This window comes from Sorangium sp. So ce375 (assembly GCF_051473855.1).
GTDB lineage: Bacteria > Myxococcota_A > Polyangia > Polyangiales > Polyangiaceae > Sorangium.
In genome coordinates this window covers 1-230686 of record NZ_CP150335.1, presented here as the reverse complement: position 1 = coordinate 230686, position 230686 = coordinate 1, and the positions used below count along the sequence as shown (strand labels likewise).

Genomic DNA, 230686 nt, shown 5'->3' with positions numbered 1-230686 from the left:
GCACGATCACCTGGTGCGCGCGGCGGAGCAGGTGCGCCCTGTGCGTCGCCATGATCGTCGTCCGCCCCCGCGTCGCGCTGAGGATCGCGTCGAGGATCTCGCGCTCCGTGCTCGCGTCCACCGCCGCGGTCGGGTCGTCGAGCAGCAGCAGCGGCGGGTCGAGCAGCACCGCGCGCGCGATCGCGAGCCGCTGCCGCTGGCCGCCCGAGAGGTTGACAGCCGCCTCGCTGAGCTCGGTGTCGTAGCCCTCGGGCAGCTCCCGGATGAACTCGTGGGCGCAGGCGATGACCGCCGCGCGCTCGATCTGCTCCCGCGTCGCGTGCGGGGCGCCGAACGCGATGTTGGCCGCCACCGTGTTGCTGAAGAGGAAGTTGTCCTGAAAGACGACCCCCATGCGCCGGCGGATCTGGTCGAGGTCGTGGCGCCGGAGATCGACGCCGTCGAGGAGGACGCGCCCCGACGTCGGATCGTAGAAGCGAGGGATCAGGCTGAGCAGCGTGCTCTTGCCCGCGCCGGTCGGGCCGATCACGGCGACGAACTGCCCGGGCGCGACGTCGAGGTGGACGTCGTGGAGGACGGGCCTCTCCGGATCGTACCCGAACGTGACGCGCTCGAACACGAGGCGCCCCTCCACCCGCGCGGGGCGCGCCGGCGCCTCGGGGCTCGTGATCTCGACGGGGGTGTCGAGCACCTCGAAGACGCGCTTCGCCCCGATGAGGCTCTGCTGCGCGGTGTTGACGATCGTCGCCATGCTCGCGATCTGCCCCGAGAACTGCTGCAGGATGCCGGCGAACACCACGAGCTGCCCGAGCGTCATCCGGTCGCGCGTGACGAGCAGCCCGCCCATGCCGAGCAGGATGACGAGGTTGATCTGCCCGAGCAGATCGATGGTCGGGCTGAGCACGCTGACCGTCCGGAAGGTGTCCTGCTGCTGCTCGCGCACCTCGCGGCTGCGCTCGTCGAAGCGGCGATGGGCCTCGCGCTCTCGCCCGAGCCCCTTGATGACCTGGATGCCCTGCAGCCCCTCGGTGAAGCTCAGGACCATCCGGTCCACGAGCTCCCGGTTGCGCAGGTAGGCGGGCTGCGCCCACCGGGCGAAGAGCGTGCTCGTGATCCAGAGAAGCGGCGTCGGGGCGAGGCACGCGAGCGTCAGGAGGACGTGCGCGCGGAGCATGTACGCGACGTACACGCCGAGCGACAGGACCATGATGACGCTCGGGAGCAGCACGCCGTCCACGAACGAGCGCACGAGCTGCACGTCGCCGGTGACGCGGTTGATGAGCGAGCCGCTCTTGTTGGCGTCGAAGAACCGGAAGCTCAGCCGCTGGAGCTTGTCGTACACCCTCGCCCGGAGATCCGGGACGATCTCCATGTGGACGAGGTGGCCCACCGAGAGCGCGTAACCGTAGTTGATCACCGCGCGCGCGACCGCCATGGCGAGGATGGCGGCGCCGATCGAGACGACCGCGCGCATCGGCTCACGCTCGGCGTCGATCAGCCGGCCGAGGCCGGCAGGCAGATCGGGGAGGCGGATCGACGGATCGAGCCGGTGGCGGAGGATGTCGATGGCAAGCCCGGTCAGCCCGAGCCCCGCGAGCCCCAGCGAGAGCAGGGCAATCTGGTAGCCGAGGACACGGACGACGCGCCCCCGATAATCCCAGCTCAGCCCGAGGAGCCGCAGGAGGAGCGAGCCCCCCGTGCTGGAGCGCCCTGTTTCATGGGCAACGGGTGAACCGACATCAAGACGTGAACCAGACAACATCAGCGCAGGGCACCTGGCATTCCGGCCATGCCGGGGCCCGTAAGCTACCGATTTGTGCGGCGTTCGCCAGCGGCGGGGACACGAACCCCGGGGCGCGGCCCGGCAGTCGCTCGGACCGCCGGGCCAGCGCCCTGACAGGGCTCCTGGCGCTCCGCTAGTACATCAGGTTGCCCTGGCCGAGCTGGAAGTTGATGTTCGATCCGAACTGATCGCGCGCGTTCTGGACGCGCGAGATCGCGTTCGAGATCCGGCCCTGGCGCTGCGACCAGGTCGCCGCCGAGAGGCCCGCGGCGATCTCGGTCTTCGCCAGCTGGAGGCGATCCGTGGAGACGGGGTGCAGCGGCGTGCCGCCGACGGCGAGGACCTGCAGCGCGTCGTCGATCTCGGCCTCGGCCAGCTCCATCAGGCGCCTCTGGACGTCGGCGCGCGTGTCGTGGAACTGCTGGACGAGCACCTGGGCGGCGTTCAGGCGCTGCCTTGCGAGGTCGAGGTTGAACGCGGCGTTCAGCACGCGAAGGAACCGCCCGATCTTGATGATGTCGGTGTCGGGGAACTGGACGGGGCTGCCGAACCGCGCCTCGAGCTCCAGGCCTGCCGGCGAATCCCTGAAGAAGTTCGACACATAGAACGCCACCGCGCCCTCGATGTCGTTGCCGAAGGCGTTCGTGTGGAAGAACGGCGGCGTGTCCACGGCCTCGATGAGGGGCGGGGTGCTGAACGTGCCGTCGCCGAACCCGTTGAGAAAGCCGATGTCCAGGACATCGATGTTGGGCGAGGTCAGCCCGGAGCCGCCGAAGCCGCCGTCGAACGCGCCGATGGTGCCCGTCGCCGGGGCCTTCCGGGTGCCCGTGTCCAGGTTGCGGTTGCGCCCCGTGTCCAGGTGGTTCGCGCCCGCGTTGGAGTGGCACACGTTGCAGCGGCCCCGCGCCGGGTCGAGGAACGCCTGCCGCCCGTCGTTCGCCTCGGGATCGGCGAGGTTCACCTGCGTGAGGTTGAGCTCGTTCGTCCGGCCAAGGCTCATCTGGTAGGCGAGCGTCAGATCGAGCTCCTGCTCCGTCGGGAGCCGGAAGGCGACCCCCGGCTCGCGGCCGAGATCCGTCGGGTAGTGCTGCGTGATCGCCCCGGTGAGGAACTCGCGCAGCGAGCCGGTGCCCGGGGCGCCGTCGCCCGACCAGCCCGTGCGATGGACCGGCGGGCTCGCTATCCCGTCCACCGGATCCGGCGTGATGGTCGTCGCCAGCGAGAGCGTGTGCGGGACCGCGCGCATCGAGAACTTGTTGTCGAGATCGTCGAAGCCGTCGATGTTCTCGCGGATCAGGCCGAGCGTCTTCAGCTCGGGCGTCTCGAGCTCCGTCAGCTCCGGGTCCTGCTCGAAGACGAACAGCGGGTCGAACGGGTTATCCTCGAGCAGAGCGTCGATGAAGGGGATGTCAATCGTGAAGTTGTTTCCGACAGGATGGCACGTCCCGCAAGAGCGGCCGTTGCCCTCGAAGGTCTCGCGAAAGAAGATATCTGCGCCCGCGCAGATCTCCCTGGTGACGAGCCCGGCGATCACGCGAGGGTCCTGATCGCAAGCCGCGAGCCGCTGCTGAACGGTGAGCGCGCTCGACGCGGCGTCGAGGGCCTCTGCCTCGCCCTCCGGCGCGGAGGGGGCGCACGAGGCGAGGAGCGAGACAGAGACGATGGGAGCGAGGATCAAGGAACTCAATCTCGGACTTGGCATGACGCTCTCTCTTCTTGTTACGGTTGTTTCGACACCGATTCCGAACCACGGCATTCATGGATGCGGCGCGCCGTCCGGCGGCAACGCCCGCGAAACACCGGAGAAACACCGTGGAAACCAACCCGGCGCTGCGCCGACGACCGACGCGACACCGGCGCTGGGGCGAGCCGGGGCGAGATGGCCGATCCAGGCCATCCGCGCGGCCTCGGAGACACGCCGGAGGCCGCGGAGGTCGATGCCCAGGTCCTTGCGCGCTCGGGCCGAGCCGCCTCGATACGACCCGTGCGGGGGATCGCGCCACAAGCGATCTGAGGCGGCGACTACTTAGCGGACCGGGCCAGACACAGCAATGTTCACAGACGCTCGCAGCACAATTCTGACTTCCTAACGAACATTTACAAAGAGGGTCACGCGACGACATTCCCCGGCTATCCGGCCTGCGACATCGTCGCATGTCGTCGCCACGGCAGGCGGAGCGGGCGCGAGGAGGAGCCGTGAGCCGGGCTCCGTGGGCGTGCTCGGGAGATCGAAGCAGGGCATGGGCGCGAAGAGCGGCGGCATCCCCCCACCTTTTTCGGTGAGGTCAGTGACCTTGCCGGCTCAATGGCCATCCTTTAGGTCGGCCGATGGCGCGCTTCCAACTCATTAGTAGCATGGGTCCCATGCATCCCGTGCATCTTGCTTCGATCGACCTGAACCTGCTCGTCGTCCTCGACGCCTTGCTGGCGGAGGGGAGCGTCACGCGCGCGGCGGCGCGCGTCGGGCTGAGCCAGTCGGCGATGAGCCATGCCCTCGGGCGCCTCCGCGCGTTGATCGACGATCCCGTCCTGGTGCGCACGCCGCGGGGGATGATCCCGACGCCGCGCGCGCAGGAGCTCATCGGCCCCATCCGCGAGGCCCTCGCCAAGATCGAGGCGACGGTCGCGCGCAGCCCGCGCTTCGATCCCGCCACGGCGCGCCGCTCGTTCACGGTCGCCACGGCCGATTACGTGGAGCTCATCCTGCTGCCGGGGCTCGTGCAGAAGCTCGCCTCGGACGCGCCCTTCATCGACCTGATCGCGCGCCCCTACGACAGCGAGATGTGGAGCTCCATGGAGACCGGCAAGGTCGACCTCGCGATCGGCCTGCTCCCCACCTTGCCCGCGGGGTTCTACCGGCAAAGGCTCATCGAGGAGCACTACATGTGCATCGTGCGGAGGGATCACCCCGTGGTGCGCGGCAAGCTCACGCTCAAGATGTACACGAGCCTGTCGCACGCGCTCATCAGCCCGCGCGGCGAGGGCGGCGGCCGGGTGGACGAGGTCCTCGCCGAGCGAGGGCTCTCGCGCCGCGTGGCGCTGCAGATCCCGCATTTTCTTGTGGCGGCCCACATCGTGGCCCAGACCGATCTCGTGCTGACGGTGCCGGCGCGCATCGCCCGGGTGTTCGCGGCGATGGAGGCGCTCCACGTCATGAAGCCTCCCGTGGAGCTCGGCGGGTTCTCCGTGGATCAGGTGTGGCACGAGCGGCACGTGAAGGACCCGGCGCACGTCTGGCTGCGCGGGGTCTTCGCGGAGATCGCCCGCGACTGCTGACCTGCCCTCCGGCGCCCGATGGCGGCCAGATCGCGCGGAAGCGGAAGACGGGGCGAGGCGACGCGCGGCGCGGCGACGGGGTGAATCGGTCGACCGGCGCCCCGGTTCAACCCGGGCCGCCGGGCGCGGCGATGAACGGGACGCCCTCGGTCTCGGCGAGCTGCCGGTGGAGCGACGTCAGGCGGGCCGTGACGGGGCCGCGCTCGCCGCGGCCGATCGTGCGCCCGTCGAGGCTCCTGATGGCGATCACCCCGGCCCCGGTGCCCGTCAGGAACGCCTCGTCGGCGGCGAAGACGTCGAGCCGCCCGATCGAGCGCTCCACGACCGTGAGCCCGATGCCGCGCGCGAGCTCCATCACGGCCGCGCGGTTGATGCCCTCGAGGCACCCGTCGGTGGCGGGCGGCGTCGCGAGCACGTCGCCGCGGAGCGCGAACACGTTCGCCACGCTGGCCTCGGCCACGTGGCCCCGCGCGTTCAAGAGCAGCGCGTCGTCGGCGCCGCGCTGCCTCGCCTCGAGCTTCGCGAGCGCGGAGCCGAGGTAGTTCAGGCTCTTGATCCGCATGTCGAGCGCGTCCGCGTTGGGCCTCCTGTGGCTCGACGTGATGAGCTCGAGGCCGCGCCGCCGCTGCTCGTCGTCGAAGAGGCGGATGGCCCCCACGATGCAGAACAGCCCCGGCCGCTCGCAGGTCGTCGGGTCGACGCCGAGCGGCCCCACGCCCCGCGTCACCACGAGGCGGACGTAGGCCTCGGGCTGGCCGTGCGCGCGCGCGGTCTCCTCGACGATGGCGCGGAGCCCGTCGAGCGAGCGCGGGAGCGCGATGCCGAGCGCCCTCGCCCCGATCTCGAGCCGCGCCAGGTGGCGCTCGATCCGGAAGACGCGCCCCGCCGCGACGCGCATGCCCTCGAACACCCCGTCGCCGTAGAGCAACCCGTGATCCGTCACGTTCACGGTCGCGTCCGCAGCGTCGACGATCCGCCCATCGATCCACGTCTTCATGCCGTTCACCTCCTGCATTCTCCCTGGAGCGCGCGCGCGACCCGCTCGGCGGCGTCGCGCGTGTGGTGCACCGCGGCGTCGTGGCGATCGCCGCGGAGGTTCTGGGCGGCCGCGGCGCAGGCGACGCAGCCGTGCAGGCTGCCGCGCGCGAGCACCGGGGCCGCGATGACCGTCAGCCCGTCGATCCACGCCCCCTCGTTGACGTCGTAGCCGCGCTTCGCGGCGCGCCGCGCGGCGCGGAGCGTGGCGGGGTCCGCGCCCGAGGCGCCCAGGAGCTCCGGCGCGTGCGCGAGGTAGAGCCGGCCGCTCGCGGTGACGTCGACCGGCACCTCGGCCCCGACGGTGGGCGCCGCGCGCAGCAGCCCCGTGCCCTCCGCCTTGTCGAGCACGACGAGCCTCCCGGCGCGCGCGGCGACGAGGAAGAACGTCTCGCCGAAGGCGCGCGCCGCCCGCTCCAGCTCGGGCCTCGCCACGCGCGCGACCGCGTCGAGCCCCTGCGCCCCGAGCCCGAGCCGGATGAGGCCGACGCCGAGCCGGTAGCGCCCCTCCCCGTCCTGCTCCACCAGCGCGTGCGCGGCGAGCGACGCGAGCAGCCGGTGCAGCGTCGCCTTCGGCATGCGGAGCCGCTCCGCGAGCTCCGAGAGCGAGGCGCTGCCGCCGCCCTCGCTCAGCGCCTCGAGGGCACGCACCGCCTTGTCGACCGTCCCGGACCGCTCCATGCTCGTTCCACTATTCGGAATTATGTTCCGATTAATGGTATAGCTCCATCCCGCGCCGCGGTCGAGGGAGCGCCTCGGGTGCGGCGCGGCGCCGCGGGATCGCCGCGGCGCGGCGGGCGGAGGCGCGCGGGGACCGGCGGCGGCGCGGGGAGAGCGGGCTCAGCGCTGCGGGTGAAGCGCGCTGGTGTCGCTCGAGGGGGTCGGATAGCGTCCTTCGGTCCCGCCGTGAGGTGCGGAGAGGAGAGGAGCACATGCGCAAGATCTCATCGGTCGTACTCGTCCACGGCGCCTGGCACGGCCCGTCGTGCTGGTCTCAGGTCGCGTGCCGGCTGCTCGGCAGCGGGCTCGACGTCCGGGTGCCGGAGCTGCCGAGCGCCGGGCCCGGCGCGGGCGAGCGGGGCGGCCTCGCGGCGGACGCGGAGGCGGTGCGGGCAGCGCTGGCCGAGGTGAGGGGCGACGCCGTCGTCGTCGCGCACTCCTACGGGGGGTTGCCGGTCACGGAGGTGGCGGCCCGCGCGGGCAACGTCGCGCACCTCGTCTACCTGTGCGCGTTCATGCTCGGACCGGGGGAATCCCTGCTCTCGGCGATCGGCGGCCAGGAGCCGCCCTGGTGGATCACCTCCGCGGACGGCCGGACGTGGGTGCCCGACCGCGCGCGCGACGTCTTCTACAACGACTGCACCGACGAGGTCGCGGCCGCCGCGGCGGCGGCGCTGCGGCCCCAGGCCAAGGCGTCCTTCATGGATCCGCTGGGCGCCGCGGCCTGGCAGGAGCTGCCCTCCACGTACGTGATCTGCGAGCGCGACAACGCCATCCCGGTGTTCGCGCAGGAGGCGATGTCGCAGCGCGCGAAGCACGTGCGGCGCCTCGACGCGGGCCACTCTCCGTTCCTGTCGCAGCCGGACGATGTGGCCGCGCTCGTGCGCGACATCGTCGCGGCCGCGGCCGGCTGAGCCGACGCCGGCGCGCGGCGCGGCGACGTCGGGGCAGCCGTCGCCCGCCCCTGGCGCCCGGGACAGCATCGACATTTCTGCTCGGCCAGCGAAACGGCAGCCGAGAGCAGCCGTATCCCGTGTGCAAGGGGGCCTGTCGCGACACGCAGGCCCGCGCTCGACGCCTGCCGCGGAGGATCACGCCATGACTGTCCTGAACATCGCCTCGATCGAGAAGCTCAGCCTGCCCGGGCTCACCCATCAGACCCTCGCCGGCCCGCGCGATGGCCTCCGGAGCGTCGAGGTGTGGATGCAGACCATTGCGCCGGGCGCGCAAACACCGCGTCACCGGCACGCGTGCGAGGAGGTCGTCGTCGTCCTCCGCGGCTCGGGAACGTGCGAGATCGATGGCTCGGCCCTCCCATTCGGCCCGGGCTCGACGCTCATCCTGCCGGCGGGTGTCCCGCACCAGATCGCGAACACGGGGGAGGACGAAATGCACGTCATCGCCGCGCTCAGCGTGGCGCCGGTCACCGTGGAGACACCTGCTGGCGAGCGCATCGAGCTGCCGTGGGATCAGCACCGCTTCGTTCGCCACGGGGGCGAGCTCTGACACGCAACCCCGGTATCACCGGCTGAGCCAGGCTGCCTGTTACCGCCCGGCGAGGGTCGCCTTCGTGGAGCGACCGGGCGGGCGTGCAGTCTTGTTCTGCTCGGCCGTATCGGGCTGCCCTGCTGGGGCGCAACACGCGGCGTCCTCGTTCGTGGCATGGGGGTTGCCGTCCAGCGCCGGCATGAAACTCAACACGCTCTTCAAGGTCTTTGCGCTGGGTGTTGGCTTCCCGTTCGCCGCTGGCTGCACCGTTGCCTCCGAGGAGGAGCCCGTGGCCTCCGAGGAGGAGCCGGCGGGTGGGCAGCAGGCGCTCGGCGCGTCGTCCGAGGCCGAGGGGACCTGGCTCTCCACAAGGTACTCCTTCGGGTTCTGCAGGGGCGAGTGCATCACGACGGTGTCCCGCGACGGTGTGGACCTCTCGCTCACGGCCTGCACGCACACCCAGGGCTGTCCCCGCTCGAACCGGGCGACGCTGACCGACGCAGGCTCACGAAAGCTCGAGGAGATCGAGGACGCGCTGGCGGGCGCCCGCCTCGACAATCGCTATGGTTGCCCCGACTGCGCCGACGGCGGCGCGACGTCGGTGCGCCTGCGCCGCGATGGCCACGAGACGTCGCACCTCTACCAGTACGCCGACGCGCCGGCGCCCCTCGTGGCGCTCGACCGCCTGGTGACCGATCTCCGCCTCGGCCTGGACTCCTGCACGCCGGGGCCGCTCCTGAAGCTCTCGCCTGGGTGCAAGCCCAGGTGAACGCGCTCGCGCGGAGATCGCCGCCCGGCTCGCCTCGGGGAGCCCCGCTCCCGGCCGGCGCCGCCCGCCGGAACGAGCGCTACCCGTCGTCCGGCACGTAGAGCTTCACGTCGTCGAACTCGGCGGTGCCCTCGTAATAGTTGATGTGCGGATCACCGAAGAAGAAGTGATCCGGGTAGGCCGACCCCGCCGGCCAGGTCTCGAAGGTCTTGCCGAAATCGACCGTCTCGTTGTGGCCTTGCGCCTCGATCTCGTCGGGGCGCTGGTTGTAATGCCACGTCACCGGCGGCTCGCGGAAGTCCCTCCGCGCGGCGTATGTCGTGCTGCCGCCATGGTGAAACCTGCCCGCCGCAGACATCGCATAACCCCGGCCGTCGCGCTCGATGGTGAACACGTAAGCTTCCCTGTCGAGGTACTTGTCCACGAAGACAGGGCCGTCCTTCCACCCGCCCGCGGTGTACGAGGTGAACCCGTTTCCGGTCCACGGGCTCCCGAAACCGTCGCCGCGGAGCCAGATCATGCTCACATAGCGTGACCCGTCCTGCTCGGCCCGTCCGGTCGCCGGGTTCCAGACCTCCGACCAGGGGCCGTCTTCACCGAAGTTGTTGTCGGTGTCCATCACCACCTTCCGGTGGTGATGGATGAAGACGTTGTTGTGGGGGGCCGGCCGCGGATAATCGGTGATGCAGAGAAAGTAAACACCGTTATCGGAGACGGCCGACCGGGGCTCGGCGCTGCGATCGCTGAACCGCCACGGGTCGGCCAGCTCGCCCCCGTCGTATCCGTTGGTCTTGCCCCCGTGCGTCCAGCTGCCCTCGCGCAGGCCGCCGAAATCGATGTTCGAGACCGTCACCTCCACGCGGTACCGCGCCGGCAGGGGCGCGGTCGAGCGGAGGATCGCGCCGTCGTAATGGCGGGTGGAGACGAGCCTCGCCTTGCCGCCCACCGCCTCGAAGCGGCCGCCCGTCTCGGGGACGCCGTCGCGGTCGCTGTCGCGGCCGTACAGCTCGACCGTGAGCCAGCCCCCCTCACCGTACGTGAAGGACTTCCGGAACGATCGGAACCTCCGCAGCCCTTGCCGAAACACCTCGCCGCCCCGCGCGGAGAAGAACTCGCCGTCGTCGTCGAAGGCATCGACGTGATAGGGGCTCTCGTCGCCATACGGATCCTCGGTCCACGCCGCGGGCTCCTGGAACGGCGCATCGAAGGTCTCGTGGTGGACGAGCTTCCAGCCGGCGCCGGCGGCCCGCGCCGCCGGCTTCGGCCCGCCGCCGCTCGCCCCGAGCGCCTCGGGCGCAGGCGCGCGCGAGCACGCCGCCGGCAGCAGGGCGAGCGCGGCGAGGCGCCGCGCTACCCGTCGCGCGCGCGCGCTGGACTCAAGGCGCGCGCGGGCGGCGCCGCGCCGCATCGACATCAGCGGTTGGGCTGCGGGGTGAGGCGCAGGTACGGGCGGACGGCGTTGTATCCCTTGGGGAACTTCTGGGCGAGGACCGCGGGGTCCTGGAGCGAGGGGACGATCACCACATCATCGCCGTCCTTCCAGTTCGCGGGCGTCGCCACGGAGTGGCTGTCCGTGAGCTGGAGCGAGTCGATGAGGCGCAGGAGCTCGTCGAAGTTGCGCCCCGTGCTCGCCGGGTAGGTGAACGTCGCGCGGATCTTCTTGTTCGGATCGATGACGAACACCGAGCGCACCGTGAGCGTGTCGCTCGCCTGCGGGTGGATCATCCCGTAAAGGCTCGACACCTTCCGATCCACGTCGGCGAGGATCGGGTAGTTCAGCTTCGTGCGCTGCGTCTCCTCGATATCCACGGACCAGCGCTTGTGCGAGTCGACGTCGTCGACGCTGAGCGCGATGGGCTTCACGCCGCGTTTGTCGAACTCTGCCTTGAGGTTCGCGACCGCGCCGAGCTCGGTCGTGCAGACCGGGGTGAAATCCTTCGGGTGCGAGAACAGGATCACCCACGAGCTCCCGGCCCACTCGTGGAATCGGATGGTCCCGTGCGTGGACTCTTGCTCGAAATCGGGCGCGATGCTTCCGAGTTGCAGGCTCATGACAGTCCCTCCTTGTCGCGGTCCAATCTCCGCTATGGCGGAGGAATCTCCGTCAAGCCGCTCATCGTGTCAAGCCGAGAGCGGCGACGTTTCGCGCTGGGACACGCCGCCGGCGAGCGGCCTGCCGCGCCGCGCTTGGCCGCGTGGCCGCGCCTCAGAGCGCGCCGATCTCGCGCCGGAGGCCGTGCCACGGGGTCTCCCGCGGCGGCGAGGCGCGTCGCTCGCCCGCCCCGCCCGGCTGCGCCGCGCTCGAGCACTCGCCGTGCTCCAGCAGGTGCAGGACCTCGGCGAGGCACGCCTCGTCCGGCTCGCCGAGCTCTGCGCGGAGCGTGTCGTCGGCGGCGCAGTCGGGGGGGAATCCGTCGTAGAAATCCCCCTCTTCCTTCGCGTTGAGCACCCGGAACGCGATCGGGTGCACGACCTTGTCGCAGCTATCCCACCCGTACATGCCGACGGGTTTGCCGTGCGTCGTCGAGCCGACGATCTTCACGTCCATGTAGGCGCGGAGGCTGTTGATCAGCGTCTCGCTCGCGGAGGCCGTCCCTCCGGACGTGATGACGACCAGCCGGGACAGGGGGAGCGGCGCCTGGTCGAGCTCATCGAACGTGGCCCGCTTGTCCCAGTCGCGGTGCCGGTCGTTGTGCGCGGTGAGGTCGAGCAGCGCGCCGGCCTCCGCCGGCCGGTGGATCAGGCTCGCGAGGTGCCTCTCGACGGTGAGGCGCCCACCGCCGTTGTAGCGCAGGTCGAGCACCAGCTCGTCGATCTGGCTCTCCCTGAACGTCGCGAAGGCGCTGTCGAGCTCGCTCACCGAAGGCTCGATGAAGGTGGTGAGCATGAGATATCCAACGGTCGCGTCCCCAGCCTGCACGACCCGCGGGCTCACGACCGAGGAGATGCCATACCACGCCTTCCGGAGCACGACCGTGGAGGTCTCGTCGCCCGCGCGCTCGATCGTCAGCGACATCTCGTGCCCTTCCTCATCAGGGCCCGCGAGCTCCTCCCAGAGGTCGTCGCTCACGACCTGCTCGACGTCGATCCCACCGATCGCCAGCACGGCGTCGCCCCGCCGGAGGCCGGCCTCTCCGGCAGGCGAGCCCGGCTGGATCAGCGAGAGCCGGAGGATGTTCTCCTTGTCGAAGCTCCACCGCAAGCCGAAGCCGAGGGCCTGTCCCTCCTGGAAAAACGCATCGTCGGCGCTCTTGCTCGAGATGTAGCTCCAGCGGTCTCGCGGGTCGTTGGCGAGATCACGGAGCAGCGCTTCGGGCGACGGGTACGCGCTGTAATCCACGTCGGGTACGCCGTCGTACCAGAGATAGGCGTCCTTCATCAGCTCGAACAGGAACCGGTTCTGTCCCTGCGGCGAGCAGTCTGCCTTTGGCTCGGAGTCGCCCTCCGAGGCGGTGCAGCCGACCGTCGCGGAGGCGGCCAGCGCGAGGGTGCATGTGGAGAGGAGCGCGACGAGCTTTGAAGCGACCATGCGCCTCAGCACACCACGAAACGGAATGGGCGAGCAATGCGGGCTTTCCGACCGAGGTTGGGGCCCGCTGTCGTAATCCAGCTTACTCCGCCGCTTCGACCAGCTCCCGACCGAGGTTGCGGTTCTCCGGCCGCGGCAGGCCGTAGTTGTCCCGCAACGTCCTCCCTTCGTATTCCGTCCGGAATAGCCCGCGCTTTTGCAGGATCGGGACCACGTGCTCCACGAACGCCTCGAGACCCGACGGCAGCACCGGCGGCATCACGTTGAAGCCGTCGGCCGCCCCCTGCTCCCACCAGTGCTGGATCGCGTCCGCCACCTGCTCGGGCGTGCCCGCGAACGTCCGGTGGCCGCGGCCGCCGCCCAGCCTGCCGATGAGCTGGCGCACCGTCAACCGCTCCCGCCGGGCCAGGCTCACGATCAGCGTGTAGCGGCTCTTCGCCCCCTCGATCTGATCCTCGCTCGGGAGATCCCGGGGCAGCTCGGCGTCGAGGTCGAGCTCCTCCGGCCTCACGCGCAGCGTCTGCGCGAGCTGGCGCTTGGCGTACTCCGGCTTGATCAGCCGATCGAGCTCGACGTCGAGCGCGTGCGCCTCCGCTTCGGTGGCGCCGATGACCGGCACGATCCCCGGCAAGATCTTGATCGACGCCGGATCACGCCCCAGCTCGCGGGTGCGCGCCTTGAGATCGCCATAGAACCGCTGCGCGTCCTCCAGCGTCTGCTGCGCCGTGAACACCGCCTCCGCGTACCGCGCCGCCAGCTCCTTGCCGTCGTCCGACGAGCCGGCCTGCACGAGCAACGGATAACCCTGCGGCGAGCGAGGCACGTTGAGCGCCCCATCGACCTTGAAGTACCGCCCCACGTGCCGCGGCGGGTAGATCTTGCGATCGTCGCCCCAGACGCCGTTCTCCTTGTCCCCGAGCGGCGCGTCGTCGGCCCAGCTGTCCCACAGCTTCAGCGACACGTCGATGAACTCCGCCGCCCGCGCGTACCGGTCGCTGTGCGCCGGCAGGTCATCCAGGTTGAAGTTCCGCGCCGCGTCCGCGCCCGCGGTCGTCACGATGTTCCAGCCCGCCCGCCCCCCGCTGAGATGATCCAGCGACGCGAACCTCCGCGCCAGGTTGAACGGCTCGTTGTACGTCGTCGAGGCGGTGGCGATCAGCCCGATGTGCTCGGTCACGCCCGCGAGCGCCGCGAGGAGCACCGTCGGATCGAGCGTCCCTGCCGGCCGGCGGCCCACGTTGTTCCACAGCACCGGGCTGTCGGCGAGGAACAGCGAGTCGAGCTTCCCTCGCTCCGCGATGCGGGCCAGGTTCTTGAAATGCGCGACGCTCGTGTTCGCGAACGGGTCGCTCTCCGGCAAGCGCCACGAGGCCTCGTGGTGGCCGACGCTCATGAGAAACGCGTTGAGATGCAGCTGTCCGGGTCGATGGGTCACGAGACACTCCGTTCCAGTTCAGGGTTCGAGTCGGGATCTCCGGCGCCGGCCGCGGCCGGCGCGACGCCCAGCGCGGCCAGCAGCGACTCGCGGTGGGCGAGGAACCGCGGATCGCGGAGCGGCCGCGGCGCCGGCAGATCGATCCGCCGCTCCTCGGCAAGGCGACCGCCCTCGAGCACCAGCACCCGGTCGGCGAGCGCGATCGCCTCGTCGACGTCGTGGGTGACCAGCAGCACGGCGGGGCGGTGCCGCGCGCACAGCTCGCGCAGGAGGTCGTGCATGCGCGCGCGGGTCAGCGCGTCGAGCGCGCCGAACGGCTCATCGGCCAGCACGAGCTCCGGATCGCGCACAAGCGACCGCGCCAGCGCCACCCGCTGCTGCTCGCCGCCGGACAGCTCGACAGGCCAGGCGCGCTCCCGCCCGGCGAGCCCCACCTCCGCGAGCGCCGCCAGGCCGCGCTCCCGGGCCTGCGGCGCGTCGAGCCCCAGGATCACGTTGTCGAGCACCCGCGCCCAGGGCAAGAGCCGCGTGTCCTGGAACACGACCGCTCTGTTGTCCGGCACGTGCAGCTCGCCCGAGCCGGTGACGTCGTCGTCCAGCTCGGCGATCGCCCGCAGCAGCGTGCTCTTGCCCGAGCCGCTGCGGCCGAGCAGCGCGACGAACTCGCCCCGCTGGATCGTGAGATCGACCTCATCGAGGATCACGCGGGCGCCGAAGCGGCGGACCAGGCCCCGGATCCGCACCGTGGGCGGGGCCGCCGTCAGCCGGCCAGGATGCGGCGCCATGACAGGGCCTTTCGCTCGATGAGCCGCACGGCCGAGTCGGAGGCCAGGCCGAACAGCCCGTACACGACGAGGCCGAGGAGGATGATCTCCGTCTGCCCGTACGAGCGGGCCAGCGACATCATGTAGCCGATGCCGCTCGTGGCGTTGATCTGCTCCACAACGACGAGCGCCAGCCACGCGCCGGTCACCGCCAGGCGCAGGCCCATCAAAAAGCCCGGCAGCGCCCCCGGCAACGCCACCTTCCGGACGAACTGCCACCTCGTCAGCCGGACCGTCTCGGCCAGCTCCACGTAGCGCGCGTCGATTGTGCGCAGCGCGGCGTGGGTGTGGACGTAGACCGGGATGACGACGCCGAGCGCGATCGTGAGCACCTTCATCTGCTCGCCGATGCCGAACCAGAGGATCAGCAGCGGGATGAGCGCCAGCGTCGGGATCGCGCGCTTGATCTGCACCGGCCCGTCCACGAGGGCCTCGCCGACGCGCGTCAGCCCCGCAAGGAGCGCCAGGACCGTGCCCAGGCCAGCCCCGAGGGCGAGCCCCAGGAAGGCCCGCTGCGCCGACGTGAGCAGGTTGGACAGGAGCCGCCCGTCGGCGATCAGCTCGTGGGCCGTGGTCACAACGGTCCACGGCGCGGAGAGCACGCGCGCGTCGAGCGCGCCCGTCGCCGAGGCGACGACCCAGACCGCGAGCAGCAGCGCCGGGCCGAGCGCGAGGCCGTACGGGATGCGCCGCCCCGGCCCCAGACGGCGCCGCAAGCGGCGGCCGGACAGGCGACGGGCGGCCGGGCCGCCGGACGGGCTGGAGATCTCCGCGGTCGCGGTGAGATCCGGGTAGCTGGCGAGGCGCGGCGAGGCGGCGCTCGTGGGCAGTGCGGTCGTCATGGAGTGCTCCTCTCGGCCGTCGCCGGCCGGTCCGTCGATCCGGCGCCCTGGGAGGCGCCGGCCACCTCCGCTCCGATCGTCTGGAATCGGAGGTCGAAGATCGTCCTGGCCTCGAAGCGCTTCTGGCCGGAGGCCTCGGCGAGCAGGTCGGCGGTCTCCTGGGTCAGCGCGATCGCCTCGGTCCAGTCGCCCGGGTACTGCGGCTTGCCGGCGGCCTCGAAGAGGAAGCGCCCTTCCTTGGCCGAAAGCCCCTGATCCTTGACGTAGTACGCCTCGATCCAGGCCTCCGGGTGCCCGTAGGCCCACAGCTGGGCCCTGGCCCGCCATTTGGCGTAGTCGTACAGCGCGGCCGCCTTGTGAGCGTCCTTGAGCACCTCGGCGCGCACGTAGAGAAAGCCGAGGTTGTCGCGGACGCCGTGCGCGATCGACGAGGCCCCCTCGGCGCGGTACTCGTTGAGATAACGCAGCAGGGTGACGCCGGACAGCGGCGCGACGTCGACCTGACGGCTTGTGAGCGCCTCCTTGAACTCGGTGCTGCTGAGCTGGACGAGCGTGACGTCTTTCTGTGACAGCCCGGCCTTCTTCAGCACGCGCAGCACGAGCGCGCCCTGCGCCTGCCCCGGCGAATAGGCGATCTTCTTGCCGCGGAGATCGTGAATGGACGCGAGCCGCGCGCCCGGCGCGGTGGCCAGATCGTAGATGGGCCTCTCCCGGACCTGCACGGTGAGGATCTTCACGTCGACCCCGGTGAAGGTGGCGTGGATGGGCGGCGTATCGCCGACCGAGCCCGCGTCGAGCACGCCGGCGCGGAACGCCTCGATGGTCTGCGGTCCTCCGCTGAGGTTCTGCCAGTCGACGCGGAACGGCAGCCTGTCGATGTCGCCGGAGAGCTGGAGTTGCTTCTGCACCGTCGGATCACCGATGCTGAGCCGCGTCTCGCGCGGGATCTCGGCCGGGATCGGGGCATCCAGGGCGAGCCGGGGAGCGGCGCTCGCCTCGCCCTCGCGCTTGCACCCGGACGAGCCGATCACCGCGGCGAGCGCCGCGAACGTCGCGAGAGAGCGAATCCTGTCGATGAACGTACGCAGAGGGACCTCGGTGCGCGGCTGGAAGCGGTGCCGTTTCGCTGCTGCCCAGGCGCCGCCCCGCCGCCCAGCCGGCGGCGGAGAGGAGCGCTCGGAAGACGCCTGGAGGGGCCTCGCCGAGCCGATGGCTCGCGGCCCGTCCTCGGAGCGTCTCGCCGTGAACAGCAACGCGCATGCCGCCGCGCCGCTCGCCCGTGGACGGCGCCGTCCAGCGGCCCGTGCCCGCCGTCGCGCGGCGCCCGCCGGCGGCGGGACGGCCGAGCCGCGGCCGCGCTGCTTCCCCAGCAACAGCCGGTGGTGATCCGCTGCTCCGGCGCGAGCACGGCCTGCCTCCTCCGGCGGGAGCGCGCGGAGGAGGCGACCCGCTACCGCGCGGCGGCGGGGGGCTCGCGCCGCCCCTGGACGCCGAAGGCGTCGAGCAGGTAGTCGCGGAAGGCGCGGATCTTGGAGGGCAGCAGGCGCGTCCCCGGGTGAACGAGGTACAGGGAGGCGGCGCCGTGGATCGCATAGTCCTTGAGCACGGGCACGAGCCGCCTCGCGTCGAGGTCGCCCCGCACGTTGATCGCCGGGACGAGCGCGATCCCGCCCCCGGCCAGCGCGACCTCGCGGCAGAAGGAGAAGTCGGAGGCGGAGATCGCCGCGCGCACCCGGAGCTCCGCGCGCTCGCGGCCGTCGCGCGCCGAGAGCGCGATCGTCGCGTGGCCGCGCGCGGTCTGGGCGAGCAGCAGCCGGTGCTCCGCGAGGTCCTCGGGTCGGCGCACGGCCCCGTGCTTGCGGAGGTACGAGGGCGCCGCGAACAGCCCGACCTCGATGTGCTGCAGCTTGTGGGCGATGAGCGACGAGTCCGGCAGGCTCGCTGTCGCGCGCAGGGCCACGTCGACCTGGTGAGCGTCGAAGTCGAGGAGCGCCTCGGTGAGGAGCAGCTCCAGCGAGATCTCGGGGAAGCGCTCCGCGAAGCCGGCCGAGAGCGGCGCCAGGATGCTCAGCCCGAGATCGAACGGCGCCGTCACGCGAAGGTGCCCGCGCGGCCTCGAGCGCGCCTGCTGCACCGCCACGTTCGCGTCCTCCAGCAGCTCGAGCGCCCGGCCGACGCGCATCCGGTACGCGACGCCGTCCTCGGTCGCCTGCACGAGCCGCGGGCTGCGGCGGAGCAGATCCACCCCGAGCGCGTGCTCCAGGCGGGTGATGCGGCGGCTGACGCTGCCCTTGGTCTCGCCCAGCGTCTTCGCGGCCGCCGTGATCGACCCGAGATCGACGACCAGGCAGAAGGCCCGCAGATCGGCCAGATCTGCGTCGACAGTTTCCGTTTTGACAACCTGGCGTTTCATTTCCGGGTCATTGTACCATTTCAGGAAACGACCTAGGGTTCTCGCATGGATCGCCGGGCTGCACTCAGGCTCCTGCTTGCCGCGGGCGGGGCCGTCCCCATCGCGGGCGCCTGCGGGCGCTCGACGTCGACGGCGTCGGGCCCGGCGCCCGCGTCGAGCTCCACGTCCCCCGCGGCCGAGAGAGGTTCGATGTCCGACACCCGACAAGAGGCGCGCGAGGGGCGCATGCCTGCCCTGTTCCTCGCGCACGGCTCTCCCTTCCTGCTCGACGATCGCGCGTGGGTCGCCGAGCTCGCGGCCTGGGCGCGAGCGTTGCCGCGCCCCACGGCCGTTCTCATGCTCTCGGCGCACTGGGTGGACGCGCCGGTCACGCTCGGCGCCACCGAGACCGTGCCCCTCGTCTACGACTTCTACAACTTCCCCGAGAGGTATTATCGCGTGAAGTACCCCGCGCCCGGCGCACCCGCGCTCGCCCGGCGCGTCCGGGAGCTGCTCGGTCCGCTGGGGCCGGTCGCCGAGGATCCGCGCCGTGGGCTCGATCACGGCGCCTATGTGCCCCTCCTCTGCATGTACCCGGGCGCGGACATCCCTGTGCTCCAGATCTCGTTGCCGACGCTCTCTCCAGCTCCGCTCCTCGCGATGGGCCGCGCGCTCGCGCCGCTGCGCGACGAGGGGGTGTTGATCATCGGCAGCGGATTCTTGACCCATAACCTCCGCGCGGCAGACTGGCGCGGAGATGCGGTTCCGCAGCCCTGGGCCACGGAGTTCGACGCGTGGTGCGCCGACGTCCTCTCGCGCCGGGACATGGACGCGCTGCTCGACTACCGCGGCCGCGCGCCGGGAGTGCGGATGGCGCTCCCGACCGACGAGCATTTCGTGCCGGTCGTCGCCGCCATGGGGGCGTCGATCGACGTGAGCGAGCCGGTGCAGTTCCCCATCACGGGGCTCACCTATGGCTCGTTCACGAAACGTTCTGTGCAGTTTGGCTGACGTAGAAGGAGAATGTCTCTCATGATCACCGCCCGTTTCGCTCGCATCGCCCTCCCCGCCGCTCTCTTGCTCTCGCTCGCGGGGTGCGAGGACCCGACAAAGGACAAGCCCAAGGCGACGATCTCGACCGCCGCGCCCGCGCAGACCCAGGCCGCCGCGCCCTCGGGCCCCGTCGAGACGCTGCCCCTCGACGCGGCCGCCTCGACCATCGGCTTCGTCGGCTCGAAGGTCACGGGCAAGCACGAGGGCAAGTTCGAGAAGATCTCGGGGACGATCACGCTCGCCGGCGGCAAGGCCGCGGGCGGCAAGCTCGCCATCGAGGCCGACGCCTCATCGGTGAAGACGGACGCCGAGAAGCTCGATGGCCACCTCAAGTCGCCGGACTTCTTCGACGTCGAAAAGTACCCGAAGGCGACGTTCACCTCGACCGAGATCAAGACCGGCGGCGAGAACGGCGCGACGCACACCGTCACCGGCGAGCTGGATCTTCACGGCGTGAAGAAGACCATCACCTTCCCCGCGACGATCACCGAGGGCGCCGACGCCGTGTCGGGCAGCGCCGAGTTCGCGATCAACCGCAAGGACTTCGGCATCGTCTATCCGGGCAAGCAGGACGATCTGATCCGCGACGACGTGCTGCTGAAGCTCTCGCTCAAGGCGCCCCGCAAGCAGGGCTGAGCGCCGGCCGAACACCGACCGGGTGCGCCGCCCGCGCGCGGCGCTGTCACCCCGGAGCTCTCCTGGTCATCGCCTGACGGCGTGATGACCGGCCCCCGCGAGCCTGCCACGGCGGCGCCGCCGCCTCCCGAACGGTCAGGGCCAGCCCAGTCCCGCTCTCTCGGGGCTGACGGGATGCACCACGACGCGCGGACGCGCGAGCGATCGGTCCGAAAATTGTGAACGTTCACCATCCGGAAGTCAAGCCTGCGCGTCGCGCCCGCTCCTCTTGACGCCGCGCTCCAGAGGAGCCCCCGCCTGCCCGCCCTTTCCAGGGATGGAGGGCATCCGCTGGCCGGTCGATTGGAATTGACACCATCAATGTGAACGCTCACAATCGGCCCAGGTCGTATCCTCTTGCTTCATCCTGGGTGCGTCGTCATGCGCACCCCGGCGTTCGTCATCCGATCGAGCTCGGCACCATTGCTGTTCGCACGGCGGTGCGCGCCGCGAGCGGCGGAGCGGCGCGCGCTTGATCACCCGCTGTCGGGCGGCACCTCGGACCGCGACGTCGGAGGGACGATCTTCAGCGTGCTTTGTCCGTACACGAAGGAATCGGCGTCGGCCGCCCGGACGGCCGTGATCAACTGCTCCGGACCCCAACCGATCAGGTGAACATGCATTCCTCACGAACATCGGCGAGAGCGGCTTGGTGCGGGGGCGCGCTCGTCCTGGCCGGGCTCTTCGCGAGCCCCTCCGCGCTGGCCGATTACCCCATCGCCTCGCACCGCTACCTCGCCGACCCGGCCTCGCTGGTGCACGACGGGCGGGTCTACCTCTACGCCTCGAACGACGACGACAACGTCAAACAGGACGGCTCGGACGACGGCTACAAGATGGCCTCGTTCGTGGCCATCTCGAGCAGCGACCTGAAGAACTGGACCGACCACGGGGAAGTGATCCGCGTGCCCCGCGACGCCTCCTGGGCGGCCAACACGTGGGCCCCCTCGCTCGTGGAGCGCAACGGCAACATCTACATGTACTTCGCCAACAACGGATCAGGTATCGGCGTCGCCAAGAGCGACAGCCCGGCCGGACCGTTCAGAGACGCGAAGGGCAGCGCCCTGATCACCTCGAGCACCCCCGGCGCCTCGGGCCAGAACATCTGGCTCTTCGATCCGGGGGTCTTCATCGATGACGACGGCCAGGCGTACCTCTACTTCGGCGGCAACGGCGAGCAGAACGCGCGCGTCATCAAGCTGAACAACGACATGGTGAGCGTCTCGGGCTCGGCCTCCACGATCACGGTCCCGTACTTCTTCGAGGCCTCGTGGATGCACAAGCGGAACGGCGTTTACTATCTGTCGTACTCGACGAACCCCGCGAACGGCATGCGGATCGACTACCTCACGAGCTCGAGCCCCACCTCCGGCTTCACCCACCGCGGTACCGTGGGGCCCCAGCCGCCGAAGAACAACAACAACAACAACCACGCGGCAATCTTCGAGTTCGGCGGCTCCTGGTACCACGCCTACCACAATCGCTCCGTCGCCAACGACGCCGGCGAGCCCCCGGGCTATCGCCGGAACCTCGGGATCGAGTCGTTCACCTACAAGGAGGACGGGTCGATCGTGCCAGTGACCTACACGACGGACGGGCTCAAGCAGGTCAAGAACCTCGACCCCTACGCGCGCGTCGAAGCCGAGACCTTCAACGCGCAGAGCGGCATCGAGACCGAGCGCTGCGAGGAGGGCGGGATGGCCCTCTCGTTCATCAACAACGGAGACTGGGTTCGCCTCCGCGGGGTCGACTTCGGCGAAGGGGCGGAGAGCTTCAGCGCGCGCGTCGCGAGCGGCGCGGAGGGGGGCAGCATCGAGCTCCGCCTGGATGCGCGCGACGGCAAGCTCGTGGGCACCTGCGCGGTCGGGGCAACGGGGGGCTGGCAGAAGTGGAGCGACGTGTCGTGTGCGGTCGACAGCGCCACAGGAGTGCACGATCTCTATCTCGTCTTCACCGGTGGCGGGTCGAACCTCTTCAACATGAACTTCTGGCAGTTTTCGCCCGTCGGGGGCGAGGGCGCCGGCGGGGGCGGCACGGGTGGCAGCGCGAGCGGGGGTGGCGACGGCAATGGCGGTGGAGTCGGCACCGGCTCCGGCGCGAGCTCCGGCTCCGGCGTGAGCTCCGGCTCCGGCTCCGGCGGAGGGTCCACGGCTGGTACGGGTGGGGCTCCTCCAGATCCAACCCCGCCCGCCCAGACGTCTGGGGGGACCTCCGACGGGGAAGCGGGCGACGAAGGCGGTTGTAGCTGTCGCTCGGCGAGTCGCGCTCCGTCCGGAAATGCCCTCGCGCTGACGGCACTGCTCGCGGCGTCCCTGGGGCTCCGGCGCGGCCGAAGAGGGCGTGGTCCGCAAGTGACGAGCTGAACTCGGGACCTGCTCGCGCCTCCGTTCCCGCCCCCACCTCCGCCGCCGCTCCTGCTCCCGTCAAGGCATCGGGTACACGAGCGAGAGCCTGGCGATGCACATCTCGTCGAACGAGCTCCCCTCGCCGTAAGCCACGTCGATCGTCGAGCTCATAGGAGCCTCCTTGAAGGCTCTGACCGCGTACGGGTTCTCCGTCGAGCTGTTGTACGTGCACCGGATCTGGAGCACATCGCCCGGCTCGAGCGTCGGGAGCGACTCGATGGGCGCGTCGTACGAGTACGAGCGCTGCCAGGCGAACTCCCACTTCGGCGCGTGTGCTAGGCACTCCTCCTTCGGCTGATCGGGCGAGCCGTTCGCCCGCGTGACCGTCACCTTCTGGTCGAAGCCCAGGTAGTGCACGTGCAGGAATTCGTCATAGATGCGCGTGCCCGGCAGGAGCGGGATCTCTCGCCCCAAGGGCGAGTCCGCGGCCGGGATCGTGAACTGCTCCGTCTCCACGTGATCCTTGCTGTCCGCCCGCTCCGAGAACACGGGTCGAGACGAGCCCGCTCGCCGCGCCTCGCGAGCGAACGACCACGATCAGTTCAGGCCACGGCCGTCTGGGGCTATAGCGGAGAGCACGGCGCCAACCCTGACGCGGCGCCAGCTAGGACATGACGATGAAAAAACATAGCGCATCCCTCATGGCAATGATGCTGCTCGGGTCCCTGCCCATCGCCTGCGGAGACGACGAGCAGCTGTCGCCCGTGGAATATCCGCTGGTCATCGAGGCGAAGGGCGATGGGACGACCGAGCCGCCGCCCGGAACTTACCTGCACAGGCCGGGCACCGTGGTGACCGTGACCGCCAAGCCCGCGCCGAGCGCCGACTTCACCGGATGGAGCGGCGCCGCGAGCGAGATGGACGACGCGGTGGCCATTACGGTGGACGGGAACAAGACGCTGACGGCCACCTTCGAGATCGCGAGCTGGCCGAGCGGAGGCCAATCGACCTACCTCAATCCGATCCTGCCCGGCGATCACCCGGACATGAACGTCTACATCGAGGGGGACGACTTCTACATCACCGGCTCCAGCTTCAACCTGTCGCCCAACGTCGAGATCCTGCACTCGCGGGACCTCATCCACTGGCAGCGCATATCGCGCGTGGTCGATGCGGCGTGGTCCGGGCTCGAGACCTCGACGTCGGCGGGGGGCGGCACGTGGGGCGGCTTCATCGTCAAGGTCGCCGGCGGCTACCGGGCTTACTTCGCCGTGAACTTCAACCAGTACTTCGCCGAGGCCGAAAGCCTGGCAGGGCCCTGGGGAGCGCCGGTCCACGTGGAGCCCCTGGACCCCTACACGCCGCCCGGAGAGGACCCGGAGCTCGTGCAGTTCAGCCGCGGAACCGGCTACGACGACTCGGTGTTCATCGACGACGACGGGACCACGTACCTGGTGATGAAGGCCGGGCAGTGCCATTGGAACGCAAAGACGGGCGGCGAAGAGAACAACTTCGGCGTCAACCTCCTCCAGAAGATCGATCCCGAGACCGGGCAGCTGAGCGGAGAGTCCATCGATCTCAGCTTCGTCAACTGGAACACGGAGAATGGGGGGTGCGGTGATCCCGCGGGGGATCCCGATAGCGCGTTGGAGGCGAACTGGGCCGAAGGGCCCACCATGACGAAGCGCAACGGCTTCTACTACTACTTCGACTCGACCCACACGGGGTGCGGTGGGGTCCAGTTCGGTTGGCGGTCGGCCACGCTGAGCAGCGATCCCGCCGACTGGACGCCGCTGGGCGCCGTGCTGACGGGAGAAGCCCCGTGGAGCGGGGCACAGCACAGCACGGCTCCGTTCCAGATCGCCGACGGCACCTGGTGGGTATTCTCCCATTCCTACGAGTGCGACACCAACTGGCGTGGGCTGGGCCGGCAGGGGCTGCTCAGCCAGGTGACGTGGATGGACGACGAGAGCGGGGCCGGGGTGCCGGTCGTGAACGGCCGCCTGGGCGTGCCGGCGCCCGCGCCGGCGCTGCCGCCCAGCGACATCCTGTTCCTGCTGCCCGTCAACGACGAGTTCGATGAAGAGAAGCTCGCGCCGGCCTGGACGTTCTACGGCAACATGCCGTCGGATCGCTACTCGGTCACCGACCGCGCGGGATGGCTCCGGCTCAAGCCGGCGCAGGGCGAGACCAGGTGGGCGATCCAGAAGGATGCGCTGCACGCGAAGGCGATGGTCGTGAGGATGGACTTCGCCCCCGCGACCGAGGGCGACGCGGCCGGGGTTCGCCTGGGCAACGCCGTCCCCGAACAGGATCTGACGGCATTCCCCACGTGGGCGCAGGCCGCCAGCCTGGAGGTGTCGGTGGCGCGCGTCCGGGCAGACGGCGGCGACCAGATCCGCTTCGCGTTCCGATCGGTCGTCCCCGTCCTCAACGCCGACGAGAGCGCCTATGAATCCACGGAGGCGACCGCGGTCAGCTACGATGTCGAGGCGCCGTCCGACAAGACCGTCTGGCTGAAGCTGGTTCACGGCAAGGACCACCAGGCCACCGGCTGGTTCAGCACAGATCGCCTGACGTGGACCCAGGTGGGCAAGCCGATCGACATCAGCGCGCTCGAGGACTACGACACCATCAACACCGGCTGGGTCGGCAACCAGGCCGGCGTCTTCGCCAGGGGCGCGAGCGCCGATTTCGACCTGTTCATCTACCGCGACGGGTTCACCGAGATCGCGGCTGCAGAGCCGGATCAGGAGTCCAGCACCGAGGTGGTGTCGAGCCAGTCGGAGGGGCCGGTGCTGGGCGGCCTCGAGAACGGCGCCTGGGCCATGTACGGCAGCGTCGATCTGGGCAGCGGCGGCGTGAGGTCGACCGACATCGAGCTGAAGGCGTCGAGCGCGAAGGGCGGCGCCGTGGAGGTCTGGATCGATCCGCTGGCGGGCGGGCGCCGTGTCGCGATCTGCGACGTCCCCGCGACGGGCGGCTGGGACACCTGGACGACCGTGACGTGCAAGGTCGACGCCGCCGGCTCCCACGAGGTCTACCTGAAGGCAAAGGGCGGCTCGGGGGAGGTGGTGCGCCTCGCGTCGCTGCGCTTCGTGCCTGGGAAGGATTGATGGCCGAGCTCCTCGGCCCGGAGAGGACCCTCCCGCCACGGCGCTCCGCCAGGGCGGGAGGGTCTCGGCAGGTTCAGTACTGAAGCTCCAGGACGTACTGGACCGAGTCTCCCAGCTTGATCCGGTCATCCGGGTTGGGATAGGCGTCATCCGGCTGGCCGTGGTCGTGGAAGACGACCACGTACGACTCCCCCTCGGGAAGGGGATAAGTCGTCGCCCGATCCGCGCAACGGGCCGGCACGGAGACGTCCCACCTGGGCGCCGAGCCGGGCTCGCTCACGGCGGGTGGGCCGTTGGGATCGACGTAGGGCCCCACGCAGAGCACCGGCTGCAGGGTGTTCCCGCCACCCGGCACCGCGCGGACGGAGACCGCCCTCGCCCCGGTGGTCGCCTTGCTGATTCGATACACGTCCTTCTCGCCGCGCCCGAGGAAGCCCGTGACGCCGCTCTGCGTGAGCCAGAAGTCCGGCCCGGACTCGTACGCGGCCTGCAGGGACAGGACGTCGTCCGCGCCGATGTCGTCCGTGGGGCCCAGCGGATCCCAGGTGACGGTGTTCGTCGTGGTGCCGAGAGGCTTGTATCCCGAGAGCACGAACGTCGCCTTGCCGTACTGCGCCCGCGGCCCGATCCCCTCCGAGTAGCGCTCCCAGAGATATTGATACGGGGTGTTGCCGGAGGCATCCGGGTTCGTGGCATCGAAGACGTACCAGGGATCGGTGTCGCTGTTCGGGGCCGAGCCGCTGTTCTGCGTCTTGCCGCCGTGATGGGGCACGGTCGGGATGTACGCCTCCGTGAAGAAATGGTTCCCCCAGCCGCCGAGGTTGCCGTTGCTGGACACGACCCGGGAAAGGACACCCGCGCTGCGCGCGATGGCCGCCAGGACCGGCGCATAGTCATAGCACTGGGCGCCCATGACGCCGTCCTCCCAGCTGAGCTGCGAGTTGGGCTTCGCATACTGGAGCGATTCAGCGGGATCCAGCCCATCGCTCAGGAAGATGGACGACACATCGCCCTGGTTGGTCGCCTGGCTGTACCGGTAACGCTGCGTGACGAGGCGATACAGCCGGCGCATGGTCTCGAACTCGCTCGCGGTCCCCTGCGCTGCCGCCACCGCGTGATCCAGGAACGAGAACTTCGACTCGTCCGTCGTCCGGCGGAACGCCGCGGTGAGCTTCCTCTGCACGTCGTACGGCGGCGACCACTCGTAGAGCACCGTGAAGTGGTCGCGGATATTGTCTTGATCGCTGCCGTACCCGCCGTTCAGATTGACGCCGTCCTCGTCCTCGTCGTAGCCGTACGTCTCGAGCTCTGCTTTGGAGATGGCGCCGCTGGCGACGAGCGGGTAGGGGTTGTGGATCACGTAGAACACGACGTCCTGGCCGATGCGGGCGCCCGAAGGGGCGAAGGCCCGCGCATAGTAGCGTCCGACGGGCGCGTCGCTCGGCACGGTGATCCGCCAGTGCTCGCGGTTCCGGCTGGAGAACGCGCCGTTCGTGAAGATCCCTCCCCGGTAGTCGACCTCGGCCGGCAGCGACTTGGCCCAGGACACCTCGGCGCCCGTGGCGTCGGAGATGATCCGCAGCGTCGCGTTCTGGGTCCCGTTCAGGCTCGAGTCCTCGACGGCCACCGAGAACGTCGTGCCGCGGCGGACGGGCGGCGGGCGGACCCCGTTCGCGACGGTGGCGCCCTGCGCGAAGGCCACGCCCTCGCTCCAGGCGTCGTAGTCGCCCGTGCGCATCGCGCCGTGGTAGAGGAACTGGACCCGGTCCCAGCTCGTCTTGGCGCTCGCCGGTGCGAAGCTCTTCTCGCTGACGCCGAACCAGAACTTGGCAGGATTGTAGCCGCTGGCGGCCAGCGAGAACTCGAGCGTATGCTCCGCTGCGTTCAGCTGCCCGAGCGGGAAGTTGTAACGGCCCTGATCGAACCCGCGGCGATAGAGCAGGTTGCCGTTCACCCTCACGTTGTCGGCATAGGCGAACTGGCTGGGATCGGTGTTCCGGTAGGCGCCTCCCTTGAGGAACACCGGGGACGCCGAGGAATCCACCGCGACCCTGGCGCGGACCTGCACGGCGGCGCTCGGGGGGTCGACCCACACGATCTTCAAGGAGCTCCCGGAGGCGTCGTAGGCCCTGAAGCTCAGGGTGCGGCCCGCGTTCGGGGCGACGTACGTGAACTCGAAGCGATACCAGCCCCGGCGTGAGCCGGACACGTCGTACACGCGCTGGCCGCTGCTGTTCGGCTGCGTTTGCTCGGTCTGGTCCGACTCTCCTGGGCGCGAGGTGACCTTGACGGACTCGAACCTGTGGCTCGTGTCCGCCTGTCCCGCGCTCGTCTTCGCGGCGAGCTCGAACCGGATCGTCTCCCCGGTCGCGTCCGGTTGATAGACGTGAACGACCTGCGAGAAGGTCCCCGAGCCGGAGAAGGTCTCCTCGACGGATTTCATGTAGACCCTGCCAGGGACCTCGAGGGCTCGGATGGGCGCCAGGGTCTTCTGGAGGGCTTCGTCCGGGATCGTGGGAATGCTGATGAGCTCCTGAGCGGAGGTCTCGACCGGGGTCTCGAGCGGGAGCTCGTCATCGGAGCACCCGACGGCAGGGCCGAGGGCGCCGAGGAGCAAGAGGGCCAGAGCGTCGCCGTGACGGGCGGCGCGCCGGGCGCGACGAGACGTGACGGGCGTCGACGAGATGCTGTTGTCCAACATACGGCCTTTCTCGGAGATGCTGGGCCCGCGCGCGGGAGGGCGCTCGCGTATGGCGTGAGTCGTCCATCGCGGCGAGCCAGCTCGCCCGCGGGCACGCGGCGCCCAGCGTAGATTCGACGGACATCTGGATCGTTGTAAATACACTTTCCAAATCGAATGCTGCATATCGCTCATGCATCCTGTGCATCTCGTCGCCATGGCGTCGCGCGGGCGTGATCTCCGCGGCGCTTACGTGCGGTGGGGCCCCGAGCCGTGTCCGCGTTGCGGCGCCATGTTTTATCCTCAAGGCAGCGGCGAGCGCAGCTGCGGTCACTCATCGACATGAGCGACGTTACGGACTCCCCGCTCCATGATGTCTCGTCTGAAGCTCCTGCGATGACGCGCTACGGAGGTGGCCCGAAACTTGCTCGCGAGCCCGCTGGGTCCCTCGGCCTGGCGAAGGCGCTCGGAGAATCATCCCAAAGGCTCGGCAATTACGAGCTCTATGGGCATGGGGGGGGTCACACACGGACAGCTCCAACCATCACATCTGGTACAACAACCCTGTCTTTGCCCATGCGACGTGCTTTTTTACCACGCTCAACTATCAGACGAACTGGGCATCGGACTTCACTAGCCCATGGAAGCTCGCCGATCTGGACCCCGCGAACCGGCGACAATGCTTCCTCTCTGCGGTGGTTGGCACCGACGATTCGTGGGACGAGCCGACCGACTATGCAATGGTGAGCAAGGTGACGACTGCCTCCTGGTGGGCATGCGCGAAGTGAGCTCCAGCGCAGGGGCGCGCGTGGGCCGCTGCGTTCTGGGCTACCGGCAGAACCTCGCGAGCTGAGCGCTGCGCGTCGAAAGAAACGCCCGGCAGCACAGCGCCCAGCGCAGTCGACACCCGCTCGCGCTCGACCTCGCCATCACCATCGTCAGCAGCACCCCAACCGCCACGCCCCGAGCGCCTCGCTCCGACACTGCCGACGGCGCCGCCTCGCTTCATGTCCTCGAGCTCCTCGTGTGATGGCGCGCCGATCTCGCGGAAGGCCTGACGCCCGCCACGACGCGTAGCGGATCTCCGCCCCTCGGACGGCGTGGGCCCAACGCGGGCCCAGCCAGAGAGCATGTCGCTGTTCGAACCAGCGGAACATCGCCGTGTCAGCGGCCCGCGCCCTCAGTGACAAGGCGGCCCGAATCGGAAAGCATCGAGCCCGATCGCGAAGTCCATTCCAGTCATCCACATCCCGAACGTAAGGATTTCCCCGACCGGTTTCAGCTCGACGCAACGCGTTTCCCAGCTCCCCGTCAGGTCGAGATCCGCAAGTGGAATGGTCGCGAGCGGCTCGATGGTCTCGCAAAATGGCTTGAGCTTGGCGATGGAAAGCTCGCCGGACGGGGACGTCGCGGAGAGATTGATTGCGTCGAAATAGAGGTACAAAGGTGCATCCGCGACGATCGGCTCGCCTCGAAAGAAGGCGAGCTGGGCATCGGTCCCCTCGGGTGCAAATGGAGGCATGCCGGGGAGCGGCGATTCGAAGCGAAAATAGTAGAGGCCGTCGGAAGCAGCGCCTTCTTCCCGCGTCAGCCGCACAGGAATTCGCGAGGCGCACAGATCCCAGGAATCTCCCTGACCTACCCCAGGATAGAGCTCGAATGACCCACCGTGCTGCATGCGTCCGTCCCCTTCCGGAGGCACCTGCGGACCGCTTGGGACGTAGTCGACTCGAGGCGCTCCCTCCTCCGGTGCTCCCTCCTCGGGTGCTCCCTCTTCGGGTATTCCCTTCTCGGGTGCTCCCTCATAGCGCACGCTTCCGCCGCACGCGAGCACGCCCAGGCAAACCCAAGGCAAGGCCATCCATTGCCAAACCGCCACCATGGGAAGAGACCGTATCTCCGCTCACCGCGCGCGTCCACGCAAACCCGCGGGCCGTGAGGCGAAGGCGGCCCTTCGAACCATGTGCAATTGTTGATGCGGCGTATATTTTCCAGGAGACGATACGAGATCAGGTTGAGGATGAAGCTCGTCGCCATGATCACGGAGTCGAGCAGCATCGCCCGCTTGCTCACCGCGCTCGGCGAGCCGACGGCGAGCTCAAGCGCCGATCTCGGGCAGCAGGACCCTATCTTTCTAGCATCAGCGTAATTCCCCCCGCCGAAAAGTCGAGCGATGCGTGATTTTTATAGCAAAGCTGCTTGGACGCTCGCCGTGTTGGGACATACTGGTCCCCTCGATGGCTTGGCCGCATCCGGGGGCAATTGCCTGCCCGCTCGGGTCGTGCTGAGGAAAGGAGACTTATGTCACGATGGTTGAAGCTCTCGTTGCTCGCTCTTGGTGCCAGTGCTCTCTTGGCCGCGTGCGGGGATGACGGTGAGTCGTCCGCTGGCTCCGGCAGCGGCGCGAGCACGTCGGCCGCGAGCGGCTCGGGCGGCGGCGACGCCTCGACGAGCACCTCTGCGTCCGGAAGCGGCGGCGGTGACGGCGGAAGCGGTGACGGCGGAAGCGGTGGCGGCGGAAGCGGCGACGGCGGGAGCGGCGGCGGCGATGGCGGGAGTGGCGGCGGCGAGTCCCTGCGGGCCGAGGCGGAGCTCCAGGCGTTGAACTCGAGCGGTCTGACCGGGACTGCGACGTTCACGCAGGCCGGAGAGGAGGTGACGCTCACCATCACGGTGTCCGGCTGCCCTGCCGGCGAGCACTCCGCTCACATCCACCAGAACAAGAGTTGCGAGAACAACGGTGACGCTGCGGGCGCCCACTGGATCCCCAACGGCGAAGGGCTCGGCAGCTTCGAGTGCGATGAGGCGGGCCAGGGCACGCATATGGTCAAGCGCGGGACCGATATTTGGACCGTCGGTGGCGACGAGGCCACCGACGTGACGAAGTACGCGATCGTGGTGCACGCCGCGGCAGACCCGCAAGCCGGCGGCCGCATCGCCTGCGGGCTCATCGAGGTGGAGTAACCCTCCGCGCAGCGCGTCCGTCCGGGCCTCCAGCGGCGCATCCTCCTCCGACCGGCTCGCTCGCTCTGGGCCCGGCCGGCGCGCGGCGTGCGTGCGACAAGCCGCCGGCGACGCTCGGAGTCTCTACTTCGGAGGCATCCGAGATTCTTCGCGGATGATCTCCACGCAGAGACGCACGCAGGGACTGCAGATAGTGTTCCGGCCGGCCCCTAACAGCGCGGGCACGTCGACCAGCGAACGCTTGCAGAACGAGCACGCACGATGGGGATCCCGATAGCTGAGCCCAGTCCGCGTCGTGCTCGGCTCGCCGTTCTTCCAGAATCGCCACCAAGGGCGCCATCCGAGGACGTTACGGCGGCGAAGGCGGCGGGCACAGTCCTGAACGCAAGCGCTGCAAATGCTCACATCAGCGGTGGCGATGAGGCGCTCGAGAACGGCCAACCCGCGTCGACAAAACGAACACTGAGAACGCGCATCAGCGACTTCGTCGCTGGCCACCACTCTATCCGGCAGGTCAATCCAGATGCCCGACATCGCGCCTCGTACCGCCGTCGTTGGTCCGCCTGATGCGCCGCCCGTTCGTCGCAGCCACGCCGGCGGATTTACCCGCACGTAGGCGACCATACAGCGTTCTGCGGCTTCTGTCAGGCCGACCTTCGCGTCTGCCGCGCGCGGTCGAGGCTGGTCGGGCCAGCGAAGCCGGGCACCCAACCAGGGCCGGGTCGCTCACGGCATGATGGCGCACGAGATCGCCACAGCGCTCACGCTCCGCAGCCGCGCGCATCTCCCCATCGCTGGCGAGTCGCGTCGTGCTCATTCCCCAGCCGACTGGACCTCTCACGCGGCCGACAACGATTTCCACACGACTGGCTCCCGCTGCCGGTAAGCACTTGTTTTCCCTGCTGCATTACGTGCGCAGCGCCACTCTCGCAGCGCAAATCGCGGCGCTCCGATTCGCCCCTTCGCGCCGGGATCTGGCGGCGTTGCCCCGCGATGCCTGGGAGAAGAGCGTCGCCGTGCCGCTGCTGTTACACTTCGGGCTCGACCAACAGGAGCCCACGGCCGACGAGGAGGACGAAGTGAGCGCAGAGATCCGGGCGTGGTTCGAGGAGTACAAGCAGCAGCTCCGGAACGAGGGGCGCAACGAGGGGCGCGCCGAGGAGGCGGCGCGTGCCGTGCTGACCGCGCTCCGGGTCCGCGGCATCGCCGTGCCTGACACCGCGCGTGAGCGCATCCTGGCCGAGAAGGATCCGGAGACGCTGGAGCGGTGGCACGAGCGGGCGATCGTCGCCGCGTCGCTCGCCGAGGTGCTCGACGAGCTGAGCTGAGCAATGCTGGGCAACGGCGCGCTGCCCAGCACGTGGGCGTCGTAACGACCTCGCGTCGTTCTCGAGACCGTCAGCGGTGTGCTCCAGTCGAGGCCCCACCCCGACGAGGCAGAGAACCGGGTTGTCGGCGATGCACCCGCGGGGCCGCGGTACACAGAGCTCGGCAGATCCGCTGCCGCGACGCTTCACGGCCACTCTGGACGGTCATCGCCAGATCGTCGTAGTCGAACATGAAGGCGGGAAGGCAGGGAGAACACGCTCCCAGGGTCTTCGCGCCTCCGTGTCCTCGCTCCTTCCGCGCCACGATCGTGCTCGCAGCGCCGGTCTCGGCCAGCCTGTGAGAACGATGCGCGCATGCTCCACAGCAACGCCGCTCGACACGCTCTCTGCCTGCTCGCGTCCTTCGCCGCCTCCGCGCTCCTCGCCGGGTGCGGCGACCACGAGGCCTTGCCGCCGCACCAAGGCGATCCGGCCTGCGCCGGCTGGGGCGACGAGGCGCCCGCCGACGGCCTGCTCGAAGTGCCCCGCCCGACCGGCCCGCACCCGGTCGGCACGCAGATCCGCGCCCTCACCGACAGCGCGCGGGGTGAAGAGGCGACGGAAGACCCCGACGACCGCCGGGAGCTCGTGGTGCAGCTCTTCTACCCGGCCGATCCTTGCGGCACAGGGCAGCTCGCGCCGTACCTGACGCCGGAGGAAGGCGACAGCCGCCGCTCGAGCGGCGGACTGCCGCTCGAGGACGGCTTCGAGGCGAGCATCGTCACGCACGCGCGCGTGGGCGTGCCGCTCGCCGACGACGGCGCGCCCTACCCGGTGCTCCTCTTCTCGCACGGGTTCGGGATGCTCCGCGCCGACTACACGAGCCTCGTCGAGGAGCTGGCGAGCCACGGCTTCGTGGTCGCCTCCATCAGCCACACCTACGACACCGAGCTCACCGTGTTCCCCGACGGCCGCGCCGTGCCCTTCGGCTCGGTCGTCCAGACGCCGGCGATGGACGCGCCGCCGGAGGAGATCGAGGCCTTCTCTCAGGCGATGAACGAGCACATCACGGTCTGGGTCGACGACGCGCGCTTCGTGCTCGACCAGCTCACGGCCGCCGCGCAGGACGACCCGGACGGCCTGCTCACCGGCCGGCTCGACCTCGAGCGGGTCGGCGTGCTCGGCCACTCCTACGGCGGCGCGATGGCCGCCGAGGCGTGCGCCCGCGACGACCGCTTCGACGCCGGCCTCGACATCGACGGCAGCCTCTTCGGGCCGCAGAACGGCGCCGGCGGCAGGAGCCTCGCGCAGCCGTTCTTCCTCCTGCTCGCGGCGGCGCACCCCGACGACGCGAGCATCGACGAGACCTACGGCGCGCTGGCGGGGCAAGCGTACCGGGCGCGGGTCGAAGACACCGCGCACCTCTCGTTCTCGGACCTGCCCGTCGTCGTCGAGCACTTCTTCGGCAAGGACGCCGCTCCGGATCTGTTCGGCACGCTCGATCCGGCCCGCGCTGTCGCGATCACGAACGCGTACACGCTCGCCTTCGTCAAGGCGCACGTGGGCGGCGAAGCGGCGCCCCTGCTCGACGGGCCCTCGCCGGACTACCCGGAGGTGACCTTCGAGAAGAGGCCCTGACGCCGGGCGAGCCCCCCGAGCCCGCCCGCCCGAGCGCCGCGCCCGTCCGCCGTCCCGCGCTCCTCGCCTCGACGCTCTGGCACGTGCTGGAACGTTGAAGATGTCACCCCCCCATGTCCGCGGTACACCCACGTCGTGGGCGCTGTAGAGTCGCTCTCCGGAGATCACCGCCGTCCTCAACCGCCTGGAGAGGTTCATGCTGACGAAGCTCAACGAACGTGAAGCCGTCGCGTCGTGCGAGCGCTGCTGGGAGCAGGAGATCGTCCCCGCGCTGCACGACTACATCCGCATCCCCAACAAGTCGCCCGCCTTCGACCCCGCCTGGCGCGAGAACGGCCACATGGACAGGGCGGCGTCGCTCATCGCGGCCTGGTGCGAGGCGCAGCCGATCCCCGGGCTCACGGTGGAGGTGGTGCGCATCGGGAGCCGCACGCCGGTGATCCTGATGGAGGTGCCGGGCACGCGCGACGACACGGTGCTGCTCTACGGGCACCTCGACAAGCAGCCCGAGATGACGGGGTGGCGCGAGGGGCTCGGCCCCTGGGAGCCGGTGCGCGAGGGCGACAGGCTCTACGGCCGCGGCGGCGCCGACGACGGCTACTCGGCCTTCGCGTCGCTCGCCGCGCTGCGCCTGCTGCACGAGCAGGGGATCCCGCACGCTCGCTGCGTGGTGCTCATCGAGGGCTGCGAGGAGAGCGGCAGCCCGGACCTGCCGGCCTACATCGACGCGCTCGCGGAGCGCATCGGCAAGCCGAGCCTCGTCGTGTGCCTCGACTCGGGCTGCGGCAACTACGACCAGCTCTGGACCACGACGTCGCTCCGCGGGCTGCTCCAGGGCACGCTCGAGGTGAACATCCTGCGCGAGGGCGTCCACTCGGGCGTGGGCAGCGGCGTGGTGCCGTCGAGCTTCCGGATCCTGCGGCAGCTCCTGTCGCGCATCGAGGACGAGCGGACCGGGCGCGTCCTCGTCGACGCGCTGCACGTGAAGATCCCGGAGGAGCGCGTCGCGCAGGCGCGGGCCGCGGCCGAGACGCTGGGCGCGTCGGTCGTGTGCGAGCTGCCCTGGGTGCAGGGCGCGTGCCCGGTGACGGGCGACACGGCGGAGCTCCTCCTGAACCGCACCTGGCGCCCCGCGCTCTCCGTGACGGGCGCCGACGGCCTGCCGCCCATCGCCAGCGCGGGCAACGTGCTGCGCCCGTTCACGAGGGCGAAGCTCTCGATGCGCCTCCCGCCGCGCCTCGACCCGAGGAAGGCGGCGGCCGCCCTGAAGGAGGCGCTGGAGAAAGACCCGCCGTACGGCGCGGAGGTCCGCTTCCACGTGAGCGAACCGTCGGCCGGATGGGACGCGCCGGCGACGGCGCCCTGGCTCGAGGCGGCGGTGCGCAAGGCGTCGAAGGCCTACTTCGGCCGGCAGGCGATGGGGATCGGCGAGGGCGGGACGATCCCGTTCATGGCGATGCTGGGAGAAAAGTTCCCGGAGGCGCAGTTCCTCATCACCGGCGTGCTCGGGCCGCAATCGAACGCGCACGGCCCGAACGAGTTCCTGCACCTCGGCATGGGGAAGAAGCTGACCTGCTGCGTGGCGAGCGTGATCGCGGACCACGCGGCGCGGGCGCGCTGAGGAGCGCAGGGCGCGGGAGCCGGCGCGCCGCCGCGCCGACGGTTGACACGCGGCCGGGATCGCCGTGTGCTGGGCGCCGAGGAGAACATCGTGATGGCACAATTTCGATTCGCCGCGCTCTGCCTCGCTGCGCTCTGCGCGGGAGGCTGCGGTTCGAGCGACGAGCCGGGGGACACGGGTACGCCGGGCACGGGCGGCACGGGCGCAACCACCACGTCCCAGAGCTCCAGCGGCGCAGGCGGCGCCGACCAAGGGGGGACGGGCGGCGCAGGCGGCGGCGACCAAGGGGGGACGGGCGGCGGGACCGCGACGACGACCGTCGTGGTGAACGAGATCTCGGCCAAGGGCGCCGACTGGATCGAGCTCGGCAACACGGGCACGGGGCCGGCCGACCTCGGCGGGCTCGGCCTGTGCGACTCCGACGAGAACGGGGCGTGCAACACGGCCGACGCGCTCAGGTTCCCCGAGGGCACGCAGCTCGCCCCGGGCGCCTACCTGCTCATCCTCGGCGACCAGGTGCCCGAGGACGGCCCTGGGCCCCACACCGCGTGCCTGCCGGACGGCGGCCCGAGCAGCTGTTTCTATGCGACGTGGAAGGTGAGCGCCTCCAGGGGCGAGACCGTCTACCTCATCTCCGAGAGCGACAAGGTGCTCGCCAAGCTCGAGTACCCGACCGAGGCGGCAGCAGATGGGCAGACGTGGGGCAGGCTGCCCGATCTGACCGGCGAGGGCGCCGCCACGGCGCCGACCCCCGGGGCGGCGAACACGCCGCCCTAGCGCCCCCGGCGGAGCCACGGCCTCCTGGCGCCCCGGCGGAGCCACGGTCCCCTGGCGCCCCGGCGAAGCCTCGTCCCTTCCCCCTCCCCCGTCGGCCGCCGGCGCCGATCCCGACCTGCCGAGCGGCCGTGCCGAGCAGACCGATGCGTGCGAAAACGTCATCGAACCGCGATGCTCATGTCACCGACGCCTGCGATCGAGATCCTCCGCGCCCCGCAGCTACCACCACGCCGCCTCCGGACGCCTCGTCCGGGTGGCGGGCCTGCACCGGGCGCCTCGGCGCGGCGCTGGGCGGCGCCGGCGCTCGCGCTCTCGCTGCTCCTGCCGGCTTGCGGGGCCTCGGATCCGCCGGAGGTGCGGGAGTCGGGCTGCCCTCGTTGCGCCGGGATCACGCGGGCCGGCGCGCTCCCGCAGGGCGACATCGACGAGTGCTCCGGCGTCGTCGCCAGCGGGCTGCACCCGGACGTGCTCTATGTTCACAACGACCACGGCGACGACCCCAGGTTCTTCGCGATCGGGCTCAACGGCGCGCTGCGGGCCGAGGTGAACGTGGCCGGCGCGGCCGCGCTCGACTGGGAGGACATCGCGCGCGGTCCCTGCCGTACGGGCGGGGGTAGCTGCCTGTTCCTCGCGGACATCGGCGACAACGACGGCGAGCGCGACAGCTACACGATCTACGGCGTGCCGGAGCCGGAGACGCTCGAAGGAGGGCCGCTCGCCTCGACCGCCGAGGTGTTCGTGCTCTCGTACCCCGACGGAGACCACGACGCGGAGACGCTGCTCGTTCACCCCACCACCGGAGCGCTCACCCTCGTGACGAAGGTCAACAAGGGCACCTCGGGCGTCTACGAGCTGCCAGCGCTGCCCGCCGCGGGCGCGCCGGCGACGCTCGTCCGAGCGGGATCCATCGAGCCGCCCGCCGGAAGCGCGCGCTTCACCGGCGGCGACGTCCACCCGGACGGCACGGGCGTCCTGCTGCGCACGTCCTCACACGTGCTCTACTACCCAATGACACTGGATCAGACGGTGGCGCAGGCGCTGGCCGAACCGCCCTGCGTGCTGCCGTCGCCCGACGAGGAGCAGGCCGAGGCGATCGCGTGGGTGCCCGGCGGATGGGACTACGTGACGATCGGCGAAGGGGAAGAGGCGCCTATCCACCGCGTGTCCTGCCAGGCGCCCTGAACGGCGCCCGACGTCCCACAGCCGCGCTGGTCGGTGTTCACGTGTGGTCAAAGCGCTTCGGAGGGGCCGTGTTCGAGGTGGTCGCCGGCCCGATGAGGACACGGCTTCTCGGTGAACGAGGCTTTCTGTATCCTCATCCTCCTCCCGCCACCGAGACCGCAAGGAAGACTGCCATGTCGCACCATGGGAAGGCTGCAGCCGCGCTGCTCGCCATCGCGCTACTCGAAGCCGGCTGTGCAGCCCCCGAGCAGGACGCCTCCTCCGGCGCGACGGGCGGCGGATCCACCTCGGTCGGCTCCGCGTCCGGCTCGACCGGCGGAGTTTCATCGAGCGAAGCCAGCAGCTCGTCGACAGGCCAGCCGCCCGGCGATCCGGTCGAGGCCGGCTGCCGCACCCCCGGAGATGGGAAGTCCACCCTGACCTTCGTCAACAAGTGCGACAAGCCGCTCCAGTTCATGGGGAGCCTCATCGACGGTGGGGAGCTCGGCCCGGGGCAGTTCGCGTGCCGCGACGTGGGCACCAGCGAGGAGCCGCTGTCGTCGCTGCGCTACTGGGCATATGCCGGGTCGGACCCCGGCGGGGGCCGATACACGCTGGCCGAGATGACCCTCAACACCGATTTCAACGACTTCGATTGGTACAACATCAGCCACGTGGACGCGCACAACCTCCCCCTGGCGATCGTGCCCATCGACATGCCGGACTGCCGGACGCTGTCGTGCCCGACGAGCCTGCTCGCGCAGTGCCCGGAGGAGGGCCGCTACAAGGACGAGAGCGGCGCGACGATCTCCTGCGTGAGCCCTGCTCGGGACGATGCCACGAACCCCGTGGCCGCGTACTTCGAGGAGCAGTGCAAGGACGCGTATTCGTGGTCCGGGGATGACCAGGAGTCGATGGCCGCCTGCGCCGGGGAAGACTACGACATCGTGTTTTGCCCCTGATCTGCGCGCTCACATCCCGGCTGCACCCGCGCCACCACGCAGGCGCTGGGCGACGTGCGGCGAACCCCTCTCGAGGCGCTCACGCGCCCTGTTCAGCGCGCAGCGTCGGCACCCCGCCGCCCTCGACCCACGCGACGTGCACCCCGTGCAGGCCCGCAGCCCAGGGAGCCGCGAGCTTCTCGAGGGCCGCGGCCACAGGCGGGCTCTTGCCCAGCCCGATGGCATGGCGGGCGAGGCGCGGGCCCCTGTCGAATGCATGAGGCCAGGCCCGCAGATCCCCGATCCCGGCGCGCTCGAAGGACGAGAGCAGCGCGCGGATCCGGCCGCGCACCCAGCCCAGGCCGGAAGCCACGCCCTCGGGTTCGGGCGCCTCGACGGTGATCACGGCCCAGGCGGCGTGGCGCCGGTGCAGCGGCGGGGGCGCGAGCAGATCGGGCAGCGGATCGCGGCCGGCGGCCAGGGCCGACTCCACGGCTTCCCAGGCGGAGTACAGCTCGTCGGACAGCGTCGCGAGGGCGGCGGCGCCGACGGTATCGCTGCACGAGCGCACGGGCGCCGTCGGCGTCGCGATGCGCACGGGATCCCCGGGCGTGCCGACCGCCGGAGCCGAAGGATCCAGCGCGATAGGCCGGCGAAAATCCCAGGCTGCCCAGGCGCCGAAGAAGCGGGACAGCAGGGGCCCGGGCTCCAGGTCCGGGGCGTCGCAGACGACCCGCGCGGCCAGGACGAGCCATGCGATGCCCGGCAGACCGCCGAACGGCGCAGCGTCGATGCCCTTTGCGCGAGCCCATGCCTTGACGGCGCGGGCCAGCGCCAGGAACGCCTCGCGGCGCCGAGGAGCGGCGGAGGGAGCGGACGCCGCATCGACAGCCTCGAGCAGCGCGTCGGCGTCGGTGACGGCGCTCAGGGCCACCGCGGCGGCCTCGCCCAGCTCGAGGCGCCGCGCGACGGCGTGCTCGGGTCGCACCGCGCCCGCGTCGACGAGCGTCAGGTCCGCGTCCAGGCCAACCGCGCAGAGCTCGAGGCACGGCACGCGGATCGCCTGCACGCGCCGCACGGTCGACGCCTCGGGCAGGGCCGAGCGCACCTGGACCTCGACGGCGTCGAGATCGATGGGCCCCGGCAGGGCGGCGACGAGGTCGAGGTCCGCGCCGGGCAGCGCGCAGCCGAGCCGCCGCGAGCCCGTGACGTGGAGCGCGCCCCCGGGCAGGGCCGCCTTCAGCCGGGCCACGAGCGCTGACGCGCGGTCGGGCTTCGGAGCGCGGGGGGACGCGGCCGGCGCGGGCTCGGCCGCCCAGCGCACCGAGCCGCTGCCCAGCGCGACCGAGGCCCGCACCTGCATCGGCTCGGCGCCGCGCCGCGACAGCAGGACCAGCTCGCCGACCGCGGCCTCGCGGCGGCCGAGCTGCGCGGCCCAGCCGGGCTGCACGCGCGCCGGGTCGTCCACGCGGCCCAGGGTCAGGTGGGGCGTATAGCCCTCGGCGCGCCCCACGCACCGCGGAAAGCGGCGCGCCAGCGCCTGGTGCAGCCGCGCCCACGGATCCTTGCCGCCCGCGGCCGGGTCGAGCCAGACGGTGGCGTCCGCGCCGTGCCGGAACGAGCGCGTCCCCTCCAGCACCGCGGGGAACGGGCCGACCTCGCGCGCGGCGGCCGACAGGAGCGGGAGGGCCGCCTCGAAGCTCGACTCGGGCACGAAGCCGAACAGGAGGTTCACGTGCGGCGGCCAGCGGTCGATCTGCGGGTCGTGGAGCGCGCGGATGGCCTGGATCTCGGGCCAGAGCGGCTCGGGCGGTACCCACGCGAGGGCCGTGCGCGCGGTCGTCGCCACGTCGAGGACCTCGCCCGGCGCCTCGCCGACGGAGAGCTCGACACGGACGCCGTAATGGTCGGACAGGAACAGGCCATCCGGCGGAAGCGGCGTCGTCCCTTCCAGATCGGCGGTGATCGGGCGCAGCGCCGCCCCGCGAAACATCACACGATCCAGCCGGGAGGCGCGGCCGGTCAGCGACGAGACGGCGGCCAGCGGGTTGACGGTGGGATCGAACGTGGGCGCCTCGTCCCCGGCGCCGCGGGCCTCCAGCCAGGCGTCCACGAGGCCGAGCTTCGACGCGGGACCCGGCCCGCCGTCATTGAGGTCGCCCAGCAGCATCAGATCGCCCTCGACGGCGGAGAGGCCCACGGCGAGGTCTTCCAGCTCGGCCGCGCGTTTGCGTGCCCCCTCCTCCGCGTGATCGCTCGTGAGGTGCGTGGTCACCACGACGAGCGGCTCTCCCGCGAGCGCCAGCGTCATCGCGACGGCGGCCTTGTACTTCCCCAGGGCGTGCCACCCCACCTCGATCACCGGCAGCCGGCTCAGGAGCAGCAGGTGGCAGGTCTCGACGTCGCGCCCGCGCGGCCCGTCGCTGACGGTGTAGCCGGCGCGGACCCAGCCGGCGCCGAGCAGGAGATCGAGCAGCGGCAGCTCGACCTCCTGCAGCGCGATCACGTCGGCGTCGGCGCGGCCGAGCGCCTCGACGAGCAGCGGCCGGCGCCGCGCGGTGTGGATGCGCTCGGCGTCGTGGCGGTCCCAGAGCGTGTTCCACGAGAGGACGCGCAGCCGCGCGCTCGCCCCCGGCGTGAACTGGGGCGCCGCGGCCTCGGCCGGCGCCCAGCGGCCCTCCGTCGCGTCCCAGCGCATGGCCGCGCGCGCCGTGAAGAACGGCGGCCGCAGCCGCTGCGGCGCGCGCACCCGGCCGGCCTGCGTCGTGTCGAGGGAGTCGAGGCCCGTCTGACGATCCCAGACCCGCTCGCCCTCGGCCTCGATGTACACGACCCGATGCCAGGGCAGGTCGCCCCCCGGCACGAAGGCCGGCAGCGGGACGCGCTTGGGCTCCGCCGCGTGCACGTCGATGCCCATCACGAAGCGTGCGGGATCGAGGCGCGCATCCCAGCGGATGCGGTGGTAGATCTCCTCGCTCGTACGCATCGCGATCTTTTAGGTCTCCTTCACGCGAATCGTCCAGTGTAGCGGCCAACGGAAGCCTCCGGCCAGAGGTTCATCTCTCCGGGGAGGCTCTCGACAGCCTCCGGCCAGAGACTCGTCTCTCCGGAGAGGCTGTCGACAGCCTCCGGCTAGAGTTTCATCTCTCCGGGGAGGCTCTCGACAGCCTCCGGCCAGAGGTTCATCTCTCCGGGGAGGCTCTCGACAGCCTCCGGCCAGAGATTCATCTCTCCGGGGAGGCTCTCGACAGCCTCCGGCCAGAGATTCATCGGTGGTGGCCGGATCCGACCACTGGGCTGGGCTGGTTGAATTTGGCGGCGCCGCGGGGCGCCGGCGGGTCAAGGCACCGCGTGGCCGTCGACCCTGAGCTGGAACAGGAAGTACGGCGGGATGCACGCCCCCTCGCCCGAGCTCGTCCTGGCGCACACGTAGTCCTCGCGGCAGGGCGCCTCGCCCGAGCAGCGGCGCAGGCCCGCGGGCGTGACGTGGCGGCTCAGGCACTCAGTGAACACCGTCCCGCGGGCGAGGCAGCGGTTGAACGGGTCGAGCACGGCGATGGCGCCGCAGACGCCCTCCTCCGGGAGCCCGACGCAGCTGCCGGTGCACATGCCGCCGGGGAACCCGACAGGGCTCGTGTTGCACACCGCCGCGAGCGGGCACGCCCCCTCCTGCGGCGGCGAGGCGCGGTCGCGGTGCGGGTCGGCGTGGGCGACGACGGCGCCGACCTGGCACGGATCGCCGACCTCCGGAGTCGCCGGCAGACAGACACCGACGGTCGCGCGGTCCTCCAGGGGCGCATCGTACGCGGAGCACACGAGCCCTTCCCCGCAGCCCCAGTCCGCGAAGCTCGGGTCGCCCAGCCCGCAGCGCGCGCCGTACCCGCCGCGCGTGCCGTCGCCTCGCTCGGGATACGGCACCTCGTAGTCCGGGGCGGCGCCTCGAGCGATGGCCTCGACCACCGCCCGCCGGCGCGGGAGATCGCCCGCGAGGTGCGCGGACTCGACGGTGAACAGCGCGTCGTGGACGCGACCGGGGGGCTCCTGCCCGAGCAGGTGGAAGCCGGCGACGGACCCGCTCTGGTGGCACCCGGGGCAGGTCATCTGGTCGAGCCGCCGGAGCAACCCCTCGGGCGAGCGGACGCGCGAGAGACGGCCGAAGTCGAGGCCGGCGAAGTCGCGGGGCTCGAACAGGACGCGGAAGGGGCGGTTGGCGCGGCGCGCGAGCCCGTGAGGCGTCGCCGACAGCGCTTTCGTGGCGAGGAACTCCTCGGGCAGGAGCGCGGTCCCGTTGTCGAGGCGCGCCAGGTTCTCGGGGGCCGACAGCCAGGCGCGCAGCCGCTCGCGCTGCGCCCGGTCGCGCGAGAGCCGGGCGACGTCGGGGGTGTTCTCGAGGGCGAGGGGCGCGTAGCGCCCGGCGCGGGCGTCCCAGCGGAAAGCGCGGAGCACGTACTCCGCGTGCCCGCCGAGGTCCGGACGCACGGTGGACGGCCAGCGGACGCTCTGCAGGTTCACAACGAGCCGGGCGAGGTTCGCGCGATCGGTGGCGGGGCGAGCGAGCGGCCCGTCGCTCGAGGTGAGCCAGCGGGCGAGCGCCGGCCCGGAGAGCTCCGCCGCGCGCGACCAGGCCTGCGCGAGGCGGCGGCACGAGAGCGCGTCGCCGGCGGGCGCGAGCAGCTCGAACGACGCGGTCATCGGGAGGCGCGAGGTGGCCGCGGGGGCAGGCATTGCGGCGGGGGCGCCCGCAGCGCCGCCCGCGGTCTTCGCGGCGTAGGCCAGCCGGTACACGAGGCGGGTCTCGCCACAGGCGGAGGCGTGGAACGGGCGGCGATCCATCCGGTTCACCACGCCGATGAGCTCGAAGCGGGCGCCCTCTGCCGAGAGCCACCGCTCGTCGAAGAGGCGGTGCGCGTGGCGCGCGATGGTCGTCCCGCTCCTCGGATCGGCGCGCTGGACCTGCCGCAGGTCGTCGGCGAGCACGCGCGCGATCGAGGCGAGCTCGGCGGTGCGGGAGAGCGCGGAGAGCGCGGCCGGCGCGCGCGGCGCACCCGTGAGCACCGAGCCGAAGTCGAGGCCCGCGGCCTCGAGCTCGGCGAGAACGGCAGGGTCCGTGAGGAGCAGGAGAGGCCGCGCTTGCGGCGGGGTTCCCTGCGGCGCGGCGGCGGGCTGCGGCCCTCCCGCGACGAAGCCGCCGGAAGCGGCCGGAGAGGGCGGCGCGGCGGACGGCTGCCCCTCTGCCCTCCGGACATCCTGGCGCGCCGCGGAGGGCCCCTCGGATGGCCACCGCGAGCACCCGGCGATGCCGGCGCTGGCCGCCAGCGCGGCGAGGGCGAGGGCGTGATGGCGGCGGCGGGGGCGCACGCTGCCAGGCTACACCGGCGCGCGCCGCGACGGATTCGAGGCGATCTCGACGAAGCGAGCAAACCGAGCCGCGTCGCGGTCGACGTACACACACGACGCGTGGATACTGTCTCCCATGCAGCGCGCCGCGCTCTCGCGCCGGCTCCGCCACGTTCGCGCGCCTTCCCCGCTCCACTTCCCGGAAGCGGCCTTCGTGCCGGAGACCAAGCGCCACCTGGAGCTCAGGACCCTGCTCTATGTCGTGCTCAAGACCTTCGCGGATCACGCGTCGATCGGATCCGGCCAGTTCGTCTACTGGTCCGCGTCGGATCCGAGCCGGTGTCTGGCGCCGGACGCCTTTGTCCGGCTCGGCACCCCTGACACGCCGTTCGGCTCCTGGAAGACGTGGGAGCGTGGTGCCCCTGAGCTCGCCGTCGAGATCGTGAGCGAGCACGACTCGGATCCACGCACGTGGGCCGACAAGCTCCGCAAGTACCACGAGCTCGGCGTGCTGGAGCTCGTCGCGTTCGATCCTGAAGCCGCGCCAGGAGAGCGGCTGCGGGTCTGGGATCGCATCGACGACGATCTGATCGAGCGCGTCGTCGAAGGGGAACGCAGCCCGTGCACCGTGCTCAATCTGCACTGGGTCATCGTCCCTGCCGCAGGCCAGCCGGCGGCGCTTCGTCTCGCCCGCACCCCCGACGGGGCGGAGCTCGTCCCGACCCCTGAGGAGGCGGAGCGACGCCGCGCCGAGGCCGAGCAGGCCGCCCGCGCGACGGCGGAGCGGCGCATCGCCGAGCTCGAGGCCGAGCTGCGCCGACGAGGCGGCTAGCCCCGTCGGCATCCACCGGGTCAACTTCACCATCTCCGACGAGGCCAACAAGATCCTCGACGCGCTCGCGGCAGAGGACGCCTTGGACCGCCGCCCAACCGCTCTGCCACGCTTGAGCGGCTAGGTCATCGGGCGCGCGCAGGCGCGGATCGCGCCTCGATCCAGCGGCGGAACAGGCGGGCCTCGCCCGGGGGGAAAAAGGCGGTGGGCGGCACCTCGGCGTGGTAGCGCCGGAACGCGGCGCTGAACTCCGCAGGATCGCGGTCGAACCACGCCTCGGCCTCGGGCGAGCCGCGCAGGAGCCGCTCGAAGCGGAGCCGCGCCACGAGCAGCGCCGATAGCCGCACGCCGTCCTCGTCCGCGCCGAGCAGCGCACGCCGGAGCGCGGGCGGCAGCGCCGGATCCTCGGCCGCGGCGCGCAGCGCGGCCACGGGATCCTCGGCGGTCATCGCGCGGGCCACGAGCGCTTCGTACCGCGCGTGCGCCCGGGCCCCGGTCAGCCGCGCCGGCCGCGCCGGCGAGCGCTCCCCTGCGCCGCCGCGCATCGCGCGCCCGCCGCCCCGGGCCGCGCGCGTCATCCGCGCCTCCCGCGCCGGCCGAGCGCACGCCGGGCGCGGCGGAGCTCCTCCCGCACGGCGGCCGCGTCGTCCGCGCCGTGCACCGTGCCCTCCATGCGCTCCAGGGTCACCCCGCGCAGGTTCGGACAGCGCGGCGCGACCTCGTTCAGGAGGCGCCACACCGGCTCCGGCACGGCGTCGTCGTGGCCGTCGAGCCGCAGCACCCGGCCGGAAGGCAGCCACCCCGGATCGCTCGGGCCGCCGCCGGAGAGGTGGATCTCGATCACCCGCGTGAGATCGAGCCGGGCCACGTACTCCGCCGGATCGAAGCCGAAGTTCTCCGCCATGGTGTACACGTTGTGCAGGTCGAGCAGCAGGTGCGTCCGCGGCGCCCTCAGGATGCGACCGAGGAAGCGCGGCTCATCGAGCGGGTCGCCGAGCACGAAGTAGCTGACGCTGTTCTCGACGCCGACGTCCTCCACGACGGCCTGCATCGCCCGGAGCGCGCGGCGGGCGACCGCGGCGCTGTGCGCGCTCATGGGCACCGGGAGCGGCAGCCCGACCGAAAGCCCGGCGGGCGCGCTGATCCCGAGGTGATCTGTGTACCAGCGGAAGCGAAAGATCGCGTTGTCGCGCCGGAGGGCCGCGAGCCAGCGGGCGCGCCGGCCCGCGTCCGCAGCGGACGCGCCGCCGAGCGACAAGCCGACGCCGTGGGCGACGAACGGCCGATCCGACCGGCGCGCGAGCTCGGCGAAGCGGCGGTGAAAGCCGTTCTCCTGGAGATCGGCCTCGGCGGCGTCCGGCACGCGCCAGAGCGTCTCGGGCGCCACCTCGTAGTAGTCGGCGTCGCGCAGGATCACCTCGGCGAGCAGGTCGAGGAACGCCGCGTCGGGCTGGAGCGTGAGGCCGACCGGGATCAACGCGTGGATGCCCCGCGTCCGTCGACCGAGAAGAAGTACAGGAAGCGCCTGGATTTGGCGGGCACGTGCCCCATGCCGCAGGCCATGGCCCCGCTGTTCTCGGCCCCCTCGACGTCGATCCCGCACCCGCTGGCGAGCGCCCAGTGTGCGCCCGCCGGCGGCGCCTTCACGAGCCGCGCGCGCACGCTCGCGGCCCGGGCCTCCACGTTGCGCGCTTCGGCGCCAAGGCCCCTCCGGAGCAGCGCCCCGAGCGCGCCGATCCGCTGCGCGGCGATCGCGTCGTCGTGCTTCAGCTGCTCCTCCCGGCTCCCGGTCGCGACGCGGCGCATGCCGTCGTAGCTCGGGAGCGCGACGTCGAGCTGCGTCGCGGCGACGGGCACCTTGTCGGTCCTGACCACCACCATGAGCGGCTCCCCGTTGCCGGCGCCGGGCACGAGCTTCTTCAGATCGGCCATGGTCGCGCAGACGACCTCGACGCCCGCGAGCGGGGCGAGATCCACGTCCGCGCCGAAGTTGAGCAGCTCGCCGAACACATGCCCGCGATCCCACTTGGCGCTCTCGTCGGCGGGGATGACGAAGACGAGCAGCGCCCTGCTCGCCTGCCGGGCGCGGCGGAACGCGGCCGAGACCTGGGCCACCGACCCCGAGACGGCCGCGGGCCTCCCCTGCGCGTCGCACGCGGCGCCGTCGCCGAACGCGTCGCGGATGAACGCGGGCCACGCGGTGGCCGCGAGCCCTGCTGCAGTCGCTCCGAGCAATTGCCTGCGCTTCATGGTCACTCCTCGCCGCCGTTCCCGAGCAGCTCGCTCTCCGACTCGCCGCGCCCCGACGGCTCGGGCGTGAGCGGCGCGAAGGCCGCCAAGCCCGGCTGGAGCAGCCTATCCCGATCCCGACCCAGCACGATCGGCGCCGCCCCGGCCGATCGCAGCACCACGCGATCGCCCGCGGCCGAGTATTCGCCGGTCGCGAGCACCTCTCCGGTGCAGCGGTCCTCGAGCGTGAAGCCGCCGGAGGCGTCCAGGAGGAGCGTCCGCAGCCCCGCGGCGTAGAGGCCGACCAGCTCCGCCTCCGCGCTGCCAGGCCCCAGCGCGCCGCCTCTGGCGGCCGCGGGCACGGCGGCGAGCGCGTCGAGGGCGTCCTGCGCCGCCGAGGGCGTGAACGCGGCGCGATCGTCCGGATCGCGCTGCACGACGGGCAGGGCCTCGAACACCCCCTCGGGCGGATCGAGGAAGGAGCCCCGCTCGATCAGGTCCGGCGCCGTGAGCGTCCACATGCCGTCGCGGCGCGCGGAGATCTCGCCGCCGACGAGCGCCGCGAGCTCCGCCGCGGCCGCTTCGCTCGCGTGCAGCGTCAGGCGGTCGTCCCGCGCCTCCTCCCCGAGCGCGAGCCAGCGGACCTCGCCCTCCGCGCCGCGCACGTGCGCGAGCATGCCCGCGCGCAGCGCGATCGGCTCCGCGCGCTCCGGGCCGCGCAGCAAGGCAGGCTCCTCCACGTCGAGGGCGACCGGCAGGATCGGCGCGCCTTGCCAGCCGTCGCTCGACACGGTCCAGCGAGCGCGCGCCGCGGGATCGAGCAGCACGTACGCGGTCGCGTCCGGAGCGTCGATCGGCTGGGCACACCCGGCGGAGAGAAGCGCCGGGTACAGAAGGGAGAACGGAAGGAAGAGACCACGACGTCCGGGCATCGGGCGGAACCTCCGGAGAGCTGAGACGCCCCATGGCCGCGAAAGTTTCATCGATCCGAAGGTCGCGCCCCGCCTGCAAGGCGCGCCGCCCGTGAGGCGCCGCGCCCCGGACGGCGCGAGCCTCCGCTTCACCTCCATGCCGGGCGTCGGTATAACCAGGGAGCCATGGGCGCCGACCCGTCAGGCCTGAGGCGGCCCAGACACCCAATCCCCGATTTCGTCGAGCGCGCGCTGGACGAGCGTGGCCTGGTGGACGCTTACAGAGCCCGCCCCGCCTACCAGCAAAACGATTATATCGGGTGGATCACCCGCGCGAAGCGGGAGGAGACCAGGGAAAAGCGCCTCCGCCAGATGCTGGATGAGCTCGAAGCGGGCGGGGTTTACATGAACATGGAGCATCCGGCATCGGCGAAGACATGAGGTCTTCCTGGGAAGGGACGAATCGAGTCCATGTTGGCCTATGTGTTCTGGCACTGGAGACGACCTGAGACCGTCGCGGAGGAGTACGAGCGACGGCAGCGGGCCTTCCATGCGGCGCTCGCCGCAGCGCCCGCGCCAGGCTTTCTCCGGTCGTTCAGCGTCGGGCTCTCCGGGGCGCCGTGGGCTGCCGGCGGAGGCGACGTCTACGAGGACTGGTACCTTGTGCAGGACTTCGGCGCGCTCGGCGCGCTGAACGAGGCCGCGGTCTCAGCCAGCCGCACGGCGCCGCACGACGCGGCGGCCGCGGTCGCCAGCGGCGGGGCCGGTGGTCTGTACCGCCTGCGGGGCGGCGCCGCGCTGAACGCGCCCGGCTACGCCCACTGGTTCGGCAAGCCCGACGGCCTGTCCTACGGTGAGCTCTTCGCCCGGCTCGCGCCCATGCTGGACCAGGGGAGCGCCGGCCTGTGGATGCGCCAGATGGTGCTCGGGCCTGGCCGGGAGTTCTGCTTGCACACGGCGACCCGCGTATCCCTGCCTGCGCCGTTCGATGCGCTCGTCCTGCCGCTCCGGCCAGCCTGGCCGGCGCTCGACGACAGGGGCAGGGCGCCGGCGCCCTGAGGCGCGCGCCCCGCGGCCCCCGCCCGCCGGACACGGTGCTCATGGAGATCGATCTCTCGTTCGTCCCCGGCTTCTCCGCGTCGCTCGCCGGCTGGGAGGCCACGCTGCGCGCGAGCGGCCATGGCGCGGTGAGGTGCCACTGGATCGGGCCTTCGGGCCCCGAGGAGCGGGCCGAGACACGACGCCACGATCTCGTGCTGACCCCACAAGGCTTCGAGAGGCTCAGTCGCGCGCTCCGCGAGCTCCCCGAGCAGCTCCAGCGGTGGACGCTCGACGACGCTCCTGTCCGGCACATCCGGTGCCGCACCGGAGATCACGTCATCGAACGTCGCCGGTCGGTATCCGGCAGGACCGCGACAGGGCCAGAGGCGGAGTTCGATCGCATCTGGCTCGAGCTCTTCTCCCTCGTGCGGCCGGCCCTTGTCGACCTCGGAATGGCAGAGTCGCTCATCGCGCTGGCCCGCTGACACGACCTTTCGGGCCGGCCGGCGCCCGCGTTCCGTGTACAATGCACGTCATGAACCGCTTTCTCCTGATGACCTTGCTAGCTCTGTCCGCGTGTAGCCCCGAGGATCGGGACTTCGCTGCTGGGAGCTCCGGTGCCACGAGCTCGGGGACCTCCGGCGGCGGCGGGAGCGACGTCGTGGCCGCGGCAGGCACCGGGGGCGGCTCTCCCGGCTGCGACGACGGCCAGGCCCTCTGTGCCGGCGCCTGCGTGGACACGACCTCCGATCCGGAACACTGCGGTGCTTGCGACCATTACTGCCTCGGAGCCCCGTGCGTGGCGTCGCGCTGCGAGCCCCTCGTCCTGGCGTCGGGCGGCGTCGAGCCGACGGACATCGCGGTCGACGACACGACCGCGTACTGGGTCGATCCCGTCGCTCGACAGGTGATGACCGTGCCTGTCGGCGGCGGCAACGCGGCGTTCCTCTTCATGGGAGACCCTCCCTTCGCCCCCCAGAGCATCACGCTCGGCCCCGACGGCCAGGTCTATTTCACGGACTCCGGCCTGGAGCTCGTCGCAAAGGCGTCGTTCGAGGGGGATTTCACGATCCTCGCGGACGGGCAGACCTACGCCATGGGCATCGCGGTCGACGCCGAGAGCGTCTACTGGACGAGCGCCGACGAGGGCACGGTCATGAAGGTGCCCATCGCGGGCGGCGCCCCTGTCGCGCTCGCGACGGGGCAAGATTCCCCGCTCGGCATCGCGGTCGACGCGACCCACGTCTACTGGGTGAATGAAGGAGGCACCGTGATGAAGGTGCCTGTCGCGGGCGGCCCCCCCAGCGCGATCGCGGACGGGCAGCTCAAGCCGAAGGACATCGCCGTGGACGCGACCAGCGTCTACTGGACCAACGACGGAGGCACCGTGATGAAGGCGCCGCTCGAGGGCGGCAGCCCCGTCGCGCTCGCGGAGGGGCAGCGCAACCCACGGAAGCTCGCGATCGACGCCGAGAGCGTGTACTGGACGAACGATGACGGCACCGTGAAGAAGGTGCCCATCGGCGGAGGCGCTCCCGAGACGCTCGCGACAGGGCAAGATCACCCGCTGGGCATCACGGTGGACGCGACGAGCGTCTACTGGACGAACAGCGCCGCTGGCACGGTGATGAAGCTCCCGAAGTGACACCCCGCTTGCCACGGGCCCCGTCCCGGCGCGACGATCGGCGCCTCCATGAAGCGCGCCGCCCTCTTCCCGATCGCCCTCCTCGCCGCGTGCGCTAACGCTCCGGCTCCCCAGCGTGGCCCTGTCGCGCCGCTGCCTCCGGCGCCGCGCCCGGCGGTCGTCGCCGCCGCCGTCGCGGCGGCGCAGCCTGCGACCGCGCCTGCAGAGCTCATGTTCGTGCTGAGGATCGCCAATCCGCAGCGAACCTGGGCCAACGCCGCGCAGATCCTGCCGAGCAGCCTGTTCGTGTTCGCCGCGGGCTCGACCGAGCCCACGAGCGTGCTCGAGCGAGCGGTGGGCTCCGCGCTCGCCGGCGTCGTCGATCTCGCCAGGCCGCTCGACGTCGCCTTCCTGGGCACCACGGGGGCGCGCGCCGTGGCGTCCCTGTCGGTCGCGGAGCAGGACGTGCCGCGGCTGGCCGATCGCTTCGTGCTCAAGGAGCTCGGGGAGCACCCCGGCCTGCTGCGCGTCGAGCGCGCGCACGACGCCGACCCCGACGAGGAAGCGCCGCCCTGGGTCTGCGCCTTCGACCCCGGCGAGCGGCGGGACGGCGCGCGCCTGCTCTGCGGCGAGGACGTGGAGGACATCGAGGCTGCCGCGGCCTACCTCGTCCAGGTCGTGGCCCGGGAGCCGCTCGATACGGACGCGCGGATCGAGATCCCGGAGCGGCTCCTCCGCAAGGCCATGGAGGAGACGGGCAACGCGAGCGAGGCGGGCGATGACGACGGCCGCTCCGGAGCGCTGGGAAAGGCGCTCGGCGAGGGGTTCCTGCGCGACATCGAGAGGATGAGCGTCGACCTCACGTGGGGCCCCGCCGACGTCGAGGTCGGCCTCACGCTGCGCTTCGCGGGCCGGCGCTCGCCCCTCACGCTGGCCTTCGTGCCGGCCGCGGCGCCGGACGCCGCGCCTCCGCCGGCGTTCTTCCGCCTCCCGGCCGACACGGCCGTCGCCTTCCACACGCAGGGCGCGTCGCGCGCCGAGCTCACCCCGCTGCGGGAGGCCATCGCCGGGGCGCTGCGCGACGACATGCTCGAAGACCGCTACGACGCGCCGCGGCTCGAGCGGTTCCTCGATCGCCTCGACGACCTGGCGTTCACGGGCGGCCCCCTCGTCGTCGGCGCAGGCGCGAACGGCGCGGCGGCGGCGAAGGCGCTCGCGGCCTACCAGGGCGACAAGAGAGCGCCTCGCGCGCAGAAGACCGCGCGCCTCGCGCTCAAAGGCTGGATGCTGGCCGCGGTCGAGGAGCCGGCCCAGACCTGGATCACCGGGGTGCAGGAGCTCCTCCGCCTCGGCGAGGAGCTCGACGAGCTCAAGACGGGCGCGGCGGCCGGGAGCGCCGCTCGGGCCGCGGGCAAGCCTGGCGGCGCGCCGAAGGACGGCGGCGCGGGCAAGCGCGACGAGGACAAGCAGCGCACGACGCCCGTGATCGCCCGCGCGCCCGCCGCGCTGCCCGCGGGGACGCTCCACGTCGAGCTGCGGTCCAAGCCGCTCACGAAGGACGCCCCGCCCGCGCACACGACCCACCTCTACATCGTCCCGGCCGGCCAGCGGACGTGGCTAGGGCTCAGCGAGGACGACGCCGCCCTCGTGGACCGGCTGCGCGTCGCCGTGGAGCCGGGGCGCGACGATCGAACGCTCGGCGCAGCGCCGGGCGCCGATGCGCTGCGACAGCGCGGGACGCTGGCCGGCGGGCTCTTCTCGATGGCTGGACTGGCGCTGCTCGCCGCGAACGGCGACACGCCGGAGGCGCTGGACAAGGTGGTCGAGGATTTCGCCAAGCTCGCGGCGCTGCCGGCGCGCGGCGAGATCGCGATCCCGTTCGCCGTCGCCTCCGAGGTGCTCGGATCCGGCGCGGCTCGCCTCGACGTCCGCGTACGGCTGACCCGCGCGGCGATCCAGGACGCGATCGCGCTGCTCGCCCGCTGACGGCGATTCACCGCGAGAGCGTCCCGGACCGCGATCGAGGCAGCGTCACATCGAGACGTCGATCGTGGGCGTCTGGTCCGTCGTCCAGGTGCTGACGCCCGGGAAGTAGGTCGTCTCCTCGTCGCCGCCCTGGGTCGTGTGGATCTGGTACCGGCGATTCGCTCCGCAATTGAAGAGCGCCCCATAAACGATCGATTTCGTCTGACCGGCGCCGACGAGCTCGGACGAGTTGTGCGCGAGCTTGTCCCACGTGCCGCCGGACACCTTCACCTTGCTCTCGTCCCAGTCGACAGTGAACGCCTGGCTGCCGGAGTTATGCACGCTCACCGTGATCTGGCACCCGGCCACCGCGTCGCTCGGCGCGCTCGCGGCGACCGCTGCGCCGATGGGCAACACGAGGGCGGCGGCGATCAAGGTCCGGCGAATGAGCGCAGTTCGTTCGATCATCATCGCGAGTTCTCCTGTGGTGGTGCGGCCGCCGATTCACCGCGGCGGCGCGCGCAGGGTCCTCAGCAACCGACAGGCCAGCGTCGAGCTCGCGCCGATGCGGGAGGTTTGGGCCCCGTCCTGGTCGCGCGCCGCCCGCCTCCGCTGCACGGGAGGCTCGCGCCGAGCGCCTGGCAGGCGCGTGATCGCGCGATTCGCCGGGAGCGCTGCGGGTGACACAGCGCCACGAGGGTGTCACGTGACACCCTGTGGCAGGTGGCGGCGCCGCGAGCCGCCGTCCACCGCTCACGCTCGCCTCGGCGGGATGGGGTACATCGCGGTCAGATCGTCGTTCCGCCGGACCCCGAGCGCCTCCCGGCGCGCGCAGCTCCCAGACCGCGTGTTCCGGCCCCTCCGCCCCCGCGAGCCGACCTGGTCCCGTCACGCGCCGTTCCGCTGTGAAGCGAGGCGAGGACCGAGGATTTCGAGGTGACGTCCTCCACGCCGGACGCCTGCGCGGTCGATGGCCGCTTCTGCAAGAGCATCGAGGTCCCCCCCGGGGATTTGCTGACCCGCTCCGCGGAGGTCATCGCCGACGGGACCTGCGCGGTGCGCGTGGATGCGCCGACGTTCGCCGGCGGGGCCGGCCTGGGTGCGGAGATCTCCGTGACCCTGAAGGGCACCGAGACGTTGATCGATCTCACCCCCTGATCATCCGAAGAGCCTGCACGCGGTCCGGCCTCCTTGAAAATCGACGCCATATCCAGAATTCATCCGTGCATTGAAGGGCTCGACATCACTCCACGGCCTGCGGGAATCCATTGCGCAGCCACGGAGCTCGGTAGAGAATGCGCGCCCCGAGGCATGGATGGGGCTTCCCGACCGAAGCCGCCGCTCGACCATCCAAACCACTGTCCAGTTCATCGAGGCAATTCAACACGATCGCTGATGGTTCCCATCATCAACCGAGGTAGGGAGACGAGAATGAAACGAACATCAAACGCCCGAACGCCCGCAGGAGGGCGCTCGACCCTCCTGGTCGGCTTCATGTTGCTCGCGGCCACAGGGTGCGTGGCGGCTGACGGCCCCGAACAGCTCGATGATCTGGAGCAGAGCGAGCAGGTCGGAGAGACCGCTGAAGCCATCACGGACGGCTGGACGGAGCTGGACCTCGACAACGGTTGGGAGAACTATTGGGGAACCACCAACCCTCCCGCCATCGGAAAGGTCGACGGTATCGTGACGTTCCGGGGTGCTCTGAAAGCGACAAACCCGACGAGCGACTCGCCCTTCAGCTTGCCGTCCGGCTTCCTGCCTTCTACGGCCACCAATCTCAATCTAAGGATTGTCCTGTCTGGCGGCGTGGGCGGGACGCTTCACTTCGACCTCAGCGGCGCGGCGCACATCGTTCAGGACGGCGCGTCTCCGCCTGGGCTGGGGAATGCCGCGAAGACCCTCACCTCGCTGGACGGTGCCTCCTTTGACCAGAGCTTCGGAGTGGACGACCCGCTCGCTCCGGAAGGGAATTGGACATACTTATACGGGCATCGGCTCGGTGGGCCAGTGTTATTCGGAGCCTATGTAAAGAACGTGGGCGGCTTCGTTCGCTTCCAGGGTCTGCTGGCCAATAGCGCCGCAAACGACTACGACGGTTTTCTCTTCAACCTTGGCACCGATTTTCGTCCCAGCAACACCGTCTACGTGCCAGCGGACCTCGGCGGTGCGAGCTTTGGACAGCTCACCATCTATCCGAGCGGCGACGTCTACGTCAACGGGAACGCCACGGCCGCGAAGAACGGCACGTCGCTCGAAGGCGTGTGGTTCTCCAAGACGCTCAGCGGCAACGTCGCGCTGTCTCTGGACAACGGCTGGGGCGCCTACTCAGCGCGATCCGTCAAGGTGGGCAAGTACGGGGGTGTCGTTCGTTTCCAGGGAGCCATCTCCGGTGGAACGAGCACCACGGTGGGCACACTCACCGACTCGAACATGTGGCCGCCGAAGACCGTCTATCTGGTGGCGGCTGCATACGGCCCGACGCCCGCGAGGATCATCGTCACAACGAGCGGCGTCGTGCAAGTCGACACCCCCAGTCTGACCACCGCCTCGCTGTTCCTGTCGCTCGACGGCGTGTCTTTTGCGCTCTGATCGCCTCTGAAGAGACGTGTCCAGCCGGGGAAATCCCGGCTGGACGCGAGCGTCACAAGCTCCAAACATCATCTAAATGACCAAGGGTTCTCGACTGTTGGTAAGTCCCGAACCATCAGAAGCTCGCCCGATGCCATGGTCCGGGAGTTCCTTCGGCGTGTCCGATTGTCCCCACGGTCGGCAGGTCCGGGAACCAGCAGGGGCAACGCTGCGGACGCCACGTTCCGAGGATACCTTGCCCACGAGCCGCGGTCGGATCGAGCACGTGATGCCATGCACACGCTCGACTGAGCGCCTCCCTCCCCTCGCGGTCGGCCTGGCCCAGCCTTAGATTCGAACCGCTGACCGTGGATGGATCCGGCTCGCCGGGAGGGCGGCCGCTCCGCTCGTTTAGAGGAGGAAATCCCGATGCGTCCTGTTATGCCGACCCTCGCGCGCCCCGTGATCGCGTCGCTCGCGATTGGGGCAATGACCTGTATTTCCTCGACCGCCCTCGCCGGGCGCCGCTCCGCCGAGAGCCACTTGGCCGATCAGCGCGGCGCTGCCTCGGAGAACGCCGAAAAGCGGATTATCACCATCACCGGCACTGGCGAGGTCTCGCGGCCCGCGGATTCGATGCGCACGAGCATCGGCGTCGAATCCCGCGCCACCACGCTCAAGGCCGCGCGCCGCGAGGCCGCGACCAAAGCGCAAGCCATCCTCGCGGCCCTGCGTGGCCTCGCGATCCCGGGGCTGGAGATCCGGACCGTGGACATCTCCCTCTCGCCGATCACAGAGTCGCGCGCAGGGTATGAGGCCGCGACCGAGCCCAGGATCATCGGCTATTCGGCCTCCAACCAGCTCTCCGTCGTGCTGAAGGGCGCCTCGCCGAAGGTGCTCCAGGCCGCGGGCTCACAGATCCTCGAGGCGGCGCTCGCCGCGGGCGCCAACGACGTCAGAGGGATCGATTTTTTCCTCAGTAACCCCACCGAGGCGCGCCGTATGGCCCTCGCGGCCGCCGTGGAAGACGCGCAGGCGAACGCCGCCGCCGTGGCCAGGGCGGCGAATGTCCGTGTCGTCGAGCTCCAAGCGATTTCGACGGATCGGCAAGAGCTCTACGTGGCCCAGAAGGGCGTGTTCATGGGGTCGATCGCGGGCGGCTTCCCCGTCGAGCCCGGCAATATCCGGGTGACAGCCGAGCTGACGGTCCGCGTCGCGTTCGCCCCGTAGTCGTCCCCGCGAAAGCTCAGCGCGCCGGTGATGAGAAAGCGCTCCGACGCGTCGGCACCTGCCCAGGCCGAGCGCGTGCGCGCCTCGACGACCTGCGCGCGGCGCCGAGATCTTTCGCCCCGGCGCTGCTTACGGATGCGTACGATCTTCTCTCACGAAATCGTCACCCGTCCGCCAGAAGGCCTGGTAGCCTCCGCGCGCTGCTCGTCCTGCCGGTGGCCGCGGCGCCGTCGAGGCGAGCGTGCGGCGGAGTTCGTCGCTCGGGCGTGCTCTCCCGCTTGACACCGCGCCGCCCCTTCGCGCGCACGCGCGCGTGCCATAGGTCGACCCGCCAGGCCAAGAAAGCGGACGACGTCAGTCGCCGGGCGCTGGTAGCCTTCCGGCCATGCCGATCGAACCGCCCGACCCGCTGAACCTCGCCCGCTTCTTCCAGCACTTCCTCGTCTTCATCGGCCTCGGGACCGCCGTGCTCCCCCGAGCCCTCCAGCGTCCGCGCCGACGCCCCTCGAAGCCGTAGGAGGCGCGAGCGCGCCCGACACCTCCCGTGCTCCCGGAGCGGCGGAGCGCGGTTTTTGGCCCGCAACCGAGCCCCGCGTACCGTCGGCGGGGTGATCCCCTCGCTGTACGGCCTCGCCGTCCTGTCGGCGGCCCTGGCCTTGGTCGTCGCGCGGCATCGCCCCGAGCACCGCCCGGTCGCATGGCTCCTCGGGTACGGGGTCGCCTCCGACGTCGTGCGCCGGGTCGTCCGGCTCTACGTCTTGCAGCCAGCGCGGGCCGAGCTCGGGGGAGCCCCTTTCACGGGTTGGGTTCGCGTCGCTGGCCACGTCGAGTCCGCCCTGTTCGTCGGCTGGATGGCGGGGGTGGCGGCGCTCGCGGTGTGGATCTTCGGACGGCGGCGACCGTGGGGCGTGCTCGCGATCTACGTCGTGGCGGTCGCGGTCCTCGCCGCGGGATACCCGACCTTCCGCGGTGAGCTCCTCGGCAAGGCCTATCTCGCCTTGCAGCTCGCGGCGCTGTGCGTGTCGGTCGGGTTCCTGCTCCGGTGGTTCGTCGGGAGGGAGCGGGCGAAGGTGCACCACGTCGCTGCGGCCCTGATCGTCATCACAGAAGTGTCGATGCTCGCGGGCCCGTACCGCTTCGGCGTCTTCACGACTTGGGATCTCGCGCAGTCGATGCTGATTGCGTTGTACGTCACGATCGTTCCTGTCCAGGGGGTGGCGGTATGGCGACGGACGCCGTAGCGTTCACGCTCGCTCAGCTCATCGTCTTTCTCCTCGCGATCATCGTTCGCGATCGAGGCTTTGCACCAAAGCGCCTCACGTCTGCCGATCTCGGCGCGCAGGCGGGCCTCATCCGCGCCCTCATCGCGCGCTACCTTCGTGGTAGCCGGGCGACACGCGAGGACGTCAACGACCTCGCGCAAGACGTCCTCCTCGCCGCGTGGGAGTCCAGCGAAGAGGGCCGCTACCGACCCGACCCGGACGTGCAGCCCGCGGAAGCGCTTCGTGTCTGGCTGCGGGCGCTGGCCTATCACCGCGTCCGCCATCACCTCGAGAGTGCCCGGGTGCGGCGCGAGGAAATCGTCGCGGCCCCGCCGCGCGCGTCGCACGAGGCACCGACTCCGGAGCAAGCCCTCGAGCGCGAGGAGATGCGCCGGGCCTTCCTCGAAGCCTTGCACCAGCTACCCGAGCACGAGGGCGCGGTGATCGCGGCTCACGACGTTTTCGAAATGTCGATGGAGGAGGCTGCAGAGCAGCAGGACGCGCCGGTCAGCACGGCCTACAGGTGGCGCGCCCGCGGGATCGCTGCGCTGACCCGGGCGCTCCGCCCGCAGCGCCGGTGAACACCGCCGCTGCGCCCTGGTAGCGTCGCCGCATGATCTACCCGCCGCAGGACGCTGAGATTGTCGATCCTCCACAAACCCGGCGTGACTGCAAGCCCCATCCATCCGCACTCTCTGGAACCCGGCGATGGGGATCGTCGACGCCGTGAAGCCGATCGCGGAGCGGCCCATCGAGCGCCGCGAGGACTACCGGCGCACGCTGAAGGGCTCGAAGCGATGAGCGTCGAGCGGGATCCCGGCGCGTCGGGATCTCCGCGGCCGACCTCGGCGACGTGGGCGACGTGGACGACGCGGCGTTCCGGGACGGCTTCCGCTCGGTGCGCCCGCCCCGCGCTGGTCCCGCCTTCCGCTCCTGGCCGCTCGCCGCGGTCCCCCACCCGCGCGATCGGCCGACGCGCGATCGGCATTCACATCGGCCGAAACGTCGCCGTGCTTGCATCTGCTGCCCGTTCCTGGCTACCCGTCCATGCAAGGAGGGTCCCATGGCAACGACCGCTGTTCTCCAGTTCCTCTCTGACTGGCAGCACACGCAGCAGGGTCCGATCGAGCGCGGGGGGAAGCTCAGGATCGAGTATCCGCTGAACCGCCTGCCGCGCTGCTTCACGACATGGCGCGGCGCCGAGATCGGCGACATCACCGCGTACGTCCGCTTCCACCCGCGCGGCGCGATCGTGCAGGGGAGCGTCGTCGAGGAGGTGCGGGCCCCGGGGGATCCGCCCGGGCACGTCGTCGCGCACAAACCCGCGCCGCTGGAGATCTCCGTGCCCGACGACGCGACCCAGGCGGAGATCTGGTTCCATGGCTTCTCCCAGACCAGCCGCCGCTGCGAGGCGTGGGACAGCCGCTTCGGCGACAACTACTGGTTCGACGTGGGCGGCCCGCCGCCGCGGATCCCGGCGCAGCCGGTCGTCTACCGCGCGGGGGCGCAGCGGCGACCCGATATCACGAACGTCCGGGCCTTTCGGGTCTCGAAGGTCTACGCGTTCCCGAGGCCCGTACAAGGGCCGATCGCGGGGACAGACATCCAGACACACCTGGACCTCGACGCGTGGGTCAGCCATTCGGCGTGGGGCGCCAACGCATGGATCGATGTCCACGTGTTCGACGGCCACGACGCGCTCGTCCACGCCGAGACGCTCACGCTGGCCTATACGGGGTGGGGCCCGAATCAGCAGTTCAGCTTCGCTGGCAAGATTTTCCAGGGCTCCACGGCGACGCCAGGGTCGGTGTCGCCACGGCCGGACGCGCGCAAGGTCCAGCTCCGGCTCTACTACGAGATCGACGGCCAGGTGTTCACGGATGGAGTCCTGCACCAGGCCGAGCTCCCCGAGGACGCGCGGATCTGATCGACGCCGCCTGCCGTGGGAGAGCGCCCCATGGTAAGAAGGCGCTCCCATGGCGAGCCGCTTCTACGTCACGACGCCCATCTATTACATCAACGATGTCCCGCACCTCGGCACCGCCTACACGACGATCGCCGCGGACGTGCTCTGCCGCTACCACCGGCTGCGCGGCCACGAGAGCCGCATGCTCACCGGCACGGACGAGCACGGCCTCAAGATCCAGCGCGCCGCCGAGGCGCGCGGCGTCGCGCCGGGCGCCCACGCCGACGAGATCGCCGCCGTCTTCCGCGCCACGTGGCCGAAGCTCGGCTGCGCTCCCGACGACTTCATCCGCACGAGCGAGCCTCGCCACAAGAAGGCCGTGCAGGAGCTATGGAGCCGCATCAAGGCGCGCGGGGACATCTACCTCGGCCACTACGAGGGGCTCTACTGCGTCGGGTGCGAGGCCTACTACACCGAGAAGGACCTGGAGCAGCCCGGGAACGTCTGCCCGCTGCACAAGAAGCCCGCCGAGAGCGTCAAGGAAGAGAGCTATTTCTTCCGCCTGTCCAGGTACGGAGACGCGCTGCTCGACTATTACAAGCGCAACCCGACCTTCGTGCAGCCGGCGAGCCGCCTGAACGAGGTGACGAGCTTCGTGCGCGAGGGGCTCCAGGATCTGTCGGTCTCCCGCACCACGTTCCAGTGGGGCATCCCCGTCCCTGATGACCCGAAGCACGTCATGTACGTCTGGTTCGACGCGCTGGCGAACTACATGACCGCCCTCCGGGAGCCGGAGGACAACACGCGCTTCTGGCCCGCGGACGTGCACCTCGTCGGCAAGGACATCCTGCGCTTCCACGCCGTGTACTGGCCTGCGTTCCTGCTCTCGGCCGGCTACAGCGAGGCGGAGCTGCCGCGCCAGGTCTTCGCCCACGGGTTCCTCACGTACAGCGGGCAGAAGATGTCGAAGACGCTCCGCAACACCATCAGCCCCGTCGACGTGGCGGTTGCCCTCTCCGAGGCGGCCGCGACGGCCGTGCCCGGCGGCCCGGGCGCAGCGGCCGGCGCGCCGCAGGTCGGGGTGGACGTGGTGCGCTATTGCCTGATGCGCGCGATCTCGTTCGGCCAGGACGGCGACTTCAGCCTCCAGGACGTGCTGTCGCGGTATGGCTCGGAGCTCGGCAATGCGCTCGGCAACCTGCTGAACCGCGTGCTCCCGTTCGCCGACGAGGTCCCCGCGAAGGGGGCGCCGGGCCCGCTCGAGGAGGAGCTCGCCGGCGCGCACCGGCAGGCCGCGGCGGCCGCGGCGGCCGCGCTCGACGCGAACCAGCCGACGCGCGCGCTCGACGCGATCTGGACGGTGATCGCCGCGGCGAACCTCTACATCGACAGGGCCGCTCCGTGGGTGGCCAAGAAGACGGACCCGGCGCGCCTCGGGACGATCATCGCGACCTTGATCGAGCAGCTCGAGGCGATCAGCGTGATGATCTCCCCCGTGATGCCGGTCGTGGCGGGCAGGATGCGCGAGCAGCTCGGGCTGCCGCCGATCGCGTTCGAGGAGGGCAGCGATCGGTGGCCGATGGCGCTCCCCGCGCGAGCGCCCGGCGAGAAGCTTCGCAGGGGCTCGCCCATCTTTCCGCGCCTCGAGAAGGAGAAAGAGGCCGAGCTGCTCGCCCGGTTCGCCCCGCCACGGCCGGACGCCGAGCCGGCAAAGGCCGATTCCGGCGCGAAGGCCGCGCCAGCGGCGAAGGCCGATTCCGGCGCGAAGGCCGCGCCAGCGGCGAAGGCCGATTCCGGCGCGAAGGCCGCGCCGGAGACGACGGCCGCGCCCGCGGCGAACGGCGGCGCCGAGGCGCCCTCGCCGGCGCGCCAGGGCAAGGGCCCTGTGGCGTTCGACGATTTCGCCAGGCTGGACCTCCGGATCGGCGTTGTCGCGAGCGCCGAGCGCGTGAAGAAGAAGGATCGGCTGCTCGATCTGCGCGTCGACACCGGCGACGGCGCGCCACGGCGCATCATCTCGGGCATCGCGGCGAGCTACGCCCCGGAGGAGCTGGTGGGCAAGCGGGTCGTCGTCATCTGCAACCTGCCGCCGCGCGACTTCGGAAAAGGGCTCGTGTCCGAAGGCATGCTGCTGACCGCCGAGGTCGAGGGGCGAGTCCGCACCATCACGGTCGAGGACGCCGCGCCGGGCACGCCGGTGCTCTGATACCGCACGTCGCCACGCGATTCACGTCACAGCGAAAGGGCGGCCGCACGGCCGGATCGCGGTCGCCGCGCCGCGATCGTGCTTTTCATGCCGGTGGGCGGTGGACCGCCGGGGATGCCGGTCCGCGCGCCGGGGGGCATGCTAGAACAGGTCGATGCGCGCTTGCCTTGGCACGAGGAGGCGGTGAGCATCTCGCTGCGGGGGCGCGATGCCGTGGCGCTGGCCCTGGCGGTCGCGGCGCACGTCGCGCTCCTGGCTGCGCCGACGCCGGAGCGGCCCCCCGATGGCCCCGCCGAGCCGCCGGCGGTCGTGGATGGAATCGATTTCGAGATCGAACCCCCCGCTCCCCAGGCCGCAGCCGCGGCGCCGGAAGGAGACGCGCCGGCCGCGGGCGAGCCGGAGGCGGCCGGCGAGATCGGCAAGGCCGCTCCGGCCGACAAGGCGCAGGCGCCCGCGCCGGGCGCCGCCGCCGCCAAGGTCGCCTCGGCCGAGCGCGCGAGGCCGGCGCCGGCCGCCCCCGCCGCCTCGCCGGAGGCTGCGTCTCCGAAGGCCGCCTCGCCGGAGGCCGCGCCGTCCGCAGCCGAAGCCGCGGCCCAGCCTGCGGCCGAGGCCCCTGCGCCCGCCGAGGCCCCTGCGCCCGCCGCCAGGGTCCCTGCGCCGGCCGCCGAGGCGCCCGGGGCCCCGGGGACGGCGCCGCCCGGCGACGAGTACGGCGGGGCGCCTCCCGCGGCCGGCGGGGGCGTCGCGCTCGCGCCCGGGATCGGGACGCCCCTCTGGACGGTGCCCGGCCTGCTCCCCGGCCCCGACGCGCCGCGCGCCGCCCCGACGGCCGCCCCGAGCGCGCGCCCCGTGGATCCGGCGATCGCGGGCAAGGTGCTGAACGAAACGCTGCACAGCAAGGACAAGAGCGTCGGGATCAGCGTCCCGGCCGCGGGCGCGGTGGCGAGCACCCTGGCGGACATGGTGCGCTCCTCGGCCGCGCCGCTCGACGCGCGCGCGACGTTCGAGGTCAAGCTCGGCGCCGACGGCCAGGTGCTCGGCGTCCGGCTTGTGGGCGCGTCGGCCGGGGACGGCCCCACGTGGGATCGCATCGTGGACGCGGCCAAGGGCGCGCTCGCGGGGAGCGCGCTGCAGATGGGGCCTGACCGGCAGCCGGTGACCGTGACGGTCAAGGTCCAGTCCAAGGTGCAGTATCCGTCCGGCAGCAGGAAGAAGCCGAAGACGGAGCTCGTGTGCGCCGAGGAGGTGCTCGAGCAGCTCCAGCAGGCGATGGAGGAGCCCGGTGGCCTCGGCCACCTGCGCGGCCCGGGTGATGGATCGCCGCCGGCGGGCGACATGGATGAAGAGGAGCGAAAGAGGATCTTCTGCATCCCTGTCGGGCTCCGCGCCAAGGGCGATCTGTCCGACGTCGGGGCGCACCGGATCAACGTGGTCTCGGCGTCGTTCGCGGTGAAGCGCGAGGGCGAGCGCGCCCTGCCGCACGAGGACATCCTGCCGATCGACACGCGCGTGCCGTGGGCGCCCAAGGACCCGAAAAAGACGAAGCTGCCGCCGCCAAAAAAGAAGAAGTGGAAGAAGAAGAAGGAGCCTTGATGGCCTGACCCGCGCCCGGCGCGTCGGCGCCCCTCCTCCCCGGCGCGGACTTAGCGCGGCTGGCAGGTCAGGCGAAGCACCTCTCCAGGCGCGGATCGGTCCGGAGGATCGCCTCGACCTCGGATACGCAGTCGCGGGAGGAGAGGACCGTGTAGTAGCCGGGTTTGATCTCCGGCGCGACGCGGACCGCCTCGATCCACTCGTCGAGCGAGAACGGGTCTGCCCGGATCGCATCCCAGAAGCCCGTCGCGTCGAGGACGGCGGCGATGAGGTCCGTGTCCCGCCCCTGGAGCTGGCTGACCACGTAGGCGGCCGTGCCGACCTGCAGCCCGTGGAGCCGCGGCCGGCCGGAGGTCTGGTCGAGCGCGTGCGAGATAAGGTGCTCGCTGCCGCTCGCCGGCCGGGACGACCCGGCGATCTCCATGGCGATGCCGTTCAGCATGAGCGCCGTCGCGAGCAGGCGCATGCCCTCGAGGTCGCGCCGGGGGCGCGCGATGAACTGGAACACTGTCGCGTCCGAGAGCAGGGCGGCGAAGTCGTTGACCGGCTCGCCGCGCGCGCGGAACGCGAGCTTCCAGTCGTGCACCGCGGTGACCTTGGCCGCGAGATCGCCCACGCCGGAGAGCCACAGGACCTCCGGCGCGCGCAGGCAGACCTCGGTGTCGACCACCACGCCGAACGGCACCGCGCACGGGAGCGAGCGGCGCCTGCCGCCCACCGTGAGGCTCGCCGAAGGGCTGCAGAAGCCGTCGTTCGAGAGCGAGGTGGGCACGGCGAGGAACGGCAGCCGGGCGAGCGACGCGAGGTATTTGGCCGTGTCGAGGGCGCGGCCGCCGCCGAGCCCGACGATCGCGTCGCACCGCGCGGGGAGCGCGGGCAGGAGCGCCGAGGCCTCCTCGACGCTGGCCGAGGCGACCTCGCGCCGGGCCACGACCTCGATCTCCTGCGCGTCCAGGCCCTCGCGCATCGCCGCCTCGATGGCGGCCGGCGTCCCCGCGCTCGCGAGCAGCAGGACGTGGCGGCGCACCGCCCGCGCGAGGTAGAGCCCGCTGCGCGGGAGCGCCCCGGGCTTGATGCGCACCAGCGTGGGGATGCCGATCTGGGTGGCTGCGGGCATGCGCGGGTCTCCTAGAAGGCCGAACAGGTTGAAAGTCGTCTAAATTTAATGGATTGCGAAACCCAACGATCCGCCGGGGACCAAGCTCCAAGGGAATGCGGGAAAGAAGAAACCGCAAGGGCGCGAGGGGCGCAAGGGATGAGAGATGAGATATTTGTATCTTCCCTTGCGCCCCTCGCGCCCTTGCGGTTTCTTCTTCTCTTTCCGCTAGTTTCCCGAGGCCCTAATGTGATCGGTGTTCTAGGCCCGCCGCCGCGGCGCGGCCAGGGGACACCGAGGGCGCCTTCGACATCGAGGCGATCCAGACGGCGGTCGAGCTTATCTAGATCCAGCGACCCGCGGTCAAAAACGAGGTTCCTTGCTCGCCTCCCTCCCGGGAAAGTGACGCTGCGGGCGCCTGGGGTCGATCAGGTACTCGCGCTCTCGGTACTCGAAGTAGTCGAAATCGGCCGGGCGCGCGGTACCCGACATGTCCTGGCACGCCATGCCGACGAACGCACCGGTGAAGTTGGGAAGGCCGGGCGCGGAGGCCTCGTCCGAGAGGATGCTTGCGTCCAGGTGCTCGGGGAACCAGCTCCAGTCCATACCGTCGAGGCTGTAGGCGAAGTAGAGCCGGTCGTTGTCGAGCTCGGCGCGCAGGTGCACGGGCGCGGCGCCCGGGATGGGGACGGGTGCGGTGAAGGCGTCCGCCATGACCCCATCCGGAATCGCCGACATGATCTGGATATAGCGCCCGACCGTCTCATCGCGCGAGATGTGCAGGTAATGGAACTTGCTCGCGTTGTAGTAGCAGATGAGGCCGGCCATCTGCTGATGGTGCTCGGGCGCGAAGTCGACCGACGTGACCGCGGTGTAGCAGTGAGCCTGCTGGCGGCGTGCGACGAGCGACTGGCGGAACAGGCTGCCGAGCGACTCGCGGCCGTAGAGCCGGAGATGACCGGGACGTGCGGTGAGGCTGAACAGCTCGTCGGGATAGGGTGAGCGCAGCCACTGGAAATCGATCGGCAGCTGCGGTGAATCGAAGTCCTCGCGCGCGGCCGGGGCGGGGAAGGGATGCGCGGGCAGGCCGGGGGCTGGGACCTCGACGCGCGGGACATTTTCACCATCGGCCGTGCGAAGCCAGCCGTCGTCCGACCAGACCATCCTTTGGATCGCGGTCTCGCGGCCGAGCGTCGAGCGCCCGCGGTTCGGGATGGGACGGCTGCACAGGTGGACCATGTACACGTCGCCCGACGGCGTATCGCAGAGGTCAGCGTGGCCCGCGCGCTGCAGCGCGACGTCGGCGCGAGCGCGCGAGGTCAGGATGTACGTCTCGGGGTGCAGCTCGTACGGGCCGGTGAGGTCACGGGAGCGCGCCATGGTGACCGCGTGGCCCTGGTACGTGCCGCCCTCGGCGGTGATCAGGTAGTAGGAGCCGCCGCGCTTGTAGATGTGCGGACCTTCGGTGTAGCCGATCGGCGTGCCTTTGAAGATGTTCGTGACAGGCCCGACGAGCTTGCGCTCGGCGTGCGAGTATTCCTGGAGCACGATGCCGGCAAAGCGATTGCGGCCGGGCCGGTGGTCCCACAGCATGTTGCTCAGATACTTGCGGCCGTCGTCGTCGTGGAACAGCGAGGGGTCGAAGCCGCTCGAGTTGAGATGAACGGGATCCGACCACTCGCCGTCGATGGTGGGGCTGGTCACCAGGTAGTTGTGGAAGTCGCGCATCGACGCGCCGGACGCGCCGCCGACGCTGGTCCGGCCGTAGCGCTTCACGTCGGTGTAGATCAACCAGAACAGGCCATCCGCGTGCGTCAGGCACGGCGCCCAGACGCCGCACGAATCGCCGTCGCCGAGCAGGTTCAACTGGCTCGCGCGGTTGAGCGGACGCGAGAGCAGACGCCAGTGCACGAGGTCGCGCGAGTGGTGGATCTGCACGCCGGGGTACCACTCGAAGGTCGAGGTCGCGACGTAGTAGTCGTCGCCGACGCGGACGATGGACGGATCGGGGTTGAAGCCCGGCAGGATCGGATTGCGGATGACGGTATCAGGCATGGATGACTGGCTCGCCGGCGATGGTCCAGAGGACGATCGCGCCGAGGATATCGAAAGACGAAGCTGCCGCCGCCAAAAAAGAAGAAGTTGAGGAAGAAGAAGGAGCCTTGAGGGCCCGCCCGCGCCCGGCGCGCCGCCGGGCGTCCTGAAGCTGCGCCTCCCGCGATCAGAAGCCCCACACGAGCGGGACGACGACGACGGTGGTCGCGAGCACGAGGAGCTGCAGCGGCAGCCCGACCCGCGTGAAATCGTTGAAGCGATAGCCGCCTGGCGCGATGACCAGGACGTTCACCGGAGAAGCGATCGGCGTGGCGAACGCCGCGGAAGACGCGAACGCGACGCCGATGAGCAACGGCTCCGGCGCGAGGCCCAGCGCGTCGGCCAGGCGGACCGCGAGGGGGGCCATGAGCAAGGCCGTCGTGGTGTTGGAGAGGACCATCCCGATGGCCGAGGTGAAGAGGACGAGCAAGCCGAGGACCACCGTGGGCCGCGCCCCGGTCAGGAGCGCCTCGACCGCGGACACGGCGGCCCCCATCGCCCCGGTGCGCTCCAGCGCCGTGGAGACGGGGATCATCCCCGCGATGAGCACGACGCTCTCCCAGTTCACGGCGCGGTAGGCGTCGGCCGGGCGCACGCACCGCGCGAGCACCAGGAGGACCGCGGCGAGCAGCACGGCGACCACGTTGGGCAGCCACCCGAGCGCCATGATGACCAGCATTCCCAGGGTGACCCCCACGGCAGCGAGGGCGCGCTCGCGATCGACGAACACGGCGCTCGGCGCGTCGGGCTCGGCGACGAGCACGAGATCCCGCCGCTCGTCGCGAAGGTTCCTCAAGTGCTTCTGCCGCCCCTTCACGAGGAGCGTATCGCCGGCGCGGAGCTCGAGATCGCGCAGCTCGCGCGTCGCATGGAACACCGGCAGCGATCCTCCGCCTCGGCGGATCGCGAGCACGTTCGCGCGGTAGCGATCGCGGAACTTGGCCTCTCGCAGGGTCTGTCCCGCGAGCCGGGAGCGCCGCGGGAGCACGACCTCACACATGGACTCTTCGTGGGGCAACGAAAAGACGGGGCGCTCCGGGAGCGCTTCGAGCCCAAAGCGCTCTGCGAGCACGGCGATCGCGCTGTCGCTCCCGAGCACGCGCAGCTCGTCGCCCACGACGAACACGGCTTGCGGAACGACGCGCTTGGCCACGGGGCCACGAGGCCCGGAGTTCGCGATCCCCACGACGGTCACGCCGAGCTCGGCGCGGAGGTTCGCGGCGCCGAGCGTGAGGCCGGCGAGCGTCGATCGGGCACCGACACGCAAGGCGCGCAGCGACGTGTCGAGCCCGTAGTCCACCGCGAGATCGCTCAGCGTGAGCGAGCGCGGCGCGCCCGCGTCCGCCGCGTCTGCCTTGCCGGGGAGCATGCGACGACCGACCGACGCGACGTAGGCCACGCCGATCGCGAGCACGGCGAGGCCGGGGACGATGAAGCTGAAGAAGCGAAACGGCTCGCGCCCCGCCTCACGGAGCGCGTCGCTCACGAGGAGGTTCGGCGGCGTGCTGATGAGCGTCAGGTTGCTCCCGAGGTGCGCGGCGAACGCCACGGGCATGAGGAGCCTCGCGGGCGCAATTCCGCGCTTCAACGCGAGCGTCCCGACCACCGGCAGGAGGATCGCCACGGTCCCTGTGGAGCTCATGAAGGCGGACAAGAGCGCCGTCGCCCCCATCACGACCACCATCACCCTCGCCTCTCCCGATCCCGCGACGCGCTCGAGGCGGTGGCCCAGCCAATCGGCGACGCCGGTGTCCGTCAGCGCGGCCCCGACGATGAACAGGCCCGCTATCATGAGCACGGCCGGGTTGCTGAACCCGGCGAGCGCGTCGGAGACCGTGGTGACGCCCGAGAGGGTGAGCGCGAGCAAGGACATCATCGCCACGACGTCGAGCCGCAGGCGATCGCTCACGAACAAGGCGATCGCGGCTCCGAGGATGGCCAACGTGAGGGTGCCTTCGGGCATCATGCGGCGGCGCAGCCTATCCGAAGGGGCCGCAGGTCCATACCCCCTATCGCCTCACAAGGGATCATGCCGTCTTCCCCTCGGCGGGTCGAGTCGACGCGCGCGTCCAAGCGCCGCGGGAGCGCGCTTCGGTGCCGCGCCGCTCAGGGTAGCTCGAGCACGAACGAGGAGGGGCGCGCGATCAGCACGTCGCACGGCGCCGAGCGCATGAGCGATTCGGCCACGCTGCCCAGGAGGGCGCGCGAGATCCCCGAGCGCCCGTGCGTCCCCATGATGACGAGATCGGCCTTCCATCGCCTGGCTTCGCGGAGGATCGCGTCCCTCGCGTCGCCGCGCCGGACCGACGGCTCCCACGCCACGCCGAGCCCGTCGAACGAGTCGAGGAGGCGCTGGAGGCCGGCGCGCGCGTCGTCCTGGTATCGAGCCCGGTAGGCCGCGAGCTCCATCGAGGGGAGGGCGAGCGCCATCCTGTCTTCGAAGGGCACGCGGTAGGCGTGAATCGCCCGGATGCGGCTCACCTCGGGGTCGATGACCTTCGTCGCGAGCACGGCGCTCCGAAGCGCGACGTCCGAGAGCTCGACGGCGAGCAGCGGTCGCCTGTAGGCGCTCTCGGGGGCTCCTCGTACGACGAGCACGGGAGTGTCCGCGTGACGGATCGTGAGCTCGGCTGTCGACCCGAGCAGGCGCTCGAGGATCGGGCGCGTCCCGTGCCTGCCGAGGACGATCAGCTCCGCGCCGCGGCTGCGCGCATGGCGGATGATCTCGACGAACTCTCTGCCTGCGAGCACGCTCGGGACCACCTGCAGACCTGCGTTCCCCGCGCCTCGGGCGACGTCGAGGGCGCGGGCCGCGATCTCGTCGAGCGACCGACGCGCGGCCTGCTCCGCGCTCTCGTCCTCCGCGGACGAGACGGGCGCTGGCAGCACGTGAACGAGGTGCAAGGTGCTGCCCGCCGAGAGGGGGAGCCGCGCGGCGCGCTCGACCGCCGCGAGAGCACCCGGCGAGAAATCGGTCGCAGCGAGGATGTCGCCGAGGCGCGCCTCGCGGCGCGGCGTGCTCGCCGTCCGGCCGTCGCGATGGCTCGCCCGCTCCGCCTGGGCGGGCGAGCTGGAAGGAGGCGCGGGCGTGATGTCGGTGCGGCGCATCGGCTCGCCGAGCGAACATAGCAATCCGCGCGCCAAGCGTCGTGACCTGCCCTGCGCAGGGTACACGTGCCGCCGGGGGCCTGCGCGGCGCGGGAGGTGCGTCGCTCTATGCAACGGTTGCGCTCGAGGTGGCGCGGGGGCTCGCCGCGTTCCTCGAAGTCAGAGCGGGTAGGTACGGACCGATGGCCTGGGTAACGGTTCAGACCGTGAGCCCGGGTAGCACCTGGACGGACCGGGAACGGATCCCACCCATCTTTTGCCAACGCCACCTCCACCGCAGAGACGGGTGCATCTATCTTTTTGTGGAGGCACGTCCACCGCGAGACGGATCCCACCCATCTTTTTCTGGAGCCACGTCCACCCGGAGACGGATCCCACCCGTCTTTTTCTGGAGCCACGTCCACCCGGAGACGGGTGCCACCCGTCTCCCGCGTGGACGAGCCAGCTCACCCGGATGGGTTCACGGCGTATCGACCGCTCCGGACAGGGGCGCCGGGACGGGGCCGACGCATCCCAAGCTCCCTGACCCGCGTCCATCGACAAGCGTGGCCCCCATCTCTGCTCCGCTCATCCAAAGCCCCCTCCCCCACCGCGACCACGTCCCCGCGGGCCTTCACCCCGGGCAAGGCGTCTGCGCCCCCGCGGCGTGCACCCCGGCGCGCTTCCCCGGCTCGAAGCGCACCGGCAAGCGCGCCGGCCCGTGGGCGATGATCGCCTTGCGCGGCGCCCACGGCTCGTCGCTCGCGAGCCGGAGGCCCTTCAGCCGGCAGAGGAGATCCGGGAGCGCGACCCGGGCCTCTAGGCGCGCCAGCGCCGCCCCGATGCAGAAGTGGATGCCGTGCCCGAACGCAACGTGCGGGTTGGGATCACGCCCGATGTCGAAGCGGCCAGGGTCGTGAAATTGATGGGGATCCCGGTTCGCGGAGCCGATCACGGGCAGCACCAGCTTCCCGGCGGGGATCACCTGCCCGTGCACCTCGACGGCGCGCCTCGTCTCGCGGAACACCATCTGCAGCGGCGAGCGGTGGCGCAGGACCTCCTCGATCGCCGAGGGCAAGAGCTCGGGCGACGCCCGGAGGCGGAAGAGCTCCGCCGGGCTCTCGAGGAAGCACAAGATCGCGTTGTCGATGAGGTTCGTCGTCGTCTCGGTGCCCGCCGCGAGCAGGAACTGGAAGAAGCTCAGGATGTCGCTCTCCGTCAGCTGCTCGCCGTCCACCTCCGCCTCGACGAGGCGGGTCAAGAGATCCTCCGCCGGCGCCCTCCGGCGCGCCTCGATCTGGTCCGCGAGATAAGCCTTCATCTCCTCCTTCACCGCGGCGTGCTCGCTCACGGCCCTCGCCGCCTCCTCGCCGCCAGCGATCGTGTGGCTGAGGTTCGCTATCACCTCGCTCCATCGCAGGAGCCGTGCCCGGTCCTCGGCGGGGACGCCGATCATCTCCGCGATCACCATCGTGGGCAGCGGACCCGCATAGTCCGCCGCGAGGTCCATCTCTCCCCGCTCGATCCACGGCTCCAGGAGCTCGCGAGACAGCTCCCGGATGCGCGGCTCGAGGCCCGCGATCGAGCGCGGCGTGAACGCCCGCAGGACGATGGATCGAAGCTTCGTGTGGCGCGGCGGGTCGGAGAAGACGATCCAGTCCGGCGCCTTGCCGGTGGGAGGCGTCACCGCCGAGCTGAACGCGTCGTGATCGGTCAGCGCCCGCTTCACACCGTCGTAGTCGAAGACCATCCAGAGATCGAGCGGAGCGACGTAGAACACGGGAGAGCCGGTCCGCAGCTGATCGTAGAGGGGATAAGGATCCCGCCGCATCTCGTCCGGGAAAAGGTTCATCGTCGAAACCTCCGTCGTCTGGAGTCGCCGGTGGCAGCCGCCCTTCGAGAGACGATGCTAATCGATGCACCCACGAGATGGAGCGCTGGAAAGCACGGCCCGCACGGAACGCTCGCTGGCACAACCCGGACGGACGCGGCGCCCGTTCGCCGTAAATCGCCATAAACCACGGGCCTGCGCCTGACGAGACGACAGCGAACGACGTAGCGAGTCCTGGGCAACGCCTGACACGGGGCCTTTCGCGCGGACGCGGGAACCGGCCGGGGGCCGGCGCCCGTACCCAGGCCGAGCCCTCGACGCGCCGGCGCCGCTCGGCAGCGCGATTCCCGCGTTTTCAAGGCTCGAAAGGACAGGACAATGCGTATCGTCTCCTCGTTTGCCGTCGTCGCCCTCGGAGCCTCCTCTGCCCTCGCCGGCTGCATCGCCGACACGTCCGATCCGGAGCCGCTCGACGGCGAGGACGCCGCGCAGGAGGGCGTGGGCGAGGCCCGAGCCGAGCTCGGCAGCTGCTACGGCGCGTCGTGCACAGGGCAGGACCCTGGCGCGACCGGGTGCGAGGGCGACGCGGTCACGCGGGCGTCGAGCGACATCGTGTCGGGCTACTCCGTGATCGGCCGGATCGTGATCCGGTACTCGCCGAGCTGCAACGCGGCATGGGCGAGGACCGTCGTGACGAGCGGCAGCTCGTATCTCCGGGCAGAGATCACGAGGAGCTCGCCTTACGCGACGAGCCAGGCCGAGTCGCCCTCACCGACCGACGCGCTCCGCTCGCCCATGCTGGCCGTCACGCCAGGCTCCAGATTCACCGCCGTTGGCAAGATCGGCTCGTACCCTGGCATGTTTCAATTCAGCGGCACCGTCCGGGCGAACTTCTGATCCCACGGTGAACCCGGCCCTCCTCGGCGCAGCGCCGCTAGCGCCGCAGAGCCCGCCAGCCGGGCGCGCCGGCGCGCCCCCGGCCCGATCCCCGTCGATACCGCCGCGCCGAGGCCTCAGTGCTGATGTCTGTAGACCTCAATCGGCGCGGCGCAGAGCCGGATCGAGGCGCGAGATCCCCGACACACCACCGGCCCCCAGCGGACGAGGAGGCGTGCACACGCCTTGCATAGGGCACGCTGCGGACGCGCTGCGAAGCCCGGATCGCAGGAGTTCCGCCCTGTCGAGGCCGATCCGAATTCGGCCGGCCGCCCATCGAAAAGTCCACCGGTGACGTCCGGCGACGAATATAAGACGGCACGGGATTTCGAGGCAGCTCGCCGCTCTCCTCGCCGAGGATGCGGCGTTTCCCACAACTTGCCTGCGCGCCGGTGCAGTCGACGGCCGCTCGCCCAATGCACCGAAGGTGATCCTGCGCATGAGAGCCCCCTTTCCCCCCCGATGGATCTGCGGCGCCGCCGCCCTAGCCGCGGCGGCGTGGGCCGCGCCAGCGTCCGCTCAGGAGGCGGGACCTGCGCGTGGCCTCGCCCTCAACCGCTTCAGCCCCGCGCCCGCCGGCGACCGGATGTTCGGTGTGCCGTCGCCGTACGCGGCCTCGCCGAACCAGGATGGCAGCGCGACGCTCCACCTGATGCTGCTCGGTGACTATGCGCACAACCCGCTCGTGCTCACGCGGGAGGGCAGCGACGAGAACCTCGGCGCGATCGTCGGCCACCAGCTGTTCCTGCACCTGAACTCCTCGCTCACGCTCTGGGACCGGCTGCACGTCAACGTCGACCTGCCGCTCGCCGTGCTGCAGCAGGGCGACAGCCCCGCGGCCGAGGGCCTCTCGTTCAGGTCGCCGAGCGACGCGCAGCTCGGCGATCTCCGGGTGGGGCTGCGCCTGCGCCTCCTCGGCGATTACTTCGACCCGTTCCAGCTCGCCGTGGGCGGCTTCGTCTGGGTGCCGCTCGGCGACCGCGAAAACTCGTTCGTGGGCGAAGAGTCGGTCCGCGGCCTGCCGCAGCTCATCGCGGGCGGCCGGATCCCCGGCTTCGTCTGGTCGGCCGCGGCCGGCGTCGATCTTCGCGCCAACCAGACGTTCGCGCAGGTGCGGCAAGGCCTGATGTTCAACGGCGGCGCGGGCGTCGGCCTGCTGCTGGGGTCGGAGGAGCAGCTCCAGATCGGCCCCGAGGCGACCGTGTCGACGGTGCTGGAGGACCCGGGGGCGCGCAACACGAACGTGGAGGCCCTGCTCGGGCTGCGCTACCGCTTCGCGCCCACGCTCCGCGACTTCGAGCTCGGCGTCGCCGCCGGCCCCGGCTTCACGTCGGGCATCGGCACCCCGGACTTCCGCGCCGTCGCGATGCTCGCGTACTCGCCCGAGGTCCGGCGCGCGGACCCGGACCGCGACAAGGACGGCATCCTCAACGAGCAGGACGCCTGCCCGGACGTGCACGGCGTCGCGAGCGACGATCCGAAGAAGCACGGCTGCCCGCCGCCTCCGGACCGCGACAAGGACGGCATCATCGACAGCGTGGACGCGTGCCCGGACGTGGCCGGCGTCGCGAACGACGATCCGAAGAAGCACGGCTGCCCGCCGCCCGGGGACCGCGACAAGGACGGGATCACGGACGACGTCGACGCGTGCCCGGACGAGGCCGGCCCGGCGAACGACGATCCGAAGAAGCACGGCTGCCCGCCGCCCCCCGACAAGGACGGCGACGGCGTGATCGACGCGGAGGACGCCTGCCCCGATATCCCCGGTATCCGCACCTCGGATCCGGCGACGAACGGCTGCCCCGGCGATCGCGACGGCGACACGGTGCGCGACGATCAGGACGCCTGCCCCGACATCAAGGGCAAGCCCGATCCGGATCCGACGAAGAACGGCTGCCCCGTCGCGGTGCGCATGACGGAGACGGAGATCGTCATCCTCCAGCAGGTGCAGTTCGACACCGGCAAGGCGACCATCAAGAAGGTGAGCAACGAGCTGCTCGATGAGGTGGCGGGTGTGCTGAAGGAGCACCCGGAGATCGCCAAGATCGAGGTGCAAGGGCACACAGACCCGCGCGGCGGACGCGCGTACAATATCAAGCTCAGCCAGGCGAGGGCCGAGTCGGTCACGAAGGCGCTGGTCCAGCGCGGCATCGAGGCCGAGCGGCTGACGTCGAAGGGCTACGGGCCCGACGTCCCGATCGCGGACAACGACACCGACGAGGGACGCCAGAAGAACCGCCGCGTGCAGTTCAAGATCCTCGAGAAGAAGCCGAAGCAGCAGGAGGCGCCGTGAAGAGACGTTGGATCCTAGGTAGTCTTGTCGGGCTCGCCTGCGTGGGCGGGCAGGGCGGCAGCGCGCAGGCCGCGCCCGTGCTGCGCGTGGAGGTCAGCCAGAGGGGGGATTTCCTCCTGATCGGCAACACGCTCGGCTACGAGTGCGGCGTCGACGGGACGCGGCCGGTGCCCGTCGTAGGCACGGTCGGGGACTGCGGCACGAATTTGACCGACTCCTCGCCCGACGTCTTCTGGCGCGCAGACTCGCCCGCGGACGGGCAAGCGGAGGCGAACGTCGGCATCACCGCGGACCGGGCGCGGAGCTCCGCGTGGCTCACGGTGCCGGACGGCGCCACGGTCACGCACGCCTACCTCTACTGGGCCGCGCACACGGCCGCCAACGCGCCGGCGGATACCACGGTGACCCTGGACCGCCCGGGCGCGAGCGGCTTCGTGGAGGAAGTGATCGCCACCGGCCCGGACGGTGGATCGTTCATCACGGGCGAGCCGCCCGAAGAGGGCGACCCGCCGCCAGCGCCTTCGTACTACCAGTCGTTCGCGGACATCACCCCGATCGTTCAGGAGCACGGGACCGGCGCCTACCGGGTGAGCGGCGTCCACAGCAAGGAGTTCGCCAACACCTTCGACGACAACAGCTTCGCCGGATGGTGGATGGTCGTGTTCTACGCGCTCCCCACCGAGCCGCCGCGCCACCTCGCGCTCTTCCACGGGCTCGACGCGGTGAACACCCGCAACCCCGCGAGCGCCACCCTGGACGGGTTCCTGGTGCCCAACGCGGGCTACGACGCGAAGATCGGGATGGTCGCCTTCGAGGGCGACCAGGTCTGGAACGGAGACCAGTTCTTCTTCAACGACCCGATGGGGACGAACCCGCTCAGCAACGCGCAGAACCCGGCCACCAACTTCTTCAACGGCACGCGCTCCAACTCCGCTGGCCCGGTGTCGGTCTCCGGTGATCTGCCGCAGCTGTCGAGCAGGGCCGGGACTCTGGCCGGCATGGACATCGACATCCTGGACATCACCAACAGGGTGAGCGCGGGCCAGCGGTCGGCGCCGATCAGGGCGTCGAGCGCCGGCGATCTGTATTTCCTAGCCGGCTTCGTCACCTCGATTTCAACGTTCAAGCCGGACTTCACGACCTCTGTGAAGACGGCCGTCGACGTCAATGGCGGCGCGCTGCTCCCGGGCGACACGCTCCAGTACACGATCGAGGTCATCAACAGCGGCAACGACGCGTCGGTCGGCACCGTGCTCACCGATGCGCTGCCCGCGGGCGTCACCTACGTGCCGGGCTCGCTCTCGGTCGCGACCGGCGCCAACACGGGCGTGAAGACGGACGCGGCCGGCGACGACCAGGGCGAGTACGACGCCGGGACGCGCACGATCCTCGTGCGGCTCGGCGCCGGCGCGACCGGGGCGGCGGGGGGGTCGATCCCCGCCGGGATGTCGACGCGGGTGACCTTCCAGGTGAAGGTCAACGCGGACGCCTCGGGGACCATCGCGAACCAGGCGGTCGTCAACGCCGCCGGGCAGCAGGGCGCGCCCGCCGAGGACACGCCGACCGACGGCAACGGCCCGACCGACGGCGTGCCGCCGACCGAGGTCGTCATCGACACGTGCGAGACCGACGCGCAATGCGCCGCGCCGACGCCTCACTGCGACACGGCGGCGGCGCCCAACGAGTGCGTCGAGTGCACCACGGACGCGCACTGCGGGCCCCTCTCGCCGACGTGCGACCCCGACACGCGGGCCTGCACCTGCGTGCCCACGGGCGCCGAGGTCTGCGGCGACGCGATCGACAACGACTGCGACGGCGTGTTCAACAACGGCTGCGACTCGGACAACGACGGGGTCGAGGATCCCGACGAGCTCGAGGCCGGCACCGACCCGAACGACGCGGACAGCGACGATGACGGCGTGATCGACGGCGATGAGCCGAAGTTCGACGAGGACTCCGACGAGGACGGCCTCATCAACGCGCTCGACCCCGACAGCGACAACGACGGGCTCTACGACGGCACCGAGCTCGGCCTGCCCTGCGACAACGCCGCCACCAGCGCCGCCGCGGGCCACTGCCGCGCCGACGGGGACGCCGGCGCGACAAAGACCGACCCGCTCGACGCCGACACCGACGACGGCGGCGTGTCCGACGGGAACGAGGACGTCGACCTCGACGGCGTCGTCGACGAGGGCGAGACCGATCCGAACGTGCGCGCCGACGACGTGCCGCCGACGGACACCGACGGCGACGGGCTGAGCGACGACTTCGAGGAGACGATCGGGAGCGATCCGAACGACGCCGACACCGACGACGACGGCGCGCTCGACGGCCAGGAGCCGAACCCGGCCGACGACACCGACGGCGACGGCCTCATCAACGTGCGCGACGTCGACAGCGACAACGACGGGCTCTTCGACGGCACGGAGCTCGGCCTGCCCTGCGACAACGAGGACACCAACGCCGAGGCGGGCCACTGCCGCGCCGACGCGGACGGGGGCGCGACAAAGACCTCGCCGGTCGATCCGGACACCGACGACGGCGGCGTGCCCGACGGCCAGGAGGACATCAACCTCGACGGCGCGATCGACGCGGGCGAGACCGATCCGAACAACCGCGCCGACGACGGGACGCCGGAGGACTCCGACGGCGACGGGCTGATCGACGTGATCGAGGAGGAGATCGGCACCGACCCGAACGACGCGGACAGCGACGACGACGGCGTGATCGACGGCGATGAGCCGAACTTCAGCGACGATCACGACGGCGACGGCCTCATCAACGCGCTCGACCCCGACAGCGACAACGACGGGCTGTTCGACGGCACCGAGCTCGGCCTGCCCTGCGACCGCGAGGGCACCGACGCCGCCGCGGGCAACTGCATCGCGGACGCCGACCCCACGACGACGACGCACCCGCTCGACGCGGACACCGACGACGGCGGCGTGCCCGACGGCGTGGAGGACACGGACCACGACGGCGCCATCGACGCGGGCGAGACCGATCCCAACAACGGCGCCGACGACGCGGTGGGAGACGATCGTGACGGCGACGGGCTGCCCGACGCGGTGGAGGAGGCGATCGGGACCGATCCCGATGACGCCGACAGCGACGACGACGGCGCGCTCGACGGGCAGGAGATGAACCCCGGCGAGGACACCGACGGCGACGGGCTCATCAACGCGCTCGACGTGGACAGCGACAACGACGGGCTGTTCGACGGCACCGAGCTCGGCCTGCCCTGCGACAACGCCGCCACCGACGCCGCCGCGGGCCACTGCCGCGCCGACGCCGACGAGGGGGCGACGAAGACCGATCCGCTCAACGCCGACACCGACGGCGGCGGCGTGAGCGACGGCAACGAGGACATCAACCTGGACGGCGCCATCGACGAGGGCGAGACCGATCCGAACAACGGCGCCGACGACGTGCCGCCGGTGGACACCGACGGCGACGGGCTGAGCGACGCGCTCGAGGAGACGATCGGGACCGATCCGAACGACGCCGACAGCGACGACGACGGCGTGATCGACGGGCAGGAGCCGAACTTCAGCGACGACCACGACGGGGATGGGCTCATCAACGCGCTCGACCCCGACAGCGACAACGACGGGCTGTTCGACGGCACCGAGCTCGGCCTGCCCTGCGACCGCGAGGGCACCGACGCCGCCGCGGGGACCTGCATCGCGGACGCCGATCCCACGACGAAGACGAACCCGCTCGATCCGGACACGGATGACGGCGGCGTGCCCGACGGCGTGGAGGACGCGAACCACAACGGCGCCATCGACGCGGGTGAGACCGATCCCAACAACGGCGACGACGACCAGGCGGCGTGCCGGCAGGACAGCGACTGCGGCGGCGCGACGAGCGGGATGATCTGCGAGGAGCACGCCTGCGTGGACGGCTGCCGCGGCGCCGACGGCAACAGCTGCCCGTCCGGCGAGGTGTGCAGCTCGACCGACAGCACGCCGGGCACCTGCGGGCCCGCCGACGATCCCAAGGGGATCTTCGCCGAGGGCAACGGCCTCTGCGCCGCGCGGCCCACGCCCGCGAACAGCACCCCGGGCGCGATCGCGCTCCTGCCCATGCTCGCCGCCCTCGCCGGCCTCGCCCGGCGCCGCCAGCGCCGCACGGGCCGCTAGCGGACGAGGACCACGGCAGCACGCCGCCCCGCCTTCATCCGGCGGGGCGGCGCTCCCTCCAGCGGCCGTGGCGTCTCGGCGGCCTCCTCGACGGCCGCAGCGTCATGGCGGCCCCCTCCGCGGCGCGAGCCTCATCGAAGGACGCCGCGAGCCACGACCCCCCAGCCCTCACCGACGGTTCGTCTTCGCCTCCCCACAGCGCGGGCGCGACGCGCGCATCGTGTACTTTTCTTGCCCACCTGTAGCCGTCCTCCGTAGCGTACCGCGCCAAGGAGAACGACCATGGAGATGCTGCTCGCCAGCGAGCGCCGCGCCACGCGCCGCGCCGCGATCGTGGAGTGCCAGGCCGTGCGCGAGCGGGGCTTCCGGCTGCTCGGGACCAGGGCGATCGACCTGTCGATCGACGGCATGCTCGTGCTGACGAGCGCCCGCGCGCTCACGGGCGAGCCGGTGATCGTCTCGTTCCGGATCCCGGAGACGAACGTCTGGATCGACGCGACGGCGACCATCGCGCGCACCGTCCACGGCCGGCGCCAGGGCGACCCGGGGCGCGCCGTGGGCCTGCGCTTCGACCCGCTCGACAGGGCGTCGGGCCGGCGCCTCCGCGCGGCGCTCGAGCGCTTCCCGCCGACGTACCCCTACCGGGCGCAGCGCGTGGACTACGCGGCGACGGCCGCGATGATCGCGCTCAGCTGATCCGCGCGCCGGCGGCGGCGCCGCCGCTCTAGCCCGCGAGCTTCGCCGCGCTTCCGCCGTCGCCGGTGAGCTGGGTCTGGTACATCGCGTGGTAGGCGCCGCCCGCGGCGAGGAGCTCCGCGTGCGTGCCGCGCTCGACGATGCGGCCCGCGTTCATCACGAGGAGCATGTCGGCGTCGCGGATCGTCGAGAGGCGATGCGCGATGACGAAGCTCGTACGCTGGGCGCGCAGGGCGGCCATCGCGCGCTGGACGAGCACCTCGGTCCGGGTGTCGACCGAGGAGGTCGCCTCGTCGAGGATCAGGATCGCCGGGTTCGCGAGGAACGCGCGCGCGATCGTGATGAGCTGCTTCTCGCCGGCGCTCAGGTTGCCCGACTCCTCGTTGATGACCGTGTCGTAACCGGCGGGCAGGGCGCGCACGAAGCGGTCGACGTGCGCCGCGCGCGCCGCCTCCTGGATGTCGGCCTCGGTCGCGGCCGCGTTGCCGAACGCGATGTTGTCGCGGATCGTGCCCGAGAACAGCCACGTATCCTGCAGCACGATACCGAGCTTCGCGCGCAGCTCGTGGCGAGGCAAGCGCGCGATGTCGACGCCGTCGATGAGGATCCGACCGCCGTCGAGCTCGTAGAACCGCATCAAGAGGTTCACGAGCGTGGTCTTGCCGGCGCCGGTCGGGCCGACGATGGCGACCGTCTGGCCTGGCTTGATCGTGAGGTCGAGGTCCTCGATCAGGGGCTCGTCGGGCTTGTAGCGGAACGTGACGTGCTCGAACCGGACCTCGCCATGGACCTTCGACAGGGCCGCGGGCGGGGTGGCGTCGAGCGACTGGCCCTGTTCGTCGAGCAGCTCGAACACCCTCTCTGCGGAGGCAACGCCCGATTGCAGGACGTTCGTGACGGACGCGAGCTGGCCGAGCTGCTGAGAGAACTGGCGCGAATACTGGATGAACGCTTGCACGCTGCCGAGCAGCATCGCGCCCGACGCGACGCGCAGGCCGCCGATGACGGCGATCGCGACGTAGGTCAGGTTCCCGACGAAATTGACCGCCGGCATGATGATGCTGGACATGAACTGCGCGCGGAAGCTTGTCTCGAACAGCTCCTGGTTCGTGGACTGGAAGCGCGCCTCGACGTCGCGGCGCCGCCCGAGCACGTTGACGAGCGAGTGGCCGGTGAACGCCTCCTCGATCTGGCCGTTGAGCACGCCGACCTGCGCCCACTGCGCGACGAATTTCGCCTGCGCGCGCCTCGCGACCGCCGCGGTCGTGAGCACCGAGAGCGGCACGGTGAAGAGCGTGATCACCGCGAGCACCGGCGAGATCACGACGAGCATGACGACGATGCCGATCAGCGTCAGCGCGCCGTTCATGATCTGCGTCAGCGTCTGCTGCAGGCCCTGCGCGACGTTGTCGATGTCGTTCGTGACGCGGCTCAGGAGCTCGCCGTGCGGGCGGCCGTCGAAGTAGGCGAGCGGCAAGCGGGCGAGCTTGTCCTGCGCCTCGGTGCGGAGCTGTCGCACGGTGCGCTGCACGACGTTGTTGAGCAGGTAGCCCTGCAGCCAGGCGAACAGCGACGCGCCGGCGTAGAGCGCCATCACGAGCAGGAGCAGCTCGGCGAGCTCGCGGAGCTGGATGCCGCGGCCGGGGACGACGTCCATGTGGCCCACGAGCTCGGCGAGCCGCGCCTGGCCGGAGCGCTGGAGCTCCGCGACGGCCTCGGCCTTCGTGGCGGCCGCCGGGAGGCGAGCGCCGATCACGCCCGAGAAGATGATGTCCGTCGCGCGGCCGAGCAGCTTCGGACCGGCGAGGCCGAGCCCCACGCTGAGCAGCGAGCAGGCGACGACGACCGTGAGGCGCGCGCGCTCGGGGGCGAGGCGGCCGAGGAGGCGCCGCGCGGAGGGCGCGAACTGCTTCGCCTTCTGCGGCGGCGCGGCCCCCATGCCGAAGGGGCCGCGGTGCATCATGGGGGGGCGCGCCCCCTCGGGGGCGGCGGGCGGGGGACCGTCACGACGCGCGCTCACGCGGCCACCGCCGTGTCGCGCTGCGAGGCCACGATCTCAGCGTACGTCGGGCACGACGCGAGCAGCTCGTCGTGCTTGCCCTGGCCGACGATCTCGCCATCGTCGAGCACGAGGATCTGGTCCGCGTCGACGATGCTCGACACGCGCTGCGCGACGATGATCACCGTGGCAGCGCGCGTGCGCTCGGCGAGCGCGGCCCGCAGCCGGGCCTCGGTCGCGACGTCGAGCGCGGAGAAGGCGTCGTCGAACAGGAACACGCGCGGCCGGCGCAGCAGGGCGCGGGCGATCGACAGCCGCTGGCGCTGGCCGCCGGAGACGTTCGTGCCGCCCTGCCCGATCGGCGTGTCGAGCTTTCGCGGCATCGCCTCGACGAAGTCGCGCGCCTGCGCCGCGGCGAGCGCTGCCCAGAGCTGCTCGTCGGTCGCCGCGGGGTCGCCGTAGCGCAGGTTCGAGCCCACCGTGCCGGAGAACAGGAAGGGTCGCTGCGGGACGAGCCCGACGCACGACCACACCGCCTCGAGGGCGAGCATGCGCGCGTCGACGCCGTCGAGCCGGACCTCGCCCCTCGTCGGATCGATGAGCCGCGCGATCAGGTCGAGCAGCGTGGTCTTGCCCGAGCCGGTGCTGCCGATGATCGCGGTGACCTGCCCGGGGCGCGCCACGAACGAGATGCCGCGCAGGACGGGCAGCTCGGCGCCCGGATAGCGGTACTCGACGTCTCGCAGCTCGACGGTGCCGGTCGGCTCGACGAGCGTCACGGGCTGGTCGGGAGCGCGCACGGACGGCTCGGTGTCCAGCACCTCGACGATGCGCTCCGCGCACGCGGCCGCGCGCGGCAGCATGATGGCCATGAACGTCACCATCATCACGGCCATCAGGATCTGCACCAGGTAGGCGAGGAACGCCGTCATCGAGCCGATCTCGAGCGTGCCGTCCGCTATCCGGTGCGCGCCGAACCACAGGACGGCGACGCTCGAAGCGTTGAATACGATCATCACGGTCGGGAACATCAGCGCTTGCAGGCGCCCGATGCGCAGCGCGGTCTCGGTGAGGTCGCCGTTCGCGCGCTCGAAGCGCGCCGCCTCGGCGCGCTCGCGCACGAAGGCGCGGATGACGCGCACGCCGGTGATCTGCTCGCGCAGCACGCGGTTCACCGTGTCGATGAGGGGCTGCATCCGCCGGAACTGCGGCACCATCCGCGACATGATGGCGACGACGGCGCCCGCGAGCAGCGGCACGGCGATCGCGAGCAGCCAGGCGAGCGACTCGTCCTCGCGCAGCGCCATCACGATGCCGCCGACGCACATGATGGGCGAGAGGACGAGCATCGTGCTGCCCATCATCACCACCGTCTGCACCTGCTGGACGTCGTTTGTCGTGCGCGTGATGAGCGACGGCGCCCCGAACCGCGACAGCTCGCGCGCGGAGAACTCGCCGACGCGGTGGAACACCGCCGCGCGCAGGTCGCGACCGAAGCTCATCGCGGCGCGCGCGCCGGCGTAGTTCGCGGCGACCGAGCACACGATCTGGACGCCGGTGATCCCGAGCATGATCGCGCCGAGCTTGAGGATCCGCGACGTGTCACCGAGCGCGATGCCCTGATCGATGATGTCGGCGTTCAGGCTCGGCAAGTACAGAGAGGCGAGCGTCGCCACGAGCTGGAGCGCGACGACGAGCGCGAGCAAGCGCGCCTGCGGGCGCAAGAAGCGGCGCAATAGCTGCGTCAGCAAGGCTCCTCCTCTTCGGAGCGGCGGCGGATACCGTCGAGCAGGATCGCCACGACCTCCGCGGCGGTCAGGGGCATTCCGTCGGTGATCCGCGGGTGCGTGCCCGCGAACGACATGATGCGCAGGAGGCGCGCCGCATACGCGGGATCGCAGCGCAGCTCGTCGCGCGACGCCTCGAACAGGCGCTCGAGCTGCGCGCACAGCTGCTCATCCTGGCGCGGCGGCTGAGCGCACCCGGGGTCGGGGCGCATCGACGGCATCGTCATGCCGAGCATCGATATGAGCTGCCAGATGCCCTCGACGCGGCGCTGCAGGATCTCGACCGCCCGGATCAAGCGCTCGCGCAGCGGCGCCGCGAGCTCGATGCGCTCCAGCTCTCGCAGCGTCGGCGTCGGATCGAAAAGGGTCGCGATCGCGGCCTGAATCAGCGACTCCTTGTCGGGGAACACGCGGAACAGCGTCCCCTCCGCGGTACCGGCGGCCATCGCGATCTGCGCCGTCGTGACGTTGCGCCCGTGCAAGCGCAGGAGCGGGATCGTCGCCGCGATGATGCTCGCGCGACGCTCCTCCGGGGGCAGTGGAGCAGCTCGTCGGCTCGGTGGTGCCATGCGTCCCCTGTAGCGGAGTGAGCGCTCACTCGTCAAGAGTGAGCGCTCACTCACTCGATCTGAAGACGGCCGGCTTGGTCCGCGCCCGCTCACGGCGCGCGATATGCCGGAGGGGCGAGCCGTGTGTCGGTGTGGGTGGATCGGACATCGGTGGCCGAGCGTGGCCTCCGGAGATCAGAGCGAGCCAGGGAGCTCGACGTCGGCGACCGGGAACTCGGCCCGAAAGCCGGAGAGCCGGACGGCGAACACCACACGACCCTTGTCGACGCGCGGCATGCGCGCCGGATCGACGCGCGCGTCGACCAGGCGCGCGTGGCGGACGGCCCCGCGCGCGGTCGGCGCGCAGAAGTAGTCGTGCCCGTCGCGGTGGTGCACGAGCCGGCGAAGGCGCGCGGGCACGAGCGCGCTCGTGGCCGGCAGGCTCGGGCCCGCGATCGCGAAGCGCAGATCGGCGAAGACATCGCCGCCCTGCGAGGCCCGGAGGCGCTCGCTCCCGTCCGCCTCGCGCGCGAGCTCGAAATCGGCGTGCTCCTTGGGGATCCCCCAGTTGAGCTGCCCGTTCACCACGCTGTCCCACGAGCTGACGTAGATCTTGCTGATGGACCAGGAGAGGCCGCGTCGGGTGCGGAAGCGCCCGGGGATGAACAGGAGCTCTCGATAAGGCCCCACGTTCGATGACGTGTAGTCGAGCGCCATCAGCAGGCTGAAGCGCCCCTCGAAGCGGGGGCGGAGCGCCTCCGGGATGAACGCCTGCTCTCGGATCAGCCGCTCCGGGAGCTCGAGCATGACGATGGTCGCATCCCCCGCCAGCGTCCACGGCGCTGGAGCTCGCTTGACGTCAGGAGGATGGATGTCGGCGCTCTGGCTCATGACGACCTCTCCGCGGACTCGATGGGATCAGGCGGCACGCCGTCGTGCCCAGCCAGGACATGCCGCTCGCCCTGGCACCTTGAGGCGTCGCGGCGTCGCCGTCGAGCGCCGCTCGTATCCGAGCGTCCGAGCGCGAAAGGGCGCTACCCGAGCAGATCGACCCCTCCCGGAGGGCGCCGCGCTCTCGCGAGCTCCGACCGCTCGAGGTGGGCGAGGACGGCGAGGACGGCCGCCTCGTCCCACGCGTCGCCGACGATCTGCAGGCCGATGGGCAGCCGCTCGGCGTCGACGCCGACGGGCGCGGTGCCCGCGGGGAGGCCGGTGAGGTTGGCGAGGAAGGCGAAGCGGCACATGCCGTCGAGGGCGACGGGATCCAGGAAGGCGCGCGCTTCCTCGGCCTGCGCGTAGCGGGGCGCGGTGATCGCCGTCGTCGGGAGCGCGAGGACGTCGACGCCGGCGAGGGCCCGCGCCACCTCGCGCCGCATGCCCGCGCGGAGCCGCGCGGCGTCGATCTGCTCGATCGCGGTGATGCCCGAGAGGAGGCTGAAGGTGACGCGCAGGTCCTCGCTGATGAGGCCGCGCTGCTCCCTCCAGGCGCGCTGGTGCGCCGCGAGCGCCTCGGCGCCGATGACGAGGTAGCCGATCGACGCCGCGTGCCTGGCGATGGGGATCTGCACGTCCACGAGGATCGCCCCCTCGCGCTCGAGCGCGCGCAGCGCCCCCCGGCAGGCGCTCGCGACCGGGGTGGAGGCGTCGCGCCACTCCGCCTCGTCCACGCCGATGCGCAGGCCGCGCACGCCGGCGCCGAGGCGCGCGCCGAAGCCTCCGGGGGGCGGCGGGGGCGCCCACGCGGTGAGGTCGTCGTCGGGATCGGGCTCGCTCGCGACGACGTCGAGGAAGCGCGCGAGGTCGGCGGTGCAGCAGGCGATCGGGCCCGCGTGGGCGACCGAGCCCTTGAAGCCGTCGCCGGCGCGGCTGACGCGGCCGAAGGTCGGCTTGAGGCCGAAGACGCCGTTCAGCGCGGCCGGCGCGCGGATGGATCCGCCGCCGTCGCCGCTGGCCGCGAGCGGCGCGAGCCCGAGGGCGACGCCGACCGCGGAGCCGGTGGAGGAGCCGCCGGCCGCGCGCTCCTTGTGGTGCGGGTTGTGGGGCATGCGGTGGTGGACGCTGTTGCCGATCGGCGACATGCCCCACTCGGTGAGCACGGTCTTGCAGAGGAACACGGCGCCCGCCTGGCGGAGCCGGGCGACGACGGCGGCGTCGCGCGGCGCGGGCGGGTATGGGCCGCAGGGCGAGCCGAGCGCGGTCGGGAGGCCCTCGACGTCGAACTCGTCCTTGACGAGCAGGGGCACCCCGTCGAGCGGGCCGCGCGGCCGCCCCGCGGCGTGGCGCGCGGTCGACGCGTCGGCGTCGCTGAGCGTCGCCTCGCGCGAGGCGGCGACGGCGATGTTCATGGACGGGCGCTCGTCGGCGAGGGCGTCGAGCGCCGAGAGCGCGCGCTCGGCGACGCGGAGCGGGGTGGTGGCGCCCTCGCGGTAGGCCGCGGCGTAGGCCAGCGAGGGCCTGGGCCAGTCGCGGACCGGGGGCTCGCCGAGCCCGGCGTCTCCCCAGCGCCGCGGCGGCGCGGCCTGGATGGGGCGCGCCTCGGCGGGAGCGTCGCCGCGGAGGGCCTCCGGCAGCGAGGCGAGGCGATCGATGCCCAGGCTGCGCTTCATCACTTCCCGGAGGGCGGCGGACGATCCGGGCGCCTCGGCGGCCAGGCGCGCCGCGGTGAGCGCGCGGCCTGTGAGTCGGGGGACCTTCATCCGGCGGAGCTTACCCGACGGGCAAGGCGGCGCGGCGGCTCATGGTCGGGGTGCGCGGCGAGATCGCGCCGTGGCAATGAGTCGGCGGCGGCGGGACCGAGCGGCGTTCCTCGTCGGGCCTGGCGCGTGGGAGGACATGGGGCGTCGGCCGCCGCGACCTGGAGCTCAAGCAGACGAGGTGAGGTCGTCCCAGGCAAGCACCGCCTCGGGGCGTAGTTGGCGCAGCCACGTCACTGCGCGCCCCTCGGACAGCCTCCGCTCGAACACCAGCGCCGCGTCACCCGCGTAGAACGTGCCGGTGGAGTCGGTGGCCTCTTCAACCTCGTCCAGGCCGAGCGCCTGTGCGAGCTCACGACCGTGCAACGACCGCGAGACATGAACCGGCACTTCTTTGGGGTGTCCCCACAACGCAATGCGGGAGACGAACGCGCGCACGGAGTCGCTCGTTCGCTCCCACTCGTCCCAGCCGAACCCATAGGCCCACATCCTGCCGTCCTCCGTCACGCATGCGAGGGTGTCAGGGTTGTCGATGTCTCGCGGGCTCACCAAGATCGCGGGGCCATCCGGCGTCTGCTGAAGCGGCCACTCAGCGACGCTCCCTTCGCCGAGGGCTCGATCGAGCATCTGGATCCCGCCGAAGCGCTGGATCCGGTCGACGCTGCGCAGACCGCCGAACGAGCGCTCGGCATCAGCGGCCGTCCTGGCGAGCGCCTCGCTACCACCGTTCTCCAGCACCCACGAGGCGAGCCGCGCGGGATCGCCGGGATCGTGCAGCCGACAAAGCCAGCGCGATGCCGCCTCGCTCGCACGAGGCGATAGCGGAAGGGTCTTCGATGCCGGATCGACGGTTGCGCAGAGAAACCCAACCACGCTCTTCCGAAACCGATGGCTCGCCTCTTCGAGCGGGAGATCGAGGTGCACGGCGTCATTGTCCAGCGCCGCACGCGCCATCATATCAACATAGTTGTCGCGAAACTCGATCCAGCCAGATTCGGGCACACGAGGCGCCTCTCCCGCGGCTCGCACCACCGGAAAGACGCACTGCAACCGCAGGGCCGCACACTCTTCGAGCCAGGGCCGCAGGCTGGCCGCCGTGGGGCCCAGCACCCGCAAGAACACGTCGTCGCGCAATGCGAGCACCTCGTCGCAAACATGCCACACGAACCCGTGTAGGCGAGACTGACGAATCGCCTGGCCGACCCGGCGAGCGACGCCCTTGACGAGGGCGGTCGTCTTGTCGAGCGCGGTGACCCGTCCCGTCTCGGCGTAGAAGTTACCGAGATCGACAAGCACGCGCAGCTCGAACTTTGGCGAACGCCACCGTTCGAGCCTCTCCGCCACCTCGTTCAACTGGGAAACGGACGCCGCAAGCGGCTTGGTTCCGCACATGGATCGGAGCTCGAGGCTAGACGTGCCCTTCGCTGTGGTTCCGAGAAGGGGATGGCTGAATCGAGTTTTCACGTCGGCCCCCAATCGCTGTTCTGCCCGGTCCCTCCGATGACGCCCGGCGTCATTCCGGCCACACGATTGTGTGCGGCGCTCAATCTCTGCATCCGAGCCACCTCTATCTGAAGCGTTCTGCGATCGCCAGCACGTCCGACACGCTGGACACTCGGCGCGACATTCGCTGAATACCGCACTCCTCGACGAGCCAGACGGAATCCCCGTCGACGAAGACCTTCGCCACAGCGTCAGAGAGGTCTTCGCGGAGCCTGAGTCCGTGGGGCAGCACCTCCTCCGAACGGCATGTGGCCTCCGATGCGTAGCCGTTCTCGAGAAGGTAGACTTGGCGCTCGAACCAGCGCTCGACACTCGTGGCTACCAGGCGCATTTGCACATCGTCGTCGTCCGGTTCCTGCCACGAGGCCCACACGCTGCCCGTCTCGTCGACGTACAGGCCCGTGCGCACCGACGTATTCTCAATCCAACCTATGAACCAGGCGCCGTTGTAAGGATGGACTGGCTCAGACCAGATGCCAGATGCAGTCCGTTCCCGGATTTTGCCCGCCGCCCAAGGGGCAACGAGTGAAATGCCCCGCTGCCCGCGGAAGCCCCCCACGAGCTCGTCCACGGCGAAGATAATATTGGTAAGCACCTCCGATACCCGGTATCGCTCGAGCTGGGCGCGCAGACCATCACGATTCTGCAGACCTGGCTGCCACTCTCCAAACGAGCTGGCGCCCGCGAGTCGATCGGGATGACACGGAACCGTGGCGATGCTCCCACCAGCCGTCATGTGGAACTGCGTCTCGAAAGCGCGGTCGAGCACCCCACGAATCCAGCAACCGGTCGCCGTCTCGTACAGCTCGAACGCCTCTGGGAAGTATCTATCCATGTGGTCCACCGACCCGAGCAGCGGCCCCCGCGGCGGAACGACGCCGATTGAGCCGTACGAGTACCTCGCCGGCGCGGGCGAGAGGCCACGCGGCAGGGGATGTGCAAGCAACGCACGAAGCCGCTCGCTGGTCGCGCACGCCACCGTCAGCGCGTCGCACAGCAGCAGGACGAGCGCGCCTTCGAACCAGAGCAATTGCTCCGAACGCCCGATCGAGCGAACCGCGCACGGCGGTCCCAGCGCCCCTTCGACCCACTCGGTCATGAGCGCTCCCTGCGCCCCGTGGTTGTGGCGCTCGCGGAGCACAAGGCCCTCGGAGACCAGCCGCGCCGCCTCGCGGAGGACGGCAGGATCGTCGACGGGCACCGGAGGTCTCGGCTCGAAGGGGTTACCGGAGCGTGGAACACGCACCGCTGCCCCCTCGTACAGGGCGAGTGAGCCCAGTGGTCCCAAATTCTCGAGCCCCGGGGCGCTCGGCAGATCGTCGCGCTCCGTGAACATCATAGGCGTGGCCTCCAAGACCCCGACGAGTTGTCGAATACGCCTGGATTGAGCCCCGCTACCGAGCCCGTCCCGCGGGCGCGGCGGTACTCTTCCTCGTTCGCCGCCCTCATGGCGGGGTCGTTGATGTTCTGCGCGAGAGGCGAGGCGGGAAGCGTGATGGGCCCTGGCGCGCCGGCCGGGTTCACGACGCGTGGTCCCTCTGGGTTCTGGAGTCCCCCCGGCACGTGGGTCGGATCTTTCGTCGAGACTCGGCCCCCCGCCACCGCAGGTGCCTGGGGGCGTGGCTCGGCGAGCGCCCACAGCCGGGAAATCGTCTGCGAGCAGTTGGGGCATGCCGCGAGGTCCTTCGTTCCTGCGCGGCTCGAGATGCCACCGATCTCTGAGAGCGCCCTGCTAAGGTTCTGTCGTCCCTGCGGTGTGCCAGGATCGCAACTCTGCCCGGGGTTGCGACCCTCCCAGTTTCGAAGGTGTGCCGACAGCGCCGCTGGCTCCGAGCAGGAAGCGGCGTCCGTGTCCCCGCCACGCGCGCTCCGAATCGGCAGCGCCGCCGCCACCGCGGGATGCAGGTCTGCCTCACGGGAGGACGTGCCCGTTCCGATCACATTGCCGCTGTGGCCGGTGAGTGTTGTCACGCTCCGCGCCAGACCGTCGCGATCGATCCAGACGAGCGGCTTCCCGTTCACGTACCCGTAAATCTCGAGCCCGCCGAGGAGCCCCAGCGGCTCCGGGCTCAGGTACGTCGCGCTCACCGGATCGAAGTACCGCCACCGGTTGTAGTGGAGCCCCGTCTCCGGCTCGTACCAGTGCCCCGGGAACCGAACCAGCGTAGCAGTCGCATCGCCCGCAATCACCCGACCGTACGCGTCGGTCTCGAAGACCTGGTCGACGCTCCCGTCAGCATTGACGAGCCCGAGCGGCACAGGCGCCCCGTCCCGGTGCACGAAGTACTTCCAGGCGCCCGGGCCGGCCTCGGTGTCGATCGCCTGCGCGACCGGCGCCGGCGAGCTCTGCGAGTACGCGTAGCGCCGGCGCTCCACCAGCGTGAGCGGCGCGGATGCGCCTATGGCGCTCGCCTCGCGCTCGACCGTCTCCTCCAGGAGGTCCTCGCCATCCCAGCGGTAGCGGTGCCGCACCGTCGCCGCGCCCCGCCGCAGCACGCGCTTCTCGATCCGCCGCGCGAACCCATCGTAGATGAACTCGAGCCGCGTACCGTCGGGCAGCGTCATGCCCGAGAGCAGGCCGAGCACGCTCCACGCGTAGGTGGTCACAGCGGTGCCCTCGACCTTCTTCGACAGCCGGCCGCGCGCGTCGTACGTGAGGGCCGCACCGTTCGTGGTCACGAGGCGGCCGCCGCTGAGGTGGGACTGCGCGCGGCCGTCGATCCAGCGCACGTCGCCTCGCGGCGAGAGCGCGTAGTCCTCGGTCCTGGCCCGCCCCTCGTGCCGCCTCTGCGCGATCCGGCCGCGCGCGTCGTACAGGAAGGACTGCGCCCCGCGATCGCGATCGGCGAGCACCTGGAGCTCGTCGGCAGGCGACCATCGGTAGTCGAACCGCAGGGTCTCCGGGCCGCCCAGGCCGCCGATCCACATGGGCTCGCCTGGGCGGACGACGGCGGTGCCACGGCCGAAGACCGCCGAGCGAAGGACGTTGCCGTGCGCATCCCTCGTGAGCTCGATCCGGCCACCGCCGGCGAAGAAGCGCCCCGTCTCGCCGTCCGTCGGGTCGTACGCGAACGTCGCGATCGGCTGGTCCGCACCCCGGGCACCCGAAAAATCCGAGAAGACAAGCGCGGCGCATCGCCCGACGGTGTCGCGCGGGGCGGCGATCGAGAAAGCGCCGAGCGCTTCCACCTTCGTGCGATGCAGGCCGGCGTCGTAGACGTGTCGGAGCGATGTAGCGGACGACGGATCGTTCTTCCGCTCCGTGTCCTCGCGGGTGCAACGCCCTCGCGCGTCGTACGTGTAGCGCGTGCTGACGGCCTCCGTCTCGAAGCTCAGGAGGCGCCCGCGCTCGTCGTACTCCAGCTTGTGGGAGGTGTCGTCCGAGAAGGTGCGCCCGATCAGCCGATCGAGGTCGTCGTAGGCGAGCTCGACAAACTCGCCGTCGTCGAAGGTAATCCTCGACAGCCGCCCGGCCCCGTCGTTCCTGTACCGAAGCCAGCGACCGTCGAAGGTGCGCTCCGAGAGGATCCGACCCTCGAGGTCCCGCTCGATGGTGTGCACGTCGCCCTCCTCGTTGACGATGCGTACCATATCGAGCTCTCGATCGTAGGCGTACGAAACGCGCGTGCCGTCGCTCCGCTCGACCGCGATCACCTCGCGGAGGCCCGCGTAGATCAGCCGGAACCAGCGGCCATCCGCGTCGCGCTCGCCGGCGAAGCGGCCGGCCTCGTCGTAGCTCGTGACCGTGCGAGCGCCCAGCGGCGAGCGGTGCTCGACCACGCGCCCCATCGCGTCGTAGATCCAGCGGTGGACCCCGCCCTTCTCGTCCCGCATCTCCACGAGTCGCCCGAGGAAATCGTAACGGAGCGCCCGCGCTCCGCCGTCCGGCTCGACGATCCCGACGCGGTTGCAGAGCGCGTCGTATGTCATCGCCGTCTTGCCGCCGTCGGCGGTCTCGGCGTGGACAAGGCAGCCGCGCTCGTCATAACGGAAGCTCGCGACGAGCCCCATCGCGTCGGAGAGGTAGATCAGGTTTCCGTTCGAATCACGCACGTGCTGCGTCGCCAGGCCGTCAGGGCCGCGCGTGGTCACGACGTTGCCGCGATCGTCGTAGAGGTACTCCGTCACATGAGCGAGCGGGTCGACCACGCGGTACGCGCCGCCAGCCTCGCCCATCCGCCATGCGCGCCCGAGGCCGTCGCGATGCCCCACGAGCTCGCCTGCGTCGTCGAACACGTTGTCGTGCACCTGCCCCGCCTAGACGATCCGGTCCGCCTTGCCGAAGGCGTTGACCTCGATCCTCCGCAGGGCGCGCGAGGTGATGACGTTGTTCTCGTCCCCGCAGTACTCGACCTTCGCGTGCAGGAACCCCTTCGCGCGGCTGCCGTCCGCGAGCACCTCGGGCACGCCCTCGGCCAGGAGCGCGCGTTCCTTGGGATCGTTGCACCACGTCTCCACGCAGCGACCGCGGTCATCGTAGCGGTAGCGCACCTCGAGGCCCGTGGGCCAGCGCTCCAGCACGAGCCGATGGTCTTCGTCGTACGCGAACGCCATCGCGTGCCCCAGGGCGTCGCGCGCGACCACGAGATCTCCGCGTTCATCGTATTCGTACGTGCGGAAGGACGTCCAGGCGCCTCTCGATGACGCGTTCTTCACCTCGAACGCGGCGATGCGGCCGTCGCGGTGCCGCCGCACGCGGAGCAGGCGGCCCACGCTGTCGTTCACGAACTGGAGCGGACCGGTTCCGTTTTCATAGAAGAGCCGGGCCTGGTTGCCGTTGTGATCGAGGAGCGCGCTGAGGCGGAACTCGTTGTCGATGGCAAAGACGTCCTCGAAGACCCGCGTGATCCCGTCGTCGGCCTTGAGGAGATAGCCGTCGCGGGTGCGCGTCAGCAATCCGACGGGGAGCTTCACGGTCTCTCCCTCGTCAGGGCAGCGGCCCTCGCACGCGAGCGCCGTCTCGGTGACGACGCGCACCCTCTTTCGGCGGAGCTCGATGACGCGCCAGCCGAGCGAATGGTTCCAGCCATAACCAAGGCCGTAGTCGAGGTCGCGCTGCGCGGAGCTATAGGCGCGCTCGATCACGAGCGGGAACGCTCCCGGCAGCGCCATGTCGGTGACGGCGAGCGTGTAGACGCGGCCCGTGACCGGATCGATGGGGTGCCCCGCCTGCGTTCCTCCCCCGCCCCCGTGCGTCGGGTTGGGGCAGCCGCCGCCGCTGCCCTGGCCGCAGCTGCCGGCATTGCGGCCGCCGCCCTGGGCGCCGTTGCCGCCGTTCTTGCCGCCCGCGCCCTGATCTCCGCCGGCGCCGTTGCCGCCCCGCCCGCCGCTGCCGCCGCCGCCGGCGCCGCCGCCGAGGATGAAGACACCAGGGTTCATCCCGGGGATCGCGGGGATGTTCGGAACCGGAGCTGTGCGCGCCATGAAGCGATGGTCGCCCAACGAGCCACGGAGTCAATACCCGCTGCCGCGCAGAAAGGTGCTGGGATGGCGCAGCTCACGATGGGTTGACGGAGCGTGGACGGCGTGCGGCGAGCCGCAGAGTCCAGCGGGTGCTCCATGCCCCCTGCAAGGCCTCTATGCTGGGCGGCGTTCGCCTACTGGCCAGGCTGCGCGGCACTCCCAGCCTGGCCAGCAGGCGACGCGTCGGGCACGGGATTCTGTCGACAACGCCCTGCTCAGTTCCCCGGCTCGGCCGCGGCCTCGTAGAGCTCGCGGACGTCGATCCGGGCACCGATCGATGCCAGGAGCGCAACGTCGCCCTCACGCGCGATGACAGGCGTGAAGCCGCCATCGGCGTCGCGCGTCCAGACCTCCACGCTGCGCTCCCGGTGTGACACGAGGACATATTGTCGCAAGGAGGCGAGGCTCTTGTAATGCTCGAGCTTGTCGCCTCGGTCGTACTCCTCGGTGCTGCGGCTCAGCACCTCGACGATGAGCGTGGGGTTCGTCGCCGCTTGCTCATCTTGGGCGTCGCGCTCGAGCGGCCCACACACGACGGTGACGTCGGGGTAGGTGGCGAGGCCCGTCGAGGGCACGCGGACGCGAAGATCGGCGTCGTAAGCGCGGCACCGACCTCTGCGAAGCTCGGGGAAGAGAAGGCCGATGACCGCCGCAGCGAGCGCGGCATGCTCGGGCGTGCCTCCCGCCATCGCGTAGATCTGGCCGTCGAGGTACTCGTGCTTGACGTTGCTGGACGCCTCGAGGGCCAGGTACTCCGCGTACGTGGTGTGGAAGTGATGGGCCGGGGCCACGATGGCCACGCAGTATGGCACAGCGCGCGGCGTTGGCCGCGGGTGACGGGCGCTCGGGCGCGGCCTCGCCAGGGTAACTCAACGCAAGCACGGCACCAGCGCCGCGTTGTCTTCGGCGTCTCCCCCTTGGCTCGTCCACCGGTGCTACGCTGGGTCGCGAAAGGACGGCGTGCACGAGATGGATCGAATCACGAGCGACCCCGAGGTGATGCTAGGCAAGCCCGTCATCCGCGGAACCCGCATCACCGTGGAGCATGTCCTGGAGGAGCTGGCCGGCGGCATGACCTTCGACGACCTGCTGGCGGCCCATCCCCAGCTCACCCGAGAAGACCTCTCGGCGGCCGTCGTCTTTGCCGTCGATGCCGTGCGCCTTGAACGGGTCCGCACGCTCCAGGCCGCTTCTTGATCCTGGCCGACGAGAACATCGCCGCCCCCATTCTGGAGCGCCTCCGCGCGGACGGCGCCGCCGTCATGCACGTTGCGGAGATCGCCCCGACGATCTCGGACAGTGAGGTCCTCCGACTGGCCGCGGAGCACAATGCCATCGTGCTGACGGGCGACAAGGACTTCGGCGAGCTCATCGTGCGCGAAGGATGCGCTCACCGTGGAGTGGTCCTCTTGCGGCTCGCGGGCGTTCCCTACGCAAAGCGGGCGGAGATGGTGTCAGCGCTCTTTCGCGAGTGCGGCGCAGAGCTCGAGGGAGCCTTCACGGTGCTGTCCGCCGATGGTCGCGTCCGTATCCGGAACCTCACGCCGAAGCAGGGCCCATAAACAGACACCGCTCACCATCGCGCGCTGCCACGGCCACATCGATCCCCCGCCAAACGAGCTTCCACACGCGCGCCCCGCTCCGTGTGTCCCCACGCGCACACCGCCGCTCGCTCCCTGGCACGGCGCCCGCATACCGACCGTCGCGAAGGACGTGGCGGGGGACCACGCGGAGGAGACCCATGAGCCAGAGAGCATCCGATCAAGCCATCCAGGTGAAGCCGCTCGCAGGGCATATCGGCGCCGAGATCCACGGCGCCGAGCTCTCGAAGCCGCTGCCCGACGACTCCGTGGCGGCCATCCGCGCGGCGCTGCTGAAGTGGAAGGTCGTCTTCTTCCGGAACCAGCCGATCGGCCACGCCGAGCAGATCGCCTTCGCCGCGCGCTTCGGCGAGGTGACGTACGCCCATCCGCACGAGGACGAGCCGTTCGACGAGCACCCGGAGATCCTCGCCATCGACAGCCGCCGCTACGATCGCCGCTACGGCAGGCGCTTCAGCTACGAGAACCGCTGGCATACCGATGTCACCGCGGCCGTGAACCCGCCGGCGGCGTCGATCTTGCGGGCGCACATCCTGCCGCCCTACGGCGGCGACACGACCTGGACGAACCTCGTGGCAGCCTACGAGGGGCTGTCCGCGCCGCTGCGCGCGCTCGTGGACGGGCTGCGCGCGGAGCACCGCTTCGGGCTGCGGTTCGCCCCGCAGGACCAGGACAGCCCGTACCTGCGCAAGGTGCGCGAGAACCCGCTGATCTCGATTCACCCGGTGGTGCGCGTCCACCCCGAGACCGGCGAGCGGGCGCTGTTCGTCAGCCCGGGCTTCACGAGCCACATCGTCGGGCTGTCGCCGCGCGAGAGCAGCGCGATCCTCGACCTGCTCTTCGAGCAGATCAGCCGCCCGACCTACACGGTGCGGTTCCGGTGGGAGCCGGGCAGCATCGCGTTCTGGGACAACCGGGCCACCGCGCACCTCGGGCCGCAGGACCTCGGGCACCTCGACGTCGAGCGCGTCCTCTACCGGGTGACGCTGACCGGGGACATCCCGGTGGGGGTCGACGGGGTCCGCTCCGAGATCGTGGCCGGGGAGCCGTTCGGCAAGCGGCCCCCGAGCAAGCTGAAGGTCGCCCGCAAGGACAAGGCGCCCGAGGCCGAGGTGCAGGCGTGACGGCCGCGAGCGCAGGCGTCGAGAGGACATCGTTCCAGGGGCCCCACGGGCCGGTGGAGGCGGTGCAGGTCCGGCCGTCGTCGGGCGGGCGCTCGCCGGGGCCGGCGGTGCTGATCCTGCACGAGGGGCTGGGGCTCACGGGCCACACGATCGAGCTGGCGAGGCGCTTCGCGCAGGAGGGGTACCTCGCGTTCGCGCCGAACCTGTACTCGCACGACGCGACGCACCGGACCTTCACCGAGGCGGAGGTGGCCCGGGGGGTGAGCCTGCTGCGCGCCGCCCACCGCGACGAGGTGGTCGCGGGGTTGCCGGCGGGCGAACAGGAGCGGCTGAAGAAGGTGTTCGCCTGGTTCGGTAGCCGCGATACCTCGACGTACCTGCCCGACGCGAGGGCGGCTGCGGCGCACCTCATCGGTCGATCGGATGTGCGGCCAGGGGGCGTCGCTGCAATCGGCTTTTCGCTGGGCGGAGGGCTCGTGGGGCAGCTCGCGGTCGCAGGCGTGGAGCTTGCGGCGGGGGCGGTGTTCTACGGGCAGGCGCCGGCCCTGGAGCAGGTGAAGAACGTGCGATTTCCGCTGCAAGTGCATTATGCGGAGGAGGATCCGGCGATCACGCCGAGGGCGCCGGCGGTGGGGGAGGCGTTCAGGGCCGCGGGGCGGGAGCTGATCTCGTTCGTGTACCCGGGGACGCGCCATGGGTTCTTCAACGAGACGCGGCCGGCGTACCACGCCGATGCGGCGCAGCTCTCGTGGCGGCGCACGCGGGAATTCTTCGCCGAGCGCACCGGCCACGTGGCGCAACCGCGGCCGCAGACGGTCGCCAGCGCAGGCGCGCGCGCGGCGGGGTAGCTGCGGCTCCGCCGCCGCGGGGGAGGATGGCCGCGGGCGGCACTGATTTTGCGCTGCCTCAACCTGGGTCGGCACCTCAACCTGGGTCGGCACCTCAACCTCGGTCGGCACCTCAACCTCGGTCGGCACCTCAACCTCGGTCGGTCGCTTCGGCACCTCAACCTCGGTCGGCACCTCAACCTCGGTCGGTCGCTTCGCTTTGGCGGTCCAATTCCGCCGCAAGCTGATTCGGGCCGGTTGCCTCAACCTGGGTCGGTTGCCTCAACCTGGGTCGGTCCGGTCTGTCCTCATGGCACGGTGAAGGCGGCGGTGACCTGGTACGGACGCCTGACCGGCGATCGGAGCGAGGCCCAGCCCAGGCACCCGATCGACGTCGCCAGCGCGCTGCAGGCGCCCGTGCTGGGCCTCTACGCCGGGCAGGACCAGGGCATCCCCCTCCCGACGGTCACAGCGCTCCAGGAGGCGCTCCGCGCGGCCTCCGAGACCAGCAGCGCGCCCGGCGCCGCGCGCTCGGAGATCCGGGTCTATCCCGACGTCCCGCACGCCTTCTACGCCGACTACCGGCCGAGCTACCGGCCCGAAGCCGCCGCCGACGCCTGGCAGCGCCAGCTCGACTGGCTGGCCCAGCACGGCGTCGCCTGACGGCGACCGGACTCGACAGCACCCCTGCGGCCGCTGCTGCCCCGGCAACAAGCTGCACCTCCGCTGCTACCCCGCACGCACCCGCCCCCGCCCCCGCCGCCGCGCCAGGCGCCCCGCCGATCGGATACCCTGACACGATGCATGCGAGGATCCGAGACACGGCGATCTACTTCGACGTCGAGGGCATGGGCCTCGTCCCCGACGGCCCGCAGATGCGCGAGAAGCCTGTGATGTTCGTCCTCCACGGCGGACCGGGCGCAGATCACTCCTCGCACAAAGGCGGGATGACGCCGCTCGCCGAAAAGGCGCAGCTCGTCTATTTCGATCATCGCGGACAAGGCCGCTCCGCGCGCGGGCCGAAGGAGACGTATACCCTCGAGAACAACGTCGAGGACATGGAGGCGCTGCGCCAGCACCTCGGCCTCGATCGTATCGCGGTGATGGGCACCTCCTATGGCGGCATGGTGGCCATGGCCTATGCGCTCGAATACCAGCGACACATCTCCCATCTCGTCCTGGTGGCCACGGCGGCCAGCCATCGCCTCATCGACCGGGCGAAGCGGATCGCCGCGGAGCGCGGCACCGAGCAGCAGAGAGCGGCGTGCGAGCGCCTCTGGGCCGGCGAGATCGGCAGCGACGAGCAGTTCGCCGATCTCCTCCAGATCCTGGGGCCGCTCTACTCGACCACCTTCGATCCGCAGAAGGCGGCCGAGTCCCGCGCGCGCACCATCTACAACGTCGACGCGTGGAACGTCGGCCTGGAGACGTTCATGCGGAGATTCGACTTCACGCCGCGCCTCCCCGAGATCGAGGTGCCCACCCTCGTCATCGCGGGAAGGCACGACTGGATCTGCCCGCCCGATCTCTCCGAGGAGATCGCGCGGCTCATCCCGGGCGCGGTCCTACGTATCTTCGAGCGCAGCAGCCACTGGGTGCGCGCTGACGAGCCGCGGGCGCTGCTCGACGCCATCGCCGGCGTCCTGGCCTAGCAGGGGCGGCGCGCGCAGGGCGCCGCCGCGCGCTGCGCCCGCTACTGGATCCCCGCCTTCTTCATCGCCGCGGGCATTCGCTGGACGATGACCGCCCCGACCTTCTTCCCCACCTCGCCGCTGATCTCGGGGAGGAGCTTCGCGGCCTTCTTTCCGACCGGCGTGCCGTAGAACTTGATGAGCTCCTTCAGCTCATCGGCGGTGAACTTCCCCGCGTAGATCTCGACGTTCCACTGGACGAGCTCGTCGTACGGCAGCACCTCGGCGACCACCGCCTTCAGCTTGCCAGCGTCCTTGGCCGAGATCTTCGCGCCCGCTTGCTGCATGGAAGCCCCCATGTTCGTCATCATCTGATCGAGGAGCGCGTTGTAGACGTCCCTCGGCATGACGAGGTGCGTGAGCTCCTTGGCGAGCTTCGTCTCCGCCTCTCCGGCGTAGGCGGTGCCGAGCGACACGACGGAGAGCAAGGCCACTGCGGCGAGCGAGACGATCCATGAACGAAGCGCGTGCTTTCTCATCGACCCTATGTATCACGATCGCGCTGCGATCCGCGCCGCACGCGTGGGCCCGCCACCTCCCCTCGCCAACGACGCGCGCGCGGCGGCGCGCCTGCCCTCGCCGCGCGCCGCCGGGCAGGAGCGGCTCGGGCGCTCGGTCACACGACCGTCACCTCATCCCCCACGCGCAACGTGCCGGATTTCGTCTCGTGAATGTAGTTCTGTCCGAAGTTCACCTCGCTGGGCTTCTGCGCGTCGCGCCGGTACGTGGCCAGCGTGCGGAGCGGCTCCGGACCGCGCTCCGCGGTGCGCTGATCGGTCGTGGTGACGACGCAGCGGCCGCACGGGCCGCCGGCGCGGAGCGCGAGCTCCCCGACACGGACGCGGCTCCACAGGTCCTCATCGAAGGCAGCGCAGCCGCTCACGACGAGGTTGGGCCGGAAGCGATCCATCGGCAACGGCGCGGCGCCACGGCCCGCTAGATGAGCGTTCAGATCGTCGAGAGAAGCCTCGGAGATCACGAGCAGCGGGAACTCGTCGGCGAACGACACGACGTCTTCCGAGCGCGCCACCGAGGCCTTGAGGACGGGCCGCCGGAAGGCCTCGCCGATGCGGACGAGCCGCGCCGGGTGCTCCAGGACGTCGGTGAGCCACGCGGCGACGTCGTCGCCGCAGTCCTCGGCAACGAGGCCAGTGCTGCTCCAGACCTCGACCGTGAGCAGGCGCGCCCCCTCGGCCCTGCGCGGCACGGAGACCGGCGGCCGGCCGGAGAAGCCGAGCGTGAGCGCGCTCCCGGAGAGCTGCGCCTCGATGAGCGCCATGCGCGGCAGCGGGCGCTGCGTGAGGGGCTTGCCCTCGGGGTCGACGATCATGAACCGCCGGTCGCCGGCGAGGCCGAGCTCATCGACGGCGGCCGCGTCGACCGAGAGGCCCCGGCAGCCTTTGACTGGATAGATGTAGATCGCGGAGAGTCGCATTGCGGGGTTTATAACACCCCTCGGACCCCGGGCGCCGGAAGAAGCGCGGCGCGCACGCTTCGAGCATCGGCGCTGCCCATCATCACGCCACGGCGCCTCCCACCGCGATCCCGAGCACCTGCCGCAGGTCCATCCCCACGACGACGTGGGGGTTCTGCTGCACCCATTCGACGAGCGCGGGGCGCAGGGCGCGCGCGATCTCTTCCTTGACGAGCCCTTCCACGGCGCTCGGCCCGAGGCGCTGCGGGTCGAGCGCGACGCCGCCGCCCGCGACCAGGGCGCCGAACAGGCGCACGAGCGACTCGACGCCAGCGGCCTGGCCCGCCGAGCCGAGCGGCTCGACCCGCTCGACGGCGATCTCGCCGCCGCGCTTCACGACGAAGCGCCGGACGTCGGCCTGATCGACTCCGCGCTTGTGGAGCACCGCCGAGGAGCAGTCGACCTCGATCCGCTGCACGCGCGGCGAGGCCTCGATCTGCTCCCGGGTGCCCTCGACGTCGACGCTGGCCGCGATGGTCGCGCCGGCCGGGATGCGGAACCCGTCCGAGCCCACCCCGCCCGCGAGCTCCTGGCGCAGCGTCAGCCGCGCGGACACCCGGGCGCCCCGCACGACCACGCCGCCCCCATCGGACTCGAGGTTCCGGAGCACCTGACGCGCCGTCACGACGAGGTCGGGATCGCTGGTCGGGTCGTACGGGGGAATGGCCATGGGCGTCGACGTGACGAGTCCGCGCATGAAGGCGCGCGCCTCGTCCTCGGCCGATCCCTTTCCGACCCGGACGAGCCCTCCCGTGTAGAAGACGTTGGGCACCATCGCGCCAGAGCGGAAGTCGTACTCGATCTGCTGGAGCCCCATGTCGCCGAGCGGCGGCGGCAGGTCGATGACGAGGTACGGCTCGAAGGAGATCCGCAGCAGCGCGGGCGCGAGCGTCAGGCGGAGCGCCGTCACGCTCGACGTGGCGAGCGCGGCCACCCCGGTGCGCTTCAAGATCGTGCGAGCGGGGAGATCGACCGAGATCGAGACCGACTCGAGATCGATCCACGACGGCAGGAAGCTCCAGGCCATTCGAGGAGGGTACACCCTCCTCGCCCCCGGAAGCGCGGCCTATTGACCCGCCGCCGGGCGCGCGCCCATCATGCCCCACATGAAGCCAGAGGAATTCCTCGACGAGCTCGATCGCAAGGTCGGTGAGCGCCTCGCCCACATCGGCGCCGTGGCCCGCGCGGCGGAGCCGGCGAGCGGCGTCGGCATCCCGGCGCTGCTCGCGACCGCGCTCAAGAAGGAGCTCGAGGCGACCGAGGAGGCCGCGCTCTGGCTCACCACCGAGACCGACGTCGAGGTGAAGCTCGCCCTCGCCCGCCAGTGCGGCGACGAGGCGAGGCACTACCGGCTCATCGCCGAGCGCCTCCGCGCGCTCGGCGTCGACCCGGCCGCGGCCCCGGCGAGGTTCGGGCCTCCGACGCCGATGTTCGGATACTTGAAGGGGCTCGGCTCCACGGTCGAGCGCGTCGCAGCGGGCCAGTTCACGCGGGAGGCGCTCGCGAAGGTGCACAACCAGGCCTTCATCGACTACTGCGAGTCGCAAGGCGACGCCGAGACCGCGCGCCTCTACCGGGACGTGATCCAGCCGGACGAAGGCCATCACCACGAGATGGGCCGGCGGCTCCTCGCGCGCCTCGCGGTCACCGAAGAGGCCCAGGCGCTCGCGCGCGCCGCCGCGATGCGCACGCTCGAGATCGCCGAGGAGCTCCAGGAGATCGCGCGCCTGAAGATGGGTATCTGCCGCGCGCCCGGGTGCTAGCGTTCAGGCACTGTCCTGACGAGCCGCCTACCTGCTCGAACGCCGGGTTGGTCAATGCACGGGTCGACGGTCCGGACGTCGCTCGCGCTACCGTGTCGCGGTGTCGCGCTGAGCGAGCGACCAGGGCGGCAATAAGCCGTTCGGGCAGGACGTTCGCGCGGCTCTCGCGGTGCCCCGGGTGGTCGCGAGGCGCGTTCAGCGCACCACGGTCTCCACGTCGGTCGCCGTTCCGAGGCCCATATGCGGGACGGCCCGACATGCAAAAGCCATCCAGTCCATTCACCCTTCAGACACCAAGGTCGCGTCTTTGTCGCGAGACTTCCTCGCGGCGAAGGGCGGCCAGCTGGATCGAGGGGGGTTCTCATGAGCAGGTTTCCGGGGAACAGATCGTTCCGGGAGGTGGCCCGGTTCACCCAGGATTGTTTTTCGATCTGCACCCATTCGGCTCAGTATTGCCTCGAGATGGGGGGCGGTCACGCGAGCGCCACGCACATGCGGCTGCTCCAGGACTGCGCCGACATTTGCGAGGCGGCCTCGAAGATCCTCCTGCGCAGCTCGCCGCAGATCGCCCAGATCATGAGCCTGTGCGCAAGCCTGTGCGACCAGTGCGCGGCGAGCTGCGATAAGCTCACCGGCGACATGCAGATGAAGACGTGCGCTGACGAGTGCCGCCGCTGCGCCGCCGCCTGCCGGCAGATCTGACGGCCCTCGGGCGCCCCATGGTACCCTCGCGCGCATGCGTTATCGAAGGACCATGGGGGCCGCCGGGATCGCTCTCCTGGGCGCCGGCTGCGGCGCGGACCCGCCCGAGGCTGCGGTGCGCGCGGTGCGCGACCTGGGTGCGCTGGAGTTTGCGCCGTCGATTCGAGGGCGGGACGGCGGCTACAGCGCGCGCTGGGGCGAACGATCGGTGTGGGTGTTCGGCGACACGATGCTGGAGATATCGGGGGAAGACCTCTCGGGCTGGAGGTCGAGCACCTTCTGCACGACCGACGATCTGGATGCGTCGGATGGGCTCTCGTCGCTCACGGAGCCGCTCGACGCGGCCGGCAAGCCGGGGGAGTTCCTGCCGTTCACCGAGCAAGAGCTCGCGTTCAACCTCGCGCACTTCGGCCCTCCGACGGAGCAGGCGTGCAAGGAGGACTGCGGGGTGCGTTATGCGCTGTGGCCGGGCCCCATCGTCGTCGACGAGGCGACCGGCCGTGCGCTCGTCTTCTACAACAAGGTGACAGCGCAGCCCGAGACGTTCAGCCTCGTCGTGCTGGGCTCGTCGATCGCGGTCTGGGATAGCCTCGACGCGCCCCCCGTACGCCCGGAGGTCCGCCCGGAGGCCGCGGATCCGACGCTGCTCTTCGGCGCGGGCGAGCCCTCGCTCACGTCGGCGGCGCTCGTCCGCGAGGGAATGCTCTATGCCTATGCCTGCGCGTGCTCGGGGCGCACGTGTCCGTGTGTCATCGCGCGCGCGGCGCTCGCGGACGCGACGGAGCGCGGCGCGTGGCGGTTCTTCTCGGACGGGCGCTGGGTGGAGCGCTATGACGAGGCAGAGCCGATCATGTCGGGAGCGCCGATGATGTCGGTGCACTGGAACGCACACGCCGGCAGGTACATCGCGCTCTACAGCGAGCCGGTATCGACGGAGATCTCGCTGCGGACGGCTCCGGCGCCGGAGGGGCCGTGGTCCGACAGCGCGGTTGTGTTCACCGCCAAGGCCCCGCCGACGCCGGAGGCGTGGCCCTATGCCGGCCTCGCGCACGCGGAGCTCGCGCGGGAAGGAGGGCGGGTGGAGTACGTGACGTACTTCCGGGAGACGGGGTTCGTGGAGGGGGAGATCCGGCTCGTCGAGCTCGAGCTCGAGTAGGCGACGTCGGCCGTTCAACCCGGGTGCGCTCGTCCGGCCATCGCGCAGCGCGCCGGAAGCGGCCGACGCGCTTTTTTCTGCGACCGATCCTCGGGTACCCTCCGCCCGTGGCAACGTCCGACAGGAGCCGCGCCGAGTACCAGCGGCGTGTGAACCGCGTGGTCGACTACATCCAGGCTCACCGCGCGGAGGACCTCTCCCTCGACGCGCTGGCGGCGGTGGCTGCGTTCTCGCCGTTTCACTTCCACCGCGTGTTCAAGTCCATGACGGGCGAGAACCTCCGCGAGTTCATCCAGCGAACGCGCCTCGAGGCCGCGGCGAACCACCTCGTGCAGCGGCCGCACGCCGACATCCTCGAGATCGCCCTCGAGAACGGCTTCAGCTCGGCGAGCGCCTTCGCGCGCGCCTTCAAGGAGCGCTTCGGCATGAGCGCGTCCGCCTGGCGCAACGGCGGCGCCGCAGAGTCGTGCAAGGCGCGTCAAGCGGATCGCAAGCCGGGTGAAGCCGAGCGCAATGCGTGCAAAGCAGCGACCTGCGCGCCTGACCAAGATGCCTCCTCGTCGGGCACGGACGCCCGCCAAGACGAGGAGGAGATCATGAACGTGACGGTGAAGACCCTGCCGAGCTACCACGTGGCCTATGTCCGGAGCATCGGCCCCTATGGCCCGGGAGGGAGCGTCAACGAGGCCTGGCAACGGCTCGTGCGCTGGGCCAGCGCGCGCGATCTGTGGACCCCGGACCGCACCTGCCTCGCCATCGCGCACGACAACCCCAAGGTCACCGAGCCGGCCAAGTGCCGCCTCGACGCGGCGATCGTGATCCCGCAGGGCTTCAAGGCGGACGGCGACGTCAACGTGACCGACGTCGCCGGCGGCAAGTACGCTGCGGCCGTGTTCGCCGACGAAGCGCACGCGATCGGCGCCGCGTGGGACCAGCTCTTCGGGAGGTGGCTGCCCGAGAGCGGCTATCAGCCCGACCACCGGCCCTGCTTCGAGCTCTACCAGGGCGAGTTCCACGATCCCAAGACCAACATCTTCCGCTGCGAGATCTGCTTGCCGGTGCGCCCGCTCTAGCCCCGCCTGCGGGGGCCCGGCCGCCCTGGCCGGGCCCCCGCGCCGCCTCGCAGCGGTGCCGGCGGGCGGCCCGAGCCCGGTCGCCCAGGCCGCGCGCCGCGCTCCGGCCCCCTCCGATAGCCCCACAACCCACCGATATCGCAACGATTTTCTAGGAAGGCGGCGCTGCTCGTGTTTGACAGCTCGGGGTCCTTGCACTAGGAGCCGACATGGCATTCATCTACGATGAGCCGAGCAGGACGTTTGGCGAGTACCTGCTCGTCCCGAATCTGACGACGAAGGACTGCGTCCCGGCGAACGTCGATCTCACGGCCCCTGTCGTCCGGTTCAAGGCCGATCCGGGCGCCAGGCCGCCGGATCCGAGGCTCGCGCCGCTCACGATCAGCGTGCCGATCACCAGCGCGATGATGCAGTCGGTCTCGGGCGCCGAGCTCGCGATCGCGCTCGCGCGCTGTGGCGGCCTGTCGTTCGTGTACGGCTCGCAGGGCATCGAGGAAGAAGCCGCCATGGTGCGGCGCGTGAAGAACTACAAGGCCGGGTTCGTCGTGAGCGACTCGAACCTGCGCCCCGACGCGACGCTGGGCGACGTCCTCGCGCTCACCGATCGCACGGGCCACTCCACGATCGCCATCACCGAGGACGGCTCGCCCACGGGCAGGTTCGTCGGCATCATCACGAGCCGCGATTACCGGCTCGGCAAGACGCCGCTCAGCACGCCGGTGCGCGAGATCATGACGCCGTTCAAGTCGATCCACTGCGGCAAGGTCGGGCTGGATCTGCAGGAGGCGAACGAGCTCATCTGGCGTCACAAGCTCAACACCCTGCCCGTCATCGACGAGCGACAGCACCTGCAGTACCTGGTGTTTCGCAAGGACTACGAGTCGCACCAGGCGCACCCGCTCGAGAACGTGGATCACGAGAAGCGGCTGATCGTCGGCGCCGGCATCAACTCGCGCGACTACAGGGAACGCGTGCCGGCGCTGGTGGAGGCGGGGGCCGACGTGCTCTGCATCGACTCGTCGGACGGCTACTCGGAGTGGCAGGGAGACACCATCGCCTTCGCGAAGTCGCACGGCAAGGCGACCTACGTCGGCGCCGGCAACGTCGTCGATCGCGAGGGCTTCCTTTACCTTGTCGAGGCCGGCGCCGACTTCGTCAAGGTCGGCATCGGCGGCGGCTCGATCTGCATCACGCGCGAGCAAAAGGGCATCGGCCGCGGCCAGGCGTCGGCCGTGATCGAGGTGGCCAAGGCGCGCGACGAGTACTTCCAGCGGACCGGCATCTATGTGCCGATCTGCTCCGACGGCGGTATCAGCCAGGACTACCACATCACGATCGCGCTCGCGATGGGCGCAGATTTCGTGATGATGGGCCGCTACTTCGCGCGCTTCGACGAGGCGCCCGGGCGCAAGGTCCGCGTGAACAACCAGTTCATGAAGGAGTACTGGGGCGAGGGGAGCAACCGCGCGCGCAACTGGCAGCGCTACGACCACGGCGACACCAGCAAGAAGAAGGATCAGCTCGAGTTCGAGGAGGGCGTCGACAGCTATGTACCGTACGCCGGCAAGCTGAAGGACACCCTCGATGTCACGCTCGCCAAGGTGCGCTCGACCATGTGCAACTGCGGCGCCACATCGCTCCGCGACCTGTACATGCGCGCGCGCCTGACCGTCGCTTCCGCGGTCAGCATCCACGAAGGCGGCGTCCACGACGTGATGCTGAAGGACACGCGCGGCAATCCGCGCGAGCCCTGAGGCGCCGCGCTCGGGCCCCGCACACTGGCCCTCTCCTCGCGGCCCTGGGCGCACGCCGGACACCCGGAGCTCGTCGTCGCCGCCAAAGAGAAAGACATCCCGGAACCACCGGTCGAGCTCGTCACGCCCGGTGGTGTGAGCGGTTGCCCCACGGTGAGCGCCGACAGGCTGACACGCGCGGTGTCAGCCGCCGAGGAGCGCCCGCGTCCGCTGCTCCGCGCGGCGCCCCTCGGCGGCCAGCCGCTCGACGAAGCGCTCGATGATCGGATTGCGCCGGAAATTCTCGCGCGTCATCAGCTCGACGGGCAGCGGGTCGACCTCGGCGACCTCGACGTCGAGCCGCGAGCGCGCCACCTCGGTCAGCGCGAGCGCCGGCGCGAGGCCGATGCCGAGCCCGCCGGAGACGTACGAGACAAGGAGCGACACGCTCGACACGTCGATCGTCGAGATGGGCCGGATCCGCTCGCGATCCAGGTAGGCGTCGAGCATCCGCCGCCCCACGCTGCCGGGCGCCAGCCGGAGCAGCGGCTCGTGCCGGAGCCGCTCGCGCAGCGCCGGCGCCGTGCCCTTGAGCCGCGGCCCCACCCAGAGGAACGGCTGCACGAACAGCGGCTGCTTCACGAGGTCGCCGCCCGCCGAGGACGCCGACGCGAGGCCCAGGTCCACCTCGCCGCGCTCCACCCCCCGCGCGGCGTCGACCGAGTTCGCCGTCGTGATCGCGAACCGCACCGGCGCGCGCTTCTCGAGCATCTGCCGGATCACCGGCACGAGGAGCCCCTTGCCGAGGTAGTCGCTCGCCGCCACGCGCAGGGTCGTCGACGGCTCCCCAGCGAGCTCCGAGAGCAGCTCGAACACCCCCTCCGCCTGGTCGAACAGCCGCGTGATCGCGCCGAGCGCCGCCTCGCCGGCCGGGCTCAGCCGGAGGCCCCGCCCGTCGCGCTCGAACAGCGCCACCCCGAAGCGCTCCTCCACCCGGCGCACCTGCTGGCTGATCGCCGACGGCGTCTTGTGCAGCCGCCGCGCCGCCTCGGCGACCGAGCCCGACCGGGCCACCATCAGCACATCCTCGAGCGCGGGGAGCAGCGACGCGTCCATGTAGCCTTACTTAATCGATCGTGAAAAAAGTTTCATTCGACTTAATCCTCCCGCGCCCGCATAGTCCTCCCGCCGCCCGACGTTGGACCGCCAGATCGGCGGCGCTCCGGCCGCCTCCGAGGGAGGCCGCTCCCGCGCCGCGGCTCCGGCGCTCGGGCCGGCCCGCTTCGCACGCCGTCCCCTTCACCCCCATTCAGCGCACCGCGAGAGGCCATCATGGGTAAGAGTCTCTATGACAAGGTTTGGGACCTCCACAAAGTCCGCACACTGCCGAACGGCGAGGACCAGCTCTTCATCGGCCTTCACCTGATCCACGAGGTGACGAGCCCCCAGGCGTTCGGGATGCTCCGCGATCTCGGCCTCCGGGTGCGCATGCCCGAGCGGACGTTCGCGACCCTCGATCACATCGTCCCCACGGACAACCGCAAGCGGCCGTTCAAGGACGCGCTGGCCGAGGGGATGGTCGACGCGCTCAAGAAGGCGTGCACCGAGCAGGGGGTCACCTTCTTCGATCTCGAGTCGGGGCGGCAGGGCATCGTGCACATCATCGGCCCCGAGCTCGGCCTCACGCAGCCCGGCATGACGATCGCGTGCGGCGACTCGCACACGTCGACGCACGGCGCGTTCGGCGCGATCGCGTTCGGGATCGGGACGACGCAGGTGCGCGACGTCCTCGCGACGCAGACGCTGAGCCTCCAGCGGCTCAAGGTCCGGCGGATCCAGGTGGAGGGCAAGCTCGGGCCGGGCGTCTACGCGAAGGACATCATCCTCGAGATCATCCGCCGGCTCGGCGTGTCCGGCGGCACGGGCTACGCGTACGAGTACGGCGGGTCGACCATCGAGGGGTTCTCGATGGAGGAGCGGATGACCCTGTGCAACATGTCGATCGAGGGCGGCGCCCGGGTCGGCTATGTCAACCCGGACCAGGCGACGTTCGAGTACATGAAGGGGCGTCCGTACGCGCCGAAGGGCGAGGCGTGGGAGAAGGCGCTCGAGTACTGGCGCTCCATCGCCTCGGACGAGGACGCGCGTTACGACGATGTCGTCCGGATCGACGCGAGCGAGATCGCGCCGACCGTCACCTGGGGCATCACGCCGGGGCAGGCGATCTCGGTGAAGGAGAACGTCCCGGCGGCCGAGGACGTGGCGAACGAGTCGGAGCGGGCGCTGATCCGCGAGGCGCTCGAGTACATGCGGCTCGAGGGCGGCAAGCCGATCGAGGGGACGAAGATCAACGTGGCGTTCATCGGCAGCTGCACGAACGGCCGCCTCTCGGATTTCCGCGAGGTCGCGCGGCGCATCCAGGGGCACAAGGTCGCGCCGCACGTGCGCGCGCTGGCCGTCCCCGGGTCGATGGACGTGGCGCGCGCCGCCGAGGCCGAGGGGCTCGACAGGGTCTTCCGCGAGGCGGGCTTCGAGTGGCGCGAGCCGGGCTGCTCGATGTGCCTGGCGATGAACCCCGACAAGCTCATCGGCGATGAGCTGTGCGCGTCCTCGTCCAACCGCAACTTCAAGGGCAGGCAGGGGAGCCCGACCGGGCGCACCGTGCTCATGAGCCCGGTGATGGTCGCGGCGGCCGCCGTTCGCGGCGAGATCGCCGACGCTCGTGACGTGTTCGGAATCTGACGACGCTCGCACCCGAGGGAGATCCCAATGGCACTCGACTTGATTCAATCCGTCACCGGTCGCGCCGTTCACGTTCCGGGGGACGACATCGACACGGACCGCATCATCCCGGCGCGCTTCCTGAAGTGCGTCACCTTCGACGGCATCGGCGAGCACCTCTTCCGGGACGTGCGCTTCGATGAGCGCGGCGAGAAGCGGGAGCACCCGCTGAACGACCCGCGCTTCGCGGGCGCCACGATCCTGATCGCCGACCGCAACTTCGGCTGCGGCTCGTCGCGCGAGCACGCGCCGCAGTCGATCGCGAAGGCGGGCTTCAAGGCCGTCATCGCCGAGAGCTTCGCCGAGATCTTCTTCGGCAACTCGACGACGCTCGGCATCCCCTGCGTCTCGCTGAGCCGCGAGGACCGCGCCGCGCTCGTGGCGCGTGTGAACGCCGATCCGCAGACGCCCGTCACGGTCGACCTGCAGGAGCAGGTCGTGCGAGCCGGGAGCGACCTGAAGGTGCCGTTCACCATCAAGCCGGGGGCGCGCGAGTCGCTGATCCGCGGCACCTGGGATCCGATCGCCCAGCTCCTCGAGGGGGCCGAGGAGGTCACGAAGGTGGCGGCGCGGCTGCCGTACGTGCAGCAGCACGCGCAGGGGGCCTGAGGGCTCCGGTCGAGCTTTCCCCGCTCCGGCGCGAACCGCCGCCTCCACCTCGACCTGGAACCCCGGAGGCGAGGGGACGCCTCCAGCCCGGCGTGCCCTCGCCTCGAGGGGCGCCCCGCGCGGGGAGAGGACGGCGATGGAGCTGCGCAGATCTCCGTCGCCTTCGCGCATCCCCCGCGCCCCACGATCGGGCGCAGCGCCTCAGCTCCAGGTCAGTTGATGAGTTGACATCCGACCTGCTGGGCAACCTTGTGACATGAGTCCACCCAGAGGGGGGCACCGCCGCCCGTGCGCTCCCGCGCGCAGTGCCACCCGTCCGCGAGGATCGTCAGCTGGGCACTCGACCGCGTGAAGGCCGTCGGACCCGACATCGAGCAGAAGAAGGTCGTTCCCGGCTGGATCCAGTCCGCGCTCTCGCCAGGCGACGCCTCGTCGATTTCCACGTCGGCGTCGTTCGCGGTCGCGGCGCCGGTCGAGAGAGCCAGCGCCGTCACGAGCGCGAGTCCGAGGCCCATGTGCATTTTCCGAAGAGTGCTCATCACCATTCCCTCCCCTGTCGATCTCGAGCCAGGGTGCACGATGCACCCCCGCGATCTCGAGGTCGTATGTTGCCGTCCGTTGCCGGCTGTTTCCGTCCGTTGCAACGACGATGCCCGGGGCGTCCGTCACAGCGAGATACAATTCCCGTGACGACACGGCAGGAAGCACTCCCGTCACGACACGGCAGGAAAGACGGGCGAGTCGTCATGCTCTCTCTCTCTCATGGCCTGCCGGGCGTGGTTTTCTCGGTCTTTCACGCTCGTGCGCGCTGCGCCGCCCCTCCCCCGACCTGTGGGCCGGGCGCGACGTCCAGGAGCTGCACCTCGGCGGCCTGACCCGCTGCGCTGGCCGCCACGCGCTGCCGGCGGCCGACGCCGCGCCGGTCGAGCGCCTCATCGACCGCGCCAACGGCAATGCGTTTCTACCTCGAGGAGCTCATCCACACGGCTGCCGTCCGCCGCCGCGACGCCCTGCCCGAGACCGTGGCCGCCATGGTCCACGCCCGCAACCTCTCGCCGATGACCGCCGCCTGCTACCGCGCCGCCGCGCGCCCTCGCGCCCCACCGGTCCTCCCTCCTACAACAACCGCAGACGCGCAGGACGCGGCCAGCGACCCAACCTGGGTCGGGTCACCTCAACCTGGGTCGGGTCACCTCAACCTGGGTCGGGTCACCTCAACCTGGGTCGGGTCACCTCAACCTGGGTCACCTCAACCTGGGTCGGGTCACCTCAACCTGGGTCGGGTCACCTCAACCTGGGTCGGGTCACCTCACCGACATCCAGACCAAAATTCCACCATCATTTCATTCGCTTGCTTGCCGGCAAGCCCCGGTGGCGCAGTTGGCTCAACCTGACACGTGGGCAGCGCTCCCCGTCACACCACGGCCCTGTCGCGCTGTAGGCTTGCTTGCAGCGGACGCCGCGCGCCCTCGAAAAGCAGGCCGAAACGCGTCGCTCCGAGCGACCGGCGATGCCGCCGAGCAGGCGGACTCGCCTGGCATGTCCAATGCTTTAACTCCGGACGAGCTCTTCGAGTCGGCGCTGAGTCGCCGCGCGCAGCAGCGCTCCGCTTGCCGCGGCGCAGAGCCATCGTTCCTTGATCGCGTGTCGCGCACAGGCACGCAGGACGGAGTACCCCATGCGTTTCGCGTTCGTCTCCTCTCTTATCTCGCGTTCGTCGGCCGCTCGCTCCTCGCTCCAAGGGCTCATCGCGCTCTCCGCGCTCGTCGTGCTCACCGGCGCCAAGGGGCAGGGCTGTGGGCACGCCGAGGAGCCATCACCGCCACCGGAGCCCAGCTGCGGACCTGGCTTTCACTGGGAGACGGTCTGTTCGCCGTGCGAGATCGGGGAGATGTGCGAGCAGCAGTGTGTGCCCGACAGCGTCTGTCCCCCTGACTGGAGCGAGCAGACCATCTGCAGCGGCGGCAGCAGCGTCTCCGTGGGCCAGGGCGGCTCGGCCGGCGGCATCATCACGGAGCCGGGCGAGTGCTGGACCGAGTGCATCCCGCCGCAGCCGATGTGCCCGGCGGGCACGATCGAGCAGACCGTGTGCGGCGGCACCACCGTCGGCGTCGGCGCAGGCGGATCCGGCGGCTGGGGCAGCGCCAGCAGCAGCAGCGTCGGCGGCTGGGGCGCCGACCCCATGCCCTTCCCTGGCGATAATTGCTGGACCGAGTGCGTGCCCGTCGGGCCCTACTGCCCGCCGGGCACCACCCCGCAGACCTACTGCGACGGCGGCACCACCGGCACCGGCACCGGCAGCAGCAGCGTCGGCGTCGGAGGCTCGGGCGGCTGGATGGGCGCCGGCGGCGCCTCCGGCACCGGGGGCGGCGGCATCGGCGGCTCGGGCGGCACCGGGGGCGGCGGCATCGGCGGCTCGAGCGGCACCACGGGCGGCGGCATCGGCGGCTCGGGCGGGAGCACCAGCCCGCCGTACCCCGGCGGCGGTTGCTGGACCGAGTGCGTGCCCGTCGAGCCCTACTGCCCGCCCGGCACCATTCCGCAGACCTACTGCGACGGGGAGAGCACCGTCACCAGCGTGGGCGTCGGCGGCTCGGGCGGCTGGGCGAGCAGCGGCAGCGCCGGCGGGGGCCCCGGCGGCGGGGGCATGGGCGGCTCCGACGCAGGATTCGCCGCGCCACCGCCCCCCATCGGCGGTTGCTGGACCGAGTGCGTGCCCGTCGAGCCCTACTGCCCGCCCGGCACGACCCAGCAGACCGTCTGCAGCGGCAGCAGCGCCGTGAGCACCGGCGTCGGCGGCACCGGCGGGTACGACGGTGACTGGGGCGGTTGCTGGACCGAGTGCGTGCCCGTCGAGCCCTACTGCCCGCCCGGCACGACCCAGCAGACCATCTGCGAGGGCGGCGCGCCCGAGCCCGATACCAGCAGCAGCAGCGGCACCGGCATGGGCGGCACGCCCTTCCCCGGCGGCGGCTGCCGGACCGAGTGCGTGCCCGTCGAGCCCTACTGCCCGCCGGACACCATCCCGCAGACCATCTGCGGCGGCAGCAGCGTCTCCGTCGGCAGCTCGGGCAGCACCGGCACCGGCATGGCCGGCATGCCCTACCCCGGCGATTGCTGGACCGAGTGCGTGCCCGTCGAGCCCTACTGCCCGCCCGGCATGATCGAGCAGAAGGTCTGCTCCGGGAGCAGCAGCAGCAGCGGCACCGGCATGGGCGGCGCCGACCCGTCTACGGGCGAGTGCTGGACCGAGTGCGTGCAGGGCGCCACCTGCCCCCCCGGCGCGACCATCCGGACCATCTGCGAGGAGATCAGCGCCGGCGGCTCCGCCCCGATCTGCCGGACCGAGTGCGTCCTGATGCTGCCGTGACGCGACAGGCGCGGGCGATCCCCCCGACCGCGGGAGGTTTCGAGAGCGCAACAGCGCCGCCCGCGCCCTGCAGCCCCGCACCACCGATCGAATGACGAACGCGCCGGGAGGGCCAGGGGGAGCACGATCCCCTGGCCCTCCCGGCGTATCGGCGCTCCAGGGCGGCGCCGCCCCGGCGCTGCGCGGCCGCGCGGCCCCGCCGTCAGCCCGCGCGCTGCCCGACCGGAGGCGCCTCGGCATACCTGAACCCGAAGGCCCACGCCGGGCACACCGTGGCCGCGAAGCCCGCGCCGAGCCCGTAGAGGATCTCGTCGAGCGGCACGCCGAGCAGCGCCCTCCCCGGCAGCAGCACGCTGGGCCGCCAGGTGCGCTCGAACACGCCGGGCACGAGCGCCGCGAAGACGAGGCACAGGCCGAGATAGAGCGCCGCCGACAGCAGCGCTCCGAGCAGGCCCGGCACGAGCAGATCGCCGCGCAGCGCGACGAGCGCCGCGGCGACCCCCAACATCGCCGCCACCGACGCGTAGAGGACGGGCACCCCGGCCGCGATCAGCGCCACGGCCGTCGCGAGCACGAGCGCGATCGCCGCCGCCGCCCGCCGCCACGGCCGCGCGCCCTGCGCCGCGCAGGGCACCGGCGCGCGGCGGAACACCACGGCATAGGCGGTCGAGGAAAAGGCGCTGAGCCCGACGACGAACAGCACGTCCTCGATGCCGAACCCGATCCGATCGGCGAGGTCGAACAGGAACTTCGGGGTCCAGTACCTCGGATAGAACAGCCGCTCGGTCGCCGCGAACGGCAGCGAGGCGAGCGCCGCCCGCTTCATCAGGGGGCGCAGATCCGGGCGCCCCAGCCAGATGACGCCCCCTGGCAGGAGGAAGAGCGACGAGAGCAGCAGGAAGTCGTGGGACATCGCGCCCGCGCCCTTCAGCCCGCGGCGAGCGCGATGACGGTCGAGCCGACAAGCGACAGCGTCGCCGCGCCCGCCGCCGCGACCCGGACAAGCAGCCGGCGCGAGCCCGCCGGCGCGGGGCGGGCCAGCAGCACGGCGAGCGTCGCCGCCGCCGGCACGAGCAGGCCCGCCCCCGGGCGCAAGCCCACCGCGCTCAAGCCGACCGGCGCGAGCAGGAGCGAGGCGCCGTTCAGGAGGACGACGCACCGAGCCGCCCGCTCTCCGCCCACGCGCACGGGCAGCGTCCTCTTGTCGCTCTCGCGATCCGAGGGCTCGTCCGGGAGCGCGGTGGCGATCGCACAACCGAGGTGGCTCGGCAGCAGGAACGCGAGCAGGGCGAAGGGGAAACGCGCGGGATCGCCCCCCTGGGCGACGTAACCGTAGAGCGGCAGGAGCGCGCCGACGCCGACCATCTGGAGCAGCTCGCCGCCGCCGCGGTACGACAGGCGAAGCGGCGGGTAGCTGTAGGCCCAGAGGAGCAGCAGCGCCGCGATGGCGAGGAGCACGAGGAGCGGCGCCGCGGACGTCGACAGCGCCGCGGCGAGCGCCGCCGAGACGGCCACGAGCGCCGCGGCGCACACGACGGCCGCGGCCCCGAGCGCGCGGGGCGAGAGGCGCCCCTCGACGAGCACGCGCGAGCCGCCCGAGAAGGGCGTGGCGGTCCGGTTGCGGCGATCGGTCTCCTGGTCGGCGACGTCGTTCGCGTAGACGATGCAAAGCTGGTCGAGGAGGCCGAAGAGCTGGACCGCCGCGAGCGTCCCCATGTCGAGCGGGCGCCCGGCCGCCCGCGCGCCGACGAGCTGCCCGAGCAGCAGCGGGAGCGCGATGGTCGGCTGCGAGGCGAGCCGCGACGCATCGAGCCACGCCCGAAGCGCCCCCGGCCGGGCGCTCATCGCCCCGCGCCCCGCGACAGGCCGAGGCGATCGGCCAGCTTGGCGCGCAGATCGGCGAAGGGGAGGTCCCAGCGGCGCTCGCCGTCGAGGCGCCAGGCCTTGAGCGGGATCAGATCGACCTCGGCGAGCAGGCAGTGGAGCTGCGACTCCTCGCGCGGCTCGCGGATGAACGAGAAGGGGTTGCGGTACTCCCGGCCGTTCAGCTGCGAGTATTTGCGGTCGTTGTTCGCGATGAGCTCGACGAGCGCCTCCTGCCGGCTGTCGAGGTAGTCGAAGAACGCGACGTCGAAGGGCCCGATGCCCGCGCGCTCCTCCGGCTTGCGCATCACCCAGCGAGCCCAGTCATAGCCGTAGAGGAAGTCGTGCGCGTAGCGGAAGCGCAGCTTCGACTTGTTGCCGAAGCCCAGGCAGAGCGACACCACGCGGCGGGCGAGCTCGCCGATCGCGGGCGCGCTCCCGGCCTGCCACAGGCAGCAGGCCAGGTAGTCGAGGTCCCAGAAGATGTTGTCGGGGAAGTTGTCGGCGACCGCGCGGATCACCTCGCCCAGCCCGCGAGCGAAGGCGCTCGCCCGCTCGGCGTCCTCGCTGCCGTTCACGATCTGCTCGATCAGCGCGACGGGGGTGGGCGCGCACTGCCGGCGCGGCGCGACCGAGGCCCGCGCGCCGAGCAGGGGCGTCAGGCGCGCCAGCGCGTCGCGGTCCTCCGGAGGGATGACCGAGGTGCCCATCATGTCGGCCCTCCCGCGGCGCCGAGCCCGGCGGCGAGCACGGCCGCCGACAGGGCGACGATCCCCCACTGGATCGCGCGGTGGAGCTCGCGCTTGTAGGCCGCCTGCGCGGCGAAGGCGTTCGTCACCGCCTCCGCGCTCTTCCGGAGGAGCCGCGCCCTGAAGAACAGCGCGACGGCCGCGCCCGGCGCGATCGACAAGAGCGGCGGCGCGTCCTCGGCGAGGGCGGGCGCCGCGAGCCAGAGGAGAGGGCCGAGCCCGGCCAGGGCCTCGGTGATCCGGCGCGTGGCCGCATTGCCGAGCAGCGTGGTCACGGTGCGCTTGCCGCCGGCGCGATCGCTCTGCTCGTCGGACAGCCCGCTGGCCAGGGCGCTCGCCAGCGCGAGCAGGAGCAGGCCCGGCAGGAGCGCCAGGAGCCACGCCGGCGCCCACACGCCACACTGGGCATACGCGTGCAGCAGGGGGAGCACGCCGCCGACGCCGACCATCTCGAGGAGCTCACCGCCGCCGCGGTAGTTGAGCCGGATCGGCGGCAGCGTGTAGGCGACGAAGACGAGCTGACCGAGCGCGGCCAGGGGCAGCAGCAGCGGGCGATCGAGCGCGACGCCGGCCCCCCAGGCCACGAGCAACGCGGCGACGCCGGCCCCGAGCCCGGCGAGAAGGAGGGCGTGGGCGGGAAGGATGCCGTCCGGGATGGTCTTCGGTGAGCATCCATCCGGGAACATGCGTCTCTTGAGGGCATCGACCTCGCGATCGCCCCAATCGTTGAGGAGCACGATGAAGGCGACGTCGGCCATCATCCACAGCGCGCCGAAGGCGAGCGCCCCCGCGGACAGCCGGCCGGCGGCGGCCGCGCCCACGGCGTGCCCGCAGACCGCCGGGACGAGCACCTTGGACCAGCTCGCGGGCTTGAGCGCGTACACCCACCGCGCTCCAGGGCTCATCGACTCGAGGCGCATGGCTCAGGTCTCTCTGCTGCTAGCACAAGAACACGGGCGCTCATGGGCTACATGAGCCCGCCCGGAAAAGGCGGCGCCTTCCGCGGGGCGCGCCGGCGCTGGAAAGCGCTCCACTCCGAGGCCAGCGCCGCCAGCGGGTCGGAGCGGCGTTTCCTTCCACGCTGATCTGAGCCACCTTACTCCCCTCGGCAGCCTCGACACGCGACCTCGTGCGGCACGTCCTCCCCCCCTCCCCTCGCCTGGCCAGCGCGCTCCCGCCGCGCGCCCCCGAGCAGCGCCTCGAGCCCGCGGGGAGGCCCGCATGACCGCCGACGCGACCCGGCTGCGCGGCGCGCGGGCGCTCGTGGACGAGCCCGCCCGCCGCCGCATCCGCGACGACCTCCTGACGACGCTCGTCGTCGAGGCCGCCGCGGGCACCGGCAAGACCACCGCGCTCGTGTCGCGGATCGTCGCCGTGCTGCGGAGGGCGCCCGAGGAGGGCGGCGGGACGCTCGATCGCATCGTCGCGGTCACCTTCACCGAGAAGGCGGCCGGCGAGATGAAGCTGCGCCTCCGCGCCGAGATCGAGCGGGCGCGCAGCGACTCGAGCGCGGGCCCGGCGGAGCGCGCGCGGCTCGACGAGGCGCTCGCGCACCTGGAGGCGGCGCGCATCGGGACCATCCACTCCTTCTGCGCCGACCTCCTGCGCGAGTGGCCGGTCGAGGCGCGCGTCGACCCGCTGTTCCAGGTCGCGGCCGCGGATCAGGCCGAGGCGCTCTTCGACCAGGCCTTCGACACGTGGTTCCAGCGCACCCTGAACGACCCGCCCGAGGGCGTGCGCCGGATCCTGCGCCGGCGACCGCGCGACGGCGCGCAGGGCCCGCGCGACCTGCTCCGGAGCGCGGCGTGGAGGCTGGCCGAGCACCGCGACTTCACGCGCGCCTGGCGACGCGACCCGTTCGACCGCGAGCGCGCCATCGACGAGATCCTCGACCGCCTCGCGGCGCTCGCGAACCTCGGCGCCGAGGCCGACCGGGAGGGCGACTACCTCGCGCAGAGCCTCCGGAACCTCGACCGCTACCTCGCGGAGCTCCGCCGCCGCGAGGAGGTGACGGGCGGGCGCGATCACGACGGCCTGGAGGCCGAGCTCGGCGACGTCGCGCGCTGGAAGGAATGGCGCTGGAAGGGGACCGGCAAGGCGTTCGGCGCGGACCTCTCGCGCGCCGAGGTGCTCGCGCAGCGCGACCGCGTGAAGGCCGAGCTCGACGCCGTGCTCACGGCCGCGAGCGCCGATCTCGCGGCCTGCCTCTCGCGCGAGCTCCGGCCGCCGATCGAGGCGTACGACGCGCTCAAGGCCCGCGCCGGCAAGCTCGACTTCCTCGACCTGCTCCTCTGCGCCCGGGATCTCCTCCGATCGAGCCGCAGCGTCCGCGAGGAGCTGAACCTCCGCTTCTCGCACCTCTTCGTCGACGAGTTCCAGGACACCGACCCGCTCCAGGCGGAGATCCTGCTCCTGCTCGCGGCCGACGATCTCTCCGAGACCGACTGGACGCGGGCGCGCCCGGTGCCCGGCAAGCTCTTCGTGGTCGGCGATCCGAAGCAGTCGATCTACCGCTTCCGCCGCGCCGAGGTCGCGCTCTACGAGGCGACGAAGGCCCGGCTCGTCGCGTGCGGCGCGAGCGTGCTGTACCTGTCGACGAGCTTCCGCAGCGCCCCGTCGATCCAGGAGGCCGTCAACGCCGCGTTCGCGCCGCTGATGCAGGGAGCGGCCGCCGAGGGCGAGCGCGCGGCGAGCCAGGCGCGGTACGTCGCGCTCGAGCGGTTCCGCGACGATCCGCCGGAGCAGCCGACGGTCATCGCGCTCCCGGTGCCGCGGCCTTACGGCGACTTCGGCAGGATCTCCGATTTCCGGGTGCGGCAGTCGATCCCGGACGCCGTGGGCGCCTTCGTCCACCACCTCATCCACGGCGGCCGGGGCGCGGCCTCGGGCGGGCGGCGCTGGACGGTGACGGAGCGCGAGCGCCCGGGCCAGCGGGTGCCGCTCGAGGCACGGCACATCTGCCTTTTGTTCAAGCGTTTCCAGACGTTCGGGGAGGACGCGACCCGCGCTTACGTGCGGGCGCTCGAGGCGCGGCGGATCCCGCACGTGCTCGTGGGCGGGCGGTCGTTCCACGATCGCGAGGAGGTGATGGCCGTGCGGAGCGCGCTGCTCGCGATCGAGTGGCCGGACGACGAGCTCAGCGTCTACGCGACGCTGCGCGGGCCGCTCTTCGCGCTGACGGACGACGTGCTCCTGCTCTACCGCGACCGGTTCCGCCGCCTGCACCCGCTGTTTCAGCCGCCGGACGACGGCGCGCTCGATCTCGCGGTGGAGGGCGGGGCGCGGCCGCTCCGGGAGGTCGCGGAGGCGCTCGCGGTGCTCGGGCGGCTGCACCGCGAGCGCAACCGGCGGCCGATCGCGGACACCATCGGCGGGCTCCTCGACGAGACGCGCGCGCACGCGGGCATCGCGATCTGGCCGACGGGGGAGCAGGCGCTCGCGAACGTGCTGCGGGTGATGGATCTCGGGCGGCGCTTCGAGGCGGCCGGCGCGACGTCGTTCCGCGCGTTCGTGGAGCGGCTCGAGCTGGACGCCGAGCGGGGCGAGGTCGCGGAGGCGCCGGTCGTCGAGGAGGGCACGGAGGGGGTGCGGATCATGACGGTGCACCGGGCCAAGGGGCTCGAGTTCCCGGTGGTGATCCTGGCGGATCCGGCGTCGCCGGCGGTGCACCAGCTCCCGTCGCGGCACGTGGATCCGGAGCTCGGCCTGTGGGCGGAGCCGATCGCCGGCTGCGTGCCCGCGGAGCTCGTCGAGCGCCGCGACGAGGTGCTGCGCCGCGATCGCGAGGAGGCGGTGCGGCTCGCGTACGTGGCGGCGACGCGGGCGCGCGAGCTTCTCGTGGTGCCCGCGGTGGGCGACGCGCGACCCGGCGACGGCACGAGCGACGGCTGGCTCGACGTGCTGCACCCCGTGCTCTACCCGGCGCCGCGCGAGCGGCGGAGCCCCCGGCCGTGCGAGGACCTCGGCTGCCCTCCGTTCGGGACCGACACGGTGCTGGAGCGCCCGGCGCGGTGCGAGGCCGACGAGCGGGACGCGGTCGCGCCGGGGGAGCACGCGCCGATGGCGGGATCGCACCGCGTTGTGTGGTGGGATCCTGGCGCGCTCGATCTGGATCGCGAGCCGGAGGCGGGGCTGCGGCAGCAGCGGATCCTGCAGGCGGACGCGAGCGGCGGCGTGACGGCGACGGGCGCGGCGGCGGAGCTCGGGCAGCGCGGCCACGAGGTGTGGCAGGAGGCGCGGCTGCGGGCGATCCTGGACGGCGCGGTGGCGGCGGTCCGCGTGAAGACCGCGACGGAGATCAGCCACGAAGCGGCGCTGGCCGCCGCCGCAGCGGAGGACGCGGCGGGCGCGGCTGCCGGCGAGGCGGGCGCCGGCAAGGCGGCGCGGGGGAAGCGGGCGGACGCGTTGCCGGTGATCTCGTTCGAGCAGACGGACATCGCGCGCGAGGGCCGGCCTTACGGCAAGCGGTTCGGGACGCTTGTGCACGCGGTGCTGGCCGAGGTCGACCTCCGGGCAGGCGAGGACGACGTGAGGACGGTGGCGACGGCGCAAGCGCGGCTGCTCGGGGCGCCGGCCGAGGAGGTCGACGCGGCGGTCGCGGCGGCGGTCGCGGCGCTCGAGCACCCGCTGCTCCGGCGCGCGGCGGAGAGCGCGGCGCGCGGCACGTGCGAGCGGGAGACGCCGCTGCTTTTGCGGCTCGAGGACGGGACGATCGCCGAGGGCATCGTCGACCTCTCGTTCCGCGAGAGCGTGGGCGACGTGGGGATCTGGACCGTGGTCGATTTCAAGACCGGCTCCGACGCGGGCACGGCGCACGCGGCGCAGGAGGCGCAGGTGCGGCTCTACGTGCAGGCGATCGCCGAGGCGACGGGCGAGAGGGCGAGAGGGGTGGTGCTCAGGGTGTGAGGTGCGCCGCCGGGCGTCGCGGGAGGCCCGTGGGTGGCGCGTCGCGGGAGGCCCGTGGGTGGCGCGTCGCGGGAAGCCCGTGGGGTGGTACGATGGATGGCATGGGTTCGAGAGCGGCAGCAGAAATCCTCCGACCTGAGCCGATGACGCTGGAGCAGTGGGCCGACCTCGAGGAGGACGAGCCGGGTGAGCTCTTGGATGGCCGTCTTGTGGAGGAAGAGGCGCCGACGACGCTGCACGAAGCGGTGGTCAGCTGGTTGATCGAGGTGCTCCGCGGATGGGCCCGACCGCGGGGCGGCTGGGTGTTTGGCTCGGAGTACAAGCTCGGCGTATCGGCGCGACGCGGGCGCAAGGCCGACGTGTGCATGTATGCCCCGGGCGCGCCGCTCCGAGGCCGCGACGCGCTCTCCCGGATCCCTCCGACCGTGGTGGTCGAGGTGCTCTCGCAACGGCCGCGCGACGTGCGGCGCGACCGGATGGAGAAGACCATCGAGTACGCCCGCTTCGGGGTGCGCTGGTACTGGCTCGTGGATCCGGACGCGCAGCTCTTCGAGCTGTGGGAGCTCGGCCCCGACGGGTATTACGTGCAGCGGTTGCCCGCCTCGGAAGGGAAGGTGCTCGTACCGGGGCTGGAAGGGCTGGAGCTCGATCTGGATGCGCTGTGGGCCGAGGTGGCGCCGCTCTTGGACGACGAGGAGCCGGAGCGGGACGAGAGCGGCGACAGGTGAGCCGGGGGCCTCAGGCCGGCGCTGCCGCGGGCGCCTCGGACGGTACAACCGGGTTGAAACCGCCAGCAAAGCGAAGAATTTCGAACCGCCAAGGACGCCAAGACAATATTCTGTGTTTGGCGTCCTTGGCGCCTCAGCGGCTCATCTCCACGCTCGATCAACGTGATAGATGCTCTCGGCGATCACGGCCGATCGGGGCGCCGCACGTACCGCTCGTCGTCTACGGAGGTGGGGTACCCATCGCCGTCGATGTGCTTGTACAGGTCGCCCTCGCGGACCTCGTAGCGCATGTACACGACGGGCTCCTCGATGGGCTCCTCGACTCCATCCTGCAGGATGCGGGTGTACTGGAGCTCGATGTGCCCGCGCTCGGTGTTGTACGAGACGACGCGTGCGTAGAGGTCACGCGGAGTGCCCATGAACGGAAAGCGGAGGTGAAAGCTTGTCTGGCACAGCTCGAGGAGCGAGCCGTCGTCCTCGCTGACCCAGGTGCCCACGAAGGGCAGGCGCTGCGCGTCGTGGTCCGGGGAATCGCCCGCCGCCGACTTGGGCCCGGGCGAGCCAGGAGGCGGAATCACGAGATCGACCGGGGTGGTGGACCCGGACGGCGGCAGGGCTGACGAGGGACCGCAGCCGATGATGTAGGTCGTCGCGAGCGCAAGGGCGGCGCAGATCGCGCAAGAGCCACGTCGGTACATGAGGCGAGTCTACACCCGCGCGGCGGACGCTAGCGCCTCCGGTCCGCCTCTTGTGCACGGCTGGTGTGGTCCCGCACCGATGGGCAGCCCTGCGGCGCCGGTCAACCAGGCGCAGCGTGGTAGTCCGGCCCCTCTTCCCCGCGCAGGATCTCGGTGTGAACGACCGCCGCGTCCCTCAGGTGCGCCACCGCCCCGAGCTCGGCGTCGCGGCGATATGCCGAGAAGGCTTGTTCGTCCGGAAAGGTGACGAGGTGAATCTCCTTGAGGGTCAGCCCAGCGCCCTCGGGCGCGGTCACCACGGTCCGCTCGATCGCGCCGCCGTACCGCGCCATCACGGCCGCGGCCTTCCTCTCGTAGGCGCGGAACGCGTCGAGCGCCTCGCACCGCACCGTGAGGATCACGACAAGCGTCACCGGAACACCCGCTCCTTCACGTCACGTCACCACCAGAGCACAAAAAAAAAGAGCGCCCATTCGACGGAGGGGGGGAGACCGTCACGGGCGCTCTGCCTTAGGTGATTAGCAGGATGCAGGCCAAGGGTTGCGCCCTCGCCCTCCGCGCATTTTCCCTAGGAGACCTGCGTACTCCTTTCGATCCTGAAACCAGCGCCTGCAATCCTGATATCCCCGACGTTGGGGCCCGTCCAGCGGGTGGTGCGGCCGGCCGAGATCGTGCCGTGTCACCGGCGTCGGTCCCCGCTGGCGGGATCTCCTTGAAGCGAACCACGTTCACCGGGCCCGTCGCGCAGCCGTCGCCGGCCCGCCAGAAGCGCGAGGCCGCCCCCGCAACCGCCATCGCGCCGCGCGCCGCGAGCGGCGTTGACATCACCGCCAGGCTTGCTCCAATGCGTGCGCCCGCTCCGCGCCGTTCAAACGAGGAGGCATCCGATGCGGCACTTCCTGACCACGATGGACTACACCCGCGCAGAGATCGAGGGCCTCCTCGAGCGCGCGCAGCGCTTCAAGCGGCGGCCGATCGAGCCGCGCCTCAAGGATCGCACCATCGCGCTCGTCTTCTTCAACCCGTCGCTGCGGACGCGCACCTCCTTCGACGTCGGCATCCGGGAGCTCGGCGGCCACGCCGTCGTGCTGGAGCCTGGCCGGGGCGCGTGGCCCATCGAGTTCGAGGAAGGCGCCGTGATGGACGGCGAGCCGGAGGAGCACATCCAGGAGGTCGCTCGGGTGCTCTCGCGCTACGCCGACCTCATCGGCGTGCGCGCGTTCCCCAAGTTCCAGCGCTGGGAGGACGATCGCCAGGACAAGGTGCTCCAGGGGTTCGCCCGCCACGCGACCGTGCCGGTCGTGAACCTGGAGACCATCACCCATCCCTGCCAGGAGCTCGCGCTCGCGCTCGCCATGAAGGAGCGCCTCGGCCGCCTCGACGGCAAGAAGTTCGTCCTCACCTGGACGTATCACCCGCGCCCGCTCAACACCGCAGTCGCCAACTCGGCCGTTCTCATCGCCTCCAAGCTCGGCATGGACGTCACCCTCCTCTGCCCCAGCGAGGAGTACCACCTCGACGAGCGTTACCTCGACGCCGCCAGGAAGAGCGCCGCCGATAACGGGCAGAAGCTCTCGATCACCTACGACATCGAGTCCGCCTACAAGGGCGCCCACGTCGTGTACGCGAAGAGCTGGGGCGCGATTCCCTACTTCGGGCGCTGGGAGCAGGAGAAGCCCCTCCGCGACAGGCACAAGCACTTCATCGTCGATGAGCAGAAGATGGCGCTCACCTCGGGTGGGCTCTTCTCCCACTGTCTGCCGGTCCGACGTAACATCAAGGTCACGGACGCGGTGATCGACTCGCCCGCGTCCATGGTCATCGACGAGGCCGAGAATCGGCTGCATGTTCAGAAGGCCGTGATGGACGTGCTGGCCAACGGGTGGTGAACACGATGGGCTCGACGCAAGACGTCATCGTCCGCCTGCTCAGGAACCTCGGCAGCCGCAAGGAGGTCGAGCAGTACCTGAAGCAGTACGCGGCTGTCGATCAGCAGAAGTTCGCCGTCATCAAGGTCGGCGGGGCCATCCTCGACGAGGACCTGGAGGCGCTCGCGACCTCGCTCGTGTTCCTGAACCAGGTCGGGCTGTATCCCATCGTCATCCATGGCGCCGGGCCGCAGCTCGATCGGGCGCTCGCCCAGGCGGGCATCCCGACGGAGCGCGTCAATGGCCTGCGCGTCACGACGCCTCGCATCCTGGAGGTCGCTCGCCGCGTCTTCCTCCGCGAGAACCTGCGGCTCGTCGAGGCGCTCGAGGAGATGGGCACGCGCACGCGGCCGATCACGGCGGGCGTCTTCGAGGCGTCGCTGCTCGACGAGGAGCGGCTCGGGCTGGTCGGCAAGATCGAGCGCGTCCACGTAGACGCGGTGAGATCCAGCCTCCGCGCGGGGCACTTGCCGATCCTGGCCTGCCTCGGGGAGACGCCGGGCGGGCAGATCGTCAACATCAACGCCGACGTGGCCGCCCGCGAGCTCGCGCTCGCGACGCAGCCGTTCAAGATGATCTTCCTCACGAGCACGGGTGGTCTGCTCGACGAGCACGGGCGCATCATCTCGGCCATCAACCTCGAGGAGGACTTCGTGGGCCTCATGGCCCAGCCCTCGCTGAACGGGGGCATGCGCCTCAAGCTGCAGGAGATCAAGCTCCTGCTCGACGGGTTGCCGCCGACCTCCTCCGTCTCGATCACATCGCCCGATCACCTGGCCAAGGAGCTCTTCACGCACACGGGCTCAGGCACGCTCGTCCGCCGCGGCGAGCGGATCCTCCGGCACGACACGCTGGACGGCATCGACCGCGGCCGTCTCCGCGATCTGCTCGAGGCGTGCTTCCAGCGGAAGCTGGACGAGCACTACTTCGACAAGAAGCCTTTCTATCGCATCTACCTGTCCGACTCGTACCGGGCGACGGCGATCCTCACGCTCGACCCGGGCGGGAGGGCCCCGCTCACCCCGTACCTCGACAAGTTCGCGGTGACCTCGGAGGCGCAGGGCGTGGGTATCGGCGGCTCGCTCTGGACGCGGATGAAGAACGAGAACCCGAAGCTGTTCTGGCGCGCCCGGAACGGCAACGAGATCAACCCCTGGTATTTCCAGCAGGCCGAGGGCAGCTACCGCAACGAGAACTGGACGGTGTTCTGGTACGGCCTGTCGAGCTTCGACGACATCCGGGCCTGCATCGATCACGCGCTGTCCTTGCCGACGACCCTGCGCCAGCACGGCACGGCCTAGCCGACCGACGCCGCCCTCGCCCGCCGCGGCGGGGGCGCGAGGAATCCCCGACTCGCCTGCTCCGGCGCTCCTCCGGCTTCGCCGGAGGAGCGTGCCCCGCCGTGGAGCTAACCTGCCGCGTGCGGACCGATCTGCTGGAGGCGCGCGTTGATCACGTCCCAGTTCAGGCCCGAGAGCACGTTGGCGACATAGTCCGCCTTCTTCGTCTGGTAGTCCGCGAAGTACGCGTGCTCCCAGGCGTCGATGGCGACCATGATATGCGTGTTCGCGAACAGGCCTACGTCGTGCTCGGTCCGGATGAGGTTATTGAAGAGCTTCTGCTCCTGGTAGTCGTACACGAGCACCGTCCAGCCGTGCGCGCTCAGGAGGGCCGCCTTCGCGTCGGCCAGCCAGTTATCGAAGCTGCCGAACGAGGCCTCGATGAGCTTCTTCGACTGGGCGCTCGGCTGCGTCGAGCCGTTGCCGATGTTCTCGAAGTAGAGCTCGTGCAGCACCGTGCCGTTGAAGGCGACCGGCTCACGACGCTTCAGCTCGCTGTACGCGTTGTACGAGTAGTTCGGCGCGCTGCGATCAGCCTTGCCAAGCTGCTCCCAGATCTCGTTGAGCTTCTTCACGTAGCCCTGGTACAGCGTGAAGTGCGCCTTGAGCTGCAAGTCGCTCAAGCCCTTGGCGTTGCCGCCGAGGAGGTTGTCGAAGTTCTTGGGTTCGCGGGCCATGGTCCCTCCTAAACGAGCGCCGCGAGCAACGCGTGCCGCGGGGTCAGGCGGCCGCTCTACCGCCGCCGCTCCCCGGTAGCAACCCTGCCGCACGAGGTGACAGACCGCGGACTCGCGAGGCCAGCGGGCTTGACGCCAGCGGGCTTGACCTGCGCGCGGGAAACTCCGGACGCCGGCTCAAGCCGCACCGTGAGCGCGCGAAGGGACGCCACGACCCCTGAACACGCGGGGGGACGCCACGGCTGCCGAACCGACCCCGAGCACGCGAAGGACGCCACGATCTCCGGCCCGCCGCGCCGCGCTCGAGCTGGCTCGATCGGCCGGCGCACCCGAGACCTCGTGAAACGTTGAACGCCGCCGCCGTTTCGGTCGATACTCCCGGTGCTTGCTGTTCCTTCGCGCAAGGAGGCGACCTCGTTCATGCCGGCTCGTACACAGGGGACCCATCCGACGGCCGCGCTCGCGGCGGCGCTGTGCCTGCTCGGCGCAGCGACTCACGCCGACGCGCAGGAACCCTCTAGACCCGAAGGCTTCGCGCTCGACAGGTTCCAGCCTGCCCCCGCCGGCGACAGGATGTTCGGTGTCCAGTCCGCCTACACGGCAGGAAGCACCTCACCCCACATCATGCTCCTCGGCGATTATGCCCAGGATCCGCTCGTGTTGCGGCGGCTGTCGGGGAACGAGGATATCGACAACGACAAGGTCGTCGGCAGCCAGCTCCTGCTCCACCTGAGCGCCTCGCTCTCTCTGTGGGAGCGGCTCACGGTGAACGTCGATCTGCCGCTCGCGTTCCAGTCCGGCGACGGCGGGGCCGCCTCGGGGGCCTTGCTCCCGCCGCCGGCCAGCAGCGCCCTCGGGGATGTCCGGCTCGGCGCGCGCGCGACGATCTTCGGCGGGTACTTCGATCCGTTCCAGATCGCCCTCGCCGGCTACGCGTGGCTGCCGACCGGCGACCCGGAGGCGTATTCGGGCGACGGCAGCGTGCGCGGCGGTCCGCAGCTCGTCCTCGGCGGCCACCTCGATCGCGCGGTGTGGTCGCTCTCCGCGGGGCCGGAGTTCCGGTCCACGAAGCAGTTCGCCAACGTCGAGCAGGGGATGACGGTGCACTGGGGCGCCGGCTTCGGGCTGCTGCTCGATGACGAGCGGCGCCTGCAGGTCGGCCCCGAGGTCACCGGCGCGATCACGATCACCGATGTCCAGCAGCGCACGACCAACCTCGAAGCCCTGCTCGGCGGGCGCTACCGCGTCGCGGACGACTTCGAGGCCGGGCTCGGCATGGGCCCTGGCCTCACCCCCGGCGTCGGCACGCCCTCGTTCCGCGCGGTGGCCATGGTCGCCTACTCGCCCGAGGTGAAGCCGCCCGTGAAGGACCTGGACGGCGACGGCATCGTCGACGCGGACGACGCCTGCCCGCACGAGGCGGGCGTCCGCAGCCCGGATCGCACGAAGAACGGCTGTCCGCCGCCCAAGGACGCGGACCGCGACGGCATCCTCGACGCGGTCGACGCCTGCCCCGCGGTCGCCGGCGTCGCCTCGTCGGACCCGAAGAAGAATGGCTGCCCGCCGCCAGGGGACCGCGACAAGGACGGCATCCTCGATGACGTCGACGCGTGCCCGGAGCAGGCCGGCCCGGCGAACGACGACCCGAAGCAGCACGGCTGCCCGCCGCCGCCCGATCGCGACGGCGACAAGGTCCCCGATGCGTCGGACGCGTGCCCGGATCTGCCCGGCATCGCCACGACCGATCCGGCGACGAACGGCTGCCCGGGCGACACCGACGGCGACGGCATCCGCGACGACAAGGACGCCTGCCCGAACGAGAAGGGCAAGCCGAACGAAGATCCGACGCAGAACGGATGCCCCGTCGCGGTCCGGGTGACCGAGACCGAGATCGTCATCCTGCAGCAGGTGCAGTTCGACATCGGCAGGGCGACCATCCGTCCGGTGAGCAACGAGCTGCTCGACGAGGTCGCCGGCGTGCTCAAGGACCACCCGGAGATCCTCAAGATCGAGGTCCAGGGCCACACGGACGACCGCGGCACGCGCCAGTTCAACACGAAGCTGAGCCAGTCCCGCGCGGAGTCGGTGCTGAAGGCGCTCGCGGAGCGCGGCATCGCGGCCCAGCGCATGCAGGCGAAGGGCTACGGTCCTGACGTCCCGATCGCGGAGAACAAGACCGAGGCGGGTCGCCAGAAGAACCGGCGCGTCCAGTTCAACATCATCGAGAAGGAAAAGAAGCAGCCCTAGGCTGGAGGCGTCGATGGCAAAGCGATTGGTATTCACGGGGCTCACCAGCGCCGCGCTGCTCGGCGCGCTCTCCGGGACCGCGAGCGCGCTTCGAGAGATTCCGCGGGTCCAGGTGGCGCAGCGGGGTGATTTCGTCCTCATCGGCAACACGCTCGCGCACGACTGCGCGTCGTCCACGCCCGCGCCGCTGGTGGGCAGCATGGTCGGGGCGTGCGGCACGGCCGCGACGCTGGGGGACTCGGCGCCCGATATCTACTGGAAGTCCGACAGCCCGCTCGCCGGACAGGCCGAGGCGAACAACAACATCGCTCCCTCGGCGGCCAGCAGCGCCGCGGTCCTCAACCTCCCCGCGGGCGCGCGGGTGACCCACGCGTACCTCTACTGGGCGGCGAGCCACAGCATCGACACCGCGACCGATCTCACGGTGACCCTGGATGGGCCTGGAGGCTTCTCTTCCAGCGTGACCAGTGAGATCTCGGTCCAGAAGGAGATCTCGGGTCTCGCCCACGCCCAGACGGTCGCCGACGTCACCACGTTCGTGCAGACGCGCGGCGCGGGGGCGTATCGCCTGAGCGGGATCTCCAATGCGCTCGAGCTGAGAAACGCGAGCCTGCAGATCGCGTTGGCCGGGTGGTGGATGGTCGTGTTCTACGAGCTGACGACCGCGCCCGCGCGGAACCTCGCCCTCTTCGACGGGCTGGATCAGGTGACCGCCAGCGAGCCGGCGGCCTCGATGATCTCGAAGTTCGTCGTCCCGACGGGCGCTGGCCAGGCGAAGGTCGGTGCCATCGGGTACGACGGCGACAGCTCTACCGGTGGCGCGCTCCAGTGGAACGGGACCGCGCTGTTCGACGCGCTCAACCCGGCAAACAACTTCTTCAACAGCACCCGCTCCTTCCTCGGCGCGCCGGCGACCTCGGTGGGCGATCTGCCCAGGCTCACCGGCAGGGAGCAGAGCATGAGCGGCATCGACATCGACGTGACGCAGGTGCCGTCCGCGCTGCTCACGGCCGGCGCCACGCAGGCCGTGGTCAGAGCGTCCATCAGCGGCGCCCGCAGCTACCTGCTCGGCGGCCTCATCACGTCGATTCCGACGCGCCTCCCGGATCTCGCCACGTCCACAAAGTCGGTCCTCGACCTCAACGGCGGCGGCGTCACGCCGGGCGACACGCTCGAATACACGATCATCGTCGCCAACACCGGGGACGACAGCGCGGCGGCTGTCGTGCTGAAGGATCCGCTGCCCGCCGGCGTCACCTACGTGCCGGGGTCGCTCGAGATCGCCGCGGGCCCGAACATGGGCGGCGTGACCGACGCGCCCGGCGACGACGAGGGCGAGTACGTCAACGGGACGATCCACGTGCGGCTGGGCGACGGCGCCGGTGCGGCCCAGGGCGGGTCGCTGGGCGTCGGAGGGTCCACGACGGTGCGGTTCCGCGTGACCATCGATCCGGGCACGGGCGGCGAGATCGCGAACCAGGCCACCATCACCGGGCAGAGCCCCGCGGGAGGCGCCCCCCAGGACTACCCGACGGACGGCAACGGCGCGGAGGCGGGCGCGACGCCCACGACGATCCTCGTCGACAGCGACGGCGACGGGCTGAGCGACGGCGAAGAGAACGCCGCGGGCACGGACCCGAACGACGCCGACACCGACGACGACGGCGTGCCCGACGGCGACGAGGAGCTCTGGGATCGCGACACCGACGGCGACGGCCTCGTCAACGCGCGCGACGTCGACAGCGACGACGACGGGCTGTTCGACGCGACGGAGCTCGGCGTGACGAGCTGCGATGGCCCGGGGACGAACGCGCTGGCGGGGCACTGCGTGCCCGACGGCGACGGCGGAGCGACGACGACCGATCCGCTGGACGCGGACACCGACAACGGCGGCGTGCCCGACGGCTCGGAGGACGCCAACCTGAACGGCGTGCTCGACGCAGGCGAGACCGACCCGAGGGCCGGGCATGGCGCCGACGACAACCAGCGCACCGACACCGACGGCGACGGGCTCGGCGACGATCTCGAGCGGGCGATCGGCACCGATCCGGACGACGCCGACACCGATGACGACGGCGTGCGCGACGGCGACGAGCCGAACCCGACGGACGACAACGACGGCGACGGGCTCATCAACCCGCTCGACGTCGACAGCGACAACGACGGCCTCTTCGACGGGACCGAGCTCGGGCTCGGCTGCGACGGTCCGGGCACCGACGCCGCGGCGGGCAAATGCACCCCCGACGGCGACGCGGGCGCCACGAGGACCTCGCCGGTCGACGCGGACACGGACCGCGGCGGCGCGAGCGACGGCTCCGAGGACGCCAACCTGAACGGCGTCGTGGACAGCGGCGAGACCGATCCCCGGGCCGGCCACGGCGACGACGACGACGACGCGCAGAACACGGACAGCGACGACGACGGGCTGAGCGATGCCCTCGAGCGCTCGCTCGGCACGGACCCGAACGACGCCGACACCGACGGAGACGGCGCGCGCGACGGGCTCGAGCCGAACCCGGCGGACGACACGGACGGCGACGGCCTCATCAACGCGCTCGACGTCGACAGCGACAACGACGGCCTCTTCGACGGGACCGAGCTCGGCCTGGGCTGCAACGGCCCTGGCACCGCGCCGTCGCGGCGCTGCGTGCCGGACGAGGACGCCGGCGCCACGAGGACGTCGCCGCTCGACGCGGACACGGACGACGGCGGTACGAGCGACGGCTCCGAGGACGCCAACCTGAACGGCGTCGCGGACAACGGCGAGAGCGACCCGACCCGCGGGCATGCGGACGACGACGGCGACAACAACGACAGGGACGACGACGGGCTGAGCGACGACCTCGAGAAGACGCTGGGCACGGACCCGGGCGACGCGGACTCGGACGACGACGGCGTGCAGGACGGGCAGGAGCCGAACCCGGCGGACGACGGGGACGGCGACGGGCTCATCCACCCCCTCGACGTGGACAGCGACGACGATGGCCTCTTCGATGGCACGGAGCTCGGCCTCGCCTGCGACGGCCCCGGGACCAGCGCGGACGCCGGGCACTGCACGGCGGACGCGGACAGCGGGGCCACGACGACGTCGGCGGTGCGCCGCGACAGCGACGGGGGCGGCGCGACCGACGGCTCGGAGGACGCCAACCTGAACGGCGCGATCGAGGGCGGCGAGACCGACCCGACCGCCGGCCACGGCGCCGACGACGGCCAGAACGCCGACGGCGACGCCGACGGGCTGAGCGACGACCTCGAGGTGTTCCTCGGTTCGGATCCGGAAGATCGCGACACCGACAACGACGGCCTGCTCGACGGCGAGGAGCCGAACCCCAGCGACGACGGCGACGGCGACGGCCAGCCCGACATCCTGGACGCGGACAGCGACGGCGATGGGCTCTTCGACGGCACCGAGGCAGGGAGAGGCTGCGCGGACGCGGACACCGACGCCGCCGCCGAGAGCTGCACGCCCGACGCCGACGGCGGGGCCACGACGACGAGCGTGGTGAACCCCGACACCGACCGCGGCGGCCAGAGCGACGGCGACGAGGACCTGAACCACGACGGCAAGATCGACGAGGGCGAGAGCGATCCCAACGACGCCGGGGACGATCTCGGCGATCGCGACGGCGACGGCCTCTCGAACCGCGAGGAGACGGAGCTCGGCACCGATCCGGACGACGCCGACACCGACGACGACGGCGCGCTCGACGGCGAGGAGATCGAGCCGGCCGCCGACACGGACGAGGACGGGAAGATCAACGCGCTCGATCCCGACAGCGACGGGGATGGGCTCTTCGATGGGACCGAGCTGGGCAAGGACTGCTCGCACGAGGACACCGACGCCGACGCGGCCGCCTGCGTGCCGGACGGCGACGAGGGGGCAACGACGACCTCGCCGACGCAGGCCGACACCGACGGCGGCGGCGCGCCCGACGGCGAGGAGGACGAGGACCACGACGGGGTGATCGACGAGGGCGAGCGCGATCCGAACAACCCTGCGGACGATCAGCCCGCGGAGTGCGAGGAGGACAGCACGTGCGACGCTGGGATGGTGTGCGACGAGGCGACGAAGGAGTGCGTCCCGGGTTGCCGCAACCCGGACGACACCATCGGTCCGTGCACCACGGCGCCCCCCGGTGACGGCGTCGTGGTGCAAGGCGGCGGCTGCGCCTGCACGGTGGGCGCGGACGGCGACGGCAGCCGCTCGGCGCCGTGGGCCTTGCTCGCGGCCGGCGCCTGCGCCGCCGCGCTGCACCGGCGCCGCCGGCGCGGCTGAGCTCTCCCCCTAGGCGGCGCCCCCGCACGCACGAGCGGGGGCGCCTGTGCTACAAGCCTTCGAAATAACTATGCTTTTCTGCGATGAGCGCCCACCCGCAGGGCGCGTCCGCCCGCGGCCGATGCGCCGTGGGTTGCCATCGGCCGTCCGTGGCCTAACGATGTTTTTCTCACGGGAGAGTGCATTTTGCCCCGACCTTCTGATTCCGTCGTTCGTGCCATCACGATGGATGGCGCGTTTCGCGTCATCACGGCGCTGACCACCGAGACCGTGCGGGGGGCCGTGGCGGTGCAATCGGCCACCGGCGCGACAGCGCAGCGGCTCGGGGAGCTGATCACCGGCGCCATCCTCGTGCGCGAGGCGATGGCCCCGAACCTGCGCGTCCAGGCGATCGTCAAGGGCGCGGCCGGTCACGGGACCCTGGTGGCCGACTCGCACCCGGACGGCACGAGCCGTGGCCTTGTCAACCTGGGCAAGGGAGCCACGCCGGAGAGCGCGGTGGAGATCGGCGATGGGTCGCTGCTGCAGGTCATGCGCACGCTGCCGAGCGGCATGCTCCACCAGGGGGTCGTCGAGATCCCGAGCGCGGGCGGCATCTCCGCCGGCCTGATGACGTACATGCAGGAGTCGGAGCAGGTCGTCTCGATGATCGCGGTGGCGACGCTGATCGGCGAGGACGGCGTCGGCTCTTCCGGCGGCTACCTCGTGCAGCTGCTCCCGGAGGTCGAGCGCGGTCCGCTCATGGTGATGACCGAGCGGCTCAAGGATTTCGAGCGCCTCGACGACGTGCTCGCGCACGAGGGAGCCTCGGCGGACATGCTGCTCGGGGAGCTGCTCTACGGCATGCCGTTCTCGCGGCTCGACGACTCGCCCCTCAGCTTCAGCTGTCGCTGCAGCGAGCTCCGGGTCATGGCCACGCTGGCGAGCCTGCCGCGGAGCGATATCGAGGAGATGGTCACGGACGGGAAGGTCCTCGACATCCGCTGCGACTATTGCGGGAAGGACTACCAGGTGTCGCCGTCGCAGCTCCGATCGCTGCTGACGACGAGCTGAGCCGCCGCCCGCCCGCGCGCGGCCGGCGAGCCGCGCTGCGCGATGGGTCACGCGGGCTGGCGAGGCGAGAGGCCGCGGATCACGAAGTCGATGACCTGCTCGGTCTCGGCCTCGTCGTCCCACGCGGCGTCGGGAGCGACGTACACGCGGTGGACGATGTACCCCGCGAACGTCGAGGCCACGCAGCGAATCACGAGGTGGGGCGGCCACCCGACGATCTGTCCTTCGCGCTGGAAGCGCTCGATCAAGGCGATCGCCTTCGCAAGGAGCGGCCCGAGCACCCTGCCGGCGATGCCGAGCCGCAGCTCGGCGTCGAACGGCAGCTCCTGCGCGAGGATGCGCACGAGCTGCGGGTGCGCGCGCACGAACGCGATGCGCTCGGCGAGGAGCGCCCGCAAGAACGCCTCGAAGGTCGGGTACGTCACCTCGAAGAGCGGGTCCATGGATCGCGCCATCGCGGGGCCGACGAGCCGCTCGATGGCGGGGCCGATGACGCCGAGGAGGAGGTCCCGCTTGCTCGGGAAGTACTTGAAGATCGTCGCCTCGGCGACCCCTGCGCGCCGCGCGATCTCTCGGGTCGCGGTGCCGTGGAAGCCCTGCTCCGCGAAGGCGGCCACCGCCGCGTCGACGATCTTCTTCTGCGCCTCGGTCAGCGTGTCGTTCGGGCGCGGGCGTCGGCTCATCGGCGTCCTCTCTCCTTCACGTTCTAGCAGCGCCGCGCGGCGGCCCGGGCGCGCTTCGGGCGGCGCGCGCTAGGCGGCCTCGGCGCTGCGCGTGAAGAGCCGATCGAGCGCCTGGCCGAGCTCGCGCTCATCGAGCGGATCGCTGCGCACGCCGACATAACCGTCCGGCCGGACGAGGACGGCGGCTGTCGTTTCGACGCCATACGCCGCGTGGGCGCGCCCGTCGGGGTCTGTGTACCCTCCGGCCTCCGGCGCGCCGATGATCAGCACCCTGAGCTCCGGCCGGCCGAGCTGCGCTGCGATCCTCCGGGCGCGCTCGCCCGGCGCGGCGCCCGCGCCGTCCTGGGGTGGACCTGTGAAGAGCAGCAGCGTCGACTCGATGCCGCGCATCAGCTCGAACAGGTGGACCTGCTGTCCCGCCTCGCTGCGCAGCAGGGCGTCCGGCGCGCGATCGCCGGCGCGGGGCCCGCGCTCCGGCGGGTGCCCGATCTGGATCGACAGGGGGCTCTTCCGGTACCGGATCTTGAGCTGCGAGACGAACCCGAACACCCGGCGCTGCACGGCGGCGACGCCGAGGGCGCGGCTCATGAGGCGCGGCGCGAGCGTGCGCATCGTCCGGCCCATGAGGCCGTGCCCGGCCATGAACCCGAAGAGGCGGTCTGTGAAATCGATCAGGCGGCGGGCGACGGGCAACCGCTCCATCTCGTAGGTGTCGAGCAGCCACGCTGGCATCCTGCCCTGCTCGACGGCCGCGAGCTTCCACGCCAGGTTGTAGGCGTCTTGGATTCCGGTGTTCATCCCCTGCCCGCCGGCTGGGCTGTGGATGTGCGCCGCGTCGCCGGCGAGGAACACGCGCCCCTTGCGCAGCCGCGCGGCGACGCGGTGGTGAAGCCGGTAGCGCGAGAGGACGATCGCCTTCTCTACCTTGAACGGCGTGGGGATCATCTCGCGCATCACGCCTTCGAACTCCTCGAGCGAGGGCGACGCGCCCCGCGCTGGCGACGCTTCGGGCAGGATAAGGATGATCCGGAACCGATGGCTGCCGGGCACGGGGAAGGCTGCGGCCATGCCCCGATGCGAAGGGCTGATGTAGATGTCGCCGTCCGGCAGCGGCCAATCGATGACGAGGTCGCCGAGCATGCAGTGATCGTCGTAGGTGTCGCCCTCGAAGGCGATGTCTGCGCCCCTGCGGACGGCGCTGCGCGCGCCGTCGCAGCCGAGGAGCCACTTCACGCGCGCCACCTCGGTGCTCCCGTCGGCCCGGCGGAGCGTGCAGGTGACGCCGGCGCTGTCCTGGGTGTAGGAGTCGAGCTCGACGCCGCGCTCGAGCGTCACGCCGAGCTCCGAGAGCCGCGACGCCAGGACGCGCTCGGTGTCGAACTGCTGGATGACGAAGATGCCTGGAACGGGCGTGGCCAGCTCCGGGAAGTCGAAGATCGGCAGGCGCGCCCGCTGTCCATTCGAGAGGAGGAGGTTGAGCCCTCCGACGCGCATGGCGTGCGCCATCGCCGCGTCGGCGACCCCCATGCTGGAGAAGATCTCCATGGTCCGCGTCTGCACCGCGAGCGCTCGCGAGTGATCCGGCGGCGGCTCCAGCGCCTTGTCCACGATCCGTACCGTGAGCCCGCGCCGTGCGAGCTCTCCGGCCATCGTCAACCCCGTCGGCCCTCCACCGACGACCAACGCATCCAAAGCTTCTGTCATAGGCTGCCCCCGGATTGGTGAGTGAGTATTTACTCACTTTATGGATCGGCCCTGGGAGTTAGGCAAGGCTCCCGGATGCGACGCATCACACATTGACGCACATGGGCCGACCGCACCGCTCGGGGTTCGGTCGGGGCGGTCGATCGCACCGGGGTTGGGGCTGGCGGGACGACCGAGGTTGAGGCCGACCGAGGTTGGGGCTGGCGGGACGACCGAGGTTGGGGCTGGCGGGACGACCGAGGTTGGGGCTGGCGGGACGACCGAGGTTGGGGCCGACCGAGGTTGGGTCGAGTTCGACCCCGGAGAGGGCCTGCACGGTGCCGAATCGCTTGGTGATGCCGCCCAGTTCGAGGATCGGAGTTCGCCGCGCAGCACTCAGGGGGTCGAGGGCAGCTCCCGACCCAGAGGATGCCTGCCGCCTTGCAAGCCTCGACGTGCTGGGCCTGCTGATCTCCTCTTTGGACCAGAAGGCGTCTGCGATGACCGTATCCTTCAGGTTCTCCTTGGCGATCACGAGGGGGACCAAGAGCACCGAGAGGACATCCTTTTCCTATTGTTCACAGTCTTGCCTCCGGTGACGTCGGTGGGCACCGGCCTGCCCGTGGACTCGTACCGCGCCGTCTTCGACCCCAGCAGGAGGAGCTCAATCCTGGCCCGTCCGGCTTACGCACAGCGGCAAACGCCGTTCATGGAGGGCTCCGAGCTCAACTGGCTCCGCGCGCCGCCTCCGCTGGCTGGAGCACGCGTGACGCGGCCCCCTCACTCCACGTAGCCCACCCCAGAAACGCCATGCCAGCGACGATGGCGCAGCGGAGCGCGGTGTCCGCAAAGCACACGAAACGTCGCTCAGCGCAAGAGCAGTGGAAGAGCCGTCCGCTCGACCAGTGTACACTGTGTACAACCCGCGATCGGATACCCCACCATCTGCGACATCGATAAAACGTTACCATGGCAAACGCCTTGCTGGCACCTGGCGGATCCGTATAAACTGCGCCTCTCAACTTCCTTCCGCTCGGCCTTCGGACTTGGTCGGGCGGTCTCAGAGGTATTCAAGATGCGACCGATGGCAAGGTGTGCGCCGCGGCTCGTCCCGATGGAGTCGGGAGCAGCTCGTATCCGGGGTTCCAGGGTGAAGACGTCGGCATCGTCGGGAGCGCCGCTGCAGCTGGGCAGTCGCTGCAATCGAGTCCACGAGTCGAGCTCCTGGCTGAAGGGGACCACGGCGCTCTGTGCGATCTCGCTCCTGACGCTCGTGGCGTGCGCCCAGGGCTCCAGCCTCGGCGACGAGAACACGGGGGGCGGGGGCGGCGCCTCCGCCGGCGCGGGCGGGACGCCTTCATCCAGCTCGGCTGGCGCAGGCTCGACCGCCGCTGCGACGAGCGGCTCGACGAGCTCCACGACGAGCGGCTCATCGAGCGCTGGCGGCGATGTCACGAGCGCGACGGTGAGCAGCTCGGCAGGCTCGGGTAGCGCCGACGGTGCGGGTGGCGCTGGGGGCCAGGGCGGCGCCGGGGGTCTGGGCGGCGCTGGCGGGGAGGACGCTGCGAGCTCGACGGCGAGCACCACGGCCAGCTCCGCCGCGAGCACCACGGCCAGCTCCACCGCGAGCACCACGGCCAGCTCCGCCGCGAGCACCACGGCCAGCTCCACCGCGAGCACCACGGCCAGCAGCACGGCAGGCGCCGGCGGCGCGAGCGCCACGAGCTCCACCATCGCGAGCTCCACCACCGGCGGCGTGACCACGCCGGCGCTCGAGCTGCAGTATGCCGCGAGGGACACCAACGTCGAGTCCCAGCATCTTTCGTTCATGGTCCGGATCAGGAATACGAGCGATGAGACCATCGCTCTCAGCGATCTGACGATTCGCTACTGGTTCACGGCCGATGTCACGAAGGTCGATCTCAGGAGCATGTGCGACTTTGCGTCGACCCTCGGCGGATGCGCCAAGGTCACCAGGACGTTCGGCACGGCATCGGGCACACACGCCGATCACTACCTCGAGATCGGTTTCCTCACCGACGCGGGTAGCCTCGCTCGTAACGCCACGTCCGGAGAGGTGCAGATCCGCATCTTCAACGGCGACGAGTACGACCTCATGACGCAGACCGACGACTACTCCTTCGGCACCACGACCACCTTCATGCCTTCTGAGCAGATCACCGTGTACCACGAGGGCGTGCTCGCCTGGGGAACAGAGCCCTAGCGGCCACGCGAGCGAGCTCCACCTCCAGCGAGGGCGAGCTCCGCATCCTTCGCGACGTCGACGGCCGACCCGGGCGCGCGCTCGCCAGGCCTCGGAAAACGCTCAGCTCCTGCGCTCGATCCAAGGACGGATCCCCCGTCGGCCAGACCAGCCCGACCTGACGTCGAGGCCTGTCGCCCCGTGAAGGACGCGACGCCCCCGCACGTCCGTCGCTGCCCCGTGGCAGCCTGACACGCCGCGCGCGCGCGCCACACCCGCTCCACGCTCCGGCCCATCCGAGGTCGCCCCGTTGCAGCCAATTTTCCTGGGAATTGCGCCCCGCACCGGGCCGGGCGCGCTTCCGCTGCGTCTGAAGCCGGACAGCACGAACGGCACCATCCTTGAATGCCTTCAGCCCGGACCTTCAACGTCATGGATGCCACCGCACGCGCGCTCAATCCTCCCCCGTCGTCGGACACCCGGCCTGCAAAGGCCCCGATCCCGCGTGATGCGCCGCGAAGCGGGCCGCAGCGCGGGCATGGGCTCGATCGGCTCGAGATCCTGAAGCGGCGGGCCGCGGACACCCCCGGCCTCATCAGCTTCGCGGGCGGGCTGCCCGCCCCGGGCGAGTTCCCACGCTCGAAGCTCGCGGCCTCGTTCGTGCGCGCGCTCCAGAACCCCAGCTGCCCGGCGCTCCAGTACGGCTGGCCCGAGGGCCACGAGGACCTCCGCGCCTGGATCGCCGGGCAGCTGCGCCGGCGCGGCGCCCAGGTCGCCCGCGACGACGTCATCGTGACCAGCGGCGCTCAGCAGGCCGTATCCCTCGCCGCGCAGATGATCCGCGGATCGGGCGCCAGGATCGGCGTCGACCCCGAGAGCTACCCCGGCGCGATCGAGCTGTTCCAGGCGCTCGGCGCGACGATCATCGATGACCACAGCCACGTCGATGCCCATTACCTCATGCCGGCCATCTCGAACCCGCGTGGACGCAAGCTGTCGCGCGGCGATCGGGCCAAGGTCCTCTCGAGCCTTCGACCCATCATCGAGGATGACGCTTACGCCGATCTCTCCTTCGACGGCCCCGCCCCGCGGCCGCTCCTGGCCGACGCGCCCGATCGCGTGTTCCACGTCGGGACGTTCTCGAAGACGCTCTGCCCCGGCCTCCGCATCGGCTGGCTCGTGCCCCCGCGCGCCCTCCGGGCCGACGTCCTCCAGCTGAAGCAATCCGACGACCTGCAAGCGGCCAGCCTGCCGCAGGCCATCCTGGAAGACTACCTCCGCACCGAGGACTTCGATCATCGGCTCGTGCGCCTGCGGGAGTTCTACGGTCGCCGCGCTACCCGCATGGAGCGGGCGCTCCGACGGTACCTTCCCGGCTGGCGGTTCGACTTGCCCGCCGGCGGCTTCGCGATCTGGGTCGAGCCCGACGCCGAGCCGAACGAGGCCTTCTTTCTGGCCGCCGCCATCGAGCACGGCGTCGCCTTCGACCCGGGCTCGATGTTCCGGGCTGGCGGCGCCGTGAGCCCGTTCGCCCTCCGGCTCTGCTTCTCGTCGGTGTGGCGCGACGACGATCTGGACGAGGGCGTCCGGCGCCTGGCGCGGTGCTGGGCCGAGATCACGTAACGTCGCCGGCGGGCGCCGGTGCGCGAAAGCGCCCCTCCTCACTCCCTCCCTCCTCACTCCCTCCCTCCTCACTCCCTCCCTCCTCACTCCCTCCCTCGCGCTCCCTCTCTCGCTCTCTCCTCTCCCGCTCTCTCCCTCTCCCTCCCGGTCTCCGGTCATCGACGATTCGTCGCATCACGCTGCCGCACGCTCGGCGTCGACGGCGCGACCGACTGGCTTGGCGGGCACATCCGCGGGCCGCTCACTGCGCCAAGGGGCCGCCTGGCTTGTGCGGGACGGGCGGACGACGATCGAGCAGCTCCCGCGCCGCGGCGCGGACGACGGCGGGCACGTCCGCCGCCGCCGTGAGCCTCAGGAGCTCGGGCCGCAGGAGGAGGCGCACCATGGGCACCGCGATCTCCTGCGGCGCTCCCGGGTTCTGGACGATCGCCATCCGCACCCGCGCCCGCTGCGGCCACTCGGGGTGCCGCGCGATCTCCGTCAGGACCTCCGCGTTCGCCGGGCGCCGCGCCGCGAGGCGGACGACGTCATCCTCGGTCAAGCGCGGGTTGGCGAGCAGGTTGCGGATGACGAGCGGGTGCGGGTCCCGGAGCAGCGCTTCGAAGGCCGCGCGGGTCGGCCGCCGGGCGAGCGCGCGCCGCTCGCCGAGCGTGAGCGCGCGACCGGCGCTCGACGCGGCGACCAGCCGCTCGTCGGGCGGCGGCGAGGCCGGCTGCGCCTCGGGCCGCCGCGCCTTCCGGCGCAAGAGGCGCGAGAGCGGCAGCAGGGCGTGGGAGGACGCGAGCTCGCGGAGCTGCTCGACGCGCTCGGAGAGCGCGGGATCGGCGAGGATCGGCACAACGGCGCCCAGGACGTCGCGCGCGACGGGGTTGGCCTGCTCGGCGTCGCGGCAGAGATCGTCGAGCGCACGGGCGACAGCCGGGGGATCGGCGCGCAGCACCTCGCTCCGCAGGAACGCGACCCGCAGCCGGAGCTCCTTCACGGACGAGATGGCTCGCCTCCATCGCCCCGCCAGCGCATCCACGCCATCAATCTACATCGCCGGCGTCCCGGCGTGGAGCGCGTGCCCAGCAGATTGCGATGCGCGACGTACCCCGGGCGGTTATCCTGCGCCGCGCCATAGGGGACGGCGCAGCCGATCCCCGAACACCGACGAGGGGACGGCGCAGCCGATCCCCGATCGCTGACGAGGGGACGGCGCAGCCGATCTCCGATCGCTGACGAGGGGACGGCGCAGCCGATCCCCGTCTTGAAAGGGAGGAGTCGCATGTCCGAAAAGGTTTCGTTCCCCGCGAAGGACGGGTCCTCGGCGACCGGCGAGATCGTCTGGCCGAAGCAGGGGGGCAAGGCGCCTGCCGTCGTCCTGATCCAGGAGTGGTGGGGCGTGAACGATCACATCCGTTCGCTGCTCGACCGGCTCGCCGCCGCCGGGTTCATCGCCCTCGCGCCCGACCTCTACCACGGCACGACCACCAAGGATGCCACCGAGGCCAACCGGCTGATGACCGAGCTCGACAAGCCGCGCGCCCTCGAGGAGATCGCCGGCGCGGTCCGCTTCCTGGCGGCGCACGAGCGGTCGACCGGCAAGGTCGGCGTCATCGGGTTCTGCATGGGGGGCGCGCTGACCTTCGCCGCCGCCGCGACGATCCCGGAGCTCGCGGCCGCGGTGCCCTTCTACGGCGTCCCGAGCCCCGCGCCCGACTACGCGCGCGTCAAGGCGCCGATCCTCGCCCACTTCGCCGCGCGCGACGGCTGGGCGACGCCGGCCGCCGCCGAGGCGATCCGGAAGGAGCTCGCCGCCCGCGGCCAGTCCATGGAGCTCCACGTCTACGACGCCGACCACGCGTTCGCGAACGACACGCGCCCCGAGGTCTACGCCCCCGAGGCCGCCAAGCTCGCGTGGGAACGGAGCATCGCGTTCCTGAAGCAGCACCTCGGCTGAAATCGGCTGAGCACGACCGCGGTCCTTCCCGGAGCACGACCGCGATCCTCCCGGGGGATCCGCGCGGCGCGCGGGGCGCCAGCCGGGCGCCTTCTTTGCCGTCGCGCAATGAACCCTGATATACACGCTTACATGGCCCTCCCCCCGGTACTCCCGGGCTCGATCCAGCAGGCGGAGTCGCCGATCGACCGAGCGCTCTCGCTGGCGCTCGCGGGAGAGCGGGACGCGGCGCTCCGCTGGGCCGCGGCGCTGGTCCGACACGACCCGACCATGCCGTCGGCGCTCTGCCTCTGCGGGCGTCTCCTCGGGGAGCTCAACCGGCACGAGGCCGCGCGCGAGGCGTGCTCCACCGCGATCGCCCGCGCCATCGACCTCGAGAACCTGCCGCTCGCCGTGGCCGCCGCGCGCGAGAGCGAGCGCTTCGGCGGCGATCCCGGGCCCGGGCTCGACCTGATCGCCGAGGCGTTCTGCCGGGACTCGCCGAGGCTCGGCGAGGGCGCGCCGCCGCCGCCGCCCCTGCCGGCGGCCGAGGCGTTCCAGCCGCTCGCCTCCGTGCTCACCGGCGCGCTGCTGCTCAACAAGGCGACGGAGATCATCCACGACGCCACGCGCAGGCTCGCCGCCCAGACCGAGCACCCCGGTATCGCGCGCCAGCCGGTCTTCTCGTCCGTCGGGCGGGACGCGCTCCGCGCCCTGTGCGCGGCCTTCACGCCCGTCTGGGTGGCGGCGGGGACGACCGTGATCGAGCAGGGCGCCGCGCGCAGCGAGGCCTACTTCGTCGCGCGCGGGGAGCTCGAGGCGCGACGTCGTCGCGGGGACGAGGAGTTCGTCCTCGCCCGGCTCGCGAACGGCGCCATGTTCGGCGAAATGGCGCTGCTCTCGCGGGCGCCGCGCACCGGGAGCGTCGTCGCCACGCGCCCCTCCATCGTGCTCGAGGTGAAGCGCGACGCGATCGACGACATCGCGCAGCGCGAGCCCGAGGTGGGCCTGGAGCTCGCGGCCTACTGCCGGGACCGCATGGTGGAGAACCTCGTCCGCATGAGCGACGTGCTCCGCGTCGTCCCCGAGGCCGACAGGCCCGCGCTCGTGAAGCGGTTCCGCACGCGCACGTTCGAGAAGAACGAGCGGCTGCTCGTCCAGGATGAGCGGCCGCCGGGCCTGTTCCTCATCGCCTCCGGCGAGGTCGCCGTCGTCCGGCGCGACGCGGCGGACGACGCCCGCCTCGAGCCGCTCGTGCTGTCGACGCTCGGCCCCGGCGACGTCGCCGGCGAGATCGCGATGGTCCTCCGTCGCGCGGCGAACGCCGACGTGATCGCGGCTCACCCCACCGTGACGCTGTACCTGCCGGCCACCGAGTTCATGGGTCTGGTCGAGGATCACCCGGCCGTGCTGGCGCAACTCTACAAGCTCGCCGTCCAGCGCGACGACGAGACCACGAGCATCATGGCCGAAGAGGTCTCCGTGGCCGAGGACTTCGTGTTGATCTAGGGTACCGATCAGATCGAAATTTGGAGAAATGAACCACGGAGGAGCGGAGTTTTGTTGTTGTTCCCTCTGTGTCTCTGTGGTTCAAGCTCTCTCGCGCGGGGTTTCAACTGTTCGGTGCTCTAGCGACGTCCGGCGAGCACGCGGCACGTGCGCCGATTGACGCTCCGCACCACGCCCCGTAGACTTTCAGTCTGTCCGTTGTGCTTGTTGACCAGCACTGAACAATCACCAGCGTAGGGAAGGCCACGCGCGCACCACAGGTCCTGCGACAATGACGACGAACGCGTTCGGGCTGGAGGGACAGGTGCTGGTCGGCCGGTATCGGCTGCTCCGCCCTCTCAGCTCGGGCAGCATGGGCACCGTCTGGCGCGCGGACGATCTCACGCTGGGCTCGCCGGTCGCGATCAAGATGCTGGGGCCGCTCTACGCGAAGGACGAGACGGTCCGCGCGCGCTTCTACCAGGAGGCGCAGGCGGCGGCGGCGCTCCGCAGCCCGAACGTCGTGCAGATCCTCGATCACGGCGTCGACAACGACGTCCCCTTCATCGCGATGGAGCTCCTCGAGGGTGAGGACCTGGCGCACCGGCTCGAGCGTGTCGGCGCGCTCGAGCCGGCCGATACGGCGCGCATCTTCGCCGACGTCGCGCGCGCCGTGCGCAAGGCCCACGACGCCGGCATCGTCCACCGCGACCTCAAGCCCGACAACATCTTCCTCGCCCGCGACGACGACCGGGAGGTGGCCAAGGTCCTCGATTTCGGCGTCGCCAAGACGCGCCTCTCCGGCAGCGAGGGCATCGGGACGCAGGCGGGCGTGCTGATCGGGACGCTGCCGTACATGAGCCCTGAGCAGGCGCAGGGCGCGACCGTCGATTACCGGTCGGACCTGTGGGCGCTCGGGGTCATCGCCTTCGAGTGCGTGTGCGGCCGGGCGGCGATCACGGCCGAGGCGCCCGGCGCGATGATCCTCGAGATATGCAGTGACCCGCTGCCCATTCCCTCGAAGGTGGCGTCCGTGCCCGTGCCGCCCGCGTTCGACGAATGGTTCGTGCAGGCGTGCAGGCGTAATCCGAACGAGCGTTTCCCCTCGGCGACGGCGATGGTCGACGCGCTGCGCGACGTGCTCCTGCCGCCCAGCGAGGCGCAGGAGGGCGGGCGGGCCTCGGCGAGCTCGATCCCCGGCGGCGCGGGCGACGCGACTCCTTCCGTCCCGCCCATCTCCGCTGCGCCCATCTCCGCCTCCCCGCTCTCCGTGGCTCCGCTCTCCGGCCCGCCGATCTCCACCTCGCCGCTCTCCGTCTCGCCAGGCGGGAGCGCGGCCTCGGCGCCGGGCCTCTACGACGAGGCGGAGGCCGACTCGAGACCTCGCCGCAGGACGCCGGCCGCGGTCCTCGCCTTCGGCCTCGCGGCGTCGGTCCTCGGCGGGGGGCTCTTCATGGGCTGGCGCGCGCTCGGCGGCGACCCGACCCCACACGCGCTGCCTCCCGGCGCGGCCTCGCCGCCGGGGACGCTCGAGACACGGCCTGCCGTCGCGCCGGCGAGCGATCCCCCGGTGGAAGCGCCTTCCCCCAGAGGAGCGCCCGAGATCGCGCCCTCCAAGGACGCCACGGCCGCGGCGACCTCGCCTGCGGGCGGCGAACGCGCCGCGGAGCCCGCCGACGCTCCGGCCGCGGCCGCCTCCTCGATCCGGACGGCGCCGCCTCGTCCGGGCAAGGCGGCTTCCTCCTCGCTGCGGCAGAGGCCCCCGCCCGCGGCCGCGCCTGCGGCCTCCAGCGCGACGCGCCCCAGGTCCGACCGCCTCGGCTTCTGAGGAGACGAATGCGCGCGCGATCGAGGGTCTTGGGCACCGCCACCATCGCGTTTGCGCTCGCGCTGACGCTCGCGACCACCGCGCGGGCGACCGACGTCGACCCCGCCACCGTGAACGCTGCCCGGGCCCTCGCCGAAGAGGGCCTCGATCTGTTCGACAAGGGCCAGTATGCGGCGGCGCTCGACAAGCTCGGACGCGCGGATCAGCTGATCCAGGCGCCGACGATCGGCCTGTACGCCGCCCGGTGCCTCGAGCAGCTCGGGCGCCTCATCGAGGCCTCCGAGCGCTACCTGCAAGTGAGCCGTACGTCGCTCGACGACTCGGCCAGCGACGTCTTCAAGGCGGCGGTCGCCGACGCCGGGAAGGCGTACGACGATCTCAAGCCACGGATCCCGAGGCTCGCCGTGAGGGTGCGCGGCGCCCCGGAGCGCGAGGTGCAGATCACCATCGATGGCAGGCCCATGCCGCCTGCGCTGGTGGGGGTCAGCCAGCCTGTCGATCCCGGCAAGCACCTCGTCGAGGCCGCGTGGGCGGGCCGCAACGCTCGGCAGGAGGTCACGCTGAAGGAGCGTGAGGAGGCGGCGGTCGCGCTCGAGTTCCCCGGCGTCCGCCCGCCTGTCATCCTTCCCCCGCCCGCCGGCCATGCGCCGGGCACCACGCAGCGCGTGCTCGGCTGGACCGCTGTCGGCACGGGCGCAGCGGCGCTCGTCGCCGGAGGAATCACGTTCGGCGTCACCAGCGCGCTGCGCAGCGACCTGATCGACCTCGGGTGCACCAAGACCGTCGTTTGCCCGAATACGCCGAAGACGCGCGACAAGCTCGGCACGTACAACGACATGCGCCTCATCCCCGCCCCGGCGTTCATCGTGGGCGGGGCGCTCGCCGCGGGCGGCGTCGCGCTGCTCCTCACCGCGCCGCCTGCGGGGGCGAAGCCCAAGGGCGCGGCGGTCCGTCCATGGATATCGCCGTGGGGTGCTGGGATCGCGGGGGTGTTTTGATGAAACGCAGCAACTTCATGGTCCTTTGCGGCGCGCTCTGCATGGCCGGCGCGCTGGGCGGGTGCTTCGACAAGGGCGTGTTCGCGGCGAACGACGGCGGCGGCAGCGGCACCCCGCAAGGCGGGATGGGCGGCGCGGGCGCCGCGGGAGGCGCGGAAGGAGCGGGCGCCGCGGGCGCCGCAGGAGGCGCGGGCGCCGCAGGAGGCGCGGGCGGCGCCGCCGGCGGCGAGCCCTGTGAGCCTTGTTATCTAGGCCCCGAGGGGACCTTGGGAGTCGGCGAGTGCAAAGAAGGCTGCCTGCGCGGCGGCTCGTGCGTCGGCCAGGTGGTCCCCACGGCCGAGGGCTGCACGACGACGGCCAATGACGAGAGCTGCGACGGCGAGGCGAAGTGCACCGGAGCGCACGACTGGAGCACCAAGCTCGGAACCAACGGCGAGCAGATCGGTTATGACGTCACCTTCGACAGGGAAGGGCACATCCTGGTCGCGGGAGCCTTCAGCGGGAGCATGGATTCCGTCAGCAGCCAGGGAGCGTTCGACGGCTTCGCCGTCAAGCTCGGCCCTGACGGCACGAGGGAATGGTCGAAGGCGTTCGGGGGGAACGGCTCGGACTATTGCAATCGCGTGGCGCTCGACAAGAACGGCGGCGTGATCCTGGCCGGGACCTTCGAAAACACGCTTAACTTCGATGGGACGCCGTTCACGAGCAGAGGCAGCTCGGACGTGTTCGTGGCGAAGCTCGACGCAGATGGCGTCCTTGACTGGATCAAGAGCATCGGCGGCCCGAGCGTCGATAAACTTTACGGGCTCGCGGTGGACTCGGACGACAACATCGTCGTCGCTGGCAGTTTCACCGACTGGGCCGACGTGCTGGGCGGGCCGCAGCAGGGCGGGGAGCACCTGACGAGCAAAGGTGGAGAGGACATCTTCGTCGCGAAGATAAACGCCCAGGGAAACTTCGTCTGGAGCAAGAACTTCGGCGATACGACCGCCGAGGTCGCGAACGACGTTGCCGTCGCGCCCGACGGAAGCGTGGTCCTTGTCGGCCGCACCGCGGGCAGGGTGTACTTCGGGACGACGCTCCTCAATGCTTCGGGCTACGACGCCTTCATCGCGAAGCTCGACGGGGGCGGGACGCCGCTCTGGGCCAAGATGTTCGGCGACACCATGAGCCAGGAGTTCACGGCGGTCGCGGTGGACGCGAAGGGGAGCATCTTCGTCGCAGGGAACACCGACGGGACGATCAATTTCGACGGAGCGCCGCGGGACTACACGGGAGGAACCGACGCGGTCGTCGCCGCCTTCAACGCGGAGGGCAAGCATCTCTGGAACCGTCTGTACGGGGATGCGGAAGATCAGAGGGCGCTGGGGGTGGCGGTCGATCGAGCGGGCAACGTCCTCGTTGTCGGAGAGTTCGAGAGCGCCATCGACTTCGACGCTCCGAGGCTCGTGTCCCGCGGCGGCAACGACGCCTTCCTGGCGAAGCTCGCTCCGAACGGCGATACGGCCTGGGCCAAATCGTTCGGCGACGCGACGGAGCAGCGCGCCCGGGCCGTCGCCGTGGATGAGCTGGGGGCCATCGTGCTGACGGGCAACTTCAGCGGCAGGATCGATCTCGGGGGGGATCCCCTGACGAGCTCCGGGGGCAGCGACGCCTTCGTCGCCAAACTCCAGCCCTGACGGCCACCCGCGACGAGGCGCTCTCGTCATCCGATCCCGCGGAGCCGGGGTCGTGGCCGCACCACGGCCGCAAGTGGCCGGAATCGTTGGCTCGATCGGGGCGATTCCGGTCGCTGCCCGGAGGCGGCCCTCCCTCGGCGCCGGCGGCACCGCTGCGGTCGGCGCGCAGTACAGGACGTGCATTGGACCAGGGGACGCATCGAAGTCCGGTGAGTACCCCATGTACCAGAACAAGAGATCCACCCGGATCGCGCGCGACTCGCCTCTGGAGCGCCTCGTGGGTCCTCGTTTTGCGGTGTGAGTCCTCGTTTTGCGGTGTGAGCTCTCGCCTTGCGGTGTGAGTCCTCGCTTTGCACCTCTGGTTGCTCCACGGGCGATGCACGCGGCGCCCTGTCGAGGCGCACGCCCCTGGCACCCCACTTGCTTGGAGGCCCCCCCACTTGCTTAGAGGAGGAATTGGTCACGGAGGAGGAGGTCTCGCGCGATGGACAACACGCAACAGAGCCCGGGAGTGCGCTACCAGTCCCCTGCCACATACCCCCACGGGACGAGGGCGGGCGCCCACGCGGCGGTCAGCATCGCGCCGGTGGCAGCCAGCGTGCCGCCCATGTCGGGCGGGGACCTCGACCGCGAGCTCGAGGCGCTCGCCCAGGGCGTGCGGCAGAAGCGACGGGGGCGGTTCGTGTTCGGGATGGGGTTGGTCGTCGCGGCCGTGGCTGCGGTCGCGGCCAGCGGCTTCGCCGGCAAGGTGAAGGAAGCCGAGGCGGCTCAGGCCGAGGCGGTGGCCGCCCGCATCGCGGAGCAGGACAGGATCGCGCAGCTCAACCTCCAGCTCGAGGAGCGCAACCGGAAGATCTCCGAGCTGACCGTCGCGCTCGACGCCGCCAAGAGCGACGCTGAGAAGGCGCAGAAGGCGTTCGCCGCGTACAAGGCCACCGAGGAGACGAAGGCGCTGGCGGGGGGCGAGGACGAGACCACCGCGAAGACGTCCAAGCTGAAGACGGTCGGGACCATCCGCGGCCGGGCGGCGACGCTCGGCAAGGCGGTGCGGGGCGCCAGCTCGGCGGTCTCGGCCAAGAAGAGCGGGAAGTGCGTGTGCAAGCAGGGCGACCCGCTCTGCGGCTGCCTGTGAGCTGACGCTCACGGCTCATTCCTCCTTGATTCGCACCATCCTCTCGCGGCGCGCCGGAGCAACGGCGCGCTGCCGAGGCGCGCCGCGCTGAAGAGCGCGCCTCGGCAGAGGCTCACCGCACGTTCGCCGCTCCTGGGGTGCTCGTCGTGGAGAACGCCCAGTCGGCGGCGGCCTGGTCCGTATCCGCCCCGTCGGGCAGGCGGCAGAGCGATCCAGCGCCCGTGCCGCTGTCCGCCACGGAGGCCGGCAATGCGGTGCCCTCGACGAGGCTCACGCTGGCGCCCCCGATCATGACCGCCGTGATGCTCCCCTCGTAGGAGAGCGCGTCAATCACGGTCCCTGTCACGGTGTTCACCAGCGCGATCCCGTCGGAAGCCCCGTTCTGCATCCGGTCGGTCTGCGTGCCCGAGAACGGGATCGTCGCCGCGCCGGCCGCCACCACCCCTGGCATCGTGCCGGTGCCGATCACCGCCGTGCTGCCGACGACCAGATACTGACCGGCAGCGAGCGTCCCGGCGGAGCTCAGATCGAGCGTGGCATACGCGGAGGCCGCGCTGCCGGACCCGTTGACCAGCACGAGCGCGTGCCCCGTGAGATCCACGGGCGCGCCGGTGCCGTTGTAGATCTCGATGAACTCGGATCCATCGCTGGCCGGCTGATCGTAATCCACCTCGTTGATCACGAGCCCTCCCGTCGCGGTCGCCGTCTCAGCGGCCGGAGCAACGAGGTCCTCCACGCCGCGCGGCTCGACCTTCGACTCTCCGTTCCGGTGGGTGAGGATGCCGCGGATCCTCGCGAAATGGTCGCCTTCTACCGGAAAGGGGTCGGCCCGGTACAGCAGATCGTCCACGCGCAGATCGCCTGTGACGATCGCCTCGTAGTACATCGTATCGAGATCGATCACGGTGACATCCTCCACCTCGACGAGGATCCCCTCGAGCTCGGCGGCGCGCGGCCCGCCCGTCGCGATGTCGGCCGGCGCGACGAGCTCCGGCGCCGGCGCCGCCTCGCCGAGCGACGCGATCACCTCGACGACGGCGGAGCCGAGCTGGATCTGCCCGAAGAAATTCGCGATCACCGCGCTCGTGATCCGCACGCGATCGCCGACGCGCACGGTGCTCCCCGGGCTGTACACGTAGACGCCGGAATACGCGGGCCCCGCATACCCAGGGTCCCCGGGCTTCGCCTGCACGAAGAAGCCGCTCGCGTGCTTCCCGGTCACGAGCACGTTCTCCAGGGCCACCGTCTCGCCCTCCGCACGCGTGCCGTCCTTGATATCGTAGATCTCCACCGGGCAGCCCAGGGCCGCCGGGTTCGCCTGCTCCGGGCACAGGTCGCACGGGTCGCCCTTGCCGTCGCCGTCCGCGTCGGCCTGATCGGGGTTCTGGAGGCTCGGGCAGTTGTCCGCGCCGTTCGGCGCGCCGTCGTTGTCGCCGTCGTTCGGGTCCGGCGGCGAGCAGAGCGCGCTGCCCGCGTCGAGCGGACACGCGTCGCAGGCGTCCCCGTCGCCGTCGCCGTCGAAGTCGGCCTGGGACCCGTCGTCGAGCGGCCGGACGGGGTTGAAGACGCTCGGGCAATTGTCCGCGCCGTTCTCGATGCCATCGCCGTCGAGATCCGCGTCCGTCGGCTGCCCGGTGTAGACGGTCGAGCCGTTCACCGAGGCGTTCAGGGGCGCGCCCGCCGCGCGCGACGGGGTGCAGAGCGGCTCGCGCTCGGGCTCGCCGCAGAAGAACGCCGGGTAGATCTCGCCCGCCTGCTGCTCGAGGTCCTCCAGCGTCATCCCGATCTCGTCCCGCAGACAGACCTGCTTCGACGCGCCGCACACCTCGATCGCGTCGCACGTGTCCGCGGCCCGGACCGCGGACACCACGGCCGCGTCGCCATAGAGGACCTTCCCGCCGCGCATCACGAGGACGACGTCCTCGGGATCGGCGGCGACGACCGCCCGGTGGCCGTCGCGCTCTCGGCCGTCGAAGATCGCGATGTCCGCGACCTTCCCCGTGGACAGCGCGCCGATGACATCGTCCGTCGCGGTGACCGCGGCGGCGTTCCCGGTCACCATCCTCCACAGCTCCTCGTCGGTGAAGAAGCCGTCGTAGTACGTCTCGTTGAGCGCAGCCGCGCACCGGAGCTCGCGCAGGAGGTTCATCGACCCGGTCGCGATCCAGTCGGTGCCGAGCGCGATCTGCACCCCGAGGCGGGCGGCGGCGGTGACCACGGCGGTGTCGCCGTAGAGGGTGATGTTGGAGCGGGGAGACCAGATGAGCGCAGTGCCCTCGGCCGCCATCGCCGCGTAGTCGGGCGCGGTCAGGCCGATCCCGTGGATGAACGCGCTCTGCGGCTCGAGCACGTCGTTCGGCTCCGTCTTCAGGCAGACGAACTCGTTGCGCGCCGACGCCTCGATCCCCTCGGCGACGTGCGGGCAATAGGCGTCCTCACCCGCGATGTCCTCCCCCGTCACCCTGTCGGCCGAGGCGCCGCAGCCGCTCACGATCTCGCGGCCGCCCGTGTCGTCGAGCGGGAAGGTATCGAATTTGACCGCCTTCTGGCCCAGGCCTTCCTGGTCGGCCCGGTCCAGGTTCCGGAGGAGCCCGGTCGCGCTCCCCGAGCCGACGATCGAGGTCGCTCCGCCCATCAGGAAGCGGAGCTCGCCCCAGCGGATCTGCGCCTGGGTAGCCGAGCCGGGGGTCTCGATCCTCGTATGTTTGTTGTTGCCGGTGCGCCAGTCGTGCCGGTGCTCATAGCGCTCCTCGGTCGGGGTATACGGGCTGTTCTGGGTGTACGTGATGTGATCGTGCGTGTTGATCAGCGCCGGGGAGACGACGCCGGTCGGGCACGCGATCTCCGTGGCGCCCGCCGCCTCGCAATCGCAGCCGACGCACGCGATCGTCCCCCGCTCGTCCACGAGCACCCGCCCGCCCCGGTACACCCTGCCCGGCGTCAGCACGACACCCCGGATCAACGTCGCGCCCGCGCCGGCGATCACCTCGCACGTCCCCTGCGCGAGCGGCACGAGCTCCTCGCAGACGGTCTCCTCGACCGGCGACTTCGTGCAATCGATCTCGCAGCCGTCGCCCGCCGCGACGTTCCCGTCGTCGCACTGCTCCCCCGGATCGACGGCGCCGTCGCCGCAGCGCGGGGGCACCTCGATCTCGCACGCCGCCGAGCAGCCGTCCCCGGCCGCCGTGTCGCCGTCATCACACGCCTCGCCCGCGTCGAGCGCGCCGTCGCCGCAGCGAGGCTCCGCCGGCTCCTCGCGCCGGCACGTCGGCGAGCAGCCGTCGCCCTCCACCGTATTGCCGTCGTCGCACACCTCGCCCTCGTCGGCCGCGCCGTCGCCGCAGACGCCGAGGCGAACGCCCGCGGCGCCGTCCCCGCATCCATTGAAGAGCAAAAGGCCGACGTGCACGGCGATCCGCCGCGCGAAGCGCGCCGAGCTGTAACGCATGCTCTACAGTCGGCGACGAGAGCGCTCCAGTTGCCTTCAGAGGACGCGGCGCCAGCGCACCATCGCGATCGCGCCGATCGCGAACAGCGCGAGCCAACCCACATCCGACCGCCTTCCGCCTTCGCTGGTTGCGCCCGCGGCGTAACTGCAGGCGCTCTCGCGCCGCTTTCCATCGATCGGCCGCCCCACCTGCCCGCTGCTGCCGGGCAGCGAGCCGCCCGAGGCGCCTCCGCTCGACCCGCTCCCTCCGCTGCTCCCCGTCCCCTCGCCTGGCGCCGCTTTGCAGTCGGCGGCCGACTCGCGGAACGCGGCGAGCGCGAGCTTGGCCACGCCGACATCGTCGACGAGGCCGAAGGTCTGCTCGTCGAGCGGCGCGTCCTGGAAGCTGGCCCAGACCACGCCGGCGACATCGTCTCGGGCCGAGAGGAGCTCGAGCGACGTGGTCAGGTTCGCCGCCTGGAGCTCCTCGCCGACGCGCGCCGTCGACCACGCCATCCCGGTCACGGCGAAGGGGCTCTCGTCTCCCTCGTCCTCGGCGAGGTCGCGCAGCTCGTCGAGGTAGTCTCCGAGCGCCACCGGATCGACCTCGCTGTCCTGATGGAAGAACAGCTGTTGACCGAGGCGAGACCACGGCGTTCGCCGGCCGAAGCGCGCCTCGAGATCGTCCCACACGGGCTGCGCGTAAAGCTCGCGTAGGTAATCGACCCCCGTGAACGGCGCGGCCGCGTCGTCCGAGGCGAGCAGGCCGCCCGTGGTCAGCGACAGCTTGTCGACGTTGAACAGCGCCGCGTTGCGGATGCGGATCTGGGCGAGGATCTGCGCGAGCACGCGGGGCAGGACGAAGGTGCAGCCGGCGTTCTCCGGGTCGAGCGTGGGGTCGGAGACCTCGGAGCAGTTCGGCTGACTCCAGATCTCCCACTGGACGACGCGCCCGGCGAACTCCGTCATGAGCACCTCTGCCGTCTCGGCGAACTCCTCCACATAGGGGTTGTTGCCGTCCCTGTCCGGATCGTCGTTCCAGACGTCCTGTCCTCTTCCTAGCGTACGGTAGGAGAGGAGCCCGATCGGCTCGAGGCCCGCGGCGCGCACCGCGTCGATGATGGAATTGTACTCCTCCAGCTTGTCCTCGTCCCACGCGTCGGCGCCGTCGAGCAGGAACTCGACGCGCACGGCGCCGGCGCCCGCCCGCGCGAGCCGCTCCGCAGAATCGTCGTCGAGGCTCACCTCCCCTGCGTCGACGGGCGCCCCTGGATCGATGCCATAGAAGCCGCACGGCACGCCTCGGGCGCCGAGTGCGGGGGGCGCGACGAAAAGCGCGGAGGAGGCGGCAAGAGCGACAATGGCTGCACGCATGTCTCGAGGATAGCTGGAATGAGCGCCTCGACCAAGAAACGACCCCCGCATGAACCATCCATGCTAGGGAGGCTCCTCACATGGCTTTCCTGGAACCGCGACAAGCAGAGGCAGAGCACGGGCAACTCGGGGTCGCTCGCCCGAGCGGCGAGGAGGACGGCGACATGGATGCAGCGGGCGACGACGTCGTCGAGGACGCGCCCCCGGCCCGAAGCCTGCGCGACTGGCTGCGGGGCGCGCCGCTCGAAGGCCGCCTGCACCTCGCGTTCGGCCTCGTGTTGCCGGCGTTCCTGCTCGTCGTGAACCTGGTGCGGGTGCGCTCGTTCACGATCGACGACGCGTACATCTCCTACCGCTACGCGCGCAACTTCGCCCGGGGCCTCGGGCTCGTCTACAACGCCGGCGAGCGCATCGAGGGGTACACGAACTTCCTCTGGACCGTGCTGCTCGCGGGCGGCATCAAGCTCGGCCTCGACCCCGACGTCGTCGCCAAGGTGCTCGGCGGGCTCGCCGCCTGCGGCTCGCTCGGCGTGGTCTACCTCCTCTCGGCCCGGCTGCGCCCGCACGGCGCGGTCCCGTGCATCGCCACGTGGCTGTTCGCGAGCTCGATCGTGCAGAGCGGATATGCCGTCTTCGGCCTGGAGACGCCGCTCTTCGTCCTGCTCGTGCTCGCGGGCACCGAGATGATGTTCCGCGAGCGCGACCGGGGGACGGGCTTCCCGTATTCGGGCCTCGTCTTCGGGCTCGCCGGCCTGACGCGCCCCGAAGCGCCCATGTTCATCGGCATACCGATGCTCTTCCTCGGCCTGCGCTTCTTCGGGCGGCAGAACCTCCTCCGCGGCGTCGTCTTCGCCGCGCCCATCGCGTGCCACATGCTCTGGCGGCACAGCTACTACGGCACGTGGCTGCCGAACACGCTGAGCGCCAAGACCGGCAGCCTCGCGGAGCAGGTGGCCGGCGGGCAGCGCTACCTCACGGAGTACGCGGAGCACACGTGGCCGGTGCTCCTGCTCGCGCTCTTCGGCCTCTGCGTGGCGATCGTCGCGCGCCACCGCGACGCGCTCTGCGTCGCGGCCCTCGCGCTCGCGGTGGCCGGCTACGTGCTCCTCGTGGGCGGCGACTGGATGCCGTACTACCGCTTCATGAGCCCGTTCGAGCCGTTCTGCTTCCTCCTCGCGGGCCTCGGCGCGCGCGCGCTGCTCGAGCCGCTGCTCGCCGAGCTCTCGGCCCGCGCCGCGGACGCGCCCGAGGGCGGCGCGATCGCCCTCGCCGCCGCGGCCGGGGTGCTCGCGATCGGCTGCCTCGTCGCGCTGGGCGTCTTCCGGGCGCAGCGGATAAAGCACGCCCAGCACCGGATCCTCGACGACGAGAAGCGGTTCTGGGACAGCGCCGCGGGCGGCGCCGCCGCCTGGTTCCAGGAGCACGGCAAGCCCGGCGAGGTCGCGGTGGGCGACATCGGGTACATCGGGTACGCGACCGACTATCCGGTGCTCGATCTCCTCGGCCTCGTGGACCCCGTGATCTCCACGCTCCCGGGCGGCTACACGCGCAAGACGGGCCCCGGCTACGTGCAGCGCGTCTTCGACAAGATGCCGCGCTACTTCGTGTTCGTCGGCGGCCCCGACACGTGCGACAAGCTCCCGTTCCCGGCGCAGGAGAAGCTCCGCAAAGACCGGCGTTTCCGGGGCGTTTACGAGGTGGCGGGGATGGTCCGCCACAGCAAGAACGGCTACTGGTGCATCTTCGAGCGGCCGGACGACGCCTCGCCGGCCCCCGCGCCCTGAGCCTTCGTGACCCCACCGCGGCTCCGCGAGGTTTGCTAGCATCGCCGCCCCATGCCCTGGCTCTGGTACGTAGGTCCCTGTGTGTTGCTCGTCGTCTGGTTCCTGACCGGCTTGCGCGGTCGGCACGAGGCGCGGCGCGACCGTGAGCTCGCGCGCTGGCGCGCGCTGATGACCCCGGAGGCGGCGCCGGCCCAGCCCGGCGGCCGGAAGGCCGACGCCGGCAGCGACGGCCCTCGTCCGGTGCGCTCGTTGCCGTCGAGCATCGAGCGCATGCTGCAGGAGACGGGCGGCGGCGCGGTCCTCGCCCGCTACGAGCTCGTTCCGAAGCTCGCCTACGCCGCGGCCGTGGGGCCGGACGCGAAGAACGGCAGCGAGTATCAGGTGGTGCTCGCGAAGCTGGCCAAGGGTGCGCCCCGGCTCACCGTGTGCCCGCTGCCCATCGTCGATGGCAAGCGCGCGCCCAACACCGGCGTCCAGTTCAAGAAGGACCCGGAGTTCATGGAGCAGTTCCTCGTCGAGGGGCCCGACGCGAAGGCCATCGGCCGGTGGCTCTCGAAGCGCATCCGCGACGCCCTGCTCGACTTCCCCGACGCGTGGCTGTTCGTCCAGGATCGCGCCCTGGCGATCACCGTGTACGGCCCGGTCGACGCCGAGCGGTTCGAGGAGCTCGTGATCACCGCCGACGCGATCTTCGCGGAGCACGGCAACGAGGACGCTCCCTCCCTGCTCTTCGAAGCCAGGAGCGACGCTGACGACGAGGACGGCGATGACGAGGATGAGGACGACGAGGATGCGGAGGACGACGAGGGCGACGAGGACGAGGAAGCAGCGGGCGCCGAGGGCGCCGTTCGATAACCACGGCTGAGCCGAGCCATGGTAGTCCTCGCAGGTGGGCCCGATTGAACGCGAGATCGCTGCTCTCCTCCGCTGTCCTGCTCTCGCTCTGGCTCACGGCACCCCCCGCCGCACCGGCAGAAAAGAACAGCTGGGCTAAAACCCAGGGGTCGCGTGCAGAGCTCGAGATCGACGTCCTGAGCAAGTCGGCCTCATGGGCCATGGACGATGTCACGTCCGACGTGAGCACGTTCGGGCTGACCTTCGACCTCACAGGTCAGCTCGAGTGGTACGGCCGGCTCCACCTCGACGTGGATCTCCCGCTCGCCTATGGCGACCTCTCCGCCACGTTCCGGTCCACCCGGCTCGGCGTCGACGAGAGCAGCAGCGCCGGCAGCCTGCTCTTCGGCAACCCCACGATCGGCGCCCATTATGCGCGCGCCGTCTCGCGCAAGCTCACCGTCTTCGGCGGCGGCGCGCTCTCGATCCCCGTCCTCAGCGCCCCCGACGCGGACGCGCGCGCCACGCTGCAGGCGACCGCCCCCGCGCGCGCTTCGTTCGACCTGCACCGGCTCATCGCCGAGCGCTTTCCCCTGAGGGTCCTTGGCGGCGTCGAGGCGGAGCTCGCCGCGCGGCTCGTCTACCGCGCGGAGACCGCGGTGATGCTCGCCCTCCCGACCAGCGGGGACGGCGTCGAGCTCGTGGTCGAGCAGGGCGACGAGCTCGAGCTGCGCGGCCGGGGCCCCTACGGGGGCGGGCTCCGGCTCCAGGCCGCGCTGACGCTCACCCGCGACGACATGGCGCAGCTCGCGCTGGAACCGTTCTTCACCTACACGCTGGAGCAGCCTGGCTTCTACGCTCGGGCGGGGCTGCTCGTCGCGCTCGACGCGCCGCTCGGGTTCGGCCTTACCGAGGACAAGGTCGCCACGCTGAGGCTCTCGGCCGGCCGCAGCTTCTGATCGCGCCTGGCCGCCGCGCCCGCCTCACCCGCGAGCCCGCCGGGGGGCTCCTCCGCGCCCCCGCCGCCGCTCGCCGTCGTAGGCTTCGTCGGAGAGGGAGCCAACGAAAGGCGGGGCGGTCACCATGGGCGAGCAGCACGTCTCCGAGCAGGCGAGCGATGAGCAGCACCGGACGTTCATGCGGGCGTTGCTCGACGACGTGGAGGCGCTCGAGCGCCTCCTCCAGGAGGATCGCATCGAGTCCGGCGTGCGCCGCATCGGCGCCGAGCAGGAGATGTTCCTCGTCGACCGCGCGTTGCGGCCCGCCCCGGTCGCGCTGGAGGTGCTCGAGCGGGCCGCCGACGGCCGGCTCACGACCGAGCTCGCGCGCTTCAACCTGGAGGCGAACCTCACCCCCCTCCCGTTCGGCGGCGACTGCCTCCGGCGGCTCGAGGCCGAGCTCTCCGACGTCATCGGGCGGGCGGCCAGGGCCGCGCGCGCCGTGGGCGCCGACGTCCTGCTCACGGGCATCCTCCCCACCCTGCGCGCCGGCGACCTCCGCCTCGGCAACCTCACGCCGGCGCCTCGCTACCACGAGCTCAACCGCGCGCTCTTGCGGCTGCGCCAGGGCGACTTCCGCGTCTCGATCCACGGGCTCGACGAGCTCGAGATGACCCACGACAACATCCTGCTCGAGTCGTGCAACACGAGCTTCCAGGTCCACCTCCAGGTCGGGGCGCGGGAGTTCGCGTCGCTCTACAACCTCGCGCAGGCGGTGACCGCGCCCGTCCTCGCCGCCGCGGTCAACTCGCCGCTGCTCCTCGGGCAGAGGCTCTGGCACGAGACGCGGATCGCCCTCTTCGAGACCTCGGTCGACACCCGCCCGACCGAGCCCGAGGGCCGGCAGCACAGGCCCCGCGTCCACTTCGGCGACGGCTGGGTGCAGGGCGGCGTGCTCGATCTCTTCCGCGAGGACATCGCGCGGTTCCGCGTGGTCATGACCGCCGAGACCGGCGAGCCCGCCGCGGCCGTGCTCGCGCGCGGGGAGGTGCCGGATCTCAAGGCCCTGCGGGTCCACAACGGCACCGTCTACCGCTGGAACCGCCCCTGCTACGGGGCCCTGGCCGGGATCGCGCACCTGCGCATCGAGAGCCGCGCGCTGCCCGCGGGGCCCACGGTGATCGACGAGGTCGCGAACGCCGCCTTCTTCTTCGGCCTCATGTCCGGCCTCGCCGACGAGCACCCGCGCATCGACCTCGAGATGCCGTTCGAGGACGCCAAGGCGAACTTCTTCGCCGCGGCCCGGCACGGCCTCAAGGCGCAGCTCACGTGGATCGGCGGCCGGAGCCTCCCTGCCCCGGAGCTCATCCTCTCGCGCCTCCTCCCCGCCGCCCGGGCGGGCCTCTCGGCCGCGGGCATCGACGCCGCCGACATCGACCGTTACCTCGGCGTCGTCGAGGAGCGCGTCCGCTGCGGCCAGACGGGCGCGCAGTGGGCGCTCGGCTCGTTCGCGGCCATGGCCGGGCGGGGCACGTCGGAGCTGCGGTGCCGCGCCCTCTGCGCCGCGATGCTCGCCCGTCAGCAGGAGGAGGCCCGGGGCGGCGTGGCCGGGCGCCCGGTGCACGCGTGGGAGCCCGCCGCGCTGGAGGCCGATCTGGACCTCGTGCGCGACAGCTACCGGACCGTGGGCCAGTTCATGTCGACCGATCTCTTCACGGTGCGGCCCACCGATATCGTCGACTTCGCCGCGAGCGTCATGGACTGGCGGCACGTGCGCCACGTCCCGGTCGAGGACGACGAGGGCCGGCTCGTCGGCGTCGTCTCGCACCGCGCGCTGCTCCGGCTCGTCGCCCGCGGCGCCGCGGCGGCGCCGGGCGGATCCGCGCCGCCCACGGTCGCGTCGATCATGCGGCCCGACCCCGTGACCGTCGCGCCGGACACGCCGACGCTGGAGGCGATGCGGATCATGCGCGAGCAGCGCGTCGGCTGCCTGCCCGTCGTCGCGGGCGAGCGGCTCGTGGGCATCGTGACGGAGCGCGATCTCCTCGACGTCTCCGCGACGCTGCTAGAGGCCTTCCTGCGCGATGCGTGAGCGGGCGCCGCTGCCGGCGAGGCGCGCCGGAGCGGCAGAGGGAGAATGAAACGCAAAGGCGCAAAGGCGCAAAGGCGCAAGAAGAAGAGAGAGAAAATTTTTCTCGACGTCTTTTTGCGTCTTTGCGCCTTTGCGCCTTTGCGCCTTTGCGTTTTTTATTCGTCGACCGGCCAGCGATCTAGCAACCCTGCGCGGAGCAGCGCTCCCGCGCGGAGCTCACAGATCGCTGATCTCGACGCACGTCATCGCGTCGCCCTTGGCCTGGCAGTCGAACACGGTGCCGTACGCGTTGAAGAAGCCCTGCTTCGTGCGCGTGACGTGGTACCGCGTCCCGTCGATCTGCCGGATGCTCGTATAGCTGCCCTGACAGCCGATCGCGCCGAAGCTCGCGAGCAACAGCCCGAAAATCAAAGAACGCTTCATTCGCCCGCCTCCGTCGTTACCTCGACCTCGGTGCACTCCGCCTTGCCCGGCGCATCAGGGCACATCCACATCGCAGGCTGGTTGTTCTTGTGACCGGCCACATACACATAACCCGGCGCCGCCGGCGCCGAGTCGCTTGCGAACGTCGCACACCCCGCGAGCGCCGAAGCGCCGCAGAGCAACGCACTGAATAGGACTAGTTTCCGCATAGGCAACCACGGTATCGGCAAGCTCAGGCGTGGGCCAAATTAGCGCTCAGGCTGTTCCAGCCGTGCTCCCTCCCTTGTCGCTTTCTCGTGGAGCCCCCCCGCCGGCTCGCCGCCCAGGTTGACACGCCGCGTTAGCGCACCTAAGGGATTCACCCCAACCGGTGTGCGCTGGCGCGCCGGGATCCGGGGGGGCTGTGCGGGGGCGCGCGGGGCGGGCTCGCGGTGGGCTCTCCGCCAGCAGAGGAGTCGAGATGGCTTCAGGCAAGAATGGGAAGGGCGGCAAGGACCGCGTGGCGGTCGTTGCCGGGCTGCGCACGCCGTTCACCAAGGCCGGGACGGCGCTCAAGGCGCTGCGCACCGTCGATCTCGCCGCCACGGTGGTCAAGGAGCTCCTCCAGAGGAGCGAGGTGAGCCCGCGCGACGTCACGCTCGTCGTCTACGGCCAGGTGGTGCCGACGCTCGACTGGCTCAACATCGCGCGCGAGGTCGTGCTGCGCACCGGCTTGCCCAAGGACACCGACGCCTACAGCGTCTCGCGCGCGTGCGCGACGTCGCTCCAGGCCATGACGAGCGCCGCCGAGGCGATGCTCGCCGGCCAGCACCACGTCGCCCTCGTCGGCGGCGCCGACAGCATGAGCGACGTGCCGCTCGGCGTCTCCCGGAAGCTCGCCTCCGCGCTGACCGACTTCCAGAAGGCCAGGACGCTCGGCGCCCGGCTGGAGATCCTCTCCCGCCTCTCCCTGAAGGACCTCGTGCCCCCGATCCCGGGCTTCTCGCGCGAGCCGACCACGGGCGAGCAGATGGGCGAGGCCGCCGAGAAGATGGCGAAGCAGAACGGCATCTCGCGCGCCGAGCAGGACGCGATCGCCCACCGCTCGCACTCGAACGCGGCGCGCGCCTGGCGCGACGGCACGTATGCGGCCGAGGTCATGCACGTGATCCCCCCGCCTTATGACAAGCCGGTCGAGCGCGACAACGTGGTCCGGGACGACTCGACCCTCGAGGCCTACGCGAAGCTGTCGCCGGCCTTCGATCGGCGGCACGGCACCATCACCGCAGGCAACGCGTCGCCGCTCACCGACGGGGCGAGCGCCCTGCTCCTGATGCGCGAGAGCAAGGCCAAGGCGCTCGGCTACCAGCCGCTCGGGTACGTCAAATCGTGGTCCTACGCGGCGGTCGACCCGGGCTGGCAGCTTTTGATGGCCCCGGTGCTCGCCGTGCCCCGGGCGCTCGAGCGCGCCGGCCTCTCGCTCGCCGACATGGACCTCGTCGACATGCACGAGGCGTTCGCCGCCCAGGTCGCGTCCAACCTGAAGGCGCTCGCGTCGCCGTCGTTCGCCGCCGAGAAGCTCGGCCGATCGGCCCCGGTCGGCGAGATCGACCCGGAGAAGCTCAACGTGAACGGGGGCTCGATCGCGCTCGGCCACCCCTTCGCGGCGACGGGGGGGCGCATGGTGCTCTCCACGCTCCGCGAGCTCAAGAAGCGCGGCGGCCATCACGCCCTCCTCACCGTCTGCGCGGCGGGCGGCCTCGGCGCCGCCGTCGTCCTGGAGGCCGCATGACCACGACATCCGCCCCCGCCACGCCGGCCCCCGCGGCCAAGAGCCCGCTCTCCCTCGAGGTGCGCCCCGACGGCGTGGCCGTCGTCACCTACGATGTCCCGGGCGAGGCGGTCAACACGCTGAAGCCCACGTTCGCCGGCGATCTCGAGCGGATCGCGGGCCAGATCGCGAGCAACCCGCTCATCAAGGCGGCGATCCTCGTGTCCGGCAAGGCCGACACCTGGATCGCGGGCGCCGACATCGAGATGCTGAAGAGCGTCGCCACGGCGGCCCAGGCCGAGGCGATGTGCCGGGCCGGCCACGAGGCGATCCTGCGGATCGTGCGCTCGCCGAAGCCGATCGTCGCCGCGGTCCACGGCGCCGCGCTCGGCGGCGGCCTCGAGGTGGCGCTCGCCTGCCACGCCCGGGTGCTGAGCGACGACCGGAAGACGGTGCTCGGCTTGCCCGAGGTGCAGCTCGGCCTGCTCCCCGGGATCAACGGGCTCCAGCGGCTCGCGGAGCGCGCCGGGCTCAAGGCGGCGCTCGATCACGGCCTCACCGGCAAGAACATGCGCCCCTCGAAGGCGCGGCAGCTCGGCGTCGCCGACGACGTGGTGCCCGCGTCCATCCTGAGGGAGACGGCCGCGGCGCTCGCGCTCGAGCTCGCGCGTGTCGAAGCCGGCCCGCCGTTCCGGCCGCGCCCGGTCGCTGGAAAGACGCGGAAGCTCGACACCGCCGCGCTCACGCGCATGGCCCTCGAGCGGAACCCGATCGGCCGAGGTCTGCTCTTCCAGCAGGCCGAGCGGGAGACGCGCAAGAAGACCGGCGGGCACTACCCGGCGCCGGAGCGGATCATCGACGTGCTGAGGACCTATGCGGAGAAGGGCTTCGAGGCGTCGAAGGAGGTCGAGGCGCGCGCGTTCGGCGAGCTCGTCGCGTCGAGCACGGCGCACCGGCTGATGGAGCTCTTCTTCGCGACGAACGCGATGAAGAAGGACACCGGCGTGGACGACCCCGCCGTGCAGCCGAGGAAGGTCGAGAAGATCGCGATGATCGGCGCCGGCCTGATGGGGGCCGGCATCGCGTACGTCAGCCTGAACGCCGGCATCGCCGTGCGGCTCCGGGACCGCGACGACGCGTCGCTCGGCCGCGGGCTCAAGTACGTGGCCGACATCCTCGGCGAGCGGCTGAAGAAGAAGCAGCTCACGCCGATCGAGCGCGACGAGAAGCTCGCGCTGCTCACCACCGCGACGGACGCCTCGGGCCTCCGGGGCGCCGATCTCGTGATCGAGGCGGTGTTCGAGGATCTGGCGGTGAAGCACGCCGTCCTGCGGGACGTCGAGGAGCACGGCAAGGCAGGCGTGATCTTCGCGTCGAACACATCGTCGATCCCGATCTCGCGGATCGCGGCCGCGTCGAAGCGGCCCGAGAACGTGGTCGGGATGCATTACTTCAGCCCGGTGCACAAGATGCCGTTGCTCGAGGTCATCCGGACCGAGGCGACGTCTCCCGAGGTGGTCGCGACGGCGGTGGCGGTCGGCAAGCGGCAGGGCAAGACGGTCATCGTCGTGAACGATGGAGTCGGCTTCTACACGAGCCGGATCCTCGGGCCGTACATGAACGAGGCGAGCTGGCTCCTCGCCGAGGGGGTGGCGATCGAGCAGGTCGACGGCGCGCTCGTCGCGTGGGGCTGGCCGGTCGGTCCGCTCGCGCTGCTCGACGAGGTGGGCATCGACGTGGCCGCGCACGTCGGGCCGATCATGCTCGAGGCGTTCGGCGACCGGCTCGCGCCGCCTCCCACGATGTCCAGGCTGGTCTCCGACGACCGCAAGGGCCGCAAGAACGAGCGCGGGATGTACCTGTACGGCGCGGCGGCGAAGAAGAAGGGCAAGGGCAAGCACGCTGACGAGAGCGTCTATGGCGTGCTCGGGCTGCCGGTGCCGAGGGCGAAGGACGAGCCCCCGGTGCCGGTCGAGGAGATCCAGCTGCGGTGCTCGCTCCAGCTCGTGAACGAGGCGATGCACTGTCTCGGCGAGGGGATCCTCCGGAGCCCGCGCGACGGCGACGTCGGCGCGATCTTCGGCCTTGGGTTCCCGCCTTTCCGCGGCGGGCCGTTCCGCTACGTCGACAGCCTCGGCGCCGCGGAGGTGCTCCGCCGCATCGAGACCTACGAGCGCCGCTTCGGCAAGCGCTGGACGCCCGCCCCGGCGCTCGTCGAGGCGGTGAGGACCGGGAAGCCCTTCTACGGCTGACGAGAGAGAAGAAAAAAACGCAAAGGCGCAAAGACGCAAAGGCGCAAGGGGGAGAGAAAGAGTTGTTTCTTCTTCTCCTTGCGCCTCTGCGTCTTTGCGTCTCTACGCCTTTGCGTTTTAAATTCTTCATCCATCCACCACGCTCGCCGTTTCTATCGAGCTCGGTGCCCATGTCCGCCACAGGCCCCGGGCCCTGATGGCCCGCGCCTTGCTCTCCTCTCGCCGAGGGACCGACCGCGCGGGAGGGGGCCAGTCATGCGGAAGTGCATTCGCGACTCGGTTGTCGTCATCACCGGGGCATCCTCGGGCATCGGCAGGGCGGCGGCGCTCGCGTTCGCGAGGCGCGGCGCGCGGGTCGTCATCGCCGCCCGGAACGAGGCGGCCCTCGAGGACGTCGCCGCCGAGTGCGCCAGCGTCGGCGCGCGGGCGCTCGCGGTGCCGACGGACGTGAGGGACGTGCACGCGGTCAAGGCGCTCGCCCGCGCCGCCGTCGAGGTGTTCGGCAGGATCGACGTCTGGGTGAACAACGCCGCCGTGTTCCTCTACGCCCGCGCGGACGAGGCGCCCTACGACAGCTACCGTCACGTCATCGAGACGAACCTGTTCGGGTACCTGCACGGGGCGCGGGCCGCGCTGCCCTATTTTCGCGCGCAGGGAGAAGGGGTGCTCATCAACAACGTCTCCGTGCTCGGCAAGCTCAGCGCACCGATGATGAGCGCCTACGTGATCTCCAAATTCGGTATCGTCGGCCTCGCCTCCTGCCTGCGGCAGGAGCTCGCCAGCACCCCCGGCATCCACGTCTGCACGCTCCTGCCCTCGACGATCGACACCCCGATCTACCAGCACGCCGGCAATACCACCTGCCACGCCGTCCAGCCGATCCCGCCGATAGCCGACGTCCAGCGGGTCGCGGCGGCCATGGTCTCCCTCGCCGAGCGGCCGAGGCGCGAATTGTACGTCGGCGCCGCGGGCCACATCGCCACCGCGGCGATCGTCGCCCTCGCGCGCCGCTCCGAGCAGCTGTTCGCCGCGTACGTGATGCGCACGACGTTCCTCGATCGCGCGGCGCCGCACACCGACGGCAACATCTTCGCGCCCATGAAGCACTGGACCGGAATGACGGGCGGGTGGCGCACGACGTCGAGCCTCGCCGGGCTCCTCGACGCAGCCCGCTCGGCCGTGCGGTTCGCGCTCACACTCCCGTCCGCGACGGCAGAGCGCTTCGGGCCACGATGACATTGCCGTCCTGGCACCTTCCGTACGCGATTCTCCAGCCATTCTGACGCGCAGCCGCCCCCGACGTGCCTCCCAACCTCGGGGGTCCTGTGACGTGTTCTCCACGGAGCCCCGGCATGCTGCGCCCGCAACGACGATTCAATCAGAATGAGGAGGCGCATCAATGAGCCGTTATGTGGCGCGCACGCTCCGGAGCGATGACTTTTCGACTCTGATGGAACTGGAGACGACCCTCTTCGGCGACGCGGGCGAAGGGGAGCTCGGGCGGTATTACATCCGTCTTTGCTGCGACTTCTTCAAGGACTCCTGCTTCATGGTCGAGGCCGCGGGGAAGCCCGCGGGCTACCTGCTCTCCTTCACGCGCGGAAAGGAGGTTTACTGCACGACCCTCGCCGTCCTGCCGGAATACCAGGGCTCCCGCGCGACGCACACGCTGCTCCGGGCGTTCGTCGGCTCGATCATCGGATGGGCCGAGTCGTGCTGGTTCACCGTCGAGGAGGACAACCACGCCGCGCGGGCGCTCCACGCCATGCTCGGCGCGAAGGAGATCGAGGTCCGCCCCGATTTCTATGGGACCGGACACCCGCGCATCATCTCGCGCATCGATCGCGACGCGTTCATGGCGCTCCGGGCCCGCTTCGAGAAGGTCGGGCTCGTCGATCGCCAGGCCGACGCGAAGGAGCCGCGCGCGGCGGAGAGCGGCGCCATCGCCGCGGTGGCCTGAGGCCGACAGACCATGACGACCATCGCTCCGCTCGAGCACGGCCGCCGCGCGCCGGCGGCGGGCGACCGGCCCTGGACCGACGCGCTCTCCATCGCCAGCCGGGTCTCCGGCGTGATGGGGCTCGCGGTCGACACCGTGTTCCGGACCAGCCTGCTGCCCGCGCTGCCCGCCTCGCGCCACCGCGAGCGGGCGCGCCTCCTCCACGGGATCGCCCGGGACCTGTGCGGGCTGCACACCCTGCGCGTCCGCGTGACCGGCGCGCTCCCCGCGCCGCCGTTCGTGATCGTGGCCAATCATGTCAGCTACCTCGATCCGATTCTCCTGGCGTCGCTCACCCCCTGCACCGCCATCGCGAAGCAGGAGATCGGCAGCTGGCCGGTGATCGGCGATCGCGCGCGCGATCTCGGCGTGCTGCTCGTCGATCGGCAGCGCCCGGCGAGCGGAGCGCGCGTGCTCCGGAGCGCGCTCCGGGCCCTGCGGCACGGCGTCCCGGTGCTGAATTTCCCGGAGGGCTCGACCACCCGCGGAGAGAGGGTCCTCCGCTTCCGGAAAGGCATCTTCGGCGTAGCGCGGATAGCGGGCGTCCCCATCGTGCCCGCGGCCATCACCTACGATGCGCCGGAGCTCTGCTGGGCGGGCGACGACACCTTCCTTCCCCATTATCTCCGCTTCTCCAGCCGCCGAGAGACGACCGCCCGCGTCGCCTTCGGCCCGCCGCTCGGCGATCACGGCGGCGCGGCCGACCTCGCGGAGCGCGCCCGCGCCGTGATCCTGGACCTCTTGAGCCTGTAGGAGATTTCATGTCTCAACAACGAGCAGCCGCGTACCTGCGGCACGGGCAGACTCCCTTCTTTCGCCTCCCGACCGCGGGCTTCCACGAGGCCGGCGCGTCCGCCTATTCCGGCGCCGACGCCGTGCTCCTCGGCGTCCCTTGGGACGGGAGCGTCACCTACCGTCCGGGCGCGCGGTTCGCCCCCTACGAGCTGCGCCGCGTGAGCGCGCTCGTGCAGTCCTATCACCCCGGCCACGGCATCGACGTGTTCCGTGCGATCGACGTGCTCGACGGCGGCAATGTGCCCTTTCCCCCGTTTCACGCCGACTCCGTGCGCGAGCTGATCCAGGCTTCGGTCGACGAGGTGCTCGCGGCCGGCGCGGTCCCGTTCGTCGTCGGCGGCGACCACTCCATCGCGTTCCCGGTGCTCCGCGCGCTGTCGCGGCGCCACGGCCCCGTCACGGTCGTTCACGTCGACGCACACCTCGACACGAGCACCTCGGAGGTGTGGGGCGAGCCGTTCCACCACGGCACGCCGTTCCGCAATGCGATCGAAGAGGGGCTGATCGGCGGGAGCGCGCTCCACCAGATCGGCGTCCGCGCCACGTGGGGTCATCCGGAGGAAGGTGCCTTCGCGGCGCACGCGGGGGCGACCCTGTACGGAATGGATCGGCTCGACCGCGACGGCGCTCCTGCGATCGCGGCCGCCATCAAGGCGGCCGCGGGCGAGTCGCCCGTCTACATATCCTTCGATATCGACGGCATCGACCCGGCCTATGCCCCGGGCACCGGCACGCCCGTGCCCGGCGGGCTCACCTCGCGCGAGGCGATCCAGCTGCTCCGCGGCCTAGCGGGGATCAACCTGGTGGGCATGGATCTCGTCGAGGTGTGCCCCGCGCTCGACCACGCCGACATTACCCTTCACCTCGGCGCGCACTTGCTGTTCGAGGGCCTTGCCCTCCTCGCGACGAGAAAGGCCGCCCCGTCGCGCGGATAACGCGAATCGTGGAAGCAGAGGGAGGCAGAGCGAAGAACACGGCGCGCGCGCCCCTCGTGACCAAAGCGGAAATGTCCCGCCGCGCCGGTCCACGCCTCAATCCACTGGCGCCCGCCGCCATCCCGGTGTCACATAAGGGACACTGGGATGACACGCTCGCCCGCTCTCTCTGGCCGCTACGCCGATCTTCCGCAGCTCGATGACGCCTGGGCGCGCCTCGCACGCACCTACGGCGGACGGGAAATGGCGATCGGGACGTCCGCAAACGGAAGGCCATTGCGGCGCTACGACTTCGGCAACCCGCTGGGTCCGACGTTCCTGCTGACCTCGCTCATGCACGGGGTCGAGGTGATCGGCGGGCTCGCGCTGCTCGATGCGGTCCGGTCGATCCTGGCGAGCGGGCGCGCGGGCGCGGCGGCGCGCGCGCGGCTCGTCGTGGTGCCGGTCGTCAACCCCGATGCGTTCGTCGACAACCTGGAGCGCCTCCGCGGCGAGCGGCGGGCGTCGCAGCGCTGCAATGCCCGCGGCGTGGATCTGAACCGCAATTTCGCCCCGCTGTCCTCGTCGCGGCCGCTGCATCCATTCGCGGGCTCGCGGCTCCGGTGGTCGCCGCACTACACGGGGCCTCACGCGTTCTCGGAGCCCGAGTCGCGCGCGCTGCGCGACGTCGCGCTGGAGACGCGGCCTGCGCTCGCGATCGGCTTTCACAGCTGCGGCAACTTCCTGCTCTACCCGTGGGCGCACACCGACGCGCCCAACCCGCGCGCGCCGCTCTACCGCGCGCTCGGCGACGCCTTCTGCCGCGCGCTGCCGCGCGAGCGGTACGAGATCCGCCAGGCGGCGCACTGGTACCCCACGGTCGGCGACATGGACGACTGGCTCGACGCCAACCTCGGAACGCTCGCCTTCACGGTGGAGGTCAGCCGTCCCGCGCGCTCCTTCCGCGATTTCCGCCGGCTGCTCAACCCGTTCTGGTGGTTGAACCCGCGCGAGGCCGACGAGGCGATCGACAACGTCGTGCCCGGCGTCGGCGCGCTCCTCTGCGACGCGCTCGACCGCGGCGTGGGCAGCGCGGCCCCGCCGCTCGACGCCCCTCCTCCGGAGCTCTTCGCCGACGCCGCCGAGTGAAGCGCCGCGCTCGCGCGGGGCGCGCGGCGTTCGGTAGCCGCCAGCCCGCGCTGGCCAGAGGGCGAAGGGCGCCGATGGCTGTCGAAAAGTGCGAGGCCCACGCGCAGCATCCACTATCCTTCGGGCGTGGACGCCGCCTCGCCCCGCATACCGCCCACCGTGCGGATCAGCCCGAGCGCGGCGGCTCGTCCGGGCGGCGCCGACGAATCGGACATCTGGCAGCACACCCCCGACGAGGTCGTCGACGGCAAGTACCGGCTGGTCCGGCCGCTCGGGCGCGGGGGCATGGCCGAGGTCTGGCTCGCCGTCCACGTCACGCTCAAGACCGAGCTCGCCGTGAAGTTCCTCAGCGCTGCGCTGACCGGCGACGCGGAGCGAAGCCGGACGGTCCTCGAGAGGTTCCGGTTCGAGGCCCAGATCTCGGCCCGCCTGAGCGCGCGCACGCGGCACATCGTCGCCGTCCACGACGCGGGGGTTCACGACGACATCCCTTACCTGGTGATGGAGTACATCCCGGGGCGAACGCTGTTCGCCGAGGTGCGCCACAAGGGACCGATCGATCCGGTGCGCTTCGCGGACATCCTCGACCAGATCGCGGACGCGCTCACCGTGGCGCACGACATGGGCATCGTGCACCGCGATCTGAAGCCTTCGAACGTGATGCTCGTCGACGCTCCCGGCGCGGAGCCGATGGTGAAGGTCGCGGATTTCGGCATCGCCAAGGCGCTGCACGGCGATCTCGGCCTGGATCGGCCGCAGGAGACGGAGGCCGACGTCATGCTGGGCTCGCCGAACTACATGAGCCCGGAGCAGCTCGCCTCGCCGCTCGCCGTCGATGCGCGGGCCGATGTCTGGGCGCTCGGCGTGCTGACCTACGAGGTGCTGACGGACTGGACGCCGTTCCGGGGCAACAGCATCGCCGAGATCATCGTGGCGGTCAGCACCCGCGATTTCGAGCCTGCCACGGAGATCAGGCGGTCGCTTCCCCCGGGGCTCGACCTCTGGTTCTCGCGCGCCCTCGCGAAGGCGCCGATGAGGCGGTTCGCCTCGATCCGCGAGATGGTCGGGGCTTACCGCGCCGCGCTCTCGGCGCCGCCGCCCGAGCCGCCCGCGAAGGCCGCGAAGGCCGCGCCGCCGCGGCGTCTTGCGATGGCGGCCGCCGTGGCGCTGGGCTGCCTCAGCGCGCTCGCAGCGACCGCCGCGCTGTCGGGGCGCTTGATCGATGATCGGCCGCGCCTGGAGCAGCCGGCGCGGCTCGTATCCCCCGGCGTACGGGGCGCGCTGCAGGGGGTCGCGCTGCGCTCGCCGCCGCCGCCCGCCACCGCCGAGCCGCCCGCCACCGCCGAGCCGCCCGCTACCGCCGAGCCGCCCGCTACCGCCGAGCCGCCTGCCTCCGCCTCCGCCTCCGCCGCGCCGCCTGCCTCCGCAACGGCGTCGGCGCAGCCGCGCTCGTCCCAGCGCCGCCCCGGGGGTGACAGGCTCGCCCCGCGCGCGACGGCGACCGCCGCGCCGCGGCCCCTGCCCACGGTGCCCCGGCGCCGCAAGGAGATCGACAAGAGTGAGACCTTTTGAGCGACGGCTCATCACGCTCTGCGGCGTCGCCTTGCTCGCGGCGGCGCCGGCGCGCGCGCTCGCCATCGGGGCCGAGGAAGACGCGAAGACGCTGTTCGCCCGGGGCCGCGAGCTGCGCAGCGCTGGACAGTGCGACCAAGCGGTCATCGCGTTCCGGAGCGCGCTGGAGATCTACCCCGAGGGGCTCGGCGCGCTGCGGAACATCGCCGAGTGCGAGGAGGAGCTGGGCCGCTATGCCTCGGCGAGGCGAGACTGGTGGGATCTCCGGCGCGCCGCGCTCCAGTCCAACGAGGCGAAGTACGCCGGGTGGAACGAGGACGCCGAGGCTCGCTACCGGGCGCTCGGCAGCAAGGTCGGGACGTTGACCGTCCGCCTGCGAGGCGCCGAGGGGCGGCCGCCGGTCCAGGTGGTGCTGGACGGCAAGCCCCTCGACCCGAGGCTCCTCGGCGTCGAGCTCGAGCGCGATCTCGGCGCACACACGATCGAGCTGTTCTACGGCGGCGCTGCGCCCATCTCGGAGCGCGCCGAGCTCACGCCTGGCGCCCGTCGGGTCGTGACGCTGAACGTCCCCGCGCCGCTCCCGGCGCGCGACGCGCTCTCGGGGCCGAGCGCCTCCGCCCCGGCGCCACCTTCCAGCGGCGTTCGCGTGGGGGGCTACGTCGCGCTCGGCGTCGGCGGCGCGAGCGCGATCGCCACCGTCGTGGCGCTGGCCGTGCGCGCGAACGCGCTGAGCGCGGTCGAGGACGGGTGCTCCCCCGCCGGCGGGGGCGCGTACGAGTGCCCGCCGTCGCTCCAGGGCGACTACGACACCGGCAAGACCGCCTCGACGCTCGCCGGCGTCTTCGCCGGCGTCGGCCTGGTCGGCATCGGCGCCGGCGTCACGTTGCTCCTGCTGAGCCCCTCCGAGACCGCGTCGCCGGCCCCTGGCAAGCCTGCGGCGGCGGAGCTCTCCCTCACGCCGTCCCCGGGCGGCCTCGGCTCGCGCCTTCTCGTCAGGTTCTGAAAGCCGGCGGCCAGACGACCTGCACCACGGTGCGACGCCAGGCAGGGCGACCGCGATACGGCCGGACGGCCCCTGCTGGCGTCGAGTCGCGCGCTCGCGCATCGCGAGCGACCGCCCGGATCCTCGCGCGGCGCACGGACGTCGCGGGGGCGTGGAAGCGCGGATCGCTTCGCTGAGCTTGTCTTTCCGCCCCCGGGCGCTACCCCATGATCGAGGCCAGAGCGCGCAAGGCGGGGAGGTCGAGATGAGCTCACAGCGAGACAAGATCCTTGGTTCGATTGCAGGAAGCGGCGCGGTCGCCGTCCGCGGGGCGGCGGAGGCGCTGTTCTCGGTGGCGGGCAAGGGGCTCCTCGACGAGGGCGCGCGCGAGGGCCTGCGGCGCGTGATGGTCGAGAACACCACGGCGGTCGTGAGCGCGTTCGCGCCCGGGCTCTCGCTGGGCGCGCAGGCGACGACGAAGCTCATCGCAGATCAGGGCGGAACGCAGGCCGCCGCGATCGTCGCGCAGACAGCGGCGCGGCAGGCGGGGAAGGCGGCGCTCATCGACGGCGTCTCGACCACCGTCGCCAAGGGGCTGGCCCGAGAAGCGATGAGGGCCGCGGGGCGGGAGGTCCTGAAGGGCGCGGGCAAGGCGGCCGGCATCGGGTTCGTGATCGACGGTGCCTTCGGCGCATACGAGGGCGTCACGGCCTATCAGCGCGGCGAGATGACGAAGAAGGAAGCGCTCACGCACGCGGCCCAGGAGGCTTCGACCGGCGCGGTGGCGACCGGCGCCGGCGTGCTGCTCGCGGCAGGCCTCGTCGCGGTGACCGGCGGCGCCGCGGCGCCGCTCGTCTTCGCGGTGGGCGCCGGCGGCGCGATCGGCGCGAAGCAGGTCCTGCGGCGGCTCATCGACCGAGTGTCCACGAAGACCCTGGCCCGTAACGTTGCTGACGAAGGCCAGGTGGGGTGACGCTGCGGAGGCCGTGTGTGTCCCGGCCAGCGCTCTGACCGACTTGACCCGACTCGACACGTCAGCGCTTGCGTTCCTCTTGTATATCGGCCCCGCGGCGCCCATATGGCAATTTCCCTCCATACCTTTCGCATGATGGTGATCCGATGTAGACCACCGTTATGCGACGACGCATCCCGAGGCGTTCGTTCTTGCGCGTCGGTGGAGCCGCGGCCGCGACGCTGACCCTGCCGTTCTCCCTGGTCTTCTCGAGGAACACGCGGGCGGCTGGCCGGTTCGGGCCTCTCGTGCCCGATCCGGCGGGCATCCTCGACCTCCCTGCGGGCTTCACGTATCGGATCCTCGAGCGCGCCGGCGGTGACATGGAGGACGGTTACCGTGTTCCCGGCCGACCGGACGGAATGGGGTGTTTTCCTGGGGCGGACGGCAGCATCGTCCTGCTCAGGAATCATGAGAACTCGCCTGCTGACAAGGGCATTGGCCCTTATCGATCCGGCCAGGGCGCGGCGGCGGAGGCGTACGACGCGGCGAGCATGGGCGGCGTCACGAGGGTCGTGCTGGACGCAGCGACGTTCGAGCGTCGCTCGAGCAACCTCGTGCTCGCTGGTACGAACCGGAACTGCGCAGGCGGCCATAGCCCCTGGGGCTGGCTCAGCTGCGAGGAGAACGTCGACGCTCGCCACGGCTACGTCTTCGTATGTGCGGCGACCGCGTCCAGGGTGGAGCCCGCGCGGCGCCTGGCCGGCTATGGTCGCTTCAATCACGAAGCGGCGGTCGTCGATCCCACGACGATGATCGCTTACCTGACCGAGGATCGCGCGGACGGCTGCTTCTACCGCTTCAAGCCGACGGACCCCGGCGCTCCGTTCGAGGGCAAGCTCCAGGCGCTCAGCGTCGTCGGGACGCGCAACGCCGAGACCGCGGAGTGGAAGCTCGAGGAGCCGCGCGAGATCGCGTGGGTGGATATCGACGAGCCCGATCCACGGGAAGACACGGTCAGGAGGGAGGCCCGGACCAAAGGGGCCGCTGTCGTCCGGCGCGGGGAGGGCGTCTGCCTGTCGCAAGGTGTCGTGTACATCTGCGCGACGATCGGCGGCCCGGCCGGGGCCGGGCAGATCTTCCAGCTCGTCCCTGCGGAAGATGGCGGCACGCTCGAGGTCGTCGCGCAGTCGACAGACACCCAGGAGCTGGAGGCGCCCGACAACATCACCATCGCCCCCTGGGGAGAGCTCTTCATGGCGGAGGACGGCTATCGGGGGAACTTCCTTCGAGGCGTGACGCTGGACGGGCAGATCTTCGATTTCGCGCGCAACGCCCGGAGCATGAGCGAGCTCGCTGGCGTTTGCTTCTCGCCCGACGGCAGGGCGCTCTTCGTGAACATGCAGGAGGACGGCCTCACGCTCGCGGTCACGGGCCCGTTCCCCGAGGTCGGCGCCGGCGCCGGCAGCGCGATCCGAGCGGGCATGTCGGCGCCGGGTACCGGGTAGGGCGACCACCCGTCCTCGCCCGGAGCGCGGAAGGACGATTCTCCTTCTGTCTCGGCCGCCCGCCTCTCTCACCGCTCACGGCGCACGCGCGCCGCTCAGAACGGCGGCGGCGCCGTCTCGCCGGCCGGCAGCGGGCCTGGCTCCGGCGCATGCTCCGACTCGACAGGCGCTGGCGCGGCTCCCGGCTCTGCCGGCCGCGGCCCCTCCCCTGGCGCCTGCACGGTGCCCTGCAGCTCGCCCGGCGCGCCGCCGTCCACCGGCTCCGCGCCCGCGTCCGCCTCGGGGGCCTGCGCCTCCTCGGTCGGCTCCGTCCCGGCGACGAACACCTCCTCGATCGCGTCTTCCTGCCCCTCGCGCGCGAGGAGACCCGTCAGCGGATCGATCTTCACCCGCACGACGCCGCTCGGCACCGGGAAGTCGGCCGCCGGGCGCTTCGCGTGCGCCTGCTTCATGAAATCAACGAACGCCGGCAGCGCCGCCGTGGCGCCCGCCTCGCCGTTGCCGAGCGGCGCCGCGTCGTCGTAGCCGGTCCACACGGCGCACGCGATGTCGGTCGAGTAGCCCACGAACCAGGTGTCCTTCGCCTGGTTCGTCGTCCCCGTCTTGCCGGCGATCGGGCGCCCGAGCGAGCGTGCCTGCCTGGCGGTCCCGCTCTGCACGACGGACGTCAGCACGCTCGTGAGCACGTAGGCCTCCGCCTCCTCCATCACGCGATGCGCCGGAGGGCGTGGCGGCAGCGGGATCTCCGCCCCGCCGGGGCCGACGATCTTCGTGATCAGGATCGGCTGCTCGTAGACGCCGCCAGCGGCGATGCTCGCGTACGCGGCGACCATCTCGCGCGGCGTGACCTCGTAGGCGCCGAGCGCGAGCGACAGATCGGCGCCGAGCTTCGACTGGACGCCGAGCGCGCCGGCGAACGCAGCCACGTTCGAGGCGCCGACGCGCGACAGCGCCGACACCGCGGCCACGTTCACGCTGTGCGCGACCGCCTCGCGGAGCCGCGCCGGCGACTTCCCCTCGCTCTCGTCGTAGTTCTGCGGCTTGTACCCGGCGATGGCCAGCGGGTCGGTCTCGAGGATCGTCGCCGGCGTCAGCGTGCGCGCGTGGATCCCGTACCCGTAGACGAACGCCTTGAACGTAGACCCAGGCTGGCGCCGCGCGAACGTCGCCCGGTCGAGCCCCCCGCGCACCGCCTCGTAGCCGCCGACGAGGGCGACGACCTCGCGCGTCCGCACGTCGATCGCGACGAGCGCCCCCTCGGGTCCGAGCTCGAGCCGCAGCGGCACGGGGGCCGCGGGCTTCGCCGCTTTGCCTGCTGGCGCGGCGTGCCCCGCCTCTCCGGCGGCGTCCTCGTCCTCTTCCTGTCCTGCGGCGGCCGCCTCGACGACCGGCTCCGGCGCGGGGCCGATCAGGCTGACGCGCACCACCTTGTCGACATCGGCGAACTTGCTCGGCGCGAGCCCGTTCGGGTTGTACCGCTGCGCGCCGCGGAGCGTGACCGTGCCTTCCAGCGTGCCCACGCGCACCGAGAGCGTCCCTCGGGCGTCGTCGGCGCCCGTCACGACCCCCCGGAAGACCTTGTGACCGGCCGGTGTCCCCTCGAAGGCCGGCGGCTCTTTCTTGTTCCGCGCGAGCGGGCCGAGCAGCTTGTGCCGCTTCGCATAGGCGTCGAGGTTCTTGCGGACGGACGCGCGCGCGGCCGCCTGCATCGCCGGATCGATCGTGGTCGTGATGGTGTAGCCGCCCTGCTGCGCGGCGGGTCCGACGAGCTCGCGCAGCATGCGCTGCGCCTCGGAGACCACCTCGGGAGCGAGCTCGGCCAGCGACTCGGTCTCGACGGCGAGCACGACCGGCTCCTGCTTGGCTTGCGCCACCTGGATCTCGTCCGCGAAGGCCTTGCGCTGCATCTGATCGAGCACGAAGTCCCGCCGCGCCACGGCGCGCTCGAGGTTCGCCCGGGGCGAGTACACCGACGGCCCCTTCACGATGGCGACGAGCAGCGCGGCCTCGGCGAGCGTCACGTCGCGCACGCTCTTCCCGAAGTAGTAGCGGCTCGCCTCCTCGACCCCGTAGCGGCCGTGGCCGAAGTAGATCTTGTTGAGGTAGAGCTCCAGGATCTCGTCCTTGGTGAGCTCCTGCTCGATCTTGCGGGCGAGGATGATCTCTCGCGCCTTGCGGTTGAAGGTCCGGTCCGGCGTGAGCAGGACGTTCTTCACGACCTGCTGCGTGATGGTGCTCGCGCCCTGCCGGGCCCGGGTCGAGCGGAGGTTCACCGCGAGCGCGCGGAGCATGCCGAGGTAGTTCAGCCCCGCGTGCTCGTAGAAGCCCGCGTCTTCGGCGGCGAGCGCGGCAAGCTTCACCTGGCTCGGGATCTCGCCGATGCGCACGACGGTGCGCCGCTCGGTGAAGACCTCGCCGAGGCGCGTGCCGTCGCGCGCGAGGATGCGCGTCACCTGCGGGGGCCGGTAGTCCTTGAGCTCACGGGTCGAGGGGAGATCCGCCTCGTAGTGCCGGATGACGAGCGCGACCGAGACAGCGGCGAGGACGAGCAGGACCGCGAGCGCGATCCCGATGCGCTTCGCCCACGTCGCGATCCTCGGGCCTCTCTCCTGTGGGGGCGCGCCTTCCGGCTGGCTGGGCGGGCGCGGCGCGCCGTCGAGGTGCGGCGCGCTCGCCGGCCGCATGGCCCCGCTGATCCGCTCCGCCGGCTCGCTCGCTCGCCCTGGCGGCCCCGACCGCCGCGCCGGCGGCTCCGACGCCTGCCGCAGCGGATCCGACGCCTGACGCAGCGGATCCGACGCCTGACGCGGCGGATCCGACGCCTGACGCAGCGGATCCGACGCCCGGCGCAGCGGATCCGACGCCTGACGCAGCGGATCCGACGCCCGACGCAGCGGATCCGACGCCCGGCGCGGCGGATCCGACGCCTGCTCCGGCGCATCGGTCTTCCTGACCGGATCGTCCTCGCTTCCCGCTGGGTTCCGTGATTGCTCCGAGGCCATGCCGCCGTCCCGTGAACGCTGGCGCAGGCGATGCGCATCCAGAGCGCCCGGCGCGCCGGAGCGGCGACGCTAGCACGCCCGCGGAGGCTCGCCTCGATCCGGGGCGCGCTCGCGCAGGATCAGCCGTGGAACAGCCGCATGGCCACGATGGTGATCAGGATGCCCGCGATCAGGCAGCCCGCCGCGATGCCCACGAGGAGCAGCGGCTTCGCCTCCGCCTTGGCCGGCGCCTTGGTGGGCGGCTTGGCGATGGCCGCCGGCGCGGGCGGTAGCTTCGCGGACGCCGCCGGGGGCTGCTGGACCATCTTCACCGTCTTCGCCGGCGACTTGAACGCGGACGCCGCGGGCGCCTTGTTCGCCTGGAGCGCGGCGGCGTGCTGTTTTGCCGCTTGCTCGAGCACCGCGTTCGCGTTCTTCGGCATCATCGCCGTGTAGCCCTTGCCCGCGCCGCCCGCGAACGGCTTGAGCGCGTCCGCGAACTCCGCGGCCGACTCGAACCGATCCTCGGGCCGCTTCTCGAGCGCCTTGGCGAGCACCGCCCCGAGCCCCGGCGGAAACTGCTTCCCGGGGACGCGCTCGTCGAGCGGGATCGGGTTCCTGGTCACGTGGTGCTGGATGTACTCCATGGGCGTCCGCGCCTCGAACGGCAGCTTGCCCGTGAGCACCTCGTACAGGATGGTCGCGAGCGAGTAGATGTCGCTGCGCGCGTCGAGCACCTTGCCCTGCGCCTGCTCGGGCGACATGAACTCCGGCGTCCCGAAGACCATGCCCTCCTGCGTGAGCATCACCGACCCCGGCCTGAGCTCGCGCTCCGTGACCTTCGCGAGGCCGAAGTCGAGCACCTTCGGGTAGTCCTTCAGCCCGCCGTTGGTCGACAGGAAGATGTTCTCGGGCTTGAGATCGCGGTGCACGATCCCCTGGATGTGCGCCTCCTGCAGGGCGCCGCAGACCTGGATGAGGACCGGGATCGCGCGCTCGACGGGCAGCGGCCCTTCCTTGCGGACCACCTGGTTCAGGTTCTTGCCCTCCAGGTACTCCATCACGATGTACAGCGAGCCGTCCTCGAGCTCGCCGTAGAGCAGCACCTTCACCGTGTTCGGGTGCGTCAGGTGGCTCATCGCGCGCGCCTCGCGGCGGAAGCGGGAGACGAGATCCTTCCGGTTCGCGAGCTTGGGGTGGAGGATCTTGACCGCCACCATCCGGTTCATCGCCGGCTGTGCGGCCTTGTAGACCGACCCCATGCCGCCGGAGCCGATCTTCTGAAGGATCTGGAACTGCCCTCCGAGCAGATCTCGACCGATGTTCGGGTCCGGACCGGCAGCCATGCGTGGAGCCGGAAAATACCACGCAACCCACCCGTATCGTCTATGACCGAAGCAGCGGGCCCATCGGATCCCGCCGTGGAGCCAAAATGACCGTAAAAATTGACGCCCACGGGGCCGCCGAGGCGCTCGAGAGCCCGCTCCTCGCCGCCGCTGGCTTCTCGCACGCCTTCTTCACGCGGCGCGGCGGTGTCAGCGCCCCCCCATGGGACACCCTGAGCTTCGCGGTCGCCCTCGGCGACGACCCCGCCGCGGTCCGTGAGAACCTGGAGCGCGCCGCGCGGCGCCTCGGCATCCCGGCGGCGCGGCTCTATTTCCTCAGCCAGGTCCACGGCGTCGAGGCGCGGGTGCTCACCGGCGACGAGAGCCGCGACGACGTCGTCCGCGAGGTCGGGGACGTGACCCTCTCGCGTGTGCCCGGGGTCGGCTGCGGTGTCCGCAGCGCCGATTGCGCCCCGATCCTCCTCGCCGATCGCCGGACCGGCGCCGTTGCGGCGGTCCACAGCGGCTGGCGTGGAACAGTCCGCCGGGTCGTCGTCGAGGCGGCCAGCGCGCTCCGCTCGCTCGCCGGCCCGGGCGCGGATCTCGTCGCGGCCATCGGCCCGCACATCGAGGCTTGCTGCTTCGAGGTCGGCGACGACGTCGCCGCGGATCTCGCCGCGTGCTCCAGCGCCGGCGCCGCCGCCGTCGTCCGTGGAGCCCCCGGAGCTCGCCCGCACGTCGATGTCCGTCGCATCCTCAAGGCCCAGCTCACCGAGGTCGGCCTGGACGCAACCTCGATCGAGGACGTCCCTGGCTGCACCGCGTGTGACCCCGCCCGCTTCTTCTCGTACCGGCGCGACGGACAGCGCAGCGGCCGCCTGCTCTCCGTCATCGTCGCCGGCCGTACCGTCATCGGCTAAAACGCTCCCATGGTCTCGCTCGCGCGCGACTCGTCGCCGATCGTCCTCGCCATGGTGGGCCTGCCCGCCCGGGGGAAGACGTCCATCGCCCGCAAGATCGCGCGGTACCTGTCGTGGCTGGGCCACCCCACGCGGCTCTTCAACGTGGGCAACTACCGCCGCGCGCACCTGGGCACCGCGCAGCCGCACCAGTTCTTCGACCCGAACAACACCGAGGGCCGCCAGGCGCTCCTCGGCATGGCGATGACCGCCCTCGACGATCTCATCGGCTGGCTCAGCTCCGGCGGCGAGGTGGCGATCTACGACGCCACGAACAGCACGCGCGCTCGCCGGAACCTCGTCACCGAGCGCTGCCAGGCGCACGGCTTCCCGGTCGTCTTCATCGAGTCGATCTGCAACGACGAGTCGATCATCGAGACCAACGTCCGCGAGACGAAGCTCCGCTCGCCGGACTACCAGGGCGTCGATCCAGAGGCGGCGCTGCGCGACTTCCGCGCGCGCATCGCGCACTACGCCCGCGCGTACGAGCCGCTCGGCGAGCCCGAGAGGAGCTACATCAAGATCATCGACGTCGGCCGCCAGGTCGTGCTGAACCGCATCCACGGCTACCTGCCGGCGCGCCTCGTCCCGCTGTTGATGAACATGCACCTCACGCCGCACCCGATCTGGCTGACCCGCCACGGCGAGAGCGTGTTCAACGAGAAGGGGCTGCTCGGCGGCGACTCGGATCTCAGCGCGCGCGGCGACGAGTATGCGAAGAACCTCTCCTCGTTCATCCGCGAGCGCGCCGGCGACGAGCACGTCAACGTCTGGACGAGCACGCTGCGCCGCACCATCCAGACCGCGCGCCCGATGACGCAGAACCACGTCGCGTGGCGCGCCCTCGACGAGATCGACGCGGGCGTCTGCGAGGGCATGACCTACGAGCAGATCCGCCAGCAGATGCCCGAGGTCTTCCACGCGCGCGCGGCCGACAAGTTCCGCTACCGCTACCCGCGCGGCGAGTCGTACGAGGACGTCATCCAGCGCCTCGATCCGCTGATCATCCAGCTCGAGCGCCAGCGCTCGCCCGTGCTCGTCATCGGCCATCAGGCGGTGCTGCGCGCGCTCTACGCCTACCTCGTGGATCGCCCCGCGCCCTCGTGTCCGACGCTGCCGATCCCGCTGCACACCGTCATCGAGCTGACCCCGACCGCGTATGCTTGCGAGGAGCGCCGCTTCCAGCTCGCCCCTCCCGTCCAGGGCGGCGACTCGAGCACCGCGCACCCCTGATCCTGGCAGCGCGGCCACGCCGCTGCGCGGGCCACGCCGCTGCGCGGGCCACGCCGCTGCGCGGGCCACGCCGCTGCGCGGGCCACGCCGCTGCGCGGGCCACGCCGCTGCGCGGGCCACGCCGCGACGCGGGGCGCGCTGCAGCGCCGCCGCGTCGGGTCAGCGCTCCCGGCTGATCAGCTTGCGGAGGAGCTCCAGCGGGTGGAACGGCAGCATCGCGGCCATCTCGCTGTCGGTCCCTGCCCGCTCGAGCACCGCCCGCACCGCGGGCGCCACGATCCCCATCGGGTCGATCCGCTCCACGAGCGCGCGGAGCGCGCTGAGCGCCGCGCGCCCCGCGTCGATCCCGAGCGGGATGGCGAGGGCCGCCGGCACCGGCGCGAGGATCACGTCGCGCACCGCCACCGCCCGAGCCCAGGCGCCCGGGCTCGGGTCGACCTCGAGCTGCCGGATCGTCTCCGCCTCCGCGAAGCAGCCAAGCGACAGCTCACCTGCCCGCTCCTCGATGGCGCGCGACAGGTGCCGGTAGTCGCGGCGCCAGTCGCCCGCGAGCAGCCCCATGTCCTCCCGCACCTCGTCCGGCCCGAGGATCAGGTTGATCCCGCGCGCGTCGCGGCGGAGCGCGACGCTCGTCCAGAGCTCCCCGCCCTCGAACAGGCCGATCACCATCGTCTTGCCGATCGCGGCGAGCGACTCCAGCGTGCCGCGCACGACGCCCGCCGAGGGCATCGGCACGCCGCGCAGCCGCGCTGGCCAGAGATCGACCCTCCCGGCGAGGAGCTCCTCGCGGGCGAGCTGCAGCAGCAGGAGCGTCTGGGCGATGAGGTCGTCGCCGCGCCGCAGCCGCGCCCCGAACCGCTCCACGATGGCCTCGAGGGCGCCCGCCTCGATCACCGCGGCCCAGCTCGCGTGGTGACCCGCGGCGAGCTCCTCCGCGGAGAGCGGGGCGGCGCGCTGCGCGTCGTCGATCCGGAGCCGGCCAGCGTCCGTGTGCACGAGCTTCCTGAGCTTGCCGCCCGCGTGGACCGCGACGACGCCGCCGCGTGGCCGACCGACCTCGCGCTCGTCGGTGCCCGCGCGCCTCGGCCGGAACAACGACAGCACGCGGACCCAGTCGGTCGCGGTGAACCCCTCGAAGCGGACGTCGGGCGACAGCACGGGGCGAGCCTACCCCCGGCGCGCGCCGTGCGCGAGCGCCACCCCGGAACGTGTCGTCAGCCCGCCGCGCGCCGCCGAGCAGTGCACGACGATGCCGCCGGCTACGCCCCCCACCAGAGCATCTCGTGGACCTGGGTCTCGCCGCCGACGGGCACGATCACCCGGATCTTCTGGCCCTCGATCTGGACCACGTGGGCGGGGAAGCCGTCGGCCGGGTAGTAAACGGATTTCACGAAGCCGCTCGCGTCGAGCCAGAGCAGGTGTACCCCCTCCGCGGCCGCCCCGTGCATGAGGAGCATCCGCCCACCGCCGACGAGCGCGAACTCCAGGCTCTTGAAGCCCATCTCCTCGAAGCGCTCCGGGGACGGGAAATCGTCGCCCACGGACCTGAGCTCCGGCAGGTGCGCGCGGAGGTGCTTGTAGAGCGTGTCGTAACGAACCTTCGCGAGCTTCGGGATCCGCCGGTCGCCCGCGGCGAGGATCGGCAGCCGCCCCGCGTCGAAGGTCGGCACCTCCACGTGGGTGCGGTAGCGATCCACGAGCCTGCCGCGGCCGATCTCCTCGTCGCTGAGCGCCTTGAGCCACCACTGGAAGATCGCGAGATCGCCCGTCCCTGCGCTCGACTCGAGCCGGACCAGCGACTCCCAGAGTGGCCTCCGGACCTGCCATTTCCCGCCGTGGTTCTTGACGACGCACGCTCCGACGTAGAGCGCCCCGTGCGTCACGAGGGTGACGAGCAGGGGAGGATCTCCGCCCCCGCTCGTGCCGCGCGCGCCGCCAGCCGGCGCGAGCCAGGCGTCGCGTCGCTCGCGCGTCAGCGCCGCGCCCAGCCGATGGACCGACGCATCGGAGAAGTCGAGCCCGAGGTCGGGCGCGCCGAACGCCGCGGGCGCGAGCCGGGCGAACACCTCCGCCGCGTGGTCGATCTGGGCCAGGATCGACGGGTTTCCAGCCGGGTTCACGTCCGTGGAGCGCGCGCTCGCCAGGTCGGCGAGCGCGTCGGGCGGGTAGTGCGGCGCGAAGAGGCGCTCGAAGATCTGGGCGGCCGTGATCGGTTCGGCGGGCATGGCGTGGGGCCGTGGTGTTCGGCGTGGCGGAGGGTCGAGCGAGCGCGGCCGGGCGGCCGCGGCTCAGAACATCTTCTTGCGCTTCGACGAGCTCAGGATGCCGAGCATCTCGCGGTACTTGGCCACGGTGCGGCGGGCGATCTTGATGCCGTCCGTCTCCTCGAGGATCTTGACGATCGCCTGATCGCTGTAGGGATTCGACTTGTCCTCGGCCAGGATGATCTTCTTGATCGCCTGCTTGACGCTCTCCGAGGCGATGTCTTCGTCAGCGACCCTGTGGATCGATGAGTTGAAGAAGTACTTCAGCTCGAAGAGCCCCTGGGGCGTGTGCACGTACTTGTTCGACGTCACGCGGGAGATGGTCGACTCGTGCATGCCCACCGACTCGGCGACGTCCCTGAGGATCATGGGCTTCAGGTAGCCGACGCCGCGCTCGAGGAACTCGCGCTGCTTCTCGACGATGCACTCGGTCACCTTGATGATCGTGCGCCGCCGCTGCTCGATGGCCCGGATGAGCCACTGCGCGCTCCGGAGCTTCTCGCTGATGAACTCCTTCGCCTTCGGATCCTTGAGCATCCGCTGGGCGAGGTTCTCGTTGATGTAGAGCCGCTGGAGCCCCTTGTCGTTGTCGGTGACGACGAACTGCGTGCCGTCCTTGATGACGTACACGTCCGGGGTGATGGCGATGGTCTTCTCGTCGACCTCGGCGAAGTTGCGCGCCGGCACGCTCTCCAGCTTCTGGATCTCCTGGACCGCGTCGTACACGTCCTCCAGCGGGATCTTCAGCGCCTTCGCGATCGCGGGGAAGTTGCGCCGCTCCACGTTGTGGAGGTGGTCCTTGATGATGGCCATCTCGATGTCGTCGAAGCCGAGCACCTCCGCCTGCACCCGCAGGCACTCCGACAGGTCGCGGGCCGCGACCCCGACCGGATCGAAGCGCTGGATCATCGACAGCACCTCCTCGGCGTCCTCGGGGTGGAGCTCCGCCTCCCGCGCGAGATCAGCGAGGCTTAGGTCGGGCCCCCTCGTGCCGTCCGGACGTTCGCCCCCCTTGAGGTCGAGGTACCCCTTCTCGTCGAGGTTGCCGATGACGAGCAGCGCGAACTGCCGCTCGTTCTCGACGAAATCGCTCATCTGGAGCTGCCAGAGCAGGTGGTCGCGCAGGTTCGACGGCTTTGTCAGGTTCTGATCGATCGGCGGCAGCTCTTCGAAGCCGCCCCGGTGCGCGGGCATGGCCTGCTGGAGCTGCCTGTTTTCCAGGAATTGCTCCCAGTCCACCTCTTTGACGCGCTTCTCCGTCTCACGCGCCGCGATGTCGGTGTCTCGGTCGAACCGCTCGCCGTTCTCGAGCCGCTGCTCCGTCGGCAGATCGGCGTTCCTCCCCCGCTGATCCCCCTTGTCGCCGTCCCGCGCCTTCGGGTCGGTCATGTCGTCCGCGAGGACAGGGTTGCCGTCCAGCTCCTTCCTGATCTCGTCGACCAGCTCGAGCCGCGAGAGCTGCAGCAGCCGGATGGCCTGCACCAGCTGCGGGGTCATCACAAGCTGCTGGGACAGCTTGAACTGGAGCTTCATCTCCATGCCCATGAGGAGCTCCTTCTCTCAGTTCGCCGCCAGCGCCACCCGCCGAACGGGGGCCGGGGCATTGCGCGAGGTTCGTGCCATCGAGTGTCTCATTGGTGGCCTCACCCCCAACGTAGCATCGAACGGGGCAGCGGCCCGGGTCTTGCTTTCACGTCTGCACCAAAAAATAGCGCAGGGCTTGCATCCTGTACCACTGAACATGGCTTCAGGTTCCGCTGCAGCAGATTTTTCGCCCTGCGCGGAGCTCTTCCCGCAGCCTGTTCGGATTGGCCCCCATCCGCGGATCGTTGCACTATCGGCCGCCGATCGGGAGGCTTGAAATCCCGAAAGGTTAGGCGAAGGCGCGATGGGAAAGCCGAAGGTGCGCGGACCTACGCAGGGGCCCACGCAGGGGCTCGAGGGCGTGCGCGGCGGGGCCTCGCACGACGACGTCGAGAAGGAGCGGATCCTGTCGTGCTCACCCCTCGCCTCGCTGGCCTTGCCGAGCCGGCGTGTGCTGTTCGAGCTCGGCAGGTTCGAGCGGCTCACGCGACGGCAGTGCGTCTGCCAGCAGGGCGCGCCTCCGAGGCACCTGGTCCTGATCGGGGCGGGTCGCGTGAAGGTCGAACGCATCGCCGAGGGGCGGGTCGTTCCGCTCGGGCACCGCGGGCCTGGTGACCTCGTGGGCGAGGGCGCGCTCGCGGGCGCGACGATCTCTTCCGAGAGCGCGACGGTGCTCGACGAGGGGGATGCGCTCGTGGTGCCGCTCGCCGGCCTCGAGCGGCAGCTCGCCTCCGACGCAGCGCTCCGCGACGCGCTCGCGGCGGCGCTCGTGGCCCGCAAGCTCGAGACCGAGGCGCGCCTCGGCTCCCTGCTCCTCTGCACGGTCGAAGCGCGCCTGATCGAGTTCCTGCGCGCCGCTTCGCGGCGATGGGGGCAGCCGCACGCCGCTGGCCAGCTGGTGTCGGCCCCGTTCACGCACGCGGACATCGCGCTGCTGATCGGGTCCACCCGCGAGACGGTCACCCTGCTGCTGGGCAAATGGAAGCGCGCCGGCCTGATCGCGTTTGACCGGCGGCGGATCGTCATCCGGGATGGCGAGCACCTCGCGGCGCACGCCGCGACGGCCTGAGCGTCCGCGCGGAGGGGCCGCTGCGCGGCCTGCGCTGGAGCCGGTACACCGAGGCGCCGGTCGCCTCGACGAAGGCGCCGCCGCGCGGCTCCGCGGGGTGGCCTTCCACCCCCAGGGCAGCGCCAGGCTCGCCCGGTCGCCTCCCCTTCAGATCGCCGAGATCGCCCTGGATCAGGCGGAGGCGAGGAAAGATCCCGGACTTCGCGGAGGTCTGGGAGCCGAGCTCGACGAAGATCGTGCTGAGCAGCCGGCCGAAGGCGTACGGCTTGAGCAGGACCTCGCTGACGTCGTCGGTGCCGTCGCACGAGACCGGCTCGTCGGCGCAGAAGACGACCCGCCTGGGCATCGTGCCCTCGCGCCGCAGGCGGCCCAGGATCTCCCGGGTCCCTTTCATTCCGGGGGCGAGATCGATGAGCGCGACGTCATAGACGCGCTCGCGGGAGAGGGAAATCGCTTCCTCCAAGGTTGCGGCCGAGCTGACGAGCGCGCCGCGGTTGCAGAGGAGGAGCGCCGTGGCCCTCCGGAGGACATCGTCCTGATCGAGGAGGAGAACGTTCGGTTGGTACGTCATCGGGTATCCCTGCGGCTTGCAGTCGAATTGCCCCGCATCGACGAGGACGGCGACGAGCGCGCCCCCTCCGTCGTTCAGCGGCAGCATCCGCGTCCGCGGACGGTCCCCCCTTCGCAACGCACGTGCCGAAGGCGAGGCGCCGCCGTCGCCCGGCGCTCGATTCCCCCTGTTCTCGGCGGCAACGCGGCTCGTTCGAGCGCCGCTGCCGGTGAGGCTGCCCCGCCGACCCCGGGCCGCCGCTGTGCCCATTTCGCGCTCCCTCCGCGGCATCTCTCCGCCCCGACGAAGAGCGCCCCCCCACCCTGTCGGCTTGCCCACCGCGTCCCTCACCGGTGGTGCGCGCTTCGTGCGCACGGGCTAGCCCAGGTTTGCGGCCACCCCAGGGCGGCGCTGTCCGCCGTTCCGCCGGTTGCTCCAGGCTCGATGTACCGTGGGCCACACGTCCGGGCCGCCCGCGGCACCCCGCCCTGACGCGTTCGGCGCAACGCAGCAAACTGATTTTCCCGCTTGATGAGGCTGGCGTAGGGTGCCACAAGCGTCCGCGCGCACGAGTGGCGGAATTGGTAGACGCACCGGGTTTAGGTTCCGGCGCCGGGAGGCTTGGGGGTTCGAGTCCCCCCTCGTGCACCACGGCTTGACTCCTGGAGGACTCGACCGCCACGCGGCGCGACGCGCCACGTGGCCGGTGCCCGGGGCGGCTGCACCGGGCGGCTCGAGACGGCAGGGGTCCGCTGGGCGCGAGGCGCGGGGGCGAGCGCGCGCCCGCGCGCGGCTCCCCCGGGCTCGGCGACGAGGGCACGACGGGTCGCGGGCCGCGGAGCCTCGGGCGGATCGCGTCGGCGGCGTTTCGCGTCGGCGGCGTTGTCGACGTTGTCGACCCCGCGCGTGGTCCCGGAATTGCGCGACGCCCGCGGCGCGACTACGTTCGCGTTCCTCGACCGGACCCTCTCCTTCCACCCGACCGCCGCGGAGCCAAGGCACGTAAAGATGTTCACTTGGGCGATGAAGAAGATTTTCGGCACCTCGCACGAGCGTGCCATCCGCCGCATGCGACCCCGGGTCGAGGCGATCGGCAGGATGGAGCCGGAGCTGCAGAAGCTCTCGGACGCCCAGCTCCGAGCAAAGACGGCGGAGTTCAAGGAGAAGCTCGCCAACGGGGCGACGCTGGACGACATCCTGGTCCCCGCGTTCGCGGTCTGCCGCGAGGCGTCACGGCGCGCGCTCAAGATGCGCCATTACGACGTGCAGCTCATCGGCGGCATGGTGCTCCACAACGGCTGCATCGCCGAGATGCGCACCGGCGAGGGCAAGACCCTGGTCGCGACGCTCCCCTGCTACCTGAACGCCCTCGAGGGCAAGGGCGTCCACGTCGTCACGGTGAACGATTACCTGGCGCGGCGCGACGCCGAGTGGATGGGCAAGCTGTACGGCTTCCTCGGCCTGTCGACGGGCGTGGTCGTCAACCAGCAGGGCGACGCCGAGAAGCGCGACGCGTACCGCTGCGACATCACGTACGGCCAGAACAACGAGTTCGGCTTCGACTACCTGCGCGACAACATGAAGTTCTCGGCGCTCGAGTACGCGCAGCGCCCGCTCCACTATGCGATCGTCGACGAGGTCGACTCCATCCTCATCGACGAGGCGCGGACTCCGCTCATCATCAGCGGTCAGGGGGAGCGCTCGAGCGATAAGTACCGCACGATCAACGAGGTCATCCCGCAGCTCCGGAACGAGGAGCATTACGCCGTCGACGAGAAGGCGCACTCGGTGACGCTGACCGACGAGGGGGTGGAGACGGCGGAGCGGCTGCTCGCCGGGCTCCAGGCTCTCAAGGGCACGAACCTCTATGATCCGGTGAACCTCGAGACGCTGCACATCCTGAACCAGTGCTTGCGCGCGCACACGCTCTACAAGCGCGATGTCAACTACATGGTACGCGACGGCAAGGTGCTCATCATCGATGAGTTCACCGGCCGAGTCCTCGCGGGCCGTCGGTGGTCGGACGGCCTGCACCAGGCCGTCGAGGCGAAGGAGAACGTCCGGATCCAGGAGGAGAGCCGGACGATGGCGACGATCACCTTCCAGAACCTCTTCCGGCTGTACAAGAAGCTGTCCGGGATGACCGGCACCGCGGACACGGAAGCGGCGGAGTTCCACAGCACGTACAAGCTCGACTGCGTCATCATCCCCACGAACAAGCCGGTGGTCCGCGTCGACTACGAGGATCTCGTCTACAAGACCGAGAAGGAGAAGTTCACCGCGGTCATCAACGAGATCCTCGAGAAGCACGAGCTCGGCCAGCCGATCCTCGTGGGCACGACGAGCGTCGAGAAGAGCACCGCGATCAGCCGGATCCTGACGAAGCGGGGCGTGAAGCACAACGTGCTGAACGCCAAGCACCATGAGAACGAGGCCTACGTGGTCGCGCAGGCGGGCCGCAAAGGGGCCATCACGGTGTCGACCAACATGGCGGGTCGCGGGACGGACATCATCCTGGGCGGCAACGCGGAGATGCTCGCCAAGCTCAAGTTCAAGGAGCAGAACCGCCAGCCCGAGGCGGAGCCCGAGGCGTTCGAGGCCCTGGTCGACGAGCTCAAGAAGGAGTGCTCCGCCGAGGGCAACGAGGTGCGCGAGATCGGCGGGCTGTACATCCTGGGCACCGAGCGGCACGAGTCGCGCCGCATCGACAACCAGCTGCGCGGCCGCGCCGGCCGCCAGGGCGACCCCGGGACGTCGAAGTTCTACCTGTCCCTCGAGGACGACCTCATGCGCATCTTCGCCGGGGATCGGGTGAAGAACCTGATGGAGCGGATGGGCATGCCCGACGACGAGCCCATCGAGCACCCGTGGGTGACGAAGAGCGTCGAGAACGCGCAGAAGAAGGTCGAGGAGCGCAACTTCGACATCCGCAAGAACCTGCTCGAGTACGACGACGTGATGAGCGCGCAGCGCAAGACGATCTACGACATGCGCCAGTCGCTGCTCGTCGGCCGTTACTATCCCGAGATCCTCGATGAGGAGGGGAAGCCGACGGGCGAGAAGCGGACGATCAAGCCGCTCGCGTCCATCGCGGACATGGTCCGGCCGGACGTCGGCTACCTGCTCGGGATGTTCGCGAACGACCCGGTGATGCCGCTCGACGCGGACGGCAACCGGCGCGAGATCGTGCGAAAGGACTTCGAGGCGACGGAGCGGTTCGTCGAGCTCGAGAACATGCAGCGCGAGATCTACACGCGCTGGGGCGTGAAGATCGAGCTCGAGCCGCGCGCCGACAAGGTCGTCGAGATCTACGACGAGTGCTCCGAGCTCGTGCCCCAGGCGCTCACCGAGCAGCGCGAGCGGCTGCTCGATCTGATGGACCGGATCATCGGCGCGATGGTCGAGGAGTCGTGCCCGGCCCGCAAGCCGCCGGAGGACTGGGACTGGGGCGGCATCTTCCAGGGCTTCCGCGAGCACTTCGGCGTCGAGCTGCCGGACGACATCGCGCACATCGGCGACCAGGAGACGCTGGCGCGGGAGCTCTACGAGCGCGCCGAGAAGGCGTACGAGAAGCGCGAGGAGGAGATCGGGGTCGAGCTGTCGCTGCGCATCTTCCGCCACCTCTACCTGGAGGAGCTCGACAAGGCCTGGGTCGATCACCTGACCGACATGGACCACCTCCGCGACGGCATCGGCCTGCGCGGCTACGGGCAAAAGGATCCGAAGCAGGAGTACAAGAAGGAGGGCTACAACATGTTCGTCAACATGGTGGCCCGCGTCTCCTCGAACGTGGTCACGAAGCTCTTCAGCGTGAACGTCAGGCGCGCTGAGCAGGAAGAGGCGCAGATCGAAGCGGCGGATCGCGAGCGTCACGCAGCGGCGCTGCTCGACGCGGTCGCGCAGCACGACGAGTCCCTCCCGATCGGCGCGAACCCCGCTCCGGCGCTCCCGCAGCCGGCCGTCACGCAGGAGCAGGAGTGCCCCTGCGGCAGCGGCAAGCCGTTCAACAAGTGCCATGGCGTCGAGGACGAGGCGACGGCCTGAGCCGGCGTCCCTTGCCCGCTCCGCCTGGCAGCTATCCCGCTAAAAAACGCAGTGGCGAGGGCCCCTGCCAGGCCCTTGCTCCTCTGTATCTGACCCCAGCATGAACACCGCCGAAGGGCCGATTCATCGGCTCGCGGAGGCAGGCCCATGAAGGTGTTCATCGATTCAGGGGATATCGCGGAAATCAAGGAAGCGCAGTCGATGGGGGTCATCGACGGCGTCACGACCAACCCGTCGCTCCTCGCCAAGGCGGGCAAGCCGACGAAGCAGGCGATCGCGGAGATCTGCGAGGTGGTCGACGGCCCCGTCTCGGCCGAGGTGGTGGCCGTCGAGAAGGACGCGATCCTCCGCGAGGGTCGCGAGCTCGCGAAGATTCACCGGAACGTGGTGGTCAAGGTGCCGCTCATCGACGAGGGGCTCAAGGCCGCCCGGATCTTCGCCTCCGAGGGCATCAAGACGAACGTCACCCTCTGCTTCTCCGCCGCCCAGGCGCTGCTCGCGGCCAAGGCTGGGGCCACGTACGTCTCGCCCTTCGTCGGCCGCGTCGACGACGCCGCGGGGGACGGGATGGATCTCGTCCTGCAGGTCGTGACCATCTTCAGGAACTACGGCTTCTCGACGCAGGTGCTCACCGCGAGCGTGCGGCACCCCGTCCACTTCGTGCAGGCCGCCATGATCGGCTCGCACGCCGCGACGATGCCGCTCAAGGTCATCAAGCAGCTGATCAAGCACCCGCTCACCGACGTCGGGCTCGCGCAGTTCTTGGCGGATGCGAAGAAGATCCCCGAGCTGGTATAGCGAATCCCGTGACAGAGAAGCACAACGAGAGCTCAGGGACGAAGCGCCGCGGGGGCCGCCCGGCGACCCCCGCGGTCGTGTCCGTCACGACGCAGGGAGGGCCCTTCAAGGGAGTATCGACGGCGGTCGTGCGCCGGCGGGCGAGCAAGATGCTCGCCCACCTCGCGTTGCAGGGCGTGGAGCTCTCGGTGGCGCTGGTCAACGATGAGGCGATCCACGAGCTCAACCGAAGCTACCGGCGCAAGGACAAGCCGACCGACGTGCTCGCGTTCCCGATGCTCGACCAGAACGGAGCCGACTCGCGCAAGCGCGGCCGGCGAGGTCCCCTGGATCCGTCGTTATGGCAAGGTCTGCTCGGCGACGTGATCGTCTCGATCGACACGGCCTCGCGACAAGCCGCCGAGCGCAGCCGCCCTCTGCTCGACGAGATCACGATGCTCCTCGGGCACGGCCTGCTCCACCTGCTCGGCTACGACCACAAGACCGACGCAGAAGAGCGGGAAATGACGGACCTGACCCGGGAGCTCGAGGTCGCGGCGACATCAAGAAGCAACAGTATCACTGTAACAAAACCGCGTCGCAGCACTGCGAAGCCACAGAAGACGGGGGCGCGATGAGTTATCGCTTGCGATGGGAAACCTCGCTTGTTAAACGGACGCCCCCTTTCGACTTGGAGGAGACATGCCCGGTTCGAACAAGCTGACCAAGGCGCAAATGATCGTCGGTCTTGCCGAGGCCACCCACCTCGACAAGAAGTCCGTGGCCAGCGTGCTCGATGCGCTCGGCGACCTGGTGAAGAAAGAGCTCGGTCCGGAGGGGCCGGGCGAGGTCACGGTGCCGGGCCTTGTGAAGATCAAGGCGAAGGAGATCCCGGCCACGCAGGACCGGGAAGGCATCAATCCGTTCACGAAGCAGCCGATGACCATCAAGGGCAAGCCGGCGAGCCGCAAGCTCCGCGCGGCGCCCGTCAAGGCGCTCAAGGACGGCTGAGCGGCGCGTCCGTGGCCGCAGCTTGCGTCGCCACATCGGGCGACGCGAGCTCCGGGGGCCCTGGGGGCGGTCGCGCCCCAGAGCTGACGCTCCGGCCTCGTCGTGAAGCCTTCGTCGTGAAGCGTCGCGCGCGGAGCGCACAGCCGATGCTCGCAAAGGCGAGCAGCGACGCCATCGGGGCGTCGCCCAGGCGCGTGTAGGGCGTCAGCGGCGTGTCCCTGATCGAGGGGGTCGCAAAGGTCACCCCTGGCGCAGCGCTCTCGTCGCGGCTGCGCACCACGCCTCGGGCGTCGATCCATGACACGACGCCGAGGTTCACCGCGCGCACGAGATCGCGGCGCAGCTCGATGGCGCGCATGACCGCGAGCCTCGCGTGCAGCTCGGGCTCGGCGCTCCCGGTGAACCACGCGTCGTTCGTGATGTTGACGAGGAGGTTCGGGGTGAGCGTCCCGGTGATCCACCGCCCGACCCCGGTCAGCGTATCCTCGTAACAGTTGAGCACCCCGATCCGGAGCGCGGGCCCGTGCTCTCGGGGCAACGTGAGGGCGCGCGGCTCCGCGCCCGGGATGAGCCCACCGCTCTTCTGGAAGATCCGCCGCAGCCAGGGCAGGTACGCGCCACCCGGGACCGTCTCGCCGAACCAGAGCAGCTGCAGCTTGTCCTGCGTCGGCTGCATGCTCCCATCCGGGAGCACGAGGGTCGCGGAGTTGTAGCTGTTCCGTTCCTCGACGCCGTCGGCGGCCTTCACGGGCGGCGCCTGGGTGATGAGCCCGGCGAGGATCGGACCGCGGATGCCAGGCCCCAGGATCGCTCGACCGCCGCGCGGCGCCTGCCGGGCGCTGTGCGAGAGGGGGTAAGGATATGCCGCCTCGGGCCAGAGGGTGAGCTCGGCGCCGCCGGCCTCGGCCTCCCGGGTGAGCTCGTGCAGGGTTCGCAGGATCCGCGGATGGTTCTTCGCCTGCCAGCGCTCGTGAGGCCCGACCGCCTGGTTGACGAGCGCGATCTGCGCCGTCGGCAAGCCGGCGCTCGCGCGCTCCACCGCAGCCATCCGCAGCACACCGTGAACCGCGAGCAGCCCGAACAGCGCGGCGCTCGAGAGCGCCGGGTAGAGGATCGCGCGGGACGACCGGAACCGGGCGGACCGCGGTTCCTGCCCGGGCGCCGCGGGCACGAGCTCGAGCGGCCGCCCGCCCGGCGCCCGGCCCGAGGCGGCCAGGCCGGCGCGGGCGAGCAGGGCCGCCCCGACGGCGAACAGCACCGAGACCCCCCGCTCGCCGATGAGATCGGCGAGCTGCACGAGCGCTGGCCAGGGGCTCATGAGACCCGCCGGCGTCCAGCCGAAGACGGTCGGGATGGCCACGGCGGCGAACACGCCGGTCGCGAAGGCGAGCTCGAGGGGCGCGCGCAGGCGCCGGAGGAGCGCGCTCGTGATGCCGCCGCAGACCGCCCAGACCAGCGACTGGGCGGCCGCGAGGAGCACCAGCGCCAGGTACGAGGCGGCCGAGCCGAGCGGCGTGAACCGCTGGATGACCTCCGGCACGAAGCGCAGGCCCACGATGCCCGCCGCCGTCCCCCAGACAGCGCCGCGCCCGAAGGCGCGCCAGACCGTCGGGGCGTCGTGGACGGCGGCCGCCAGCAGGGCGAGGCCAACGATGACGGCGGGAACCAAGTCCGTGGGCGGCGCCGTGAGGGCGAACGTCGCGCCGCCAGCGAGGGAGAGGATCAGCGGGGCGCGGCTACGGAACGCGCGCAGGATCGAGGCCTTGGGCACGATGCGGCGTTATACCGCGTGAAGGCGGCACGGACCGCGACCGCGACCGCGAAGACAGCGTGGAGGAGAGCAAAACGTACGCGGGCACCGCCCGGTCAGGGCGGACAGGGAGGCTATGACGAGCCGCTCACCAGTAAATGCTGAGCCCGCCGCGGAAGAGCCCCCCGCCCGACGTGTTGGTCGTGCGGCCGGTGTGGGGATCCGTGTACTCGGGAACGAGCCCATCGTCCGTACGGCTGCGCACGAAGCCGAGCGCGTCGACGTTCAGGGCGATGCGAGGGGAAAGCCGGAACTCGAGGCCGATGCCGCCGTGCGCGCCGAAATAGTCGTACTCCGTGTCCGGAACGAACTCGGCGCTGGAGGCGGCCGCGCTCGAGGATCGATCGACCTCGGCGTGCGCGATGTTCAGGCCGCCCATGAAGTAGAACTGGGTGCGGCTGCGCGGGTTGACGAACAGCATCCCGCTCAGCGAGAGCGGCACCTCGGTCCGCTGGTCGCCGTTGTAGTCCGTGCCCGCGAGGAAGTCGGCGCCAGCGTCGATCGCGAACGCCGGGACAGGCCGGTAACGCAGGCTGATCCCGACGCCTCCCATGCCGGCGTCCTCCGCTCCGCCGTGCTCGCGCCCCATCATGGCGCCCTCCATGCGGAGGTTGATCCCCCAGTGGCGCCGCCAGCGCCGCTTCGCCGGCGGCGGCGGCGCCGGGGGCGCCACGCGGCGCACGATCACGCGCGGCGGAGGGGCCGCCCCAGGCGTCACGACGATCACCTGCGGAGGCGGGCCCGAGGGCGAGGTCTCGTAGACGACGACGGGCGGCGGGGCCGGACGGGCCGCCCCTCTGGGCGGGGGAGGCAGCACCTCGGCGGGCGCGGCCTCGGCAGGAGCATCGGGCGGCGGTTCCGCGGTGGGCCCGCGAGGCGGCTCCACTTCCTCGCAGAACCACGCGCCGGGAGGACAGTTGTTGTTCTCCTGCGCGAACGCGCTCATCGGCGCGGTCATCGCCACCGCAACAAGGGCATGGGTCAAGCAACGGCGCATCGGGCGACTCCTCTTCGGTGCAGGGAAGTTAGCAACCGGGATGCCATCGACCATCTTGCGGGATCGTCGTCACCATGGCCACGCAGCACGCCGGCGTGCATCGGCCGCCACGGCGCGCTGTGGCGGAAGGTTCACACGCGCGCCGTTCCGCAGGGTACTAGCTCCCACGGCAAAGGTCACGGCGCGGTAGCCCCGGTCGGGAGCCCTGCCAACATCGAGACCGATCGGATTCCATCATGCCTACGGTTACGTTGAAGCAGGGCCATGTTCGGCCGGTATGGTCGGGGCATCCCTGGGTGTTCGCTCAGGCGATCGCGCGCATCGAGGGCGGCGCGGTGGCCGGGGACGAGGTCGTCGTCACCGATCCCTACGGCAGCGTGCTCGGGCGCGGGCTCTACACCCCGCGCTCGGCCATCCCGGTGCGCATGTACACGCGCGAGGACAGGCCGATCGACGCGGCGCTGTTCCGGCACCGGATCGAGCGCGCCATCGCGCACCGCCGCGAGCTCGGCCTGCCCGCGCGGGCGCCCGGCCACGAGACCGACGCCTTCCGGCTGATCCACGCGGAGGGGGACGGCCTGCCGGGGCTCATCGTCGATCTGTTCGGCGACGTGGTGGTCGTGCAGCTCGGGACGATCGGGATCAAGCGCCGCGAAGGGGTGATCTTCGACGCGCTCCAGGCGGCGCTCTCGCCCCGCGCGATCGTGGACAGGACCCCGGAATCGCTGGCGAAGCTCGAGGGGTTCACCGCCGACGCCGGCGTGGTGCGCGGCGATCTCGGGCTCGATCAGCTCCGGTTCGTCGAGCGAGGGCTGCGGTACGCGATCCCGCTCGCGCTCGGCCACAAGACCGGGTTCTACCTGGACCAGCGGACGCTGCGGACCCGCGTCGAGCAGCTCGCCCACAACCGGCGCGTGCTCGATGCGTTCTGCTTCGTCGGCACGTTCGCCATGGCGGCGGCCCGCGGCGGGGCGAGCGAGGTCCTCGCGATCGACGAGAGCGCGACGGCGATCGAGGTCGGGGCGGAGTGCGCGCGGGAGAACGGGCTCCTCGACCGGATCAACTTCACGCGCGACGACGCGCGCAAGGCGCTGCAGAACGCGTCGAGGCAGGGGGGCTTCGACCTCGTCATCTGCGACCCTCCGAAGCTCGCGAACACGCGCGCGTCCAAGGACACCGCGCTCACGGCGTACCGGCGCCTCGCGGCCGGGGCGTGCCGCGCCACGCGCCCGGGGGGCATCCTCGTGCTCTGCTCCTGCTCCAGCGCCGTCAGCCTCGACGATCTGACGCGGGTGCTCGCGCTCGGCGCGCGCGACGCGCGCATGCAGGCCGCGGTGTTCGACCGGCACTTCCAGGGAGGGGATCACCCCGTCCCGGCCGCCTTCCCCGAAGGGCTCTACCTGAAGAGCCTCATCGCGCGCATCGACGCGCTCTGACGATCGCCCGATGAAGCCGCTCTCCCTTCTCGCTCCCGACGCCGCGCGCGCCCTCGGCGGGGTGATCTTCGACCTCGACGACACCGTGCTGGATCACGGCGCCCTCACCGAGGCCGCGTACGGGGCGCTCTTCCGTCTGCGCGAGACAGGGCTCGCGCTGATCGCCTGCACCGGCAGGCCCGCCGGCTGGGGAGAGGTGATCCAGCGGCAATGGCCGATCGACGCGACGATCGTCGAGAACGGAGCGGTCGCGCTGGTCCGTGAGCAGGAAGGCGACGTCGCCGGCCATCGACGAGGGCACGCCACGCGCTCCGGCGCAAGCCGCGTCGTCACGATCGACGGCCTTGACCGCGACGCGCGGCGAGCCCGTCGGGCCGAGCTCGTCACGCTCGCGAATGACATGGTGCGTCGTTTTCCGGCGGCAGCGCTCGCGGACGACAACGAGCAGAGGGTGACCGACGTTACCATCGACATCGGAGAACATCGGCATGTCCCGCCGGAGGACGTGCAGGAGATGCGCGCCGCGCTGCGCGAGCGGGGGGTGAGGACGCTGCTCTCGAGCGTCCACCTCCACCTCACGCGCGACCCGTCCGACAAGGCCACGGGGATCGTGCGCTTGCTCTCGGCCCGATTCGGTGAGGATCCCACCCGGGCGCGGCACCGCTACGCCTTCGTGGGCGACAGCGGCAACGATGGCGTCGCCTTCGCCGCATTTGCGCTGACTTTCGGGGTAGCCAACGTGCGCGCCCACCTCGGAAAGCTGTCCGTCCCGCCCCAGTTCGTGGCGTCCCTTCCCATGGGCCGCGGGTTCGCGGAGATCGCCCAGCGGATCGCCGAACTGCGGAAGAATGCACCCGAGCCGTGATCTCGCCGCGCGCAAGTCGCCTCGCGCTGCGATCCGCCCCACACCTGACGCAGGTAACCTAGCCGCAGGGAGCACCGAAGGAATAGGATCGGGCTTTCGGGAGGGCCGTGCCTCCCAACCCTTTACAGGGGCGCGTGTTCTCGGGGACCATGACCTTGGTCCCTCGCCCGCCAGCGGCAGCAGATGGCGTTTCGACCCCCGACCCCCGGCCTCCTCGTCGACAACAAGTACCGCCTCGCGGAGCGCATCGGCGGGGGCGGCATGGGCGACGTGTTCCGGGCGGAGCACGTGCTCGCAGGTCGCGCCGTTGCGATCAAATTCCTCCACCCAGAGCTGGCGGACAACTCGGAGCTCTCTCACCGGTTCTTCCAGGAAGCGCAGGCGGTCAACCGGATCCGCCACCCGAACATCGTCGACGTGATCGACGCCGGCGTCGGCGAGCTCGGTCCGTACATCGTGATGGAGCACCTCGACGGCGAGTCGCTCGGCATGGCGCTCGCGCGCTTCGGCCGCCTCGACATGGAGGCCGCCGTCGGCGTCGCGATCCCGGTGCTCGAGGCGCTCGACGCCGCGCACCGAGCGGGGATCATCCACCGCGATCTCAAGCCCGAGAACATCTTCATCGCCTTCGATCCGAGCCGCGGCTCGGCCGTGGTCCGCCTGCTCGACTTCGGCATCGCCAAGGTGCTCGACTCCGATGGTCCCTCGCCGCGGACGCGCACGGGCGTCGTGTTCGGAACGCCCGACTACCTGTCGCCCGAGCAAGCCACGGGGGAGTCGCCGCTCGACGGGCGGAGCGATCTCTTCTCGGTGGGCGTGCTGCTCTACGAGGTGCTCACGGGCACGCGGCCGTTCCGCGCGCCGACCGCCGTGGCGACCGCGTTCCGCGTCGTGCACGCCGAGGTGCCCACGCTCGCCTCGGCGGGCGTGACCGTCGACCCGCGGCTCGAGGCGATCGTGCAGCGGCTCTTGCAGAAGGATCCCGCGAAGCGCTTCCAGACGGCCGGCGACGTCGTCCGCGAGCTCGAGCGCGTCGCGCCCGATCCGCCGCGGCGGACGACGGCGCTCGGCAGGCTGATCAACGTGCAGCGGCGGATGGCCCTGAGCCTGGGGAACGTTCCCGAGAACGAGCGCGATCGCCTCTCGTCCTCACGCGATCGATCGCGCCCGGGCACGGGCTTCGAGGTGAGCCCCCCGCCGCCGATGCGCCTCTCGCCGTCGATCGTGCCGGGCGCGCGCGTCACCGAGGCGCCGCCCGGCATGCGGCCGTCCTCGGAGCCGGCGAGGCCCGCGCCCGGAGCGACGCTCTCGAACGCGCTGCGGAACCGCGGCTCGGAGCCCACGATGCTCTCGCAGCGCGGCGAGTCGCTGCCCACCGTGCGCAGCGCCGACCTCGGCATCCGCGCCGAGCCGACCGTGCGCAGCGCCGACTTCGGCGCCCTGATGAACCGGCAGCGCGACACGCGGCGGCCGAACGTCACCCCGGTCCGCCCGCTGCCGGCGCGCTTCGCGGGGCAGTACCAGGTGCGCGGCCCGGTGCTGCGGAGCGTCGATCGCACCATCGTCGACGAGTACGGGAGGAGCGCGCGCGACGAGGTCGTCTCGCAGATGCCGCTCCGCTACGCCGACGATTTCAAGCACGACTCGATCAACGCGCTCGTCGGGTACGAGCTCGAGGCGCTCGACGCCTACATGGAGCTCGCGACGTCGCTCGTCCTGCGCGATCTCGAGCGATGGCGCGACATCGGCAGGCTCGGCGTCGGCGGCGAGCTGCACAGCCTCGTGCGCACGCTGTTCGCCCGCCCGCTGACCGACATCGCGTCGCTCATGCGCCGCGGGACATCGATCTGGTCGCGGCTCTTCACGTTCGGCTCGTGGCGCGTGGCGACTGGACCGACGGGGCGGGTCACGCTCCACATCGGCGACTTCGACCCTGCCTCGCTGCCGCTCCGGCTGTGGGTCGTGGGGATGGTCGAGGAGACGGCGCGACGCGCGTCCGGCGGCGGCGTGAAGGTCACGATCACGCTCGGCGAGCTCGGCTTCACCTCGGAGCTCGCCTGCGAGATTAGCCTCTAGCGCTGCACGGAAGCGACCCTTCCAGCTCGCTTCCGTGCGCTCGGAAGCGGAAGACGGGGCGGTGAACCTCGTGCTCTTCGAGCGCCGCCCGTGGCTCGTGATCTTCGAGCGCTGCTCGTGACGCGGGTCCGCTCCGCGGCCGCGCGGCGCCGGCCGCACGACATGCGGCCGGCGCTCGACGATGCGCCGCAGCGCGGTGGCTGCGGGTCGCTGGAGGTGTCCCTCAGGAAGGCTTGCGCGCGCGGTAGCACGCCTGGCAGAACACGTCGCGGCCTTCGACCGGCTTGAACGGGACTTCGCCCTCGGAGCCGCACGACTTGCAGGTGATCGAGAACGTCGGACGAGTGCGCGGCGCGCGAGGCTGCTGGGCTGCGCTGCGGCTCGGCGGAGCAGCGCGGCGCTCACCGGCGAACGAGGGGGCGCGGTAGTTGCCATCATCTCGGAAGGGCGCGCCGCCGCGCGGACGCTGCGGGTAGTGGCTCGGCGCCGCCCATGTCGGCGTCAGCCCCGAGTACGCGTCCTGCATCGGGCTGCGGTACTCGTTCACGTCGCCCGTGTAGCGAGGCTTCCGAGGCGAGCCGTCGCCGCGCGCCAGGCCGCGATGTCCCCCGGTCCCCCGGGGCGGCCCAGGGCGCTGGCGCTCCGCTGCGCGGGGCGACGACCCGCCCTCGCGCTCCCCTCGATTGTCCTTGCGCGCACGGCGGCAGGTCTTGCACCGCTTCGGCGGGGCCGCGAGCTTCCGTTCGGCGTAGACGGCAGCTTCGGCAGCCGAGAATAGGAACGACGTGCCGCAGCTCGCGCAGACAATGTGCTCGTCTCGATGCTGTTCCATGATTCCTCTTTCATCAGGCCGACGGGCCTCGCAGGCTCACGGGCTCGGGTGACTCGGGCAACATGGGTGACTCGGGTGACTGGAGCGCCCGGGAGCTGCCCCGCTGCGCTGGAGAAGCGCGATTTACGCGGGGTTTTACGTGATATCGGTGGGATCGCCCTCTTGATGGGGCACGGGAGTGCCTACGGTGACATGCTTGTCAGGGCGGTCAAGCGTGCCGCCTCCACGCAACGCCCGGATCGATCACGCGGCGGGGAGCTTTGATTTCGAAGCTCCTCACGATACCATCCGCGCGACTTTCACGCGGAGGGCAGCTCCTTCCGTGACGGACCACGAGCAGCATCCGCCCACGCCGCGCATCGCAACCAGTCGAAGCAATGAGCCATCCCTCCCTGCACCTCACCGCTCGTGACTTCGACGCGTACGCCGCCGAAAAAGCGACCTCGAAGGCCTACTCACGCCCCCGCCTCGAGGTGAAGCAGCGCGCGCTCGCCTGGGCGCGCGGCGTCGTCGCCCGGCTCGCCGACCTCGGCATCTCGGTCGATGTCCATGGCTCGGACGAGCACCCCTCGATCCGCAACAAGCACCGGGCCGACTGCCAGTGGGTCTTCTTCTGGCGCGATCAGGCGGCGCGCGACGAGCTCGATCGCCTGCTCGACCGCGGCCGCTCGATCTCCGACGCGATCGACGATCCGAGCCCCTTCACCCGGCACGCGTTCCTCGCGCTGCGCCTCTCGGAGAGCGAGGTGCAGGTGTGCTTCGCGGTCCATCCGGACGCGAAGGTGGACGTCGACAACCTCCGGGCTCGCCTCTCGGCGACCGAGGAGGCGACGGGCGCGCCGGCCTCACCGCTCTCCGCCGAGCTCACGAGCGCGCTCCACGCGCTCCCGGAGCAGTTCTCGTTCGGCGCCGCCGGCGGCGATCGCGTGGCCTGCAGCGCGGCCACGCCGGACGCGATCGCCGAGATGCTCCGCCGCGCCGCCGACGGCCAGGTCCCGCTCTGGATCGGCTGGGCGGTCCCGCGCGAGACGGTGATCGAGCACGCTGACATCCTCGATGAGCAGCTCGAGGACGCGCTCGTCGCGCTCGCCCCGATCTACCGGCTCGTCGCGTGGTCCCGCGAGAACGACCGCATCGCGCTCGACCGCAAGCTCGAGGGCATCGAGCAGGAGCGGGCGCGCGCCCACGCCGAGATCGAGGCCGAGAACGAGCGGTGGCGCTCCGAGCAAGCCCGAGCGCGAGAGCGTTCGATGGAGCAGGCGCGAGCGCGCGGCGACGAGCGCGTCGAGGCCGCCCTGCCCGCCCGCCGACCGACCCTGGCGACGCTGTTCAAGCCGCCGACCAGCGCCGGCGCCGGCGCCGGCCGCGGAGGTGAGCCGCGGCCAGCGCTGAAGCGCGTCGGAGAGGGCAGCGCCCCGGCCCGGCGAGCGCCGCACGGCGAAGCGGAACAGCAAGCGAAGGCCGAGGCTCCCCAGAAGGCCTCCGCCGATCACGCGCCGCGGGCGCAGCGCGGTCCGACCGGCGATCCGGAACCTGCAGCGAAGATCACGCCGGAGCCCGCGAAGGGCGGCGTGCTGGAGAAGGGCAGCCGGGTCCGCGTGCTGCGAGGCCCCTTTGGTGACAAGATCGGCGTGGTGAGCGAGCTCGACGGTCGCGGAGGCGCGCGCGTCCTGCTCGGTCTGCTCTCGACGAGGCTCGAGCTCGACGATCTCGAGCTCGTGATCGATGGACGAGATCGCCCCGCGCTCTCGACATCGCACCGCAAGCCGCTCGCTCCGACGCCGCGCAAGGCGCGCTGAGCGTCGCCGCGCGCCCCCCCACGCAATGGTCAAGCGCGATCCCTCCACCTACCCTGTCGGTCTCGGCGGACAGTTCCGTCACAAACTTCCGCTCTACCTTGCGGGCGCAGCGCTGCTCGCTGCGCAGCAGTTCCTCATGGCCAGGCGAGACTTCCTGGTCAAGGACGCCGTCGACGCCGCCGTGAAGGCGCAGTCGAGCGAGGCCGCGCACGCGGCGCTCGTCATGCTCGCGGTCAGCGTGGGCGCCGCGATCATGCGCGTGTTCTCGCGGGTCACCATCTTCACGGCGGGCCGCAACGTCGAGTACGAGCTCCGGGCGATCCTGCTCGCGCGCCTGCACAAGCTCGGGCCGGCCTTCTTCCGCAAGATGCCGACCGGCGACATCATGAGCCGGGCGACGAACGATCTGACGCAGGTGCGCCTCCTCCTCGGCTTCGGCCTGCTGAACGTCGTCGGCTCGATCTTCGCGTTCACGAGCGCCCTGTACGTGATGCTCCACATCTCGAAGAGGCTCACGCTCGCGGCGATCCTGACGATGCCCGCGCTGATGCTCGTCACCCGGTCGTTCTCGACCAAGCTCTTCGTCCGCACCCGCGACAACCAGGAGGCGATCGGCGCCATGAGCGACCGGGTCCTCGCGAGCCTCGCGGGGGTCAGGGTCGTGCGTTCGTTCGCGCTCGAGGCGTCCGAGATGGCCGCGTTCACGAACACGAACCAGGGGTACCTCGAGAAGAGCCTCGCGCTCGCCAGGCTGCGCGGATCCATGGGTCCGCTCATGGGGGCCATCAGCTCGATCGGCGTGCTCATCGTCTTCTGGTACGGCGGGCAGCTCGTGCTGGAGCAGAAGATGACGAGGGGAGACTTCGTCTCCTTCTGGCTAGCGCTCCTGCGGCTCACCTGGCCGATGCTCGCCCTCGGCTTCGTCGCCGCGATCGTCCAGCGCGGCCGCGCCGGCTACGCGCGGCTCAAGACCATCTTCGAGGCCATCCCCGAGGTCGTGAGCGGCCCGCTGCCCTCCCCCGAGGTCGTCCGTGGCGCGATCTCCGTCAAGGAGCTGACGTTCTCCCACGGCGCGAGGAAGGTGGTCGACGGCGTGAGCTTCGAGGTCGAAGCGGGCGGCTCGCTCGCCATCGTCGGGCGCACCGGCTCGGGGAAGAGCACCATCGCCACGCTGCTCGCCAGGCTCATGCCGACGCCGCGCGGCGCCGTGTTCCTGGACGGCGTCGACATCTGCGATCTGCCCCTCGACACCGTGCGCGCGAGCATCGGCTACGCGCAGCAGGACGCGTTCCTCTTCTCGACGACCGTGGCCCGCAACATCGGCTACTCGCTCGACGACCCGGACTCGCCCGCGTCGCTCGAGACGATCCGCGCCGCCGCCGCCGAGGCCGAGGTGCTGAACGAGGTGCTCTCGCTGCCCGACGGCTTCGACACCGTGGTCGGGGAGCGCGGCGTGCAGCTGTCCGGCGGTCAGCGCCAGCGCGTCGCGCTCGCGCGCGCGCTCGTGCGCGAGCCGAACGTCCTCGTCCTCGACGATCCGCTCTCCGCCGTCGACGCGAAGACCGAGCAGGCCATCCTCGCGGCGATCGAGCGGCAAGCCGCGCGACGGACCGTCATCCTGATCACCCACAGGGTAGCGGCCGCGCGGAGGTGTGACGCGATCGTCGTGCTGGAGCAGGGCCGGGTCGTCGAGCGCGGCACGCACGACGAGCTCGTCCGCGCGGGCGGTATCTACGCGTCGTTCGCCGAGGAGCAGCAGCTCGAAGAGGATCTCGCGACCTTCGAGGCGTCGCCGTCCTCGCAACCGGTGGGGCTCTCGTGACGCAACCGGCTCCCGGAGACAGCGCGGCGATGAGGTCGAAATCGGGCGGCGCCTCGGCCGCGGGCGAGGCGGGCGTGGGCCGGCGGCGGCCGGCGCAGGCGGCGGCCAAGGGCCGCGGGGCGACGAAGGCGAGCCGCACCGAGGACGTGCTGAGCCGCTTCCACGAGGAGACTCGGCTCGGCGAGGCGTACGACGCGCGCATGCTGCTGAGGCTGTGGCCGTTCGTGCGCCCGCAGGGCAAGCACCTCGCGGTGTCGCTGGCGCTGCTCGTGGTCACCGCGCTGCTGGCGCTGCTGCGCCCGCTCATCATGCGCGACGCGCTCGACGCCTTCGACAAGCCCGGCGGGCTCGATCACCTCACGCGCAGCGGCTTCTTGCTCACGGGCATCATGCTGCTGGAGCAGTCGCTCGCCTTCCCGCAGCTCTACCTGATGCAGCTCGCCGGCGCGCGCGCGATGGCCGACCTGCGCGCGCGCGTCTTCGGCTTCTTGCACACCCGCCGCCTCGGGTTCTTCGATCGCACGCCGGTCGGCCGGCTCGTCACGCGGGTGACGAACGACGTCGACGCCATCGGCGAGATGTTCGCGTCGGGCGCGCTCAACGCGTTCGGCGATCTCCTCCGGCTCGCCGTCATCGTCGCGGTGATGGTGTCGCTCGACTGGCGCATGTCGTTGCTCGCCTTCGCGGCGGTCCCCCCCGTCGCCCTCGGCGTCAACTGGACGCGGCGGCGGATGCGCGACGCCTTCCGGGAGGTGCGGTCGAAGACGGCCAGGATGAACGCGTACCTCAACGAGCAGGTGTCCGGCATGGCCGTCGTGCAGGCCTACGCGAGGGAGGAGCGCTCGGCCGAGGAGTTCGACGAGATCAACGCCGCGTACCGCAACGCGAACAACCGATCCATCGTGCTCGACGCGACGCTCGACGCCGCCATCGAGATGGTCTCGAGCGTCTGCATCGCCGCGGTGCTCTGGTACGCCGGCGTGAACAGCCTGAAGGACGAGATCTCGTTCGGGACCTTGTTCGCCTTCGTCGCCTACATCGACATGTTCTTCGTCCCGATCCGCGATCTCTCGGCTCGGTACACGCTGCTGCAGTCCGCGATGGCCGGCGCGGAGCGCGTCTTCGAGCTGCTCGACAACAAGGACGAGGACGCGACGTCGGCGACGAGCGGCGGCGACGCGGCGAGGGCCGGGGACGACGGCGTCGCGTTCGAGCTCGACAACGTCGGCTTCGGCTACAAGCCGGGCGTGCCTGTGCTGCGGCACGTCTCGATCGCGGCGAGGCGCGGCGAGAAGGTCGCGCTGGTCGGCGCGACCGGCGCCGGCAAGAGCACCGTGGCGTCGCTGCTGCTGCGCCTCTACGACGTCGACGAGGGCGTCGTGCGGGTCTTCGGCCGCGACGTCAGCGCGTACCCTCGCGACGAGCTGCGCCGCCAGTTCGCCGTCGTCCCCCAGGACGTGTTCCTGTTCCCGGGCACGGTGCTCACCAACATCGCGGCAGGCGACGCGATCCCGGATCGGGCCAAGGTGGTGAACGCGCTGAACCGCATCGGAGCGCTCGATCTCTTCGAGCGGCGCGAGGGCGGGCTCGACGCCCCCGTGCTCGAGCGCGGCGGCAATTTCAGCGCTGGCGAGCGCCAGCTGATCGCCTTCGCCCGTGCGCTCTACCGCGATCCGCCGACCCTCATCCTGGACGAGGCCACGGCCAACGTCGACAGCGACACCGAGGCGCGCCTCCAGCGCGCCCTCGAGGGGGCCATGCAGGGGCGCACCGCGTTGATCATCGCGCACCGCCTCTCGACGATCCGCGCCGTCGATCGCATCGTCGTCTTCCACAAGGGCTGCGTCGTCGAGCAGGGCACGCACGAGGACCTGCTCGCTGCAGGCGGCGTCTACAGCAAGCTGTACCGGCTGCAGTTCGCCCGGCAGGCCGCGGCGCACGCGTAGGATCCCAGGCCGCTCGAGGCGCCGGGACGCCGACGCGCACGTGGCGGCGAAGCCTGACGGGCAGGCCGAGCGCTTCGCGCCGCGCCCGCCCACGATCCGACAGGCGGGCTCGCGCGGCCCCTAGGGTTCCGCGCTCTCTCCGGCAGGATCGGCGTCGGCGCCGTAGCACCTGCCAGCGGCGGCTCCGGTCGCATCGCCGTCGGCGCCGGCCGCGCCGCCGGCGGATGCCGTCGCACCCTCGTCGGCGCCGATCGCGCCTCCGGCGACCACCCGCAGCCAGTACTCGGAGCAGCTGCCGTTGACGATGATCAGGTGCTGGTCGTCCACGCAGGGCACCTCGGCCTGGTTGCCAGCCGCCTGCGCCAGCGTCCCGCCGCTCTTCGTGCCGTCGCGCTCGAACGACAGGTACACCTGCCACCACCGCGGGCGCGCGCCGAGGTGATGCTTGAGCGCGTACCGCATACCGCCCGGGAAATAGAGGAGCTCGCCGTCCGGCGCCGAAGTCTCGTAGATGCCTCCCTCTGGCATCGCCTCGACGAACTCGATCGGCGGGTTCGCCTCCTCGGATCGGTCGCACCTGTTCGGCGAGCACCCCGCCGCGAGCGCGACCGACGCGCCCGCCACCCAGGCGGCGGCCCATCTCAAGCGCTGCGCGGCGTTCCCGCCTGCGCTCCTGCTGCTCATGGCTCAGCCGAGCCAGCGCGCGGCGTCGAGCGCGTGGTAGGTGAGGATGAAGTCCGCCCCGGCGCGCCGGATCGACGTCAGCAGCTCGAGCACCGCGCGCTTCTCGTCGATCATGCCGCGCTCCGCGGCCGCCTTGATCATCGCGTACTCGCCGCTGACGTTGTAGGCGCCGAGCGGCAGCGTCGTCACCTCGCGCACGCGGGCGATGACGTCGAGGTACGCGAGCGCGGGCTTGACCATGAGCATGTCGGCCCCCTCTTCCTCGTCGAGCGCCGCCTCGCGCAGGCCTTCGCGGGCGTTCCCGGGGTCCATCTGGTAGCCCGCTCGGTCGCCGAACTTGGGCGCGCAGTCGGCCGCCTCGCGGAACGGCCCGTAAAAGCCGGACGCATACTTCACGGCGTAGGAGAGGATCGCCGTCCCCGTGAGCGACTCGGCGTCGAGGGCGCTCCGGATCGCGGCGACCCGGCCGTCCATCATGTCGCTCGGCGCGACCACGTCGGCCCCCGCCTTGGCGTGGACCACCGCCGCCCGCGCGAGCACCTCCAGCGTCGCGTCGTTGTCGACGTCCACCGCTCCCGACGCGTCCTGCCGGAGCAGGCCGCAGTGCCCGTGATCGGTGTACTCGTCCACGCACACGTCGGTGATCACGAGGAGCTCCGGCACGGCCTCCTTCATCGCCTTTACGGCGCGCGGCACGGGCCCGTCGGGGTCGTAAGCGCTCGTGCCCGACGCATCCTTGGTGCGCGGGAGCCCGAACAAGATCGTCCCGCCGATGCCGAGCTCCTTGCAGAGCCGCGCCTGCGCTGCAGCCGCGCTCACGGGAAGCTGCGAGACGCCCGGCATCGTCCCGACAGGTCGAGGCGCGTCGAGCGCCTCGTTGAAGAAGAGGGGGAGGATGAAATCTCCCGGATGGAGGGTTGTCTCCCGCACCAGGGCGCGGAGGGCGGGCGAGCGACGGAGCCGGCGCGGTCTCTTCGTGGGGAACACGGCGGCGGAGCATAGCAGCCCTTCGTCCGCGTGAGCCGCTCCGGTCCAGAGGCGCGCGCGATCCGTGGATCGCCTGGGCGCTGCGAATCGGTTAGTGTTCGCCCGAAACCGCCAGCATGAGAACGGCCCTCCACTTCCCGTCTCCCGGCCGCGCTCGCCCCGCCGCGCGGAGCTCGCGCCGGACGCGGTCCGCGCGCGCAGCCATCGCTCAGCGGGGGGCCGCTCCAGAGCGCGCCGCCGGGCGCGCCGTCGAGCCAGGACGCGACGTCATCGGCTGGGGCGTCTTCTGGGACGACAGCGGGAGCGTGTCGTCGTCGTCCGCTGCCGAGCCCTCGTCCGGTTGGTCCGCGGGTGTCGCCGCGGCGGCGACCGTGACCGTTGCAATGTCGGACAGCGGGCACCACACGGTCCATGCCTCATTGCGGACAAAGCTATCGAGGGGGACGATTCCGCTCTCGATGCCGCGCGCGAGCTGGTCGAGCTTGACCGGCCCGACCGAGCGCTCCCCGTTGGTGACGTACCATCGGTCCGGAAAGCCGCGCTCCGAGCTCAGCAGCTCCTCGACCAGTTTCACAGATCTCATTGAATGGACTCCAGAAACCGCCGGACGTTGAGTCGACCGGATGCGATTCTAATCGCATAACGCACCGGGTCAACATCACTGCAGAATCGCTATGACAATCAACGTCTGCCATGCATGAACGAGAGAATGACGGGAGTTTGACGGTGTTTCCGAGGCGTAACGATCCCTCCGAGGAGGGTCCCGGCACGGCGGCAGCGGGGGCAATGAACGACGGCGCGCCGGGCGCGGCCAGGCCAGGCGTCGTGTACCTGGTCGGCGCCGGCCCCGGAGATCCGGGGCTCCTCACGCTGCGCGGCGCAGAGCTGCTCGCCACGGCCGAGGTCGTGCTGCACGACGAGCTCGTCCATCCCGCGCTGCTCGACCGCGTGCGGGAGGGCGCCGACGTGCGCTCGGTCGGCAAGCGCGGCGGCGATCGGGTCGTGAAGGACGCGAAGCAGGCGGAGATCGACGCGGAGCTCGTCGCGCTCGGCCTCGCGGGCCGCAGCGTCGTTCGATTGAAGGGGGGAGATCCGTTCCTCTTCGGGCGCGGCTCGGAGGAGGCGGAGGCGCTCGCGCGGGCCGGGGTGCCGTTCGAGGTGGTGCCGGGCGTCTGCTCTCCGCTCGGCGCGACGGCCTACGCCGGCATCTCGCTGACGCACCGGCACATCGCCTCCAGCGTGATGATCGTCAGCGGCGTCACCCGCGCGGGCAAATCCTTCGATTGGAGCGAGCTCGCCTCGGTCCGCGGGACCATCTGCGTCCTGATGGGCATGCAGGCCGTCGACGCGGTGGTCGCGGGGCTGACGGGGCCGGGGCAGCGCGATCCGGCGACGCCGGCGGCGGCGATCCAGTGGGGCACGCGGGCCGACCAGCGCGTCGTCTCGAGCCGCCTCGACGAGCTGCCCCGCCGCGTCAGGGAGGAGGGGCTCCAGAGCCCTGCGGTCATCGTCGTCGGCGCTGTCACGGGCCTGCGCGGCGCGCTGCGCTGGTTCGATCGGAAGCCGCTGTTCGGCAAGCGGGTGCTCGTGACCCGGCCGCGCCACCAGGCGCGCTCGACGTCGAGGCTCGTGCGCCTCCGCGGCGGCGAGGCGGTGGAGCTCGCGACGATCGAGATCCACCCGCCCCCCGACCCGGCGCGCGTCACGGAGGCCGTCCGCGGGCTCTCGGGCTACCACGCCGTCGTCTTCACGAGCGAGAACGGGGTGGCCTGCTTCTTCAAGGAGATGGAGCGGCTCGGCCTGGACGCGCGCGCCTTCGGCCCGGCGCGCCTCGCCGCGATCGGCGTCGGGACCGCTGCCGCGCTCGCCGCGCGCGGCGTCCGCGCCGACATCGTCCCGCGGGAGTTCCGCGGCGAGGAGCTCGCGGAGGCCATCCTCGCCGACCCCGTGCTCGCCGAGCGCAGGGCGGCGCCCCCTCCGGTCCGCGTCCTCCTCCCGCGCGCGCTGGTCGCCCGCGAGGTGCTCCCCGAGCGCCTCCGCGCCGCCGGCTGCGAGGTCGACGTCGTGCCTGTCTACGAGACCCGCCCCGCGTCCTCCGGTCACCGCGAAGAGCTGCTCCGGGCGCTCTCGGCGGGCGAGATCGACGTCGTGCTGCTCACCTCGAGCAGCACCGTCGACAGCCTCTGCGATCTCCTCGGCGAGGGCGCCGCAGCGCGCCTCGACCGCGTGCTCCTCGCGAGCATCGGGCCGATCACGACCGCGACCGCCGAGAGGCGGGGCCTCCGGGTCGGCGTGACCGCAGAGGTGAGCACCACAGCAGGTCTCCTGGACGCGCTGGATCGACATTTCACTGCATTGCAAGCCGCCCCTGGGAGCGCCGGGGGCGGGTGAGCGGGTCGCACGATGTGCGGCCGGCACAGCGGCGCAAAAGTAGAGAGCGTCGCAGCGGACCTGGGGGGGAAGGTCTCCGCCGCAACGCTCGATTCCACGTGAGAGCAGGACGCGTGCCTGCGACTCCTGCAAGCGATTCAGGTACTTAGGACGTCCAAGCTGGAGCCGCATTGCGCTGCTGAGCCACCGCGGCGACAGAGATGCAAGGGGGCTCCTGATACGGCATGTTCGCTGAGCGACGACAGCGGCATTCCCCGGGCCGGAGCAGGCGTACAGCGTCACAGCCGGACAGCGCTGGTGAGACGAGGGTCCTCAGGCGCTGTGGGCTTACTCGAACGTCGCTCGCACCACGAGGAACTTGTTGTTGAGCTCGGTGGAAGTGAGCTTCTCGAAGATGCGAGGGCCGCCGAGCTCGTTCGACAAGGAGGTGGTGCGCCCGTGCTCGGTGACGAAGTAGAAGGTCTTCACGCCCTTCTTCTTCTGCTCATTGATGTAGTCCTGGAACTTCTTTCCTGTCGACACGAAGGCCGCCATCTGGTTGCCGGCATAGAAGTTCTCGCCCTTCCAGTTCATCTGGTAAGCGACGAGCGGCCCCGGGATCTCGCGGTTCGCGCGCACATAGGCGAGCAACGTCTCGCGTTGCCCCCAGTGCGGCGACGTCCGCACGAAGTACACGTCGATCCCCCACGCCGTGAACACGACGGCGAGCGACAGGAGCGCGTAGACGACGAGGCGGCGCCAGCGCGCGACCATCAGCAGGAAGCACAGGGCGGCCGCGGCGGCGGTGAACGCCCACAAGGCCGCGGAGAAATCGAGCGACTGCGGCCAGGAGCGTTTGTAATTGTACGTGAACAGGTGCAGCAGCCTGGCCTGGCTCGGCTGGCCCTCGCGAGCCATCGCGAGATCGCGCCCGACGAAGAGCACGAGGAGCGCAGCGCCGATCCCGATGGCGCCGAGCATCGCGCGCTCGTAGCTGATCACCGCGATGGAGCGCGCCGACAGCGCCGTCGAGGAGGCGCCGCCCGAGCGGCGCGCGAGCCCCGCCGCGCCTCCGAGGCGCAGCATGTCGTCGAGCAGGATCCCCGTGAGCATCGCCGCCGGCGGGACGGCCGGCAGGATGTAGTGATGGAACTTCGTCAGCATCAGGGAGAACAGCGCGAAGCCGAAGAGGAACCACATCGCCAGGAACACCGAGGCGTCGCCCTGACGGGCTTCGGCCGAGCCGGGCTCCCCGGGCGCCGCGCCCTCGCGCCGCCGGAGCCACCACACGAGCGACGCGGGCACGAGCCCCGTCCACGGGAACATCGCGTAGCCGAGCTGCCACACGTAATAGCGGAAGCTCACGTCGTCGCCCTCGTTCGTGTCGTGGACGTGGGTGAAGGCGCGCTTGAACATGTCGTGGAACAGCAGCCTGTCGGTGAACGGCTGGCCGTGACGCGCGTACATCGCGACGAACCAGGGCAACGCGACGCACGCGAGCACGAGCAGCCCGACGGGGATCTCCATCTTGAGCAGGTCGCGGTACCGGCGGGAGACGGCGACGTAGCCGAGCGCGCAGAGCACCGGGAGCCCGAAGCCCGCCGGCCCCTTGGCCATCGTGGACAGGGCAGCGAAGAACCACGCCGAGAGGAAGAGGAGCCGCTGGACGCGCCGCTCGCCCCAGCTGGCGTACAGGACGATCCCGAGCGTCTGCGCCCAGACGAGCGCCTGGAGCACAGGCTGAAGGCCGGGGAGCACGGGCAGCACCGACCGGCAGGCCTCGTTGCCAGGGAGACCGCAGTTGCCCGGCGAGCCCGAGCTGAAGACGTCGCCGTGCAGGTGCAGGCCGTAGGGCGTCAGGCGGAGCTCGACGTGACGCGAGAGCAGGTAGAGGATCTGCGGAAGCGCGCAGGCGATGATCGCCCCGAGCACGAGGTGATAAACCGAGAGGCCCACCCTGAGCGGGCCGAGCTGCACCTCGTAGACGCGCGCCTCCTCCGCGTCGTCGGTGTGGATGCCGAGCAAGAGGAGCGCCATCGCCGCGGCCATCGTCGCGACGAAGGGCATGTCGGTCATGGTCTGGTGGGAGACCAAGAACCACTGCGGCATCGTGGCGAGGACGAGCCCCGCGAGCAGCCCCGCGCGGCGGCTGAAGATGCGCGAGACGGCCTTGTAGAGCAGGTAGACGGCGATGAGCGTCAACGCGAAGATGGGGAGCCTGACCGCCCACTCGGGCCACGGGGTGCTCCCCTCGGCCGCCGCCGACAGCATCTCGCCCGACCGGTAGCGGACGCCGAACGCGGCCATCGCGAGCGCCTGCATCCAGAAGTCGAGCACCGGCTTCGACCAGAACCAGCCGTCCTGCGCCCACCAGAGGGAGATCCAGTCGTTCCTGGCCAGGATCTCGCGCGCGACCTCGCCGTAGTGCGTCTCCCAGGGATCGGTGAGCGAGTGGCTCCCGAGCATGGGCAGGTAGAGCAACGTGACGAGGGTGACGAGCCAGAAGCCGTGCCGCCGGCCGAGGGGGCGCGGAGCTCCCGCCTCGTCGACGCGGTAGGGACCGAGGCGCTCGCCGACCCGGAACGCGCCGACCACCGCCGTGAGAAACGCGGCAGGGACGGCGATGGCGGGGACCGCCAGCGAGAGCAGCGCCGGCGCGCCGTGCGACGAGAGAGCGCTCGGCGAGAGGGACCCCGCGACGCTCAGCGAGATGAGGATGAAGAGCGCGACGAGCCCACCCCCGAGCAGCGCGAGCGGGCCGAGGAGATCGCGGATCCCGACGCGCGCGGCGACGCGCTCGGGGGGGTCGTCGAACGTGCCGAGCAGGTCGAGCAGGCCGATCGCCGCGACGGCGACGCCGAGCGCGCCGAGCGGGACACCCCAGCGAAATTGAGGCGCGAGCGCCATCACGACGAACGCGAGGAGGGCGCCCGCGGCGGACACGGCGGCGCCACGCCAGCGGAGCGGGTTGCCCTGCAGCACGAGGCGTACTTCCTCGGCGTCGGACGCGGCCCCGTCCATACCGGCCAGGCCGTCGCTCTCCGCGGCCCCGCTGTCAGGGACGGGCGCGCGCGTCTCCGCAGCGCTGGGGCTCTCCTGCTCGCCCGCGGCCGTCTCGTCGCGGGAGTCCACGGGCGCACCGCTGCGTTTGTCGTGTGTGTCGTTCATGGCTGCGCCGACCGCCGAACGAGGCGCGGCCCTGGCGTAGCAACTCCAGGTCGCCGGGCAAAGCAGCGGTCGCATGCGCCCGCGCGGCGATCCCGATCGGGCGCTCCGAGAAGGACGCCACGGCGCGCGGAGCGCCCTTCCCCAGCTGGGCCGGTGGACCTCACGCGCGCATGAAGGCGTGCCGCCCCGGCCGCGTACCTCGCCGGCACGACAGGGACCGGGGCGGGTCGACAGCCACGGTCTGACAGCGGCCGTGGTGCGCGCCTACTTCGTCAGACGCGCGATCTCTTCCTTGATGATCGTCTCGGCGAGGACCGGCACGACCTCCCACACGACACGCTCCACGACGTCGCGGGACAGCGCCATCACGGCCTCCACCTGCTCGGAGGTGAGGCCGAGGCCCTCGAGCTTGCTCGCCATCTGGCCGTTGACTTGCGCCGAGGCGGTGGCGGCGACGGCGGCAGGACCGGACGCGGTCTTCGGCACGCCGGACACCGGCGTCGGCGAGAACGCCATCGTCGTCGTGACCGGCACGTTCGCCACGCCGGCCGGCGCCGTCTTGACCGACGCCTGCGCCGGCGCTGCGCTCGTGGCCGGCGCGTTGGGCGTGTAGATGAGGGTCTTCGCGCGCTGGAGCGGGCTCGCGGCGGCAGCAGGCTGCGCCGCGGCGGCAGGTTGCGCGGCCGCAGCGGGCTGCGCCGCGGCGGGCTGCGCCGCAGGAGAGCGCGCGGGCGCAGGCGCCGCGGCTGCAGGGGCCGCTGCTGCGGCGGCAGGCTTCGCTTCGCCGCGCGACGCGAGCAGCTTCTTGACCTTGTCGATCATCTGCTGCGTGTCGAACGGCTTGTCCATATGGTCGTCCGCTTGCGCGCCCGACCCCTTCGCGGGGTCGAACGGGTTCTGCTTGGACGACAGGATCAGGACAGGCGTCGCCGGTGAGGCCTGCTTGATCGCCTTGCACAGCTCGTAGCCGTTCTTCGGCTCGAGCGTGATGTCGGCGATCACCAGGTCGGGTTTATCGCTCTTGAGCTTCTGCAGCGCAGCGTCGGCGCTGCTCGCCGTCACGACGCGGAAATCCTGACCCGCAAAGGTGATTTCGAGCACTTTGCGCATGGTCACGCTGTCGTCTACGGCGAGAAGGGTGCTGGCCACGAACGGGTCTCCTCTCAGATGGCGAGAAAGCGATGACGGCTCTGGATATCTTCGGCTCCGGTCGCGCGATGTGTCAACATTCGCGGTGTATTTCGCGCCCGCGGGCCCCGCGGATGTGCGTTTTTCCGCGCCGGTAGAGCCCGGTCCCACGCTGGTGGGCGGAGCCGAGGCGCCCCGTGAGCTTTTACATGCGCCCGCTCCGACCCGCCACGCCGCCGACCCAGGAAGCCGCTGAACCTACCGGAACCCCTCCGACCGACCGGGTGCAAGCCCCGCGGGATGGCCGCTGGACGGTGCCGGCCGAGCTGGATCGGCGCCCGCTCGATGGGGCCGTCCGTGCGCTTGCGTCCGTCTCCTGGTCGGACGCGCGCCGGCTGATCGAGACCGGCAAGGTGCTGGTCGGGAGCGCGGTGGCGACGAGCGCCCGCCGGCGGGTGCTCAGCGGGGAGCAGATCGAGATCCGCCTGCACGCGCCGAGGCCCGAGACGGTGCGGCGACGCAAGCTCGAGGGCGAGCTCGTGGTCTACGCGGACGCGAGCGTCGTCGTGGTGAACAAACCGGCCGGGGTGAGCACCATCCCGTACGGCGACGAGGATCCGGCAGAGCAGGCCTCGACCCTCGACGCGCTGGTGCGGGAGGTGCTGGCCAGGCGCGACCGCCTGCGCGGGCGCGCGCCGCTCGGCGTGGTGCAGCGCCTCGACAAGGGGACGAGCGGCCTGCTGGTCTTCGCGCGGACGCTCGCCGCGAAGAAGCACCTCGCGCAGCAGCTCCGCGTCCGCGCGATGCACCGGCAGTACCTGGCGCTCGCGCACGGCGCCGTCCCGCGCGGCACCTACCGCAGCTACCTCGTCGAGGATCGGGGCGATGGACTGCGCGGCTCGGCGCGAGACGGGCGGCGCGAGGGGCAGCTCGCGGTGACGCACGTGGAGCCGATCGAGGTGCTCCGAGGAGCACAGGAGGGGGCCGGGGGCGTGACGCTCGTCGCGTGCCGGCTCGAGACGGGGCGCACGCACCAGATCCGCATCCACCTCGCGGAGGCCGGGCACCCGCTCGTCGGCGAGACGGTCTACGTGCGGGACTACCGCGGGGCGAGGATCCCGGCCGCGCGGCTGATGCTCCACGCGGCCGAGCTCGGCTTCAACCACCCCGCCGACGACCGGCCGATGCGGTTCCAGGTCCCGCCCCCCTCGGACTTCGACGACGTGCTCGAGCGGCTCCGCGAGCCGCAGCGGAAGGGCGCTATTTGACCTTGCCTCGGGCCTCGGTCATCGCGGCGGCGGTGGCGTCGACGAGCGGCATGACCTTCGCGTAGTCCATCCGCGTCGGGCCGAGCACGCCCACGGTCCCGGCGACGCGCCCGTTCTCCATGTAGGGCGCAGCGACGAGGCTGAGCTGGCCTCCGCCCAGATCGCCCGCCTCGCTGCCGACGAACACGGTGACCTCGCCCGCGCCCGCGGCGAGGGTGCGGTCGAGCAGATCGACGAGCTCCTCGCGCTCCTCGAGCGCCTTCATCAGCTTCTTGAGCCGGTCGACATCGGCGTACTCGGGCAGGTCGATCAGGCGGTTCTGCCCCTCGATGACGACCTCGCTCCGTCGGGCTACGCCCGCCGTCGCCTTGCTGCCGAGCTCGAAGGCGCGGCGCCTCAGCGCGTCGATCTGGAGGCGCTCGTCCGCGAGGCGGCGAGCGAAGAGGTCCCGGATCTCGCCCAGCGTGCGCCCCTCGATGACGTCGGCGAGCAGGTTGTGGATCCGGGTGAGCTCGGCCTCGTTGATCGCCTCGTCGGCCGAGATGAAGCGGTTCGCGACCGAGCCGTCGGTGAAGACGAGCACCGCGAGCAGCTGCCCCGGCTTGGTCGGGATGAAGCGCAGCTGGGCGAGGGCGCGGAGCTCCACCCGCGGCGCCGCGACGACCGCCGCGGCGCCGGACAGCTCCGAGAGGTAGCGCCCCGTCTCGCGGAGCGGATCGCTCGCCCCCGTGTAGATCTCGGTGAACCTGGCGCTGAGCTCGGCCTGCTGCTCAGGGGAGAGCGACCGGAGCTCGACGAGCGCGTCGATGAACAGCCGGAGCGCTCGATCGGTCGGGATCCGCCCTGCAGAGGTGTGCGGCTGGTGGAGGTACCCGGCCTCCTCGAGGTCGGCGAGCACGTTGCGGATCGAGGCAGCCGAGAGATCCAGCCCGTACTTCCGCGCGAGCGTCCTGCTGCCAACCGGGTCGCCCGTGGCGATGAACTCGGTGACCGCGGCGAAAAGGATCTTTCGAGATCGATTGGGAAGATCACCCATGTCAGCTGCATGCGGCGCAGGAGCGCACCGCCGTGGCTACCAGGACCAGGGATCGCCCGGACCGGGAAGCCATGCGGGCCGGGCCTTCGCTCCCGTACGTCAAGCTGCGCGTGCGGGCGCTCGACCCACGAATGCGCACGCGACCCATTTTGAGGCGATCGCGCGGCCCGGTCAAATGTCGCGGTAGGATTGGGCGGCCGCCGCCACGTGGACACGCCGCCACGCCGCCACGCCGTGGGGCCCCGCTCACCGGACGGCGGCCCGGTCGCCTACCCCGGGAGGGTCGGCTTGCTTTGCCTCGCACGAGGTCTGTCCCGCAACGATGCCGCCCGCACGCCTTGCACGCCATGCCGCCGCTGCCTGCGCGCTCGCCCTCGCGCTCGGCCCCCTCGCCGCCGCGCCGAGCGCGCAGGGCAAGCCGAAGGTCAGGTACCACCAGGACTGGGCGAAGCACCCGTCGGCGCGCTACGCGGCCATGAGCGCCGAGCAGTGCCGTGCGGCGCTCACGCAGCGGAAGATCGCGTTCGAGCCGGTGCGGCGCGCGCCCGGCGTGCTCGCTCCGGTGCGGCTGATGCAGGGGGTCGGCGGGGTCCTCTACCGGACGGCGCAGCCGGCGCACCGGCGCGCAGACAACCCGAACGACGTCTTCGACTGCCGCCTCGCGCTCGCGCTCTCCGACTTCAGCCGGATCCTGCGCGCGCACGACATCGACGAGGTGCTGATGTTCTCGGCCTGGCGGCCTCCGTCCAGGATGTGGCCCGAGGGCAGGCTCGGCACGAGGCACCCCGGCGGGCTCGCCATCGACGCCTACAGGCTCAACAAGGAGCGCGTCGGCGGCGGGTTCGCGGAGGAGTGGCTCGACGTGGAGCGCGACTTCGTCGGCAGGCGCGGCGCGCCGGTGTGCGGCGAGGGCGCCCGAGCAGCCGGCAAGCCACGCGGCGCCGGCAAGGGGGCGGGCAGCGGCCCTCCGGCGGACGCGGCAGCGCGAGAGCTGCGATCCATCGTGTGCGAGGCCGCGGATCAGCACATCTTCACGTCGATCCTCACGCCCAACTACGACCGGGCGCACAAAAATCACCTGCATCTCGAGGTGACCCCCGGCGTCCAATGGCATCTGGTGCGCTGATCCGGGAGGGGCCGTCCTCCAGCGCGCAAACCCGCTCTCGCCCCGAGGTCGACCCGCTATGTTAGCCCGCGTGCCCGCACGAAGACCCCCGCTCTCCCGCGCGTCCGCCGCGCTGGCGCTCGCCGCTGTCGCGCTGTCCTTCACGTTCGTCGGCTGCCCCTGCGTCAGCGGTCCGGTGAACGCGAGCCCTGGCCTCCGCTGGTTTCTGTTCTCGAATTTCGGCGCCAGCAAGATCTGCCCCGAGATGCTGAAGAGCGGGGTCTCGCTGCGCCTGCAGGATCGATCGGCGTCCATCGGCCGGTTCTTCCCGATGCAGTGCTCGTACGACGTCAACGACGCGGCGCAGACGATCACGGTTCACATCGCCGGCACGGGGTACGGCTACATGCAGCCGGCCAAGCGGGTGGGCTTCTCGCTCACGACGTCCGTCGAGTACCGACCCGACTTCCAGCTCGCGGACGATGACGTCTACGTGTGGGGACGGCTGAACCGGATCGTGCAAGGCCCGAGCTTCCAGCTGGGCTACGTCGAGAACCCCGTCATCGACGTGATGGCCAACGTCCCGCCGTTCGGAGGGCTCGCCAACCTGCTCGGCAACCAGATCGTCGCAGGCGAGATGACGCGCGGGTTCACCGTCCTCTACAACGAGGAGAGGGGGAAGGACTTCACGCTGGGGATCCTCATGCCGCCCCAGCGACCGCACCACCCGTTCGAGGTGGAGGACGAGGAGCGGTACACGTTCGCGAACGAGACCGTCGAGGTGTACGCGAACCAGCGCGACTACCTCGGGCCGTTCGAGATCGCCGACTCGGACCAGGCGCTCTATCTCAAGATCAGCGTGCAGGGCGCGCCCGTGGACGTCATGATCGTCGACAAGCCCACCGGCGACGCGTGGCGCGAGGCCTACCAGACCGGCAAGCCGCTCGGTCCCCCGCCAGGCCCGGTGCAGGCAGGCGGCCCTCTCCAGCCCGGGATCATCGAGACGCGCCGCTACGCGCTGCGCCCGGGCCTCTACTACGTCGTCATCGACAACACGGCCGCGGCCGGCCTTGTCGCGCCTCCCATCACGCTGCTCAGCCCCCTCGGAGGCTCGGCCGCTCAGGTCAGCTACATGGCGCAGGTCGGCGAGTAGCGCCGACGAGCCGGGTCACGATCGGCATCGGCGAGGTCGCGCCGAGCGGGCGCCTCCACCGGCCTTGACGCGGTTCGCCGCGAACGGGATAAACTTGCCATGGCCGTCATGGAGAGAGAGGGGAGCAGCGCCAGCCACGTGGACCAACTTGCCCTCGACCGGCTACGCGCTCGCCTCCAGGCCTACATGGTCAAGAAGGGGCTGCGCTCGACGGCGCAGCGCCGGCTGATCGTCGACACATTCTTCTCCGGCGCCCCGCACATGACCATCGAGGACCTGCTCGCGGAGGTGCGCGCGCACGACCGAGGCATCGGGTACGCGACCGTGTACCGCACGCTCAAGCTGCTCGCGGAGTGCGGGGTGGCCTCCGAGCGCCGGTTCGGGGACGGCCTTAGCCGCTACGAGCTCGCGGACGACGCCAGCACGCACCACGACCACCTGATCTGCGTCAACTGCGGGAAGATCATCGAGTTCGAAGAGCCGCGGATCGAGGCGCTCCAGGAAGAGATCGCCGCGAAGTACGGCTTCGATGTGACCTGGCACAAGCACGAGATGTACGGCGTCTGCGCGGACTGTCGCGACGCCAAGGACTCCACGCCCCCCGGCGTCTCGTAGCCCGGCGTCGGCGACCGCGCCCGCCGCTCAGCTCTTCGCGTCGAGCGCGCGGGCGTGGACGACGGCCATGACGCCGCCGAGCAGCGAGGCGATGGGCGCGTAGGCCGGCGGGAGCACGAACGCGGAGATCACCGCGGCGCCGACGAGCGCCGGGGCGACGCTCAGCGCGAGCCCGACGCGCGCCTCGAGGCGCGTGCGGTGCGCGAGCGCGAGGGAGAGCGCCGCGTCGCGGACGTCGTCCGACGCGAGGACCGTGGAGAAGTCGGCCGGCGCCGAGCCGGCGGCGCCGAGCGCCACGGAGACGTCCGCCGCGCCGAGCGCGGCGTCGTCGACGCCCGCGTGGCCGAGGACGGCGACGCTCGTGCCCGCGTCGATGAGACGACGCACCTCCGTGCCGCGATCAGCAGGCAGGATCTCGGGGCGGATGTGGTCGATGTCGAGCGAGCGGCCGATCGCCTCGCAGGTCTCGCGCGCGTCGCCCGACATCAAGACGGGCTCGATCTGCGCGTCGAGCAGGTGCTGGATGGCGGCCCTCGCTCCGGGGCGCAGCCCGTCCTGCAGGCCGATGATGCCGACGAGGCGGGCGCCGACCGCGACGAGGACCACCGTGCGGCCCAGCGCCTCGAGCTCGGCGACGCGGCTCTCGGCCGCGGCGATCGAGATCCGCTGCTCGAGCATGAGCGCGCGGTTCCCGACGCAGAGATCCTCGCCGGACGAGGTGACGGCCGTCACGCCGAGACCGGGGTGGAAGTTGGGGTTCCTGACGCCGTCAGGCCGCAAGCCGCGGGCGCGCGCGGCGCGGACGATCGCCGTCGCGACGGGGTGCTCCTCGGTGCGCTCCGCGCCGGCCGCGAGCGCGAGCACGTCGCTCGGCTTGAGCTTCTGCCCGGTCGCCTCCAGCTCCGCGAGCTCGGGCTCGCCGAGCAGCAGCGTGCCACGGGCGCAGAACACGACGACCGAGGTCTTCCCTGCGCGATCCCAGGCGTCGGCGCTCTTGTAGACGATGCCCCGGCGGAGCCCGAGCAGGATGCCGCGCGCGACGTGCACCGAGGCGATGGATGCCGTGATCGCCGTGGACAACCCGGCGAGCACGGCGGCGGCGGTCATCGCGATCTCGACGGGAGCCCGCCCGGCGACGAAGGCGGAGAGCGCGCCGATCGCCGCGGCGCCGATCGCCCAGCGCTCGGTCAGGGCGCGGGAGGCCCGCGCGATCGGCGCGAGGGCGTCCGCGCGCCGGCGGGCGTCGAGCAGGACGCGCGCGACCGCGCGATCGCCTCCGGAGAAGGTGCACGCGCCGACGAGGCGACCCCGGACCACGGTGGCCCCGGCGACGACCGGGTCGCCGTCGCGGCGGCGCGTCGGCGTGGTCGCGCCGATCCACGGGAGCACCTCGACGTCGCCGCCCGTGACGACGAGGTCGACGGGGACGACCTCCCCCGCGTCGACCTGGACGCTCTCGCCTGGTCGCAGATCGTAGAGCTCGTCCCCGGCGCCCTCGACGGCGCCGCCGTCGCTGCCGCGCTGCGGGGCGCGGTCGGCAGGCGCCGTGCCCTGCGCCCACGCGCCCGGCGGCCGGCGCGCCGGCGTCGAGAGCACGGATCCGATCCACGCCCGCTCCGCGAAGACGCGATGGCGGGCGCTCTCGATGAGCCACGCGCTGATCGCGCTGGCGGTGGCGATCACGCCGGCCAGCGACGCGGCCTCGGCCGCGAGGGCGCGGTCCTGACCGAAGAGGGCCCAGACGGCGGCCACGAGCCCGCCCAGGACGGGCGCGAGCATCGGCGCCGGGTGCGGATCGGTGGCGTCGCGCGCGGTCGTGGCGGCGCGGCCGAGGAGCATCCCGGCGCTCACCGTGGCGAGGACGATGCGCGCGCCGATGACGAGCTTCGCGTCCCCTGCGAGCGTGAGCGCGACGGCGAGCGTCCCCGCGATGATCGCGAGCACGAGCAGGAGCGCGCCGATGTCCCGCCCCTCGACGGCATCGTAGCGCTGCGGCTCCTCGCTCAGGATGGTGTTCCCGATGGGCTCGAGCAGCGCGCGATCGTCGTCGAGGACGGGCAGATCCGGGAGCTTCTCGTCGAGCGACACGGGCGGGAACGCGTCGACGATCGGGGCGTCGAGATCGGCGATGCGCGCCGCGCCGTCGTCGGCGCTCGTCCGCGCGGGCGCGGCGCGCGGCGTGGAGGCGTCGTGCCCGCCCGCGAAGGGCGGCGCCCCCGACGAGAGCCCGCGGGCCGGAGCGCCGGCGAAGGGCGACCCGGACGCTGCGGGGCCACCAGGCCGGACGTCGCCCGTCGCAGGCGGCGCCTCACCGAGGAAGGCGTGGCGGCACCGCGCGTTGCAGAAGTAATGGAAGCGCTGATCGAAGATCGCCACCTGTCCCGCGCGGAGCGGATCGATCAGCTTGCTGCAGCCCGAGCACGGGACGGGTGCGACGGCGGGACCGGCGGCGCGCGAGGCGACCACCTCAACCTGCAGCCGGCGTCTCGGCGAGCGCGGCCTCGACCTCGGCCAGCGCCTCGTCGATCTGCGCGTCGCTCACGATCAGCGGCGGCGTGAACCGGAGCACGCTGCTGCCCGCGATGGTGAGCAGCACGCCCCGGTCGCGCACCCGGCCGAGCGCCGCGCGCGGGTCCACGCTCGGCGCGAGGATGAGCCCGCGCAGCAGCCCGCGCCCGCGCTCGCCGACGCACACGCCCGGCAGCCGCGCGGCGATCGCGGCGAGGCCGCGGCTGAGCCGCTCGCCGCGCGTCTGGGCGGCCTCGCACAGCTTCTCTTCCTCGATGACCGCGAGCACCGTGCGCGCCGTTGCGGAGGCGAGCGCGTTGCCGCCGTAGGTCGAGCCGTGCGAGCCCGGGGGCAGCGCGCCGTTCAGCCGCTCCCGCAGCACCAGCGCGCCGACCGGGAACCCGCCGCCGAGCCCCTTGGCGAGCGCCGCGGCGTCTGCCTGGACGCCGTCGTAGTTCGCGCCGAGCCAGTGCCCCGTGCGCCCGATGCCGGTCTGCACCTCATCGATGAGCAGCAGCGCGCCGTGCTCGTCGGCGATGCGCCGCAGCTCGGCGAGGAACCCGGCGGGGGCCGGCAGCACGCCGCCCTCCCCTTGCACCGGCTCCACGAGGATCCCCGCGACGTCCGGGCCCATGGCGGCGCGCACCGCCGCCACGTCCCCGTAAGGCACGTGCGTGACACCATCGAGCGAAGGGCCGAAGCCCTCGCGGTACTTCGGCGTCCCGGTCAGGGCGACCGCGCCGAGGGTGCGGCCGTGGAACGCGTTGTCGAACGCGATGATCCGGTAGCGCCCCGTCTCGCCCCGGTTGAAGAAGTGGCGGCGCGCGAGCTTGAGCATCGCCTCGTTCGCCTCCGTGCCCGAGTTGCAGAAGAAGGCGCGGTCGAAGCCGGTCTTCGCGCAGAGCTCCTCGGCGAGGCGGAGGTTCTCGGCGTTGAAGAAATAGTTGGAGACGTGCATCAGGCGCCCCGCCTGCTCGGCGATCGTCGCCACGAGCCGCGGGTGAGCGTGCCCGAGCGAAGCCACGGCCACCCCGGCGCACATGTCAAGGTACCGGCGCCCCTCCGTGTCGAAGAGCTCGCAGCCCCTGCCGCGGTCGAGGACGAACGGCGGCTGGCGGTAATTGCCGAGGAGGTGCTTCTGGGCCGCGAGGAGCGGCGAGCTGGCGGGCGTCGAGGCGTTCGCCGGAGGGGGTTCGCCGGCGGGGCTAGTGGCGATGCTCATGGGGGGCGATCTAACGCCGGGCGGGGGGTCGGAGCAAACGGTCGATGCAGCGCCGGCGGCGGATCGTGGAGACCCGGGCGAACCGCGCCCCCGGAGCGCCCGCGCGCCGCCCCCCGCGGACGTCCTGGGCCGGCGCGGGCCGGCGCCGCGTCACGCGCCGGAGCGCTCGGACGCCGGCGCGCGCCGCCGGAGCGACCATGGGCCTGGCGATTGCCAGCGGATCGCGGCTGGTTATAGTGCCGCCGTCCTATGAGCGATTCGGAACAGAATGGGTCGAGCCAGAACACCGGGGAGACGGCGGAGGCGCAGGCGGAGCGCGCAGCGCCCGCGGAGCAGCAGCCCCCCACCCCCGAAGACAAGCTAGGCGAGGCGCAGGCCGAGGCCGCGCGGCTGCGCGAGCAGCTGCTGCGCACCGCCGCCGACTTCGACAACTTCCGTAAGCGCTCCCGGCGCGAGGTCGAAGAGGCGCAGCGCCGTGGCCGCGAGACGATCCTGAAGGATCTGCTCCCGGTCTTCGACAACCTCGAACGCGCCGCCAGCCACGCCGAGAGCGCGCCGGACGTGAAGTCGGTCGCCGAGGGCGTCCGCATCGTGACGAAGCAGTTCGTCGACACGCTGGATCGCATGGGCATCAAGCGCATCGCCGCGGTCGGCAAGCCCTTCGATCCCAGCGTGCACGAGGCCATCCAGCAGATCGACTCGACCGAGCACCCGGCCGGCGTCGTGATCGCGGAGGTCCAGCCCGGATACATGCTGGGCGATTACCTGATCCGCGCGGCCATGGTCGTCGTCTCGAAGGGCTCGCCCGTCGACCCCGCGCCCGCGGCGAACTGAGCCTCCGCGCGGCGTCGCGCCGGCTCCCCTGGCGCACACCACCGGCACGTCGCGCATCCTTGCGGTGATCGTGTCCGGGATCTGCCGTGCCCCGCCACCTCGCCGCACGATCTCCCCAAATATCGCGGGCGCCCAGGTCGTCTCCCCACCCGGCGAGCATCCAGGCCTGTAGTATCTTTCGCCGCATATGGGGAAGGTGATCGGCATCGATCTTGGGACGACGAACTCGTGCGTGGCTGTCGTCGAAGGGGCAGGCGTCGCCTCGGCGAACGATGTTCGGGTGATCCCGAACGCCGAGGGCGCCCGCACGACGCCCTCCGTCGTCGGCTTTCCCGCGAGCGGTGAGCGCCTGGTCGGACAGGTCGCGCGTCGCCAGGCGGTCACGAACCCGCAGAACACGATCTACGCGGTGAAGCGGCTGATGGGCCGCAAGTTCACCGCGCCCGAGGTCAGCAAGCAGATCAGCCTCGCCCCCTACAAGATCGTCGAGGCGCCGAACAGCGACGCCTGGGTCGAGGTCAAGGGGCGCAGCTACTCGCCTCCCGAGATCTCCGCGGTGATCCTGGGCCAGATGAAGCAGGTCGCCGAGCGGTTCCTCGGCGAGCCCGTGACGGAAGCGGTGGTCACCGTCCCCGCCTACTTCGACGACGCGCAGCGGCAGGCGACAAAGGACGCCGGGCGGATCGCCGGGCTGGAGGTGCGCCGGATCATCAACGAGCCGACCGCCGCGGCGCTCGCCTACGGCCTCGACAAGATGAAGGCCGAGACGATCGCGGTCTACGATCTCGGCGGAGGGACGTTCGACATCTCGATCCTCGAGATCGCGAGCGGGGTCTTCAGCGTCAAGGCGACCGGCGGCGACACGCACCTCGGCGGCGAGGACTTCGACCAGCGGATCATCGACCTCCTCGCCGACGAGTTCGAGGGCAAGCACCGGATCGATCTGCGCCGGGACCGCATGGCGCTGCAGCGGCTCAAGGAGGCGGCCGAGAAGGCGAAGCACGAGCTCTCGTCGTCGCTCGACACCGAGATCAACATCCCGTTCATCGCCGTCGGACCGGGCGGCGGGCCGCTCCACCTCGAGCGGACGATGCGGCGCAACGAGCTCGAGATGCTCTGCGACGGCCTCATCCGGAGGACCATCGACGTCTGTCGCGCGACGCTCGGGGACGCCAAGCTCCCCGTCTCCGCCGTCAACACGGTGGTCCTCGTCGGCGGCATGACCCGGATGCCCGCGGTGCAGGCGGCGGTGCGCGAGTTCTTCGGCCGGGAGCCGAACAAGGGCGTGAACCCCGACGAGGTCGTCGCGGTCGGGGCGGCGCTGCAGGGCGCCGCGCTCTCCGGACAGGTGGACGAGGTGCTGCTCCTCGACGTGACGCCGCTGTCGCTCGGCGTCGAGACCGGCGGCGGCGTGAGCTTCAAGCTCATCCCGCGGAACACGACCATCCCGACCGAGCGGAGCGAGATCTTCACGACGAGCGTCGACAACCAGGGCTTCGTCCCCGTGCACGTGCTCCAGGGCGAGCGCGAGATGGCCGCGGACTGCCGGAGCCTCGCCCGCTTCGAGCTCACCGGCATCCCTCCCGCCCCGCGCGGGCTTCCCAAGATCCAGGTCACCTTCCGCATCGACGAGAACGGCATCGTCCGCGTCGAGGCGCGGGATCTCGGGACGGGGCGGGTGCAGGAGATCCGGGTGACCCCGACGAGCGGCCTCACGCCGGACGAGGTCGAGAGGCTCGTCTCGGAGGGCGAGCGGTTCAAGGAGACCGACGCGCTCCGGCGCGATCTCGCCGAGCTCCGCAACCAGGCGGAGACCCTCGTCTACACGACCGAGCAAGCCCTCGAAGGCTACGGCGATCTGCTCGACGCCGAGCTCCTCGGCGAGGTCCACGCCGAGTGCGCGGCGCTGCGGAAGCTGCTCGACGGCGGCGGCGACCTCGACGCGCTCCGGGACGCGTACGCGCGCCTCGAGGGAGCGGCGTTCCGGATCGCGGAGTCGATGTATGGAGGGGACGATGACGCCGGCGCGAACAAGGCCGTCGAGACATGACGCGCGGCTAGGCGGCGCGGCCAGGGCGGCGACGCCGGCTCGCGCGCCGATCGCAGGCCGTCCCCTCAGGAGCGCCGAGCGCGCTCCAGGCGCAACGCTGCGTGGGGCGCGGGCGGGGCGATGCTGAACGAGACCTTCGGACGGTATCGCTTGCTCGAGCGCCTGGGCGAAGGCGGCATGGCCGAGGTCTTCAAGGCCAAGAGCTTCGGCGTCGAGGGGTTCGAGAAGGTCCTCGTCATCAAGCGCATCCTCCCCAAGCTGGCCGAGCAGGGGCGCTTCGTGGACATGTTCGTGCACGAGGCCAAGCTCGCCGTGCGCCTCTCGCACGCGAACATCGTGCAGGTGTTCGATCTCGGCCGCGTCGACCATCCGAACGGCGACCCGACCAGCTACTTCATCGCGATGGAGTACGTCCCCGGGCTCGACCTGGCGACGCTCCTCGCCCGCTGCCGCAGGGCGAAGAGGCCGATCCCCCTCGGCATGGCCGTCTTCATGACGGCCGAGATCGCGAAGGCGCTCGATCACGCGCACCGGCGGCGCGACGAGCAGTCGCGGCCCCTCGGCATCGTCCACCGCGACATCTCGCCGCAGAACATCCTGCTCTCCTGGGAGGGCGAGGTGAAGGTCACCGACTTCGGCATCGCGAAGGCGACGCAGTCGATGACCGACGAGGAGGTCGGCGAGAACCAGGCAGGGAGGATCCGGGGGAAGCTCGCCTACATGAGCCCCGAGCAGTCGCGCGCCGGCGCGATCGACGGCCGGAGCGATCTCTTCTCGCTCGGGACGGTGCTCTACGAGATGCTCGCCGGCTCGAACCCGTTCGCGGCGCCGACCGCGTTCGAGATCATGCGGCGGCTGCAGGCGAGCGAGTATCCGCCGCTCGCGCTCGTGCGCCCCGACGTGCCCCGATCGCTCGTCGACGTCGTGAGCACGATGCTCGCGAAGAACGCCGAGGATCGGTTCCCCGACGCCGGGCGGCTGCACGAGGCGCTCCTCGGCTTCTTCTACGCGACGGCCGAGCGGTTCGGGGCGAACGACCTCGCCGAGTTCCTGGAGCCGTTCCACGAGGAGAAGAGCGCCGAGCTCGACGGGAGCACCGCGCTCGCAGAGGAGCCGATCGGGGCCAACGAGCGCACGCCGGTCGAGGTGCCGCACACGACGAGCTCGCGCAGCCGCTCGGCGTCAGGGCTCCTCCAGCTGCTCGAGAAGGCCGACAGCAGCCCGGCCGCGCGCGGGCTCGGCGAGCGGCGCGAGGTCACGGCGCTCGTGCTCATCTTCACGGGATCCGAGGACGACACCGCGAGGCGCATCGCGCGGGCCCGCGACGTGCTCGCGCGCTACGGCGCGCTGCTGCTCGAGCAGGAGGCGTCGCAGCTCGTCGCCATCTTCGGGCTCGGCGACGCCGACGGCCGCGACACGGAGGCCGCGGTGCGCGCCGCGCTCGTGATCCTGCGCTCGCGCGGCGGGGGCGCCGCGGTCTCCGCCGGCATCCACCTCGCCCGCATCCTCGTCGACAGCGCCGGCGCCCCGATCCGCGACGAGCGGCTCGCCTCGCTCATCGCCTCCGCCCAGGCGCTCGCCCGCGCGACGGAGTCCCAGGTCGCCGTCTCGAACCTCACCGGGCGCGTCCTCCGCAACGCGTTCACGACCGAGGAGCTGCCCGGCGCGGGCCGGACAGCGCCCGAGGGGGGGCGCGTGGTCACCTCGGCGCAGCCCCCGGACGGCGCGTACGGCCGCTTCGTCGGCCGCCGCGACGAGCTCAAGCAGCTCGGCGACATCCTGGCCGCCGCGACGAGGAAGCGCGCGCAGATCGCCGTCATCCAGGGGGAGCGCGGCATCGGCAAGACGCGGCTGCTCGCCGAGATGGAGCGGCGGCTCTCCAAGGGCGACTACAACGTCGGCGTCTACGTCGCCTCGTGCCCGCACAACGGCGCCGACGTCCCGTGGAGCGGCCTCACCGCGATGCTCCAGGTGCTCTGCGGCATCCAGGAGGGCGACGACGAGGAGCGCATCCGCGCGGTGCTGCCGCGGCTGCGAGCGCTCGGCCTGCGCGACGACGAGTCCGCGGCCGTGCTCGGCCAGCTCGGCGCGGCGCTCGCCGAGAAGCGCGCGCCGCAGGGGACGACCGCGATCCTGCGCACGGCCTTCCCGCGCATGGTGCAGAGCCTCTGCGAGGATCGTCTCCACTGCTTCGCGTGGGACGACGCGCAGGCGATGGACCAGCTCACCGCCGAAGCGCTGCTCGCCACCGCGGGCCGCGCCGGCGGGCTCCGCGCCGTGCTGATGCTGGCGACGCGCAGCGACCCGCCGCCGCTGCTCGAGTCGCACCCCCACTTCTACCGGCTCAAGGTCGGGGAGCTCTCGGACAGCGACAGCGCGCGCCTCATGTCGGCGCGCATCGGCGCGACCTTGCTGCCGCCCGACGTGGTCGCCTTCTGCCGCGAGCGCGCCGGCGGCCACCCGCTCTTCCTCGAGGAGCTCATCAAGGAGCTCCTCGACTCGGGCGCGCTCAGCGTCGTCAGCGGCGTCGTGAAGGCGCGGCTCGACGGCGCCTCGGCGGTGCCGCGCTCGCTGCGCACGCTCATCGCGACCCGGGTGCGGCGGCTCGATCCGAGCGACCGCGCCGTGCTCCAGGCGGCGGCGATCCTCGGCGATCCGGTGCCGACCGAGGTCCTCGCGGCGCTCCTCCAGCAGAAGCTGCCGGCCGTGAACCGCGCGATCTCGGGGCTCGCGACCCGCGACCTCCTGCGGCTCAAGGGCCCCGCGCAGGCGGGCTTCGCGTCGCCCATGCACGGCGAGATCGTCCTCGACGCGATCCCGCCCGAGCTCCGCCAGGAGCTGCACGCCACCGCCGCGGCGGCGTACGTCGCGGTCGTCGGCGAGGAGAGCGCCGAGCACGCCGAGCGCATCGGGCAGCACTTCTACCAGGCCGGCGACCGCGACCGGGCCGCCACGTTCTACGCGCGCGCGGCGCTCCACAAGATCCGCGCGAGCCAGCTCGATCCGGCGCTCCGGCTCATCTTCCAGGCGCTCGATCTCGGCGACCACGCCCACCGGTCTCCGGCGGAGCTCTCGGCGTGGCTCGGCGCGCTCGCCGACGTCGTCGTGCGCGTGCGCTCCGCGCCCGACCTCTGCGACGTCGCCGCCCGCACGCTCAGGCGCATCGACGAGGCCGGCACCCCGGAGCAGAAGCTCTCGGCCCGCGTCGACCTGGCGCGCGCCCTCGGCGCGGTGGACCTCTTCGCGGACGCGTACGCGAGGCTCGAGGAGGCCTACGCCCTCGCCGGCGACCGGGAGGATCTCCGCCGCAAGGCGCTCGCGTGCGAGACGGAGATCGGCGTCAGGACGGGCGATTTCGCCCGCGCGGAGCGCGCCGTCGAGCAGCTCGAGGCGATGGGCGAGATCGACGACCCGAGGCTCTTGCTCGCGGTCTCCCAGGCGCGCGCGGCGACGGGCGACATCGAGGCGGCGCTCCGCGCCCTCGATCGCGCGGAGGCGCTCGGCGATCCGGGCGACCTCGCCGCGGCGAGCGAGCGCGAGAAGCAGCGCGTCCTCGTGCACGTGTTCCTGCGCGACTTCGACGCGGCGGTGAAGAGCTCCGCCCGCGCCGTCGATCTCGCCCGGTCCGCGGGCCTGCGCTTCGAGACGGCCGCCGCGCTGCACAACCTCGGCGACGCGAGCCGGCGGCTCGGCGATCTGCCGCGCGCCTATGCGTCGCTCATCGAGTCGAAGGAGCTCGCCGAGGAGAGCGGGCACGAGCGCCTCGTCTCCATCAACCGCGCGCACCTCGCCTACCTGGACGGGCTGAGCGGCGCGGCCGGCGCCGGCGAGCTCCTGCGCGAGCTCGCGCGCTACGCCGACGCGCGCTCCTACCGGACCGACGCCCTGGAGAGCCGGTACCTGCTCGGCGCTCTCCTGAAGCAGCGGGGCCTGGTCAAGGAGGCGCGGCGCGAGCTCGCGGAGGTGCTCGATCTCGCGTCCGCGTACGGCAACAAGCTCGTCGCGGACGACGCGCGCTCCGCGCTGTCCGAGCTCTGACCCGCGCGGTCGTCGCGCGGCGAGCAGAGAGCCGCGCGCCCGCTCTAGCGGGCGGCGGCCCGGGCTCCGGCGGGTCGCTCTCGCGCCGCGCGCGCGGCTCTCGCGTCGCGCGCGCGGCTCACTCGTCGGCGAGCTTCTTCTCGAGGGCCTCGAGGTGGGCGCGGACCTGCGGATCCGAGTCGCGCTGCGCCTCGATCTTGCGGACGGCGCTCATCACCGTCGTGTGATCGCGGTTGCCGAAGGCCCGCCCGATCTCCGGGAAGCTGCACTTCAGCCGCTGCTTGCAGAGGTACATCGCGACGTGGCGCGCGAAGGCCACGCTCTTGTGGCGGTCCTTCGAGGTGAGGTCGATCGAGCGCAGGTGGAAGTGGTGGCACACGGCGCGCTGGATGTCCTCGACGCTCATCATCTGCGCGCGCGGCGGCGACGTGGCCGTGATCTCGGCGCGCGCGAACGGGAGGTCGACAGGGCGGCCCGTGAGCGAGCTCTTGGCCGCCAGCCGGATCAGCGTCCCCTCGAGCTCGCGGACGTTCGAGCGGACCATCTGCGCGAGGTAGAGCGCCACGTCGTCCGTGAGCGCGATGCCCTCGAGCGCCGCCTTGTTCCGGACGATCGCGACGCGCGTCTCCAGCTCCGGCACCTGGATGTCGGCGACGAGACCCCAGGAGAACCGCGAGACGAGCCGCTCTTCCATGCGCTCGAGGTTCTGGGGGTACTTGTCGCTCGTCACAACGATCTGCCGGTCGAGCGTGTGGAGCGCGTTGAAGGTGTGGAAGAACTCCTCCTGCGTCTGCTCGCGTCCGGCCAGGAACTGGATGTCGTCGACGAGCAGCACGTCGCAGCTCGACCTGTACCGCGTGCGGAACTCGTCCATCCGGTGGTGCTGGATGGCCGTGATGAAGTCGTTCGTGAACTTCTCGGCCGAGACGTAGATGATCCGCGCGTCCGGCCTGCCCTCGAAGACGCGGTGCGCGATCGCGTGCATGAGGTGGGTCTTGCCGAGCCCCGTGCCGCCGCAGATGAAGAGCGGGTTATAGCGTCGCCCCCCGCCGCCCGCGGCCGCGATCGCGGCCGCGTGCGCCAGCTGGTTCGAGGGGCCCACGACGAAGCTCGCGAAGGTGTGCTTCGGGTTGAGGTCGTCCGGCAGCGATGGGACACGCCGCAGCGACGGCTCGGGGCGAGGCGCCGGCGCCGGAGCCGGCGCCACGCTGGTCGGTCGCACGACGAGCGCCCGCGGACGCACCGGGGTGAGCTCCACGCGCTGGGCGATCGGCGCGGCGAGGTTCTGATCCACCGTCCACGCGACCTGGACCGACCAGCCGGTGAGCTCTCGGATCTTGTCCGTCAGCGCTGGCAGGAAATTGTCCCTGACCCACTCGAGGACGAACTCGTTCTGGACGCGCAGCGTGAGCACGCCGTCGGTCAGATCATCGAACTGAACTCCCCCGAACCACTGATCGAAAGTGGCCGGGGAAAGCGCCCGCGTATGCTCGATCGCCCGATCGAAGACCTCGCGCGGCTCGTGTTTCGGAATCGTCAT

175 protein-coding genes and 1 tRNA gene (1 of these 176 cut by a window edge) are annotated in these 230686 nt (G+C 71.2%); 101 read left to right on the top strand and 75 right to left on the bottom strand.

The annotated features are described in order from the left end of the window. Both WME90_RS00880 and WME90_RS00875 read right to left on the bottom strand, forming a co-directional pair. Window positions 1-1762, bottom strand: the 5' portion of a protein-coding gene (locus WME90_RS00880; protein ID WP_437279143.1) for an ABC transporter ATP-binding protein. The gene continues 173 nt to the left of window position 1, outside the view; only the first 1762 of its 1935 coding nucleotides appear in the window; its start codon is at window positions 1760-1762; the stop codon falls past the left edge of the window. Between the two features lie 154 nt (window positions 1763-1916). Continuing rightward, window positions 1917-3461, bottom strand: coding sequence for a hypothetical protein (locus tag WME90_RS00875; RefSeq protein ID WP_437279142.1), 1545 nt, complete (start codon window positions 3459-3461; stop codon window positions 1917-1919). A 686-nt stretch (window positions 3462-4147) separates the two neighbouring features. Here WME90_RS00875 and WME90_RS00870 point away from each other — a divergent pair. Next, window positions 4148-5059 (top strand): LysR family transcriptional regulator, encoded by a 912-nt coding sequence (locus WME90_RS00870; RefSeq protein WP_437279141.1) that lies wholly within the window; start codon window positions 4148-4150, stop codon window positions 5057-5059. Window positions 5060-5165: 106 nt separating this feature from the next. On the opposite strand, the gene ilvE is transcribed toward WME90_RS00870, so the two are convergent. Together ilvE and WME90_RS00860 are read right to left on the bottom strand one after the other, a co-directional pair. Then, on the bottom strand, window positions 5166-6056 hold the full coding sequence (gene ilvE / locus WME90_RS00865; protein WP_437279140.1) for a branched-chain-amino-acid transaminase: 891 nt from the start codon (window positions 6054-6056) through the stop codon (window positions 5166-5168). A 5-nt stretch (window positions 6057-6061) separates the two neighbouring features. After that, window positions 6062-6775, bottom strand: coding sequence for an IclR family transcriptional regulator (locus WME90_RS00860; protein WP_437279139.1), 714 nt, complete (start codon window positions 6773-6775; stop codon window positions 6062-6064). Between the two features lie 251 nt (window positions 6776-7026). Here WME90_RS00860 and WME90_RS00855 point away from each other — a divergent pair, with 251 nt between their 5' ends. The 3 genes from WME90_RS00855 to WME90_RS00845 all read left to right on the top strand — a co-directional run bounded on the left by WME90_RS00855 (window position 7027) and on the right by WME90_RS00845 (window position 9071). Next, a complete protein-coding gene (locus WME90_RS00855) occupies window positions 7027-7728 on the top strand; it encodes an alpha/beta hydrolase (RefSeq protein ID WP_437279138.1) in 702 nt (233 codons plus the stop codon). Between the two features lie 184 nt (window positions 7729-7912). Beyond that, on the top strand, window positions 7913-8320 hold the full coding sequence (locus WME90_RS00850; protein ID WP_437279137.1) for a cupin domain-containing protein: 408 nt from the start codon (window positions 7913-7915) through the stop codon (window positions 8318-8320). 181 nt (window positions 8321-8501) lie between these two features. After that, complete coding sequence (locus WME90_RS00845) at window positions 8502-9071, top strand: hypothetical protein (protein WP_437279136.1); 570 nt, start codon at window positions 8502-8504, stop codon at window positions 9069-9071. Between the two features lie 79 nt (window positions 9072-9150). Here WME90_RS00845 and WME90_RS00840 read toward each other — a convergent pair whose 3' ends face one another. From WME90_RS00840 to WME90_RS00805, 8 genes are all read right to left on the bottom strand, one after another. Further along, a complete protein-coding gene (locus WME90_RS00840; protein WP_437279135.1) occupies window positions 9151-10485 on the bottom strand; it encodes a hypothetical protein in 1335 nt (444 codons plus the stop codon). Continuing rightward, window positions 10485-11123 (bottom strand): peroxiredoxin, encoded by a 639-nt coding sequence (locus tag WME90_RS00835; protein ID WP_437279134.1) that lies wholly within the window; start codon window positions 11121-11123, stop codon window positions 10485-10487. Before WME90_RS00835 ends, WME90_RS00840 begins: the two co-directional genes overlap by 1 nt. A gap of 154 nt (window positions 11124-11277) precedes the next feature. Beyond that, the gene (locus tag WME90_RS00830) at window positions 11278-12600 is read right to left on the bottom strand and encodes a S41 family peptidase (RefSeq protein WP_437279133.1); all 1323 of its coding nucleotides are present in this window, start codon (window positions 12598-12600) and stop codon (window positions 11278-11280) included. Between the two features lie 82 nt (window positions 12601-12682). Next, the gene (locus WME90_RS00825) at window positions 12683-14035 is read right to left on the bottom strand and encodes an LLM class flavin-dependent oxidoreductase (protein ID WP_437279132.1); all 1353 of its coding nucleotides are present in this window, start codon (window positions 14033-14035) and stop codon (window positions 12683-12685) included. Continuing rightward, complete coding sequence (locus WME90_RS00820; RefSeq protein WP_437279131.1) at window positions 14032-14820, bottom strand: ABC transporter ATP-binding protein; 789 nt, start codon at window positions 14818-14820, stop codon at window positions 14032-14034. The genes WME90_RS00825 and WME90_RS00820 overlap by 4 nt, the downstream gene beginning before the upstream one ends. Then, entirely contained in the window at window positions 14796-15701 is a 906-nt protein-coding gene (locus WME90_RS00815; protein ID WP_437279130.1) for an ABC transporter permease, read from the bottom strand. Before WME90_RS00815 ends, WME90_RS00820 begins: the two co-directional genes overlap by 25 nt. Then, window positions 15698-16732, bottom strand: a complete 1035-nt coding sequence (locus tag WME90_RS00810) for an ABC transporter substrate-binding protein (protein ID WP_437279129.1) — start codon at window positions 16730-16732, stop codon at window positions 15698-15700. The genes WME90_RS00815 and WME90_RS00810 overlap by 4 nt, the downstream gene beginning before the upstream one ends. Before the next feature lie 419 nt (window positions 16733-17151). Continuing rightward, window positions 17152-18114 (bottom strand): LysR family transcriptional regulator, encoded by a 963-nt coding sequence (locus WME90_RS00805; RefSeq protein ID WP_437279128.1) that lies wholly within the window; start codon window positions 18112-18114, stop codon window positions 17152-17154. Between the two features lie 189 nt (window positions 18115-18303). Between WME90_RS00805 and WME90_RS00800 the strand changes: the two genes are divergently transcribed. From WME90_RS00800 to WME90_RS00790, 3 genes are all read left to right on the top strand, one after another. Continuing rightward, a complete protein-coding gene (locus tag WME90_RS00800; protein WP_437279127.1) occupies window positions 18304-19104 on the top strand; it encodes a dioxygenase family protein in 801 nt (266 codons plus the stop codon). Between the two features lie 21 nt (window positions 19105-19125). Further along, window positions 19126-19782 carry a YceI family protein gene (locus WME90_RS00795; RefSeq protein ID WP_437279126.1) on the top strand — a complete coding sequence of 219 codons (657 nt, stop codon included), beginning with the start codon at window positions 19126-19128 and terminating at the stop codon, window positions 19780-19782. 656 nt (window positions 19783-20438) lie between these two features. After that, window positions 20439-22184 (top strand): glycoside hydrolase family 43 protein, encoded by a 1746-nt coding sequence (locus WME90_RS00790; RefSeq protein ID WP_437279125.1) that lies wholly within the window; start codon window positions 20439-20441, stop codon window positions 22182-22184. Between the two features lie 60 nt (window positions 22185-22244). Here the strand turns inward: WME90_RS00790 and WME90_RS00785 are convergent, their stop codons facing one another. Beyond that, entirely contained in the window at window positions 22245-22682 is a 438-nt protein-coding gene (locus WME90_RS00785) for a hypothetical protein (protein WP_437279124.1), read from the bottom strand. Between the two features lie 185 nt (window positions 22683-22867). On the opposite strand from WME90_RS00785, the gene WME90_RS00780 reads away from it, so the two are divergent. Beyond that, on the top strand, window positions 22868-25282 hold the full coding sequence (locus WME90_RS00780; RefSeq protein ID WP_437279123.1) for a family 43 glycosylhydrolase: 2415 nt from the start codon (window positions 22868-22870) through the stop codon (window positions 25280-25282). Window positions 25283-25355: 73 nt separating this feature from the next. Here the strand turns inward: WME90_RS00780 and WME90_RS00775 are convergent, their stop codons facing one another. Both WME90_RS00775 and WME90_RS00770 read right to left on the bottom strand, forming a co-directional pair. Next, window positions 25356-27983 carry a transglutaminase-like domain-containing protein gene (locus tag WME90_RS00775; RefSeq protein WP_437279122.1) on the bottom strand — a complete coding sequence of 876 codons (2628 nt, stop codon included), beginning with the start codon at window positions 27981-27983 and terminating at the stop codon, window positions 25356-25358. 1159 nt (window positions 27984-29142) lie between these two features. Continuing rightward, window positions 29143-29640: a hypothetical protein gene (locus WME90_RS00770; protein WP_437279121.1), complete on the bottom strand. Its 498-nt coding sequence runs from the start codon at window positions 29638-29640 to the stop codon at window positions 29143-29145. A 342-nt stretch (window positions 29641-29982) separates the two neighbouring features. On the opposite strand from WME90_RS00770, the gene WME90_RS00765 reads away from it, so the two are divergent. Then, on the top strand, window positions 29983-30111 hold the full coding sequence (locus tag WME90_RS00765; protein WP_437279120.1) for a hypothetical protein: 129 nt from the start codon (window positions 29983-29985) through the stop codon (window positions 30109-30111). 152 nt (window positions 30112-30263) lie between these two features. Further along, a complete protein-coding gene (locus WME90_RS00760) occupies window positions 30264-30926 on the top strand; it encodes a superoxide dismutase family protein (RefSeq protein ID WP_437279119.1) in 663 nt (220 codons plus the stop codon). 123 nt (window positions 30927-31049) lie between these two features. Here the strand turns inward: WME90_RS00760 and WME90_RS00755 are convergent, their stop codons facing one another. Beyond that, on the bottom strand, window positions 31050-31460 hold the full coding sequence (locus tag WME90_RS00755; protein WP_437279118.1) for a ClpX C4-type zinc finger protein: 411 nt from the start codon (window positions 31458-31460) through the stop codon (window positions 31050-31052). A gap of 482 nt (window positions 31461-31942) precedes the next feature. Here WME90_RS00755 and WME90_RS00750 point away from each other — a divergent pair, with 482 nt between their 5' ends. The 6 genes from WME90_RS00750 to WME90_RS00725 all read left to right on the top strand — a co-directional run bounded on the left by WME90_RS00750 (window position 31943) and on the right by WME90_RS00725 (window position 38392). After that, on the top strand, window positions 31943-32254 hold the full coding sequence (locus WME90_RS00750; protein ID WP_437279117.1) for a hypothetical protein: 312 nt from the start codon (window positions 31943-31945) through the stop codon (window positions 32252-32254). Window positions 32255-32608: 354 nt separating this feature from the next. Next, on the top strand, window positions 32609-33871 hold the full coding sequence (locus tag WME90_RS00745) for an alpha/beta hydrolase family protein (RefSeq protein ID WP_437279116.1): 1263 nt from the start codon (window positions 32609-32611) through the stop codon (window positions 33869-33871). A 196-nt stretch (window positions 33872-34067) separates the two neighbouring features. Next, window positions 34068-35492, top strand: a complete 1425-nt coding sequence (locus tag WME90_RS00740) for a M20 family metallopeptidase (RefSeq protein WP_437279115.1) — start codon at window positions 34068-34070, stop codon at window positions 35490-35492. Between the two features lie 93 nt (window positions 35493-35585). Next, on the top strand, window positions 35586-36269 hold the full coding sequence (locus WME90_RS00735) for a lamin tail domain-containing protein (RefSeq protein WP_437279114.1): 684 nt from the start codon (window positions 35586-35588) through the stop codon (window positions 36267-36269). A 177-nt stretch (window positions 36270-36446) separates the two neighbouring features. Next, window positions 36447-37451 (top strand): hypothetical protein, encoded by a 1005-nt coding sequence (locus WME90_RS00730; protein ID WP_437279113.1) that lies wholly within the window; start codon window positions 36447-36449, stop codon window positions 37449-37451. Window positions 37452-37624: 173 nt separating this feature from the next. Then, window positions 37625-38392, top strand: coding sequence for a thaumatin family protein (locus WME90_RS00725; protein WP_437279112.1), 768 nt, complete (start codon window positions 37625-37627; stop codon window positions 38390-38392). Window positions 38393-38471: 79 nt separating this feature from the next. Here WME90_RS00725 and WME90_RS00720 read toward each other — a convergent pair whose 3' ends face one another. The 3 genes from WME90_RS00720 to WME90_RS00710 all read right to left on the bottom strand — a co-directional run bounded on the left by WME90_RS00720 (window position 38472) and on the right by WME90_RS00710 (window position 43729). Continuing rightward, window positions 38472-41357, bottom strand: a complete 2886-nt coding sequence (locus WME90_RS00720; RefSeq protein WP_437279111.1) for a poly(A) polymerase — start codon at window positions 41355-41357, stop codon at window positions 38472-38474. A 146-nt stretch (window positions 41358-41503) separates the two neighbouring features. Continuing rightward, on the bottom strand, window positions 41504-41641 hold the full coding sequence (locus tag WME90_RS00715; protein ID WP_437279110.1) for a hypothetical protein: 138 nt from the start codon (window positions 41639-41641) through the stop codon (window positions 41504-41506). A 69-nt stretch (window positions 41642-41710) separates the two neighbouring features. Beyond that, complete coding sequence (locus WME90_RS00710; RefSeq protein ID WP_437279109.1) at window positions 41711-43729, bottom strand: hypothetical protein; 2019 nt, start codon at window positions 43727-43729, stop codon at window positions 41711-41713. A 115-nt stretch (window positions 43730-43844) separates the two neighbouring features. Between WME90_RS00710 and WME90_RS00705 the strand changes: the two genes are divergently transcribed. Next, the gene (locus WME90_RS00705) at window positions 43845-44540 is read left to right on the top strand and encodes a Uma2 family endonuclease (RefSeq protein ID WP_437279108.1); all 696 of its coding nucleotides are present in this window, start codon (window positions 43845-43847) and stop codon (window positions 44538-44540) included. A gap of 125 nt (window positions 44541-44665) precedes the next feature. Here the strand turns inward: WME90_RS00705 and WME90_RS00700 are convergent, their stop codons facing one another. From WME90_RS00700 to WME90_RS00685, 4 genes are read right to left on the bottom strand one after another with little or no spacing between them, the layout of a single operon-like run. Continuing rightward, a complete protein-coding gene (locus WME90_RS00700) occupies window positions 44666-45118 on the bottom strand; it encodes a hypothetical protein (RefSeq protein ID WP_437279107.1) in 453 nt (150 codons plus the stop codon). Further along, on the bottom strand, window positions 45115-46017 hold the full coding sequence (locus WME90_RS00695; protein WP_437279106.1) for a DUF692 domain-containing protein: 903 nt from the start codon (window positions 46015-46017) through the stop codon (window positions 45115-45117). Before WME90_RS00695 ends, WME90_RS00700 begins: the two co-directional genes overlap by 4 nt. Further along, complete coding sequence (locus WME90_RS00690; protein WP_437279105.1) at window positions 46014-46790, bottom strand: hypothetical protein; 777 nt, start codon at window positions 46788-46790, stop codon at window positions 46014-46016. The genes WME90_RS00695 and WME90_RS00690 overlap by 4 nt, the downstream gene beginning before the upstream one ends. A gap of 2 nt (window positions 46791-46792) precedes the next feature. Next, window positions 46793-47701, bottom strand: coding sequence for a hypothetical protein (locus WME90_RS00685; protein ID WP_437279104.1), 909 nt, complete (start codon window positions 47699-47701; stop codon window positions 46793-46795). Between the two features lie 165 nt (window positions 47702-47866). Between WME90_RS00685 and WME90_RS00680 the strand changes: the two genes are divergently transcribed. From WME90_RS00680 to WME90_RS00660, 5 genes are read left to right on the top strand one after another with little or no spacing between them, the layout of a single operon-like run. After that, entirely contained in the window at window positions 47867-48121 is a 255-nt protein-coding gene (locus WME90_RS00680) for a YdeI/OmpD-associated family protein (RefSeq protein ID WP_437279103.1), read from the top strand. Between the two features lie 30 nt (window positions 48122-48151). Beyond that, entirely contained in the window at window positions 48152-48739 is a 588-nt protein-coding gene (locus WME90_RS00675) for a hypothetical protein (protein ID WP_437279102.1), read from the top strand. Between the two features lie 41 nt (window positions 48740-48780). Continuing rightward, entirely contained in the window at window positions 48781-49206 is a 426-nt protein-coding gene (locus tag WME90_RS00670) for a hypothetical protein (protein WP_437279101.1), read from the top strand. A gap of 50 nt (window positions 49207-49256) precedes the next feature. Next, complete coding sequence (locus WME90_RS00665; RefSeq protein ID WP_437279100.1) at window positions 49257-50366, top strand: hypothetical protein; 1110 nt, start codon at window positions 49257-49259, stop codon at window positions 50364-50366. A 48-nt stretch (window positions 50367-50414) separates the two neighbouring features. Then, entirely contained in the window at window positions 50415-52331 is a 1917-nt protein-coding gene (locus tag WME90_RS00660) for a hypothetical protein (RefSeq protein ID WP_437279099.1), read from the top strand. Between the two features lie 45 nt (window positions 52332-52376). On the opposite strand, the gene WME90_RS00655 is transcribed toward WME90_RS00660, so the two are convergent. After that, window positions 52377-52781 (bottom strand): hypothetical protein, encoded by a 405-nt coding sequence (locus WME90_RS00655; RefSeq protein ID WP_437279098.1) that lies wholly within the window; start codon window positions 52779-52781, stop codon window positions 52377-52379. A gap of 465 nt (window positions 52782-53246) precedes the next feature. On the opposite strand from WME90_RS00655, the gene WME90_RS00650 reads away from it, so the two are divergent. From WME90_RS00650 to WME90_RS00610, 9 genes are all read left to right on the top strand, one after another. Beyond that, window positions 53247-53468 (top strand): hypothetical protein, encoded by a 222-nt coding sequence (locus tag WME90_RS00650; protein ID WP_437279097.1) that lies wholly within the window; start codon window positions 53247-53249, stop codon window positions 53466-53468. 273 nt (window positions 53469-53741) lie between these two features. Then, window positions 53742-54902, top strand: coding sequence for a hypothetical protein (locus WME90_RS00645; protein WP_437279096.1), 1161 nt, complete (start codon window positions 53742-53744; stop codon window positions 54900-54902). A 420-nt stretch (window positions 54903-55322) separates the two neighbouring features. After that, entirely contained in the window at window positions 55323-56111 is a 789-nt protein-coding gene (locus WME90_RS00640) for an SIMPL domain-containing protein (RefSeq protein ID WP_437279095.1), read from the top strand. Between the two features lie 385 nt (window positions 56112-56496). Next, window positions 56497-56628 carry a hypothetical protein gene (locus tag WME90_RS00635; protein WP_437279094.1) on the top strand — a complete coding sequence of 44 codons (132 nt, stop codon included), beginning with the start codon at window positions 56497-56499 and terminating at the stop codon, window positions 56626-56628. A gap of 91 nt (window positions 56629-56719) precedes the next feature. Then, complete coding sequence (locus WME90_RS00630; RefSeq protein ID WP_437279093.1) at window positions 56720-57352, top strand: hypothetical protein; 633 nt, start codon at window positions 56720-56722, stop codon at window positions 57350-57352. After that, entirely contained in the window at window positions 57334-57954 is a 621-nt protein-coding gene (locus tag WME90_RS00625; protein ID WP_437279092.1) for an RNA polymerase sigma factor, read from the top strand. Before WME90_RS00630 ends, WME90_RS00625 begins: the two co-directional genes overlap by 19 nt. Before the next feature lie 482 nt (window positions 57955-58436). After that, the gene (locus WME90_RS00620) at window positions 58437-59300 is read left to right on the top strand and encodes a DUF6209 family protein (RefSeq protein WP_437279091.1); all 864 of its coding nucleotides are present in this window, start codon (window positions 58437-58439) and stop codon (window positions 59298-59300) included. Between the two features lie 49 nt (window positions 59301-59349). Next, entirely contained in the window at window positions 59350-61485 is a 2136-nt protein-coding gene (gene metG, locus WME90_RS00615; RefSeq protein ID WP_437279090.1) for a methionine--tRNA ligase, read from the top strand. 183 nt (window positions 61486-61668) lie between these two features. After that, window positions 61669-63078, top strand: a complete 1410-nt coding sequence (locus WME90_RS00610) for a hypothetical protein (protein WP_437279089.1) — start codon at window positions 61669-61671, stop codon at window positions 63076-63078. 67 nt (window positions 63079-63145) lie between these two features. Here WME90_RS00610 and WME90_RS00605 read toward each other — a convergent pair whose 3' ends face one another. The 5 genes from WME90_RS00605 to WME90_RS00585 all read right to left on the bottom strand — a co-directional run bounded on the left by WME90_RS00605 (window position 63146) and on the right by WME90_RS00585 (window position 71207). Then, complete coding sequence (locus WME90_RS00605; RefSeq protein WP_437279088.1) at window positions 63146-64195, bottom strand: iron-containing alcohol dehydrogenase family protein; 1050 nt, start codon at window positions 64193-64195, stop codon at window positions 63146-63148. Window positions 64196-64537: 342 nt separating this feature from the next. Continuing rightward, the gene (locus WME90_RS00600) at window positions 64538-66229 is read right to left on the bottom strand and encodes a glycoside hydrolase family 43 protein (protein WP_437279087.1); all 1692 of its coding nucleotides are present in this window, start codon (window positions 66227-66229) and stop codon (window positions 64538-64540) included. A 166-nt stretch (window positions 66230-66395) separates the two neighbouring features. Further along, on the bottom strand, window positions 66396-68234 hold the full coding sequence (locus tag WME90_RS00595) for an SLC13 family permease (protein WP_437279086.1): 1839 nt from the start codon (window positions 68232-68234) through the stop codon (window positions 66396-66398). 140 nt (window positions 68235-68374) lie between these two features. Then, on the bottom strand, window positions 68375-69376 hold the full coding sequence (locus WME90_RS00590; protein ID WP_437279085.1) for a universal stress protein: 1002 nt from the start codon (window positions 69374-69376) through the stop codon (window positions 68375-68377). Window positions 69377-69989: 613 nt separating this feature from the next. Then, window positions 69990-71207, bottom strand: coding sequence for a cytochrome P450 (locus tag WME90_RS00585; RefSeq protein ID WP_437279084.1), 1218 nt, complete (start codon window positions 71205-71207; stop codon window positions 69990-69992). Between the two features lie 357 nt (window positions 71208-71564). Between WME90_RS00585 and WME90_RS00580 the strand changes: the two genes are divergently transcribed. The 4 genes from WME90_RS00580 (at window position 71565) to WME90_RS00565 (ending at window position 79256) form a co-directional block, all read left to right on the top strand. Then, window positions 71565-72083: a DUF2690 domain-containing protein gene (locus WME90_RS00580; RefSeq protein WP_437279083.1), complete on the top strand. Its 519-nt coding sequence runs from the start codon at window positions 71565-71567 to the stop codon at window positions 72081-72083. A 478-nt stretch (window positions 72084-72561) separates the two neighbouring features. Next, window positions 72562-74415, top strand: coding sequence for an OmpA family protein (locus tag WME90_RS00575; protein WP_437279082.1), 1854 nt, complete (start codon window positions 72562-72564; stop codon window positions 74413-74415). After that, entirely contained in the window at window positions 74412-78560 is a 4149-nt protein-coding gene (locus WME90_RS00570) for a hypothetical protein (protein ID WP_437279081.1), read from the top strand. The genes WME90_RS00575 and WME90_RS00570 overlap by 4 nt, the downstream gene beginning before the upstream one ends. Window positions 78561-78842: 282 nt before the next feature. Beyond that, complete coding sequence (locus WME90_RS00565) at window positions 78843-79256, top strand: PilZ domain-containing protein (RefSeq protein WP_437279080.1); 414 nt, start codon at window positions 78843-78845, stop codon at window positions 79254-79256. 28 nt (window positions 79257-79284) lie between these two features. On the opposite strand, the gene WME90_RS00560 is transcribed toward WME90_RS00565, so the two are convergent. The 10 genes from WME90_RS00560 to WME90_RS00515 form a co-directional block, all read right to left on the bottom strand. Next, entirely contained in the window at window positions 79285-81219 is a 1935-nt protein-coding gene (locus WME90_RS00560) for an ABC transporter ATP-binding protein (protein ID WP_437283760.1), read from the bottom strand. Window positions 81220-81272: 53 nt separating this feature from the next. Beyond that, entirely contained in the window at window positions 81273-83006 is a 1734-nt protein-coding gene (locus WME90_RS00555) for an ABC transporter ATP-binding protein (protein WP_437279079.1), read from the bottom strand. Then, window positions 83000-83611, bottom strand: coding sequence for a TetR/AcrR family transcriptional regulator (locus tag WME90_RS00550; RefSeq protein WP_437279078.1), 612 nt, complete (start codon window positions 83609-83611; stop codon window positions 83000-83002). Before WME90_RS00550 ends, WME90_RS00555 begins: the two co-directional genes overlap by 7 nt. 174 nt (window positions 83612-83785) lie before the next feature. Then, window positions 83786-84481, bottom strand: coding sequence for an acetoacetate decarboxylase family protein (locus WME90_RS00545; protein ID WP_437279077.1), 696 nt, complete (start codon window positions 84479-84481; stop codon window positions 83786-83788). A 143-nt stretch (window positions 84482-84624) separates the two neighbouring features. Continuing rightward, entirely contained in the window at window positions 84625-86286 is a 1662-nt protein-coding gene (locus WME90_RS00540; protein WP_437279076.1) for an amidase, read from the bottom strand. Window positions 86287-86451: 165 nt separating this feature from the next. Continuing rightward, window positions 86452-87675, bottom strand: coding sequence for a hypothetical protein (locus WME90_RS00535; protein WP_437279075.1), 1224 nt, complete (start codon window positions 87673-87675; stop codon window positions 86452-86454). Between the two features lie 175 nt (window positions 87676-87850). Further along, window positions 87851-89125, bottom strand: a complete 1275-nt coding sequence (locus WME90_RS00530) for a hypothetical protein (protein ID WP_437279074.1) — start codon at window positions 89123-89125, stop codon at window positions 87851-87853. After that, window positions 89122-92034: an RHS repeat-associated core domain-containing protein gene (locus WME90_RS00525; protein WP_437279073.1), complete on the bottom strand. Its 2913-nt coding sequence runs from the start codon at window positions 92032-92034 to the stop codon at window positions 89122-89124. Before WME90_RS00525 ends, WME90_RS00530 begins: the two co-directional genes overlap by 4 nt. Before the next feature lie 9 nt (window positions 92035-92043). Next, on the bottom strand, window positions 92044-93210 hold the full coding sequence (locus WME90_RS00520; RefSeq protein ID WP_437279072.1) for a DUF6531 domain-containing protein: 1167 nt from the start codon (window positions 93208-93210) through the stop codon (window positions 92044-92046). A gap of 254 nt (window positions 93211-93464) precedes the next feature. Then, window positions 93465-94049 carry a Uma2 family endonuclease gene (locus tag WME90_RS00515; RefSeq protein ID WP_437279071.1) on the bottom strand — a complete coding sequence of 195 codons (585 nt, stop codon included), beginning with the start codon at window positions 94047-94049 and terminating at the stop codon, window positions 93465-93467. Window positions 94050-94218: 169 nt separating this feature from the next. Here WME90_RS00515 and WME90_RS00510 point away from each other — a divergent pair, with 169 nt between their 5' ends. From WME90_RS00510 to WME90_RS00485, 6 genes are all read left to right on the top strand, one after another. Beyond that, entirely contained in the window at window positions 94219-94446 is a 228-nt protein-coding gene (locus tag WME90_RS00510) for a DUF433 domain-containing protein (RefSeq protein ID WP_437279070.1), read from the top strand. Beyond that, a complete protein-coding gene (locus tag WME90_RS00505) occupies window positions 94443-94811 on the top strand; it encodes a DUF5615 family PIN-like protein (protein ID WP_437279069.1) in 369 nt (122 codons plus the stop codon). The genes WME90_RS00510 and WME90_RS00505 overlap by 4 nt, the downstream gene beginning before the upstream one ends. Window positions 94812-94990: 179 nt before the next feature. Next, window positions 94991-95974: a TauD/TfdA dioxygenase family protein gene (locus WME90_RS00500; RefSeq protein ID WP_437279068.1), complete on the top strand. Its 984-nt coding sequence runs from the start codon at window positions 94991-94993 to the stop codon at window positions 95972-95974. Then, window positions 95971-96822 (top strand): dienelactone hydrolase family protein, encoded by an 852-nt coding sequence (locus WME90_RS00495; protein ID WP_437279067.1) that lies wholly within the window; start codon window positions 95971-95973, stop codon window positions 96820-96822. The genes WME90_RS00500 and WME90_RS00495 overlap by 4 nt, the downstream gene beginning before the upstream one ends. A 297-nt stretch (window positions 96823-97119) precedes the next feature. After that, window positions 97120-97464, top strand: a complete 345-nt coding sequence (locus tag WME90_RS00490) for a dienelactone hydrolase family protein (protein WP_437279066.1) — start codon at window positions 97120-97122, stop codon at window positions 97462-97464. Window positions 97465-97601: 137 nt separating this feature from the next. Further along, on the top strand, window positions 97602-98453 hold the full coding sequence (locus WME90_RS00485; protein ID WP_437279065.1) for an alpha/beta fold hydrolase: 852 nt from the start codon (window positions 97602-97604) through the stop codon (window positions 98451-98453). A 41-nt stretch (window positions 98454-98494) separates the two neighbouring features. Here the strand turns inward: WME90_RS00485 and WME90_RS00480 are convergent, their stop codons facing one another. From WME90_RS00480 to WME90_RS00470, 3 genes are all read right to left on the bottom strand, one after another. Continuing rightward, on the bottom strand, window positions 98495-98971 hold the full coding sequence (locus WME90_RS00480; protein WP_437279064.1) for a DUF2059 domain-containing protein: 477 nt from the start codon (window positions 98969-98971) through the stop codon (window positions 98495-98497). Window positions 98972-99108: 137 nt separating this feature from the next. Further along, the gene (locus WME90_RS00475; protein WP_437279063.1) at window positions 99109-99927 is read right to left on the bottom strand and encodes an MOSC domain-containing protein; all 819 of its coding nucleotides are present in this window, start codon (window positions 99925-99927) and stop codon (window positions 99109-99111) included. An 82-nt stretch (window positions 99928-100009) separates the two neighbouring features. Continuing rightward, window positions 100010-100993: a hypothetical protein gene (locus WME90_RS00470; protein ID WP_437279062.1), complete on the bottom strand. Its 984-nt coding sequence runs from the start codon at window positions 100991-100993 to the stop codon at window positions 100010-100012. 79 nt (window positions 100994-101072) lie between these two features. On the opposite strand from WME90_RS00470, the gene WME90_RS00465 reads away from it, so the two are divergent. From WME90_RS00465 to WME90_RS00445, 5 genes are all read left to right on the top strand, one after another. Next, on the top strand, window positions 101073-101729 hold the full coding sequence (locus tag WME90_RS00465) for a ferritin-like domain-containing protein (RefSeq protein WP_437279061.1): 657 nt from the start codon (window positions 101073-101075) through the stop codon (window positions 101727-101729). Between the two features lie 363 nt (window positions 101730-102092). Then, window positions 102093-102431, top strand: a complete 339-nt coding sequence (locus tag WME90_RS00460; protein ID WP_437279060.1) for a four-helix bundle copper-binding protein — start codon at window positions 102093-102095, stop codon at window positions 102429-102431. Window positions 102432-102465: 34 nt separating this feature from the next. Further along, complete coding sequence (locus tag WME90_RS00455; protein WP_437279059.1) at window positions 102466-103587, top strand: DUF4185 domain-containing protein; 1122 nt, start codon at window positions 102466-102468, stop codon at window positions 103585-103587. Window positions 103588-103694: 107 nt separating this feature from the next. Beyond that, the gene (locus WME90_RS00450; protein WP_437279058.1) at window positions 103695-104660 is read left to right on the top strand and encodes an AraC family transcriptional regulator; all 966 of its coding nucleotides are present in this window, start codon (window positions 103695-103697) and stop codon (window positions 104658-104660) included. 209 nt (window positions 104661-104869) lie between these two features. Beyond that, complete coding sequence (locus WME90_RS00445) at window positions 104870-106414, top strand: IMP dehydrogenase (protein ID WP_437279057.1); 1545 nt, start codon at window positions 104870-104872, stop codon at window positions 106412-106414. A 183-nt stretch (window positions 106415-106597) separates the two neighbouring features. Here WME90_RS00445 and WME90_RS00440 read toward each other — a convergent pair whose 3' ends face one another. Beyond that, window positions 106598-107509, bottom strand: coding sequence for a LysR family transcriptional regulator (locus WME90_RS00440; RefSeq protein WP_437279056.1), 912 nt, complete (start codon window positions 107507-107509; stop codon window positions 106598-106600). A gap of 216 nt (window positions 107510-107725) precedes the next feature. On the opposite strand from WME90_RS00440, the gene leuC reads away from it, so the two are divergent. Both leuC and leuD read left to right on the top strand, forming a co-directional pair. After that, window positions 107726-109135, top strand: a complete 1410-nt coding sequence (gene leuC / locus WME90_RS00435; protein ID WP_437279055.1) for a 3-isopropylmalate dehydratase large subunit — start codon at window positions 107726-107728, stop codon at window positions 109133-109135. 27 nt (window positions 109136-109162) lie between these two features. Continuing rightward, entirely contained in the window at window positions 109163-109783 is a 621-nt protein-coding gene (gene leuD, locus WME90_RS00430) for a 3-isopropylmalate dehydratase small subunit (protein WP_437279054.1), read from the top strand. Window positions 109784-109995: 212 nt separating this feature from the next. On the opposite strand, the gene WME90_RS00425 is transcribed toward leuD, so the two are convergent. Continuing rightward, a complete protein-coding gene (locus WME90_RS00425) occupies window positions 109996-110298 on the bottom strand; it encodes a hypothetical protein (RefSeq protein WP_437279053.1) in 303 nt (100 codons plus the stop codon). Window positions 110299-111461: 1163 nt separating this feature from the next. Between WME90_RS00425 and WME90_RS00420 the strand changes: the two genes are divergently transcribed. After that, complete coding sequence (locus WME90_RS00420; protein WP_437279052.1) at window positions 111462-113153, top strand: hypothetical protein; 1692 nt, start codon at window positions 111462-111464, stop codon at window positions 113151-113153. A gap of 202 nt (window positions 113154-113355) precedes the next feature. Here the strand turns inward: WME90_RS00420 and WME90_RS00415 are convergent, their stop codons facing one another. The 4 genes from WME90_RS00415 to WME90_RS00400 are packed head-to-tail and all read right to left on the bottom strand — an operon-like array spanning window position 113356 to window position 116685. Next, entirely contained in the window at window positions 113356-114066 is a 711-nt protein-coding gene (locus WME90_RS00415; protein ID WP_437279051.1) for a lycopene cyclase domain-containing protein, read from the bottom strand. Window positions 114067-114080: 14 nt separating this feature from the next. Next, window positions 114081-114998, bottom strand: a complete 918-nt coding sequence (locus tag WME90_RS00410; protein ID WP_437279050.1) for a prenyltransferase — start codon at window positions 114996-114998, stop codon at window positions 114081-114083. Next, entirely contained in the window at window positions 114995-115729 is a 735-nt protein-coding gene (locus WME90_RS00405; RefSeq protein ID WP_437279049.1) for a ferrochelatase, read from the bottom strand. The genes WME90_RS00410 and WME90_RS00405 overlap by 4 nt, the downstream gene beginning before the upstream one ends. Then, window positions 115726-116685 (bottom strand): UbiA family prenyltransferase, encoded by a 960-nt coding sequence (locus WME90_RS00400; protein WP_437279048.1) that lies wholly within the window; start codon window positions 116683-116685, stop codon window positions 115726-115728. The genes WME90_RS00405 and WME90_RS00400 overlap by 4 nt, the downstream gene beginning before the upstream one ends. Window positions 116686-116986: 301 nt before the next feature. Between WME90_RS00400 and WME90_RS00395 the strand changes: the two genes are divergently transcribed. Together WME90_RS00395 and WME90_RS00390 are read left to right on the top strand one after the other, a co-directional pair. Next, window positions 116987-120670 (top strand): UvrD-helicase domain-containing protein, encoded by a 3684-nt coding sequence (locus tag WME90_RS00395; protein ID WP_437279047.1) that lies wholly within the window; start codon window positions 116987-116989, stop codon window positions 120668-120670. 101 nt (window positions 120671-120771) lie between these two features. Next, the gene (locus WME90_RS00390; protein ID WP_437279046.1) at window positions 120772-121398 is read left to right on the top strand and encodes a Uma2 family endonuclease; all 627 of its coding nucleotides are present in this window, start codon (window positions 120772-120774) and stop codon (window positions 121396-121398) included. Between the two features lie 182 nt (window positions 121399-121580). Here the strand turns inward: WME90_RS00390 and WME90_RS00385 are convergent, their stop codons facing one another. Both WME90_RS00385 and WME90_RS00380 read right to left on the bottom strand, forming a co-directional pair. After that, complete coding sequence (locus WME90_RS00385; RefSeq protein WP_437279045.1) at window positions 121581-122096, bottom strand: hypothetical protein; 516 nt, start codon at window positions 122094-122096, stop codon at window positions 121581-121583. Between the two features lie 101 nt (window positions 122097-122197). Next, on the bottom strand, window positions 122198-122509 hold the full coding sequence (locus WME90_RS00380; RefSeq protein WP_437279044.1) for a DUF1330 domain-containing protein: 312 nt from the start codon (window positions 122507-122509) through the stop codon (window positions 122198-122200). 474 nt (window positions 122510-122983) lie between these two features. Here WME90_RS00380 and WME90_RS00375 point away from each other — a divergent pair, with 474 nt between their 5' ends. Continuing rightward, window positions 122984-123985 (top strand): N-acetylornithine carbamoyltransferase, encoded by a 1002-nt coding sequence (locus tag WME90_RS00375; protein WP_437279043.1) that lies wholly within the window; start codon window positions 122984-122986, stop codon window positions 123983-123985. Window positions 123986-123990: 5 nt separating this feature from the next. Further along, window positions 123991-125325, top strand: coding sequence for an acetylglutamate kinase (locus tag WME90_RS00370; RefSeq protein ID WP_437279042.1), 1335 nt, complete (start codon window positions 123991-123993; stop codon window positions 125323-125325). A 107-nt stretch (window positions 125326-125432) separates the two neighbouring features. On the opposite strand, the gene WME90_RS00365 is transcribed toward WME90_RS00370, so the two are convergent. Beyond that, window positions 125433-126041, bottom strand: a complete 609-nt coding sequence (locus tag WME90_RS00365) for a superoxide dismutase (protein WP_437279041.1) — start codon at window positions 126039-126041, stop codon at window positions 125433-125435. 420 nt (window positions 126042-126461) lie between these two features. Between WME90_RS00365 and WME90_RS00360 the strand changes: the two genes are divergently transcribed. The 3 genes from WME90_RS00360 (at window position 126462) to WME90_RS00350 (ending at window position 133617) form a co-directional block, all read left to right on the top strand. Further along, window positions 126462-128288 carry an OmpA family protein gene (locus tag WME90_RS00360; RefSeq protein WP_437279040.1) on the top strand — a complete coding sequence of 609 codons (1827 nt, stop codon included), beginning with the start codon at window positions 126462-126464 and terminating at the stop codon, window positions 128286-128288. 13 nt (window positions 128289-128301) lie between these two features. Then, the gene (locus tag WME90_RS00355; RefSeq protein ID WP_437279039.1) at window positions 128302-132564 is read left to right on the top strand and encodes a hypothetical protein; all 4263 of its coding nucleotides are present in this window, start codon (window positions 128302-128304) and stop codon (window positions 132562-132564) included. Window positions 132565-132750: 186 nt separating this feature from the next. Then, window positions 132751-133617, top strand: coding sequence for an Hsp33 family molecular chaperone HslO (locus WME90_RS00350; RefSeq protein ID WP_437279038.1), 867 nt, complete (start codon window positions 132751-132753; stop codon window positions 133615-133617). A 47-nt stretch (window positions 133618-133664) separates the two neighbouring features. Here WME90_RS00350 and WME90_RS00345 read toward each other — a convergent pair whose 3' ends face one another. Together WME90_RS00345 and WME90_RS00340 are read right to left on the bottom strand one after the other, a co-directional pair. Further along, on the bottom strand, window positions 133665-134300 hold the full coding sequence (locus WME90_RS00345) for a TetR/AcrR family transcriptional regulator (protein ID WP_437279037.1): 636 nt from the start codon (window positions 134298-134300) through the stop codon (window positions 133665-133667). A gap of 69 nt (window positions 134301-134369) precedes the next feature. Further along, on the bottom strand, window positions 134370-136004 hold the full coding sequence (locus WME90_RS00340; protein WP_437279036.1) for an FAD-dependent monooxygenase: 1635 nt from the start codon (window positions 136002-136004) through the stop codon (window positions 134370-134372). Between the two features lie 1129 nt (window positions 136005-137133). Between WME90_RS00340 and WME90_RS00335 the strand changes: the two genes are divergently transcribed. Both WME90_RS00335 and WME90_RS00330 read left to right on the top strand, forming a co-directional pair. Further along, window positions 137134-138207 (top strand): cellulose binding domain-containing protein, encoded by a 1074-nt coding sequence (locus tag WME90_RS00335; RefSeq protein WP_437279035.1) that lies wholly within the window; start codon window positions 137134-137136, stop codon window positions 138205-138207. A 384-nt stretch (window positions 138208-138591) separates the two neighbouring features. Next, entirely contained in the window at window positions 138592-139809 is a 1218-nt protein-coding gene (locus tag WME90_RS00330) for a PLP-dependent aminotransferase family protein (RefSeq protein WP_437279034.1), read from the top strand. A 241-nt stretch (window positions 139810-140050) separates the two neighbouring features. Here WME90_RS00330 and WME90_RS00325 read toward each other — a convergent pair whose 3' ends face one another. Beyond that, window positions 140051-140833 (bottom strand): hypothetical protein, encoded by a 783-nt coding sequence (locus WME90_RS00325; protein WP_437279033.1) that lies wholly within the window; start codon window positions 140831-140833, stop codon window positions 140051-140053. A gap of 243 nt (window positions 140834-141076) precedes the next feature. On the opposite strand from WME90_RS00325, the gene WME90_RS00320 reads away from it, so the two are divergent. From WME90_RS00320 to WME90_RS00295, 6 genes are all read left to right on the top strand, one after another. Next, complete coding sequence (locus WME90_RS00320) at window positions 141077-141751, top strand: dienelactone hydrolase family protein (protein ID WP_437279032.1); 675 nt, start codon at window positions 141077-141079, stop codon at window positions 141749-141751. Between the two features lie 132 nt (window positions 141752-141883). Further along, a complete protein-coding gene (locus WME90_RS00315) occupies window positions 141884-143239 on the top strand; it encodes a cyclic nucleotide-binding domain-containing protein (protein ID WP_437279031.1) in 1356 nt (451 codons plus the stop codon). 271 nt (window positions 143240-143510) lie between these two features. Then, on the top strand, window positions 143511-145046 hold the full coding sequence (locus tag WME90_RS00310; protein WP_437279030.1) for a protein kinase domain-containing protein: 1536 nt from the start codon (window positions 143511-143513) through the stop codon (window positions 145044-145046). 29 nt (window positions 145047-145075) lie between these two features. After that, the gene (locus WME90_RS00305; RefSeq protein WP_437279029.1) at window positions 145076-146044 is read left to right on the top strand and encodes a tetratricopeptide repeat protein; all 969 of its coding nucleotides are present in this window, start codon (window positions 145076-145078) and stop codon (window positions 146042-146044) included. Continuing rightward, window positions 146044-147723 carry an SBBP repeat-containing protein gene (locus WME90_RS00300; RefSeq protein ID WP_437279028.1) on the top strand — a complete coding sequence of 560 codons (1680 nt, stop codon included), beginning with the start codon at window positions 146044-146046 and terminating at the stop codon, window positions 147721-147723. The genes WME90_RS00305 and WME90_RS00300 overlap by 1 nt, the downstream gene beginning before the upstream one ends. A gap of 484 nt (window positions 147724-148207) precedes the next feature. Continuing rightward, window positions 148208-148855 carry a hypothetical protein gene (locus tag WME90_RS00295; RefSeq protein WP_437279027.1) on the top strand — a complete coding sequence of 216 codons (648 nt, stop codon included), beginning with the start codon at window positions 148208-148210 and terminating at the stop codon, window positions 148853-148855. A 112-nt stretch (window positions 148856-148967) separates the two neighbouring features. Here the strand turns inward: WME90_RS00295 and WME90_RS00290 are convergent, their stop codons facing one another. After that, on the bottom strand, window positions 148968-152303 hold the full coding sequence (locus tag WME90_RS00290; RefSeq protein ID WP_437279026.1) for a lamin tail domain-containing protein: 3336 nt from the start codon (window positions 152301-152303) through the stop codon (window positions 148968-148970). Between the two features lie 36 nt (window positions 152304-152339). Further along, window positions 152340-153581: a hypothetical protein gene (locus WME90_RS00285; RefSeq protein ID WP_437279025.1), complete on the bottom strand. Its 1242-nt coding sequence runs from the start codon at window positions 153579-153581 to the stop codon at window positions 152340-152342. A 155-nt stretch (window positions 153582-153736) separates the two neighbouring features. On the opposite strand from WME90_RS00285, the gene WME90_RS00280 reads away from it, so the two are divergent. The 4 genes from WME90_RS00280 (at window position 153737) to WME90_RS00265 (ending at window position 159304) form a co-directional block, all read left to right on the top strand. Then, window positions 153737-155440, top strand: a complete 1704-nt coding sequence (locus WME90_RS00280) for a hypothetical protein (protein ID WP_437279024.1) — start codon at window positions 153737-153739, stop codon at window positions 155438-155440. Window positions 155441-155491: 51 nt separating this feature from the next. Beyond that, window positions 155492-156295 carry a hypothetical protein gene (locus WME90_RS00275; protein WP_437279023.1) on the top strand — a complete coding sequence of 268 codons (804 nt, stop codon included), beginning with the start codon at window positions 155492-155494 and terminating at the stop codon, window positions 156293-156295. A 44-nt stretch (window positions 156296-156339) separates the two neighbouring features. Continuing rightward, on the top strand, window positions 156340-157233 hold the full coding sequence (locus tag WME90_RS00270) for a hypothetical protein (RefSeq protein WP_437279022.1): 894 nt from the start codon (window positions 156340-156342) through the stop codon (window positions 157231-157233). Window positions 157234-157357: 124 nt separating this feature from the next. Beyond that, on the top strand, window positions 157358-159304 hold the full coding sequence (locus WME90_RS00265) for a CBS domain-containing protein (RefSeq protein WP_437279021.1): 1947 nt from the start codon (window positions 157358-157360) through the stop codon (window positions 159302-159304). A 216-nt stretch (window positions 159305-159520) separates the two neighbouring features. Here the strand turns inward: WME90_RS00265 and WME90_RS00260 are convergent, their stop codons facing one another. After that, entirely contained in the window at window positions 159521-159727 is a 207-nt protein-coding gene (locus WME90_RS00260) for a hypothetical protein (protein WP_012232684.1), read from the bottom strand. A gap of 460 nt (window positions 159728-160187) precedes the next feature. Here WME90_RS00260 and fadI point away from each other — a divergent pair, with 460 nt between their 5' ends. The 11 genes from fadI (at window position 160188) to WME90_RS00205 (ending at window position 173600) form a co-directional block, all read left to right on the top strand. Continuing rightward, window positions 160188-161498 carry an acetyl-CoA C-acyltransferase FadI gene (gene fadI / locus WME90_RS00255; RefSeq protein WP_437279020.1) on the top strand — a complete coding sequence of 437 codons (1311 nt, stop codon included), beginning with the start codon at window positions 160188-160190 and terminating at the stop codon, window positions 161496-161498. Further along, window positions 161495-163729, top strand: a complete 2235-nt coding sequence (fadJ, locus tag WME90_RS00250; RefSeq protein ID WP_437279019.1) for a fatty acid oxidation complex subunit alpha FadJ — start codon at window positions 161495-161497, stop codon at window positions 163727-163729. Before fadI ends, fadJ begins: the two co-directional genes overlap by 4 nt. A gap of 255 nt (window positions 163730-163984) precedes the next feature. Next, window positions 163985-164965, top strand: coding sequence for an SDR family oxidoreductase (locus WME90_RS00245; RefSeq protein ID WP_437279018.1), 981 nt, complete (start codon window positions 163985-163987; stop codon window positions 164963-164965). 163 nt (window positions 164966-165128) lie between these two features. Beyond that, window positions 165129-165689, top strand: coding sequence for a GNAT family N-acetyltransferase (locus WME90_RS00240; protein ID WP_437279017.1), 561 nt, complete (start codon window positions 165129-165131; stop codon window positions 165687-165689). A gap of 12 nt (window positions 165690-165701) precedes the next feature. Further along, window positions 165702-166481: a lysophospholipid acyltransferase family protein gene (locus WME90_RS00235; protein WP_437279016.1), complete on the top strand. Its 780-nt coding sequence runs from the start codon at window positions 165702-165704 to the stop codon at window positions 166479-166481. 8 nt (window positions 166482-166489) lie between these two features. Further along, window positions 166490-167458: an agmatinase gene (gene speB, locus WME90_RS00230; RefSeq protein WP_437279015.1), complete on the top strand. Its 969-nt coding sequence runs from the start codon at window positions 166490-166492 to the stop codon at window positions 167456-167458. Between the two features lie 147 nt (window positions 167459-167605). Beyond that, a complete protein-coding gene (locus WME90_RS00225; RefSeq protein ID WP_437279014.1) occupies window positions 167606-168586 on the top strand; it encodes a M14 family metallopeptidase in 981 nt (326 codons plus the stop codon). Between the two features lie 126 nt (window positions 168587-168712). Beyond that, a complete protein-coding gene (locus tag WME90_RS00220) occupies window positions 168713-170158 on the top strand; it encodes a serine/threonine-protein kinase (protein ID WP_437279013.1) in 1446 nt (481 codons plus the stop codon). Next, window positions 170145-171161 carry a tetratricopeptide repeat protein gene (locus WME90_RS00215; RefSeq protein WP_437279012.1) on the top strand — a complete coding sequence of 339 codons (1017 nt, stop codon included), beginning with the start codon at window positions 170145-170147 and terminating at the stop codon, window positions 171159-171161. Before WME90_RS00220 ends, WME90_RS00215 begins: the two co-directional genes overlap by 14 nt. A 244-nt stretch (window positions 171162-171405) precedes the next feature. Continuing rightward, entirely contained in the window at window positions 171406-172113 is a 708-nt protein-coding gene (locus WME90_RS00210) for a hypothetical protein (RefSeq protein ID WP_437279011.1), read from the top strand. A gap of 191 nt (window positions 172114-172304) precedes the next feature. Further along, a complete protein-coding gene (locus WME90_RS00205; RefSeq protein WP_437279010.1) occupies window positions 172305-173600 on the top strand; it encodes an alkaline phosphatase PhoX in 1296 nt (431 codons plus the stop codon). A 95-nt stretch (window positions 173601-173695) separates the two neighbouring features. Here WME90_RS00205 and WME90_RS00200 read toward each other — a convergent pair whose 3' ends face one another. Both WME90_RS00200 and WME90_RS00195 read right to left on the bottom strand, forming a co-directional pair. Then, window positions 173696-176602 carry a PBP1A family penicillin-binding protein gene (locus WME90_RS00200; protein WP_437279009.1) on the bottom strand — a complete coding sequence of 969 codons (2907 nt, stop codon included), beginning with the start codon at window positions 176600-176602 and terminating at the stop codon, window positions 173696-173698. A gap of 119 nt (window positions 176603-176721) precedes the next feature. Beyond that, window positions 176722-177927: a serine/threonine-protein kinase gene (locus WME90_RS00195; protein ID WP_437279008.1), complete on the bottom strand. Its 1206-nt coding sequence runs from the start codon at window positions 177925-177927 to the stop codon at window positions 176722-176724. Window positions 177928-178013: 86 nt separating this feature from the next. Here WME90_RS00195 and pgeF point away from each other — a divergent pair, with 86 nt between their 5' ends. Together pgeF and WME90_RS00185 are read left to right on the top strand one after the other, a co-directional pair. Continuing rightward, the gene (gene pgeF / locus WME90_RS00190; protein WP_437279007.1) at window positions 178014-178826 is read left to right on the top strand and encodes a peptidoglycan editing factor PgeF; all 813 of its coding nucleotides are present in this window, start codon (window positions 178014-178016) and stop codon (window positions 178824-178826) included. Window positions 178827-178835: 9 nt separating this feature from the next. Beyond that, complete coding sequence (locus WME90_RS00185; RefSeq protein WP_437279006.1) at window positions 178836-180098, top strand: bifunctional nucleoside/nucleotide kinase/histidine phosphatase family protein; 1263 nt, start codon at window positions 178836-178838, stop codon at window positions 180096-180098. A 159-nt stretch (window positions 180099-180257) separates the two neighbouring features. Here the strand turns inward: WME90_RS00185 and WME90_RS00180 are convergent, their stop codons facing one another. The 3 genes from WME90_RS00180 to rpoN all read right to left on the bottom strand — a co-directional run bounded on the left by WME90_RS00180 (window position 180258) and on the right by rpoN (window position 183907). Continuing rightward, window positions 180258-181256: a hypothetical protein gene (locus tag WME90_RS00180; protein WP_437279005.1), complete on the bottom strand. Its 999-nt coding sequence runs from the start codon at window positions 181254-181256 to the stop codon at window positions 180258-180260. A gap of 101 nt (window positions 181257-181357) precedes the next feature. Next, complete coding sequence (locus tag WME90_RS00175) at window positions 181358-182323, bottom strand: hypothetical protein (RefSeq protein WP_437279004.1); 966 nt, start codon at window positions 182321-182323, stop codon at window positions 181358-181360. A gap of 63 nt (window positions 182324-182386) precedes the next feature. After that, window positions 182387-183907 carry an RNA polymerase factor sigma-54 gene (gene rpoN / locus WME90_RS00170; protein WP_437279003.1) on the bottom strand — a complete coding sequence of 507 codons (1521 nt, stop codon included), beginning with the start codon at window positions 183905-183907 and terminating at the stop codon, window positions 182387-182389. A gap of 343 nt (window positions 183908-184250) precedes the next feature. Between rpoN and WME90_RS00165 the strand changes: the two genes are divergently transcribed. Continuing rightward, complete coding sequence (locus tag WME90_RS00165; RefSeq protein WP_437279002.1) at window positions 184251-185015, top strand: Crp/Fnr family transcriptional regulator; 765 nt, start codon at window positions 184251-184253, stop codon at window positions 185013-185015. Here WME90_RS00165 and WME90_RS00160 read toward each other — a convergent pair. Then, window positions 184969-185673, bottom strand: a complete 705-nt coding sequence (locus WME90_RS00160) for a response regulator (RefSeq protein ID WP_437279001.1) — start codon at window positions 185671-185673, stop codon at window positions 184969-184971. The two genes, WME90_RS00165 and WME90_RS00160, sit on opposite strands and share 47 nt — an antisense overlap. A gap of 458 nt (window positions 185674-186131) precedes the next feature. On the opposite strand from WME90_RS00160, the gene WME90_RS00155 reads away from it, so the two are divergent. The 5 genes from WME90_RS00155 (at window position 186132) to WME90_RS00135 (ending at window position 191397) form a co-directional block, all read left to right on the top strand. Next, a tRNA-Leu gene (locus tag WME90_RS00155) sits at window positions 186132-186216 on the top strand. A 357-nt stretch (window positions 186217-186573) separates the two neighbouring features. Next, window positions 186574-189609, top strand: coding sequence for a preprotein translocase subunit SecA (secA, locus tag WME90_RS00150; RefSeq protein WP_437279000.1), 3036 nt, complete (start codon window positions 186574-186576; stop codon window positions 189607-189609). Between the two features lie 147 nt (window positions 189610-189756). Next, a complete protein-coding gene (gene fsa / locus WME90_RS00145; RefSeq protein ID WP_437278999.1) occupies window positions 189757-190407 on the top strand; it encodes a fructose-6-phosphate aldolase in 651 nt (216 codons plus the stop codon). 8 nt (window positions 190408-190415) lie between these two features. Beyond that, entirely contained in the window at window positions 190416-191024 is a 609-nt protein-coding gene (gene ybeY / locus WME90_RS00140; protein WP_437278998.1) for an rRNA maturation RNase YbeY, read from the top strand. Window positions 191025-191088: 64 nt separating this feature from the next. Further along, window positions 191089-191397 carry an HU family DNA-binding protein gene (locus WME90_RS00135; RefSeq protein WP_437278997.1) on the top strand — a complete coding sequence of 103 codons (309 nt, stop codon included), beginning with the start codon at window positions 191089-191091 and terminating at the stop codon, window positions 191395-191397. On the opposite strand, the gene lnt is transcribed toward WME90_RS00135, so the two are convergent. Further along, window positions 191384-193168, bottom strand: coding sequence for an apolipoprotein N-acyltransferase (lnt, locus tag WME90_RS00130; RefSeq protein ID WP_437278996.1), 1785 nt, complete (start codon window positions 193166-193168; stop codon window positions 191384-191386). The genes WME90_RS00135 and lnt overlap by 14 nt on opposite strands. 127 nt (window positions 193169-193295) lie before the next feature. Beyond that, a complete protein-coding gene (locus tag WME90_RS00125; RefSeq protein WP_437278995.1) occupies window positions 193296-194204 on the bottom strand; it encodes an outer membrane beta-barrel protein in 909 nt (302 codons plus the stop codon). Window positions 194205-194440: 236 nt separating this feature from the next. Between WME90_RS00125 and WME90_RS00120 the strand changes: the two genes are divergently transcribed. The 3 genes from WME90_RS00120 (at window position 194441) to WME90_RS00110 (ending at window position 198581) form a co-directional block, all read left to right on the top strand. Then, complete coding sequence (locus WME90_RS00120; protein ID WP_437278994.1) at window positions 194441-195640, top strand: class I SAM-dependent rRNA methyltransferase; 1200 nt, start codon at window positions 194441-194443, stop codon at window positions 195638-195640. A gap of 10 nt (window positions 195641-195650) precedes the next feature. Continuing rightward, a complete protein-coding gene (locus tag WME90_RS00115; protein WP_437278993.1) occupies window positions 195651-196505 on the top strand; it encodes an HAD family hydrolase in 855 nt (284 codons plus the stop codon). 183 nt (window positions 196506-196688) lie between these two features. After that, a complete protein-coding gene (locus tag WME90_RS00110; protein ID WP_437278992.1) occupies window positions 196689-198581 on the top strand; it encodes a serine/threonine-protein kinase in 1893 nt (630 codons plus the stop codon). A 223-nt stretch (window positions 198582-198804) separates the two neighbouring features. Here WME90_RS00110 and WME90_RS00105 read toward each other — a convergent pair whose 3' ends face one another. Continuing rightward, window positions 198805-199413, bottom strand: a complete 609-nt coding sequence (locus WME90_RS00105) for a zinc-ribbon domain containing protein (protein WP_437278991.1) — start codon at window positions 199411-199413, stop codon at window positions 198805-198807. 377 nt (window positions 199414-199790) lie between these two features. Between WME90_RS00105 and WME90_RS00100 the strand changes: the two genes are divergently transcribed. The 3 genes from WME90_RS00100 to WME90_RS00090 all read left to right on the top strand — a co-directional run bounded on the left by WME90_RS00100 (window position 199791) and on the right by WME90_RS00090 (window position 204980). Beyond that, entirely contained in the window at window positions 199791-201212 is a 1422-nt protein-coding gene (locus WME90_RS00100) for a hypothetical protein (protein WP_437278990.1), read from the top strand. A 136-nt stretch (window positions 201213-201348) separates the two neighbouring features. Further along, window positions 201349-203034 (top strand): ABC transporter ATP-binding protein, encoded by a 1686-nt coding sequence (locus WME90_RS00095; RefSeq protein WP_437278989.1) that lies wholly within the window; start codon window positions 201349-201351, stop codon window positions 203032-203034. A gap of 29 nt (window positions 203035-203063) precedes the next feature. Beyond that, entirely contained in the window at window positions 203064-204980 is a 1917-nt protein-coding gene (locus tag WME90_RS00090) for an ABC transporter ATP-binding protein (RefSeq protein WP_437278988.1), read from the top strand. 120 nt (window positions 204981-205100) lie between these two features. Here WME90_RS00090 and WME90_RS00085 read toward each other — a convergent pair whose 3' ends face one another. From WME90_RS00085 to WME90_RS00075, 3 genes are all read right to left on the bottom strand, one after another. After that, window positions 205101-205664 carry a hypothetical protein gene (locus WME90_RS00085; RefSeq protein ID WP_437278987.1) on the bottom strand — a complete coding sequence of 188 codons (564 nt, stop codon included), beginning with the start codon at window positions 205662-205664 and terminating at the stop codon, window positions 205101-205103. A gap of 3 nt (window positions 205665-205667) precedes the next feature. Continuing rightward, window positions 205668-206651, bottom strand: coding sequence for a porphobilinogen synthase (gene hemB, locus WME90_RS00080; RefSeq protein ID WP_437278986.1), 984 nt, complete (start codon window positions 206649-206651; stop codon window positions 205668-205670). 208 nt (window positions 206652-206859) lie between these two features. Continuing rightward, window positions 206860-207234, bottom strand: a complete 375-nt coding sequence (locus WME90_RS00075) for a DUF4339 domain-containing protein (protein WP_437278985.1) — start codon at window positions 207232-207234, stop codon at window positions 206860-206862. A gap of 203 nt (window positions 207235-207437) precedes the next feature. Between WME90_RS00075 and cobA the strand changes: the two genes are divergently transcribed. Further along, window positions 207438-209042 carry a uroporphyrinogen-III C-methyltransferase gene (gene cobA / locus WME90_RS00070; RefSeq protein WP_437278984.1) on the top strand — a complete coding sequence of 535 codons (1605 nt, stop codon included), beginning with the start codon at window positions 207438-207440 and terminating at the stop codon, window positions 209040-209042. A 327-nt stretch (window positions 209043-209369) separates the two neighbouring features. Here cobA and WME90_RS00065 read toward each other — a convergent pair whose 3' ends face one another. Both WME90_RS00065 and WME90_RS00060 read right to left on the bottom strand, forming a co-directional pair. Then, entirely contained in the window at window positions 209370-212189 is a 2820-nt protein-coding gene (locus WME90_RS00065) for an ArnT family glycosyltransferase (protein ID WP_437278983.1), read from the bottom strand. A gap of 264 nt (window positions 212190-212453) precedes the next feature. Further along, window positions 212454-213338 carry a response regulator transcription factor gene (locus WME90_RS00060; protein WP_437278982.1) on the bottom strand — a complete coding sequence of 295 codons (885 nt, stop codon included), beginning with the start codon at window positions 213336-213338 and terminating at the stop codon, window positions 212454-212456. Window positions 213339-213601: 263 nt separating this feature from the next. On the opposite strand from WME90_RS00060, the gene WME90_RS00055 reads away from it, so the two are divergent. Continuing rightward, the gene (locus tag WME90_RS00055) at window positions 213602-214585 is read left to right on the top strand and encodes an RluA family pseudouridine synthase (RefSeq protein WP_437278981.1); all 984 of its coding nucleotides are present in this window, start codon (window positions 213602-213604) and stop codon (window positions 214583-214585) included. Here WME90_RS00055 and hrcA read toward each other — a convergent pair. After that, complete coding sequence (gene hrcA / locus WME90_RS00050) at window positions 214578-215621, bottom strand: heat-inducible transcriptional repressor HrcA (protein WP_437278980.1); 1044 nt, start codon at window positions 215619-215621, stop codon at window positions 214578-214580. The genes WME90_RS00055 and hrcA overlap by 8 nt on opposite strands. Window positions 215622-215943: 322 nt before the next feature. Between hrcA and WME90_RS00045 the strand changes: the two genes are divergently transcribed. The 3 genes from WME90_RS00045 (at window position 215944) to WME90_RS00035 (ending at window position 218494) form a co-directional block, all read left to right on the top strand. Further along, window positions 215944-216747 carry a hypothetical protein gene (locus WME90_RS00045; protein ID WP_437278979.1) on the top strand — a complete coding sequence of 268 codons (804 nt, stop codon included), beginning with the start codon at window positions 215944-215946 and terminating at the stop codon, window positions 216745-216747. 70 nt (window positions 216748-216817) lie between these two features. Continuing rightward, a complete protein-coding gene (locus WME90_RS00040) occupies window positions 216818-217879 on the top strand; it encodes a hypothetical protein (protein ID WP_437278978.1) in 1062 nt (353 codons plus the stop codon). A gap of 99 nt (window positions 217880-217978) precedes the next feature. Further along, window positions 217979-218494 (top strand): Fur family transcriptional regulator, encoded by a 516-nt coding sequence (locus tag WME90_RS00035; protein ID WP_437278977.1) that lies wholly within the window; start codon window positions 217979-217981, stop codon window positions 218492-218494. Between the two features lie 27 nt (window positions 218495-218521). On the opposite strand, the gene WME90_RS00030 is transcribed toward WME90_RS00035, so the two are convergent. Next, window positions 218522-220960 carry an HAD family hydrolase gene (locus tag WME90_RS00030; RefSeq protein WP_437278976.1) on the bottom strand — a complete coding sequence of 813 codons (2439 nt, stop codon included), beginning with the start codon at window positions 220958-220960 and terminating at the stop codon, window positions 218522-218524. A 1-nt stretch (window position 220961) separates the two neighbouring features. After that, window positions 220962-222224, bottom strand: a complete 1263-nt coding sequence (locus WME90_RS00025) for an aspartate aminotransferase family protein (protein ID WP_437278975.1) — start codon at window positions 222222-222224, stop codon at window positions 220962-220964. 249 nt (window positions 222225-222473) lie between these two features. Between WME90_RS00025 and grpE the strand changes: the two genes are divergently transcribed. The 3 genes from grpE to WME90_RS00010 all read left to right on the top strand — a co-directional run bounded on the left by grpE (window position 222474) and on the right by WME90_RS00010 (window position 229146). Beyond that, window positions 222474-223058: a nucleotide exchange factor GrpE gene (grpE, locus tag WME90_RS00020; protein WP_437278974.1), complete on the top strand. Its 585-nt coding sequence runs from the start codon at window positions 222474-222476 to the stop codon at window positions 223056-223058. A gap of 187 nt (window positions 223059-223245) precedes the next feature. Continuing rightward, window positions 223246-225108 carry a molecular chaperone DnaK gene (dnaK, locus tag WME90_RS00015; RefSeq protein WP_437278973.1) on the top strand — a complete coding sequence of 621 codons (1863 nt, stop codon included), beginning with the start codon at window positions 223246-223248 and terminating at the stop codon, window positions 225106-225108. Between the two features lie 120 nt (window positions 225109-225228). Then, window positions 225229-229146 carry a serine/threonine-protein kinase gene (locus tag WME90_RS00010; RefSeq protein ID WP_437278972.1) on the top strand — a complete coding sequence of 1306 codons (3918 nt, stop codon included), beginning with the start codon at window positions 225229-225231 and terminating at the stop codon, window positions 229144-229146. 118 nt (window positions 229147-229264) lie between these two features. On the opposite strand, the gene dnaA is transcribed toward WME90_RS00010, so the two are convergent. Continuing rightward, window positions 229265-230686, bottom strand: a complete 1422-nt coding sequence (dnaA, locus tag WME90_RS00005) for a chromosomal replication initiator protein DnaA (protein ID WP_437278971.1) — start codon at window positions 230684-230686, stop codon at window positions 229265-229267.

Coding starts and splice junctions, on each gene's coding strand:
- WME90_RS00790 (WP_437279125.1), top strand. CDS start 20,439: ATGCATTCCTCACGAACATCGGCGAGAGCGGCTTGGTGCGGGGGCGCG.
- WME90_RS00425 (WP_437279053.1), bottom strand. CDS start 110,298: ATGGGCCTCGGACTCGCGCTCGTGACGGCGCTGGCTCTCTCGACCGGC.
- WME90_RS00870 (WP_437279141.1), top strand. CDS start 4,148: ATGCATCCCGTGCATCTTGCTTCGATCGACCTGAACCTGCTCGTCGTC.
- WME90_RS00370 (WP_437279042.1), top strand. CDS start 123,991: ATGGGCTCGACGCAAGACGTCATCGTCCGCCTGCTCAGGAACCTCGGC.
- WME90_RS00290 (WP_437279026.1), bottom strand. CDS start 152,303: ATGCGTTACAGCTCGGCGCGCTTCGCGCGGCGGATCGCCGTGCACGTC.
- WME90_RS00120 (WP_437278994.1), top strand. CDS start 194,441: ATGCCTACGGTTACGTTGAAGCAGGGCCATGTTCGGCCGGTATGGTCG.
- WME90_RS00045 (WP_437278979.1), top strand. CDS start 215,944: ATGCCGCCCGCACGCCTTGCACGCCATGCCGCCGCTGCCTGCGCGCTC.
- WME90_RS00535 (WP_437279075.1), bottom strand. CDS start 87,675: ATGTGCGGAACCAAGCCGCTTGCGGCGTCCGTTTCCCAGTTGAACGAG.
- WME90_RS00165 (WP_437279002.1), top strand. CDS start 184,251: ATGGGAAAGCCGAAGGTGCGCGGACCTACGCAGGGGCCCACGCAGGGG.
- WME90_RS00025 (WP_437278975.1), bottom strand. CDS start 222,224: ATGAGCATCGCCACTAGCCCCGCCGGCGAACCCCCTCCGGCGAACGCC.
- WME90_RS00090 (WP_437278988.1), top strand. CDS start 203,064: ATGAGGTCGAAATCGGGCGGCGCCTCGGCCGCGGGCGAGGCGGGCGTG.
- WME90_RS00355 (WP_437279039.1), top strand. CDS start 128,302: ATGGCAAAGCGATTGGTATTCACGGGGCTCACCAGCGCCGCGCTGCTC.
- WME90_RS00275 (WP_437279023.1), top strand. CDS start 155,492: ATGCCCTGGCTCTGGTACGTAGGTCCCTGTGTGTTGCTCGTCGTCTGG.
- WME90_RS00340 (WP_437279036.1), bottom strand. CDS start 136,004: ATGACAGAAGCTTTGGATGCGTTGGTCGTCGGTGGAGGGCCGACGGGG.
- leuC (WP_437279055.1), top strand. CDS start 107,726: ATGGGTAAGAGTCTCTATGACAAGGTTTGGGACCTCCACAAAGTCCGC.
- WME90_RS00010 (WP_437278972.1), top strand. CDS start 225,229: ATGCTGAACGAGACCTTCGGACGGTATCGCTTGCTCGAGCGCCTGGGC.
- WME90_RS00705 (WP_437279108.1), top strand. CDS start 43,845: ATGCAGCGCGCCGCGCTCTCGCGCCGGCTCCGCCACGTTCGCGCGCCT.
- pgeF (WP_437279007.1), top strand. CDS start 178,014: ATGACCGTAAAAATTGACGCCCACGGGGCCGCCGAGGCGCTCGAGAGC.
- WME90_RS00635 (WP_437279094.1), top strand. CDS start 56,497: ATGCCGATCGAACCGCCCGACCCGCTGAACCTCGCCCGCTTCTTCCAG.
- WME90_RS00390 (WP_437279046.1), top strand. CDS start 120,772: ATGGGTTCGAGAGCGGCAGCAGAAATCCTCCGACCTGAGCCGATGACG.
- WME90_RS00550 (WP_437279078.1), bottom strand. CDS start 83,611: ATGGCACCACCGAGCCGACGAGCTGCTCCACTGCCCCCGGAGGAGCGT.
- WME90_RS00600 (WP_437279087.1), bottom strand. CDS start 66,229: ATGCCTGATACCGTCATCCGCAATCCGATCCTGCCGGGCTTCAACCCC.
- WME90_RS00560 (WP_437283760.1), bottom strand. CDS start 81,219: ATGATGCACCGCGGCCCCTTCGGCATGGGGGCCGCGCCGCCGCAGAAG.
- cobA (WP_437278984.1), top strand. CDS start 207,438: ATGAACGACGGCGCGCCGGGCGCGGCCAGGCCAGGCGTCGTGTACCTG.
- WME90_RS00065 (WP_437278983.1), bottom strand. CDS start 212,189: ATGAACGACACACACGACAAACGCAGCGGTGCGCCCGTGGACTCCCGC.
- WME90_RS00530 (WP_437279074.1), bottom strand. CDS start 89,125: ATGATGTTCACGGAGCGCGACGATCTGCCGAGCGCCCCGGGGCTCGAG.
- WME90_RS00605 (WP_437279088.1), bottom strand. CDS start 64,195: ATGCCCGCAGCCACCCAGATCGGCATCCCCACGCTGGTGCGCATCAAG.
- WME90_RS00075 (WP_437278985.1), bottom strand. CDS start 207,234: ATGAGATCTGTGAAACTGGTCGAGGAGCTGCTGAGCTCGGAGCGCGGC.
- WME90_RS00465 (WP_437279061.1), top strand. CDS start 101,073: ATGAAGCCAGAGGAATTCCTCGACGAGCTCGATCGCAAGGTCGGTGAG.
- WME90_RS00500 (WP_437279068.1), top strand. CDS start 94,991: ATGAGCCAGAGAGCATCCGATCAAGCCATCCAGGTGAAGCCGCTCGCA.
- WME90_RS00815 (WP_437279130.1), bottom strand. CDS start 15,701: ATGACGACCGCACTGCCCACGAGCGCCGCCTCGCCGCGCCTCGCCAGC.
- WME90_RS00510 (WP_437279070.1), top strand. CDS start 94,219: ATGGATCGAATCACGAGCGACCCCGAGGTGATGCTAGGCAAGCCCGTC.
- WME90_RS00245 (WP_437279018.1), top strand. CDS start 163,985: ATGCGGAAGTGCATTCGCGACTCGGTTGTCGTCATCACCGGGGCATCC.
- WME90_RS00160 (WP_437279001.1), bottom strand. CDS start 185,673: ATGCTGCCGCTGAACGACGGAGGGGGCGCGCTCGTCGCCGTCCTCGTC.
- WME90_RS00770 (WP_437279121.1), bottom strand. CDS start 29,640: ATGCAGCACGGTGGGTCATTCGAGCTCTATCCTGGGGTAGGTCAGGGA.
- WME90_RS00400 (WP_437279048.1), bottom strand. CDS start 116,685: ATGCGCCTCGAGTCGATGAGCCCTGGAGCGCGGTGGGTGTACGCGCTC.
- WME90_RS00330 (WP_437279034.1), top strand. CDS start 138,592: ATGCCTTCAGCCCGGACCTTCAACGTCATGGATGCCACCGCACGCGCG.
- WME90_RS00760 (WP_437279119.1), top strand. CDS start 30,264: ATGTCACGATGGTTGAAGCTCTCGTTGCTCGCTCTTGGTGCCAGTGCT.
- WME90_RS00280 (WP_437279024.1), top strand. CDS start 153,737: ATGGCTTTCCTGGAACCGCGACAAGCAGAGGCAGAGCACGGGCAACTC.
- WME90_RS00775 (WP_437279122.1), bottom strand. CDS start 27,983: ATGTTGGACAACAGCATCTCGTCGACGCCCGTCACGTCTCGTCGCGCC.
- WME90_RS00035 (WP_437278977.1), top strand. CDS start 217,979: ATGGCCGTCATGGAGAGAGAGGGGAGCAGCGCCAGCCACGTGGACCAA.
- WME90_RS00800 (WP_437279127.1), top strand. CDS start 18,304: ATGTCCGACACCCGACAAGAGGCGCGCGAGGGGCGCATGCCTGCCCTG.
- dnaA (WP_437278971.1), bottom strand. CDS start 230,686: ATGACGATTCCGAAACACGAGCCGCGCGAGGTCTTCGATCGGGCGATC.
- fadJ (WP_437279019.1), top strand. CDS start 161,495: ATGACCACGACATCCGCCCCCGCCACGCCGGCCCCCGCGGCCAAGAGC.
- WME90_RS00645 (WP_437279096.1), top strand. CDS start 53,742: ATGAAACGAACATCAAACGCCCGAACGCCCGCAGGAGGGCGCTCGACC.
- WME90_RS00360 (WP_437279040.1), top strand. CDS start 126,462: ATGCCGGCTCGTACACAGGGGACCCATCCGACGGCCGCGCTCGCGGCG.
- WME90_RS00855 (WP_437279138.1), top strand. CDS start 7,027: ATGCGCAAGATCTCATCGGTCGTACTCGTCCACGGCGCCTGGCACGGC.
- fadI (WP_437279020.1), top strand. CDS start 160,188: ATGGCTTCAGGCAAGAATGGGAAGGGCGGCAAGGACCGCGTGGCGGTC.
- WME90_RS00655 (WP_437279098.1), bottom strand. CDS start 52,781: ATGATGATCGAACGAACTGCGCTCATTCGCCGGACCTTGATCGCCGCC.
- WME90_RS00795 (WP_437279126.1), top strand. CDS start 19,126: ATGATCACCGCCCGTTTCGCTCGCATCGCCCTCCCCGCCGCTCTCTTG.
- WME90_RS00475 (WP_437279063.1), bottom strand. CDS start 99,927: ATGCGACTCTCCGCGATCTACATCTATCCAGTCAAAGGCTGCCGGGGC.
- WME90_RS00690 (WP_437279105.1), bottom strand. CDS start 46,790: ATGAAGCGCAGGCAATTGCTCGGAGCGACTGCAGCAGGGCTCGCGGCC.
- WME90_RS00260 (WP_012232684.1), bottom strand. CDS start 159,727: ATGAAGCGTTCTTTGATTTTCGGGCTGTTGCTCGCGAGCTTCGGCGCG.
- hrcA (WP_437278980.1), bottom strand. CDS start 215,621: ATGGGTGATCTTCCCAATCGATCTCGAAAGATCCTTTTCGCCGCGGTC.
- WME90_RS00225 (WP_437279014.1), top strand. CDS start 167,606: ATGACACGCTCGCCCGCTCTCTCTGGCCGCTACGCCGATCTTCCGCAG.
- WME90_RS00805 (WP_437279128.1), bottom strand. CDS start 18,114: ATGAAACGCCAGGTTGTCAAAACGGAAACTGTCGACGCAGATCTGGCC.
- WME90_RS00725 (WP_437279112.1), top strand. CDS start 37,625: ATGTCGCACCATGGGAAGGCTGCAGCCGCGCTGCTCGCCATCGCGCTA.
- WME90_RS00590 (WP_437279085.1), bottom strand. CDS start 69,376: ATGCGCCGCACCGACATCACGCCCGCGCCTCCTTCCAGCTCGCCCGCC.
- WME90_RS00105 (WP_437278991.1), bottom strand. CDS start 199,413: ATGGAACAGCATCGAGACGAGCACATTGTCTGCGCGAGCTGCGGCACG.
- WME90_RS00085 (WP_437278987.1), bottom strand. CDS start 205,664: ATGAGCAGCAGGAGCGCAGGCGGGAACGCCGCGCAGCGCTTGAGATGG.
- WME90_RS00420 (WP_437279052.1), top strand. CDS start 111,462: ATGCGTTTCGCGTTCGTCTCCTCTCTTATCTCGCGTTCGTCGGCCGCT.
- fsa (WP_437278999.1), top strand. CDS start 189,757: ATGAAGGTGTTCATCGATTCAGGGGATATCGCGGAAATCAAGGAAGCG.
- WME90_RS00840 (WP_437279135.1), bottom strand. CDS start 10,485: ATGTCGATGCGGCGCGGCGCCGCCCGCGCGCGCCTTGAGTCCAGCGCG.
- WME90_RS00545 (WP_437279077.1), bottom strand. CDS start 84,481: ATGAGCCAGAGCGCCGACATCCATCCTCCTGACGTCAAGCGAGCTCCA.
- WME90_RS00240 (WP_437279017.1), top strand. CDS start 165,129: ATGAGCCGTTATGTGGCGCGCACGCTCCGGAGCGATGACTTTTCGACT.
- WME90_RS00700 (WP_437279107.1), bottom strand. CDS start 45,118: ATGACGCGCGCGGCCCGGGGCGGCGGGCGCGCGATGCGCGGCGGCGCA.
- speB (WP_437279015.1), top strand. CDS start 166,490: ATGTCTCAACAACGAGCAGCCGCGTACCTGCGGCACGGGCAGACTCCC.
- WME90_RS00730 (WP_437279113.1), top strand. CDS start 36,447: ATGTCACCGACGCCTGCGATCGAGATCCTCCGCGCCCCGCAGCTACCA.
- leuD (WP_437279054.1), top strand. CDS start 109,163: ATGGCACTCGACTTGATTCAATCCGTCACCGGTCGCGCCGTTCACGTT.
- WME90_RS00830 (WP_437279133.1), bottom strand. CDS start 12,600: ATGGTCGCTTCAAAGCTCGTCGCGCTCCTCTCCACATGCACCCTCGCG.
- WME90_RS00210 (WP_437279011.1), top strand. CDS start 171,406: ATGAGCTCACAGCGAGACAAGATCCTTGGTTCGATTGCAGGAAGCGGC.
- WME90_RS00540 (WP_437279076.1), bottom strand. CDS start 86,286: ATGAAGGTCCCCCGACTCACAGGCCGCGCGCTCACCGCGGCGCGCCTG.
- ilvE (WP_437279140.1), bottom strand. CDS start 6,056: ATGAAGACGTGGATCGATGGGCGGATCGTCGACGCTGCGGACGCGACC.
- WME90_RS00460 (WP_437279060.1), top strand. CDS start 102,093: ATGAGCAGGTTTCCGGGGAACAGATCGTTCCGGGAGGTGGCCCGGTTC.
- WME90_RS00565 (WP_437279080.1), top strand. CDS start 78,843: ATGGAGATGCTGCTCGCCAGCGAGCGCCGCGCCACGCGCCGCGCCGCG.
- rpoN (WP_437279003.1), bottom strand. CDS start 183,907: ATGGGCATGGAGATGAAGCTCCAGTTCAAGCTGTCCCAGCAGCTTGTG.
- WME90_RS00395 (WP_437279047.1), top strand. CDS start 116,987: ATGACCGCCGACGCGACCCGGCTGCGCGGCGCGCGGGCGCTCGTGGAC.
- WME90_RS00445 (WP_437279057.1), top strand. CDS start 104,870: ATGGCATTCATCTACGATGAGCCGAGCAGGACGTTTGGCGAGTACCTG.
- secA (WP_437279000.1), top strand. CDS start 186,574: ATGTTCACTTGGGCGATGAAGAAGATTTTCGGCACCTCGCACGAGCGT.
- grpE (WP_437278974.1), top strand. CDS start 222,474: ATGAGCGATTCGGAACAGAATGGGTCGAGCCAGAACACCGGGGAGACG.
- WME90_RS00405 (WP_437279049.1), bottom strand. CDS start 115,729: ATGATGGGCACCTCGGTCATCCCTCCGGAGGACCGCGACGCGCTGGCG.
- WME90_RS00620 (WP_437279091.1), top strand. CDS start 58,437: ATGGCAACGACCGCTGTTCTCCAGTTCCTCTCTGACTGGCAGCACACG.
- WME90_RS00195 (WP_437279008.1), bottom strand. CDS start 177,927: ATGGCTGCCGGTCCGGACCCGAACATCGGTCGAGATCTGCTCGGAGGG.
- WME90_RS00135 (WP_437278997.1), top strand. CDS start 191,089: ATGCCCGGTTCGAACAAGCTGACCAAGGCGCAAATGATCGTCGGTCTT.
- WME90_RS00820 (WP_437279131.1), bottom strand. CDS start 14,820: ATGGCGCCGCATCCTGGCCGGCTGACGGCGGCCCCGCCCACGGTGCGG.
- WME90_RS00485 (WP_437279065.1), top strand. CDS start 97,602: ATGCATGCGAGGATCCGAGACACGGCGATCTACTTCGACGTCGAGGGC.
- WME90_RS00665 (WP_437279100.1), top strand. CDS start 49,257: ATGAACCGCTTTCTCCTGATGACCTTGCTAGCTCTGTCCGCGTGTAGC.
- WME90_RS00315 (WP_437279031.1), top strand. CDS start 141,884: ATGGCCCTCCCCCCGGTACTCCCGGGCTCGATCCAGCAGGCGGAGTCG.
- WME90_RS00125 (WP_437278995.1), bottom strand. CDS start 194,204: ATGCGCCGTTGCTTGACCCATGCCCTTGTTGCGGTGGCGATGACCGCG.
- WME90_RS00265 (WP_437279021.1), top strand. CDS start 157,358: ATGGGCGAGCAGCACGTCTCCGAGCAGGCGAGCGATGAGCAGCACCGG.
- WME90_RS00480 (WP_437279064.1), bottom strand. CDS start 98,971: ATGAGAAAGCACGCGCTTCGTTCATGGATCGTCTCGCTCGCCGCAGTG.
- WME90_RS00455 (WP_437279059.1), top strand. CDS start 102,466: ATGCGTTATCGAAGGACCATGGGGGCCGCCGGGATCGCTCTCCTGGGC.
- WME90_RS00385 (WP_437279045.1), bottom strand. CDS start 122,096: ATGTACCGACGTGGCTCTTGCGCGATCTGCGCCGCCCTTGCGCTCGCG.
- WME90_RS00115 (WP_437278993.1), top strand. CDS start 195,651: ATGAAGCCGCTCTCCCTTCTCGCTCCCGACGCCGCGCGCGCCCTCGGC.
- WME90_RS00470 (WP_437279062.1), bottom strand. CDS start 100,993: ATGGCCTGGAGCTTCCTGCCGTCGTGGATCGATCTCGAGTCGGTCTCG.
- WME90_RS00735 (WP_437279114.1), top strand. CDS start 35,586: ATGGCACAATTTCGATTCGCCGCGCTCTGCCTCGCTGCGCTCTGCGCG.
- WME90_RS00100 (WP_437278990.1), top strand. CDS start 199,791: ATGAGCCATCCCTCCCTGCACCTCACCGCTCGTGACTTCGACGCGTAC.
- WME90_RS00625 (WP_437279092.1), top strand. CDS start 57,334: ATGGCGACGGACGCCGTAGCGTTCACGCTCGCTCAGCTCATCGTCTTT.
- WME90_RS00675 (WP_437279102.1), top strand. CDS start 48,152: ATGTTGGCCTATGTGTTCTGGCACTGGAGACGACCTGAGACCGTCGCG.
- WME90_RS00660 (WP_437279099.1), top strand. CDS start 50,415: ATGAAGCGCGCCGCCCTCTTCCCGATCGCCCTCCTCGCCGCGTGCGCT.
- WME90_RS00375 (WP_437279043.1), top strand. CDS start 122,984: ATGCGGCACTTCCTGACCACGATGGACTACACCCGCGCAGAGATCGAG.
- WME90_RS00410 (WP_437279050.1), bottom strand. CDS start 114,998: ATGAGCGCCCGGCCGGGGGCGCTTCGGGCGTGGCTCGATGCGTCGCGG.
- WME90_RS00850 (WP_437279137.1), top strand. CDS start 7,913: ATGACTGTCCTGAACATCGCCTCGATCGAGAAGCTCAGCCTGCCCGGG.
- WME90_RS00200 (WP_437279009.1), bottom strand. CDS start 176,602: ATGGCCTCGGAGCAATCACGGAACCCAGCGGGAAGCGAGGACGATCCG.
- WME90_RS00520 (WP_437279072.1), bottom strand. CDS start 93,210: ATGGCGCGCACAGCTCCGGTTCCGAACATCCCCGCGATCCCCGGGATG.
- WME90_RS00110 (WP_437278992.1), top strand. CDS start 196,689: ATGGCGTTTCGACCCCCGACCCCCGGCCTCCTCGTCGACAACAAGTAC.
- WME90_RS00365 (WP_437279041.1), bottom strand. CDS start 126,041: ATGGCCCGCGAACCCAAGAACTTCGACAACCTCCTCGGCGGCAACGCC.
- WME90_RS00580 (WP_437279083.1), top strand. CDS start 71,565: ATGCGTATCGTCTCCTCGTTTGCCGTCGTCGCCCTCGGAGCCTCCTCT.
- WME90_RS00575 (WP_437279082.1), top strand. CDS start 72,562: ATGAGAGCCCCCTTTCCCCCCCGATGGATCTGCGGCGCCGCCGCCCTA.
- WME90_RS00780 (WP_437279123.1), top strand. CDS start 22,868: ATGGCAATGATGCTGCTCGGGTCCCTGCCCATCGCCTGCGGAGACGAC.
- WME90_RS00345 (WP_437279037.1), bottom strand. CDS start 134,300: ATGAGCCGACGCCCGCGCCCGAACGACACGCTGACCGAGGCGCAGAAG.
- WME90_RS00300 (WP_437279028.1), top strand. CDS start 146,044: ATGAAACGCAGCAACTTCATGGTCCTTTGCGGCGCGCTCTGCATGGCC.
- WME90_RS00585 (WP_437279084.1), bottom strand. CDS start 71,207: ATGAACCTTTTCCCGGACGAGATGCGGCGGGATCCTTATCCCCTCTAC.
- WME90_RS00440 (WP_437279056.1), bottom strand. CDS start 107,509: ATGGACGCGTCGCTGCTCCCCGCGCTCGAGGATGTGCTGATGGTGGCC.
- WME90_RS00320 (WP_437279032.1), top strand. CDS start 141,077: ATGTCCGAAAAGGTTTCGTTCCCCGCGAAGGACGGGTCCTCGGCGACC.
- WME90_RS00835 (WP_437279134.1), bottom strand. CDS start 11,123: ATGAGCCTGCAACTCGGAAGCATCGCGCCCGATTTCGAGCAAGAGTCC.
- WME90_RS00685 (WP_437279104.1), bottom strand. CDS start 47,701: ATGCCCGGACGTCGTGGTCTCTTCCTTCCGTTCTCCCTTCTGTACCCG.
- WME90_RS00860 (WP_437279139.1), bottom strand. CDS start 6,775: ATGGAGCGGTCCGGGACGGTCGACAAGGCGGTGCGTGCCCTCGAGGCG.
- WME90_RS00680 (WP_437279103.1), top strand. CDS start 47,867: ATGGGCGCCGACCCGTCAGGCCTGAGGCGGCCCAGACACCCAATCCCC.
- WME90_RS00745 (WP_437279116.1), top strand. CDS start 32,609: ATGCTCCACAGCAACGCCGCTCGACACGCTCTCTGCCTGCTCGCGTCC.
- WME90_RS00295 (WP_437279027.1), top strand. CDS start 148,208: ATGGACAACACGCAACAGAGCCCGGGAGTGCGCTACCAGTCCCCTGCC.
- WME90_RS00720 (WP_437279111.1), bottom strand. CDS start 41,357: ATGCGTACGAGCGAGGAGATCTACCACCGCATCCGCTGGGATGCGCGC.
- WME90_RS00235 (WP_437279016.1), top strand. CDS start 165,702: ATGACGACCATCGCTCCGCTCGAGCACGGCCGCCGCGCGCCGGCGGCG.
- WME90_RS00185 (WP_437279006.1), top strand. CDS start 178,836: ATGGTCTCGCTCGCGCGCGACTCGTCGCCGATCGTCCTCGCCATGGTG.
- WME90_RS00595 (WP_437279086.1), bottom strand. CDS start 68,234: ATGATGCCCGAAGGCACCCTCACGTTGGCCATCCTCGGAGCCGCGATC.
- WME90_RS00310 (WP_437279030.1), top strand. CDS start 143,511: ATGACGACGAACGCGTTCGGGCTGGAGGGACAGGTGCTGGTCGGCCGG.
- WME90_RS00670 (WP_437279101.1), top strand. CDS start 48,781: ATGGAGATCGATCTCTCGTTCGTCCCCGGCTTCTCCGCGTCGCTCGCC.
- WME90_RS00755 (WP_437279118.1), bottom strand. CDS start 31,460: ATGTCGGGCATCTGGATTGACCTGCCGGATAGAGTGGTGGCCAGCGAC.
- WME90_RS00765 (WP_437279120.1), top strand. CDS start 29,983: ATGAAGCTCGTCGCCATGATCACGGAGTCGAGCAGCATCGCCCGCTTG.
- WME90_RS00640 (WP_437279095.1), top strand. CDS start 55,323: ATGCCGACCCTCGCGCGCCCCGTGATCGCGTCGCTCGCGATTGGGGCA.
- WME90_RS00095 (WP_437278989.1), top strand. CDS start 201,349: ATGGCCAGGCGAGACTTCCTGGTCAAGGACGCCGTCGACGCCGCCGTG.
- dnaK (WP_437278973.1), top strand. CDS start 223,246: ATGGGGAAGGTGATCGGCATCGATCTTGGGACGACGAACTCGTGCGTG.
- WME90_RS00415 (WP_437279051.1), bottom strand. CDS start 114,066: ATGTCCCACGACTTCCTGCTGCTCTCGTCGCTCTTCCTCCTGCCAGGG.
- WME90_RS00715 (WP_437279110.1), bottom strand. CDS start 41,641: ATGAATCTCTGGCCGGAGGCTGTCGAGAGCCTCCCCGGAGAGATGAAT.
- WME90_RS00845 (WP_437279136.1), top strand. CDS start 8,502: ATGAAACTCAACACGCTCTTCAAGGTCTTTGCGCTGGGTGTTGGCTTC.
- metG (WP_437279090.1), top strand. CDS start 59,350: ATGGCGAGCCGCTTCTACGTCACGACGCCCATCTATTACATCAACGAT.
- WME90_RS00175 (WP_437279004.1), bottom strand. CDS start 182,323: ATGCCCGCCGAACCGATCACGGCCGCCCAGATCTTCGAGCGCCTCTTC.
- WME90_RS00740 (WP_437279115.1), top strand. CDS start 34,068: ATGCTGACGAAGCTCAACGAACGTGAAGCCGTCGCGTCGTGCGAGCGC.